Source organism: Janthinobacterium sp. SUN211, assembly GCF_030587315.1.
Classification (GTDB): domain Bacteria; phylum Pseudomonadota; class Gammaproteobacteria; order Burkholderiales; family Burkholderiaceae_D; genus Janthinobacterium; species Janthinobacterium kumbetense.
The window spans coordinates 512,789-743,474 of record NZ_JAPWIC010000003.1 but is presented as its reverse complement, the minus strand read 5'-3'; the positions used below and the strand labels follow the sequence as shown (position 1 = coordinate 743,474).

At 63.3% G+C, this 230,686-nt stretch carries 208 protein-coding genes, 1 tRNA gene and 1 pseudogene (2 of these 210 cut by a window edge); 61 read left to right on the top strand and 149 right to left on the bottom strand.

Annotation, left to right across the window (positions count from 1 at the left end; translation table 11 throughout):
- From O3301_RS14615 to gdhA, 7 genes are all read left to right on the top strand, one after another.
- Nucleotides 1-238, top strand: the 3' end of a protein-coding gene (locus O3301_RS14615; protein ID WP_305056712.1) for an FAD-binding oxidoreductase. 1,151 nt of this gene lie to the left of the window's left edge; only the last 238 of its 1,389 coding nucleotides appear in the window; its start codon lies beyond the left edge, outside the window; its stop codon occupies nt 236-238.
- A gap of 92 nt (nt 239-330) precedes the next feature.
- The gene (yegQ, locus tag O3301_RS14610; protein ID WP_289919269.1) at nt 331-1,692 is read left to right on the top strand and encodes a tRNA 5-hydroxyuridine modification protein YegQ; all 1,362 of its coding nucleotides are present in this window, start codon (nt 331-333) and stop codon (nt 1,690-1,692) included.
- A 184-nt stretch (nt 1,693-1,876) separates the two neighbouring features.
- Complete coding sequence (locus tag O3301_RS14605; RefSeq protein ID WP_289905632.1) at nt 1,877-3,124, top strand: DUF819 domain-containing protein; 1,248 nt, start codon at nt 1,877-1,879, stop codon at nt 3,122-3,124.
- 466 nt (nt 3,125-3,590) lie between these two features.
- The gene (locus tag O3301_RS14600; RefSeq protein WP_289899411.1) at nt 3,591-4,631 is read left to right on the top strand and encodes a polysaccharide pyruvyl transferase family protein; all 1,041 of its coding nucleotides are present in this window, start codon (nt 3,591-3,593) and stop codon (nt 4,629-4,631) included.
- Nucleotides 4,632-4,633: 2 nt separating this feature from the next.
- On the top strand, nt 4,634-5,935 hold the full coding sequence (locus tag O3301_RS14595; protein WP_305056711.1) for a Rieske 2Fe-2S domain-containing protein: 1,302 nt from the start codon (nt 4,634-4,636) through the stop codon (nt 5,933-5,935).
- Entirely contained in the window at nt 5,932-6,921 is a 990-nt protein-coding gene (locus O3301_RS14590) for a glycosyltransferase (protein ID WP_305053939.1), read from the top strand. Before O3301_RS14595 ends, O3301_RS14590 begins: the two co-directional genes overlap by 4 nt.
- A 208-nt stretch (nt 6,922-7,129) precedes the next feature.
- Complete coding sequence (gene gdhA / locus O3301_RS14585; RefSeq protein ID WP_099665596.1) at nt 7,130-8,473, top strand: NADP-specific glutamate dehydrogenase; 1,344 nt, start codon at nt 7,130-7,132, stop codon at nt 8,471-8,473.
- Here the strand turns inward: gdhA and O3301_RS14580 are convergent.
- On the bottom strand, nt 8,470-9,027 hold the full coding sequence (locus O3301_RS14580) for a flavin reductase family protein (protein WP_070312598.1): 558 nt from the start codon (nt 9,025-9,027) through the stop codon (nt 8,470-8,472). The genes gdhA and O3301_RS14580 overlap by 4 nt on opposite strands.
- Before the next feature lie 174 nt (nt 9,028-9,201).
- Here O3301_RS14580 and O3301_RS14575 point away from each other — a divergent pair, with 174 nt between their 5' ends.
- Together O3301_RS14575 and O3301_RS14570 are read left to right on the top strand one after the other, a co-directional pair.
- Nucleotides 9,202-9,831: a head GIN domain-containing protein gene (locus O3301_RS14575; protein WP_251349266.1), complete on the top strand. Its 630-nt coding sequence runs from the start codon at nt 9,202-9,204 to the stop codon at nt 9,829-9,831.
- Between the two features lie 42 nt (nt 9,832-9,873).
- Nucleotides 9,874-10,680, top strand: a complete 807-nt coding sequence (locus tag O3301_RS14570) for an enoyl-CoA hydratase (protein WP_305056710.1) — start codon at nt 9,874-9,876, stop codon at nt 10,678-10,680.
- Between the two features lie 6 nt (nt 10,681-10,686).
- On the opposite strand, the gene O3301_RS14565 is transcribed toward O3301_RS14570, so the two are convergent.
- The 5 genes from O3301_RS14565 to O3301_RS14545 form a co-directional block, all read right to left on the bottom strand.
- Complete coding sequence (locus O3301_RS14565; RefSeq protein ID WP_152252167.1) at nt 10,687-11,424, bottom strand: AIM24 family protein; 738 nt, start codon at nt 11,422-11,424, stop codon at nt 10,687-10,689.
- Between the two features lie 3 nt (nt 11,425-11,427).
- Nucleotides 11,428-12,069 carry an AIM24 family protein gene (locus O3301_RS14560; protein WP_034784288.1) on the bottom strand — a complete coding sequence of 214 codons (642 nt, stop codon included), beginning with the start codon at nt 12,067-12,069 and terminating at the stop codon, nt 11,428-11,430.
- A 17-nt stretch (nt 12,070-12,086) separates the two neighbouring features.
- Nucleotides 12,087-12,704, bottom strand: coding sequence for an AIM24 family protein (locus O3301_RS14555; protein ID WP_216350350.1), 618 nt, complete (start codon nt 12,702-12,704; stop codon nt 12,087-12,089).
- 157 nt (nt 12,705-12,861) lie between these two features.
- The gene (locus tag O3301_RS14550; protein ID WP_305056709.1) at nt 12,862-16,026 is read right to left on the bottom strand and encodes a S8 family serine peptidase; all 3,165 of its coding nucleotides are present in this window, start codon (nt 16,024-16,026) and stop codon (nt 12,862-12,864) included.
- A gap of 1 nt (nt 16,027) precedes the next feature.
- Nucleotides 16,028-16,843 (bottom strand): NF038120 family PEP-CTERM protein, encoded by an 816-nt coding sequence (locus tag O3301_RS14545; RefSeq protein ID WP_305056708.1) that lies wholly within the window; start codon nt 16,841-16,843, stop codon nt 16,028-16,030.
- Between the two features lie 436 nt (nt 16,844-17,279).
- Here O3301_RS14545 and O3301_RS14540 point away from each other — a divergent pair, with 436 nt between their 5' ends.
- Nucleotides 17,280-18,188 carry a histidine kinase gene (locus O3301_RS14540; protein ID WP_305056707.1) on the top strand — a complete coding sequence of 303 codons (909 nt, stop codon included), beginning with the start codon at nt 17,280-17,282 and terminating at the stop codon, nt 18,186-18,188.
- Entirely contained in the window at nt 18,185-18,862 is a 678-nt protein-coding gene (locus O3301_RS14535) for a response regulator transcription factor (protein ID WP_251349271.1), read from the top strand. The genes O3301_RS14540 and O3301_RS14535 overlap by 4 nt, the downstream gene beginning before the upstream one ends.
- Here the strand turns inward: O3301_RS14535 and O3301_RS14530 are convergent.
- Complete coding sequence (locus O3301_RS14530) at nt 18,859-21,360, bottom strand: TonB-dependent receptor (protein WP_305056706.1); 2,502 nt, start codon at nt 21,358-21,360, stop codon at nt 18,859-18,861. The genes O3301_RS14535 and O3301_RS14530 overlap by 4 nt on opposite strands.
- Before the next feature lie 91 nt (nt 21,361-21,451).
- The gene (locus tag O3301_RS14525; RefSeq protein ID WP_070217690.1) at nt 21,452-21,913 is read right to left on the bottom strand and encodes an Lrp/AsnC family transcriptional regulator; all 462 of its coding nucleotides are present in this window, start codon (nt 21,911-21,913) and stop codon (nt 21,452-21,454) included.
- Between the two features lie 99 nt (nt 21,914-22,012).
- On the opposite strand from O3301_RS14525, the gene ilvB reads away from it, so the two are divergent.
- A complete protein-coding gene (ilvB, locus tag O3301_RS14520) occupies nt 22,013-23,770 on the top strand; it encodes a biosynthetic-type acetolactate synthase large subunit (RefSeq protein ID WP_305056705.1) in 1,758 nt (585 codons plus the stop codon).
- A 10-nt stretch (nt 23,771-23,780) separates the two neighbouring features.
- Here the strand turns inward: ilvB and O3301_RS14515 are convergent, their stop codons facing one another.
- A complete protein-coding gene (locus O3301_RS14515; protein ID WP_305056704.1) occupies nt 23,781-24,638 on the bottom strand; it encodes a helix-turn-helix domain-containing protein in 858 nt (285 codons plus the stop codon).
- A 113-nt stretch (nt 24,639-24,751) separates the two neighbouring features.
- Between O3301_RS14515 and O3301_RS14510 the strand changes: the two genes are divergently transcribed.
- From O3301_RS14510 to bamE, 5 genes are all read left to right on the top strand, one after another.
- Nucleotides 24,752-26,191 carry a cytochrome P450 gene (locus O3301_RS14510; protein ID WP_305056703.1) on the top strand — a complete coding sequence of 480 codons (1,440 nt, stop codon included), beginning with the start codon at nt 24,752-24,754 and terminating at the stop codon, nt 26,189-26,191.
- Nucleotides 26,192-26,226: 35 nt separating this feature from the next.
- The gene (locus O3301_RS14505; protein ID WP_289912283.1) at nt 26,227-26,688 is read left to right on the top strand and encodes a GNAT family N-acetyltransferase; all 462 of its coding nucleotides are present in this window, start codon (nt 26,227-26,229) and stop codon (nt 26,686-26,688) included.
- On the top strand, nt 26,685-27,044 hold the full coding sequence (locus tag O3301_RS14500; protein ID WP_305056702.1) for a nucleotide pyrophosphohydrolase: 360 nt from the start codon (nt 26,685-26,687) through the stop codon (nt 27,042-27,044). Before O3301_RS14505 ends, O3301_RS14500 begins: the two co-directional genes overlap by 4 nt.
- Nucleotides 27,045-27,106: 62 nt before the next feature.
- On the top strand, nt 27,107-27,895 hold the full coding sequence (locus O3301_RS14495) for a hypothetical protein (RefSeq protein ID WP_305056701.1): 789 nt from the start codon (nt 27,107-27,109) through the stop codon (nt 27,893-27,895).
- Complete coding sequence (bamE, locus tag O3301_RS14490; protein WP_305056700.1) at nt 27,892-28,200, top strand: outer membrane protein assembly factor BamE; 309 nt, start codon at nt 27,892-27,894, stop codon at nt 28,198-28,200. Before O3301_RS14495 ends, bamE begins: the two co-directional genes overlap by 4 nt.
- 35 nt (nt 28,201-28,235) lie before the next feature.
- On the opposite strand, the gene O3301_RS14485 is transcribed toward bamE, so the two are convergent.
- The 3 genes from O3301_RS14485 to O3301_RS14475 all read right to left on the bottom strand — a co-directional run bounded on the left by O3301_RS14485 (nt 28,236) and on the right by O3301_RS14475 (nt 33,603).
- A complete protein-coding gene (locus O3301_RS14485) occupies nt 28,236-29,891 on the bottom strand; it encodes a PAS domain-containing methyl-accepting chemotaxis protein (RefSeq protein WP_305056699.1) in 1,656 nt (551 codons plus the stop codon).
- Between the two features lie 437 nt (nt 29,892-30,328).
- On the bottom strand, nt 30,329-32,485 hold the full coding sequence (locus O3301_RS14480) for a DEAD/DEAH box helicase (RefSeq protein ID WP_251349280.1): 2,157 nt from the start codon (nt 32,483-32,485) through the stop codon (nt 30,329-30,331).
- A 272-nt stretch (nt 32,486-32,757) separates the two neighbouring features.
- Entirely contained in the window at nt 32,758-33,603 is an 846-nt protein-coding gene (locus O3301_RS14475; RefSeq protein WP_305056698.1) for an alpha/beta fold hydrolase, read from the bottom strand.
- A 135-nt stretch (nt 33,604-33,738) separates the two neighbouring features.
- Between O3301_RS14475 and O3301_RS14470 the strand changes: the two genes are divergently transcribed.
- On the top strand, nt 33,739-35,355 hold the full coding sequence (locus O3301_RS14470) for a M28 family peptidase (RefSeq protein ID WP_305056697.1): 1,617 nt from the start codon (nt 33,739-33,741) through the stop codon (nt 35,353-35,355).
- Between the two features lie 39 nt (nt 35,356-35,394).
- Here O3301_RS14470 and O3301_RS14465 read toward each other — a convergent pair whose 3' ends face one another.
- From O3301_RS14465 to O3301_RS14455, 3 genes are all read right to left on the bottom strand, one after another.
- Complete coding sequence (locus O3301_RS14465; protein WP_289905649.1) at nt 35,395-35,811, bottom strand: SRPBCC family protein; 417 nt, start codon at nt 35,809-35,811, stop codon at nt 35,395-35,397.
- A 132-nt stretch (nt 35,812-35,943) separates the two neighbouring features.
- Nucleotides 35,944-36,642 (bottom strand): dienelactone hydrolase family protein, encoded by a 699-nt coding sequence (locus O3301_RS14460; RefSeq protein WP_289899433.1) that lies wholly within the window; start codon nt 36,640-36,642, stop codon nt 35,944-35,946.
- Nucleotides 36,643-36,729: 87 nt separating this feature from the next.
- Entirely contained in the window at nt 36,730-39,675 is a 2,946-nt protein-coding gene (locus O3301_RS14455) for a DUF6701 domain-containing protein (protein WP_305056696.1), read from the bottom strand.
- Nucleotides 39,676-39,790: 115 nt separating this feature from the next.
- Between O3301_RS14455 and O3301_RS14450 the strand changes: the two genes are divergently transcribed.
- Nucleotides 39,791-40,795 carry a GlxA family transcriptional regulator gene (locus O3301_RS14450; RefSeq protein ID WP_305056695.1) on the top strand — a complete coding sequence of 335 codons (1,005 nt, stop codon included), beginning with the start codon at nt 39,791-39,793 and terminating at the stop codon, nt 40,793-40,795.
- 12 nt (nt 40,796-40,807) lie between these two features.
- On the opposite strand, the gene O3301_RS14445 is transcribed toward O3301_RS14450, so the two are convergent.
- Together O3301_RS14445 and O3301_RS14440 are read right to left on the bottom strand one after the other, a co-directional pair.
- The gene (locus O3301_RS14445) at nt 40,808-41,041 is read right to left on the bottom strand and encodes a hypothetical protein (RefSeq protein WP_034784311.1); all 234 of its coding nucleotides are present in this window, start codon (nt 41,039-41,041) and stop codon (nt 40,808-40,810) included.
- Nucleotides 41,042-41,159: 118 nt separating this feature from the next.
- Nucleotides 41,160-42,266, bottom strand: a complete 1,107-nt coding sequence (locus O3301_RS14440; RefSeq protein ID WP_034753481.1) for an S-(hydroxymethyl)glutathione dehydrogenase/class III alcohol dehydrogenase — start codon at nt 42,264-42,266, stop codon at nt 41,160-41,162.
- Between the two features lie 216 nt (nt 42,267-42,482).
- Between O3301_RS14440 and O3301_RS14435 the strand changes: the two genes are divergently transcribed.
- The 3 genes from O3301_RS14435 (at nt 42,483) to O3301_RS14425 (ending at nt 45,347) form a co-directional block, all read left to right on the top strand.
- Nucleotides 42,483-43,931 carry a sorbosone dehydrogenase family protein gene (locus tag O3301_RS14435; RefSeq protein WP_305056694.1) on the top strand — a complete coding sequence of 483 codons (1,449 nt, stop codon included), beginning with the start codon at nt 42,483-42,485 and terminating at the stop codon, nt 43,929-43,931.
- Nucleotides 43,932-44,061: 130 nt separating this feature from the next.
- A complete protein-coding gene (locus O3301_RS14430; protein WP_077399141.1) occupies nt 44,062-44,505 on the top strand; it encodes a thioesterase family protein in 444 nt (147 codons plus the stop codon).
- Nucleotides 44,506-44,546: 41 nt separating this feature from the next.
- Nucleotides 44,547-45,347 carry an ABC transporter substrate-binding protein gene (locus O3301_RS14425; RefSeq protein WP_305056693.1) on the top strand — a complete coding sequence of 267 codons (801 nt, stop codon included), beginning with the start codon at nt 44,547-44,549 and terminating at the stop codon, nt 45,345-45,347.
- Here O3301_RS14425 and O3301_RS14420 read toward each other — a convergent pair.
- Both O3301_RS14420 and O3301_RS14415 read right to left on the bottom strand, forming a co-directional pair.
- Nucleotides 45,335-45,877, bottom strand: a complete 543-nt coding sequence (locus tag O3301_RS14420) for a DUF3016 domain-containing protein (protein WP_305056692.1) — start codon at nt 45,875-45,877, stop codon at nt 45,335-45,337. The two genes, O3301_RS14425 and O3301_RS14420, sit on opposite strands and share 13 nt — an antisense overlap.
- Before the next feature lie 145 nt (nt 45,878-46,022).
- Entirely contained in the window at nt 46,023-46,526 is a 504-nt protein-coding gene (locus tag O3301_RS14415) for a DUF3016 domain-containing protein (protein WP_289919308.1), read from the bottom strand.
- 435 nt (nt 46,527-46,961) lie between these two features.
- On the opposite strand from O3301_RS14415, the gene O3301_RS14410 reads away from it, so the two are divergent.
- A complete protein-coding gene (locus O3301_RS14410; RefSeq protein WP_289905657.1) occupies nt 46,962-48,467 on the top strand; it encodes a DUF3369 domain-containing protein in 1,506 nt (501 codons plus the stop codon).
- A gap of 225 nt (nt 48,468-48,692) precedes the next feature.
- Here O3301_RS14410 and O3301_RS14405 read toward each other — a convergent pair whose 3' ends face one another.
- Nucleotides 48,693-50,648: a GAF domain-containing sensor histidine kinase gene (locus O3301_RS14405; protein WP_289905658.1), complete on the bottom strand. Its 1,956-nt coding sequence runs from the start codon at nt 50,646-50,648 to the stop codon at nt 48,693-48,695.
- 185 nt (nt 50,649-50,833) lie between these two features.
- Here O3301_RS14405 and O3301_RS14400 point away from each other — a divergent pair, with 185 nt between their 5' ends.
- The 5 genes from O3301_RS14400 (at nt 50,834) to O3301_RS14380 (ending at nt 58,558) form a co-directional block, all read left to right on the top strand.
- Nucleotides 50,834-52,381 carry a C13 family peptidase gene (locus O3301_RS14400; RefSeq protein ID WP_305056691.1) on the top strand — a complete coding sequence of 516 codons (1,548 nt, stop codon included), beginning with the start codon at nt 50,834-50,836 and terminating at the stop codon, nt 52,379-52,381.
- Nucleotides 52,382-52,423: 42 nt separating this feature from the next.
- Complete coding sequence (czcI, locus tag O3301_RS14395) at nt 52,424-52,786, top strand: cation efflux protein, CzcI family (protein WP_305056690.1); 363 nt, start codon at nt 52,424-52,426, stop codon at nt 52,784-52,786.
- 119 nt (nt 52,787-52,905) lie between these two features.
- A complete protein-coding gene (locus O3301_RS14390; protein ID WP_305053918.1) occupies nt 52,906-54,132 on the top strand; it encodes a TolC family protein in 1,227 nt (408 codons plus the stop codon).
- Nucleotides 54,133-54,144: 12 nt separating this feature from the next.
- Nucleotides 54,145-55,362 carry an efflux RND transporter periplasmic adaptor subunit gene (locus O3301_RS14385; protein WP_305056689.1) on the top strand — a complete coding sequence of 406 codons (1,218 nt, stop codon included), beginning with the start codon at nt 54,145-54,147 and terminating at the stop codon, nt 55,360-55,362.
- A 25-nt stretch (nt 55,363-55,387) separates the two neighbouring features.
- Complete coding sequence (locus tag O3301_RS14380) at nt 55,388-58,558, top strand: efflux RND transporter permease subunit (protein ID WP_305056688.1); 3,171 nt, start codon at nt 55,388-55,390, stop codon at nt 58,556-58,558.
- Between the two features lie 133 nt (nt 58,559-58,691).
- On the opposite strand, the gene O3301_RS14375 is transcribed toward O3301_RS14380, so the two are convergent.
- Nucleotides 58,692-59,204, bottom strand: a complete 513-nt coding sequence (locus tag O3301_RS14375; protein ID WP_305056687.1) for a hypothetical protein — start codon at nt 59,202-59,204, stop codon at nt 58,692-58,694.
- Between the two features lie 364 nt (nt 59,205-59,568).
- Between O3301_RS14375 and O3301_RS14370 the strand changes: the two genes are divergently transcribed.
- Nucleotides 59,569-60,207: a PEP-CTERM sorting domain-containing protein gene (locus O3301_RS14370; protein WP_305053915.1), complete on the top strand. Its 639-nt coding sequence runs from the start codon at nt 59,569-59,571 to the stop codon at nt 60,205-60,207.
- Nucleotides 60,208-60,287: 80 nt separating this feature from the next.
- Here the strand turns inward: O3301_RS14370 and O3301_RS14365 are convergent, their stop codons facing one another.
- Complete coding sequence (locus tag O3301_RS14365; protein WP_143451398.1) at nt 60,288-60,524, bottom strand: hypothetical protein; 237 nt, start codon at nt 60,522-60,524, stop codon at nt 60,288-60,290.
- Nucleotides 60,525-60,736: 212 nt separating this feature from the next.
- Here O3301_RS14365 and O3301_RS14360 point away from each other — a divergent pair, with 212 nt between their 5' ends.
- Nucleotides 60,737-61,117, top strand: a complete 381-nt coding sequence (locus O3301_RS14360) for a hypothetical protein (RefSeq protein WP_305053914.1) — start codon at nt 60,737-60,739, stop codon at nt 61,115-61,117.
- On the opposite strand, the gene O3301_RS14355 is transcribed toward O3301_RS14360, so the two are convergent.
- Nucleotides 61,118-64,123: a CHASE domain-containing protein gene (locus O3301_RS14355; RefSeq protein WP_305056686.1), complete on the bottom strand. Its 3,006-nt coding sequence runs from the start codon at nt 64,121-64,123 to the stop codon at nt 61,118-61,120.
- Between the two features lie 264 nt (nt 64,124-64,387).
- Between O3301_RS14355 and O3301_RS14350 the strand changes: the two genes are divergently transcribed.
- Nucleotides 64,388-65,107, top strand: coding sequence for an AraC family transcriptional regulator (locus tag O3301_RS14350; RefSeq protein ID WP_289912300.1), 720 nt, complete (start codon nt 64,388-64,390; stop codon nt 65,105-65,107).
- Here the strand turns inward: O3301_RS14350 and O3301_RS14345 are convergent.
- Complete coding sequence (locus O3301_RS14345) at nt 65,091-65,996, bottom strand: sterol desaturase family protein (RefSeq protein WP_305056685.1); 906 nt, start codon at nt 65,994-65,996, stop codon at nt 65,091-65,093. The two genes, O3301_RS14350 and O3301_RS14345, sit on opposite strands and share 17 nt — an antisense overlap.
- A 78-nt stretch (nt 65,997-66,074) precedes the next feature.
- Nucleotides 66,075-66,800: a 7-cyano-7-deazaguanine synthase QueC gene (gene queC, locus O3301_RS14340; protein ID WP_099665632.1), complete on the bottom strand. Its 726-nt coding sequence runs from the start codon at nt 66,798-66,800 to the stop codon at nt 66,075-66,077.
- Between the two features lie 221 nt (nt 66,801-67,021).
- On the opposite strand from queC, the gene O3301_RS14335 reads away from it, so the two are divergent.
- Nucleotides 67,022-68,935: an autotransporter assembly complex family protein gene (locus O3301_RS14335; RefSeq protein ID WP_305056684.1), complete on the top strand. Its 1,914-nt coding sequence runs from the start codon at nt 67,022-67,024 to the stop codon at nt 68,933-68,935.
- Nucleotides 68,935-73,362: a translocation/assembly module TamB domain-containing protein gene (locus O3301_RS14330; protein ID WP_305056683.1), complete on the top strand. Its 4,428-nt coding sequence runs from the start codon at nt 68,935-68,937 to the stop codon at nt 73,360-73,362. Before O3301_RS14335 ends, O3301_RS14330 begins: the two co-directional genes overlap by 1 nt.
- Before the next feature lie 72 nt (nt 73,363-73,434).
- On the opposite strand, the gene O3301_RS14325 is transcribed toward O3301_RS14330, so the two are convergent.
- Nucleotides 73,435-73,674 (bottom strand): hypothetical protein, encoded by a 240-nt coding sequence (locus O3301_RS14325; protein ID WP_099378551.1) that lies wholly within the window; start codon nt 73,672-73,674, stop codon nt 73,435-73,437.
- 24 nt (nt 73,675-73,698) lie between these two features.
- Nucleotides 73,699-73,851 (bottom strand): hypothetical protein, encoded by a 153-nt coding sequence (locus O3301_RS14320; RefSeq protein WP_168208500.1) that lies wholly within the window; start codon nt 73,849-73,851, stop codon nt 73,699-73,701.
- Nucleotides 73,852-74,074: 223 nt separating this feature from the next.
- Here O3301_RS14320 and O3301_RS14315 point away from each other — a divergent pair, with 223 nt between their 5' ends.
- On the top strand, nt 74,075-74,593 hold the full coding sequence (locus O3301_RS14315) for a hypothetical protein (RefSeq protein ID WP_251349301.1): 519 nt from the start codon (nt 74,075-74,077) through the stop codon (nt 74,591-74,593).
- Nucleotides 74,594-74,602: 9 nt separating this feature from the next.
- On the opposite strand, the gene O3301_RS14310 is transcribed toward O3301_RS14315, so the two are convergent.
- The 8 genes from O3301_RS14310 to O3301_RS14275 all read right to left on the bottom strand — a co-directional run bounded on the left by O3301_RS14310 (nt 74,603) and on the right by O3301_RS14275 (nt 84,145).
- On the bottom strand, nt 74,603-75,412 hold the full coding sequence (locus O3301_RS14310; RefSeq protein WP_305056682.1) for a hypothetical protein: 810 nt from the start codon (nt 75,410-75,412) through the stop codon (nt 74,603-74,605).
- A gap of 88 nt (nt 75,413-75,500) precedes the next feature.
- Nucleotides 75,501-76,079 (bottom strand): nucleotidyltransferase family protein, encoded by a 579-nt coding sequence (locus O3301_RS14305; RefSeq protein ID WP_305056681.1) that lies wholly within the window; start codon nt 76,077-76,079, stop codon nt 75,501-75,503.
- 4 nt (nt 76,080-76,083) lie between these two features.
- Nucleotides 76,084-77,088, bottom strand: a complete 1,005-nt coding sequence (locus O3301_RS14300) for a DUF4424 family protein (protein WP_305056680.1) — start codon at nt 77,086-77,088, stop codon at nt 76,084-76,086.
- A complete protein-coding gene (locus O3301_RS14295) occupies nt 77,088-79,919 on the bottom strand; it encodes an ATP-binding protein (RefSeq protein ID WP_305056679.1) in 2,832 nt (943 codons plus the stop codon). Before O3301_RS14295 ends, O3301_RS14300 begins: the two co-directional genes overlap by 1 nt.
- A gap of 8 nt (nt 79,920-79,927) precedes the next feature.
- Nucleotides 79,928-80,674, bottom strand: a complete 747-nt coding sequence (locus tag O3301_RS14290; protein ID WP_077399077.1) for a hypothetical protein — start codon at nt 80,672-80,674, stop codon at nt 79,928-79,930.
- The gene (locus O3301_RS14285) at nt 80,667-82,037 is read right to left on the bottom strand and encodes a hypothetical protein (protein WP_092608970.1); all 1,371 of its coding nucleotides are present in this window, start codon (nt 82,035-82,037) and stop codon (nt 80,667-80,669) included. The genes O3301_RS14290 and O3301_RS14285 overlap by 8 nt, the downstream gene beginning before the upstream one ends.
- 224 nt (nt 82,038-82,261) lie before the next feature.
- The gene (locus tag O3301_RS14280; protein WP_099665640.1) at nt 82,262-83,026 is read right to left on the bottom strand and encodes a DUF3108 domain-containing protein; all 765 of its coding nucleotides are present in this window, start codon (nt 83,024-83,026) and stop codon (nt 82,262-82,264) included.
- Nucleotides 83,027-84,145: a DUF3108 domain-containing protein gene (locus O3301_RS14275; protein ID WP_305056678.1), complete on the bottom strand. Its 1,119-nt coding sequence runs from the start codon at nt 84,143-84,145 to the stop codon at nt 83,027-83,029.
- Nucleotides 84,146-84,294: 149 nt separating this feature from the next.
- On the opposite strand from O3301_RS14275, the gene O3301_RS14270 reads away from it, so the two are divergent.
- Nucleotides 84,295-84,978 carry a PhaM family polyhydroxyalkanoate granule multifunctional regulatory protein gene (locus O3301_RS14270; RefSeq protein ID WP_305056677.1) on the top strand — a complete coding sequence of 228 codons (684 nt, stop codon included), beginning with the start codon at nt 84,295-84,297 and terminating at the stop codon, nt 84,976-84,978.
- A 21-nt stretch (nt 84,979-84,999) separates the two neighbouring features.
- On the opposite strand, the gene O3301_RS14265 is transcribed toward O3301_RS14270, so the two are convergent.
- From O3301_RS14265 to O3301_RS14215, 11 genes are all read right to left on the bottom strand, one after another.
- Nucleotides 85,000-85,215: a hypothetical protein gene (locus O3301_RS14265; RefSeq protein ID WP_077399068.1), complete on the bottom strand. Its 216-nt coding sequence runs from the start codon at nt 85,213-85,215 to the stop codon at nt 85,000-85,002.
- A 64-nt stretch (nt 85,216-85,279) separates the two neighbouring features.
- Nucleotides 85,280-87,010 (bottom strand): response regulator, encoded by a 1,731-nt coding sequence (locus O3301_RS14260; RefSeq protein WP_099665642.1) that lies wholly within the window; start codon nt 87,008-87,010, stop codon nt 85,280-85,282.
- A gap of 11 nt (nt 87,011-87,021) precedes the next feature.
- Nucleotides 87,022-87,741 carry a sensor histidine kinase KdpD gene (locus O3301_RS14255; protein WP_289905682.1) on the bottom strand — a complete coding sequence of 240 codons (720 nt, stop codon included), beginning with the start codon at nt 87,739-87,741 and terminating at the stop codon, nt 87,022-87,024.
- Between the two features lie 158 nt (nt 87,742-87,899).
- Nucleotides 87,900-89,702: a family 2A encapsulin nanocompartment cargo protein cysteine desulfurase gene (locus O3301_RS14250; RefSeq protein ID WP_305056676.1), complete on the bottom strand. Its 1,803-nt coding sequence runs from the start codon at nt 89,700-89,702 to the stop codon at nt 87,900-87,902.
- A complete protein-coding gene (locus O3301_RS14245; protein ID WP_071325557.1) occupies nt 89,677-90,609 on the bottom strand; it encodes a family 2A encapsulin nanocompartment shell protein in 933 nt (310 codons plus the stop codon). The genes O3301_RS14250 and O3301_RS14245 overlap by 26 nt, the downstream gene beginning before the upstream one ends.
- A gap of 119 nt (nt 90,610-90,728) precedes the next feature.
- Nucleotides 90,729-90,953, bottom strand: a complete 225-nt coding sequence (locus O3301_RS14240; RefSeq protein ID WP_034784364.1) for a helix-turn-helix domain-containing protein — start codon at nt 90,951-90,953, stop codon at nt 90,729-90,731.
- A gap of 7 nt (nt 90,954-90,960) precedes the next feature.
- Complete coding sequence (gene epsC, locus O3301_RS14235) at nt 90,961-91,947, bottom strand: serine O-acetyltransferase EpsC (RefSeq protein ID WP_070305407.1); 987 nt, start codon at nt 91,945-91,947, stop codon at nt 90,961-90,963.
- 19 nt (nt 91,948-91,966) lie between these two features.
- The gene (locus tag O3301_RS14230) at nt 91,967-92,464 is read right to left on the bottom strand and encodes a rhodanese-like domain-containing protein (RefSeq protein ID WP_251349313.1); all 498 of its coding nucleotides are present in this window, start codon (nt 92,462-92,464) and stop codon (nt 91,967-91,969) included.
- A 214-nt stretch (nt 92,465-92,678) separates the two neighbouring features.
- Nucleotides 92,679-94,310, bottom strand: a complete 1,632-nt coding sequence (mnmC, locus tag O3301_RS14225; RefSeq protein WP_305056675.1) for an FAD-dependent 5-carboxymethylaminomethyl-2-thiouridine(34) oxidoreductase MnmC — start codon at nt 94,308-94,310, stop codon at nt 92,679-92,681.
- Nucleotides 94,310-94,873: a DNA-3-methyladenine glycosylase I gene (locus tag O3301_RS14220; RefSeq protein ID WP_305056674.1), complete on the bottom strand. Its 564-nt coding sequence runs from the start codon at nt 94,871-94,873 to the stop codon at nt 94,310-94,312. Before O3301_RS14220 ends, mnmC begins: the two co-directional genes overlap by 1 nt.
- Nucleotides 94,874-94,911: 38 nt before the next feature.
- Nucleotides 94,912-96,387, bottom strand: coding sequence for a PLP-dependent aminotransferase family protein (locus O3301_RS14215; RefSeq protein ID WP_305056673.1), 1,476 nt, complete (start codon nt 96,385-96,387; stop codon nt 94,912-94,914).
- 108 nt (nt 96,388-96,495) lie between these two features.
- Here O3301_RS14215 and O3301_RS14210 point away from each other — a divergent pair, with 108 nt between their 5' ends.
- Together O3301_RS14210 and O3301_RS14205 are read left to right on the top strand one after the other, a co-directional pair.
- Complete coding sequence (locus O3301_RS14210) at nt 96,496-96,957, top strand: OsmC family protein (protein ID WP_251349317.1); 462 nt, start codon at nt 96,496-96,498, stop codon at nt 96,955-96,957.
- Nucleotides 96,958-97,611: an FMN-binding negative transcriptional regulator gene (locus O3301_RS14205; RefSeq protein WP_305056672.1), complete on the top strand. Its 654-nt coding sequence runs from the start codon at nt 96,958-96,960 to the stop codon at nt 97,609-97,611.
- Between the two features lie 125 nt (nt 97,612-97,736).
- Here the strand turns inward: O3301_RS14205 and O3301_RS14200 are convergent, their stop codons facing one another.
- The 4 genes from O3301_RS14200 to O3301_RS14185 form a co-directional block, all read right to left on the bottom strand.
- Nucleotides 97,737-98,690, bottom strand: a complete 954-nt coding sequence (locus O3301_RS14200; RefSeq protein WP_305056671.1) for an AEC family transporter — start codon at nt 98,688-98,690, stop codon at nt 97,737-97,739.
- A 99-nt stretch (nt 98,691-98,789) separates the two neighbouring features.
- Nucleotides 98,790-99,227, bottom strand: coding sequence for a CHRD domain-containing protein (locus O3301_RS14195; RefSeq protein ID WP_305056670.1), 438 nt, complete (start codon nt 99,225-99,227; stop codon nt 98,790-98,792).
- 161 nt (nt 99,228-99,388) lie between these two features.
- A complete protein-coding gene (locus O3301_RS14190; protein ID WP_034753667.1) occupies nt 99,389-99,946 on the bottom strand; it encodes a helix-turn-helix domain-containing protein in 558 nt (185 codons plus the stop codon).
- A 64-nt stretch (nt 99,947-100,010) separates the two neighbouring features.
- A complete protein-coding gene (locus O3301_RS14185) occupies nt 100,011-100,199 on the bottom strand; it encodes a hypothetical protein (RefSeq protein WP_305056669.1) in 189 nt (62 codons plus the stop codon).
- A gap of 1 nt (nt 100,200) precedes the next feature.
- On the opposite strand from O3301_RS14185, the gene O3301_RS14180 reads away from it, so the two are divergent.
- Complete coding sequence (locus O3301_RS14180; RefSeq protein WP_289912322.1) at nt 100,201-100,437, top strand: hypothetical protein; 237 nt, start codon at nt 100,201-100,203, stop codon at nt 100,435-100,437.
- Here O3301_RS14180 and O3301_RS14175 read toward each other — a convergent pair.
- From O3301_RS14175 to O3301_RS14160, 4 genes are read right to left on the bottom strand one after another with little or no spacing between them, the layout of a single operon-like run.
- The gene (locus O3301_RS14175; RefSeq protein ID WP_305056668.1) at nt 100,434-101,441 is read right to left on the bottom strand and encodes a spore coat U domain-containing protein; all 1,008 of its coding nucleotides are present in this window, start codon (nt 101,439-101,441) and stop codon (nt 100,434-100,436) included. The two genes, O3301_RS14180 and O3301_RS14175, sit on opposite strands and share 4 nt — an antisense overlap.
- The gene (locus tag O3301_RS14170) at nt 101,441-103,789 is read right to left on the bottom strand and encodes a fimbria/pilus outer membrane usher protein (protein WP_305056667.1); all 2,349 of its coding nucleotides are present in this window, start codon (nt 103,787-103,789) and stop codon (nt 101,441-101,443) included. Before O3301_RS14170 ends, O3301_RS14175 begins: the two co-directional genes overlap by 1 nt.
- 57 nt (nt 103,790-103,846) lie before the next feature.
- Nucleotides 103,847-104,575 (bottom strand): molecular chaperone, encoded by a 729-nt coding sequence (locus O3301_RS14165; RefSeq protein ID WP_305056666.1) that lies wholly within the window; start codon nt 104,573-104,575, stop codon nt 103,847-103,849.
- A gap of 12 nt (nt 104,576-104,587) precedes the next feature.
- Complete coding sequence (locus O3301_RS14160; protein ID WP_099665656.1) at nt 104,588-105,118, bottom strand: spore coat protein U domain-containing protein; 531 nt, start codon at nt 105,116-105,118, stop codon at nt 104,588-104,590.
- Between the two features lie 349 nt (nt 105,119-105,467).
- Between O3301_RS14160 and O3301_RS14155 the strand changes: the two genes are divergently transcribed.
- Complete coding sequence (locus O3301_RS14155) at nt 105,468-106,271, top strand: response regulator (protein ID WP_305056665.1); 804 nt, start codon at nt 105,468-105,470, stop codon at nt 106,269-106,271.
- Here the strand turns inward: O3301_RS14155 and O3301_RS14150 are convergent.
- Both O3301_RS14150 and pnuC read right to left on the bottom strand, forming a co-directional pair.
- Nucleotides 106,268-108,835: a TonB-dependent receptor gene (locus O3301_RS14150; RefSeq protein WP_305056664.1), complete on the bottom strand. Its 2,568-nt coding sequence runs from the start codon at nt 108,833-108,835 to the stop codon at nt 106,268-106,270. The genes O3301_RS14155 and O3301_RS14150 overlap by 4 nt on opposite strands.
- Nucleotides 108,836-109,167: 332 nt before the next feature.
- The gene (gene pnuC, locus O3301_RS14145) at nt 109,168-109,758 is read right to left on the bottom strand and encodes a nicotinamide riboside transporter PnuC (protein WP_305056663.1); all 591 of its coding nucleotides are present in this window, start codon (nt 109,756-109,758) and stop codon (nt 109,168-109,170) included.
- Nucleotides 109,759-110,010: 252 nt separating this feature from the next.
- Between pnuC and O3301_RS14140 the strand changes: the two genes are divergently transcribed.
- Nucleotides 110,011-110,742 carry an ABC transporter substrate-binding protein gene (locus tag O3301_RS14140; RefSeq protein ID WP_289919361.1) on the top strand — a complete coding sequence of 244 codons (732 nt, stop codon included), beginning with the start codon at nt 110,011-110,013 and terminating at the stop codon, nt 110,740-110,742.
- Nucleotides 110,743-110,748: 6 nt separating this feature from the next.
- Here O3301_RS14140 and O3301_RS14135 read toward each other — a convergent pair whose 3' ends face one another.
- Together O3301_RS14135 and O3301_RS14130 are read right to left on the bottom strand one after the other, a co-directional pair.
- Entirely contained in the window at nt 110,749-111,450 is a 702-nt protein-coding gene (locus O3301_RS14135; RefSeq protein WP_289899475.1) for an isochorismatase family protein, read from the bottom strand.
- Nucleotides 111,451-111,503: 53 nt separating this feature from the next.
- Entirely contained in the window at nt 111,504-112,370 is an 867-nt protein-coding gene (locus O3301_RS14130; protein WP_305056661.1) for a pirin family protein, read from the bottom strand.
- A gap of 119 nt (nt 112,371-112,489) precedes the next feature.
- On the opposite strand from O3301_RS14130, the gene O3301_RS14125 reads away from it, so the two are divergent.
- Nucleotides 112,490-113,395, top strand: a complete 906-nt coding sequence (locus tag O3301_RS14125; protein WP_289919362.1) for a LysR family transcriptional regulator — start codon at nt 112,490-112,492, stop codon at nt 113,393-113,395.
- A 46-nt stretch (nt 113,396-113,441) separates the two neighbouring features.
- A complete protein-coding gene (locus O3301_RS14120) occupies nt 113,442-114,245 on the top strand; it encodes a metallophosphoesterase family protein (RefSeq protein ID WP_305056660.1) in 804 nt (267 codons plus the stop codon).
- Here the strand turns inward: O3301_RS14120 and O3301_RS14115 are convergent.
- Nucleotides 114,242-114,415: a hypothetical protein gene (locus O3301_RS14115; protein WP_289919365.1), complete on the bottom strand. Its 174-nt coding sequence runs from the start codon at nt 114,413-114,415 to the stop codon at nt 114,242-114,244. The two genes, O3301_RS14120 and O3301_RS14115, sit on opposite strands and share 4 nt — an antisense overlap.
- 265 nt (nt 114,416-114,680) lie before the next feature.
- Nucleotides 114,681-115,637: a subclass B3 metallo-beta-lactamase gene (gene bla, locus O3301_RS14110; RefSeq protein ID WP_305056659.1), complete on the bottom strand. Its 957-nt coding sequence runs from the start codon at nt 115,635-115,637 to the stop codon at nt 114,681-114,683.
- 86 nt (nt 115,638-115,723) lie between these two features.
- Between bla and O3301_RS14105 the strand changes: the two genes are divergently transcribed.
- Nucleotides 115,724-116,581, top strand: coding sequence for a metallophosphoesterase family protein (locus tag O3301_RS14105; protein WP_305056658.1), 858 nt, complete (start codon nt 115,724-115,726; stop codon nt 116,579-116,581).
- Here the strand turns inward: O3301_RS14105 and O3301_RS14100 are convergent.
- Complete coding sequence (locus O3301_RS14100; RefSeq protein ID WP_305056657.1) at nt 116,578-117,105, bottom strand: dihydrofolate reductase family protein; 528 nt, start codon at nt 117,103-117,105, stop codon at nt 116,578-116,580. The two genes, O3301_RS14105 and O3301_RS14100, sit on opposite strands and share 4 nt — an antisense overlap.
- 41 nt (nt 117,106-117,146) lie before the next feature.
- Between O3301_RS14100 and O3301_RS14095 the strand changes: the two genes are divergently transcribed.
- Nucleotides 117,147-117,734 (top strand): TetR/AcrR family transcriptional regulator, encoded by a 588-nt coding sequence (locus O3301_RS14095; protein WP_305056656.1) that lies wholly within the window; start codon nt 117,147-117,149, stop codon nt 117,732-117,734.
- Nucleotides 117,735-117,797: 63 nt separating this feature from the next.
- Here O3301_RS14095 and O3301_RS14090 read toward each other — a convergent pair whose 3' ends face one another.
- From O3301_RS14090 to O3301_RS13960, 27 genes are all read right to left on the bottom strand, one after another.
- The gene (locus tag O3301_RS14090) at nt 117,798-118,175 is read right to left on the bottom strand and encodes a hypothetical protein (protein WP_305056655.1); all 378 of its coding nucleotides are present in this window, start codon (nt 118,173-118,175) and stop codon (nt 117,798-117,800) included.
- A gap of 13 nt (nt 118,176-118,188) precedes the next feature.
- Entirely contained in the window at nt 118,189-118,968 is a 780-nt protein-coding gene (locus O3301_RS14085; protein ID WP_305056654.1) for an enoyl-CoA hydratase, read from the bottom strand.
- A 204-nt stretch (nt 118,969-119,172) separates the two neighbouring features.
- Nucleotides 119,173-120,369 (bottom strand): acetyl-CoA C-acyltransferase, encoded by a 1,197-nt coding sequence (locus O3301_RS14080; RefSeq protein ID WP_034753391.1) that lies wholly within the window; start codon nt 120,367-120,369, stop codon nt 119,173-119,175.
- A 60-nt stretch (nt 120,370-120,429) separates the two neighbouring features.
- Nucleotides 120,430-120,927, bottom strand: coding sequence for a PaaI family thioesterase (locus O3301_RS14075; protein ID WP_289905710.1), 498 nt, complete (start codon nt 120,925-120,927; stop codon nt 120,430-120,432).
- Nucleotides 120,928-120,938: 11 nt separating this feature from the next.
- Nucleotides 120,939-123,338, bottom strand: coding sequence for a 3-hydroxyacyl-CoA dehydrogenase/enoyl-CoA hydratase family protein (locus tag O3301_RS14070; RefSeq protein WP_305056653.1), 2,400 nt, complete (start codon nt 123,336-123,338; stop codon nt 120,939-120,941).
- Nucleotides 123,339-123,352: 14 nt separating this feature from the next.
- The gene (locus tag O3301_RS14065; RefSeq protein WP_034753387.1) at nt 123,353-125,143 is read right to left on the bottom strand and encodes an acyl-CoA dehydrogenase C-terminal domain-containing protein; all 1,791 of its coding nucleotides are present in this window, start codon (nt 125,141-125,143) and stop codon (nt 123,353-123,355) included.
- A gap of 78 nt (nt 125,144-125,221) precedes the next feature.
- Nucleotides 125,222-125,824 (bottom strand): TetR/AcrR family transcriptional regulator, encoded by a 603-nt coding sequence (locus O3301_RS14060; RefSeq protein WP_070278980.1) that lies wholly within the window; start codon nt 125,822-125,824, stop codon nt 125,222-125,224.
- Between the two features lie 258 nt (nt 125,825-126,082).
- Complete coding sequence (locus O3301_RS14055; RefSeq protein WP_077398991.1) at nt 126,083-126,472, bottom strand: RNA-binding S4 domain-containing protein; 390 nt, start codon at nt 126,470-126,472, stop codon at nt 126,083-126,085.
- A complete protein-coding gene (gene clsB, locus O3301_RS14050; protein ID WP_099665671.1) occupies nt 126,469-127,632 on the bottom strand; it encodes a cardiolipin synthase ClsB in 1,164 nt (387 codons plus the stop codon). The genes O3301_RS14055 and clsB overlap by 4 nt, the downstream gene beginning before the upstream one ends.
- 9 nt (nt 127,633-127,641) lie before the next feature.
- Nucleotides 127,642-128,463: an endonuclease/exonuclease/phosphatase family protein gene (locus O3301_RS14045; protein WP_251349339.1), complete on the bottom strand. Its 822-nt coding sequence runs from the start codon at nt 128,461-128,463 to the stop codon at nt 127,642-127,644.
- 71 nt (nt 128,464-128,534) lie between these two features.
- On the bottom strand, nt 128,535-128,837 hold the full coding sequence (locus O3301_RS14040; protein ID WP_305056652.1) for a hypothetical protein: 303 nt from the start codon (nt 128,835-128,837) through the stop codon (nt 128,535-128,537).
- A gap of 69 nt (nt 128,838-128,906) precedes the next feature.
- The gene (locus O3301_RS14035; RefSeq protein WP_046682130.1) at nt 128,907-129,200 is read right to left on the bottom strand and encodes a hypothetical protein; all 294 of its coding nucleotides are present in this window, start codon (nt 129,198-129,200) and stop codon (nt 128,907-128,909) included.
- Between the two features lie 19 nt (nt 129,201-129,219).
- A complete protein-coding gene (nudB, locus tag O3301_RS14030) occupies nt 129,220-129,684 on the bottom strand; it encodes a dihydroneopterin triphosphate diphosphatase (protein ID WP_305056651.1) in 465 nt (154 codons plus the stop codon).
- 86 nt (nt 129,685-129,770) lie between these two features.
- Complete coding sequence (gene aspS, locus O3301_RS14025) at nt 129,771-131,573, bottom strand: aspartate--tRNA ligase (protein ID WP_180278639.1); 1,803 nt, start codon at nt 131,571-131,573, stop codon at nt 129,771-129,773.
- Nucleotides 131,574-131,636: 63 nt separating this feature from the next.
- Nucleotides 131,637-132,278, bottom strand: coding sequence for a DUF502 domain-containing protein (locus O3301_RS14020; protein ID WP_077398981.1), 642 nt, complete (start codon nt 132,276-132,278; stop codon nt 131,637-131,639).
- 40 nt (nt 132,279-132,318) lie between these two features.
- The gene (locus O3301_RS14015) at nt 132,319-132,627 is read right to left on the bottom strand and encodes an FmdB family zinc ribbon protein (protein WP_077398979.1); all 309 of its coding nucleotides are present in this window, start codon (nt 132,625-132,627) and stop codon (nt 132,319-132,321) included.
- A gap of 79 nt (nt 132,628-132,706) precedes the next feature.
- On the bottom strand, nt 132,707-133,309 hold the full coding sequence (locus O3301_RS14010) for a methyltransferase (protein ID WP_305056650.1): 603 nt from the start codon (nt 133,307-133,309) through the stop codon (nt 132,707-132,709).
- Between the two features lie 18 nt (nt 133,310-133,327).
- Entirely contained in the window at nt 133,328-134,899 is a 1,572-nt protein-coding gene (ubiB, locus tag O3301_RS14005; protein WP_305056649.1) for a ubiquinone biosynthesis regulatory protein kinase UbiB, read from the bottom strand.
- A complete protein-coding gene (locus O3301_RS14000) occupies nt 134,896-135,534 on the bottom strand; it encodes an SCP2 domain-containing protein (protein ID WP_289919381.1) in 639 nt (212 codons plus the stop codon). The genes ubiB and O3301_RS14000 overlap by 4 nt, the downstream gene beginning before the upstream one ends.
- Before the next feature lie 152 nt (nt 135,535-135,686).
- Complete coding sequence (locus tag O3301_RS13995) at nt 135,687-136,631, bottom strand: Tim44 domain-containing protein (protein ID WP_289912345.1); 945 nt, start codon at nt 136,629-136,631, stop codon at nt 135,687-135,689.
- A gap of 42 nt (nt 136,632-136,673) precedes the next feature.
- Nucleotides 136,674-137,408, bottom strand: a complete 735-nt coding sequence (gene ubiE, locus O3301_RS13990; protein WP_034753359.1) for a bifunctional demethylmenaquinone methyltransferase/2-methoxy-6-polyprenyl-1,4-benzoquinol methylase UbiE — start codon at nt 137,406-137,408, stop codon at nt 136,674-136,676.
- A gap of 29 nt (nt 137,409-137,437) precedes the next feature.
- A complete protein-coding gene (locus tag O3301_RS13985) occupies nt 137,438-138,679 on the bottom strand; it encodes an RNA polymerase sigma factor (RefSeq protein ID WP_305056648.1) in 1,242 nt (413 codons plus the stop codon).
- 2 nt (nt 138,680-138,681) lie between these two features.
- On the bottom strand, nt 138,682-139,026 hold the full coding sequence (locus O3301_RS13980) for a YciI family protein (protein ID WP_305056647.1): 345 nt from the start codon (nt 139,024-139,026) through the stop codon (nt 138,682-138,684).
- 95 nt (nt 139,027-139,121) lie between these two features.
- On the bottom strand, nt 139,122-139,574 hold the full coding sequence (locus O3301_RS13975) for a DUF971 domain-containing protein (protein ID WP_289905722.1): 453 nt from the start codon (nt 139,572-139,574) through the stop codon (nt 139,122-139,124).
- A 9-nt stretch (nt 139,575-139,583) separates the two neighbouring features.
- Entirely contained in the window at nt 139,584-140,033 is a 450-nt protein-coding gene (locus tag O3301_RS13970; protein ID WP_305056646.1) for an HIT family protein, read from the bottom strand.
- The gene (locus tag O3301_RS13965; protein WP_305056645.1) at nt 140,033-144,073 is read right to left on the bottom strand and encodes an FAD/FMN-binding oxidoreductase; all 4,041 of its coding nucleotides are present in this window, start codon (nt 144,071-144,073) and stop codon (nt 140,033-140,035) included. The genes O3301_RS13970 and O3301_RS13965 overlap by 1 nt, the downstream gene beginning before the upstream one ends.
- A gap of 269 nt (nt 144,074-144,342) precedes the next feature.
- On the bottom strand, nt 144,343-144,834 hold the full coding sequence (locus tag O3301_RS13960) for a YqaA family protein (RefSeq protein WP_077398959.1): 492 nt from the start codon (nt 144,832-144,834) through the stop codon (nt 144,343-144,345).
- A gap of 201 nt (nt 144,835-145,035) precedes the next feature.
- Between O3301_RS13960 and ilvA the strand changes: the two genes are divergently transcribed.
- The 5 genes from ilvA (at nt 145,036) to rapZ (ending at nt 150,263) form a co-directional block, all read left to right on the top strand.
- Complete coding sequence (gene ilvA, locus O3301_RS13955; RefSeq protein WP_099665685.1) at nt 145,036-146,571, top strand: threonine ammonia-lyase, biosynthetic; 1,536 nt, start codon at nt 145,036-145,038, stop codon at nt 146,569-146,571.
- An 82-nt stretch (nt 146,572-146,653) separates the two neighbouring features.
- A complete protein-coding gene (queF, locus tag O3301_RS13950) occupies nt 146,654-147,496 on the top strand; it encodes an NADPH-dependent 7-cyano-7-deazaguanine reductase QueF (RefSeq protein WP_305056644.1) in 843 nt (280 codons plus the stop codon).
- A gap of 333 nt (nt 147,497-147,829) precedes the next feature.
- A complete protein-coding gene (locus O3301_RS13945) occupies nt 147,830-148,312 on the top strand; it encodes a PTS sugar transporter subunit IIA (protein ID WP_071079718.1) in 483 nt (160 codons plus the stop codon).
- 36 nt (nt 148,313-148,348) lie between these two features.
- Nucleotides 148,349-149,284, top strand: a complete 936-nt coding sequence (gene hprK, locus O3301_RS13940) for an HPr(Ser) kinase/phosphatase (protein WP_034753337.1) — start codon at nt 148,349-148,351, stop codon at nt 149,282-149,284.
- A 115-nt stretch (nt 149,285-149,399) separates the two neighbouring features.
- Nucleotides 149,400-150,263 (top strand): RNase adapter RapZ, encoded by an 864-nt coding sequence (gene rapZ / locus O3301_RS13935; protein WP_035824128.1) that lies wholly within the window; start codon nt 149,400-149,402, stop codon nt 150,261-150,263.
- On the opposite strand, the gene O3301_RS13930 is transcribed toward rapZ, so the two are convergent.
- From O3301_RS13930 to O3301_RS13895, 8 genes are all read right to left on the bottom strand, one after another.
- Entirely contained in the window at nt 150,264-151,349 is a 1,086-nt protein-coding gene (locus O3301_RS13930) for an enoyl-CoA hydratase/isomerase family protein (protein WP_305056643.1), read from the bottom strand.
- Nucleotides 151,350-151,477: 128 nt separating this feature from the next.
- The gene (gene hpf, locus O3301_RS13925) at nt 151,478-151,840 is read right to left on the bottom strand and encodes a ribosome hibernation-promoting factor, HPF/YfiA family (RefSeq protein WP_034778388.1); all 363 of its coding nucleotides are present in this window, start codon (nt 151,838-151,840) and stop codon (nt 151,478-151,480) included.
- Nucleotides 151,841-151,909: 69 nt separating this feature from the next.
- A complete protein-coding gene (locus O3301_RS13920) occupies nt 151,910-153,388 on the bottom strand; it encodes an RNA polymerase factor sigma-54 (protein WP_099665689.1) in 1,479 nt (492 codons plus the stop codon).
- 4 nt (nt 153,389-153,392) lie between these two features.
- The gene (gene lptB, locus O3301_RS13915; RefSeq protein ID WP_077398949.1) at nt 153,393-154,148 is read right to left on the bottom strand and encodes an LPS export ABC transporter ATP-binding protein; all 756 of its coding nucleotides are present in this window, start codon (nt 154,146-154,148) and stop codon (nt 153,393-153,395) included.
- Nucleotides 154,148-154,729 (bottom strand): lipopolysaccharide transport periplasmic protein LptA, encoded by a 582-nt coding sequence (gene lptA, locus O3301_RS13910; protein WP_077398947.1) that lies wholly within the window; start codon nt 154,727-154,729, stop codon nt 154,148-154,150. Before lptA ends, lptB begins: the two co-directional genes overlap by 1 nt.
- Nucleotides 154,730-154,754: 25 nt before the next feature.
- Nucleotides 154,755-155,366, bottom strand: a complete 612-nt coding sequence (lptC, locus tag O3301_RS13905; RefSeq protein ID WP_289905730.1) for an LPS export ABC transporter periplasmic protein LptC — start codon at nt 155,364-155,366, stop codon at nt 154,755-154,757.
- A 42-nt stretch (nt 155,367-155,408) separates the two neighbouring features.
- Entirely contained in the window at nt 155,409-155,942 is a 534-nt protein-coding gene (locus O3301_RS13900) for an HAD family hydrolase (protein ID WP_077398943.1), read from the bottom strand.
- Entirely contained in the window at nt 155,942-156,976 is a 1,035-nt protein-coding gene (locus O3301_RS13895; protein ID WP_369811625.1) for an SIS domain-containing protein, read from the bottom strand. Before O3301_RS13895 ends, O3301_RS13900 begins: the two co-directional genes overlap by 1 nt.
- Before the next feature lie 84 nt (nt 156,977-157,060).
- Between O3301_RS13895 and O3301_RS13890 the strand changes: the two genes are divergently transcribed.
- Complete coding sequence (locus O3301_RS13890) at nt 157,061-159,040, top strand: monovalent cation:proton antiporter family protein (protein ID WP_289905731.1); 1,980 nt, start codon at nt 157,061-157,063, stop codon at nt 159,038-159,040.
- On the opposite strand, the gene O3301_RS13885 is transcribed toward O3301_RS13890, so the two are convergent.
- The 3 genes from O3301_RS13885 to O3301_RS13875 all read right to left on the bottom strand — a co-directional run bounded on the left by O3301_RS13885 (nt 159,041) and on the right by O3301_RS13875 (nt 162,310).
- Nucleotides 159,041-160,201 carry a diguanylate cyclase gene (locus tag O3301_RS13885; protein ID WP_289899498.1) on the bottom strand — a complete coding sequence of 387 codons (1,161 nt, stop codon included), beginning with the start codon at nt 160,199-160,201 and terminating at the stop codon, nt 159,041-159,043.
- Nucleotides 160,202-160,235: 34 nt separating this feature from the next.
- Nucleotides 160,236-161,087, bottom strand: coding sequence for an MOSC domain-containing protein (locus O3301_RS13880; RefSeq protein ID WP_289919393.1), 852 nt, complete (start codon nt 161,085-161,087; stop codon nt 160,236-160,238).
- A gap of 128 nt (nt 161,088-161,215) precedes the next feature.
- Nucleotides 161,216-162,310, bottom strand: a complete 1,095-nt coding sequence (locus O3301_RS13875; protein WP_305056642.1) for a type II asparaginase — start codon at nt 162,308-162,310, stop codon at nt 161,216-161,218.
- Between the two features lie 133 nt (nt 162,311-162,443).
- Here O3301_RS13875 and O3301_RS13870 point away from each other — a divergent pair, with 133 nt between their 5' ends.
- Nucleotides 162,444-162,938, top strand: coding sequence for a hypothetical protein (locus O3301_RS13870; protein WP_305056641.1), 495 nt, complete (start codon nt 162,444-162,446; stop codon nt 162,936-162,938).
- Nucleotides 162,935-163,771 (top strand): MipA/OmpV family protein, encoded by an 837-nt coding sequence (locus O3301_RS13865; protein ID WP_305056640.1) that lies wholly within the window; start codon nt 162,935-162,937, stop codon nt 163,769-163,771. The genes O3301_RS13870 and O3301_RS13865 overlap by 4 nt, the downstream gene beginning before the upstream one ends.
- A gap of 12 nt (nt 163,772-163,783) precedes the next feature.
- On the opposite strand, the gene O3301_RS13860 is transcribed toward O3301_RS13865, so the two are convergent.
- From O3301_RS13860 to O3301_RS13765, 20 genes are all read right to left on the bottom strand, one after another.
- Nucleotides 163,784-166,237, bottom strand: coding sequence for a TonB-dependent receptor (locus O3301_RS13860; RefSeq protein ID WP_305056639.1), 2,454 nt, complete (start codon nt 166,235-166,237; stop codon nt 163,784-163,786).
- Between the two features lie 106 nt (nt 166,238-166,343).
- On the bottom strand, nt 166,344-167,327 hold the full coding sequence (locus O3301_RS13855; protein ID WP_305056638.1) for a siderophore ABC transporter substrate-binding protein: 984 nt from the start codon (nt 167,325-167,327) through the stop codon (nt 166,344-166,346).
- Nucleotide 167,328: 1 nt separating this feature from the next.
- Nucleotides 167,329-168,099 carry an ABC transporter ATP-binding protein gene (locus O3301_RS13850; protein WP_305056637.1) on the bottom strand — a complete coding sequence of 257 codons (771 nt, stop codon included), beginning with the start codon at nt 168,097-168,099 and terminating at the stop codon, nt 167,329-167,331.
- Entirely contained in the window at nt 168,096-169,046 is a 951-nt protein-coding gene (locus O3301_RS13845; protein WP_305056636.1) for an iron chelate uptake ABC transporter family permease subunit, read from the bottom strand. The genes O3301_RS13850 and O3301_RS13845 overlap by 4 nt, the downstream gene beginning before the upstream one ends.
- Complete coding sequence (locus O3301_RS13840) at nt 169,043-169,999, bottom strand: ABC transporter permease (RefSeq protein ID WP_305056635.1); 957 nt, start codon at nt 169,997-169,999, stop codon at nt 169,043-169,045. Before O3301_RS13840 ends, O3301_RS13845 begins: the two co-directional genes overlap by 4 nt.
- Nucleotides 169,996-171,789, bottom strand: a complete 1,794-nt coding sequence (locus tag O3301_RS13835) for an ABC transporter ATP-binding protein (RefSeq protein ID WP_305056634.1) — start codon at nt 171,787-171,789, stop codon at nt 169,996-169,998. The genes O3301_RS13840 and O3301_RS13835 overlap by 4 nt, the downstream gene beginning before the upstream one ends.
- Nucleotides 171,783-173,549, bottom strand: coding sequence for an ABC transporter ATP-binding protein (locus tag O3301_RS13830; protein WP_305056633.1), 1,767 nt, complete (start codon nt 173,547-173,549; stop codon nt 171,783-171,785). The genes O3301_RS13835 and O3301_RS13830 overlap by 7 nt, the downstream gene beginning before the upstream one ends.
- A 103-nt stretch (nt 173,550-173,652) precedes the next feature.
- Nucleotides 173,653-174,633: a FecR domain-containing protein gene (locus O3301_RS13825; RefSeq protein WP_305056632.1), complete on the bottom strand. Its 981-nt coding sequence runs from the start codon at nt 174,631-174,633 to the stop codon at nt 173,653-173,655.
- Between the two features lie 3 nt (nt 174,634-174,636).
- Nucleotides 174,637-175,155: a sigma-70 family RNA polymerase sigma factor gene (locus O3301_RS13820; protein ID WP_251349364.1), complete on the bottom strand. Its 519-nt coding sequence runs from the start codon at nt 175,153-175,155 to the stop codon at nt 174,637-174,639.
- 121 nt (nt 175,156-175,276) lie between these two features.
- Nucleotides 175,277-176,689: a lipopolysaccharide biosynthesis protein gene (locus tag O3301_RS13815; protein WP_305056631.1), complete on the bottom strand. Its 1,413-nt coding sequence runs from the start codon at nt 176,687-176,689 to the stop codon at nt 175,277-175,279.
- 21 nt (nt 176,690-176,710) lie between these two features.
- Nucleotides 176,711-177,262, bottom strand: coding sequence for a dTDP-4-dehydrorhamnose 3,5-epimerase family protein (locus tag O3301_RS13810; RefSeq protein ID WP_305056630.1), 552 nt, complete (start codon nt 177,260-177,262; stop codon nt 176,711-176,713).
- A gap of 56 nt (nt 177,263-177,318) precedes the next feature.
- Complete coding sequence (locus tag O3301_RS13805) at nt 177,319-178,347, bottom strand: glycosyltransferase family A protein (RefSeq protein ID WP_305056629.1); 1,029 nt, start codon at nt 178,345-178,347, stop codon at nt 177,319-177,321.
- Nucleotides 178,348-178,353: 6 nt separating this feature from the next.
- Nucleotides 178,354-179,445 (bottom strand): redox-regulated ATPase YchF, encoded by a 1,092-nt coding sequence (gene ychF, locus O3301_RS13800; RefSeq protein WP_086145737.1) that lies wholly within the window; start codon nt 179,443-179,445, stop codon nt 178,354-178,356.
- A gap of 215 nt (nt 179,446-179,660) precedes the next feature.
- Nucleotides 179,661-180,245: an aminoacyl-tRNA hydrolase gene (gene pth / locus O3301_RS13795; RefSeq protein WP_289912372.1), complete on the bottom strand. Its 585-nt coding sequence runs from the start codon at nt 180,243-180,245 to the stop codon at nt 179,661-179,663.
- A 115-nt stretch (nt 180,246-180,360) separates the two neighbouring features.
- The gene (locus O3301_RS13790; RefSeq protein ID WP_077408940.1) at nt 180,361-180,969 is read right to left on the bottom strand and encodes a 50S ribosomal protein L25/general stress protein Ctc; all 609 of its coding nucleotides are present in this window, start codon (nt 180,967-180,969) and stop codon (nt 180,361-180,363) included.
- A gap of 166 nt (nt 180,970-181,135) precedes the next feature.
- Nucleotides 181,136-182,086 (bottom strand): ribose-phosphate pyrophosphokinase, encoded by a 951-nt coding sequence (locus tag O3301_RS13785; RefSeq protein ID WP_034753270.1) that lies wholly within the window; start codon nt 182,084-182,086, stop codon nt 181,136-181,138.
- A gap of 150 nt (nt 182,087-182,236) precedes the next feature.
- Nucleotides 182,237-182,313: transfer RNA gene (locus tag O3301_RS13780), tRNA-Gln, on the bottom strand.
- Between the two features lie 78 nt (nt 182,314-182,391).
- A complete protein-coding gene (gene ispE, locus O3301_RS13775) occupies nt 182,392-183,276 on the bottom strand; it encodes a 4-(cytidine 5'-diphospho)-2-C-methyl-D-erythritol kinase (RefSeq protein WP_305056628.1) in 885 nt (294 codons plus the stop codon).
- Nucleotides 183,273-183,911, bottom strand: coding sequence for an outer membrane lipoprotein LolB (locus tag O3301_RS13770; protein WP_289899511.1), 639 nt, complete (start codon nt 183,909-183,911; stop codon nt 183,273-183,275). Before O3301_RS13770 ends, ispE begins: the two co-directional genes overlap by 4 nt.
- A 73-nt stretch (nt 183,912-183,984) precedes the next feature.
- Nucleotides 183,985-185,769 (bottom strand): tetratricopeptide repeat protein, encoded by a 1,785-nt coding sequence (locus tag O3301_RS13765; RefSeq protein WP_305056627.1) that lies wholly within the window; start codon nt 185,767-185,769, stop codon nt 183,985-183,987.
- 167 nt (nt 185,770-185,936) lie between these two features.
- On the opposite strand from O3301_RS13765, the gene mutM reads away from it, so the two are divergent.
- Genes mutM through O3301_RS13740 form a run of 5 tightly spaced genes read left to right on the top strand, consistent with a single transcriptional unit; the run spans nt 185,937 to nt 192,312 of the window.
- The gene (mutM, locus tag O3301_RS13760; RefSeq protein ID WP_099665715.1) at nt 185,937-186,773 is read left to right on the top strand and encodes a bifunctional DNA-formamidopyrimidine glycosylase/DNA-(apurinic or apyrimidinic site) lyase; all 837 of its coding nucleotides are present in this window, start codon (nt 185,937-185,939) and stop codon (nt 186,771-186,773) included.
- A gap of 22 nt (nt 186,774-186,795) precedes the next feature.
- Nucleotides 186,796-188,697 carry a dynamin family protein gene (locus tag O3301_RS13755; protein ID WP_305056626.1) on the top strand — a complete coding sequence of 634 codons (1,902 nt, stop codon included), beginning with the start codon at nt 186,796-186,798 and terminating at the stop codon, nt 188,695-188,697.
- 38 nt (nt 188,698-188,735) lie between these two features.
- Nucleotides 188,736-189,899, top strand: coding sequence for an A/G-specific adenine glycosylase (gene mutY, locus O3301_RS13750; RefSeq protein WP_305056625.1), 1,164 nt, complete (start codon nt 188,736-188,738; stop codon nt 189,897-189,899).
- Entirely contained in the window at nt 189,899-191,692 is a 1,794-nt protein-coding gene (locus O3301_RS13745) for a sensor histidine kinase (protein WP_305056624.1), read from the top strand. The genes mutY and O3301_RS13745 overlap by 1 nt, the downstream gene beginning before the upstream one ends.
- Nucleotides 191,689-192,312, top strand: a complete 624-nt coding sequence (locus O3301_RS13740) for a response regulator transcription factor (protein ID WP_305056623.1) — start codon at nt 191,689-191,691, stop codon at nt 192,310-192,312. Before O3301_RS13745 ends, O3301_RS13740 begins: the two co-directional genes overlap by 4 nt.
- Here the strand turns inward: O3301_RS13740 and O3301_RS13735 are convergent.
- The 10 genes and pseudogenes from O3301_RS13735 to pilM form a co-directional block, all read right to left on the bottom strand.
- Entirely contained in the window at nt 192,309-195,530 is a 3,222-nt protein-coding gene (locus O3301_RS13735) for a molybdopterin dinucleotide binding domain-containing protein (protein ID WP_305056622.1), read from the bottom strand. The genes O3301_RS13740 and O3301_RS13735 overlap by 4 nt on opposite strands.
- Before the next feature lie 10 nt (nt 195,531-195,540).
- Nucleotides 195,541-196,653, bottom strand: coding sequence for an NrfD/PsrC family molybdoenzyme membrane anchor subunit (gene nrfD / locus O3301_RS13730; protein ID WP_305056621.1), 1,113 nt, complete (start codon nt 196,651-196,653; stop codon nt 195,541-195,543).
- A 3-nt stretch (nt 196,654-196,656) separates the two neighbouring features.
- Entirely contained in the window at nt 196,657-197,367 is a 711-nt protein-coding gene (gene dsrO / locus O3301_RS13725; protein WP_077398882.1) for a sulfate reduction electron transfer complex DsrMKJOP subunit DsrO, read from the bottom strand.
- A 145-nt stretch (nt 197,368-197,512) separates the two neighbouring features.
- Nucleotides 197,513-198,661, bottom strand: coding sequence for a deoxyguanosinetriphosphate triphosphohydrolase (locus O3301_RS13720; RefSeq protein WP_305056620.1), 1,149 nt, complete (start codon nt 198,659-198,661; stop codon nt 197,513-197,515).
- A 1-nt stretch (nt 198,662) separates the two neighbouring features.
- The gene (aroKB, locus tag O3301_RS13715) at nt 198,663-200,282 is read right to left on the bottom strand and encodes a bifunctional shikimate kinase/3-dehydroquinate synthase AroKB (RefSeq protein ID WP_251349708.1); all 1,620 of its coding nucleotides are present in this window, start codon (nt 200,280-200,282) and stop codon (nt 198,663-198,665) included.
- A gap of 39 nt (nt 200,283-200,321) precedes the next feature.
- Entirely contained in the window at nt 200,322-202,559 is a 2,238-nt protein-coding gene (locus O3301_RS13710) for an Ig-like domain-containing protein (protein WP_305056619.1), read from the bottom strand.
- A 55-nt stretch (nt 202,560-202,614) separates the two neighbouring features.
- Nucleotides 202,615-203,940: pseudogene (locus O3301_RS13705) on the bottom strand (type IV pilus secretin PilQ); the annotation flags it as partial.
- A 92-nt stretch (nt 203,941-204,032) separates the two neighbouring features.
- On the bottom strand, nt 204,033-205,064 hold the full coding sequence (locus O3301_RS13700) for a pilus assembly protein PilP (protein WP_305056618.1): 1,032 nt from the start codon (nt 205,062-205,064) through the stop codon (nt 204,033-204,035).
- Nucleotides 205,065-205,079: 15 nt separating this feature from the next.
- Nucleotides 205,080-205,628 (bottom strand): PilN domain-containing protein, encoded by a 549-nt coding sequence (locus tag O3301_RS13695; RefSeq protein WP_305056617.1) that lies wholly within the window; start codon nt 205,626-205,628, stop codon nt 205,080-205,082.
- Nucleotides 205,625-206,257 carry a pilus assembly protein PilM gene (gene pilM, locus O3301_RS13690; protein ID WP_305056616.1) on the bottom strand — a complete coding sequence of 211 codons (633 nt, stop codon included), beginning with the start codon at nt 206,255-206,257 and terminating at the stop codon, nt 205,625-205,627. The genes O3301_RS13695 and pilM overlap by 4 nt, the downstream gene beginning before the upstream one ends.
- A 301-nt stretch (nt 206,258-206,558) precedes the next feature.
- Between pilM and O3301_RS13685 the strand changes: the two genes are divergently transcribed.
- Complete coding sequence (locus O3301_RS13685) at nt 206,559-208,904, top strand: penicillin-binding protein 1A (protein WP_077398866.1); 2,346 nt, start codon at nt 206,559-206,561, stop codon at nt 208,902-208,904.
- A 66-nt stretch (nt 208,905-208,970) separates the two neighbouring features.
- Here the strand turns inward: O3301_RS13685 and cyaY are convergent, their stop codons facing one another.
- A complete protein-coding gene (cyaY, locus tag O3301_RS13680) occupies nt 208,971-209,300 on the bottom strand; it encodes an iron donor protein CyaY (RefSeq protein WP_305056615.1) in 330 nt (109 codons plus the stop codon).
- On the opposite strand from cyaY, the gene O3301_RS13675 reads away from it, so the two are divergent.
- Nucleotides 209,299-209,523 (top strand): lipoprotein, encoded by a 225-nt coding sequence (locus O3301_RS13675; protein WP_099378447.1) that lies wholly within the window; start codon nt 209,299-209,301, stop codon nt 209,521-209,523. The two genes, cyaY and O3301_RS13675, sit on opposite strands and share 2 nt — an antisense overlap.
- Here the strand turns inward: O3301_RS13675 and O3301_RS13670 are convergent.
- The 5 genes from O3301_RS13670 to O3301_RS13650 all read right to left on the bottom strand — a co-directional run bounded on the left by O3301_RS13670 (nt 209,520) and on the right by O3301_RS13650 (nt 215,398).
- The gene (locus tag O3301_RS13670; RefSeq protein WP_305056614.1) at nt 209,520-210,173 is read right to left on the bottom strand and encodes a sulfite oxidase heme-binding subunit YedZ; all 654 of its coding nucleotides are present in this window, start codon (nt 210,171-210,173) and stop codon (nt 209,520-209,522) included. The genes O3301_RS13675 and O3301_RS13670 overlap by 4 nt on opposite strands.
- A gap of 9 nt (nt 210,174-210,182) precedes the next feature.
- The gene (gene msrP, locus O3301_RS13665; protein ID WP_099665732.1) at nt 210,183-211,160 is read right to left on the bottom strand and encodes a protein-methionine-sulfoxide reductase catalytic subunit MsrP; all 978 of its coding nucleotides are present in this window, start codon (nt 211,158-211,160) and stop codon (nt 210,183-210,185) included.
- A gap of 84 nt (nt 211,161-211,244) precedes the next feature.
- Complete coding sequence (gene ccsB, locus O3301_RS13660; RefSeq protein ID WP_034753239.1) at nt 211,245-212,396, bottom strand: c-type cytochrome biogenesis protein CcsB; 1,152 nt, start codon at nt 212,394-212,396, stop codon at nt 211,245-211,247.
- 49 nt (nt 212,397-212,445) lie between these two features.
- Complete coding sequence (locus O3301_RS13655) at nt 212,446-214,542, bottom strand: cytochrome c biogenesis protein ResB (RefSeq protein WP_289905789.1); 2,097 nt, start codon at nt 214,540-214,542, stop codon at nt 212,446-212,448.
- Between the two features lie 184 nt (nt 214,543-214,726).
- A complete protein-coding gene (locus O3301_RS13650) occupies nt 214,727-215,398 on the bottom strand; it encodes a cytochrome c (protein ID WP_289905790.1) in 672 nt (223 codons plus the stop codon).
- 186 nt (nt 215,399-215,584) lie between these two features.
- Between O3301_RS13650 and yihA the strand changes: the two genes are divergently transcribed.
- Entirely contained in the window at nt 215,585-216,322 is a 738-nt protein-coding gene (yihA, locus tag O3301_RS13645) for a ribosome biogenesis GTP-binding protein YihA/YsxC (RefSeq protein ID WP_077398853.1), read from the top strand.
- A 78-nt stretch (nt 216,323-216,400) separates the two neighbouring features.
- Here yihA and O3301_RS13640 read toward each other — a convergent pair whose 3' ends face one another.
- From O3301_RS13640 to O3301_RS13620, 5 genes are all read right to left on the bottom strand, one after another.
- Nucleotides 216,401-217,288 (bottom strand): hypothetical protein, encoded by an 888-nt coding sequence (locus tag O3301_RS13640; protein ID WP_305056613.1) that lies wholly within the window; start codon nt 217,286-217,288, stop codon nt 216,401-216,403.
- Between the two features lie 270 nt (nt 217,289-217,558).
- The gene (locus O3301_RS13635) at nt 217,559-220,669 is read right to left on the bottom strand and encodes an efflux RND transporter permease subunit (RefSeq protein ID WP_251349391.1); all 3,111 of its coding nucleotides are present in this window, start codon (nt 220,667-220,669) and stop codon (nt 217,559-217,561) included.
- Nucleotides 220,666-221,838, bottom strand: a complete 1,173-nt coding sequence (locus tag O3301_RS13630) for an efflux RND transporter periplasmic adaptor subunit (RefSeq protein ID WP_251349392.1) — start codon at nt 221,836-221,838, stop codon at nt 220,666-220,668. Before O3301_RS13630 ends, O3301_RS13635 begins: the two co-directional genes overlap by 4 nt.
- Before the next feature lie 88 nt (nt 221,839-221,926).
- Complete coding sequence (locus O3301_RS13625; RefSeq protein ID WP_099665736.1) at nt 221,927-223,285, bottom strand: ATP-binding protein; 1,359 nt, start codon at nt 223,283-223,285, stop codon at nt 221,927-221,929.
- Nucleotides 223,282-224,010, bottom strand: coding sequence for a response regulator (locus O3301_RS13620; RefSeq protein WP_034753223.1), 729 nt, complete (start codon nt 224,008-224,010; stop codon nt 223,282-223,284). The genes O3301_RS13625 and O3301_RS13620 overlap by 4 nt, the downstream gene beginning before the upstream one ends.
- Nucleotides 224,011-224,196: 186 nt before the next feature.
- Here O3301_RS13620 and O3301_RS13615 point away from each other — a divergent pair, with 186 nt between their 5' ends.
- Nucleotides 224,197-224,730: a Spy/CpxP family protein refolding chaperone gene (locus O3301_RS13615; RefSeq protein ID WP_289919464.1), complete on the top strand. Its 534-nt coding sequence runs from the start codon at nt 224,197-224,199 to the stop codon at nt 224,728-224,730.
- A 71-nt stretch (nt 224,731-224,801) separates the two neighbouring features.
- Here O3301_RS13615 and dsbD read toward each other — a convergent pair whose 3' ends face one another.
- From dsbD to secY, 9 genes are all read right to left on the bottom strand, one after another.
- The gene (gene dsbD / locus O3301_RS13610) at nt 224,802-226,751 is read right to left on the bottom strand and encodes a protein-disulfide reductase DsbD (protein ID WP_305056612.1); all 1,950 of its coding nucleotides are present in this window, start codon (nt 226,749-226,751) and stop codon (nt 224,802-224,804) included.
- A 173-nt stretch (nt 226,752-226,924) separates the two neighbouring features.
- Nucleotides 226,925-227,317 carry a 50S ribosomal protein L17 gene (rplQ, locus tag O3301_RS13605; RefSeq protein ID WP_034753219.1) on the bottom strand — a complete coding sequence of 131 codons (393 nt, stop codon included), beginning with the start codon at nt 227,315-227,317 and terminating at the stop codon, nt 226,925-226,927.
- A gap of 133 nt (nt 227,318-227,450) precedes the next feature.
- Nucleotides 227,451-228,428: a DNA-directed RNA polymerase subunit alpha gene (rpoA, locus tag O3301_RS13600; protein ID WP_008444343.1), complete on the bottom strand. Its 978-nt coding sequence runs from the start codon at nt 228,426-228,428 to the stop codon at nt 227,451-227,453.
- 106 nt (nt 228,429-228,534) lie between these two features.
- Complete coding sequence (gene rpsD / locus O3301_RS13595; RefSeq protein WP_010394478.1) at nt 228,535-229,158, bottom strand: 30S ribosomal protein S4; 624 nt, start codon at nt 229,156-229,158, stop codon at nt 228,535-228,537.
- Between the two features lie 258 nt (nt 229,159-229,416).
- A complete protein-coding gene (gene rpsK / locus O3301_RS13590; RefSeq protein WP_010394475.1) occupies nt 229,417-229,821 on the bottom strand; it encodes a 30S ribosomal protein S11 in 405 nt (134 codons plus the stop codon).
- A gap of 17 nt (nt 229,822-229,838) precedes the next feature.
- A complete protein-coding gene (gene rpsM, locus O3301_RS13585) occupies nt 229,839-230,204 on the bottom strand; it encodes a 30S ribosomal protein S13 (RefSeq protein ID WP_046681666.1) in 366 nt (121 codons plus the stop codon).
- Between the two features lie 14 nt (nt 230,205-230,218).
- Complete coding sequence (gene rpmJ / locus O3301_RS13580) at nt 230,219-230,332, bottom strand: 50S ribosomal protein L36 (protein WP_010394471.1); 114 nt, start codon at nt 230,330-230,332, stop codon at nt 230,219-230,221.
- Between the two features lie 42 nt (nt 230,333-230,374).
- Nucleotides 230,375-230,593, bottom strand: a complete 219-nt coding sequence (gene infA / locus O3301_RS13575) for a translation initiation factor IF-1 (protein ID WP_005663428.1) — start codon at nt 230,591-230,593, stop codon at nt 230,375-230,377.
- Between the two features lie 18 nt (nt 230,594-230,611).
- Nucleotides 230,612-230,686: the final stretch of a preprotein translocase subunit SecY gene (secY, locus tag O3301_RS13570; protein WP_010394438.1), read on the bottom strand. 1,260 nt of this gene lie beyond the right edge of the window; only the last 75 of its 1,335 coding nucleotides appear in the window; its start codon lies beyond the right edge, outside the window; its stop codon occupies nt 230,612-230,614.

The following is a 230,686-nucleotide window of genomic DNA, read 5'->3' as shown; positions in this document are numbered from 1 at the left end:
CACGCGCTGGGACGAGCCGGCCGATGACGCGCGCTGCATCGCCTGGGCACGCGAGTTTTTCAACGACGCGGCACCGTATGCGACGGGCAGCGTGTACGTCAATTTCCTGACCGAGGATGAAAGCGGGCGCACGGCCGACGCGTATGGCGTGAACTATCCGCGCCTGGCGCGCATCAAGAAGCAATACGATCCCGCCAACCTGTTCCGCGCCAACCAGAACATCTGTCCGGCCGCCTAGGCTGCCACGGCGCAGCGCCTTGCAATCCCTTGATCCAGGGCAATGCAATGCGCTCGCCGCCCGCTTACAATCGCCGGCTTTGCCCCTCCTCCATGCGCCACGCTCCCGAACTTCTCCTGCCTGCCGGTTCCCTGGCCAAGATGCATGCCGCCTTCGACTATGGCGCCGACGCCGTCTACGCGGGCCAGCCCCGCTACAGTTTGCGCGTGCGCAATAACGATTTTTCGACCTTGCAAGCCTTGCAGGAGGGAATTGATGGCGCGCATGCGCGCGGCAAGCAATTCTTTGTCGCCAGCAATATCTTCGCCCATAACGCCAAGCTGAAAACGTATTTGCGCGACATGGAGCCGGTGATCGCCATGCGCCCGGACGCCCTGATCATGGCCGATCCGGGCCTGATCATGATGGTGCGCGACAAGTGGCCGGAGATTCCCGTGCACCTGTCCGTGCAGGCGAACGCCGTCAACTGGGCCGACGTGAAATTCTGGCACCGCATGGGCTTGACGCGCGTGATCCTGTCGCGCGAACTGTCGCTCGACGAAATCGAGGAAATCCGCCAGCGCTGCCCGGAAATGGAACTGGAAGTGTTCGTCCACGGCGCCCTGTGCATCGCCTATTCGGGCCGCTGCCTGCTGTCCGGCTACTTCAACCACCGCGACCCGAACCAGGGTACCTGCACGAATTCCTGCCGCTGGGATTACAAGGTGAAAAATGCCACCGAAGACGCCAGCGGCGACCTGGGCGGCATGCAAGTGGTGCCGCTGGAATTCCACCAGGCGCTGGCCGAGGCCGACAACAACGCGTTTTCCGCCCTGCACCAGCAGCCGCGCCACCCGCTGGCCGACCAGCCCTATCTGATTGAAGAAGCCCAGCGCCCGGGCCAGCTGATGCCGATCCTCGAAGACGAGCACGGCACCTACATCATGAACTCGAAGGACTTGCGCGCCGTGGAACACATCGAGCGCCTGGTGAAAATCGGCGTCGATTCGCTGAAGGTCGAGGGCCGCACCAAGTCGCTGTACTACGCGGCGCGCACGGCGCAAGTCTACCGCCAGGCCATCGATGACGCCGTCGCGGGCCGGCCCTTCGACATCGGCCTGCTGGGCCAGCTGCAAGGCTTGGCCAACCGCGGCTATACGGATGGTTTCTACCAGCGCCACCACACGCAGGCGCACCAGAACTACATGCGCGGCGCGTCCGAGGCGGACCGCAGCCAGTACGTGGGCGACGTGCTGGGCGTGACGGACGGCTGGGCCAGGGTGGACGTGAAAAACCGCTTCGCCGTGGGCGACCGCATCGAAGCCGTGCATCCGGGCGGCAACCGCGACTTCACCATTACCCGCATGCTGGCCGACGATGGCAGCGAGATCCAGGTGGCGCCGGGCAGCGGCCACTTCGTGCGCATCGAACTCGACGGATCCCTCGACAAGGCCTTGCTGGCGCGCTATTTGTAACCGCCAGTCTGGAGCGCGAGGTGGTAAACCAGTATGTAAGTGTTTGATTTGACAAGAAAAATTCCCGCTGACACGGCCTAAATAATTTGTTTAGGCTTCAACATTGCTATACGATACGGCCACCCTGCGCCCGGGGGCCTTATCGGCATCCCGTGCGTCCCTGACACGTTCACCGGAATCCCCGATGCCACCTGCCACCTCTGCCCTGATCGCCAATGACGCCGTCGTCCTCGGCCTGCTCGCCATGACCCTGGGGGCCGTCTTCTGGACCGCTTCCCGCCAAAATGGCTTCTGGAAAAAGTTTTACACGTATATCCCGTCCCTGCTGATGTGCTACCTGATCCCGGCGTTGCTCAACACCTTCGGCATCATCGACGGCAACACGTCCGGCCTGTACGCCGTGGCGCGCGACTACCTGCTGCCCAGCGCGCTCGTGCTGCTGTGCGTGGCCATCGATTTCGGCGGCATCATCCGCCTCGGCCCCAAGGCCATCATCATGTTTCTCACCGGCACACTCGGCGTGATGCTGGGCGCCCTCGTGTCGTTCGAAGCCTTGCGCCTGATCCACCCGGAAACGGTGGCGGGCGACACGTGGCGCGGCATGACGACTGTCGCCGGCTCGTGGATAGGCGGCGGCGCCAACCAGGCGGCCATGAAGGAAGTGTTCGAAGTGGACGCCACCCTGTTCGGCCAGTTCGTCGCCGTCGACGTGCTGGTGGCCAACGTCTGGACGGCAGTGCTGCTGTTCCTGGCAGGCCGCGCGGGCGCCTTCGACCGCTGGACGGGTGCCGATTTGACGGCCATCAATGCGCTCAAGGACAGCATCGAAAGCTACCGCGCCCAGCACGCGCGCGTGGCCACCCTGACGGACATCATGATCATCCTCGGCGTGGGCCTGGGCGTGACGGGCCTGTCGCACTTCCTGGCCGGCCCCATCATCAGCTGGATCAATACCTTGCCCGCCGCATGGCGCCTGCAGGATTACAGCCTGACGTCGAATTTCTTCTGGATCGTCGTGCTGGCCACCACCTTCGGCTTGCTGCTCAGCTTTACCCGGGCGCGCAGCCTGGAAGGCGCGGGGGCATCGACCATCGGCTCGGCCATGCTGTACGTGCTGGTGGCCACCATCGGCATGCACATGGACCTCGGCGCCCTGCTCGACAAGCCGTTCTTGTTCCTGCTGGGCCTGATCTGGATCGCCGTGCATGGCGGCTTGATGCTGCTCGTCGCCAAGCTGATCCGCGCACCCCTGTTCTTCATGGCCGTGGGCTCGCAGGCGAACATCGGCGGCGCCGCGTCGGCCCCCGTCATCGCCAGCGCCTTCCACCCGGCCCTGGCGCCCGTCGGCGTGCTGCTGGCCGTGCTCGGCTATGCGCTGGGCACCTACGGCGCCTACATCACGGGCTTGATCTTGCGCAGCATGGCGGGGTGACACTCCTGGCAGCACGGCAACGACAACGCCAGCCTTCGGGCTGGCGTTGTCATTGCTGCGCAGTATAGGCACTGCCTGCAGGAAGCTAGCGACAGTTGCTATGGAGCGACACAAACATAAATAAAAGACAACATCGTGTCACAAATGACAGGAAGTAAGATAGTATTTTGAAGCAACATATTTTCTATAAAGTAATTTTTTCTGATTGAAAAACAGTCAATTGCACGCAACAAAGTTCGAAACGCGCCCGGCCTGTTCGCCCTCATTGAAAGTACGTTCTCGAACGCCACGCTCTTGCGGCGCCATGAAATCGCTGATTCTTGCGCCATCTCCAAGCGTGGCAGCGGCGTCCGCTGCCTGACGCGGACGCTGCCAGAGCCCCTCAGGACAGGAATTGACATCGTGCGTTCAAAAGCAGTCGGCAACATTTTTTGCTAAGCAAATAAAACCTAACAAGGAACAAGCAGTGAATATTTTCATGGTGCGCCCCACCACTCGCAATATCGGCAACGATCTCATCGGCTACGCTACGGCAGAGCTCCTCTATGAGGTGTTCGGAGCGGCCACCAATGTCGTCAGCATTCCTGCCTTGAAGGGACCGCAATTTGGCGGCCTGGTGCCACGCCAGATTTACGATATGAATCGCCTCGCCGACGCCGTCATCGTGGGCGGCGGGAATCTGTTTGAAAACGGCCAGCTGTCCTATGATGCCCAGGCCGTCAATGCCTTGCGCCGGCCGATGATGCTGATGGGGCTATCCCACGGCCGCATCACGGGGCGCGACGGGCAAATGGAAGACCGCACCGATGCGCTCAGCCCGACTGCGATACGGCACCTGGTCGAGCATGCCAAGGTGGCCATGGTGCGCGACACGGGTTCGCAGGAAATCCTCGCCGACCTTGGCGCCAAGGTGACGGTCGGTGGCTGCCCCACGCTGTACCTGCCGCCGAATGCCGAGGGCGATGCCGCCAAGGGCGGCGTGATCATTTCCATCCGTCACCCCATGCGCATGAGCGTTCCGGCCACCTTGCAGTGGCGCATCGCCGAAGACTTGCGCCGCCTGATTGCCGCCCTGCGTGCCGAATATGCGCAACCCGTCTACCTGGCTTGCCACGACTACATCGATCTCGAATTTGCCGCCGGCTTCCCGGAAGCGGCCCCCCTGTACTTTGACGAAGTCAGCCGCTACATCGAAGCGCTGCGCACCTGCAAGCTGCACGTCAGCTACCGCCTGCATGGTTTCCTGCCCTGCCTGGCCATGGGCTCGCACAGCATCAACCTGTCGTATGACGAACGGGGCCGCTCGATGCTGTCGACCATCGGCATGGCGTCGTGGGATGTTGATCTGATGCAAAGTGGCGACTGCGTGAGCGCCATCATGGACCGCGCGCGCTCGGTCGCGCAGTATCGCCGCGCGCGCCAGGACGCCCTGCCGCTGATACAAGAGTTGCGCCAGATCACGGTGCGCGGCTTGCAAACCTTGCGCACCCTGGCATCGGAGCAATGAAGATGAGCGCTCCATCCTCGACACAGGGCGTGTGGCTCAAGTGCCACGTCCGTGAACTCGCCCCGTGGGCAACGATGACCGAGCGTGTGCTCAGCGAAATTATTTCCACGGTCGAACAAATGAAGGGCGCTGCGGCAGCCCAGGTGCTGCGCCAGCATGGCATCGAGCGGCTGCACGAAGTGATCGACACCGACGATGTGACGTCCTTGCGCAACCAGGTACTGGAACGCTTGCGCCAGCCCTTGCTGGCCATGGCGACGGCCGTCGGCCGCCAGGTCCTGGGCTGGGATGGCGATTTCTATGTGGATGACTATTTGATCCTGCGCATCAACTTCCCTTACGAAGTGGCGCGCAAGACCAATCCGGCGAGCGAAAATCCCGGCATTGGCCGCCTCAGCGCGACCGTGCGCGAGCAGTTTCAGGCCCGTAAGGTCATTGACCCCGTGTACGCGCCGAAAGACTATCACCGGGGCCACCCGCCCGCCGCCTGGGCACATGGTCCACACATCGATAGCTGGGCCGGCCATTCGCGGGACGGACGCAATATCTGGTGGGCCATTGGCGAAGTGCCCGCGGAAGCGGGCATGGTGCTGTATCCGGAACTGGCCAACGCCTCGCTGCCCTGCGAGCGCCGCACGCTGTACCTGCAAGCGGGCTACCGCCTGCCGGTGCCGACTTATCTGCCGCTGGCGGCAGGCGAGATGCTGGTCTTCGATCCAGAAGTGCTGCACGGCACGCACCTCAATACGACGGACGCGACGCGCGTGGCCATCTCCATGCGCCTGAATGCTTCCCGCCCGACCTTCGATCCCGTCTGTTTTTACTCGCGCGAATTCTGGCGCCGGGCCGCCGATATCGAACAGGGCCACGATGAAGTGCTGCACCTGCGACGCGAAGACAATTTCGGCGCGCCCGTCGCCGCCGCCCCCGTGCAGACGCCGGCAGCCGTTCCCGTCGTTGCCGGCCAGCTCGACCGGGCGAACGGCGTCATACATGGCCAGCTTCCTGCTGACGGGCCCGACACGCAGCGCATCATCGTCGATGCCGCGCCGTATCGCATCATGCTGGTGCGCACCAGCGACGGCACCCGCGCCTACGATGCGGCCTGCCCGCATTACGGCGTGGACCTGGCCGATGGCGGCTGCGATAGCGACAAAGTGTATTGCCCGGCCTGTGCCATCTCGTTCGACTTGCAAACAGGAAAATCGTCCTGCCCGTCATTGACACTGCAACCGTATGACATCCGGCAAGACGGCGCAGCCATCCGCATCCGTGTTGCGCCGCCAGAAGCCGTGGCGCCATGAGCGTCGCCCCCGTCAGCGTCATCATTTGCACCAGGAACGGCTGGTCACGGGGCTTTCTCGAGGACACCTTGCAATCGCTGCTGGCCCAGTCCCGGCCGGCGCAGGAAATCTTGCTGATCGACGATGCCAGCAGCGACGGCACTGCCGCTTGCGTCCACGCTGCCTACCCGCACGTGACCATCGTGCACAATGCGGGCACCGGCCTGGCCGCCGCCAGGAACACGGGAGTGGCCGCCGCCCGTTGTCCATGGGTGGCCTTCATCGACGACGATGACATCTGGCTGCCTGAAAAACTGGCCGAACAACTGGCACAGGCAGAAGCATCCGACACGCCAGATGCAATTGTGTATGCATCGCAAGTTGCCACGCTTAACAGCCATGGCGGCAATCCCGTGGCCTGGGCAACGCCACGGCAATTTGCCGCCTGGCCCGCCTGCCTGCTGGGTTCTCCCATCCAGCCATCCGGCGTGCTGCTCAGCAAACGACTGCTCTCCCGTATCGGGCCATTCAGCGAACAGCTGAAGGAAGGCGCCGCTTACGATTACTGGATACGCTGCCTGAGTGCCGGCATGTCCATACACTACAGTAGCAACGTCCTGCTGCACTATCGGCAACATCATCCGCAAATGACAGCAATGTCGCGCAAGCTCGAGCATTTCCTGCATATCGACGCCATGCTCACGCCGCACCTTGCGCGGCTGGCGCCAGCACTGGCCAACAGGATCCGCTCAGCACGCAAGCTGAACAATCTGCGTTCCCTGCTGAACCATACCGGTATACCGGCAGCAACACGTTACTGGCGCGCCAGCGCCCCTTGCCCGGTGCCCGGCCTGCGCACTCTTTCCTATTTCTTGCTGGATACTGTTGCATGCCGGGCTCCGCACCGGATTCGCCACACGCTGCGGCAGCGCGCCATGCAGCTGCTCATCGGCAAGGAAACGCCTTTGCCCGGGCTGCGCCCGAAACGATCCGGACATCTGACGTAAAGGTCCGCAACGCCAGCACTCACGCTGGCGTTTTTTGTTTTTCGGTCACTTTTTCCACCAGACCACTCTCTGTTTGGCCTCGCGGCTTGATGGAAAAGCGCGCCCCACAATGTAGCAGAAACCCCTCAAAACCAAATTTCCGCACCATTTCCGTGCAAAATCTGCGATGATAGTTGCCCAAATAACCGATTACCTCCATGGAATTCTGATGAAATATGCATCTGCTCACGAGTATGTCCAGCATGTCGCCGCACGCAATCCAGGTCAACCCGAGTTTCTGCAAGCCGTCACCGAAGTCATGGAGAGCTTGTGGCCATTCCTGGAACAGCACCCGAAATACGCGGAACAAGGCTTGCTGGAACGCTTGATCGAGCCGGAACGCGTGGTGATGTTCCGCGTGTCGTGGGTCGATGACCATGGGCAAGTACAAGTCAATCGCGGCTACCGCATCCAGCACAGCATGGCCATCGGGCCGTACAAGGGCGGCATCCGCTTCCACCCGTCCGTGACCCTGTCCGTGCTGAAATTCCTTGCATTCGAGCAAACGTTCAAGAATGCACTGACCACGTTACCGATGGGCGGCGGCAAGGGCGGCGCCGATTTCGATCCGAAGGGCAAGAGCCCGGGCGAAGTGATGCGTTTCTGCCAAGCCTTCGTGAGCGAACTGTTCCGCCATGTGGGTTCGGACACGGACGTGCCGGCCGGCGACATCGGCGTGGGCGGGCGCGAAGTGGGCTATATGGCCGGCATGATGAAAAAACTCAGCAACCGCGCCGACTGCGTGTTCACGGGCAAGGGCGCCAGCTTCGGCGGCTCGCTGATGCGTCCGGAAGCGACAGGCTACGGCACCGTGTATTTCGCCGAAGAAATGTTGAAAACGCGGGGCCGCTCGTTCGAAGGCATGCGCGTGTCCGTGTCCGGCTCGGGCAACGTGGCGCAATACGCGGTGGAAAAAGCCATGGCCATGGGCGCGAAAGTCATCACCGTCTCCGATTCGAGCGGCACCGTCATCGACGAGGAAGGTTTCACGCCGGAAAAGCTGGCCATCCTGATGGAAATCAAGAATCATCTGTATGGCCGGGTCAGCGATTACGCCGCGCGCACGGGCGTGCGCTTCGAGGCGGGCGTGTCGCCATGGCATGTGCCGGTCGATATCGCCCTGCCCTGCGCCACGCAAAACGAACTGGACATCGACGCTGCGCGCACCCTGATCGCCAATGGCGTGCAGTGCGTGGCCGAGGGCGCCAACATGCCTACCACCATCGAGGCAGCCAAGGCCTTCGAAGCGGCCGGCGTGCTGTACGCGCCGGGCAAGGCCAGCAATGCGGGCGGCGTGGCGACTTCCGGCCTGGAAATGAGCCAGAACGCGGCCCGCATATCGTGGCCGCGCGAAGAAGTCGATGCACGTTTGCTGCAGATCATGCAAGGCATCCACGCCGCATGCAAGCAATACGGCACGCGCGCGGACGGTTCCGTCAGCTATGTGGATGGCGCCAATATCGCCGGTTTTGTGAAAGTGGCCGATGCGATGCTGGCGCAGGGTGTCATTTAAAGCATTTCAGGTTTCATCAGGCTCTTGCGGCTGATGGTGCGGCCCGACACCATGAACTCGCCGTTGCCACGGTAGTGCAGGGTTTCGGGTAACTTGGGCGAGGTGGCCACGTGGGCTTTCACGCACTCGAAAATGAAGAAGCCGCCCTTGGGATTGCCCGCCACCTGGGCCAGCTTGCATTCGAAGTTGGCGTAGCACTCGGCGATCAGGGGTGCGCCCACCTGCTCGGCCGGCTGCGGCGTCAGGCCGAAGGCCGTGAACTTGTCCGTGTCTTCGCCGCTGCAATTGCCGATGGCGACCACCTGGTCGACCATGTCGGCCGTGGGCAGGTTGATCACACATTCCATGCTGCGCTTGATCATTTCATAGCTGTGGTTCGCATCGGAAATGAAGCAGCCCAGCAAGGATGGCGTAAATTCCATCAGCATGTGCCAGGCCATCGTCATGACGTCGCTTTCGCCCTGCCACGTTGAACTGACCAGCACCACCGGTCCCGGTTCGAGGAAGCGCCGGATGTCGGCGACGGGATAATCTTCTTTGTGGTAATTTTTCATGCAGTCTCCAGGACGCGGTACGCCACAGCATAGCCCAACGGCGCCTTGCCGGGCGCGCGGCTGGCCGCTGGCGGCGCTCATGCGCGCCGCGATTTGTGCCATTCGTCGCAAATTTCTCCCCAATGGAGATGTTGCACAATAGAATACACTGATCAACTACTCAAGGATACCGCCATGCGCCCTCTGTTCCTGTTGTCAGTCCTGTCCCTTGCCTGCCTCTCCACCCTCGCGCATGCCGACGAGCAAACCCGCACGGTCGGCGCCTTCAACGCCATCGATATCCGCGGCCCCATCAGCATCGAAGTCGAATCGGGCAAGGAGCAAAGCCTGCTGCTGCGCGGCGACCAGAAATTCCTCAGCGGCGTGATCACGGAAGTGGTCGATGGCGAACTGAAAATTTCCATGAAGGACAAGGACATCAAGAAGACCGAGGGCGATCCGCGCATCATCATCACCATGCCCACCTTGCGCAAGCTGATCGCGGAAGGCGCGGGCGAAAAGATATTGACCAAGCTCAATGGTCCAAGAGTCGACATCAGCTACAAGGGCGCGGGCCGCCTGGCCGCCGATGGCCAGGTCGACTGGCTGCGCCTGAAGGCGCAGGGCGTGGGCGAAGTCGATACGAAAGCCTTGCTGGCGAAAAACGTCGACGTCAATTTCGAAGGCATCGGCTCCGTCAAGGTGTATTCCTCGGGCGAACTGAACGCCGTGGTGCGCGGCATGGGCGAACTGACGTATTACGGCAAGCCGAAGATCGTGCACAAGTCGATCGCCGGCATCGGCAGCGTCAATGCCGCCAAATAAGATTTCCTAAAACAACAAGGCCATCAGGCCAGGGGAGACCGCATGACCGCAACACCCGAAACCCAGGATAACGATGCGCCGCTGGTGCTGCGCGAAGACGAGGGTGGCCTGGTCACCCTGCGCCTGAACCGTCCCCTGCAATTCAATGCCCTGTCGGAAGCCATGCTGGCTGCGCTGCAAGAGGCGCTCGATGCCGTCGCGCTGCAACCGCACGTGCGCTGCGTGGTGCTGGCCGCCGAAGGCAAGGCCTTTTGCGCGGGCCACGACTTGCGCCAGATGCAAGCCACGCGCCAGCTTGCGTATTATCAAACCCTGTTCGCGCAATGCTCGCGCGTGATGCAAGCCATTCAAACCTTGCCCGTGCCGGTAATTGCCCGCGTGCACGGCATCGCCACGGCGGCCGGCTGCCAGCTGGTCGCCAGCTGCGACCTGGCCGTGGCGGGCGCGTCCGCGCGCTTTGCCGTCTCCGGCATCAACGTGGGCCTGTTCTGCGCCACGCCGTCCGTCGCCCTGTCGCGCAATGTGTCGCCCAAGCGGGCCTTCGACATGCTGGTGACGGGCCGCTTCATCGACGCCGACACGGCCGCCGACTGGGGTTTGATCAACGAAACGGTGGCCGACGCGGCGCTCGACGACGCCGTGGCGCGCCTGGCGCAGCAGATCATGGCGAAAAGCCCGACGGCCATCCGCTATGGCAAGCAAATGTTTTACAAACAGCGCCAGCTGCCGCTGGACGACGCATATGCGTATGCGGGCGACGTGATGGCGCGCAACATGATGGAAGAGGATGCGGAAGAAGGCGTTGCCGCCTTCCTCGAGAAACGGCCGCCAAGCTGGGCGCGGCCGTAAAGCAGCTTAGCGCTGTTCCTTCATCTGCTGCTGCACGGAAAGACTCAAGGTACCGAGGTCTTCCTTGCCCAGCAGCGGCAATTGCGCCAGCAGCTGCATCAGGGCGGAACTGCCCGTCACGTCCAGCTCGGACGATTGCACCAGCACCGTGCCGGCGCCCGTGAAGTCGATCTGCTTTTCCTCGCCCGACAAACTGAAACCGGTGAGCGCGCCGGCGGCCGAGGCCCAGCCCTGCACGTGGGCATAGTCGTAGTGGTACGAGGGGCTGGGGCAATCGGCCCAGCCCAGCACGGCCTGCTCATCCACGCGGCACGGCAATTCCAGGAAATGCACGGGGCCGTTCGACGAGGCGATGACCTTGCCCGTGCCGATCATGGTCAGATAACCGGGCAAGGTCGATTCCTGGCAAATCACATCCTTCGTAAAACCCAGCAGGTTTTTCGCGCGGATGGTCATGTTGGCGTTGTCCAGGTCGTAGCACGCCAGGTCGTTGCCGTTGTCACCCAGGATCAACTGGCCTTGGCCTTGCGCCACGACAAAGTGGTGCACGTATTTCGGTGCATTGAAGGCATTGCGCACGATCAAGTCAAGCACGCTGCTGCCCATGGCTTCGAAGCGCAGCTCGCCATAGAAGGCGATCATCTTGCCCTTGCGAATGAAGATCTGTTCCTTGACGTCGATGACATACGAAAAACGGTTCAGGTTATCGTTCTTCGGCAAGGTATCGGGATTGTAAATCGTCATGGCTTACCTTTCGCTCGCTTGGATGTAGACCGTGCCCTGGCCCGTGAATTTCACCTGGTACGATTCGCCGGACGCCTGGCCGACGAAGGTTTTCCAGTTCAAGTCCGTGACGATGGTCGAGCTCAGCTGCCCCGTGTGGCCGATATACGCTTGCGGGTCGACAAACACGGGCACGTCCGGCGTGACGGGCAAGCCGATGGCATTGCCGTCCGACAAAATCGCCACTTCGCCCGTGCCTTGCAGGGTGGTGGTAAACAAGCCCTGGCCCGAGGCCATGCCGCGCACCACGCCCTGCACGCCGCCCTGGTTGCCGAGGAACATGGTGCCGGCCGTCAGGCGCGCATCGAAGGCCAGCAGGGAATCGCTTTCCACATAAAACGTTTCGCCGCGCACGGGGACGATGGTGACGAACAGGCCGCCCTGCGCGTAAAACACGCTGCCCGTGCCGCGCGCCGACATCAGGGCATAGCCCTCGTTCGTGACGGCGCGCATGGCCAGGCTTTGCACGCCCTGGCCGGCCAGGAAGGAGCGGCTGAACGCCACGTCGCCCTGGTAGGACACCATGGCGCCCTTGCGCGCGAACACTTCTTCATTGCCGAGTTTGACCTCAAGCATCTTTTCATTGATTTGCTGATAGACAGGCATCGCGGGTCCTCGCTGACTTAACGTTCGGCGGGCTGGATGAACACCACGCCCTGGCCTGTGAATTTGTGCTGGTACGATTCGCCCGAGCTCTGGCCAATCATCGTGCGCCAGTTGACGTCGAAAACGAATTCCTGGCGGATATCGCCCTTGAAGCCGACGAAGGCGTCCGGGTCCACGCGCAGCGGGTGCGCAGGCGTCACTTCCAGCATGATCAGGTTGCCGCGCGAAATGACGGCCAGGTTGCCGTGGCCTTCGACGGTGGTGGAAAACAGGCCCTGGCCCGAACTGGCGCCGCGCAAGCCGGCAAAGCTGGTGCCCGTCTTCAGGCTCGTGTCGTAGGCCAGCAAGCTGCTGCTTTCGATGGTCAGCTTTTCACCCGTCAACGGAATGACGGTGATCTCGGCCGCATTCTGCGCGAAAAACACGGTGCCCGTGCCGGCTGCCTGCATCACCTGCATGCCTTCGTTCGTCACCTTGCGCTTGAGCGCGCCGAACAGGCCCTCGCCGCCGAGCAGGGATTTTTCAAATTTAATGCTGCCCGTATAGGCGACCATGGCGCCGGCAATCGCCAGCACTTTTTCATCCTGCAGGCGCACTTCCAGCAGGCGGTCGGTATTGGTGCGGAAACTGGTCACGCGCGACTCCCCAAGAATGCCAGGGCACAAAGCCATGGCTATCCGACAAGATACCGTTGGCGTTACCGCCATGCAAGTGCTATTCCTCCCGAACGGGGGTGGGTGAATAAAAAAAAGCGTGCCCGAAGGCACGCCTTGCGTTCAAGCAAAGAACGGATTACTCAGCCAGCACCGGCTTGGCGCCGCGCGCGTTCTGGAACAGCGGCACGGGATCGTTGGTATTGACCTCGACCACCGTCACGCCCTGCACCACGCCGGCCACCTGGTAGCCGACGGCGCCCAGGTGACGCTTGCCTTCGGCCAGGTTGGACCAGCTCAGCGAGACAGTCGCCGTGCCGCCCGTGAAGGCCGTGCCCGGCATCAGCGCCTTGAAGCCGCCATTCGACAAGCCCGGCGCCAGTACCCACGACGACAAGGTGTAGTCGGCCTGGCCGTTTTGCGGCGCAAAGCCGATCACGCACACCTTGTAGGTGCCGGCGGCGGGCAGGCGCAGTTCCACTTGCTCATTGGAACTTTCATTGCCGCTGCTGCCGACCAGCACATTGGCGGCGTTGTAGACCTCCATGTCCATGTCGGTATTCGCGCCACCCGTCGTTTCGGCATCGTAGGTGGCAAAGCGCGCCGCCAGGGTGCCGGCCGGGATCACCACATTGTGCACGTTCACGCCCGTGGCGCCGCCCGCCTTGCAGGCAGCCGATGCGGCGGCGCCCGTCGTCGCCTGGCCGATCGTGCGCGCCTGGCGCACGGCTTCGACGAGACCCGACTTGACGCCCACCAGCGCGCCCGAGAAGCCCGTGCCCAGGGTCAGCACCTTGCTGCCCGTGGCCGCTTCGCTGCTGACCAGCGGAATGGCGACCAGCGCCGTGCCACGCGCCGTCAGCGGGCTGCGCACCGTGTGCGTGCCATCCGTCCAGCTCAGGGCGCCGTAGGTCCAGGTATTGGCCGGCGCCGTCGTGCGCGTCAGCTTGACCTGGTACTGGCCCTTGGCGCCCGGCGCCAGGCTCAGGCTCGTTGGCGTCACCGCCACCGTATAGCCGGGCAAGCTGGCCGAGACGTTGTAGACGGCGCTGCTGGCGCCCACGTTGGTCACCGTGCGCGTCAGGGTTTGCGTGCCCAGCACGTTGGCCGCCGTCAGCGACGCCAGGTTCAGGTTATAGGCCGCGATGGTACCGATGGCCTGGCATGTGGCGGCGCTGTAGACCTTCAGGTTCAGGCCGCACAGGAAGCGCGCATAGTCGATTTCCGACATGTCGTACACGAGGCCGGGATCGGCCGCGCTGTTCGGCGCGATGTGGCCGGCGCCCTGGCCCCACGGCAGCTGGCCCGAGTTCTTCGCCGTGGCATCCCACGACACGGAACCGTTCAAGCCATCCGAATACGTGCTGAAGGCCGTCGTCATCAGCGCCGACTTGATGGCCGCGGGCGACCAGTCAGGATGCTGCTGCTTGAGCAGTGCCGCCACGCCGGCCACGTGCGGACTGGCCATCGAGGTGCCGGAATAGAAATCCCACTCGGCCGCAGGCGCCACGCCGCCCGCCGCCACGGCATCGCGCTGCGCCTGCGTCAGGTCGGCCGTCACGCCGGCCAGTACGTTGGTGCCGGGCGCCGAGAGATCCGGTTTCAGGATGTTCGCGTTGGCCACGTTCGGCCCGCGCGAGGAACGGTCGCTGACGATCGGCGCCTGCACCGTCGTGTCGGCGGTGGTGTGGATTTCGCCCAATGCCGCCGTGCCGTCGGGCGTCGCCGCCATGAAGGCCTTCAGCGCGTCGCCCTGCGCCTGCGCCAGGTGCACGGTCGACAGCGCATGCGCCTGGTTGATGACGGTGTTGGCGCCGCCGGCCACGTTGGCGATGATCACGCCCGCCGCGCCCGCCGTTTTGGCGTTCGCGCTCTTGTTGACCAGCACGTTGCCGCCACGGTCGCACACGAGTATCTTGCCCGCCACTTTCGCCGGGTCCAGATACGCCGACGTGGCATCGGCCACGCCGAAGCAGCGCAGCAAGTTGACATCCGTCGGCAGCACGCCAGCCAGGCCCGCGTCGCGCGACTGGATCAGCGGCAGCGCCGGGGTATTCGCGTTGCTCGATGCGCCCTCCAGTTTCGTGCCGCTGCTGAGAGTGACGTTGGCCGCGTACAGGCGGTTGTGGGTGGAATTGGCGACCGTTGCCAGCCACGGGCTGATGTGCGACACGGGAGCCGGCACGTCCGGTGCGGGCGTGGCCGGGCCGGAATTGCCGCCCGATGTGGCAACGAAGACGCCGGCCGCCGCCGCGCCGAGGAAGGCCACTTCCGTCGGCTCGTCGAAGGCGCCGCCGCCCGCGTTCGGGCCGATGGAGAAGTTGATGACGTTCACGCCATCCTTGACCGCCTGGTCGATGGCGGCCACGCTGTCGGCCGTGGCGCAACCGTTGCGGCCCGTCGAGGCGGCCGTCCAGCACACCTTATAGGCGGCGATGCGGGCGCGCGGCGCCATGCCGGACGCCTTGCCCAGCGAGACGCCGTTCGAAGTGGCCAGGGCGCCATTGTTGCCGCCGGCCGTCGATGCCGTATGCGTGCCGTGGCCGCCGTGCCCCGTCAGGCCGGCGACGGAATCGCGCGGCGACATGAATTCCGTCCAGTGCAGCGCCGACGTGGCGGCGCGGTAGTAGCGCGCGCCGATCAGCTTATTGTTGCAATTCTCGGCGCTAAAGCCTTCGCCCGTCTGGCAAGTGCCCTGCCAGCTGGCCGGCGGCGCGCCATACACGACGTTGTTGCCGCTATGGCTGGGCACGCCATTCTCGTCGAGGCGGTCGGCAAAGGCCGTGTTCTCGGGCCAGATGCCGCTGTCGACGATGCCGATGATGATGTCTTCGCCCGCGTGCGCCTTGCCGCCCAGCTGCTCCCAGATGCCGCCCGGCTTGTCCAGGCCCAGGAAGCTGGGCGTGTAGCTGGTGTCGAGCTGCAGGATGGAGTCGGCGCTGATGCTGGCCACGCCGCTGTTTTTCTTCAGGGCGCGCACTTCATCGTCCGTCAGCAAGGCGGAAAAGCCGTTGAAGACGACGCTGTACTGGTGCGTGATTTCCGCCGCGCTGACGGTGCCGGCCACGGCGGCCTGTTTGGTGTCGAGGTAGCTCAAATAGGCCTGCACGTCGGCGGCGCCCACGTTGATGCGCGCGCCCGGGGCCGGCTTGGTGGCGGCCAGGCCGTCGACCTGGCCCGTGTAGGTGGCGGCCGGCTTGTCGACCAGTTGCACGATGTAGGAGCGGCGTTCCTGCGCCTGCGCCGCTTGCGCCAGGCTGGCGGCCAGCAAGAGGATGCCGAGTGAAACGGGACGTAATTTCATCTCATGCTCCTTGCACGGTGGAGGCGGCGAACTTGCCGCTGCGGCGGCGCGACAGCATGCCGATGGCGCCCAGTCCGGCCAGCATCAGCATGTAGGTCGACGGTTCCGGCACGGCGCTGATATTGATATTGTCGAGCGCAAACTGGCCCTGGTTGAAGGCGGGGAAATCGAGGGAATTGCTGCACGCGCCCGTGTCATTGAAAATGCACGCGTTGAAGCTCAGGCCCGTAAACGCATAGTTGCTGAAACCGCCCAGCAGGGAAGCGCTCTGGAAATGGTAATTGCCATCGCTGCCCTGGCCGGGAAACGCCAGCGAGGTGCTGATCACCTGGCCGTCGCTGAGGGTGCCGCTCAGCTGCAGCTGGCCCCAATTCTGGTTCGGCAAGCCGGACACGGGAGCGATAAAGGAATAATCGAAACCGGCCAGGGTGAATGCCTGGTGGTCGGCGCGCGTGAAATTCACGCCGCCATCGTTAAGGATAGCCAGGTAATTGCCGCTGGCGCCCTGCGGGCAGGCGGCGATATCGCACGACGAACCCACGCGGCCATCGAGGATGGCGCCCACGCCGCTGACGCCGCCGCCGGCCGCCGTCGTCGGGTCGGCCAGGAACAGCAGGTTGTAGCTCGACGTATTGAGGGTCTGGCCGCTTTCATACACGTCGGGACGCAAGTTGTCGAAAGTCAGGACACCGGCCAGGGCCGGCGCCGAGCCCAGCACGGACAAGGTGGCCAGCGCGGCAAGGACGGCGATGCGACCGCGGGTAGCGGGCGGATTGGCGGTGGCGGGCGATACCCGCGCATGTGATAAACGATTCATTCTATTCCCTTGATTGTTGTGGATAGATAGGTCGGCAGGTCTGGCGCCCGCTTTCAGCTTTTTCACAAAAGTGTCAACAAATATAGCAAATCGCATAAAACAAATATCATATTTTTAATATCATTTATTTATTTTTTATCTAACTCCGCGAAACTTTGTTTTGTTTTATCTATGAAAGTTTGAGGAATCTCAACGTTACATTTGAACAACAAGAGCGCGCACTGCAGACGCGTACGCCAGCGGACCGGCCCGACTTCGGATAAGCTCGAAAACCGCGCCTGCCGCGTCGTCCCCCCCGTCACATCGCGGTACACCTGTTCCATCCTGGAACACTTGCCTGTCCCCTCTACCTCGCATGAGCGGCCCGTCGCGCCCTTGCGCCGATGGCATGAAGCTTGCACAACAAGAAGATCGACCGTGCTCAGGGAGCAGCATCATGGAACACCATCAATTTGGCGCCCAGGCAAGCGCGCACGCCCGGCCGCGCCGGACCGTCCTGCTGTGCTGTGCGCTGGCGCTGGCTTTTTTCCTGCTGGCCGCCAGGCTGGACCTGGCCGAACGGCTGACACAGTCACTCTGGCGCCAGGAACATTGGCAGCTCGATGAACTGGCCCTGAGCCTGCTGGTGCTGGTGCTGGCGCTGGCCGGCTTTGCCGTGCGGCGCGGCCGCCAGGTGGCGCTGCTGCTGGCGCAAAACCGCACCCTCACGCAGCGCCTGCTGCGCGCGCAGGAAGAGGAGCGCTGCGCGCTGGCGCGCGAGCTGCACGATGAAGTGGGACAGGACTGCACGGCCATCCGCGCCGCCGCCAGCTACATCCTGCGCGCGCGCGAGGGCGACCAGGCAAACGTGCAGGCGTGCGCCGCCAGCATCGCCCGCTCGTCGGAAGCGCTGCACGCAATGGTGCGCACGATGCTGCGCCGGCTGCGCCCGCCCGTGCTCGACAGCCTGGGCCTGGAAGCAGCGCTGCAGGCGCTGTGCGACAGCTGGACCCAGCAGCACGGCATCGCCTGCCATTTCGCGCCGCACGCCATCCCCGCCGGCCTCGACGACAGCACCGCCACCGCCATCTACCGCCTGGTGCAGGAAGGCTTGACGAACGTGGCGCGCCACGCGGGCGCCGACCAGGCCACGGTGGAATTGCGCGCCGATGCGCACGGCTTGCTGCACCTGGCCATCGAAGACAATGGCCGGGGTTTGCGCCAGGACAAGACGCCAGCAGACGGTTTCGGCATGCTGGGCATGCGCGAGCGCGTGGCGGGCTTGCGCGGCCACATCCGCTGGATCAGCGCGCTGGGCAACGGCTTGCGCATCGAAGTGGCCCTGGCGGCACGGTGCGCGGCATGAGCGCCATGAACGCCATGCACAGCGGCATGCGGCCGATCCGCGTGATGCTGGTGGACGACCACCCGGTAGTGCGCACGGGCTACCGGCGCCTGCTGGAACAGGGCGGCGACATCGCCGTCGTGGCCGAGGCGGGCAATGGCGAAACGGCGTATGGCTTGTACCAGGAGCACGCGCCCGACGTCTGCGTGACGGATTTGTCCATGCCCGGCATCGGCGGCCTGGAATTGCTGCGCAAGCTGCTCGCGCGCGACGCGGGCGCCCGCGTGCTGGTGTTTACCATGCACGACACGCCGCAGCTGATCGCGCGCGCGTTTGACGGCGGCGCCTGCGGCTTCGTCAGCAAGCAGGCCGACCCGGAACACTTGGTCGACGCCGTGCGCGCCGCCCACGCGGGCCGGCGCTACCTGGACCCGCACAGCGCGCCCGGCGTGCTGCAAGGCACGGCCAACATGGAAGCGGACCGCTTGAGCAGCCTGAGCCAGCGTGAATTCGAAATCTTCCGCCTACTGGCCGAAGGCCGCAGCGCCGCCGACTGCGCCCGCCTGCTGCACGTCAGCAGCAAGACGGTGGCCAACCACCAGACTTGCATCAAGGAAAAGCTCGACGTGCCCGGCCCCGCCGCCCTCGTGCATCTGGCGCTGCGCAATGGCATCATCGAGCAGGTCCATCCTTAAAACGCGTAGCGCACGCCCACGTTCACGCTGCGCGGCGCGCCGGCCGCATAGAACGTCGCATTGACCATCGGATACTCGCCGTTCACGGCGAGCAACGGGCGGGCGGCGAAATTGCCGTTGGCATCGAAACCCGTCGCGCCCAGCTGGGCCGCCGTCGCATATTTCCGGTCGAACAGGTTATTCACCTGGGCAAACACGCTGAGCCGTGGCGTCAGCTGGTATTTGCCGTTCAATTCCACCACGGCATAGCCGCCGCTCTTGCCCGCGCCCAGGTAGGCTGGCCCGCCAGCCTGGTGCGCATTGTTTTCATTGCCGCGCGCATAGGCGCTGGAGACGGCCGTCATGGCCAGGCCCAGCGTCCAGTCGCGTCCACCCTGAATATCCACATGCGCCTTCAGGATATGGCTCGGCGTCAAGGGAATGCGCTTGCCGGGCGTGATGACGATATTGCCTTCCAGGCCGGGCGCGTCCGCATCGCTGCTGCTGTTGGCGCTGCCGTTGACGAGCTCCCGGCTTTGATACGTCGCCTGCAGCCACGTGTAGTTGACGCCGAAGTCCAGCATGCCCGCCTTGCCATCCAGCGCCAGCTCCACGCCCTGGTGGCGCGTCTTGCCGAAATTCTTGAAATAGCCAAACCCCGCCTGGTTGTCGGCCACGAACAGGATATCGTCGTGATTTTCCGCGCGGAACACGCCCGCGCTCCAGCGGGCCACCTCGCCCCACTGGCCGCGCACGCCCGCTTCCCACGTCTTCGTGATGACCTGCTTTAATGGCGGGTCGCCGGCCATGGCGTTGGGCAAACGGCACGGGTTTTCCGGGTCGGCGCAACCGAGTTCGATGGCCGTCGGCGTACGGCTGCCTTCGTTGTAGCCGAGATAGGCGCTCACGCCTGCGGCCGGCGCATACGCCAGGCCGATGGCGGGATTGAAGCGGCTGAAACGGTGGTTGCCATCGAGCGAACCGCTGCCGCCGCCGGGCGTGATGGCGTCGCGGTTGCGCACCGTGCTGCGGTTGTAGCGGCCGGAGACGGTCAAGGTCAGATCTTGATTCAACGCAATGCTGTCGCTCGCATACACGCTCCACGTGCGCATGCGCCCGCTCAAGTCGACCCGGTTGTCGACGGGCGTGCCGTCGTCGTCGATTTCCGTGCCGTCGGCAAAGAAGTTCACAGGCGTGATGCTGCGGTCCGGATTCAGGTAGCCGAACTGGCTCGTCTGGCGGAAGGTGGCGTGGCTGGCGTCGAAGGCGGCGCCGGCCGTGACGGCATGGCGCGCTCCCGCCACGTCGGCCAGCGCGGTGAACTGGCCCGAAAACCCATAGTTTTCCTGCCGCGTATGGCTGCGGTTGAGCATGCCATTGCATTTTTCGGCCGGCTCGTCGTTCAGCAGCACATTGGCGATGCAGCGCCATTTCGGGAAGGGCGTATTGGCCGCGTTCGCGCCGCTGGCGGGAAAGCCCGTGTAGCCGGCCGCCGCCAGGGCCGCCCGCTCGGCCGCTCCCGGCTGGTAGACGGACTGGTCAAGCGACTCGTCGTTCAAGTCGCCATTGAACGTGTGCGTGTCGATCTTGCGGTAGTACACATTGCCGGACAGCAGCAAGGCCGCGCCGGCCTGGTGCTTGCCCGTCAGATTCAACAGGGTCGATTTGTTCTGCGTCAAATCCGGCTTGGTATACACGCTGCGGTAATCGCGCGCCAGCAGGCGCTGTTCCTGCAAGCCGTTGCCCGTCAGCGCATTGTCCGCGTGGGCCACGGTAACGGCGATATCCGTACGCGCATCGCTCCAGCCCAGCTTGCCAAACAGCTGGCGCACGTCGGACGGCGAATCGTCGCGCCAGCCGTCTTCCTTGAAACGGTTGCCCGTCACATACCAGTGCCAGCCTTGCGCATTGCTGCCGCCATGCTCGACCTCGACGGCGCGCCGTTTGTCAGAACCCAGGCGCGCTTCGATGGCCGTGCCGGGACTGCTGCGGCCATCCTTGGTTTGCAGCGCCAGCGCGCCGCCCAGGGTATTCAAGCCGAACAGGGGATTCGAGCCGGGCATCAGGGTCAGCGATTCGATGGCCATGCGCGGGATCAAGTCCCAGCTGACGACGTCGCCGAACGGCTGGTTCAGGCGCATGCCGTCCAGGTAGACGGACAACCCTTGCGGCGTGCCCAGCAGGGGCGACGCCGTGTAGCCGCGGTAGCTGACGTCGGGTTGGAACGGATTGTTCTGTACCTCGTTCACGTAGACGCTGCCCAGGTTGCGGCGCAGGAAGGCGGAGATGTCGAGCGCGCCGCTGCGGGCGATCTGCTGCGCGCTGGCCGTCTGCACGGGCGCGGCCAGGGTATCGCGCGGCTGGTCCACGGTGGGCAGCGGCATGCTGCCCGTGATGATGACGGTGGGCAAGTCACCCGAAGTGGCCAGGCTCGCGGCCAGGCTGGCGTCAGCGGCAAGGTCGGCGGCCTGCGCCTGGCACAGCGCCATGGCGGCGGCGGCCAATAAAGTCAGTTTCATGCGTATCCCCAGTTTTATCGTGGTTTTTATTTCGTCCAGTATCGGACAGCCACCATCGGAGAACCAGGGAAAAACTCCCGCCGTGCGGGGATTAGCGTTGCAAGGGCAGGTAACTCTGTTTGAGCTGGCGCAACACGAAACTCGATTTGCTGTGGCGGATGCCGGGGATTTTATATAAACGCTCGCGCAGCAGGCGTTCATAGTCGCGCGTGTCGCTCACGGCAATGCGCAGATAGTAATCGTAGTCGCCGGAGACGAGGAACGCTTCCAGCACTTCCGGGATCATGGCCAGCGCGTGGCCGAATTCGAACAGGGCCTGGTCGGAATGGTCGTCCAGCGTCACTTGCACGATGACGGTGTCGGCCAGCCCCACCTTGGCCGCGTTGACGTTCACCGTGTAGCCTTCGATGACGCCATCGTCTTCCATGCGCTTGATGCGCGCCCAGCATGGCGACGAGGTCAGGCCCACCTTGGCGCTCAGGTCGTGCAGGCTGATGCGGGCATCCTGCTGCAGGGCCGTCAGGATGGCGAGGTCGAATTTGTCCAGTTTCATTCTGTCATATCCTTATTTCACAGCAAATTTTACTGAATATCGCATTCTATACGAGAAAACCAGCAGCCTTTTCTGCCGCATCGGGCAGAAAATAAGGCCATGAAACCCGATCCCGCTCCCCTCCTCGCTCCCGCCGCCGATCTTGCGCCGCGCAACGGCGCCAGCACCCTGATCGACACCCTGCTGGCCCTGGGCGTCGACACCGTCTTCGGCTACCCGGGCGGCGCCGTGCTGCCCCTGTACGACGCGCTGCACGCGCAGCCCCGCCTGCGCCACGTGCTGGTGCGCCACGAACAGGCGGCCGTGCACGCGGCCGAAGGCTATGCGCGCAGCACGGGCCGGCCCGGCGTCGTCTTTGTCACGTCCGGTCCCGGCATGAGCAATACCACCACGGGCTTGCTCGACGCCCTGTGCGATTCGGTGCCCGTCATCTGCATCAGCGGCCAGGTGGCCAGCACCAGCATCGGCACGAACGCCTTCCAGGAATGCGACGCGCTGGGCATCTCGCGCCCCGTCACCAAGTGGAACCGGCAAATCCGCGCGGCCGAGGAAACGGCCGCCGTCGTGCACGAAGCATTTGTTCAAGCCACGCAGGGCCGGCCCGGCCCCGTGCTGGTCGATTTTCCCAAGGATCTGCAGCTGGCGCCCGTCACGCAGCACGCGCCGCTGCCGCCCGCAGCCACAGCGGCCGCGCCCCTGCCGCAGCCCGCCGACCTGGAACGGGCCGCCAGCCTGATCGCCGGCGCGCGCCAGCCCGTGTTCTATGGCGGTGGCGGCCTCGTCAATTCCGGCCTGGATGCCTGCGCCACGTTCCAGCAATTGGTGAAACTGGCCGCCGCGCCGTGCACCCTGACCTTATTGGGCCTGGGCGCCTTTCCCGCCTCGCACCCGGCCTTCCTCGGCATGCTGGGCATGCACGGCACCCTGGAAGCGAACCTGGCCATGCACCATGCCGATCTGATCGTCTGCGTCGGCGCCCGCTTCGACGACCGGGTCACGGGCCGCCTGGATGCGTTTTGTCCTGGCGCAAAGGTCATCCACATCGACATCGACCCGGCCTCCATACACAAGGTGGTGCGCGCCGACGTGGCCTTGCGCGGCGATTGCGCCCCCGTATTGGCCGCCTTGCTGGCGCAGCTGCGCGGACGCCTGCTGGCGGACCGCCAGCCGTGGTGGCAGCGCATCGACGCCTGGCGCGCCCAGGACAGCCTGGCGTTCGACGATACGCCGGAGGTGATCGCGCCGCAGGCGCTGATGCGGCGGCTGCAGGCGGCGCTGGACGGCATGGATGGCGGCGACGCCATCGTTTCCACCGACGTGGGCCAGCACCAGATGTGGGCGGCGCAGCACTTGCGCTTCGAGCAGCCGCGCCGCTGGCTCACCTCGGGCGGCGCCGGCACCATGGGCTATGGCTTGCCCGCCGCCATCGGCGCGCAGATCGCCCATCCGGGCAAGCGCGTCGTGTGCGTCAGCGGCGATGCGTCGATCTTGATGAATATCCAGGAACTGGCCACGGCCGTGCAGCACCGCCTGCCCGTGAAAGTGGTGTTGTCGAACAATGGCTACATGGGCATGGTGCGTCAGTGGCAGGAACTCATCCATGGCGGGCGCTACAGCCACAGCTACACGGAAGCGCTGCCCGATTTCGTCGCCCTGGCGCGCGCGTTCGGCTGGCAGGCGCACACGGTGAGCCGGCGCGAGGAGCTCGACGCGGCATTGAGTGCCTGCCTCGCATCCGAAGGCCCGTACTTCCTCGACGTGCGCGTGCACGGCGCGGAAAACTGCTTCCCCATGATGGCGCCCGGCGCGGGGCACCATGAAGTGACCTTGCGCAAAGGCGTCGTCTACACCGGGTAAAAAAACCCGTTCAACTCCACACCCTGTATATCCAGTAGCTTTCATCGTCGCGCATGGCGCGCGCCAGCTCGGTGGGGCTCAAGCCCGTGATTTCGCGCGTCTCGCGGCAAAAATGGGCCTGGTCGGCGTAACCGCCGCTGGCGGCGACGTCGGACCAGGACGCCGTGCCCTGCAGGATGGCGCCGCGCTCGTCGAGAAACAGCTGTTCCGCGCGGCGCATGCGGCGCAAGGTGCGCATGGGCTGGCCGGCCCAGGCCTTGATGCGGCGCTCGATATTGCGCGCGCTGCTGGCCAGGCCCGTCGATGCCGCCTGCACGGCCAGGCGGCGCACCCAGTCCTGCACGGCGCCGGCCGGATGGTCGCCGCTCTTGCGCGCCAGCGCCCAGCGCGGCGCGAGAAAATCCTCCACCAGCCTGACGCGGACCGCGTCGTCGGGCGCCGCCAGCACGGCGTCCGACAGGGCCAGCCATTCCCCATCGAACAGCGCGTCGAGCGGGCGGAACTGGTCCAGCAAGCCATCCATCGAGACGCCCGTCAACGCATGCAGGGCGGCCGGGTAAAACATCACGACAAACGTATGCACGGGGCCGGGGTTGTAGCTGACCAGCGGATACGAACGGGGGCCGCCGAACAGCGCGGGCGGCATGCGCACGTCCCGCAGCGACAGGCCCGGCGCTGCCGCTTCCACGTCGCCCGCGACGGTCCAGACGATGCTGCACATGGGCGCGGCGGGAAAGCGGTTCAGGCGCTGCGCCGGCGGCAGCGGCGCGCAACCCGTGGTGTCGCGCACGAGGAAGGCGCGCACGCAGGAAGCGAGCGCCGTGCGCGGCGCGATCAGGCGGGTCAGGGGCGTAGGGGCGGCAGGCATGGCGACGATTGTACCGGCAATTTCCGGCCGCGCCCGATGTCGTATTCGTTCAAGACGCGGACGCGCAAGCGCGCTACAGTGAAGTCATTGTCGCCATCCACCAGGAGTACGCCATGCCCCCGCTCGATCACGCCGCCGCGCCCGCCACCACGGCCCTGCGCCAGATTCGCCGCCTGCCGGGGCCATTCGCCCTGCCCATCGTCGGCAACAGCCTGCAGATCAAGCTCACGCGCATCCACCGCGACGTGGAAGAGTGGGTACGGCGCTACGGCCCCTACCTGCGCGCCTGGTTCGGCCGCACCCTGGTGCTGGTGGTGGCCGACAGCGAGGCTGTCGGCGCCGTGCTGCGCGACCGGCCCGACGGCTTTCGCCGCCCCCTGAGCAGCTCCATCGTTTCCGAGGAAATGGGCGGCATCCCCGGCCTGTTCCTGGCCGAGGGCACGGAATGGCGCAACCAGCGCCGCATGGTCATGGCCGGCATGGCGCCCGGCGCCGTCAAGGCCTACTTCCCCGCGCTGGCGACGGTGGCGCAGCGCCTGCAGCGGCGCTGGCATCTTGCCGCCACGCAAGGCCAGGCGATCGACCTCGATGGCGACCTGAAACGCTACACGGTCGACATCATCGCCGGCCTCGCCTTCGGCACCGAGGTCAATACGCTGGAAGCGGGCGAAGACGTGATCCAGCGCCACATGGACGCCATCCTGCCCGCCGTGGCGCGACGCAGCCTGTCGATGTTCCCGTACTGGCGCTACGTCAAGCTGCCCGTCGACCGCCGCCTGGACCGCGACGTGGCGGCCCTTTCCGCCGCCGTGGCCGACCTGGTGCAGCAGGCGCGCACGCGCATGGCGCGCGACCCGGCACGCCGTGAGCGTCCGCCCAACCTGCTCGAAGCGATGATCGCCGCCGCCGACGAAAAGGACAGCGGCGTGAACGACCGCGCCGTGGCCGGCAATGTGCTGACCATGCTGCTGGCGGGCGAGGATACGACGGCCAATACGCTGTCCTGGATGATTTACCTGTTGCAACGCCATCCGCACACCCTGGCGCGGGCGCGCGAGGAAGTGCGGCGCCTGGCGCCCGACGCGGCCCGCTTCACGATCGAGCAGATGGATAGCCTCGACTACCTGGGCGCCTGCGCCAGCGAAGCCATGCGCCTGAAGCCGGTGGCCCCCTTCCTGCCCGTCGAGGCGCTGCGCGACACGGTCATCGCCGATATCGCCGTGCCGGCCGGCACCCTCGTGTGGTGCGTGATGCGCCACGACACGGTGTCCGATGCGCACTTTCCCGACGCGCAAGCCTTCCAGCCCGAGCGCTGGCTGGCCGAAGGGGGCGAGGCGAACAACAAGCGCGCCGCCATGCCCTTCGGCGCCGGCTTGCGCACGTGCCCGGGCCGCTACCTGGCCTTGTTGGAAATCAAGATCGCCATGGCCATGCTGCTGGGCAGCTTCGACATCGCCGGCGTCGACACGCCCGATGGCGGCGAGGCGCAGGAACTGATGGGTTTTGTGATGTCGCCCATCGGCTTGACGCTGCGCCTGGCGCGGCCGCAGTGATACCATGGGGGAAGTCCCATTCATTCGACCTCCCCATGACCATCCGCCTGGAATCGCCGCAGCAAGCCGACGTGCAAACCCTGATCGCCGAGCTTGATGCATATCAACAGACCCTGTATCCGGCCGAGTGCGTCTACTCGCTGGACCTGGCGTCCGTGCCGTCCGATACCCTGCTGTTTGCCGTCGCCCGCGATGCGGCCGGCGCGGCACGGGCCTGCGGCGCCATCGTCGTCACGCCCGCTTTCGGCGAGCTCAAGCGCATGTACGTGCACCCGGACAGCCGGGGACTGGGCCTGGCGAAACGTTTGCTGGCCTTGCTGGAAGAGCAGGCGCTGGCGCGCGGCTGCCGCTTGCTGACCCTGGAAACGGGCATCCACCAGCCCGAGGCGATCGCCCTGTATGCGCGCCACGGCTACCAGCGGCGCGGACCGTACGGCGACTATCCCGACGACCCATTCAGTGTCTTCATGGAAAAACCGCTGCAGGCGGCGGCATGAGCGCGCCCAGCGACAGCCTGCTCGACATCCGCGCGCGCCTGCGCGCCTTTGCCGACGAACGCGACTGGGACCAGTTCCACACGCCGAAAAACCTGGCCATGGCCCTGTCCGTGGAAGTGGCGGAACTGGCGGAACACTACCAGTGGCTGCCCACGGGCGCCGATGGCGAACTGGACGAGGCGAAGCGCACGGGCATCCGCCACGAACTGGCCGACGTGCTGATGTATCTGGTGCGCCTGGCCGACAAGAGCGGCGTCGACCTGCACGCGGCCGTGCTGGAAAAGATGCAACTGAACGCACAGAAATACCCGGCGCAGCAGGTGCGCGGCGACGCGCGCAAATACAGCGAGTACTGATAGCGAGTGCTGACACGCCCACCCGTGCGTGGCGGATGCGCAAAAAGGCGTAGCATTCAGGCATGCGCATTTATCGATTACTGCTGATCATAGGCTTGCTCCACGGCCCTATTGCGCTGGCGCAAACCGCACCCGTGCCGCAGGTGAAGGTGGACGCCACGCGCGACCCCGTCGACAAGTCCTACCGCAAGATGCTGCAGGGCGTGGACCGCTTCGAACGCGACCATGCGCTGGCGCCGCAGGCCGTGCTGCGCTTCCGCTTGCTGCCGCGCCAGCCCGGCGTGGACATGACGGGCGTGCAGCTGCGCATCGCCGGCGACACCGTCAGCATCCCCTTGCCCCTGGCCGAAGACAACAGCTTTGCCCCCGTGCGCAATGCGCAAGCGGCGCGCGAAGACGCCGTGCTGCTGGCCAACCGCAAGGCCAGCACCATGAGCTGGCGCGCGCAAGTCATCACGCCCGGCTTGCCGCCCGGCACGCGGCGCCTGGGCGACTTGCGCCTGGAATGCCGCGCCGGCATGGATTCCGGCCTGATCTCGAACGACCCGCAAATCATCGCCTGGCTGTCCAGCATGCTCTACAGCACAGATAAAGTGTGTTCCGAGCCGGATGGCAATTATCTGTTCTTCACGGACCGTCCCCTGTTCGGCGTGACCCTCGTGCATGGCGAGCGCCGCCTGGCGTTGCCGTTCACCATGCTGTACGCGGGCGGCGAGCAAACGCCCGCCTCGCTGCCCTATTGCGATTGCCAGGTCTTGCTTGATCGCACGTATTACGCGCCCTTGTGGGATAGCAACTGGCCGGACGATACCCTGCTGGAATTTACTTACATGGACGAGGTGGCGCCATGAAGTGGCTGTCGCTGGTCTTGTTGACGCTGCTGGCCGCCTGCTCCGGCACGCGCGCCTTGCAAGCAAGCAAGAATGTGCCCTACGCCACCCTGGAACAGACGGTGCAAGTGGGCAGCAGCACGCGCGAACAGGTGCGCGCCGCGCTGGGCGACAGCACGTCCATCCGTTTCGACAGCGGCAAGGAAGTGTGGATGTACACCTATCCGGCGGCCTTGGGCGCGCAGGGGGAATATGTGATTCTGTTTGGCGGGGATGGGGTGGTGAAGCAGGTGCGCAGCGGCGAGGTGTACCGGGTACGGAAGTGATTCCCGCCAGCATGGCGCTGGCGGGAGTGGCATGCTTATCGTGCCTTCAGCAAGGCCCGCGACGCGACGCCCGCGCCCACGCTGCGGCCCACGCCGGCAACCTTGCGCTTGGGCGATGCCTTCAGCTTGAAGATGCCGATCGACTGGGCCACGCTGTCGGTGCGCTGCGCCAGGTTGGTGGCGGCCGCGGCCGCCTGCTCCACCAGCGCCGCATTCTGCTGCGTGATGCCATCCATGTGGATGACGGCCTGGTTGACTTGCCCGATGCCCTGGTTCTGCTCGCGCGTGGTCGAGGAAATCTCGTCCATCACTTCCGTCACGCGGGCTACCGAGGCGATCACTTCCGCCATGGTGGCACCCGCATTGCTGGTCAGTACGCTGCCCGCGTTCACGGTGGCGATCGAATGGTCGATCAGGTTTTTCACTTCTTTCGCGGCCGTTGCCGAACGCTGCGCCAGACTGCGCACTTCGCCGGCCACGACGGCGAAGCCGCGGCCGTGCTCGCCCGCGCGAGCCGCTTCCACGGCCGCGTTCAAGGCCAGGATATTCGTCTGGAAGGCGATGCCGTCGATCAAGCCGATAATGTCGAGAATCTTGCGCGACGACGAGCTGATCTCATCCATCGTGGTGACCACTTCGCTGACGATGGTGCCGCCCTTGGCCGCCACGGTGGACGCTTGCGCCGCCAGGTCGTTGGCCGTGGCCACATGGTCGGCGCTGTTTTGCACGGTCGACGTCAGTTCTTCCATGCTGGCCGCCGTCTGCTCGAGGCTGGACGCCTGCGATTCCGTGCGGCTGGACAAGTCCATATTGCCCGTGGCAATTTCTGCCGTGGTGATGCGGATATCCTCGAAGTTGGCGCGCACGTCGCCGATGATGCTGTGCAAGTTGATGTTGGTCTGGCGCAAGGCCGCCATCAATTGACCCATGTCATCGTCGCGCACCTTGTCGATGACGCCCGTCAAGTCGCCGCCGGCCATCTTGCGCGCTACCGTGATGGCGTCGCCCAGCGGGGCGACGAGGGAATTGTGCAGATGGGCCCAGAAATACAGCATCAGCGCCACGGCTGCGGCGGCGGCACCGCTGAGCCAGCTGCGCGTGGCCGTGCTCGTGTCGCCGTCGATATTCCACACGGCGCAGCCGAGGATGGCCAGCACCACGCCGAAGACGATGCAATGCAGGGCCAGGTCTTGCGACAGACTCAGCTTGCGCCATTCGCTCAGCTTGGCGGCCCAGCCCTGGCGCACGACGCGGCCATTGCGGATCGCCAGGTTGGCGGAATTGCCATCCTTGAAACTTTTATACAGGGCTGCCGCTTCGTTGATCTGCTCGCGCGTGGGCTTGGTGCGCACGGACATATAGCCGATCGGGCGGCCGCTTTCGATGACGGGCGTGATATTGGCGAAGACCCAATAGAAATCGCCATTCTTGCAGCGGTTCTTGACCATGCCGGTCCAGGGCATGCCCGTCTTGATGGTGTCCCACAGGTCGGCAAACGCTTCGGCCGGCATATCGGGATGGCGCAGGATATTCTGTGGCGCACCCAGCAGTTCCATTTCTGAAAAACCGCTGACTTCAATGAAATACTGATTGGCGTAATTGATGTTTCCCTGTAAATCCGTGGTGGAAACAATCGTCATGCCTTCATTTAATACGTATTCATTTTGCGTGATAGGCGTATTGACCCGCATCGTCGCTCCTCTATTTTTTTCAACTAGCATAACAAAAACATAAAAACAATATACCACATCAAGCACCCATGATATATCGCCTCGGCGACAGTGACGCCAGTCAAACAATTTAATAAAAGTCAATTCATTTATGTTTTAGGATTTACTTTGATTCAACTTGATTGATTTTATTGAAATGCAAAATTTAAATTGCGTGCATATACAATAATTAATAAAAAATTATGTATCGATGCAGCAGGCAATAAATATGGCGTTTGCACCGATAAAAATATGCAAAGGAGCCGTGGCCATTGCCGGCAGATGGCAATACCTGCCGCCAACCATAACGCGGCAATCATGTTTATTTCTTGAGGGAAAATAAAAACTGGCGCGAATGCGCCAGTGGGGGATGTGTCTCCAATCCGCGACACAGGCGCCGGAGCGCCCGTGGGGATGGCTTACTTGTACGTTTTACGTGGCGGCGACTTCGGACGCGGCGGCGCAGGCTTGCGCTCCGTCGTTCCATCGTCCAGGCTGATGCGCAGTTTCTGGCCAGAAACGACGACCGATTTCAGGTGGTCGAGGATTTCCGGCGGCATGCCTTCTGGCAAGTCCAGCACGCTGTAGTTGTCAAAGATATCGATGCGGCCGATATGCTTGGCTTCCAGGTTCGCTTCGTTGGCGATGGCGCCGACGATATTGCTTGGCGTTACGGCGTGCTCACGGCCCACTTCGATGCGGTAGGCCGTCACGCCCGGGCGTGGACGTTCCTTCTTCGGCGCGCGCGGGGCAACTTCGCCCGCGTCCGCCGGTGCATCCTTGAACGCTGGCGCGGACTTGGCGGCGAACGGCTTGCGCGGCGCGGCTGGTGGCGCCAGGTCCGGTGCGTCGCCGTCGCGGCTGATGCGCAGCTGTTGGCCCGCCACCCACACGGTTTTCAGCTGATCCAGCAATTCTTTCGGCATGCTGTCTGGCAAGTCCAGGACGCTGTAGTCGTCATAGATTTCGATGCGGCCGATGTTTTTCGAATCGATGCCCGCTTCGTTGGCGATGGCGCCCACGATATTGCCCGGCTTCACGCCATGCTGATGACCTACCTCAATGCGGAAGGTTTGCATGCCGGCGTCGGCCGGACGCTGGATGCGTTCCTTTTTCGGGAAGGCCGGACGCTCGCTGCGCTCGTTGCGGTCGAAGCGGTCATTGCGTTCGAAACGGTCATTGCGTTCAGGGCGATCAAAGCGGTCTTGGCGCGCAGGACGGTCGTCTTGCCACGTGGCTTGCTCGCGCGCCTTGTTCTTGTCCAGCAACAAAGGCACATTGCCACGCGCCATCTTCGCCAGGGCGGCGGCGATTTCGATGGCGGGAATGTTCTGTTCACGTTCGAAATCTTCGATCAGCGACTGGAACTGCTCCAGTTCGCCCAGGGCCAGGGTTTCGCTGATCTGTTCCTTGAACTTGGCGATACGCACGTCGTTGACGGCCTGGATGGTCGGCAGTTCCAGCATGCCGATCGGCTGGCGGGTCGAGCGTTCGATGGCTTTGAGCAAGTTCTTTTCACGCGGGGTGATGAACAGGATCGCTTCGCCGCTGCGGCCGGCGCGGCCCGTGCGGCCGATGCGGTGGGTGTAGCTTTCCGGATCGTGCGGCACGTCGTAGTTGACGACGTGGCTGATGCGCTCGACGTCCAGGCCGCGGGCGGCCACGTCGGTGGCGACCAAAATGTCGATCTTGCCGTCTTTCAACTGCTGGATCGTGCGCTCGCGCTGGGCTTGCTGGATGTCGCCATTGATGGCGGCAGCCGAGAAGCCGCGGGCTTGCAGCTTGCCGGCCAGTTCTTCCGTGCCCAGCTTGGTGCGGGCAAAGATGATCATGCCGTCAAACGCTTCCGCTTCCAGGATGCGGGTCAGCGCGTCGAGCTTGTGCATGCCCGACACCAGCCAGTAGCGCTGGCGGATGTTGTCGGCCGTGCCCGTCTTGGCGGCGACCGTCACTTCGGCCGGGTTCACCAGGTAGGTGGTGGCGATGCGCTTGATGACGGAAGGCATGGTGGCCGAGAACAGGGCCGTTTGATGGCCTTCCGGCGTTTCTTGCAAGATGCGTTCGACGTCGTCGATAAAGCCCATGCGCAGCATTTCATCGGCTTCGTCGAGCACCAGGGTTTTCAGCTTGGACAGGTCGAGCGAACCCTTGTCCAGGTGATCGATGACGCGGCCAGGCGTGCCGACGACGACGTGCACGCCGCGGCGCAAGGCCGACAGTTGCGGGCCGTAGCTTTGGCCGCCGTAGATCGGCAGCACGTGGAAGCCGGGGATGTGGGCGGCATACACCTGGAACGCTTCGGCGACCTGGATGGCCAGTTCGCGCGTTGGTGCCAGGACCAGGGCTTGGGGTGAGCTTTGTTTCAGATCGATGCGCGACAGGATCGGCAAGGCGAAGGCGGCGGTCTTACCCGTGCCTGTTTGCGCCTGGCCCAGCACGTCGCGGTTCGCGAGCAATAATGGAATCGTCGCCGCCTGGATAGGCGACGGTGTTTCGTAACCGACATCCTTGAGCGCGCGAATCAGCGGCTCGCTCAGGTTAAGGTCGGAAAATAAGGAAATTGGTGTATCAGACATGAAATCACTCACAAGTTCGCTCGAATCGCCCAATGCGAAAGAGTGTATCTGCTAGTTTACTCTTTACTGGACCTTACCGGGTGGCTGCATGCCGCAGAACGCCGTTTTTTGCGCCATATCTACGTAAAAAAGCCAGAAAAATCGGCGATCCGCACGCATTTGGCGCGTGATTTTGCCAACATTAAACGATACACAACAATATGCCGGCTGCGCCTGTTCTGCGTGGCAACAGCTCCGGCGGGCGCCGCGCCGTCACGGCGCCCGCCCCCGCTTCAGGTGCGCAAGAACTCCAGCAAGTCCTCGTTCAGCCTATCCTTGTGCGTCGTCGCCAGGCCGTGCGGCGCGCCCGCATACACGAGCAATTTGCTACCGATGATGAGTTCGGCAGTACGGCGCGCCGAGGCGGCGATCGGCACGATCTGGTCGTCGTCGCCATGGATCACCAGGGTCGGCACGTCGAATCTGGCCAGGTCGCCCGTGAAATCCGTTTCCGAAAACTGCTTGACGCACAGGTAGGCGGCCGGCATGCCCGCCTGCATGCCTTGCCGCCAGAAACTGTCGCGCACGCCCTGCGACGGCTTCGCGCCGGGCCGGTTGTAGCCATAGAAGGGCTCGCTCAAGTCGCGGAAAAACTGGCTGCGGTCGGCCTGCACGCCCGCGCGGATGGCGTCGAACGCGGACAGCGGCAAGCCCAGCGGATTGTCGGCCGTCTGCAGCATCAGCGGCGGCACGGCGCCCACGAGCACGGCGCCGGCCAGGCGCTGCGTGCCGTGGCGGCCGATGTAGCGCGCCACTTCGCCGCCGCCCGTCGAATGGCCGACGAGGGTGGCGCCCGTCAAGTCCAGCGCGGCGATCAGGGCGGCCAGGTCGTCGGCATAGGTATCCATGTCGTTGCCGCCGAACGGCTGGCTGGAACGGCCGTGGCCGCGCCGGTCGTGCGCGATGACGCGGTAGCCGTGCGAGGCCAGATAGAACATCTGGTCTTCCCAGGCGTCGGACGACAGGGGCCAGCCGTGGCTGAAGACGACGGGCGGGCCGCTGCCCCAGTCCTTGTAGTAGATCAAGGTGCCGTCGGCGGTACGCAGGGTATTGCTCGATTGCAAGTCAGGGCGAGTCATGGAACGCTCCTTGTCGGTGGACCAGCAGCCATTGTGGCCCCAATCGGCTGGCGCGCGCCGCGCGCTACGCCAGAGCATTGCGGTAGAGTAAGATTACCGCTGCTTTGCTTTCCCGTATTCACTTTTGGAGTTGTCATGCGTTTTCCCTTCGTCCTCGCCGCCAGCCTGTTCAGCACGGCTACCCTCGCCCAACCGCTCGTTGCCGAGGCGCCCCTGCGCGCCCACCTGTCCTTCCTGGCCGACGACTTGCTGGAAGGACGCGGCACGGGCCAGCGCGGCGGCGACCTGGCCGTGCGCTACCTGGAAACGCAGGCGGCCGTGGCCGGCTTGCAGCCCTTGCCGGACGGCACGTATCGCCAGGCGCTGACCATCGTCGGCAGCAAGGCATTGCCATCGAGCACAGTGACCTTCAGCGCGGGCGGCAAGACCTTGTCCCCCGCCTTCGGCCAGGACATCGTCTTTGGCGCGGCGAATGGCCAGCAGAAAGTGGCGTTCGACGCGCCCGTCGTGTTCGCCGGCTACGGCATCCGCGCGCCCGAAGAGCAGTGGGACGACTTCAAGGGTGCTGATTTAAAAGGAAAAATGGTCATCCTGATGGTCAACGACCCGCAGCCGACCGTTGCCGAGCCGAACCGCTTTGCCGGCAAGTCGCTGACCTGGTACGGCCGCTGGGTCTACAAGTACGAGGAAGCGCTGCGCCAGGGCGCGGCCGGCGTGCTGCTGATCCACACGACGGCGTCCGCGTCGTATCCGTGGTCGGTGCCGGCCAACGGTTTCGGCCATGAACGCTTCAACCTGGCCGGCGCGGGCAATGCGATGGAAGGCTGGCTGCAGGAAGACATGGCGCGCGCCCTGTTCCAGGCGGGCGGACAGGACCTCGATGCCTTGCGCGCGCAGGCGGAAACGCGCGAGTTCCGTCCCGTGGCCTTGAACGCGACGGTCAAGGTGGTCTTGAACAGCCAGATCCGCAGCATCGAGCAATTCAACGTGGCCGGCATCGTGCCGGGCACGGATCCGAAACTCAAGGACGAAGCCGTGATTTACTCGGCCCACTGGGACCACCTGGGCAAGGATGACGAAGGCAGCGCCCGCTCAGGGCAAAGCGACCACATCTACAACGGCGCCATCGACAATGCCTCGGGCGCGGCGGCCCTGCTGGCCATGGCACAAGTTGCGGTAAAACAACCTGCACGGCGCACGCAGATCTTCCTGTGGCCGGCCGGCGAGGAAACGGGCATGCTGGGCAGCACGGCCTACACGCGCAAGCCCCTGTGGCCGCTGGCGAAAACGGCCGCCGACCTGAACCTCGACAGCATGAACTTCGTCGGCAAGACGCACGACATCGGCGTGGCCGGCGCCGAGCGCAGCAGCCTGTACGCGAGCGCCGCCAAGGTGGCCAAGCGCATGGGCCTGCGCCTGGCGCCCACCATTCCCGACCTGTCCGGCGCGTTTTACCGGGCCGACCATTTTGCCTTCGCCAAGGCTGGCGTGCCCGCCTTCAACGTGGGCTCGGCCGTGTTTTCCGGCGACGGCTCGTTCGACTTCGTCAAGGAGCCGAAAGCGTCCGGCGAGCGCCTGGTGGCGTTCAAGAAGGATTACCACCAGGTAACGGATGAATACCACCCGTCGTGGGATTTATCGGGCATGGTGCAGCAGGCACAATTCACCCTGAACCTCGGCTATGAAGTGGCAAACGACAAGAATTTGCCTACATGGAACAAGGGCGAAGCGTTTGGCAAGGTCAAACGCTAGGCGCCATGAAAAACACCGGCCTGTGCCGGTGTTTTTCATTCAAATCGCCATGATGCGTTTTAAATCGACGAAGGCCGTTTCATACAGGTGCTGGAAGGCGCCGATCATGACTTCTTCCACGCCTTCGGCCGCGTCGAACTCGCTGGCCCATTCCGCCACGCAGGAAGCGCCGCCCGGCTCGCCCGTGACGCGCAGGGTGGAGCGGTAGTTCTTGACGGGGATCGGCCCCGAAACGATGGTGTAGCTGTAGCTCTTGTCCGCCTCGCTGTAGCTTTGCAGGCGTTCGGCGATGATGGCGCCGTCCGTGGTTTTCAGGCGGCGCACGCGGCCGCCGTGTTCGGACAGGCTGGTCTTGATCGAGCTCGACCATTCAGCCAGCGACTGGAAGCCGCCGATAAAATCCCACACGCGTTCGGCGCTTGCCGCCAATGTTACAGAAACAATTACTTGGGCCATCTTTAATTCGGTTCCTCATCCAGGTTTGCCGGGCGTTGCCCGGCACAGCCGCTATTTTAGCGCCCATGCGGCTTTGTTGCTGGGCGCGTATTGAGCTCGAGAATAACGACTGGCCGGCCTGGCGAGACAGCCTTACAGGTTTTCCGCCAGGAAAATCAAGGAATTGCCGTGCGCGTGGGCGGCGGCGCGCTGCTGGTAGCTGTCGCGGTGGGTGCAGTTGAAACCGTGCTCGGCGCCCGGGTAGATGTGGATTTCCACGTCTTGCCGGTCTTCGAAGCGTTCGGCGATCTTTTGCACGGCTTCCGGCGGAATGTGGCTGTCCTGGCCGCCGAAATGCATGAGCAGCGGCACCTGGATGCGGTCGGCCAGGTCCAGCTTGTTCTGGATGCCGCCGCCGTAATAGGCGATGGCCGCGTCGACCAGGCCAGCCGCGGCCGTCTGGAACGACAAGCGGCCGCCGAAGCAGTAGCCGACGGACGCCAGCTTGCCCGTCACTTCCGGACGCGCGCGCAGGACGGCGATGGTGGCCTTGATATCGCTCAAGGCATGTTCGTTATCGGTAGCCTGCATGAGTTCGACGGCGCGCTTCCAGCCGTCCGCGTCATAGCCCAGTTCGATGTGCGCACCGGCGCGCCAGAACAGGTCGGGCACCAGCACCACATAGCCATCGGCCGCGTACTGGTCGGCCACGGCGCGGATGTGCTCGTTGACGCCGAAAATTTCCTGCAACAGGATGATGGCGGGGCCCTTGCCCACGTGCGGCACGGCCAGGTAAGCCTGGAAGCTGCCGTCCGGGCCGGCGATATCGATCCACTGCGATGTTGTGCTCATAGAAACTCCAGTCTGAGGTTGGGGGAATGCCACAGCCAGGCATGTTACTGGTTTTTCCCTCTTTCTGCGCCCACCCTTTGTCCTGGCTCAATACATCTCGCGCAGGTAAATCACCGGGCCCGACTTGAAGACGCCAAAGACGACGGTGCCCACGGTGCTGGGCAAGTACGCGATGCCGGGCACGGACACATCGACGCTGCCGGTCTTGCCGGCGCCGGGCGCCGCCACAATCAAGCGTCTATTCGACGGCAAGATGCCCTTGTCGAACGTATAAGTAATAGTCGTGCCAGCGGGAAATGCAAAGTCCTTGCACGCCAGTGTTTTCTTGCAATTGGCAAACACCACCTGCGCGCTGCCGAAGGCGCTGATGCTGTCCAGCAGACTGGTGACCCAGGTCTTGCCGTCCCAGTACTGCGCCTGCACGGCCAGGCGCACGGGATAGCGCTCGGAACCGTAGTCATGCGGCACCATCAGGCGGCCCGTGAACACGGTCAGCTGCGCTTCCTTGCCATCGGCCGGCGCCGAGCTCACATTGCCAGCCGCCGGATAGGCATACGTCGCGCGCAGCAGCAGCCCCGTCGGCGATGCCAGCGCTGTCGGCTCCTTGGGCACGGCATAGGCGGCGGGGAAGCTGTAGGCGATGGCGCGCGTGGCAACGCCATTGGTAAAACTGGTGACGGGTACGCCCGTCACGGCCGCAGGTACTGTTGCCCCATCCGTCAGCGTGCTGCCCGATGGCGCCGTGGGCGGATATTTGTTGTTCCCCGTGGCCGCGTCATACGGGGCCAGCGGCACCTGCGTTTTATTGATGTCGGCATTCCTGGCGTCGAAGTTCTTCGTCTCGTTGCCGGCGGCCGTCTGGGCGCGGATGGTCAGGTCGAAGGGCTGGCGCGAATACACGGCGCGGTTGCCGGCGCACACGAGCGGCGCGCTGCACGGGAAAGGAAACTCCGTCTTCGTCCCCCCCGGGAGGTCCACTTGCTTGACGACCAGTTCCGTCACAAAGTGGTGCGGATAAAAGAGCACGGGGTCGCTCGTCCCCGGCGACGTCAGGCTGCTGCCCAGATAACCGTTTTGCAGAGCGGCCGTGAAATTGATCTTGCCCACTTCGGGCCAGACCAGCGGCGGCGCCGCGATGATGCCCCCTTTCGTCACGAAATCGAGATCGCCGCTGACCTGCGGATTGACTACGCCTGTGTAGAGCGGCGCCAGCAGATTACGGTCGAGCACGACTGTTTGCACGGCGACACCGCTTTCGTTGCCGAAATTCTTCGTCACGGCATCGAGCGCGTTGACGGCCGATAACGTGATGGTCGTCCCCGCCACGAGGGGCGCTGCCGCCAGGCCCGCGCGCTGAATCGGCGCCAGCGTCGTGAACAGAAATTTCTTCGGCGCCACGACGACCGTGCCGTTGCCTTTCATGTCCAAACCTTTGTCGCTGCCGCTGTCCGGCTTGTAGGCAGCCGTCAGGATCAGCGCTCCCGCATCGGCATACAGCATGTTCGGCTTGGCCACGCCGTCGGCGCCAAACGTCACATTCACCTTGGTGCTCGCCACGGCGCAGCTGCTCTGGTCGCTGCCAGCCAGGGCGACATAGCTATTTTGGACGCTGTCAAAGATGCGCGCAGGCAATGTTCCCTTGTCCGGATTGCTGTACCCGCAAGTCAGGTTCAATTGCTTGGTCTGGCTGGCGAACATGGGCACGCACACGTCCCTGTTGCCGGACGAGGTCTGCAAGGCGCTGATTTCCAGTACGGCCACGTCCTCCGCGTAGCGCGGAACGCCGCTTACCTGGAAGCCGCTGGAAAGAAAGCTGATCTGGCAATTGCTCGTGTTGCCGCCGCTCTTGCACACCAGCGCGCCCGTCGTGGCGGGCGTGCTGACCAGGCTCAGGGTGGCGATGCCCACCGTGGTCTGGCGCACCGTGACATTGGGATTGACGCCGCTGGTATCGATCTGAGTCGGCACGCCGCCCGGGCTGACGGTGACGCTGGGACTACCCTTGTACACCGCGCTGCAGTTGGCATCGGCACAGGCAGTCACCGTCACCGTGGGTACCTGGCAAGTGAGCGCCGTCAGCGGGTGCTCGATCTGGAAATGGTGCAGTCCGGTCGGCGTACCGGGCCCGCACTTCGGCCCCATCGGTTCATTGAAGGCCCAGCCGCTGTTGTTCGTCACGCAACTGCACGGGTTCGATGGCGTATACGCCTTGCAAGTAATGGTTTGCTGCACCCGGCCCTGCCAGCCCAGAGTGATGTGGTCGACCTTGGCGTTGCCCGTGATATAGGCGTTGGACGAGTCGAGGGTCACCTCGCCAGCGTCCACATTGCCCTTGATGCCATTGCCGGAGGCGATCGTCAAAGAATTGCTCGCGTCCACGTCGCCCGTGACGAGCAGGCCCGAGGCCTTCAAGTCGATGGTCGGCGATTTCAGGTTGCCCGTCACCTGGCTGCCGGAACCGATGGTCAGCGACGTGGTCGCCGTGATATCGCCCTGGATGCGGGTACTGGCGGGCAGGATGTTGACGACGGTACCGCTGATGGCCCCGTTGATGACGGAACCCGAGGCAATTTCCACCGGGCCCTTGGCGCTGATCTTGCCCGTCACCTTGACGTTGTTCGAGCCCATCTTGATGGTCGTGGCCGAAATATTGGCCGTGACGGTCTGTTCCTGCGCGCCCATGAGGAAAGTGCCGCCTTCGGCTGTCAGGTTGCCCCCCGTTACTTTCAGGTTCGGCGGATTGATATCCTTGATATCCAGGTTGCCCTTGACCGTCAGCGTGGCGTCGCCGCTCATCGTCAAGCCCTGGTTATAACTCATCGCCAGGGAACTGTTGACCGTCACGGCATACGCGCTGCCGATGACGATGACGTCGGTAGAGCTCAGCGCCAGCGAGGCGCAAGTATATTGGGTGCTGGACGCCAGCAGGGTGCAGCCGCTGACGGCGCCGCCATTGAAGTTGAGCGTGGCCGCGTGGGCAAGGGATGAGCCCAGCAGCAATGTCAGGGCGGCAAAAATGTGGAGTAAGCGCACGATATCGAGGAATCCGGTGGGTGGGGAGCCAGCGGGCGCGCGGATTATTTCATGCTAACCTACGCCATCGCTGTTGTTGCATTATGGCAGTATTTATCCCCCTCGCGCATATCGCATGATCAAGCAAAGCCCCAAAGAATTCCCCCTGCGCACCGTCGACATCATCGTCTATCCCGGCTTCAAGGCGCTCGAAGCCATCGGCGCCATGAAAGTGTTTGACTACGCCAACACCCATTTGCGCCTGCGCAATCTGCCCGGCGGCTACGACGTGCGCATCGCCTCGACAGCCGTCGGCCCGGTCGAGTCGGACACGCTGATGTCGCTGCACGCCAGCAAGGCGCTCGATGTGAACCGCCTGCCCGACCTGGCCGTCATCGTCGGCTGCCACCACGTCGAGCAAGTCTTGCAGGACATTCCCGCTCTCGCCGCCTGGGTGGCCGAGGCGGCGCCGCGCATCGATACCCTCGCGGCCCTGTGCACGGGCTGCTTCTTCCTGGCCGAGGCCGGCGTGCTCGACGGCAAGAGCGCCGCCACGCACTGGAGCGCCGTGGACAGCCTGCGCCAGCGCTATCCATTGATACAGGTCAATGCCGATGCGATTTTCGTGCGGGAAGGGAAATTCTGGACGTCGGCCGGCGTGACGGCCGGCATCGACCTGGCGCTGGCCCTGGTGGAAGACGATTTCAGCCGCGATATCGCGCTGGAAGTGGCGCGCGACCTGGTCGTGTATCTGAAGCGGCCCGGCGGCCAGTCGCAGTTTTCCGTGCACCTGTCGAGCCAGATGACGACGCACCCGACCATCCGCCAGTTGCAGGGCTGGATCATGGAACATCTTGCCGAAGACCTTACCGTGCCGCTGCTGGCGGCCAGGCTGGCCATGAGCGAACGCAACTTTACGCGCGTGTTCCAGCGCGAAACGGGCACCAGTCCCACGGAATTCATCGACACGGCCCGCTTTGAAGTGGCGCGTCGCTTGCTGGAAGACAATGTGTCTTCCTTAAAACAGGTGGCCGTGCAGGCGGGCTTGCACAGCGAAGACAGGCTGCGCCGCCTGTTTCAAAAGAAACTCGCCATCACGCCGCGCGATTACCGCGAGCGCTTTTCCAGCACGGCGCGCTAGGCGCAGCGGGTATCAGCGCGGCTTGCCGTGACGCACGTGGCGCGTCGCCAGTTGGCGGCTCTGCCGGGCCAGCGGCGTAAACAGCAGTGCGCATAGCAGATACGTGGCCAGCAGCGCCAGCCAGATGGCGGGCGTGGCGAGGCTGGCGGCATTGCTCCACCACAAGGCCAGCAGGGAAGACAGGGCCGCGCCGAGGAAGACGGGCAGCATGCGGCGCAAGGTCGCGAGGTAGGCAGTGGCAAACATGGACGGCTCCCGAAGCAAGGCGGTGATGTCTTCACACTAGCAGGGGCAAGCAACGAAGTACAGCGCGCCGCCCTGCCCCGTCCGTCAAGTGTTGCGCAATGAGTACAGTCAGATAAAATTAATACAACACGACGGAACGGATCGATTCGCCGCTCTTCATCAGGTCGAAACCTTCGTTGATGCGTTCGAGCGGCAAGCGGTGCGTGATCAGGTCGTCAATGTTGAGCTTGCCTTCCATGTACCAGTCGACGATCTTCGGCACGTCCGTGCGGCCCCGCGCGCCGCCGAAGGCCGAACCGCGCCATTCGCGTCCCGTCACCAGCTGGAATGGACGCGTGGAAATTTCCTGGCCTGCCGCCGCCACGCCGATGATGAAGGACTTGCCCCAGCCCTTGTGCGTGCACTCGAGCGCCTGGCGCATCAGGGTCGTGTTGCCGACGCACTCAAACGAATAATCGGCGCCGCCATCCGTCAGTTGCACGATGGCATCGACGACGTTTTCCACTTCGTTGGGATTGATAAAATGCGTCATGCCGAACTTGCGCGCGATGGCCTGGCGCGCCGGATTGATGTCGATGCCGATGATTTTATCGGCGCCCACCATCTTCGCCGCCTGGATCACGTTCAGGCCGATGCCGCCCAGGCCGAACACGGCCACGTTGGCGCCCGCCTCGACCTTGGCCGAGAACAGCACGGCGCCCACGCCCGTCGTCACGCCGCAGCCGATGTAGCACACCTTGTCGAACGGCGCGTCGGAGCGGATTTTCGCCAGCGCGATTTCCGGCACGACGATGTAATTGGAAAAGGTGGACGTGCCCATGTAATGGAACAGCGGCTGGCCATTCAGCGAAAAGCGGCTGGTGGCGTCCGGCATCAGGCCGCGGCCCTGCGTGGAGCGGATGGCTTGGCACAGATTGGTCTTTTGCGACAGGCAGAATTTGCACTGGCGGCATTCCGGCGTGTACAGGGGAATGACGTGGTCATCCTTTTTCAGGGTCGTCACGCCCGGGCCCACGTCGACGACGACGCCGGCGCCTTCATGGCCGAGAATGGCGGGGAAGATGCCTTCCGGGTCGGCGCCGGACAGGGTGTAGTAATCGGTATGGCAGATGCCCGTGGCTTTCAGCTCGACCAGCACTTCGCCGGCGCGCGGGCCGGCCAGGTCGACTTCTTCGATGGTCAGCGGGGCGCCCGCTTTCCAGGCAATCGCGGCTTTGGTTTTCATGTGTGTCATTCCTGCTCGGTTTCAGATGCGCCATTATCGGGCGCCGGCGGGCGCGGTGGCGCAAGTGCCGGCGCGCTTGTCTGAAAACGCGGCGCATTTGTCCGATGCCACCGTACGTTTGCGCCAGCTCAAACTTCCCGCCGCAAAGACGCGCATTCTTGGCACAAGCCCATCCCCTCTTGAGCAGCCATTGCGTCGTTCCCGCAGGAGACTGACATGCGCCATTTCCTTTCCCGCTTGCCGCTGCCCTGGCTGGCCCTGCTGCTGGCATGCTGCCTGGCGCTGCTGGCTGCCTGTGGCGGCGGCCATCACCACCCTGCGCCGGGCGCCACCACGGGGAACCTGGCAGTCACCATCGGCGGCTTGCCGGCCGGCGTGGCAGGCGCCGTCACGGTCACGGGGCCTGCGTCGTACAGCAAGACGCTGACGGCCAGCACCACGCTCACCGGCCTGGCGCCCGGCGCCTATGCGGTGAGCGCCGCCAGCGTGACGCAAGGCACGGGGACGCTGTCGCCCACGCCCGTCACGCAGCAGCTGCAAGTCACTGCGGGGGCGACGGCCAGCGCCAGCGTCACGTATGCGGCAGCCACGCCGCTGACCCTGCGCCTGCAGGAAGTGGCCAGCGGACTGGATGCTCCCCTCTTCCTCACGGCGCCGCCCGGCGACAGCCGTTTGTTCATTGTCGAACGGGCCGGCCGCATCCGCGTGATGCAGAACGGCAGCCTGCTGGCCACGCCCTTCCTCGACATCAGTACGCTCACCACCACCAGCGGCGAACGGGGCTTGCTGTCGCTGGCCTTTCATCCGCAATACGCCAGCAATGGCTATTTCTTCATCTATTACACCAACCTGGCCGGCGACATCGTCATCGAGCGGCGGCAAGTGTCAGCGGGCAACGCCAACGTGGCCGATCCCCTGTCGGCGCTGGGCATCCTCACGATTGCCCACCCCACGTTCAGCAACCACAATGGCGGCTTGCTCAGCTTTGGCCCGGACGGCTATCTGTATGCGGGCACGGGCGACGGCGGCAGCGGGGGCGACCCGCCCGGCAACGCGCAAAACACGAATGTGCTGCTCGGTAAACTGCTGCGCCTGGACGTCAACGCCAGCAGCGTCGCCCAGCCGTACACCATTCCACCCGATAATCCCTTTGCCACGGCGGGCGGACGCCCTGAAATCTGGGCCTACGGCTTGCGCAATCCGTGGCGCTACGCCTTCGACGCGCCGGCCCAGCTGCTGTATGTCGCCGATGTGGGCCAGGCCAGCTGGGAAGAGGTCGACGTGCGGCCCGTGAGCCAGGCGGGCAACAACTACGGCTGGAACATCATGGAAGGCGCGCAGTGCTACAACAGCCCCAGCTGCAACCAGACGGGGCTGGTCTTGCCCGTCATCACCTACGGCCACGATACGGCCGGCGGCTGTTCGATCACGGGCGGCTATGTGTACCGGGGCGCAGCCCTGCCGGAACTGGCGGGGCAATACCTGTATTCCGACTACTGCAGCGGCTGGCTGAAAAGTTTCAGCTACAGCAATGGCACGGCCTCCGCCGTGACGGACTGGGGTATCGCGAACGTGGGCAATATCCTGTCGTTCGGCCAGGATGGCCAAAACGAGCTGTACATGCTGAGCGGCACGGGCAAGGTGTACCGGATCGTACGCAAATAAGCGTCCGTAAATAGCGCGCGCAAGCAGTCATGGCGGCGCACGCCTGGGGCGGCATTTTTCGACGGGGTGCGGGGAACCGGCTAGAATTGGCATTTTCGCCGCGCCCTGCGCACCAGCCCAAGAGAACACCATGGCCCGTTTGAAACTTGAATTTCCCGAAGACCAGTACTGCTATTCCTCGCAACTGACGGTACGCACGACGGACATCAACGCCGGCAACCATCTCGGCAACGATTCCATGATTTCCATGATTTCCGAGGCCCGTGCCCGCTTCCTGTTCGAATATGGCGTGCGCGACATCGAAGCGGACGGTACCGGCATCATCGTCACCGACCTGGCCACCACCTACCGCGCCGAAGCCCATGCGCGCGACCAGTTGCTGTTCGAAGTGGGCGTCATGGATTTCAACAAGTATGGCGGCGACATCACTTTCCGCATCACGCGTCCGCGCGACAGCACCCTGATCGCGATGGCCAAGTCCGGCTTTGTGTTTTTCAACTATAAGCTCAGCCAGGTCGTGCCCATGCCGGAAGATTTCGGCAGCAAGTTCCCGCAGGTGAACTGGATCGATTGAGGCGCGGTACATTCCGGCCATCATCCTGTATCCTTGTCAGGATGATATGTAAAATTGACCTGCGCCGCGCCGGCGCCTGCCTGCTGGCCGCCGTCTGCGCGATGGCCGCACCCGGCATCGGCCATGCCGCGCCGCAAACCGTCATCCTGTACGGCGACGACGACTATGCGCCGTACAGCTATGTGGAAAACGGCGTCTTCAAGGGCATGTATGTCGATATCCTGCGCCAGGCGGCCAGCACGATGCCCGGCTACCGGCTGGAACTGCAGCCGCGCCCCTGGAAGCGGGGCCTCGATGCGCTGGAAAAGGGCCAGGTGTTCGGCCTGTTTCCGCCCGGACGCAAGACGGAACGGCCCTACGTGCAGCCGTATTCGGCCATGCTGTACCGCGAATCGGTGGTGCTGTTTTGCCATGACGCCGTCATGCGCACGCCGCGTACGCGGTTTCCCGCCGACTTTGCCGGCCTGACCATCGGCGTCAATACGGGTTTTTTACTCTCGGAAAAACTGATGGCGCCGGCCCGCGAGGGACTGCTGCGCCTGGAAGCGGCCAAGGGCAATGAAGCCAATCTGAAAAAACTGGCCTTGCGGCGCATCGATTGCTACGCCAGCGACCGCGGCGCGGCACGCCACACGGCGCGCCGGCTGGGCGGCGAACTGGCCCGTTACGGCTTTGCCTTGCACGAAGTGCTGGAATTGTCGTCCGAAGCCACGTATATCGCCTACAGTGCGCGCAACACGCCGGCCTACAAGGCCGACTTCGTCGCGCAGATGAATGCCGCCCTGCTGGCCCTGCGCCAAAGCGGCCAGCTGGCGCGCATCGAAGCGGCTTATTTGCGCTGAACGTCGCGCGGCTGCAAGGTCATGACGGGACGGCTGCGACCCTGGGGCTGGACGCCGAAGGTATTCTTGAACCAATCGTCGATCATGCGCTTTTCATAGCGCAAGGCATCGTTGCTGGGATAACGATTGATATGCTGCAAATAGGACATGTCCGACAGGTAGGCATTGCCGCTGGCGATGACCTTGCCCTGCTGCTCGAGCGTATAGCGCAAGCGCAGCCGCGGCCAGTCCGCGCGGCCCGTCATCAAGCGCACATCGAAGGCGCCGCGGCGCGCCGGGTCTTCGCGCCCCGCCAGGTCGACATCGGTGATCTCGATCCGGAGCTCCTGGCCATGCGGCAAGCCCTTGCCCAGCCAGCTAAAGTGATTGGCCAGGCCCTCCAGGACCTGCTCCCGGTCTCGCGAACTGAACGGTACATCGGAATAGTCGTCGGGCTTGTCGAACGTCACCTGGACGCCTGCCCAGGCGCTGCTGCCAGCAGCCAGCGCCAAGGCGGCTATCCATGCCTTCGTCATGCTGGAAATACGCATATGCATTCCTTTCAGAAAGTTCACGGGCAGGCAGCTGCCGCAATGCCGGCATCTGCCTGTTTCCCGTTTGACTATAGCCTGAAGTGAAAATTTCCGGAGCGCAATACGTTTCGTGCAGCGCAGGCCCGGCGCCCAGCCGCGCAGCCTACTTGCGGGCCTTGCGCTTGACCTTGATGCCAAAGGTATCGGCATACCATTCGTCGATCATCAGCTTTTCATAACGCAACTTTTCATTGCTGAAGTAAGGATTGATACGGCTCAGGTAAGACATGTCGGACAGCGCGGCATCGGCGCTGCTGATGACCTTGCCATTCTGTTCCAGCACATAGTGCAGGCGCATGCGCGGCCAGTCGACCCCGCCATTCATGACGCGGATATCCTGGCCGGCACGCAGGTTGGGATTCTCACGTCCCGCCAGGTCCACGTCCGTCACGTCGATTTTCAAGGTCTGCCCGGGTGGCAGCAATGCGCCCAGCTTTTCGAAATGCCGGCTCAGTTCTTTCAACACCTCTTCCCGCTCGTGCGGGTCGAACGGTACATCCGTGAATTGATCCGGCTTGCTGAAATGCACTTCCGTTCCTGCCCAGGCCGCGCTGCTGGCCAGCAAGGCCAGACCGGCGATCAGGGCGCGCGTCGTTTGCTTTTGCATGATGTACCCTTTCAGGAAATGTACGTGGCATGGCGCCACTTTCTTATGCTTGTTTAATATAACGCGCTACCTTCCATTCTGGCGCGTAATTCATACCTTGTTACTTTTCCGCTTTTCCGCCAGAACAGCAAGACGCCGTATTTTTTTACAGATTCATTGGCAATATTAACTAAAACAAAGTATTGTCTTGAAAATATAGTTGCCTAAGCGATAAAGTATAGATAGTGTCAGCAGCATGGATTTAAAGTGCCTTTTTGGCATGGATGTTGCATGATTTTAGTCAATTGTTCTTGCTTATTGTTAATACTTAGCTGTCAGTCTACAATCGACAAAATGCGCCCGAAAAACGCGCAACGCCAGTGGTGGCGCACAGTTTAGTCTGGCGCAGGCGTCTCAGCATTGCGTCAGTTATGCCTTTTAGCGGAACTCGTCCTTATGTCATTTTTGTCTTCAGCCTCGCCCAAGTTACCCCCCTGGAAAGTCCTGCTCGTCGACGATGAACCCGACATCCACGACATCACGGAACTGACGCTGAGCCGTTTCCGGCTGGAAGGCCGCGCGCTGAGCTTCGTGCATGCGTACAGCGGCGCCGAAGCCAAGCAGGTGCTGGCGCGCGAAGCAGGCATCGCGCTGGTGTTTCTCGACGTGGTGATGGAGCGCGAAGACAGCGGCCTGGAAGTGGCGCGCTGGATGCGCGAAGACCTGGGCAACCAGTTTACGCGCATCGTGCTGCGCACGGGACAGCCGGGACAGGCGCCGGAAGAACGGGTGATCGTCAACTACGACATCAACGACTACAAGGAAAAGACGGAACTGGACCGCACCAAGCTGTTCACCACCACCTTTGCCGCCCTGCGCGCCTACCGCGACATCATGAAGGTGGAAGAGGCTCGCCAGGCCCAGCTCCATTACCGCGAGGGACTCGAGCGCGTCATCGCCGCCTCGGCGCACATCTTCAAGCAGCGCAACCTGCGCGACTTCGCCAGCGGCCTGCTGCAGCAAGTCGTCGCCCTGCTGCGCCTGGAAACGAGCATGCTGCTGCGCCTGCGCGGCGCCAGCGCCATTTCGGGCGAACAGGATTATGAAATCCTCGCGCAGATCGGCGACACGGACGACGGCATCCTCAGCCCGTCCCTGCTGTCGCAGCTGGACGACGCCAAGAGCAACAAGATCTCGCGCCTGCATGGCGACACCTATGTCGGCTATTTCCCGAACAGCAGCGGCAAGGCGTCCTTGCTGGTACTCAAGGGCGTGGAAGAAATCTCCGACCTCGATGCGCAATTGCTGGAAGTCTTCTGTTCCGGCGTGGCGATTGCCTTCGACAACATCCTGCTGACGCAGGAAATCACCGATACCCAGGCCGAGCTGATCCTGCGCCTGGGCGACGTCGTCGAATCGCGCTCGCACGAAGGGGGCAACCACGTGCGCCGCATGGCCGAGGTGTGCCAGCTGCTGGCGCAGGCGTCCGGCATGTCGGAAGAAGAAACCATGGTGCTGCGCCATGCGGCGCCCATGCATGACATCGGCAAGATTTCCACGCCTGACGCCGTGCTGCTCAAACCCGGCAAGCTCGATGCGGCCGAATGGGAAATCATGAAGCAGCATCCGACGGTGGGCATGTCCATCCTCGACGGCTCGCAGCGCCCGCTGCTGAAGGCCGCCGCCGTGATTGCCCACCAGCACCATGAAAAATACGACGGCAGCGGCTACCCGCAGGGCCTGGTCGGCGAGCACATCCACAAATACGCGCGCATCGCCGCCGTCGCCGACGTCTTCGACGCCCTCATGCACAAGCGCTGCTACAAGGACGCCTGGCCACTGGAGCGCGTGGTCAGCTACCTGCGCGAGGTCAGCGGCAGCCACCTCGATCCGCAATATGTGGAATTGCTGATTGCAAATCTGGATGCGGCGCTTGCGTTGAATCAACGTTTTCCAGACTAGCAGACCGGATTACGCAGTTCGTCCAAGAGCCAAGTGCCCCCTGAGCAATACGCACGCCGGCAAAACACGCTTCAGCCCAGGTCTCCAAGACGGGCATTCCGGGCCAAGCGGACCTGAAAAATGTCGAGGGCAAGGCGCAGCGACGCAGACAGTACGCATGTACGGCAAGGAGCTGCAACGCCGCCATCGGCATTTTCTCAGGCCCGCGTCTCCGGCCCGCCGCTTTTAGGTTTTCAAGGACACATCATTGAACCCGAGCGGGAAACGGATTTTATAGTGCAATCCCATGCCTGGCGCACTGACCACCTTCACCGTGCCGCCCAGCGGTCCCGTCACCAGGTTATAGAGAATATGCGCACCCAGGCCGCTGCCGCCGGAACCGCGCTTGGTCGTGAAGAAGGGGTCGAACAGCTGGCCCAGGGTGGCGCTGTCCATGCCCATGCCGTCGTCGCTGTAGTCGAGTTCCAGCATCTCGCCGGCCGTGCGCACACTGATCCTGATCTTGCCCGGCTCGCCTTCGACAAAGCCATGCACGAGTGAATTGACCACCATGTTCGTGACGATCTGCGAGACGGCGCCCGGATAGCTGCGCAGCTGCACCTCGGGCGGGCAATCGATCTCCACCTTGACGGGCTTGCCCTTCAGCTTGGGCTGCAAGGACAGCAGGATTTCATCGAGGTATTTGCGCAAGTTGAAGCTGCGCAATTCGTCCGACGACTGGTCCACGGCCACCTGCTTGAAGCTGCGCACCAGCGCCGCGGCGCGCTGCGTGTTCGTCGTCATGATGCGCAGGGTTTGATCGATGATGTCGAAAAATTGCCGCAAGCCATCTTCATCGAGCTGGCCGCCTTCCAGGTCTTCGCGCGTGAGCTTCAATTCCTGCACCAGGTGGCTGGTAGCCGTCACGCAAATGCCCAGCGGCGTATTGATTTCATGCGCCACGCCCGCCACCAGACGTCCCAGCGAAGCCAGTTTTTCCTGGCGCACCAGTTCCGACTGCGCCTCCTGCAAGGCGCTCAGGGCGCTGTTCAGGGCCGCGTTCTGCTCTTCCAGCGCTTCCTTGGCCCGGCGCATGGCGCTGTCGGCCTGGATGCGGGCCATCGCCACGGCCACGTGGCTGGCCATGAAGGCCAGCACGTCCAGTTCCGCCTGGCCATACACGACGGACGTGTCATAGCTTTGCACGATGATCACGCCATATTTCCGGTCGCCCAGCAGCATGGGCGCGCCCATCCAGCTGGCGATGCTGGTATTGCCCAGCGGCTCTTCCATCTCGCCGCTGGCCACCAGCGCCGCATAGCTGCCGGCATCGAGCAGGCAAGCCTGGCGCCGCGCCAGCACATAGGAACTCATGCCGATGCCGTAATGAAAGCGTTTCACGGGCGCCTGCGCATCCTTCTCGTCGACGAAATACGGGATCGTGATGTCCTTGTTGTCCGGGTGGTACAGGGCGATGAGGAAATTCTTCGCCGTCACCAGCTCGCTGATGATGGCGTGCAGGCGCGCGTACAAGGTCGTCGCATCGGATGCCTGCGCCGACAGGTTGGCGATTTCATACAGCGCATGCTGCAGGTTTTCCGCGCGGCGCCGCTCGGCCACCTCGTGCGCCAGCAGGGCCGTGCGCTCCTGCACCGCCTTTTCCAGCCGGTCCATGCTTTGCATGCCTTGCAGCGCGCTCGACACGTGCGTGGCGATCAGCGCGAACAGGGCCTGGTCTTCCAGGCTGAAGCGGTGCTGGGCGTCGTAACTCTGGATGACGATGGCGCCCAGCACCTGGTGCTGCTGGTCCAGCAGCGGACAGCCGATCCAGTGCTCGGCCGCCGTGCCGCCGCCCCAGGCACCGCCGCCGATGGCGCGCATGGCGTCGTCGTCGGCCGTCATCACCAGCTGCTTGCGGTTGACGATGACCCAAGCCGTGGGCGACTGCGCGGCGCTGGCCAGGCGCACGCCCTCGTCCGGGTCGGGCGCGGCGTCGAATTCGTCGACAAAATAGGGAAAGCGCACGAGGCCGTCGTCGCGGTCGCTGAGCGCGACATAGAAGTTCGCCGCATACATGATGCGTCCCAGCGCCGCATGCACCGCCTGCAGGAATTCACTGATATCGCTGCAGGTGCTCGAGCGCTGCCCGATTTCCAGCAACACGGTTTGAACGGCTTCCAGGCGGCTGAGGCGGCTTTCCATGGGTGACTATGTACCTTGTGCAAGTATATGTTCTGAAAATCAATATTATCAGTTCAGCCCAGCCTTGGCACGGCATAAAACGGAGAATCTTGCCTTGAGGCAGAGCAACACACGCCACGCGCGCATTTGCCACGCTGGCAATACAGTGGCAGACTAGGCCCCTTCCTACAGACCAGACCGTCCTCATGACTGCCACGCTACGCGCCTCGCTTCGCCCCTACACCCTCGCCGGCCTGCTGGCCTTTGCCGCGCTGGGCATGCCGCCCCTGTGCGCCGCGCCAGCCAAGGCGCCGGCGGCGGAAACGGCCGATGGCGGACGCTATTTCGGCCCCCTCGTCGCGGGCAAGATGCATGGCCAGGGCCGGCTCGAATATGCGAGCGGCGCATTTTACGAAGGGGGCTTCGCGCGCGGCGTGTTTTCCGGCCAGGGCAAGCTGCGCCAGGCGTCCGGCGTCGAATACACGGGCGCGTTCAGTCAGGGCGCCTTCGACGGCCTCGGCCGCTACACCTCTCCCAAGGGCGAAATTTATACGGGCAACTTCGTCAAGGGCAGCTTCGAGGGCGTGGGCCGCTTCCAGGGTGCCGACGGCGCCACCTTCGAAGGCCAGTTCAAGCACTGGCGCCCGCACGGCGCCGGCAAGCTGACCGACACGGACGGCACCGTCTTCGAAGGCGAATTCGTCCAGGGCCAGGTGCAGGGCAAGGCCACCGTCACCACCAGCGACGGCATCCATTACGAAGGCGAGCTGAAGGACTGGAAATTCGAGGGCCAGGGCGTGCTGCGCACGGCCGAGGGCGACGAATACCGGGGCGGCTTCAAGAATGGCCAGTTCGACGGCAAGGGCATACTGCGCTACGCCGTGGCGCAGGCGGACGGCCGGCGCGAAGACAGCGGCAACTGGACGGAAGGCCAGCTGGACGACCCGGCCCTGGACAAGCTCACGCGCGACAATATCGAGCTGGCCCTGTACAACCAGCGCACCTTGCTCGACGGCGCCCTGGCCCGCATCGCGCCGCGCGATGCGGCGAAAAAGATCAATCTGTATTTGTTGGGCGTGGCCGGCGATGGCGCACAGGAAGTGTTTCACCGCGAAACGGCCTTCGTGCAGCACCAGTTCGACCGCGATTACGACACCGTGGGCCGCTCCTTGATGCTCGTCAACAGCCGCAACACGGTGGCGCAGCAGCCGATGGCCACGCGCACCAGCATCGCCGCCAGCCTCGACGCGCTGGGCGCGAAGATGGACAAGGCCAACGACATCCTGTTCCTGTTCCTCACCAGCCACGGCTCGCCCGAGCACGAACTGGCGCTGGCGCAAAACGGCATGGACTTGCACAGCCTGCCCGCGCAAGAGCTGGCATCCATGCTCAGGCACAGCGGCATCCGCTGGAAAGTCATCGTGATCTCGGCCTGCTATGCGGGCGGCTTCATTGCCCCCTTGAAAGATGACAACACCCTCATCATCACGGCCGCGCGCAGCGACCGCACCTCGTTCGGCTGCGACGACCAGAACGATTTTACGTATTTCAGCGAAGCGTATTTCAAGGAAGCCTTGCCGAAAAGCAGCAGCTTCACGGAAGCGTTCGACAAGGCCAAAGTGCTGGTGCAGGCGCGCGAAGCGGCCGATTTCCGCGAAGGCGGCATGGAAGCGGAAGAGCATTCCGAGCCGCAACTGTTCCAGGGCAAGGCCATCGCCGCGCAATTGAAAGCGTGGCGCGCCCAGCCGCGCTGACATGGGCACGCCCGCCCGCCTTTCTGTACAATAGCCGTCACCATGCGTAAATTCTTCCTCATTTTGCTGCTGTTCGTGCTTCCGCTCCAGATGTCCTGGGCTGCGGCGAGCGCGTATTGCCTGCACGAGGAAGGCAAGGCAGCGCAGCACCTGGGCCATCACAGCCACCAGCACAAGGCGGATGCGGACAAGAAACCCGTGGCCGACAAGGCTGACAAGCAGTCCAAGGGCCAGCCGCACAGCGATTGCAACGTCTGCCATGGCATCGGCCACGCATGGCTGCCGGCCGGCTCCAGCCTGCCCGTCGGCGACATGGCCTCCGTGAACGCGGACACTTCCCCCTTCTTTTACGCTTCCCACATCCCGGACGCTCCCAAGCGCCCCGACTGGTCGTCGGCCACCTAGGCCGACGGGACGTCCCCTTTTGTCATAACGCAATGCGCGCCCTGAAATAATCCGGGCGCAGGCCTGCGCGTCCCGTCGAATTCTTTTTCCATACCTTGGAGAATTCGATGCACCGATCCATGTATCTATTGCTACTCTCTGCTGGCCTGCTGGCCGGCAACTTTGCCCATGCGCAATCTGGCGTGGAACCCGCCGCGCCCCTGACCCTGCCCGCCGCGCTGGCCCTGGCGGAGGGCGGCAACGCCACCCTGTCGGCCGCCCGCCATGAACTGGCGGCCCAGGGCGGCGCCCTGCAGCAGGCACGCGCCTTGCCCAACCCGGAATTGCAAACCGTGCTGGAAGACACGCGGCGCGCCACGCGCAGCACCACCGTGCAGCTCAACCAGCTCATTGAGCTGGGCGGCAAGCGGGGTGCGCGCGCCGCCGTCGCCCGGCGCGGCGCAGACCTGGCGCAGGCGGGCCTGTCCCTGCAACAGGCGGACACGCGCGCCGCCGTCACGTCCGCCTTTGTCGACGTGCTGGCCGCGCAGGAAGGCTTGCGCCTGGCCGACAGCGCGCAGGCGCTGGCCGCGCGCGCCAGCGACATCACGGCGCGCAGGGTGACGGCCGGCAAGGCGTCTCCTGTCGAGGAAACCCGCGCCAGGGTGGCCGAAGCGAGCGTGCGGCTGGAACTGAACCTGGCGCGCAGCACCCTGGCCAGCGCCCGCCAGCGCCTGGCCGCCCTGTGGGGCAATGCCACGCCCCGCTTCACGCTGGCAGAGGGACGCCTGGAAACCTTGCCGGAGCTGCCCCCGGCCAGCGAACTGGCGGCGCGCCTGGCCCAGGCCCCTGCCGTGCGCCAGGCGCAAAGCGCACTGGCCCAGCGGCAAGCCATGCTGGACGTGGAACAGCGGCGTTCCACGCCCGACGTCACGCTCAGCATCGGCATGAAGCGCTCGGAAGAGCTGGGCCGCAACCAGGCCATCATCGGCCTGGCCCTGCCGCTGCCTCTGTTCGACCGCAATGCGGGCAACAAGCTCGACGCCTTGCGCCGCAGCGACAAGGCCAGCGACGAGCTGGCTGCCGCCCGCATCGCCGTGCAAACGGCCGTGGCCGCCGCCAGCGAACGCCTGGCCACGGCCAGGCTCGACGTGGAGAGCTTGCGCCAGGACATCTTGCCTGGCGCGCAAAGCGCCTACGACGCGGCCAGCAAGGGATTCGAGTTCGGCAAGTTCGCCTTCCTCGACGTGCTCGACGCCCAACGCACCTTGCTGCAAGCCAAAAACCAATACCTGCGCGCGCTGACGGAAGCGCAGCATGCCGCCGCCGACATCGAGCGCTTGCTGGGCACACCAGCTCCCCTGTAAGGAACACCCTCCATGAACATCACACGCAACAAAAAGCAAACGATCGCCATCGCTTCCATCGCCGCCGCCGGCATCGTGCTGGCCGTTCTCATCCTTGGCACGGGCAAGTCCAAGACCCCGCCGCCCGCCGCCGCCAAGGCGGAAGCACATGTGGAAAAGAAAGACGAACACGGTCACGAAGAAGTGGAAGGCAAGCTGGAATTGACGGCGGCGCAAAGCCGCGCAGCCGGCGTCGTCATCGCCACGGCCGCGCCCGGCCGCATCAAGACGACAGTGGCCCTGCCCGGCGAAATCCGCTTCAATGAAGACCGCACGGCCCACGTCGTGCCGCGCCTGGCCGGGGTGGTGGAAGCCGTGCACGCCGACCTGGGCCAGCTGGTCAAGAAGGGGCAAGTGCTGGCCGTCATCGCCAGCACGGAACTGTCGGAACAGCGCAGCGCACTGCTGTCGGCGCAGCGGCGGCTGTCGCTGGCCCGTTCCACGTATGAGCGCGAAGAAAAACTGTGGCGCGAGAAGATTTCGGCCGAACAGGATTATCTGCAGGCGCAGCAAGCGTGGCGCGAAGCGGAAATCGCCGTGCAGAACGCCCAGCAAAAGCTCAGCGCGCTGGGTGCCAATGGTTCCGGGACCGGAGCCAGCAAGGGCCCGCTGAACCGCTACGACATCCGCGCGCCGTTCGACGGCATGGTGCTGGAAAAACACATCACCCTGGGCGAAGCCGTCAAGGAAGATGCGAACATCTTCGTCATTTCCGACCTGTCGACCGTGTGGGCGGAAATCGCCGTGCCCGCGAAAGACCTGGCCACCGTGCGCATGGGAGGCAAGGCGGAGGTGAAAGCGTCCGCGTTTGATGCCAGTGCGCAAGGCACGATCACCTACGTGGGCGCGCTGCTGGGCGAGCAGACGCGCACGGCCAAGGCACGCATCAGCTTGCTGAACCCGGACATGGCGTGGCGCCCGGGCCTGTTCGTCACGGTGGAAGTCGTGTCCGGCGAAGCGGACGCGCCCGTCACCGTGCAGAGCACGGCCATCCAGACGGTGGAAGACAAGCCCGTCGTCTTCGTGCAGGTGAAAGATGGCTACCAGGCCACGCCCGTGGTGCTGGGCCGCAGCGATGGCAGCTTGACGCACATCAAGCAGGGCCTGGCCGCCGGCACGCCGTACGCGGCGCAAGGCAGTTTCGTCCTGAAGTCCGAGCTGGGCAAGGACTCCGCCGGTCACGAACACTGATCACGTCAAGGCTAAGGAAACCATCATGTTTGAACGCTTGATCCGCTTTGCCATCGACCAGCGCTGGCTGGTGATGCTGGCCGTGGCCGCCATGGCTGGCCTGGGCATCTACAGCTATCAAAAGCTGCCCATCGACGCTGTGCCCGACATCACCAATGTGCAGGTGCAAATCAATACCCAGTCCGCCGGCTATTCGCCGCTGGAAACCGAGCAGCGCGTCACCTTCCCCATCGAGACGGCCATGGCCGGCTTGCCCAACCTGGAGCAGACGCGCTCGCTGTCGCGCTACGGCCTGTCGCAAGTGACCGTGATCTTCAAGGATGGCACGGACATCTATTTTGCGCGCCAGATGATCAACGAGCGCTTGCAGGAAGCGAAGGAAAGCTTGCCAGCAGGCATCACACCGAAGATGGGTCCCGTTTCCACGGGCCTCGGCGAAATCTACCTGTGGACGGTGGAAACGCAGGACGGCGCGAAAAAACCCGATGGCACGCCGTACACGCCGACGGACTTGCGCGAAATCCAGGACTGGATCATCAAGCCGCAGTTGCGCAATGTCACGGGCGTGACGGAAATCAATGCCATCGGCGGCTACGCCAAGCAATACCAAGTGGCGCCCTACCCGGAAAAACTGGCCGCCTACGGCATCAGCCTGCAAGACGTGGTGACGGCGCTCGAGCGCAACAACAGCAACGTGGGCGCCGGCTACATCGAACGGCAGGGCGAGCAACTGCTGATACGCGCGCCGGGCCAGGTGGCGTCCAAGGACGACCTCGGCAACATCGTCGTCGCCAATGTGCAGGGCGTGGCCATCCGCATCCGCGACGTGGCCGACGTGGTGCTGGGGCGCGAGCTGCGCACGGGCGCGGCCACGGAAAACGGCCGTGAAGTGGTGCTGGGCACGGTATTCATGCTGATCGGCCAGAACAGCCGCGCCGTGTCGCAAGCCGTCGACAAGAAGATGCTGGAAATCAACCGCAGCCTGCCGAAAGGCGTGCACGCCGTCACCGTGTATGACCGCACGGTGCTCGTCGACAAGGCCATCAATACGGTGAAGAAAAACCTGCTGGAAGGCGCCGTGCTGGTGATCGCGATTTTGTTCCTGTTCCTCGGCAATATCCGCGCGGCAATCATCACGGCCATGGTGATTCCGCTGGCCATGCTGTTCACGTTTACGGGCATGGTGCAATACCATGTGAGCGCCAATCTGATGAGCCTGGGCGCGCTGGACTTCGGCATCATCATCGATGGCGCCGTGGTCATCGTGGAAAACTGCGTGCGCCGCCTGGCCCATGCGCAGCAGAAACTGGGACGGCCGTTGACCTTGCAGGAACGTTTTCACGAAGTGTTTGCGGCATCGCAAGAGGCGCGCCGGCCCTTGCTGTATGGTCAGCTGATCATCATGGTCGTGTACCTGCCCATCTTCGCGTTGACGGGCGTGGAAGGCCGCATGTTTACGCCGATGGCCCTGACGGTCGTCATCGCCCTGCTGGGCGCCATGCTGCTGTCAATCACCTTCATCCCGGCCGCCGTGGCGCTGTTTATCGGCGACAAGGTGGCGGAGAAGGAAAACGCCATCATGCGCGCCGCCAAGCGCTGGTATGCGCCGCTGCTGAGCAAGGTGATGCGCAACACGCCCGTCGTGCTGACGGGCGCGGCCGTGGCCGTGGTGCTGTCGGGCCTGCTGGCCACGCGCATGGGCAGCGAATTCGTGCCCAGCCTGAACGAGGGCGACATCGCCATCCAGGCCCTGCGCATCCCCGGCACCAGCCTGACGCAATCGCTGGCCATGCAGCAACAGCTGGAAAACAAGCTGATGAGCAACCACAAGGAAATCGCGCGCGTATTCGCCCGCACGGGAACGGCCGAGATCGCTTCCGACCCCATGCCGCCGAATATTTCCGACGGCTACATCATGCTCAAGCCCCGCGACCAGTGGCCGGAACCGAAGAAATCGCGCGGGCAATTGCTGGCGGAAATCGAAGCGACGGCCAGCAGCTTGCCCGGCAACAATTACGAGTTTTCGCAACCGATCCAGCTGCGCTTCAATGAACTGATTTCCGGCGTGCGCAGCGACGTAGCCGTGAAACTGTTCGGCGACGACATGCTTGTCCTCGACGGCACCGCGGCGAAGATCGCTGGCGTGCTGGGCAAGATTGCGGGCGCCACGGAAGTGAAAGTCGAGCAGACGACGGGGCTGCCCATGCTGACGGTGCAGATCGACCGCGAGCAGACGGCCCGCTATGGCCTCAACATTGCCGACGTGCAAGCGGCGATTGCCACGGCCATCGGCGGGCAGGAAGCGGGCACCCTGTTCCAGGGCGACCGCCGCTTCGACATCGTCGTGCGTCTGCCCGACAGCCTGCGCAGCGACCTGGAGCAACTGAAACGCTTGCCCATCGCCCTGCCCCTGGGCGCGGCGGCGGAAGGCCGCGCGCGCTTCATCCCGCTCGGTGAAGTGGCCAGCCTGCAGGTGGCGCCGGGGCCGAACCAGATCAGCCGCGAAGACGGCAAGCGCCGCATCGTCATCAGCGCCAACGTGCGCGGCCGCGACATCGGCTCGTTCGTGGCCGACGCCACGCAGCAGCTGCAAGCGCAGGTGGCCATTCCCGCCGGCTACTGGACCAGCTGGGGCGGCCAGTTCGAGCAATTGCAGTCGGCCACGAAACGCCTGGAGCTCGTGGTGCCGGTGGCGCTGGCCCTCGTCTTCGTCTTGCTGTTCGCCATGTTCGGCAACGTGAAGGATGGCTTGCTCGTGTTCAGCGGCATCCCGTTCGCCTTGACGGGCGGCATCGTCGCCCTGTGGCTGCGCGACATTCCCATGTCGATCTCGGCGGCTGTGGGTTTCATCGCCCTGTCCGGCGTGGCCGTGCTGAACGGCCTGGTGATGATCGCCTACATCCGCCAGCTGCGCGAACAGGGCATGCCCTTGCAGGAAGCGATACGCGTAGGGGCCATCACGCGCCTGCGGCCCGTCTTGATGACGGCGCTGGTGGCCTCGCTGGGCTTCGTGCCGATGGCCATTGCCACGGGCACGGGGGCTGAAGTGCAGCGTCCGCTGGCCACCGTGGTGATCGGCGGCATCCTGTCGTCGACAGCCTTGACCCTGCTGGTGCTGCCGCTCTTGTACCGGCTGGCGTACCGCAAGGAAGACGAGGTGGAAATGCACACCGCGCCCGAAGGCGCGGCGGTGTAGTCCTGGAACCAGGCGTAGCAAAATCGTAGCGAGCGGCTTCGAGGCTCGGCGCCCCCTTGTGGCTGAGAAGCGCAGCTGTACTCAAGTACAGCGAGCATCGGAGGCCGCAAAGCGTGCCGCGCAGTAGATTTTGCTAGCCTGGGCGGCGGTAGCCGCCTTCGATCCAATTCGTGGCAGATGTCGCATTGAACTTGAACGCGGCCGAGGTGCGCACCTTGGCGATCTGTTCGCCGTCGGCGTCGTAGGCGCTCAGTTCCGCGTACGGGTGGTCTTCGTCGGGGACGATGTCGAACATCACCTTGATCTGCCCCTCGTCGGTGGCGACGAACAGGTTCTTGTGCAATTGCGCATGCAGCTGCTGCTCGTGGCGGCGCAGCACTTCCGAGGCCGTCTTGACCAGCGTGTTGAACGCGTTGACGTCGAGCGGCTTCGGGTTTTTCTTGTCGCGGCCCATGGTCCACGGGCCCACCAGCGCTGGCTCCGGTTCGCCATCCTTGATCATGGCGACGGCCCAGCCTTCATCTTCCTCGTTCTTGATCACGCGCGCCGTCCAGCCATTGCCTACCCACAGGCGCGGCTCCTGGATCGGGGCGTCATTGTCCTGCTCGGCTGCTTCGTCGGAAAAATCAGGGAAATCGGTACTCATGGCGGTGCTCGTGATGGAAGGTCGGGGCTAGCATGATAGTCGAAAACGCCCACCCGTGCCGCCTTGCCGCAAGGTAAGGCGCGGCCCGCCATAGTCGATTCCGGCAAGAAGACAAGTTATCAATGTAGTGGATTTACTCTAGCAATCACGCTTTGATATTTCTCAAGTAAACCTATTATTATTTTGCAATCTGAATTGTGTTTTTTATATTTAAATGTTGCATGTAGTAATGCTTGGCCTTAAGAAACTCCTGTCTCATGCGACGTCCCTCGTCCTCGCACGCCGCACTGCCTCGCCACGCCAGGCACTTTCGTCGTTCCTGATAAAAATAGTTGTGCACACCTATACATTCGAGGGATTCAACATGAAAATCTTGTCTACTCTGGCCTGCGCCACGCTCGCCGTCGCCGCAGGCAGTGCCAGCGCAATTCCCACCTTCACTACCGGCGGTACGGTACTGGCAGGCGAGGGGCTGGTCACGTCGGTCGCGGGCGCCACCACCATCGATTTCAATGATGGCCTGCTACCCGGCAATTACACGGGTAACGTCTTTACCAGCGATCACCCGAGCTACGCCGCGCAGCCACCGAACGATCTGACGGCCTTCTATTCCGTCGGCGTGACGAATGGCCAGATCACCCCTGGCGTCGCTACCTTCGGTGGCGGGCTGAGCTATTTTGGTTTCTACATGGGCTCGCCAGATGCGTATAACAGCGTCGTCTTCACCATGGGTGATCAAAGCACGGTCACCTTGACGGGATCGCAAATCGCCACCTTGGGCAGTGTCAGCTCCAATGGCGATCAATCGGTCGGCCTGTATGTGAACGCGTGGGCGGGCGAAGGGGCAAAATTTACCTCGGTCGCCTTCCACTCGACAGGCCAGGATGCCTTTGAAAGCGACAACCACGCCTTCATCTGCGCCGTGCCCGAACCGGAAACCTATGCCATGCTGCTGGCCGGCCTGGGCTTGCTGGGCTTCATGCTGCGCCGCAAACAATCCTGATTCCAGGCATGCACCAGCAAAAGCCCGCGCTGCGGGCTTTTGTCATTACCAGGCTGCTCGTTTCTTTCGACGACCAGGCATCAGCACATGGACATGGCAGGCCGGTTGGGCCAGGTCAGCGGCGGACCGGGCGGTACCCAGCGCGGGTCGATGGCCGGCAGCGGCGCATGGTAATTGAAGGGATTGATGATGATCGGCGGTATCGCCGATGGCGCGCCGACGGGCTCGGCGCAGGACTGCGTGGCGCTACGCTGGCGCATGGTGCGATGATCAGGGGGGGATAGCGATTGATCCCCGGTATCTGCAAACAAAAGCATGTTGCCCTCCTTGCGAGACTGAGGTATTCAGTATAGGACGGCTTGCGCGCATTACAAGAAAAGAAATCTTGTTCCAGATCAGTGTTTTTCTGCCCCCCAGCGCCTTCCATACCGTGAAAATGACAGCCTGTCGCACGCCGCTGGCGGCAAGCCGGGCGCATCCCTACAGTGTGAGCATGCAACACCCCATCACCCACACACCGAGGCTTATCATGAAAAAATTGCTCACCTTCGTCCTCATCGTCATGCTCGCCTGCCTGTTCCTCGACAAGATCAGCGGCAGTGGCAGCGACATGCACATGCAGTTCAACGGCGACGATGTCGACGGTCCCCTGGAGTGGCTGTTCGGCCTGGTGTTTGCCGGCGGCGGCTTGCTGATCGCCGCCACCGCGGTGGTGTGCGCCGCCGTCATCACGGGAGTGGTCCTGGCCGGCGTGGGCGTGGTGCTGATCGCGGTGGTGGCGCTCTGCGTGGTGCTGGCGCTGGCCTTGAGCACGCCCGTGCTGCTGCCGCTGCTGATTCCCGTCGCCATCGTCTGGCTGATCGTCAGCCGCAACCGCAAGCAGGCGCAAGCGCGTCAGCACAGCCTGTAATCACTGCGCCATGAACTTGCTGAGCACGCCGTCGCCGCCACCGTCGTTCTGTTCGATGCGGTTGCGCCCGCCCCGCTTGGCCCGGTACAGCGCCTCGTCGGCGCGCGCCAGCACGGCGTCGCAATCGGCATCGGTACCGGCCATGGCGGCCATGCCGATGCTCACCGTGATGGTGATCACAATGCCGCCATCGATGGTCAGCGAACTTTCCGCCACGCGCCGGCGCAACCGTTCGGCGAACACGGCGGCGGCGCTCAGATCCGTGCCAGGCAGCAAGATGGCGAATTCTTCGCCGCCCACGCGGCCCGGCACGTCGACCTTGCGCAGCGCCTGGCACATCAGCGCGCCCAAGTGGCGCAGCACGGCATCGCCCACCGCGTGGCCATACTCGTCGTTGACGCGCTTGAAGTGATCGATGTCGAGCATCAGCACGCTGGCGCAGCTGGCTAGCTCGCGCTGCAGCCGCGCATGCTCGTTTTCCAGCGCCGCCATGAAGTGGCGCCGGTTCGGCAAGCCGGTCAAAAAATCCGTGGTGGCCAGTTGCAGCAGTTCCGCGTTCATGCGCTTGCGCTCGGTGATATCGAGCGAAGACACCATGACGAAATCGAGGCTGTCCGCATGGCCCGGCATCACCAGCAAGCTCAATTCATTTTGCCGCGCCGCACCATCGAGACGCACGAAGCTGCTCTCGCACTCGTACAGGTGGGCGCCGCCAGCCAGCGCCAGCAGCGCATCGCCAAAGCGCGGCAAGGCGCTGTCGTCGAAATTCTGCGCCAGGCCCAGCGCGCCGCGGCGCTGGTCGTCCTCGTTGGCGCGCACCTGCGCCAGCGCGGCGCCGTTCGCATCGATGATGCGCACCAGCCCCGCCAGCCGCTGCAGCGCGTCCGGATGGGCCTGGAAATGGGCGCCCAGGTCGCGCACGCCCGCTTCCTCGAGAACATCGAGCGCGGCGCGCACGGCCGACCAGTCCTGTTCCCACAGGGCCACGGGCGCATGGTCGTACAGGCTGCGGAAACGCGCTTCGCCGGCGCGCAGGGCCAGCGCCACTTGCGCCTGCTCAATGGCCATGCCGGCCAGGTGCGCCGCCTCGCTCAGCCGCGCCAGGTGCGCCGCGCCCGGCAAGGTGGGCTGGCGGTGATACGCCATCAGCACACCGAGCAGCTTGCCCGAGCCGCCACGCACGGGTTCGGCCCAGCACGATTGCAGCTGGGCCCGCCACGCCAGTTCCATCGTCTCTTGCGCATCGGCAACGGCGTGCAAGTCGCCCACGATCACGCGCAGGTCATCGCGCAAGGCTTGCGCGGCGATGCCATGCACGCCCTGCAGGGTGTCGAGGTCATGGCCATGGCTGGCCAGGTTGAAGAACGCGGGCAAGCCCGGCGCCGCGCCCAGCACCAGGCGGTGGCGGCTTTCATCGAGCAGCAAGATGCTGCACAGCATGGCAGGATGGTCCGCTTGCACGCTCAGCACCACGCTTTCCAGCACCCGTTCCAGCGGCGCGCCCGTGGCCAGCATTTCCAGCACTTGCCGCCGCGTATGCTCGCGCCGTTCCATCTGGCTGCGCTCGCTGATATCGCGAAACGTCCACAAGCGCGCCTGTTCATTGCCCAGTTGCATGCTGCGCACATATTGCTCGACCACCCGCCCATCGCGCAGGTGCAGCACGTCGCGCCGCTCGCGGTGGCCGTGCGGCGCATGGACGCGTGCTCCGAGGAAAGGCGCCGCCTGCTCCAGCTGGCTTTCCACATGGCGCACCAGCGCCGCGCCGTCGGCTTGCCAGTCGAGCGCATCGGGCACTTGCCACAGGTCGCGGAAGCGCCGGTTCGACGTGAAGATGCGGCCATCGATGTTGTCGACCAGAATGCCGTCGATGGTCGAATCGAGGATGCTGCGCAGCATGGCCTGGCTGCGCTGCGCCGCCTCGGCCATCGCCAGCACGCTCGCCTGCCCCTGCTCCAGCTGGCCCGTCAGTTCGCTCGAACGCGCCAGCGCCACCTGAGCGCGGGCGCGGCCCGCCGCCAGCAGCCAGGCGGTCAGCGCCAGCACGGTGCTGGCCAGCAAGCCGGTCAAGGCCACCAGGCGGGGCCGCGCCAGCAGTTCGCCATCGAAACCGGGCATGGCGCGCACGCGCAAGGTCCAGGCATGGCCGGCGATGGTGATCGTTTCCTGCGCCACCAGGCTGTCCGAGGCGGCAGACGACAAGGCGCCAGGCAAGCTGTCATACATCAGGGCCGCCTCGGCCAGTTGCGCACCATCATAGATTTCCAGGTCCAGCTGGCGCGCGCTCTCGCCGCCCACGCCAGCCATCAGGTCGCCCATGCGAAATGGCGCAAAGACCCAGGCGCGCAAGGCGGCGCGCCGCTGCTCCACGCTGCCGTGCAGCAAGCTATTCTCATACACGGGCAGCACGATGAGAAAACCATGCGCCTGGGCGCTGCCGCCATCCTGCACCAGGTGGATCTTGCCCGTCATGGCGGCTTGCCCCGTGTCGCGCGCCTGTTCGAGCGCGGCGCGGCGCACGGGTTCGGAGCCGATATCGTAGCCGAAGGCCAGCAGGTTGCTCTCGCTCAAGGGTTCCAGATAGGTGATCGGCGCATGCCAGGCGCGCTGGCCGTGCGGACGCACGGCATAGCCGGGATAGCCTTCCGCGCGCACGCTCGCTTCATGCCGCGCCAGGGCGGCGCCGGACAACAGCGGCAGGTAGCCGATGCCATGGATGCCGGGAAAGTGGCGGTCCACCTGCTGCACCGCCAGATAGGCGTGGAATTCGCGGCGCGTGACTTCCTGCGAACTGGCATACAGTCCCTGCACCCCGTGCAGCACCTGGATATAGGTCTGCATGCGGCCGGCGATGTTGTTGACCAGTTCGTGCACGCGGAAATCGAAATCGGCCCGCACCTGCTGTTCGCTGGCATCGTGGGCATTGCGCCAGGCGCCATACGTCAACCCCAGGCACAGCGCCAGCACCAGCGCGGCCAGCACGCGCGGTCCCATCCAGTGCGACACTGGCCCAGCAAACCACGACGTAGACGCGCGTGTAGGCATGACAGGATGACAAGCAGAACGGATATCAAACCGCTTCACGGCCAGCGACGTGGCTGGCGGCGGGCTGCAGGACTACCATCGGTAGTCGATGAGAATGATAGTACGTTACAGCGGGCGGCCTTGCAATGCTGAATATTGTATTAAAAAAATCACATATTTCGCCAATGCAATGATGTGTACTCCAAGAAAATTCGATGCCGTGAAAACAATCCACCACTCGCTGATATGATCGCCCCGCAATCCATCACCTGGGAGTCGCGTTTGCAACAGGATAGCTGGCAAGGAACACTCTGGCTGGCGCCGGACTTCGCCATCTTGCATGGCGCGGCGGGCGCCACGGCCAGCCACGCCCATTATGCGCACCAGTTGATGCTGAGCACCGGGGCGCCTTTCACGGCCGAGCTCGACGGCATCGTCCACACGGCGCGGCACTTGCTGGTCGATAGCCTGCGTCCGCACGCCATCCTGGCCGCCCCGGCGCCCATGCTGACCATCTATGCGGAGCCGCAGCGCCTGGGCGGCCCGGCCCTGCTGGCAGCGGCCGGCAGCGCAGGCATGCCCAGCCTAGACAGTCTGGCCGCCGCGCTGCAGGCGCAGCCGCGCGAACACTTGCCCGATCCCCGCTTGCGGCGCGCGCTGGACAAGGTCGATGCGTTGTTGTCAGGCAAGGTCAGCGCAGCCGCCGTGGCCGAGGCGGCGCATTTGTCGCTGAGCCAGCTGGAACGCCTGTTCAGCGCCCAGCTGGGCTTGCCCGTGCGGCGGCTGGTGCTGTGGCGCCGCCTGCGCCTGGCCATCCGTTTCATCTTGCTCGGCAGCACCCTGACGGAAGCGGCCCACGGCGCCGGCTTTGCCGATGCCGCGCATTTTTCGCGCACCATGCGCAGCCTGTTCGGTGTGCGCGCCGACCGCAGCTTGCGCCAGCTCAACGTCAAGCTGCTCGATTGAGGGGCGCGCGCAAGCCTTCCGGCAACTCGGGTGCACGCACGCCCTCTTCCGCGCGGAACGGTTCCAGCAGTTGCGCCCCGTACGCGGCCGGGTAATCGGGACGGCTGCCGATGCCCAGGTCCTCGCCCCGCATGCGGTAGCCGGGCGCGTCGAAACGCGTGCCCAGCAAGCGGTCCCAGCAGGTAAAGAACAGGCCGAAATTCACGTCGCCCGCCGTGCCGTATTTCATGTGGTGAAAACGGTGCAGGGGCGCCCAGGCAAACACGTGGCGCAATGGCCCCATGCGCATGTCGACATTCGCGTGCTGCAGCAGCAACTGGATCGCCACGGCAAACGCCAGCACGCCCATGACACGCTCCGGTATGCCCAGCAGCAACAAGGGCAGCATGCCGCCCGCCGCTTCCAGCAGCAGGTGCAGCGGGTGTTTCATCCAGCCGTTAAAACCGTACAGGCGCGTCACGCTGTGGTGCACGGCATGCAGTTTCCACAGAAAATAATAGCGGTGGCTCAGGTAATGCACGAGCGTGATGCCGCAATCGGCGATGAGGATGGCCAGCAGCAGCTGCGCCCAGAACGGCAACTGGCCGGGCCAGAACGGACCCAGCGCCAGGTGCCCGGCCAGCAGGGGGAAGATGGCCAGTCCCAGCAGGTACAGCGCTTCATTGACGAGCGCGTGCGCAATGTCGCGTCCGCCGTCGCCATGCTCGTGGTTCCACGCGCCGTCATACGGCAGGTAACGCTCGGCCAGAAAGGATGTGAGCAGGGCCAGCAGCAACAGCGGCGGCAAGACCCGGAGAGAGAATTGGCACAGCGCCACCAGCACGGTGGCGGCGCCGATGAAGCCGGCCCAGAAGACTGGGCCGTACAGCGCGGCAAAGAGGGATTTCATGGCAAGACGCTCCTGTGGCAAAAACCACAGCATGGCCTTGTCCCCCGCCCCGCCGCTTGAAGAAACGGCGCAAACTGCTTATTTGGCGGCCGGCTTCGCAGCCTTGCGCGCCGCGTATTGCTGGTAGCCATTCGCGCGCAGGGCGCAGGCGGGGCAGGTGCCGCAGCCATAGCCCCAGTCGTGCAATTCGCCCCGCTCACCCAGGTAGCACGTATGCGTGCCGCTGCGGATCAGGTCGACCAGCGGCTGGCCGCCCAGGTCTTCCGCCAGGTCCCAGCTTTGCGCCTTGTCCAGCCACATCAGCGGCGTTTCCAGCTTCAGGCGCGTGTCCATGCCCAGGTTCAGGGCCACTTGCAGGGCCTTCATCGTGTCGTCGCGGCAATCCGGATAGCCGGAGAAATCCGTCTCGCACATGCCGCCGACCAGCACCGTCAAGCCGCGGCGGTAGGCCACGGTGGCGGCCACCGTCATGAACAGCAAGTTGCGTCCAGGAACAAAAGTGTTCGGCAAGCCGTTTTCCTGCATGACGATCTCGACGTTCTGCGTCATGGCCGTATCGGAAATGGCGGAAATCAGGGACAGGTCGATCATGTGATCCTGGCCCAGGCGGCTATCCCACTCGGGCGATTGCCGGCGCATCTGTTCCAGCACGCCGGGACGCACGGTCAGTTCGATCGCATGGCGCTGTCCATAGTCAAAGCCGATAGTTTCCACGCGGCTATAGTGTTTCAAGGCCCAGGCCAGGCAGGTGGTGGAATCTTGTCCACCGCTAAAGAGCACCAGTGCGGAGTCCGTTGCTAGCATAATTTCTTTCTTTGAGTTTTATTCTGTCCAATAGTGCGCGGGGAAACGAGATTCCCCATGCAAAAAATACTTATTCGTCCGCCATCAGTTTACCTATTCCGGTAACATGCAGTCAGCATTTACTCATCTGGAGCACCATGTTTTCTGCACGACCCATACGGCATACGGCTGCCGGCAAGGCGATACGACCACGAATTTTGGCACAAGTAGTGACAAAAGCAATGGGTCAACTGACACTGGCGGCCGCCGGCAGTGTCATCTTGCTGTTCCCCATCGCCCAGGCCGCCGCGCAGGAGGGGGCGCAACAGAGCGCGCAAGATGCGCCCGCTGACAACGCCGCCACGGAAGCGGCGCCCGCCCCGCTGCAGTACGAGGTCAAGGTCAATGCACCGGGCGACCTCGATGAGTTGCTTGAAAAAAACCTGGACCTGGAACGCTTCCGCGGCAACCCGCGCATGGACCGCGAGCAATTGCAGCGCCTCGTCCGTGATACGCCCGAGCAAGCCAGGAACCTCGTCGCCACGGCCGGCTACTATACGCCCGTCGTCACGGTGCGCGTCGATACGAGCGGCGCCAAGCCCGTCGTCATCGTCGACGTCGATCCGGGCCAGGCGGTCACCATCGACAAGGTCGAACTGGAATTGCGCGGCTTCGATCCCACGCCGCCGCTGGCCGCCAGCGAGCCCTACGATACGGAAGCCCTGAAGCGCAGCTGGTCCCTGAAGACGGGCAGCGTGTTTCGCCAGGCCGACTGGGAATCGGCCAAGCGCGCCCTGCTGCGCGAAGTGGTGCAGACGCGCTACCCGCGCGCCCAGCTGGTCGACACGCAAGCCGTGGTCGACCCGGAAACGCACAAGGTCTCGCTGCTGGTGGTGCTCGACAGCGGCCCCGAGCTGCGCTTCGGCGAGCTGCGCATCGAAGGCTTGAAACGCTACGATCCCAGCATCATCCGCAACCTCGACAAGATACGCCCGGGCGAGTACTACAGCGAATCGGCGCTGCAATCGTTGCAGGCGCGCCTGCAGGACACGGGCTACTTTGCCAGCGTGGAAGTGAGTGCCGACATGAGCAGCATCCTCAGCGAGCAGATCGAGGCCGGCCAGGAAAGCCAGCAAGCCGAGGCCGAAGGTGGCAGCGCCGCCGCCGAAGCCAAGCCCGTCAACCGCGGCCCCGCGCCGCTGCTGCCGCTGGTGGTGCGCGTCACGGAAAACAAGCAGCAGAACGTCAGCGCCGGTCTCGGTTTCAGTACGAACACGGGCAATCGCGCCCAGCTCAACTATGACAACCTTAACGTGTGGGGCACGCGCTTCAAGAGCGCGATCACCATGGAAACGAAGAAACAGGCGGCGCACGCCAATTTTTACTTTCCAACGACCGAGCGCGGCTACAACGACAGCGCGGGCGCCTCGTTCGAGCGCAGCGACATTTCCAACGAAATCACGGCCGTCACGACCATCTCGGCCAAGCGCAACTGGGGCGGTACCAACCTCGAGCGCAGCCTGACGTTCGAGTTCCTCAGCGAGGACAAGACCGTCGTGGGCCTGGAACAGACGCGCAGCAAGAGCTTGCCGCTGACCTATGCCATCACCAAGCGCAGCCTCGACAGCCTGCTATTCCCCACCAAGGGCTATGTCATCAACGCCCAGGTGGGCGGCGCCCTGCTGCCCGTGCTGACGGACGAGCGCTTCGTGCGCGTGGCCGGCAAGGCCGTGTATTACCGTCCGCTCGGTGAAAAAGGCGAGCTGATCGTGCGCGGCGAAATGGGCGCGCTGGGCTCGAAGGAAAAACGCGGCGTGCCGGCCGTCTACCTGTTCCGCGCGGGCGGTGACCAGTCCGTGCGCGGCTATGGCTACCAAGAACTGGGCGTGAAGGAAGGCGACGCCACCATCGGCGGGCGCTACATGCTCACCGGCAGCGCCGAATACCAGTACTGGTTCAAGCCGAAGTGGGCCATTGCCGCCTTCTATGACGCCGGCAACGCGGCCGATACCGTGAAGGCGGCCATGACGCCGAAATCGGGCTACGGCCTGGGCGGGCGCTACAAGAGCCCCGTCGGCCCCATCAATGTCGACGTGGCGTATGGCCACGCCGTCCATGCTTACCGTTTGCACTTCTCTCTGGGATTCACTTTCTGATGTCCGATATTACTACCGAGTCCCCCAACGGCGCCGCGCCGCCACCGCCGGCGAAAAAGGCCCGCCGCTGGCCCCGCTATGTGGCGATCGCCGTCGCCAGCCTGGCCGTGCTGCTGGGCGCCGCCTTCTGGTTCCTGGGCCGCGAATCGACCCTGCAAATGCTGGTGCAAAAAGTGGCCAGCGCCAGCGGCGGCGAAATCGCCGTGTCGGGCGTATCCGGCTCGCTGTACAACCGCATGCACCTGGGCCACGTCAGCTACCGCAGCAAGACGCAGCACATTACGGCCGAGAATATCGACATCAACTGGTCGCCGTTCCAGTTCTTCTCGGAAGGCATCGCGATCAGCGAACTGCATGTGGCCAGCCTGTCCGTGGAAAGCACGGCGCCCTCCGAGGAACCGTCGACGATGCCCGCCAGCCTGGCTTCGCCGTTCAAGATCGGCATTGCCGACGCGCGCCTGGACAAGGTGACCCTGGTGAGTCCGGGCGGCAACACGGTGTTTGAAAAGATCCATTTCACCTTGTCGGGCGACAAGACGCAATGGCAGCTGGAAGACGCCTCGGCGCTCACGCCCTTCGGCCAGGCCACGGCCAGCGCAACGATTGCCGCCACGCAACCGTTCAAGCTGTCTGGCAAAGCCGGCTTGACGCAGATCAACCCCGCCGCCGGCGAAAAACCGGCCGCCCTGGCCCTGCAACTGGGCGGCGACCTGAATGTGCTGAACGTGACGGCCAAGGGCAGCGCGGGCGCGGCCACGGCCGACGCCCAATTGGCGCTGGCGCCGTTCGACCCCGTCATCATCCTGCGCTCGGCCAGCATCAAAGGCCGCAACATCAATCCGGGCAAGTTTGACGCGACCTTGCCGCAGGCGGACCTGAGCCTGGAACTCGACGCCGCCATCGATACGCGCCCAAGCGCGCAAACCGTCTCGGGCAAGCTGGCCATCCTCAACCACGCGACACCGGGCCCCATCGACCAGCAAAAGCTGCCGCTGCGCCAGTTCGAGGCGAGATTAGGCGGTACCCTGACGGCCACCACCCTGGAGTCGGCCCTCATCGATTTCGGCACCGCAGGCAAATTCACGGGCAGCGGCAAGCTGAACCGCGACGCGGCCGATGCCCCCATCGGCAATGCGCAGCTGACCTTGCACACAGACAAGATCGACTTGCAGCACATTTACAGCAGCATCAACAGCACGAAGATCGTCGGCGATATCGTGCTCGACAGCGACGGCAAGACGCAAACCCTGCGCGCAAAACTGGGCGAAGCCAAGCTGCGCCTGGACGTGGAAGCCACCCTGGCCGATTCCCTCGTGCAATTGCGCAAGGCCACTTTACAAGCGGGCAAAAGCAGCGTCAACGCGACGGGCCAGATCAGCCTGAAGGATGAGCAACCGTTCAAGGCCGTGGCCAGCACCAGCCGCCTGAACCCCGCCGACTTCGGCGCCTTCCCCGTGGCCGACCTGAACCTCGACGTGCGCGCCAACGGCCACGTGGCACCGCAATGGCTGGCGAATGCGGACTTCACCGTGCGCCCCAGCAAGCTGCTCGACCAGGCCCTGTCCGGCAAGGGCAAGCTGACGGCCGATGCGGCCCATTTCAGCGGCATCGACGTGCAATTGGCGCTGGGCAAGAACAACGTGACGGCCAAGGGCAACTTTGGCGGCGCCGGCGAAAAACTCAACTGGAATGTCGATGCGCGGCAACTGTCCGCCCTGAAGTCCGACTTGCTGGGCAGCGTGCTGGCCAGCGGCGTGGTGCAAGGCACCATGCAGCAGCCGCGCACGACGTTTGTTGCCGATGCGAAAGGGCTTGGCTTGACCAGCGGCAAGCGTCCCGCGCCGGACAGCGCCATCCATGCCAGCGGCGACGTGGGCTTGACGGGGCCGAAGCAGGCAGCGGAACTGAAAGTGACGGGTTCCTTGCAAAAGATCAACCCGGCCGCGTTTGGTGCTGCACTGCCCAACGGCAACGTCAACGCGGATTTCAACGGCAGCGGCCGCCTGAGCGGCGACTGGCAAGTGGCCCTCAACCTGGCCCTGCGCGAATCGACCTTGCAAAATGCCCCGCTGGCCGGCTACGCCAAGCTGTCGGCCAATGCGAAACGGATCGACAGCGTGGATACGGAACTGCGCCTGGGGCCGAACAGCCTGCTGGCCAAGGGCGCGCTGGGCGGCGCCACGGACAAGCTGACGTGGAAACTTGATGCGCCGCAACTGTCGACCCTGGGGCCCCGCTTTGCCGGCGTGCTGCAAGCGTCCGGTTCCGTCAGCGGCAAGATGGACGCGCCGGCCGCGCAGCTGACGCTCGATGGCCGCGATCTGACCTTCTTTGGCGACCAGCAATTGAAATCCATCAAGGGCAGCGCCAGCGTGGGCGCCGGCCAGGGCGCGCTCGACCCCATGGTCAGCAGCCTGGACATCACGGGCTACAGCACGCCCACCTTCAAGCTGGGCAGCGCCCACCTGGCCACGACGGGCACGCGCGGCAGCCATACCGTGAGCCTGGCGGCGCGCAACGACGATTTCGATGCCACCGTGCAAATCCGCGGCAGCCAGAGCGGCGCCAGCTGGACGGGCACGATCGACAGCCTGCAAAACAAGGGCCGCTATGCGCTCGTGCTGCAAGCGCCCGTGCCCGTGAAAGTGGCGGGCCCTGCCGGCAGCGGCGTGGCGGGCCTGGGCCAGCCGGAGCAGATCAGCGTGGGCAACACCGCCATCAAATTGCCTGCGGGCAGCATCACCATGCAAAGCCTGGTCAAGAACGGTCCCCGCTGGACCAGTTCCGGCCAAGCGGCGGGCGTGGCGCTGACGTATCTGGCGCAAGTGATTCCCTCGCTGCAAGCCAATGCGCGCAGCGACCTGACCTTGGGCACGCAATGGTCGCTCGACATGCAGGTGCCGACGGCGCAGCAGAAAGATCCCTCCCTGGCGGGCATGCTGCACATCTACCGCGAAAAAGGCGACGTAACGGTGGGCGTGGAGCAGCCGCTGGCGCTGGGTTTGCGCACCCTCGACGCCCGCGTGGATGTTGCCAACCAGCAGCTGCGCCTGGCCGTGAAACTCGATGGCGCACGCGCGGGGCAGAGCGATATCAATGCCACCGTGCAAATGCTGGGCGGACGCATCAGCAACGACAGCGCCCTCTCCCTGACGGGCACGACCAGCATCGATTCGCTGGCCTGGCTGGCGCCGCTGACGGGCCAGCCGGGCCTGGAACTGGGCGGCGCCTTGAAAGTGGCCCTGTCCGGTAGCGGCACCATCGGCGCGCCGCTATTGAATGGCGACATCAACGGCAGCAAGCTGCTGGTGAACTGGGCCGACCAGGGCTTGAAATTGCGCAATGGCGTGCTGCAAGCCAAGCTGGCCGGCGATCAATTGCAATTGCAGCGCCTGAGCTTTGACGGCGGCGATGGCAAGGTGCAGGCAGATGGCTGGGTACGCTTTGCGAATGGCGAAGCGAGCCTGGAACTGAAATTGATGGCCGACCGCCTGCAGGCGCTGTCGCGCCCCGACCGCACCTTGATCCTGTCGGGCAACAGCACCCTGGTGCGCAACGACAAGCGCTTCAGCTTCGAGGGCAAGTTCAAGGCCAACCGCGCGCTAATCGAACTGGCGCCGCAGGATACACCCACGCAAAGCAGCGACGTGGTGGTGCTGGGCAAGGAAGTCAAGGGCAGCAAGGAAGCGCCGTCGCTGCCGCTGAATATCGACCTGGAATTTGACCTGGGCAATGCCTTCCACTTGCGCGGCATGGGCATCGATGCGGACCTGGCGGGCAATGTGCGCGCCAGGGTCATCAACCGCGCCGCGCCGCGCGTGACGGGCAGCATCAAGGTTGTCACAGGTCAATACGCCGCCTACGGACAAAAGCTGTCGATCGAACGGGGCTTGATCGCCTTCACGGGCGCCTACGACAACCCATCGCTGAACATCCTGGCCGTGCGCAAGCGTCCCGAAGGCGAAGCCTTGTCGGAAACGAATGTGGAAGCGGGCGTGGAAGTGCGCGGCACGGCGCAGGCGCCGACGGCCAAGCTGGTGTCTACCCCGAGCGTGTCGGACAGCGACAAGCTGGCCTGGCTGATCCTGGGCCACGGCGCGGAAACGGCGGCCGGCGATGAAATGGCCCTCTTGACGACGGCAGCAGGCGCCCTCTTCGGCGGCTCCGGCGGCGGCTTGCAGGGCAAGCTGGCCAATTCGCTGGGACTCGACGAAGTGGGCCTGTCGCAGGCGCAAGGGCTGGAAAGCACGGTCGTCACCGTCGGCAAGCGCCTGTCCTCGCGCGCCTACCTGACGTTCGAGCAAGGCACGAGCACGGCAACGAGCCTGGTCAAGCTGCGTTACAAGCTGAACCGCCGCATCACCCTGCAATTCCAGACGGGCACGAACAATGCCCTGGACGTGTTGTACACGTGGGCGTTCGACTAATCAGACGTTGAAATGCAGAAACAACAAAGGGCGCCTCGGCGCCCTTTTCTTTGATCTGCCGCAAAGGCAAACTTACTCGGCCACGTCGAGGCCCCGCTCGATCATGCCTTCGACGTACGCGCGCAAATATTGTTCCAGCGCAGGGCCGGACAGCACGTTGGCCGTCAGCGCGCCATGGGGCGAGCCTTTCAGCACGCCGTCGTGATACACGCGCGCAATCCAGGCCACGTCCGTGCCCTGGGTGTAATCGAGTTCATAGTCGAACGATTCTCCGCTGACTTTGCGTGTGTAGACTTCCTTGACAATTGCCATCTAAAACAGCCTTTCTTGACGAGATTAACTGGGATGCGGGTGCGGCACGGGATCGTCCTGCGGCACCGGGTGCACGGGCCCCGGATGGTGCCCGGGCGCTTCTTGCGGCTCCGGCGCCGGCATGGGTTCATCGACGGGCGCCGGGTCGGGCGCGCGGTGGGCATGGATGACGGACATGGCTGGCCTCCCGGCGGACAAAAGAAGACCATACCACGAGATGCCCGCCGCCTGTCCATGTTTGCCTGCCGGCTTGACGTCCGCGGCCGGCGGCACGGCGTGACAAGGCATAGTGCTTGCATGCCATGTAAATGTCAACATGCAACTTTTACCGTTTGACAAGCATCGCCGCCCGTCCCCATCTGGCTTACAATCGCTGTTTTACCCGTACCCGATTGCATACATGGAAACCACCACCCTCGCCCTGCTGTTACTGGTCCCGCTGCTGGTCTGGCGCATTTATTCGCGCCTGAAGAAACTGGTGGCGCGCCAGAAGTCGCAGCTGTGGCGGCACTGGACGGTGGCAATCGCCTTCCCCGCGCTGCTGCTGTTCCTGGCGACGACGACGAAGTTCGACGTCCTGCCCCTGTCCAGCCTGGGCGCGGCCGCGCTGGCCGGCGGCTGGCTGGGGGTGCTGGGCTTGAAGCTGACGCGCTTCGAACAGGTCGGCAAGGACTTTTTCTTTACCCAGCACCGCTACCTGGGCCTGGCCATCACGATGCTGTTCATCGCCCGCCTGCTGTACCGTGGCATGGAAATCTACCTGAACTCGCGCCTCGACGTGCCCGTGCCGCCGCCACCGTTCGGCCAGAGCGCGCTGACGATGGCCGCCTACGGCCTCGTTATCGGCTACTACGCCGTGTATGCGTGGGGCCTGGTGCGCTGGCGCCAGCGCAACCAACCGCTGCAGGCGCCCGAATAAGTCATCCCGTCAGTAGTACTGGCACAGGCCTTCGCAGGTCGTCACCGACAGTGCCTGGCGTATCGTCGCCAGCGCCGGCGCCAGGGCGGGATCGAGGTCCTTGTCCGCATCAGCCAGGCTGCCCAGCAAACGCTCGCGCAACGGCGGCGCCATCAGCGCGACGTTCGGCGTTGCGTACTGCGCCGCAGCTTCCAGCATGCGCTTCTTTTGCGCCACGGTCCAGAACGGCACTTGCACGAACTGCACCACGCCGACATACAGGGTGGTCGAGCCCTTGCTGAAGGCGCGCGCCCGCATGCGCTCCGTACCGCTCACTACCTGCAGTGGCTGGCTACTGAATTCCTGCTCCATCAAGCCAATCAAGTGCGCATGGCAATGCATGCCAAAGGCAAAAAAAGTACTCATTTCATCGCCATAATTGGCCAGGTTCTCCGTTACCTGGTCATTGCGCGCCTGCTGCAATTCGACGCCGGACAGCGGCAGCGGCCGCTCGCTGCCAAACGTGTAATACGCCTTGCCGATGTTGGTTGCCCGCTCGCACAGGGCCACGCTCGGGTTGATGTCCTGCAACGCCGCGACGGGCGCCCGGAACAGGCCCGGCGCATCGGTAATCCGGGCAATCAACGCTGCCACTTCAGGGTCGCCGAGGCGCGGCAAGCCGCTTTGCAGCGTGGCCTTGGCCATCAGCGCTTCCAGGCGCGCGCTGGCTTGCTGGAAATCGGTATAGCTGTCGGCCCAGGCGGCGGGCGCCACGAGGACGGAGGAAAGGCAGAACAGGCGGCCGAGGCGGCGCAACGGCATGGAAATCGACAGGGACATGGGATCAGGAAAACACTATTGGAAAATTGGCAATTATAGGCAATCTGTATCCACAGTGCATTTAATTGTGTTTTAAATCACATTTTACCTAGGCGATGATGGTGACGCGCGGCCAGCGCGCCGCATAATCCTTGCTGGCCAGGCGCTGCGCATAGCCGTCCAGGCTGATGCGCGCCGGGTTGCGCCGCACCACCATATCGAACAGGTCGTCGAGGCCATGCGGCGCGATGATGCCGATCCCGCCGTCAGGCTGCAGCGAGATGCCAACCGAGGTGGCAAACTCGGGCCAGGTGGCGATGGCGTCGTCGAGCGACAGCAGGGGCGGCACAGCGTAGCCGAACGCGTCTTCGAACCACAGGTGCACCCGCGCCTGGTTGCAAACCTCCCACGGCACGCCGGGCAGCACGGTTTCCAGGCGCTGGCGCAGCTGCGTTTCGCTTTCCGGATGCATATCGCAGGCATCGAAATACGCCACGTCGACGTCGCTCAAGGCAGACGCTTGCGCGTAACCATGCAAGGCATCCCACACGAGGTTGCGCACGGCGCCGGCGCCGATGCAGCAGTGTGGCAAGCCCAGCTGCGCCACAGCGTGCAGGACTTGCATGCACCACGGCGTGGCGCCGGCGATGGCGCGCAAGCGCGCCGCCAGTGCTTCCTGCCTGCTCATGCAGCTAGGGGCGGATCTGCGGCGCCACGCCGTCGTGGCTAACCGTGCCTTCGACATTGCCGAAGTACACATCCAGGTCTTGCTTCGGATGGAAGTTGCGCAACTTGACTTGCAAGGTGGTGGGATTGATTTTGGTAAACGTGCCGGGGAAACACAGGCTGACCAGCTCGTCCGACTTGCCCTTGATCAAGTTCAAGGTAAAGTCTTCGATGCCATTCTTCCAGGTATTGCCGGTGGTCAAAATGTACGACACCCACACGGCATTGACGAAGCCGCTTTCGCCCTGCTGGGCCGCCAGGCGGTTCCACGTCTTGTAGAAGGCCTTGTCGCCGCAGTATTTCTTTTCAAATGTATTGCCATCGCCCAGGTAGGACGCGCCCGGACCGGCCGCAACGAACGGCGCATATTGATGGCGCACGCGCACGACTTTGCCGGCAGGGAATTTCTGCTGCCACAGGTAGATGACTTTCACGGTCCAGGCCGGCACCCATTCCTCATCGTACAGCTGGGCCAGCAAGCCTTCGCGGATCATGATCTTGCTTTGCGCGGCCGTCAGCGGCGCCACTTTCTTGTCGAACGGCGTGTGCGAGGGGAAATACGCAATTTGCGCATCGGACAAGCCCAGCTGGCGCAAGCGGGCCGTCACGTCTTCGGCGTCGAGCTTGGCGACGAAGGTGGTTTTATAGTCCTTGCGCTTGCCATCCACGTCGACGGTAAACTGCTGCGGCTGGCCATAATACGTGGGCGAGCCGTGGTAGCCGGAAGAGTATTCGGGCAGCGGGAAGAAGATCGTTTCTTCCACATCCGTTTTCGACTCATTGAGGAACTCGTACTCGACCTTGATCAATTCCGCGCTCACGCTGAGCACTTCCTTTTTCATGGCCACGGCATCGGTCTTGCCGAACAGGATGCCGCCCGCGCTCACGGACCCGATGCCGTCGTTGGCCACGACCGGCGCCGAACACGCCAGCGCCAGCGCGGCAGATGCCAGCAAGGTGCGCACCAGCATCACGCCACCTTGCCCGAGACGGGATCGACCCGGCGCTGCAGCACGAAAATCGGTTGCGCCCATTGGGTATCCTTTTTCTTCTTGCTCGTGATCAAGGTCAGTTCCGATGGATCGTAGACATCCGTGTTGTGCGTCAACGGCGTCGTCATCAGGTATTGCGCTTCCGTGTTCTTCAGGAATTCGCCGACCAGTTGAATGTTGCGGATATCGAGGTGGGCAAACGGTTCGTCGATGAAGACGAAGCCGCCGGAACCGTCTTCCGATTTCAGCAAGCCGATCAAGAGCACCAGCGATTTCATCACTTGCTGGCCGCCCGACGCTTCGCCATCGTTCATGCCGATGACGCCCTTGCCGTCGAACTTGAAGCGCACGTGCAAGCCCGCCTGCGACAGCTGCACGTCGTCGTTTTCCAGGCGCACGGGGTCGGCATGCACTTCGATGCCGGCCAGCTCGCCCAGCTCCTTGATATTCTTGCTGTAGGTCTTGATGGTGTAGCGCAAGCGTTCCATGTAGGCGCCGCGTGCATTGCCCGTCGCTTCGATGGCGCGGTTGTTCTGGTAGCGGCGCTCGTCCGTTTCCGACTGGCGGCCATGCAACTGGTCCGACAGGCGGTGGTGCTGGTCGATGACGGTGGCGTCGAGTTCCCAGTCGTCGCGCGCCAGGCTGTTTTGCAGGCTGGCCACGCGCAAGTCGACCTGGTGTGCATTCTGGTGCTCGGCCACAAGGGCCGCGCGGCGTGCGGGACGGCGCCAGCTTTTCGGCAAGTGGCGCCACGCATGGCGCAGGGCCAGCAAGGCGCGCGCATGCTCGGCGCGCTGTTCAATTTGTTTCTTGTAGCCCAGGCGCGAGCCCGCTTCCGCCTCGGACAGGGCCAGGCGCGCGTTTTGCCACACGGTATCGGCACGCGTGCGCGCCACGGTGGCGTTCTTCGTCAGGTTTTGCAGCTCGCCCAGGCGGCCGCCCACTTCCAGGCGCTCTTCCTTCAGCGGCTTCGAGTTGCGCAGCGCTTCGGCGAACTCTTCCTGGCGGGCACTGAGTTCCTTGGCCGCGTCGACGCCGGCGATGCGCGCTTTCAAGGCGCCCACTTCGGCCGCCAGCTTCGAAATCGCCAGGGTCAAGGTGTCTTCCTGCCCTTCCAGGCCCGGCAGGGAGCGCAGCAGCGCTTCCAGGCGGCCGCTGCGGCCAGCCTGGCCGAAACGGTAGCGCGACGCTTCCACGAACAGCGAACGCCCACCCCGGCGTTCGCGGTGGTACGCCTCGGGCGTGATCCACTCTTCGTGGTTGCCCAGCTTGAAACCTGCTTCGACGGAATCGACGCGTGCAATGCGCGACAGCTGCTCGATCAGCCAGCTGGGCACGGGCGCAGAAAATTTCACCACCGCCAGCAAGCTCTCGTCTTTCGCCACCGGCGCCGTGACCAGGTCGGGCACGATGAAGTGGCGATAGCGTTCCTTCTCGGCCAAACGGTAGGCGGCCGCCGCATCCTTGGCCTTGTCCAGCAGCACCACCGAAGCGTAACCGCCCAGCACGCCTTCGACGGCGCCCTGCCAGCGGCTGTCCGTCACTTCGACGATATCGGACAGCATCGCGTGACTGATCCCGGCGTCGCGCAGCGCGCGGCGCATGCAGCGCACATTGTCCGGCTCCGGCATGGCCGTCTTGCCTTGCAGCGCGGCAATCGTCGCCTGCTCGGCCGCGATACGGGCCGACAGGGCGTCGCGCTGCTGGCGCTGGCGCAGCAATTCCGCTTCCTTCTGTTCCAGCTGGGCCGCCACTTCGGCGATGTCGCTGCCCGAGTCCGCCGCCAGCTTGTGCAAACGGTCTTTCTGCTCCAGCAGGCTGTCCAGCGGTTTGAGCTTGCTATTGATCAAGGACAAACGACTCTGCAAGCCGATCGATTCCTGTTCCAGCAAGGTTTCGTTCATTTGCGCGTCGGACAGGGCCTTCGCCTGCGATGCCAGCGCATTGCGTTTATCGGTCAGCTGCTGGTCCGCCTGCGCCATCGGTTTGCGCGCATCGCGCAATTGCCGGCTGGCCGCGGCCGCTTTTTCGCGCGCCTCGTGGTACTGCAGGCTGGGCAGCACTTCTTCCAGCAGGTTGCGGCGCTCTTTATGCAGCCCTTCCCACTGGTGGTAATTGGCCACGCGCAGGCGCAAGCCTTCCAGGTTGGTCTTCGACGCTTCCAGTTCCGTCTCGAAACGTTTCAGTTCCACTTCCGTGTCGCGCTGGTGGCGCTTGGCTTCGTCGTAGGCGTCCAGCACTTCCTTGTCGCCAAACACCTGGAACACGAGGTCGAGCAGCTGGCGCGGCGCGTATTCGCACAATTTGTCCGTCTCGCCCTGCTCCAGCGCCAGCACTTTCGACATGGCAGGCGACAGGCCCGCATTGGCCAGGCGCTTGCGGTAGTTTTCCACACCGAGCCAGTCGTTGGCATCCGTGATGTCCTCGATCTGCACATTGCCCGGACGCATCAGATACTGGCGCTTCCAGTCGCCGCCATTCTTCTGGATCTGGCAAAACAGGGTCACTTCATCGTCACTGAAGAAGCCGGAACTGCGGAACGGGCGGTTCGACAGTTGCTTGCCCACGTTCTTGTTGTCGACCACGGCGCGCAGCCAGGCCGTCTGCTGGCCCGAGTGGCGCGCATAGTGTTTATACGTGCGCCCCATCGAGCAATCGAGGCCGAACAGGGTGCGCAAGGCGTCGAGCAAGGTGGTCTTGCCCGAGCCGTTCTGCCCCGCGATGGTGATGATCTTCGCGTCGAGCGGAATATTCTTGATGCGCTGCCAGTAATCCCAGTGCACCAGTTCAAGTGATTTGATATGAAACATGGGCGCTTTCAGTGAGGGAGGTCGGACGCGGGCTCATCGCCGTCGTCGGGCAGGTCGCCGATGTCGGCGGACAAGTCGTCCGCCAGGTCGGCGTCGGGCAACGTATCGCCGCTGACGGCCACCAGGCGCGCCGGCGCCCGCTTGAACACGTCAGCCAGGGCGCCGTTGATGATGCGCTCTTTCAAGACGTCCGTGTCCATCATCAGGTCCAGCAGCGGGCCTTCCAGGATGAAGTCGCCGCGCCGCTCGATGAAGCCCAGCTTGGCCAGCGTGCCCAGATTCATGTCCATGCGCGTCTTCTTGCCCAGCTTGTCGCCGAAGTCCGACAACAGGGCCTTGTAGGAAATGCCGATCGACGCATCTTCCGCGCGCGGCAGCGGTTTTTCCGTGCCAAACATGTCGTTCTGGTCGTCGTCCGCGTGCTGGTGCGTTTCCTGGCGTTCACGCTTGGGCAGGATGATCTGCGCCCACAGCACCACCAGCAAGGCCACGCCATCGCGGGCCAGGCCAAAGTTGTTGTTTTGCCACACGTCGCGCGCGCCGAAAATCTTCGGTTCGATGGTGCGCGTCAGTGCCAGGGTGACATGGTCGGCGTACACGTTGTCGAGCAGTTTCAAGCCGCAGGCCAGCAGGCGCGCATCGATCTCGGCGCGGAAAAGCTCGTCGGACAGCACGCGCTTGACGAGCTTGTCGTCGCGGCGCAGGGTTTGATGCGTGAGCAGGCGCGCAATCAGGATTTGGGAATCGTCATTCATCGGCGGTGCCGCTATCTAAATCAAGTGAAACATTCAGTGAAAGCGAGGCGATCGACATGGCCGCCACGTGGGGGTCGGTCAGTTGGACCATCTCGTCGGTCGGAGTAAAAGTGATCGGCAAACGGGCCAGTTCGGCCGTGGATCCCTGCAAGCTCGCTTCGGAGACGTCGCCCAGCAGCGGCAGCATGGAGGCGCGGTACGAGGCCACGGCAAAGCTGGCCGGCAACAGGGAATCCTGCACGGGCACCGATTTCGGCCCTTCTTCGCCGATGCTGGGGAAATTGCCCAGGCTGGCGAAGTTCGACAGGCGTTCGAGCAAGTCATCGAGTTCGAGTTGCATGGCGGGACCGTCGCTGATGGTGGTGGGCGCGTCCTCTCCGCTGGGCAGGCCCGTGTTGATGACACCCGCCGCCCGTTCGGACAGCAGTTCCGTTTCGGCCACGTCGATCATCTCGGCCGGCGTGGAGAACAGGGGCACGACAGGCTGGTCGATGGCGCCCTCGGCCAGGCTGGCCAGGTCGTCATGCAGCAAGAGCCAGCGCTTGATATCCGTGGTCGACAAGCCCGACTGGCCCAGGTGGACCCGCTGGCGCTCGATCTGGTTCAGGGCGCGCGAAAACATGCCTTGCATGTTCAGCAATTTACTTTGCGCGCGGCCGATCGCCTGCGCCGCCTTGTGCGTGGCGCTGTCCGCGTTTTCATCGGAGGTGATCGCCACGAGGATCTCGGAACCCTTCTCGACCCAGTCGCAAGCCATGTTCCACTTCGCTTGCGCCGTGCGCAGACGGAATTCGGAACCGGAGGCAATCGCGTCGGAAAATTCTTCCGTCAAGTCCACCAGGCGGCCCAGCAAATGCTGCAATTGCTCGACCGACACGCCACCGACGGCTTGCGCGCCCGCCACCTGCGACAGCAGAAAACCCATTTCCGCTTCATCTTCCGTCTGCCCCAGGCCCAGCAAGCTGTCGATGGCGGACAGCACATTGCGCGCCATCGGGGTCACGCGGTACACGCCCTGCTGCGCATCCCAGGCCAGCAACTGGTTCGAGCGCAGGCGCAGCAAGACCGTTTCCAGGCTTTCCGGCAACAGATATGCGAGTTTCGTATTGATATCGGCGCGCGTATAGGCGGACGTGGCCGCATCGGACGCGAGCTCGCGCAACACCAGCAGACGCACCAGCACGCCATCGAAACCGCCGTGGAACAGGGCCGTAAACACTTGCAGCAAGGGCTGCGCCCGCTTCAAGTGAAAAACTTGCTCAATTTCATCGGCCGAAATATTGGGCTGGAAATGCGCCTGCAAGGAATCGTGATGCTCTTGCTCTGTCTGATTTGCATCCGTAGCCACGGCTGCACTTGCCATTATATCAATCATTCTTTTCCGGATGAGTGTTCAGCGGGCGGCGCTGCGGGCTAACGCGGCGCTGCGGGGCGGGGGCGTCAGTATATCAGTTCTGACATGCAATTTAGCGCATGGGAGGGGGCGGTGCGGACATGGCGCAACACGGCAGGTGCGCCGTGCCGGGCCAGGACGATGAAATGGGGGGCCAAACACGGCATGCCTGGCCCCGAACCATTAGTGAACACTTACTTCCTGACGATCTTTTGCAAGGTTTGCTCGACGTAATCGCCGTCTTCATCGGCGAACGTCACCTTCACGGGATACCATTCCAGCGACGGCGCCAGCCACAGGTCCACTTGCTGGCCCTTCTTGTCCGGCGGCGGTGCCTTGACCAGGTGCACGGCTTCCACCAAACCCTGGCCGGTGGCGACCGTCTCCTGCTTGACGACCTTGAAGGTCCACGGTTCGGCGTCATGGCGGCCGGCAACGAAGAAGCTCCATTCCGAGCCGGGCGTGAATTTTTCCGGGGTAGCGCGCGCCACGCTGACCAGTTGCCAGACGGTACTGTTGCGGTCCTGCTCGCCGCCTTTCAGCGGATACGTTTCATCGCCTTCGCTGAAGACGATGCTCTTGCTGTCGCGCTTGAAGGTGGTCGTGGCCGCTTCCTTGCGGAAACGTTTTTCCACGAACTGCGCCGGCGCCAGGCCGTAATCGTCGACCGTGCCTTCGCTGCGCTGTTCCAGGATCTTGCCGAACAGGGCGGCCTTGGTTTCGGCCAGCAGCGAGTACTTGCCGTCGCCGGCGCGCCAGTTGCTGACCGATTCGCCGGACAACGCAATGCCGCGCTGTTTCGCCTTGATCGAATAGACGAGGTCGGCCGAAGGCGCCAGCTTGTACGGGCGCTTGATGACGGGATGGTCCACGGGCTCGTCCGCCGCCATGGCGGGCGTCAGGGTGGCCGCCAGCAGGCTGGCAGCCAGGACGCGTTTCAAGGTAGTCAAAGTAGTCATTTATTTTCCTGTTGATTCATTTACGGAGATCTTGGTCACGGTTTGCGTGGTCAGCGCCCCGTTCGCTTCGGTATTGCGTATTTGTACCGGATACCATTGCATGGACGGCGCCAGCCAGACATCGAGCTGCGACGAATACGTGCCGGGCTTCGGCGGCCGGTGCAGATGCCACGTCACCAGGCGGCCCATTTTCGTGTCCAGTTCTTCCTCGCCCACCAGGTGGAAGCGGAACACGGTCGCTTCCTTTTCCTCGCCGACGAGAATGTCGATATTGCCCACCAGCTGGTTGACGTCGGCACGGCCGATGGCGGCCAGCTGGAACGGCACGGTGGCCTTGTCCTGCGCCCCTTCCTGCCATGGCGCCGTGGCCGTCGTGGCCGAGAACGTGATGCTCTTGGCGTCGCGGTTGAAATGCGTGGCCGTTTGCGCGCGGCCCTTGCGTTTCTCCGTGGCCGTGACGGGCACGATGCCGCTGCCATCGATCCGGCCCTCGCTCGTCAGCACCAGCAGGTTGATGCGCGTGATCAGCATGCTCAAGCCCACTTCCAGTTTCAGCTGATACGTGTCGCCCCGGTTTTCCCACGCCATCGCGGCCACGCCCTGCCACTTGGTGCCGTCCGCATCGCGCCGGTCCACATGCAGGTCGAACTGGGCCGAAGCGGGCGCGTTCGTCTTGTAGTGGCGTGCCTGCTCGACGGGCGGTGGCGGCGGTTCGCTGGCCGGCGCGGGCGCGGCGGCCACGGCGGGCGCCGGCGCCGTGATGGCCGGAGCCGCCACGGCGGCCGGCTCGCTCGTGGCCGGGCCTTCCGGCACGTCGCTGACGGGCGCCGTCAACTGCGGCGTTTCGCTCGACGCCAGCTCCGTCGGCGGCGGTGGTGGCGGCGGCCTGGGCTTGGGCACTGGCCGCAGTTCGGGCGGCGGCAGCGGCACCACCGGCAGGGGTTTGGGCGGCTCGGCGATCAAGGCCATGCTGACCATCTGCGCATGATTCTGTCCCAGCGGCACCATGCTGGCGCGCGAGGTGAGCCATTCCAACGCCACGTAATGCAGTACGCCGATGACCGCGACAAAGATGACGGTGCGGCGGCGCGGTGGCGAAAAGAAGGAGTCAGGCATCATAGGCCGTAGTGTAACGCTTCCGCCCCGCTTCCCGCTTCTTGCCCGTGCTCAACTCTTAATGTTTTATGTAAGAAAATGTTGGCGGCATTGCGTCAGTTGCAAGCCGATATCTGCTACGCTAAGGCTATCCACCTACCAGGAGATTTCGCATGGCAAACCCGCAAATGCCCCAAATGCCGGGCGCAGCAGTTGTGACCGATACGCTCGACTTCGTCAAAAACCTGTGGGGCAGCATGAGCGTGCCCGGCATGGGCATGCCTGGCATCACGGCGCCCACCATGTCGGTGGAAGAGCTGGACAAGAAAATCAATGACTTGAAGGCCGTCGAAGCATGGCTGAACCTCAACACCAGCATGCTGCGCGGCAGTATCCAGGCGCTGGAAGTGCAGCGCGGCACCATCGCCACCTTGAAATCGATGGGCGCGTCCCTGGCGGCAGCCATCACCCAGCCCGGCGCCAGCGAAAAATCCGTGTTTGAATCGGTGCCCTACGCTTCCGCGTTTTTCCAGCAAGCCACACCTGCGGCGCCTGAACCGAAACCGGCGCCTGCGCCCGCCGATGCCGGCAGCCAGGCCGGAGCCCAGCTGGCCAATCCAAGTGCCTGGTGGAATTTGTTACAAGATCAGTTCACGCAGGCCGTCTCGACAGCGATGTCGCCCGACGCCGCCAGCACGGCAGCGGCCAGCTTTGGCGGCGTGAGCAAAGCCAAGCCAGCGGCCAGCAAGCCGGCCAAACCTGCCGAAGCAGGCACGGCAGCCAAGGCCAAGGCCCCGCTGCGCAAGGCGCCCGCAAAACGCGCAGCACCCAAGGCCAAAGCACCAGGCAAGGCCTGATGTTTCAAGCCGGCAATATGATCAGGCGATACGATGAATGCGGATCGCCTCGATCATGTTGTCGGCCTGGCGTTTTACGTCACCGATCGTGATCAGGCCTTCGTCGGCCAGCGCCTTGGCGTGCTCGTACGAAGACTGGAATGTTTCCAGCGTGTCTCCCTTGGCGGCGACCGGGCGTACCCAGGCAACGGCGCCGACCTTCATTTTTTTGTATACTTCATTGACCACATCACGCATAGTTTCTTCCTTATTGTTGTAAAGCAACTCAAGCACGGGCGAACCCACGCTGGCCCCTAGTTTATCATCCGGCACGCTCACGCACGGCTTTTCCCCCTTTTTCCGCTGCCGGCGGCGCATTTTCCGGCGCCGCGACGGCGTCTTCCGGCCCGGGCGGCGGCGTCAGCTGCACCAGTTGCTCCATCAATTGCGCGAAGCGCTGCTGCCCTGGTGCAATTTTGTCCACATACAACAACACTTCCATGGCTTCAGCCGCCAAATCGGCCTGAAACCCGCGCTGCTGCAGGAAGGAAACGATGATTTGCGCGGAATTGAACAGGATGCGCAAGTTGTTCGGCAGTTTTTCGCGCGCCGCGCGCATCCAGGCGACCGCTTCGTTGAGCTTGTCCGTCTTCCACAGCAGCACGCCCTTGTTCATCAGGTCCGACGCTTCCTTGCGCGAGGCGATGATCAGGCTCGTGCCTTCATCGCCCATCTTCGCCTTGTCGAAAATCTTTTGCACTTCGTCCTGCACCACCTGGTTGTCGTGGTTGTTCTTCACCACGTAGCACAGCAGGCCGGCCGGCGCATCCTTCACGCCGACGGCGAACAGCAGGGTCGCCAGTTCCATGCAGATGGCTTTCTCGGGCCGCGCCGGGTCTTCCAGCAGCATGGCTTCGAGCTCGTCGCCGCACTTGCGCGCACGCCGGTAATCGCCCGTTTCGTGGTGCACCATGCCTTCCGTGATCTTCGCGCGCAAGCCGATCTGTTCGGGCGAGAATTCGCGCTGCGCCAGCAGCAGCCATTGCAGCGCCTCCTTCGCATCCTTCTTCAGGCCGCACACGCGCGCCAGTCCCAGGTAGGCGTCCGGCGTCTTCATGACGGAAAACTCGCCGATGGAAATACACTTGCGAAAAGCCTTTTCCGCCATGCTGACATTGCCCACTTTCAGGGCCGCCAGTCCCAGGTTGCGCTGGCGCGGCACGGAATTGGGCGACAGGCGCGCCGCCTTTTCCAGCACGCCGCACGCTTCCTCGTGCTGGCCCATCAGCTGGTAGGCGACGGCCATCTGGTCGTAGGCGTCGATGTAATACTTGTTTTCGACGATCACGCCCTGGAAGATCTGCCGCGCCGCCTCGTGTTCGCCGTTATTCATGCGTATCTTGCCCAGGCCCGCCTTGGCCCAGCTGTAATCGCGCTCGGCCAGCACTTTTTCATACACGGCGCGGGCTTTTTCCGGCTCGCCGCTTTTCAGCAGCAAACTGGCCTTCATGCGCAGCAATTCCAGCTCGTGCAGCTTGTTGACCTCGATCTGCGCGTCGCACAGCTTGGCCGCGCGCAGATAATCCTTTTCCATGCAAGCCTGGTCGATTTCGCGGAACACCTGCTTCTTGTGCCACACGCGGTTCAGCCGCGTCAGCAGCACGCCTTCCGTGATCGGCTTGATCAGGTAGGCGTCGGGCTGGTGCTCGGCCGCGCCCATCACGGATTCCACGCTTTTCTCGGCCGACACCATCAGCCACACGCTCGATGGCGCCGTCAGGTTGCGCACGCGCGTCTCTTCCAGCACTTGCTGGCCATTCTTGCCTTCGCCCAGGTTGTAATCGCACAGCACCACGTCGTAGCGCGTCTTGGCCAGCAGCTTCATGGCTTCGCCGCCGCTGGCCGCCTGGTCGATATGGCGCGCGCCCAGGTTGCGCAGCGATTCGCGCAGCAGGATGCGGATGCCGATGAAATCGTCGACCAGCAGATAATGTTTGTCGGCCCAGTCGGTGCTGCCCGCTTCGGCGGCGGTGGCGTGGCTGTCTGTCGTCATGGATTCCTCGTTCAGGGCAGGCGCAGGATGAAACAGCCGCCGCCCAGGGCGCCGCCATTTTCCAGGGCGATGCTGCCGCTGCTGCCCCGGTGCTTGTGCATCTTTGCCACTTCGCTGGAAAAATACAGGCCCAGTCCCGTGCTGTTGGTGGAAAAATTCACGCCGGCGGCCATGCCATCCATGGCCGCGCTGCCCGCGTCCAGCAAAGCCTGGGTATAGCCGTCGCCATTGTCTTCCACGCGCAGCTCCAGCATGTCGTCGTGCTCCCGCACGGACAGGCGAATCGTGTCTTTCGTGTAGCGGATGGCGTTGTTGATGGCATGCGCGAGCACGCCGATGACCAGGTCTTCATCGAGGGTCCAGATCAGTTCCGGCGGACAGGCCGTCTCCAGCTGGATGCCTTTCGAGGCCAGCAGGATCTTTTCCTGATCCACCACCTGGTCGATGACCTGGCTCACCAGTTGCGGCTGCACGTCGAAGGGGTAGCCGGGCTTGCCCACTTCCTTGTACAGGGCCAGCAGCTGGATCAGGTTATCGTTGAGGCGCTTGGTCTGGTACAGCATCTGCGCCATCTGCAGGTAGGCGGGGTCGGCCTGGGGCGCGGGCTTGGCCTGCTCGGCCGCCAGCAGCGACTCCAAGGTGCCGCTGACAACGCTGATCGAGTTTTTCATGTCGTGCACGGTCGACGCCAGGAACAGGAAAAGCTCGGGCGAGCTGTGTTGATCTTCCACCGGATATCTCCTTGGGGGCCGCGGCTTGAATATTGCCAAGGATAAATTATACCGCCAGCCTGCGGGCGCCTGCCAGCCAGGCGCAAAGTCCGTGACATGACGCAACAATGCCGCCCCCGCAGGCGCAGGGGCGGCATCGGCTTGACAAGGCGGCAAGATCAGCGGCGCGCGCCCGCCAGGCGTCTGACCACGACGATCATGCGGTCGATTTCCTCATACGTGTTGTAGAAGGCGAACGAAGGGCGCACGGTCGCTTCCACGCCGAAGCGGCGCAGAATCGGCTGGGCGCAGTGGTGGCCCGAGCGCACGGCGATACCCTCGTCATTGAGGGCGCGCCCCACTTCCGCCGGCTCGTAACCGGCCAGCACGAACGAGGCCACGCTGGCCTTGTCCAGCGCCGTGCCGATCAGGCGCACGCCGGCAATCGCCTCCAGCTGATGCGTCGCGTATGCCAGCAGCGCGTGCTCGTAGGCGGCGATGTTGTCCAGGCCGATGCGCTGCACGTAGTCGATGGCCGCACCCAGGCCCACGGCATCGGCGATATTGCCCGTGCCCGCCTCGAAACGGTTCGGCACGCCCTGGTAGACGGTGCGCTCGAACGTGACGTCGGCGATCATGTTGCCGCCGCCCTGCCACGGTGGCAATTGCTCCAGCAAGTCCGCCTTGCCATACACGGCGCCGATGCCCGTCGGACCGAATACCTTGTGCCCCGAGAAGACATAAAAATCCGCGCCCAGCGCCTGCACGTCCACGCGCAGGTGCGACACGGCTTGCGCCCCGTCGACCAGCACGCGCACGCCGGCCGCATGCGCGAGCGCGATGATCTGCGCCACGGGCGTCACCGTCCCCAGCGCATTCGACACCTGCGTCACGGACACCAGCTTGGTGCGCCCGTTGAGCAGCTTGCGGAATTCATCAAGGAGGATCTGTCCGCTGTCGTCGACGGGAATCACGCGCAATGTCGCGCCCTTCTCGGCCGCCAGCTGCTGCCACGGCACGATATTGGCGTGGTGTTCGAGCTGCGAGACGATGATCTCGTCGCCGCTGCCGATGTACTTGCGCCCGAAGGTATTGGCAATCAAATTGATACCTTCCGTGGCGCCCCGCACGAAGATGATTTCATTGGCCGAGGCGGCGCCCAGAAAATTCGCGACCTTGGCGCGTGCCGCTTCATACGCATCGCTGGCGCGCGCCGCCAGCGCGTGCGCCGCGCGGTGGATGTTCGAATTTTCGTGCGCATAGAAATACGACACGCGGTCGATCACCGACTGCGGCTTGTGCGTGGTGGCCGCATTGTCGAACCAGGCCAGCGGCTTGCCATTGACCCGCTCGGCCAGCACGGGAAAATCGCGCCGTACGGCGTGCACATCGAACGGCGCCGGCGTCTGGTGCTGGCCAGGCGTCGTCGCCGAGGGCAGCTCGGTCTGGAAATAGAAGGCGGGCTGGCCACTGGCTGGCGAGACGGGCAGCTGGCGCGCGGGCGCCTTCTGCGGCGTGGCAAACAGGCCCCGCACATCGTCGGGCGCCACCTGCCCTTGCCCCTGCCGCGCCAGGCCATCGAGGCCATTGCCCGACGCGGGATAACCATGCGCGCCACCGATAAAATAATACGGCGACGGTGCAGCCGGCGCATTGATCGCCGACAAGCGCGGCGTCGGTACGGACGCGGGGGCCGGCGCAATGGGCGCTTCCAGGGGCGCCGTCACGGGCGGCACCTGCGCCGTCGCCACGCCGGGAGCGATGGCGGCGAACGCAGGACCGGGCTGCGGCGGCGGACGGTTCGCATAGCGGGGCACCGCATCGAGCACGCTGCCGGAACCACCGAGGCTGGGAGACTTGTCCAAGCCCGGCAGGCGCGCAAAAAACTCGCCCGCCAGGCGGTTCAAGGTCGCTTCGTCGGGTAAAAACGGGACGGCAGGCAAACCCGCCGCGCCATCACTTGTAGGTGTCTGGGTAGTCATGGTATTTACCGATCTCCACGTCTTCCAGTACGGCCAGCGCATCATCGGTCAGCACGGCCAGCGAGCAATACAGCGAAATCAGGTAGGACGAAATCGCGTGGCGGTTGATGCCCATGAAGCGCACGGACAGGCCCGGGCTTTGCTCGCCCGCCAGGCCAGGCTGGAACAGGCCGATCACGCCTTGCCGCTGTTCACCCGCGCGCAGCAGGATGATCTTCGTCTTGCCGTCTTCGATGGGCAGTTTGTCGGACGGCACCAGCGGCACGCCGCGCCACGTGAGGAACTGGGAACCGAACAGGCTGACGGTCGGTGGCGGCACGCCGCGGCGCGTGCATTCGCGGCCGAAGGCGGCAATCGCCAGCGGGTGCGCGAGGAAGAAGCCCGGCTCCTTCCACACTTTCGTCAGCAGTTCGTCGAGGTCGTCCGGCGTGGGCGCGCCCGTCAGGGTAAAGATGCGCTGGTCGTCGTGCACGCTGGCCAGCAGGCCGTAGTCGGGATTGTTGATCAATTCGCTTTCCTGGCGCTCCTTGATCGTTTCGATGGTCAGGCGCAGCTGCTCCTTGATCTGGTCGTGCGGACTGCTATACAGGTCCGACACGCGCGTGTGCACGTCGAGCACCGTGCTGACGGCATTGAGGAAGTATTCGCGCGGCTGGTCGTCGTAGTCGACGAAGGTTTGCGGCAGTTCCGACTCGTCGCGCTGCGAGCAGGCGACGCGCACGTCCTTCGGATTTTTCACGCGGTTCAGGCGGTAGATACCCGCTTCCACGGGCAGCCATTGCAGCAGGTGCACGAGCCAGCGCGGCGTGATCGTGGACAGCTGGGGGACGCTCTTGCTTGCATTGGCCAGCTGGCGCGCGGCGTTGTCGCCCAGCGCGAACTGGCTATCGGGGGTTGCTTCGGCCATCTACGACTCCTAATGAGAAAAGTGAATATGCTTATTTGAAAAACAAATAAAGTATCAAGCGTCTCCCCTGATCTCTCAACATGCTATCGCCATCAACGCGACGTTTTAATGCACCCGCCTTAATCCACCAATTCCGGCTCGCAGCGCGCCATCAAGCCCGCCAGGCCGATGCCCAGCGCGCCGGCCAGTTTTTCCACCGTCAGCAGCGACGGCGTGGCGGCGCCCCGTTCGATTTCGCCGATGAACGAGCGGTTCAAGTCGGCCGCTTCGGCCAGGCGCTCCTGCGACCAGCCATGCCCTTCGCGCAACTGGCGCACGGCCAGTCCAAACTGTTTGATCAACATGCTGTCCTCATGGGTGATGGGCAAAAGCGGGGTGGGATGGCGCTGGCAACTCCGGCGCCTCCTGCTGGTTATGCGCTTGCGTGACATGGCTGCCGGGCGCCACGCTGCGGGTCAGCCAGACATTGCCGCCGATGACGGAGCCCTGGCCGATGGTCACCCGTCCCAGGATCGTCGCGCCCGCGTAGATGACCACGTCGTCCTGCACGATGGGGTGGCGCGCCAGCCCCTTTTTCAGCACGCCGTCGGCGCCGGCGGGAAAGCGCTTGGCGCCCAGGGTGACGGCTTGATAGATGCGTACCCGTTCGCCGATGATGGCAGTCTCGCCGATCACCACGCCCGTGCCATGGTCGATGAAAAAGCTGCTGCCGATGATGGCGCCCGGGTGGATGTCGATGCCCGTCTGCGAATGGGCCACTTCGGCGATGATGCGCGCCACCAGCGGCGCGCCCAGTGCATACAAGGTGTGCGCCAGGCGGTAATGGATGATGGCCAGGATGCCCGGATAGCACAGCAGCACTTCGTCGACGCTGTGCGCAGCCGGGTCGCCATGGAAGGCGGCCGCCACATCCGTGTCGAGCTGGGCACGGATGCGCGGCAGCGCGCGGGCGAAGCGCTGCACGATGGCCAGCGCCTGCTGTTCGATGGACACCGTCTGCTGCAAGCCATGCTGGCGCGCGTGGTAACTGAGTTCGCGCCGCACCTGTTCGTGCAAGCCCGTCAGGGTCGTGTCGAGCGTGTGGCCGACAAAGAAATCCTCGCTCTCCTGCTGCAGGTCGAGGGGCCCCAGGCGCATGGGGAACAGGGCCGCGCACAGGGCCTTGATGATGTCGTGCAAATGCTGGCGCGACGGGAATTCGCGCGCGCCGCACTCCTGGTTGCTGGCCAATCCTTCGCGCCACTGCTCGCGCACGGCGCGCAATTCATCGACGATCTGGCGCAATTCCCACTGCGGCTGCGCGGCTAGGGAGGCGGGGGGGATGGCTCGCTGGTTCATGGTGATCCTGAAGGGAGATTTAATCTTGCAGCCAGGGCAGCGCATGCCAGCGCCAGCCGCCGCTGTGGCCGCGCTGCTGCTGCTCGTCGAGGTCGCCCTCGAAGCCTTGCGCGATATTGAAGACGTGCGTGAAGCCCGCCTTGGCCGCCGCTTCGGCAGCTGCGGCCGAGCGCTTGCCGCTGCGGCACAGCAGCACCACGACGGCGTCCTTGCCGCCCACTTTCGCTTCCAGTTCGCGCGTAAAGCGGGGATTGCGGTTCATGGACGTGCCGGTCGCCCACGCCACGTGCAGCGAGGCGGGCACGTAGCCGACGAAGGTGCGTTCTTCATTCGTGCGCACGTCGACCAGCACGGCTTTGCCGGCCTGCACCAGCTGCCATGCATCCTGCGCACTGACGATGCCCGCATACGGCAAGCCTTGCGCCTGCGCCTGGGTGCGCGCGAGATTGAGCACTTCGTCAAACGCCGCCTCGCCGTGCGCGGCGCGGGGATCGAAAATCAGTTCTGCAGCAGCCATCTTTCCACCTCTTTATTCCGTCGTCAAAAACCAGCACGAGTCCACTGTAGCGAACTTATGTTGTTCGGAAAACAAATTAAAAAGAGTTTGGAAAGCTGAAAAACGTATATGGAGAAATCGAAGGGGGGAGCGTCTGGAAATGCCCAGGGCCAGGCGGAGTGCCGAAGACAGTACGAACGTACGGCGAGGCAGGACAACAACGCCATGGGCTTTTTCAGGCGGTCCGGCGGCGCTCGCGCAACAGAAAGCGCGCAGGGTCCAAAGCGGCGGCCAATTGACTCTCCAGCGGCAGCGGCTCGCCCTCCAGCTGGCAAGCCAGCAGCTCGGCCGCCAGCGGCGCCCAGATCAGGCCGCGCGAGGCATAGCCGAGCAAGCCGAACAGGCCGGGCCAGCGGGGCACGTCGCGCAGGCGCTCGCAGCGCCCTGGCACGCCGGGGTCGGGCAAGGCGCCCGCCAGCGGCAAACGGTCCGGCGCCACGCAGCGAAAGCCCGTGCGCCCGGCCAGCGGCGCCTCGAACGGGGCTACGCCAAGGATGTCGGCGATCTTCGCGATATTTTCTTCCTGGCTCGATGGGCGCAACGTGGTGTCCGCGTCCGCATCGTAGCTGGCGCCCACGCAGACGACACCCTGGTGCGCCGGTGTCATGTAGGCTTCGCGGCAGACGACGAACGGCAACGAAGGCAAGCTGCCTTCGGCCAGGTGCGTGACCTGCCCGCGCACGGCGTCCAGCGGCAGGCCGGCCGCCTGCTCGACATCCACGGCCCCCGTGCCCGCCGCCAGGATGACGGTGGGCGCGGCCGCGATCAGGGTACCTTGCGCATCGCGCACCAGCCATTCCTGATCGCCGCGTTCCAGGCGCAGGGCGCTGCTGGAAAAGCGCCGCGTGAGCAAGGCGCCGCAGGCATCGAGCATGGCGGCGCAGACGGAGGACGGGCGCGCCCAGCCGCCCTGTTCGAACCACCATGCGCCATCGAGCGCCGGCGCGCCCAGCATGGCCGCCGCCTCGGGCGCTTCCAGCCAGCGGGCGAATTCGCGCGGATACAGGCCGCTGGCGGCGATCTGCCGCTGCACCTGCGCATGCGCGTCATCGCGCGCCAGTTGCAGCACGCCGCATTGCGCGCCATCAAAGGCGCTGCCGATGCCGCCCAAATCTTGCCAGTAGCGCAGCGAGTACAGGTAGGCGGCGCGCACCAGGCGCGTGGCGATATTGTCGTCCTTCGACAGCTGCGGCATGAAGATGCCGGCCAGGTTGCCCGACGCCTCGCTGGCCGGCTGCGCGTGGCGTTCGATCAAGGTCACCTTCCAGCCGCGCGCGGCCAGGCGTTCGCAGGCGGCCGCACCGGCCACGCCCGCGCCGATGACGATGGCGCGCCGCTCGGGCGCCACGGCAGCCACGTGCTCTGCGCGCCGCGCATAAAACATGGCGCGCAAACGGCTCTCGTCGAAGACAAAACCGTTCTTTTGCAGCGCCATGCGCTGCGCCTCGTCCAGGTGCACGGCCTGCAGGCGGGCGCCATCGACCATCAGGCGCGCCAGCACGGGCGTGGCTGCCGGCACCCAGGCCAGATGCACTTCGTCGACACGCGCCGACAATTGCGCCAGGCAGACATCGGGCTCGCCGATCAGCACATCGAGCGTGACGAGTCCATCGTGCGACACCATGCGGTGCAGGCCCGGCACGCAAGGCGGCCACTGCGCGCGCCACTGCTCGGGCAAGTGGTTGGCGTCGACGGGACGCGGCGCCAGCGCGATGTAATGCAGGCGGCGGCCGCCATGCGCCGCGCAAACGGCGCGCAAGCGGGCGCCGTCAAAATCCGTGTCGAGCAGGACCAGCGCGCGGCGCATCAATGCCCCGCGCGGCAAAAGCAGGCGGGCGCATGGTCGTCGACCATGCCGATGCCCTGCATGTAGGCGTAGATGATGGTCGAACCGACGAACTTGAAGCCCCGCTTGAGCAAATCTTTCGACAGTTTGTCGGACAAGGCCGTCTTGGCGGGACGCTCGCCGGTCTGCCAGCTGTTGACGATGGGCTGGCCATCGACATACGCCCACAGGAAGCTGTCCAGGGTCTGCCCTTCCGCGCGCAGGCGCAAATAGGCTTGCGCATTCGTGATGGCCGCCGCCACCTTCAGGCGGTTGCGCACGATGCCCGGGTCGAGCAGCAGCTGCGCCACCTTGTCCGGGCCATACGCGGCGATCTTTTCCGCATCCCAGTTATCGAAGGCGGCGCGGTAGGTGTCGCGCTTGTTGAGGATGGTTTCCCAGCTCAGGCCAGCCTGCGCGCCTTCCAGGTTCAGCATCTCGAACAGCCGGCGCTCGTCGTGGCAGGGCACGCCCCACTCCGTATCGTGGTAATCGAGATAACGGGGATTGGCCGGATTGGCCCAGGCGCAGCGGGTAATATTCATGGTCGTGTTCTTCATGTGCAGGCAAGTCTCAGTATAGTTTATCGGCCGCGCAGGAGGCGCCCCAGTTCCAGCAAGCCGTGCGCCATCTCGGCCGGGGGAATCGCCGCAAAGCCCAGCAGCAGCCCGGGCGGCGTGGCGCAGGCGGCACTGGCATCAGAGTCGGCATAGTGGCCCAGCGGACGCAATTCGATGCCCCGTGCCAGGCCCGCGCGCGACACCGCTTCCTCGTCATGGCTGCCGCGGAAATACGCGCACAGTTCCAGGCCGCTGTCGGCCGGGCCGCAGGCGAGCTGATCGTCGAGTTCGCGCGCCAGGCCACGCACCAGCAGGTCGCGCCGCTCGGCATTGCTGTCGCGCGTGCGGCGGATATGCCGGCCAAAGTGGCCCTCGGCGATGAAGTCGGCCAGCGCCATCTGCGGCACGATGGCCGTGTGGCGGTCCATCACGGCCTTGGCCTGCACCAGCGCTTCGGCCAGCGCGGGCGGCGCCACCATGTAGCCCAGGCGCAGGCCCGGGAACAGCACTTTCGACAAGGTGCCCACGTACACCACGCAGCCGGCCCGGTCCAGGCTTTGCAGGGACGCCAGCGGCGCGCCCGTGTAGCGGTATTCGCTGTCGTAATCGTCTTCCACCAGCCAGGCTTTGTTTTGCGCGGCCCAGGCCAGCAAGGCCAGGCGGCGGGGCAAACTCATGCTCACGCCCAGCGGCATCTGGTGCGATGGCGTCACGTAGGCCAGCTTCGCCTGCGGGCAATGCGCCACGCCATACGCCACGTCGAGCCCCTGCGCATCGACGGGAACGGGAAAGACGCGCGCGCCGGCCGCGCGCAGCGGGCCGCTGGCGCCCCGGTAGCCGGGCGACTCCATCCAGGCCGCGTCACCGGGCGCCAGCAGGATGGTCGACAGCAGGAACAGCGCCTGCTGCGAGCCGGAGGTGATGACGATCTGCTGCGGCGTGCACTGGACGCCGCGCGACGCCTTCAGGTACACGCACAGCAGTTCGCGCAGCGGCAGGTAGCCGGCCGGGTCGCTGTAGCCGAAATGGTGATCGGGCCGGCGCCAGCGCCGCGCTTCCAGGCGGTTCCACACGTCGAACGGGAAATGGTCGATGCGCGGCATGCCGACGCGAAAGGCGCGCAGCGCCCCCCGGTGGAACGCCACCTGGCGCATGGCCGCCACCACGCCCTGCCCGCGCGCCGACAGGGGCCGCAGCAAGCCCGGCGCCGCGGCAGGGACGGGCAGCGGAACGTCGCGACTGACAAAGGTGCCGCGCCCCACGGCGCCATCGAGATAGCCTTCGGCCGCCAGCTGCGCATACGCATTGAGCACCGTCTGGCGCGACACGGCCAGCAGGCGGCAAAAGTCGCGCGTGGGCGGCAGCTGCATGCCGGGACTCATGCGGCCATCGAGGATGGCGGCCTTGATGGCCGCATACAGCTGGCGAAACAGCGGCTCGCTGGCGCCGCGCTGCAGCGGCAAGGCGGCGATAACCTGGTGCAGGTGGGAAACTGGCATGGTGGCATTCTTAAATTGGTAGCTTCAAGATAGCACTTATTGGCTGTTTTAAATAGCCAAGACTGGCGCTAAGATGGTGCATCCCCCTTCTACTCTTGCGGAGCACCCATGCATCAGTTTTTCGCCACCGTGGCCTGGCAGCGTGACGGCCAGGATTTCGCCGGCCAGCGCTACAGCCGCGGCCATGAATGGCAGTTCGACGGCGGCCTGACGGTACCCGCTTCGTCGTCGCCCCTGTCCGTGCCGCTGCCCATGTCGGTGGCGGCCAACGTCGATCCGGAAGAAGCGCTGGTGGCCGCCACATCGAGCTGCCACATGCTGTTCTTCCTGTCGCTGGCAGCGCAGCGCGGCTACGTCATCGACGACTACCGCGACGACGCCGTCGGCGAGCTGGGCAAGAATGCCGCCGGGCGCCTGGCCATGACGCGCATCGTGCTGCGTCCGCGCATCGTCTTCGCGGGAACGCCGCCCTCGCCCGAGGCGCTGGCCGCCCTGCACCACGACGCGCACGAGCGCTGCTACATCGCCAATTCGCTGACGGCCGACGTGGTCGTGGAAGGAGCCCACTAGATGTACACGCCCTCCACCTTCCGCGAAGAGCGCCTCGATGTGCTGCATGGCCTGGTCCAGGCGCATCCGCTGGGCGCGCTGGTGCGCCATGGCGCCGATGGCCTGTGCGCCGACCACCTGCCGTTCGAGATCGCCGCGCCCACGCTTGATGCGCCATTCGGCATCCTGCGCGCCCACGTGGCGCGCGCCAACCCGCTGTGGCGCGCGGCCGGCAGTGAGGATGAGTGCATGGTGATCTTCCAGGGGCCGCGCGCCTACATCACGCCCTCCTGGTATGCGGAAAAGCAGCGCAGCGGCAAGGAAGTCCCCACCTTCAACTACGCGGTCGTGCACGCGCACGGCCCCCTGCGCGCCGTCGACGACGCGGCGTGGCTGCTGGCATTGGTGGAGCGCCTGACGGCGCGCCATGAGGCAGATCAAGCCGCGCCTTGGAAGGTGGGCGATGCGCCGGCCGGCTACATCGAGAAACTCTTGAAAGCCATCGTCGGCATCGAGATTCCCCTCGCGCGCATCACGGGCAAATGGAAGCTGGGGCAGAACCGCAGCACGCAGGACCAGGCCAGCATGGCGCATGGCCTGGCGCTGGACACGCAAGCCGGCGCGGCGCAGGCCCTGGGCGCGCTGATCGCCGCCAACGTCAAGTCAGCCAGCTGACGGCCGCCGAAAACGTCAAAAACGACAGCGCCGTCGAGACCAAAATGATGCGGGCGATGCGCGCTGCGCAGTGCTCACGATGATGCGCAAGGCGCGAGGCGCGGCCCGGGCCAACGCGTCCACCCTCACGCCAGCAAGCTGACGGCCGCCGAAAACGTCAGAAACGACAGCGCCGTCGAGACCAAAATGATGCGGGCGATGCGCGCCGTGTTCGCGCCGAAGCGTTCCGACAGCAGCGAGACGTTGCTGGCGCTGGGCAGGCAAGCCACCAGCACCATGCAGGTCAGCGCAAACGGATCGAGCGGCGCGCCCAGCGCGATGGCCGCGTGGCCGATGCCCCACACCAGCAGCGGATGCAGCAGCAGTTTTTTCAGCGCCACGGGCACGTACTCTTTCATCGGCGCCGGGTCGGCCGTGCTCATTTGCGAACGGGCCAGCACGGCGCCGATGGTAAACAGGGCGACGGGCGAGGCGGCGTCGGCCAGCAGGCCCACCGTCTGCATCAAAGGCTTGGGCAAGGCCAGTTCCAGCCACGACGTCAGGGCACCGAGCACAATGGCCCACGGCATCGGATTGCCCACCATGCCCTTCAGGGCATTCATGACGGCGGCGCGGCTGCCGTGCGCGCCGCCGCTGCCGATGCGCGACAGGGCGATACACAGCGAGCTGGTAATGAGCATGTCGACGACGATGGTGACGATGACGGGACCCGAGGAGCGGGGACCGAGCAAGGTCAAAAGCAGGGGCACGCCCATGAAGCCCGTATTCGGGAAGGCCGCCACCAGCGCGCCGAAGGCGGCGTTGTTCCAGTCGATGCGGTGGCTCAGGGTCATGGCCATGGTGACGCCCACCATGATCAGGGCGCACAGCAGGTAGACGCCGAACACGCTGGCGTCGAGCAGCTGGGCGATGGGCGTGGCGGCGCCAAAGCGGTACAGCATGCAGGGCAGCGCAAAGTACAGGACAAAACTGTTCAAGCCGCCGATGGCGGCCAGCGGCAGCAGCTTGCGCCGCACGGCCAGGTAGCCGCACAGCACCAGGGCGAAGAAGGGAAAGGTGATGGCGAGGATGGTCAGCATGGAGCGCCATTGTAGCGCGCTGCACCGGCCGGCCGCCTGGCGCAAAAAAAGGCCGCTCGCGCGGCCCAAGGAGGTTTTCGGAAAAACGCAGGCGGCCGGCTAGGGTTTGAGCTGAGCGCGGATCTCGCCGGCCGGATAGGCGGCGCTATGCACGTTCACGTACAGGTTGCCGGCCTGGTAGCTCGCATACTGGGGCGGCGTGAGCATGGTGCCAGCCGGCACGGAAAACATGCCTTCGGCGGTTTTCACCAGCGGCACGATGACGGGGCCGTTGGCGCCGGCGGGCGCTTCATGGATGTGCGCGACGGTGGCCACCATGCCCGTGTAGCGCACGCCGCCGCTGACGCTGCGGTCGTGGGCGACGCGGATATTGCTGCTGCCGCTGGCCGTGCTGGTATTGGCCGGCACTTCCTGCGCGCCCGTCAAGGTGACGTCAAGGCCGCCCGGGTGATGCGGGCCGTGGGAACAGGCGCCCAGCAGGGCGGCCAGCGCCAGCACGCTGGCGGCGCGGCGTACGTGTTGTTGCAGTGTGCTCATCGCAATACTCCCTCAACGGACATCGGATCACGGATGGCGCCCTGCCCGTACAGCCGAGCCGGGCGTACGCCGCACTTGAGTTGCATAGTGCGACAGTAACGCCATGCCGCCGTGTCCGCTTTGCTGTACGCCAAACTTGCTGCTCGCCTGCCAACTCGTGTTCAGGCCAGGTGGCCTTCCGCCACCCAGCCGCGGTTGGCGGCCGGCGCCTTCGGCTTGGGCGCGATGCCGCTGCTTTTTTCCGCATCGAGGATGATGCTGCGCATGCTGTCGCTGGCGGCAGGCCCTGGCGCGAACGCATAGTACTCGTCGTTGATGGGCAAGCCCGTCGTGGCGTCGACCAGCACCGGGTCGGCGGCCAGGCCCGTGTCGCGGCTGGCGATGACGAGGCTGGCGCCTTCGGGCGCGAAGTTCTCATTACCCCAGGCAATAAACGCCAGCAAGACGGGCTTGAAGGCGCGCCCGGACTTGGTCAGCACATAGTCGTAGCGGGGCGGCTTGGCGCAATACAGGCGGCGCGTCATCAAGCCCCCTTCCACCAGGTCGGCCAGGCGGCGCGTCAGGATGGTGGGCGCAATCTTGAGGCTTTTTTCAAATTCGTCGAAACGCGTCTTGCCGTAAAACGCTTCGCGCAGGATGAGGATACTCCACCATTCGCCCACCTTGCCCAGGCTGCGTGCGATCGGGCAAGGCAAATTATTAAAGTTGGTATGTTTCATGACCATCTCCTCACGTTGATTCAACACAACAATCGAAAAAGTATTTCAGTTGCAATACGGAAACTTAGTTACTATCATCTTGAAAGCTACGCTCACCCCATGATGGCGGCTTGAAAATACGCACAAACTCACACTTTTCTTGTTCCAGTACAATCATGGCTCGTTCTGTCCCCCTCAACCCGGTACGAAAAATGGTGTCAGCCTTGCCATGCGGCATCGCTGACCACGCCCGTTTTTCGCCAGATGTATCCAAGATGACTCCTTTGAAGCTTGCCGTACTGCCAGCCCTGTTTGCCCTTGCCGTTTGCCAGACCACCACCGCCGGTACCGTCTCTTCCGCATCGTTCCAGGCCACCTTCGTCGTCCACGATGCGTGCACCATCGTCTCGCAGCGCGGCAGCGCCCAGGTGCGCTGCCAGCACAACACGCCCTATTTTCTGCACCAGCAGGCAACGCCATCGGGCGCCGACCTCGTCACCGTCACGTTCTAGAAATAAATCGTTGCCGTCACCGTGTCCTTGTAATCGCCAGGGCGCGGCGACACCTGCGCCGGCACGCGGCCGTAGATCGTCAGCGGCACGCTGGCGCCCGTTCCCGTCCCCGTCACCATGCTCGTGCCCGCCGTGCCATCGCCCCATGGCGCACCATCGAGGGTGGCGGACAGCAAATAGCTGACCTTGTCCGTGGTCACCGTGTTCTTCATTTGCCGGTTGGCCACATTGGCCGCCACGCTGCCGCCGTTCAGGGCAATCTGGTAGGCATTGTTATTGACGCAGCGCACCGACAAGGTGCTGGTGCTGCGCAGGTTGCCCGTCAGGATGGAGGCGTTCGCAAACGCCATCGGCGTGGCCGTGATGGTGCAATCGTTGACGGCCGTGGCATTCACCGTGAAACCGAAGCTGCCGCTGCTGGCCGTGCACCCCTGCAAGTTGACGAGGCCATACGTGGTGTAGGTGTAGGTGCCGACGCCGGCAAAGCTCGACGTATAGACGGTATTGGCGTTGGCGACCGTGGGCACGGCGGCCAGGGCGGTGCCGGCAGGAATCTTCGCGTACACGGTAAAGGTGGTGGAATACGTGCCGGGCGGGGCCAGCAAGCCGGCCGACAGGATCATGCCGAAGGTCGACGGCGCGCCCGCCACGCCGGCGCCGCCCCAGATCTTCGCCGTCGCATACGAATTGTCCACGTACACGTTGTACTCCATGCGGTTGCTGCCATTGCCCAGCTTGCGCGGCAGGGCCGACGTGGAATTCGTGCCCAGCCCCAGCGAAATGCACACTTGCGCATTGGGCGTGAGCAATTGCCCCAGGTTCAGCGACGAAAACAGGCAGCTGAAGGTCCCCGTGGCCTGCGCCACGTGATCGGTGCCGGAAATCGGGCTGACGGCGCCGAAATCGATATTCGTCACGCTGACCGTGCAGGTATCGGCCGCCTGCGCCACGCCGCCCCAGGCGCAGCCCAGCAGCAGGGTCAGCCATAGCAGCAGGCGGCGCATCAGCGGCCTGCCCCGGCGCCGGCAGCGGCGCAGCGCAACGGCCCGATCACGGGCAAGCCGCCCGCAGCCGGACGCACATAGGCAAAACGCAGCGCGCATGCGCCTTCGCCTTCGCCGACTTGCAACTCGTTTTGTTCGAGCAGGTCGTCGACGAAAACGATGCCGTCGAATCCCACCACCGTCTGCTTGCCGCTTTGCACATGCAACACGGGCAAACCCGTGGCCAGCGCCTTGCCCTGCGCATCCTGGACGATGACGGTAGCCGCGCTGTAGCGCTCGATGGGAAAGGCCGCCAGCACGCCCGCCAGGTATTGCGGCACGACATTGATATTGCTCACAGGCACCCGCGCATCAACATCAAGCTCATCCGTGGCGATGCTGATCTGGTTATTGCCATAGGGATTCAAATTCGGCACCAGCAGATAGCCGCCCCTGCCCGTCACGCCGATCTGGCGGTTTTCATGCAGCACAGGAATATTACCCACGCCGCCCGTGGAGACCACCGCAAAACCGTTGCCCACCTGGCGCGCCGCCTCGACATGGCCATCCATCAGCACCAGCGCGCCGGCCGCGCCCAGCGAGGAGGCACTGCCCATGCTGCTGCTTTGCGTGCGCGCGCTCACGCGGCCGTCGTTGCCCAGGTATTCCACTTGCGCCTGCCGGTAGGCATTGCTGCCCGCCGTGCCAGCCTGCACGCTCCAGCCGAAGCCGCCGCCAAAGTCCGCCGCGCGCTGCGCGCTGACGCTGCGGCCGCTCTCGCCGTTTTGCCGGCTGCTGTTCACGCTGAGGGCCAGATTGTTGTCGAAAGCCATGCTCAAGCCAAAGTAAAAGCCCCGCTTCTCGCGTTGCCGCAAGTCCTGGAACAGGCTGGCGTTGAAGAACAGGCCGTGGAACAGGGTGGCCGAATAGCCCACGGTAGCCAGTTTCGATGGCGGCGCGCCAGGCGTGCGGTAGCTGATATAGCTGCTGCTGATACTGCTTCCTGCAGGCAATGGCAGGCTGACGGTGAGGCGGTCGGCCGCGCGCACCACGGCGCTGCCGTCGCGCGAGGCCAGGTCGCCAAAGCCGGCGCTGGCGCGCACGCTTTGCACATCGACGCTGAAGCGCGGCCCCATGTATTGATAGCCGGCACCCAGCTGCGCACCACGGCTGCGGCCGGCGCTGGCCGACAGCGAACCGCTCAGCACGCCCGCCTGGCCCAGCCGCACCAGCGCGCCCGCCCCCGCCTGATACAGGCCGGCGGCCAGTTCTGCATGGCCTTCGAGGGTGAAGTTGTCGCTGACGCCGTGGCGGCCGGAAGCGCTGGCAACCAGTTGCCGCTCATAGCCGAACAGGCGACGGCCATAGTCGCGCCGCACGGCGCCCGCCTCGACCGAGTAATCGCTCAAGCCGCTGGCCAGCATGCGCGTATCGACATACAGGGGCAGCACGGTCGTCACGCTGCGCCCCAGCGCATCGCGCGTGATAATGGTGGCTTGCCCTGCGCCATTGATGCCGGCCACCTGGTTCAGCACAAATGGCCCGCTGGGCACGCTGGCAGCATATTGCTGCACGCCATTGACATACAGACTCAGCGACGAAGGCACGAGCGCCGTGCCATCGACGGAAGCGACGGGAAAGGTCAGCAAGTCGGGGCGCAGCTGGAAATTCTTGCGCCACTGCACGCCGCCGACGCGCACGGCGCGGCTCCAGCTCAGCGACGAAGAAATCAGGTCGCCCACTTGCCACGTTTGCAAGGTGTCGGGGTCGGCGTGGCTCCAGAAGGTGTCAAAGCGCATGTACTTGCGCTGGTCCGACCCCAGGTTCACGGTGCCGGTATTGCTGAAGACGCCGCTGTCATTGAAGTAGCGCAAGTCGTTGAAGATGGCGGCGCGCCGCGTCCGGCCCAGTTCCGCATAGGCTTCGTAATTGAGGACGGCGCCGGGCGTGACTGTCGATGGCGGCGTCTGCGCCGCCGTGCGCGCACTGATGCGGTAAGGCGAGCGCAAATCGTCCGCCACCCGCAGCGACACGCTCTGGCGCGCCGCATCATATTCATAGCTGAGTCCGGGAATCGCGTCGAGCGCTACCTCGGTCTGACCGGGTGCGACCAGGCGCGCGGGGTCCAGCCCCAGCTGCTGCAAGTTCGCCACACTGCTGCGCAAGCCTTTGCCCACCTGGGTAAAGCGCAAGATCAGCCCGGTTGATTCAGCATTCACAGTAACCTCCAGATACAGTTCATTCGGCGCCGCCGGATCGCTGGGCAAGCTGGCGGGACCCGGATCGGCACCCGTCAGGCCCGCCGCGCCATCGGCCCTGGCCAGCGGCGCCATGACCAGCAACAGCCACGCTGCCAGTGCGCGTTTCATGGTGTGGCCGCTTGCACCCGGGGCGCGCAGCAGGCCGCCCCGTCATGGCAGCCATGTTCAAGGTGTCGAAGTCTTGGCAATGAGTGCCTTGGCATTCACATTTACCGCAATACTCAACGGCCCATTCAGCTCGGCCTCCCTGGCTACGGGCAGGCGCCAGACGCGCATGCGTGCCGCCAAGACATAACCAAACAGCCCCTTGCTGATGACAAACTCCTTGCCCGCCGGGTTCGTCAACGTCATCGCACCGATCTGCGCATGGAAATTGCCGCTGTTCTTGATGCGCAACATCCACTCGCCCTGTTCGCGGAAAACTTGCCAGTCAAGCACTTCCTTGCCCGGAGCACCGGCCGGCAGCACGAACACGGGCACCGAATAGCGCAGGCGGATATCGACGCCGCTGCGGCCCGCCTCATCCTCGCGGCTGACTTCATCGATGAGCACGCGATACGTCTTTTCCTGCGCGACAGGGCCAGCCTGGGCACGCACGAGGCGGATGGTCTGCCGGCTGTTGGCGGCGATTTCGACGATCGGCGGACTGGCCACCAGCTCCTGCGTCGGCGCCAGCGTTTCCTCGCCATCGCGCTGGTCCCAGACGAATACCCGCACTTGCCCGTAGATGGGCTGGTCACCGAGGTTTTGCAGGGTGAGGCCGGCCGCATTCTGCGCCGCGCGCAAATTGAGCGTCACCGGCGAAATCTGCAGGCTGGCACCGTGCGCGCCCGCGGCGCAGCAAGCCAGCAGCGCCAGCACGCCTTTCATCAGGGAAACAACACCGGCCTTCACGCGGCGCCTGGCTTAAAAGTAAACGGTGGCCGTGATGGTCGACTTGTAGGTATCGGGCGCCGGTGTCGCCTGCGGCGGAATATTGCCGTACACCGTGATCGGCTGCGAGGAGCCGTTGCCGGTGCCGCCGACGGTATTCGTGCCCTGGGTATCGCCCCACAAGGTGCTGCCGGCCGTCTGGTACAGATTGAATTGCACCGTTCCCAGGTTGCCGCCGGTACCACTCAGGTAGCGCGTCGTGCCGGTCGAGCCGGTGCCCGTTCCCGCCGTCAAGCCCACGTTATACAGCGTGGTATTGGTGCAGGTGACATTCACGGTCGTATTGACGTTCACGGCAGTAGCCAGTACACCCTGACTTTGGCCAAAGTCGAGATTGGCCGCCGCGATGGTGCAATTGGCGATGATCTTCAGGGTGACGTCGAAGGTGGTGCTGGCGCTGCCATTCAGATACACGGCTGCGTCGGCGCCACGTGGCAGAAGCGCCGTGGCGGCAATAGCCACGCTGGCGGCAACGATAAGACGGGGGAAAATAACTCGCAACATGATACCTCCTGATGATGGAACATCATTAATGAGCCCGCCAATTTGAGGGGCGTCGAGGATAGTCACGGTATTGCCGGCGTTTTCTTGGGCACGCAAACCAGGACGACAAAATACAGGTGCCGGGAGTCAGGAACCCGGGGACTCCGGCACTTTTTGCAGCATTGGCAAAACAGATTTTTTAGCAATCGACATTGCTTAAAATCAATGCACGAATGAATTATTGGCGATCTGGGAAATCCGCGCTTCTTCTGGCGGAGAAACATCTTTTGAAACACGAGAAAAGCAGAAAAAAAAGAAAAAGCGAGGCATAATAAGCCACAACTTGTTATTTGGTTAAGTCATCCATGCCATGCCATTGACCAGCGAAACCATCAAAAAGAACATCTTGCTCGTGGACGATTCCGCGTTCGAGCAGCGCATGCTGATGGAGCTGCTCAGCGAGCAGCCCTATCGTTTCAGCATCGCGTTCAACGGCTACCAGGGCTACCAGCTGGCACTGGCCACGCACCCCGACCTGATCCTGCTCGATGTGCGCATGCCCGAGATGGATGGCTACACGGCGTGCCGTTTGCTCAAGGCCAATCCCGAAACGGAACAGATACCCGTGATCTTCCTCAGCGGCGCCGATGCCGCCAAGGAACGCATCATGGGCTTGCAGGTGGGGGGCGTCGACTACATTTCGAAGCCGTTCACGCCGGAAGAATTGGCCGCGCGCATCCATATCCACCTGGGATTGATGCGTAAAAGCAACAGTACCCTGCCGGCGACGACGCCGATCAGCGACAAGCTGCAGCATCCCGACCTGGTCTTCGTTAATGCCGTTAAGCAACTTATTCTCGACAACCTGGGCAGCCTGCCGAACCTGTCCGAAATCGCCCGCAGCGTCGGCACCTACCGCGAAAAGCTGACCCTGATGTTCCGCGAGCAGACGGGCATGACGGTCTTCGCCTTCATCCGCGAAGCGCGCATTGCCCGCGGCGTGGAATTGCTGCAGCAGACGGACATCGACGTGCAGGATATCGCCTTGCTGATCGGCTTTCACAACGCGGGCAACTTCGCCACGGCCTTTCGCGAACGCATGGGCGTGCCCCCCAGCGCCTACCGCCTGCGCCTGCAGGAGCAGACGGGCCAGCGGCAGGCGGCGGGCGGCTAGAACTTGTAGTTCAGCTTGAGCGCCGCAACGCGTCCGCGCGGGTCGGCCTGGGTAAAGTCAAAGCCGGTGGAGGCATAGTCCCAGGGCGCGCGCTTGTTGGCCAGGTTTTGCACGATGAAGGTAACGTTCGCCTGTGGCGTCACTTGCCAGCTGCTGGTCGCGTCAAAGGTGCTGAAGGCGGCCACCGATTCATCGAGGTGCGTCTCCTGCGCATAGCTGCCCACATAGTTCCAGGTCAGGGTCGACGACCATTTCCCCTGTTCCCAGGTGGCCGAGCTGACGCCGCGCCATTTCGGAATGGAACCGAAGTGATTGGTGCCGGCGCCATTGGTGAGCGGCGCGCCATCGGACAGCGGCTCGGCAAAGCGCAGCACGCGGCTCAGCTGGCCTGCCAGGGTCAGCTTGCCCCAGTCCTTGTCGACAAAGCGCTGGCGCAGGTCGATATCGATGCCCGACACTTCGCGCTGTCCCTGGTTGCGGAACTGGCGGTACAGGGTCGTGATGCGTCCATCGGCGCCGCGCGTGATCTGTTGCGGCGCCGTATTTTCATTCTCGAGGATGGTGGTGGCGCTGGCCGTGCCGATCACGCCATCCTGCTTGATGCGGTAGTAATCGAGGCCGATGCTCGAGCTGCTGGTGGGCGACACCACCACGCCCAGGTTCAGGTTTTTCGAGCGCTCGGGGCGCAGGTTCGGATTGGCGATCGTCATCACCGTCACGCCGCGCGCCTGCGTCGGCGTCAGCGGATCGCGGGCATCGATCACGCTGGTATAGCTGACGGCCGTGCTGTCGGTGATTTCCGGCAGCGACGGCGCGCGGAAGGCGCGTGAAACAGTGCCGCGCAGCAACAACCATGGCGCCGCCTGGTAGCGCGCGCTGGCTTTCGGCGAAAACGCATTGCCGAAGTCGCTGTAATGGTCGGCGCGGCCGGCCACGTTGACGGACAGATCCTTCACGACAGGCACGTTGAATTCGGCGAACAGGGCCGACACATTGCGCGAGCCGTTGATGATATTGAGCGCGGGGCGCAGTTCCGTGCCCGACAGCACGGCCGTCGAGGTTTGCGAATCCATCTTTTCGCGGCGCCATTGAGCGCCGGCGGCAAAGCCCAGCGGGCCCGCGGGCAAGTCCCAGATATCCTTGGCCGCCGAGAAGTCGAGCGTGTCGAGCGTCGATTCGGCCGGGCGCAGGGTCGACAGGCGCAGGCGGTTGCGCACCGCTTCGCTGTTTTGCGATTGATCAAAGAAATTGTAGCTGCCTTCGGCCAGCACTTTCTGGAATTCGTAGCGGTTGACGAAGTTCTGCACCGTTTCCTCCAGCTTGCTGCTGGAATGGGCCACGGCCGTATCCCAGTCCCAGCCCGCCCAGGTGCCCTTGGCGCCGGCCAGCGCGCGGTAGAAGGTGACGCGGTCCTGCTTCAGGCGCGGCCCCAGGTCGAACAGGGTGGCCGTGAAGGGCAAGGGCGTCGTGCCCGGATTGTTCGGATGGCCCACGGGCAGCACCACGGGGATGGTGTCGAGCAGCTTGGTGCTGTTGTTCCACACGCGCGTGGCGTTATTCACGCTCAACGGCGCGCTGAAGGTCTGGTCGGCGCGCGAATAACTGTGCAGCAGGTCGACATAGGCTTCCGTGTCCGCGTTCAGCTTGAGGGTGCCGCGCAGCGACGAGTGGATGCGCTGGATGCCCGGAATCAGCGTTTTATACGGCGCCGGATTGTAGGCCAGCACCTGGCCGCTGCGATCGGGATTGATGTCGTTGTACGACACCAGTTGCAGCGGGCCGCGCACGCCGCCCAGGGTCTGCGTGGGGTCGTTGCCCGCGTAATTCGTGACAGCCCAGCCCAGGCTGCCGCGCTGCTGCTGGCGGTAATCGGCATCGCGCAGCCATGCCACGTCGCTTTGCTGCAGCTTGTCGCGCTGCTGCGCGTCGACCGAGAAGACCACGCTGTAGCCATCTTCCTCGAGCTTGCCGAAACCCGTTTGCAGCGCCGCGCTCTTTTCATGCTGGCCCGTGCCTTGTGTCGAGCCGCCCCATTGCGCCGTGATGTCCGTGCCCGTGAATTCCTTGTACAAGATGATGTTGACCACGCCGGCCACGGCGTCGGAGCCATACACGGACGAGGCGCCATCCTTGAGCACCTCGATGCGCTGCACGGCCGCCATCGGCAGGCTGTTCAGGTCGACGAAGGTCTGCTGCAAATCCTGCGCCGTGGCATAGCTGGCCACGCGGCGGCCATTCACGAGGATCAGGGTGTTTTGCTGGCCGATGCCGCGCAACGACAGGCCCGAGGTGCCGGCCGAGAAACTGCCCGTATATTGTTCGTTGTAGCTGTTGCCGCTGTTGGCGGAGATGGCGCGCAGCACGTCCGACACGCTGGTCTTGCCGCCGGCTTTCAATTCCTTGGCCGTGATGACCTGCACGGCGCTGGCGCCCTCCTTTTCGCTGACGCGGATATTCGATCCGGTGACATTCACGCGCAGCATGTCGTCCTCGGCATGGGCAAGAGTGGTGACAGCGGGAAAGGCGGCGGCGATGGCAAGACTGATGGCGAGTGGTTTGAACATGGTTTCCTCTTATTGGGATTGCAGCCTTTTTCCGATAAAAAAGGCCGAGCAGGGGCACGCGGACCGGGTGGGCCAGCGGGCAAACGACAACGAAATGGATGGAGTGACTTAGGGGATGCGTGGACGGGCACGCATCGGCATCCACTGCGCCATGCATTGCATGGTCAGTTGATGACAAGTAGCGTAAAAACTGGCAGAAGGGGTAGAACGCAACATAAAAGACACCGGTAAGCGGGGAAAGGCCACTATATCCCGGCGTCTTTATCGCGTGAACGAATTAAAAATTGATTGTATATACGATTTGAATCTAAGGACTTGTCGTTTGACAACATTCAAGCATCGACATGCGCCACTGGCGCCAGCGCCGCGCGGCGCGCCTGCACGCTCCACCAGTACCAGGAAATCACGGCATTGACCCAGTAAGCCGCATACAGCACGGCCGTCAGGTGCAGGCCGCGGCTGTAGTACAGCGGCACGGCCACGGTGTTGACCAGCAGCCAGAAAGCCCAGGTTTCGATGCGCCGGCTCATCAGCAGGAATTGCGCGATGATGCTAAATACCAACACTGCCGAATCGATGAACGGCGCGTAGGCATTCGTAAAGCGGTGCAGCAGCATGCCGTAGATCACCACGGAAACGATGCCGGCCGGCACCACCCACGCCAGGCTGCTCCAGCCCGTGCGCGTGATCGGCAACGGCTTGCCGCCGGCGCCACGGCGCCATTGCAGCCAGCCGATAACGCAGGTGACGATGAAAAACAGTTGCAGCATCACGTCGGCGTACAGGTTGACCTGGAAAAACAGCACGGCAAACAGCACGCAGCCGACCAAGCCGATCCACCAGGAATGAATATTGTTGCGTCCGGCCAGGATGATGGAGGCAGTCATCAGTACATTGGCGGCGATCTCGAGCGGGGCAGTCAAGCGGTCTTCCTTTGCGGGGCAGTGGTGGCACCGCGCCACTATAGCCGATTACACTGTACGGTGTTCGCCGGGTCGGAGGCGATTTCCATGGGGAAAAGCGGCAAAAAACGCGCAAACATCGAAGAAATGCGAACCAGGCCCGCCTTCCGCAGCCTCAGCCCTTGACTTCCGCGGCCATTCTGGCAAATTGAATATCAAGTTGAAACTCCTGGAAACCTCCATATGCGCATGCGCCATCTCCTGTTTGCGGCAATGCTCGGCATAACTGCCCTGCCCGCCGTGGCTTGCCGCATGACGATGGCGCTGGAACAGTGGCCGCCGTATATCTACCGCGATGCCCGGGGCCGCTTTACGGGCCTGGACCTGGAGTTGCTGCAAGCCATTTTCAAGGAAGCCCGGTGCACCCTCGTCACCTTGCCGGAATTGCCCACCGCGCGGCGCCAGCTGCTGTTCCAGAAAGGGGGGCTGGACCTGATGCTGGCCGCGTCCGAGACGCCGGAACGCCAGTCCTATGCCCGCTTTTCCCTCTCGTATCGCGACGAAGCCGTGGGCCTCTTCAGCAAATCCGGCGCGCCCGCCGGCCACCGCCAGATCGCCAGCTTTGCGCAGCTCATGCGCGGCAGCTCGACCTTGCTGGCGCCCAAGGTGGGCTGGTATGGCGCGCAGTACGCGGCGGCCCGGCCGGCGCTGGAAAAGGCCGGCCGCCTGAATGCGTTCGGCAGCTTCCAGCAAGGCGTGCGCATGCTCGATGCGGGCCGCGCCGACCTGCTGCTGGGCGACGTGCTGGCCGTGCGCCACGAAGCGCGCCTGCAGGGCGTTGCCTTGAACACCCTGCCCTTCCTCATCCTGCGCGCCCCCGTGCACCTGATGCTCAATGCGCGCACGACCAGCGCCGACGACCTGGCGCGCCTGAACGCCGCCATCACGCGCCTGGAACAGCGCGGCGCGCTGGCGGCGATACGCAGCAGCTACGAAGCACCGTAGCGGCGGTCAGCCCTTGCTGGCCGCTTCCAGGATTTCCAGCTTCGTTTCACGGCCGTTCTTTTGCACGCCCTGCGCCTTGTCGTAGCTTTCGATCAGCGCGCGGTACGGCGGCACGATATGGTCCGTCATGATGGCGGCAAACTCCATCGCATCGGCGCGGTTCCAGGTACTCATCACTTCAGCCAGCACGGCATACGTGTCGATCGGCACGGCGCCCGCCTGCGTCACGCGCGCCATGGTGATGTCGGTGGCCATCTTCGACCAGTTGCCCGAGGCGTCGATGATGGCAAACACCTTGTAGCCGGCCGCCAGTGCGCTGATGGTGGGGAAGGCCATGCACACGCTGGTGAGCGTGCCGGCGATCAGCAGGGTCTTGCGGCCCGTCTTTTCGATGGCGTCGACCCAGGCCGGATTGTCCCAGGCATTGATCTGGCCCGTGCGCGGGATGTAGACGGCTTCCGGGTTGAAATGGTGGATTTCCGGGATCAGGGGGCCGTTCGGGCCGTCGGGTACGGAAGCGGTGGTAAACGTCGGCATGTTGGCCAGGCGCGACAGCTTGGCCAGCGCCGTGACGTGGCCGCGCAGCACATGCTGCTCGATATCGCGCACCAGCTGGAACAAGCCGCTCTGGTGGTCGATCAGCAGCATGACGGCGTCGTCGGGATCGATCATCGGGGGCAAACCGTTGAAATTGGCGGGGGTGCTCATGGTGGTCTCCTCAAAAAACCATGCCGCGGGATGCGGCATGGGTACTGCACACACTACTTCTCGATGCGGGCGAAGCGGCCGCTGTTGAAATCCTCGAACGCCTGCGCGATTTCCGCTTCGCTGTTCATGACGAAGGGGCCGTGGCCGACGATGGGCTCGTCAATCGGCTCGCCGCTCAGCAGCAGCACCACGGCGTCGTTGTTCGCCTCGATGGTGATGCTGTCGCCATCGCGCTCGAACAGCGCCATCTGTGCTTCGCGTACCACGCTCTCGCCGTTGACCAGCACCGTGCCATGCAGGACGATCAGCGCCGTGCTCCAGCCTCGGGTCACGGGCAGCTGCGTCAGCTTGCCCTGAGCCAGGCGCATGTCCCACACCTGCATCGGCGAAAACGTGCGGGCCGGGCCATGCTGGCCGTCGAAGTCGCCGGCGATCACGCGCACGGAACCGGCATCGTCCGGCAGCGCCACGGTGGGAATCGTGCCGCTGGTGATGGCCTGGTAGCCGGGCGCCGTCATCTTGTTTTTGGCCGGCAGGTTCACCCACAGCTGCACCATTTCCAGGGTGCCGCCCGACTGCGTGAAGGCAGGCGAGTGAAATTCTTCATGCAGGATGCCGGCGCCGGCCGTCATCCATTGCACGTCGCCGGGGCCGATCACGCCGCCCTGGCCAGTCGAATCGCGGTGCGCCACTTCGCCCTTGTAGACGATGGTCACCGTTTCAAAGCCGCGGTGCGGGTGCGAGCCGACGCCGGGCGGACGGGTGCCGGGCGCAAACTCGGCAGGGCCGGCATAGTCGAGCAGCAGGAAGGGGCTCAGCTGCTTGCCATGGCCGTTATATGAAAACATCGAGCGCACGGGGAAACCGTCGCCGACCCAGTGCTGGCGGGGTGCGCTGTAGATACCTGTGACTGTGTTCATCTCGATCTCCTGTTGGGGTTTGCATTACGATGAAAACAGAATACGCTTGCAACGATGAAGGCGGTAGACGGTAAAATATGCCATCAGCGTTCTAAAAATAGAACGATCAAGGAGGCGGCATGCAGGATCTGAATGACTTGTATTACTTTGTGCAGGTGGTCGACCATGGCGGTTTCGCGCCGGCCGGGCGCGCGCTGGGCATGCCGAAATCCAAGCTGAGCCGGCGCATCGCCCTGCTGGAAGAGCGCCTCGGCGCGCGCCTGCTGCAGCGCACGACGCGGCATTTTTCCGTCACCGACGTGGGCCAGACGTTTTATGAACATTGCAAGGCCATGCTGGTGGAAGCGGAGGCGGCGCAGGAAGCCATCGAGCTGACGCGGGCCGCGCCGCGCGGCACGGTGCGCCTGTCCTGCCCCATCGCCCTGCTGCATACACTGGTGGGTCCCATGCTGGCCGGCTTCATGCGCGCGCATCCGCAGGTGACCCTGCTGCTCGAAGCGAGCAACCGCCGCGTCGACCTGGTGGCCGAAGGCATCGACGTGGCCATCCGCGTGCGCCCGCCACCGCTGCCCGACAGCGACCTGGTGCTGCGCGTGCTGGCCGAACGCAGCCAGTGCATGGTGGGCAGCCCGCTGCTGTTCGCCGGCGCGCCCGCGCCGCAGGCGCCGGCCGACCTGGCCGACTGGCCCAGCCTGGCCCTGGGCACGCCGCAACAGCACTACCAGTGGGATTTGCATGGCCCAGACGGCGCACGCGCCCAGCTGCGCCACGTGCCGCGCTTCGTCACGGGCGACATGCTGACCTTGCGCGACGCGGCCGTGGCCGGCGTGGGCGTGGTGCAGCTGCCGACCATGATGATCACCGAGCAGGTGGCCGATGGCAGCCTGCTGCCGCTGATGGAGCAGTGGCGGCCGCAGCGCGAAATCATCCACGCCGTGTTCCCGTCGCGGCGCGGCCTGCTGCCGGCCGTGCGCGCGCTGCTCGACTACCTGGCGCACGGCTTCGCCGCGCTGGAGGAAGAGTGAGGGTTTTCAGGTAGGATGGCATACCCTCCCATCGCCTGGATGCCGCATGCGTTTATTGATCCTGTCGGACCTGCACCATGAGCTGTGGCGCGACGAAGCGCCGCAAGGCGACCTTGCGCTCAGCTGCCCCGATGCCGTCATCCTGGCTGGCGACATCGACACGGGCGCCCGCGCCGTCGCCTGGGCCGCCACCGCGTTTGCGGGGCTGCCGGTGCTGTACGTGCATGGCAACCATGAAGGCTATGGCCACCACCTCGACAAGGTGCGCCAGGAGCTGCGCAGCGCTTGCGCCACCACGGACAACGTGCACTTCCTCGACTGCGGCACGCACGTCATCACCGACCCGGCAGGCAACGCCGTGCGCTTCCTGGGCGCCACCCTGTGGACGGATTTCCGCCTGCTGGGCGACGACACGCGCCAGGCGGCCATGCGCGACGCGGAAGCCGTCATGAACGACTACAAGCGCATCCGCCTGGCCAACATGGGCTTTCGCAAGCTGCGCGCGGCCGACACGGCCATGTTCCACGCGCAGCAAAAAGCGTGGCTGGCACGCGAACTGGCGCAGCCTTTCGATGGCGCGACCGTCGTCATCAGCCACATGGCGCCGTCGCTGCTCTCGGTCGACGATGCCTACGGCAGCGAAGGCTGTTCGCCCGCCTATGCCTCGCGCCTGGACGAACTGGCCGCGCAGGCGGACCTGTGGGTGCATGGCCACATCCACGCTTCGCGCGATTACCGCATCGGCCGCTGCCGCGTCGTCTCGAACCCCTGCGGCTACCGGACGCGCAGCGGCACGCCGCAAAATTCCGCTTTTGATCCGAACTACATCGTCGAGCTGCCGGCCCGCTAATCGTCAGCTTTGAGGCGGCCCGCCAGCCATTGCTGCAGGCGGTGCTTGCCGGCCCGGCGCGCCGCGCGCGGCGACGCTACCGACTGGTGCACGCCGGCGCCGCCGCGCAGCCTGGCGGCGGCCACCAGCGGATTGCGCGGCTTGGGCGTGGCTTTCACTTTGATTTTCATGGTATTTCCTTTCAATCCGGTCGTCCAAAACAAAAAACCCCGGCGAGTTTCCTCACCGGGGTTTGAAGGACACCGGCTCGGGATCGGCAATGCTGCCGATGGCCCCGAGCGTCATGCGCGGGGCTAGTGGTCGTACAATTTGCTGCCAGCCTGCTCGAACATGGGTTTCCTTTCCTTTATCTGGTTAATCTGCACTGCGGACGCTGATTCTGCGCCGTATGCTGCAGTGCGTCAACCGCTTTTCATGGCGCATGCGCCAACGTTGTTATTTTGTCGCAGTCTCGCCAGCCATGGCTTGTTCCTTGGCGATGCGGGCGTCGAGCTTCGCTTCATTTTTGGCAGCGTAGTTGCTGCACGCCTGCGCATCGATGAAAGGATTCGGCGTGACGCCTTCCAGCAGTTGCGTGAGCTTGCGGTCGCCGTCCGAGTGGTCGGGGTGCGCCGAGATCAGGATGTCGCACGGCAGCTTGGCGAAGTCCTGCATGACGCGGCGGAAGGCCGGCGTCAGGTCCGCATGGCGTTCATCGGCAAGGTAGTGAAAGTCGTCGGCCGCCACCGGCGTGAGGCTCGCGCCAAACACCACGTTCAGGCATTCCTGGCGCTCCGCATCCTCGCACGACACCCAGGTCCAGCTGGTGCTGCCTGGCGTATGGCCAGGCGTATGGCGCGCCGTGATGGTCACGTCGCCCAGTTGCAGGGTTTCGCCATCGGCGATCTCGCGCACGTTGTCCACGGCCGGCATGGGATCGATTTCGCCCGCTTGCGGATCTGCGGCGAGCACCGCTCCCGCGCGCAGCGCCTCCGCTCCCAGCGGGCTGGCGATCACTTGCGCGCCGCTGTCGCGGGCCAAGGCGGCGATGCCGCCCGAATGATCGAAATGCGCTTCCGTACTCAGGATGAACTTGATGTCTTGCAGGCGAAAGCCCAGCTCCAGGATATGTTCCTTGATGGCGGCCACCGATTGCGGCAATGCGCCATCGATGAGGATCAAGCCCTCGCGCGTGTCGATCAGCACCACGCTCAAGCCGCCCACGCCCACGTAATACGTGTCGCCGTGGATGCGCGCCGGTTGCTGCGGGCGGTTCCACTGCGCCGCATACGGCGAGGCGATCGGCTGCGTCAGGGGATCGACGGCGGGCGTGGCGGCATGCGCCGTCAACGGCAGCGCCATGGCGGCCAGCGCGATACTGAGCAAGGTCTTGAGAAGGAAGAAAGGCGGCATGCGGCTCCAGGAAGATAGGCAGTATGAATCAATGCCACAGGGTAACGTCGCTACCCTCGCGCGGTCAAGCAGACGGGCGTGGCGACTTGCGCTACGATAGAGGCCCATCGACTGCCGTGCGCCTTGCCGCGCCCACTACCATGCGTTTGCTGATCCTGTCCGACCTGCACCTGGAAGTCTGGGGCGAAGACACGCCCGCCATCGACCTTGCCGCCTGCCGCCCCGACGTGGTGATCCTGGCCGGCGACATCGACACGGGCAGCAATGCCATCGCCTGGACCGCGCGCACCTTCGGCGCCCTGCCCGTGCTGTACGTGCACGGCAACCACGAAGGCTACGGCCACCAGCTCGAACGCATGCAGGACGCCGTGCGCGACGCCTGCGCCAGCGCGAATGCGCACGGCGCCAACATCCGCCTGCTCGACGGCGACGCCGTGGTACTGAACGGCGTGCGCTTCCTCGGCGTCACGCTGTGGACGGATTTCCTGCTGTTCGGCACCGAGCGCCGGGAAGAAGCGTTAAACGCGGCGCAAGCCTACATGCCCGACTACAAGCGCATCAGCACGGGCGGCGACACGCCCCGCCTGCTGTGCGCCAGCGACACGGCGCAGCTGCACGCGCAGCACCGCGCCTGGCTGGAACGGCAGCTGGCGCAACCGTTCGATGGCAAGACGGTCGTCATCACGCACATGGCGCCATCGATGCTGTCGGTGGAAGCGCAGTATGCAGACAACCTCGGTTCGCCCGCCTTCGCCTCGCAGCTGGACGCGCTGGTGGCACAGGCCGACCTGTGGGTGCATGGCCACATGCATGCCTCGCTCGACTACCGCATCCAGGACTGCCGCGTGGTCTGCAACCCCTGCGGCTACAAACGGCCGAACGGCACGCCCGAGAACGAACGTTTTGACACAGGCTTCATCGTCGACCTGGCCAGCGCGGCTTAACGTTTTCCATAGCGCAGCTGCACCACGCCGCTGGGCAGCTGGCGCGTGCCGTCCAGCCGCCAGTCGCTGCGCGGCAAGCCATCCTCGAACAGGCGCACGCCCCGGCCCAGCACCACGGGCAGCACGGACAAGGTGACGCTGTCGACGACCCCGTCGCGCAAGCCGGCGCGGATGACGGCGCCGCCATCGAGGTACACGTGGCGGCAGCCTTCCGCTGCCAGTCCCTTCAGCACTTCCCGCACGCTGCCTTCGCGGCGCTGCTCGCCATGGCGCGGCGCGAAGTCGCGGTGGCTCAAGACCACCACGCGCTTGCCCGCATACGGCCACGGTTCGAAGCCCAGCACGGCGTCATACGTGGTGCGCCCGATCAGCAGGGTATCGACCTGCTCCATCAATTGCGTGTAGCCGGTGGCCTCGGGCGAGTCGGGGGCCAGTTCGGCCAGCCAGGACAGGTCGCCGTTTTCCCCGGCGATGCAGCCATCGAGGCTAATGCCGAGAAAGACGCTGACGAAAGGTTTTTGCATGAGTGCTCCTTGATTTAATTCTACGGTGTAGAATTATGCCCATGAAAATCCCAAAACTTCAAGCCATGGAGTCACCCGTGCGCCGAGCGGGTCGTCCCCGTCGCTCCCTGCCCGCACTGGACAACGCCAGTATCCTGCACGCGGCCCTGGCCCTGCTGGAAGAAAAAGGCGAGGCATTTTCCATGCGCGCGCTGGCGCAAAGCCTGGGCGTCGACGCCATGGCCCTGTATCACTACTACGCGGGAAAAGAGGAATTGTTGCAGGCCTTGATGGTGCAGCGTTTTGCCGCGCTCGACCCGTGCCAGCCGCCGTTTACGCGGCGCCAGGCAGCGCCACGGCGGGTGCGGGCGCTGTGCGCCCTGTACCTGGAACTGGTCAGCGCCACGCCGTATTTCGTGCGCCTGATGGCGCGCGGACTGGTGGAGCAAGCCGACGTGGCCGAGCGGTTTATGGCACTGTTCGAGCTGGCCGTCGACGGTCTCGCGCTGGACAAGAAAACCCGCTTGCGCGGGCGCGATGCGCTCGTCGATTTCCTGCACGGCTATGCGCTGGCGGGCAGGCCCGCCAGCGAGACCGGCTGGCACGCCTCGGTCGGACTGATCCTGGCGGGGATGCTGGCAACAAGCTGAATCTGCTATTCGGGGCGCGGGAAATGCGCGGCCCGACCCTGCATGTATAGTCAGACTGGACATTCATGCATAGACATGGCGCACATCGTCATCGATGTGTATCACCTGCGTCGGCGATCCCGCAAACACAGGTGCGATCAGCATGGGGCGCAGATCATCGCAAGTCAGCGCGGCATCAAGGAATACCAGCAGATTGGCAGTGCTTGCTTGCACCAGAGACCCCTTAAAGATGGCGCGCCTACCCACATGCGTCACCAGATTGTGGGCCACGTAATATGACGGTGCCGTCATATGCTGGCGCAGTGCATCGATGGAATCGCATGCCGACACACAGACGCCATGCTGTGTCAGTGCCAGCATGCTAAAGAACAGCACGTCCGCAGGAGGTCCTGCCAACACATCTTGCTTCACCAACGCCGCGAAAGTGTAACCATTCCTCACGCTTATTCCGTCATCACGCGAACTGCTTGAAATCCGGCTTCCTCTTTTCAAAGAAGGCCGTAAACGCTTCCTTCGCCTCGACGCCGCCCAGCATGGCGCTGAACAGCTTGTTTTCCTCGGCGATGGCAGCCTTCATCGGTTCCATGCGGTTTTGCTTCATCAGGCGCTTGGTGGCGCGGATGGAGGCGGCAGGCAGGGCCACCAGCTTGGCGGCCTGGCCTTGCGCGAAGGTCATCAGCTCGTACAGGGGCACGACTTTCGACACCAGGCCCATTTCCAGCGCTTCGCTGGCCGGGAACGACTCGCCCAGCATCAGCTTTTCCGCCGCGCGCGGGTAGCCGGCCAGTTGCGTGAGCAGCAGGCTGGAACCGAATTCCGGGCACAGGCCCAGCTGCGTGAACGGCATCGAGAAGCTGGCATTGTCGGCCGCATAGACCAGGTCGCAATGCATCAGCAGGGTCGTGCCGATGCCGATGGCCGGGCCAGAGACGGCCGCCACCACGGGCTTGCTGCTGCCGTACAGGGCGCGCATGAACTGGAAGACGGGGCGGTCGTGGTCGAGCGAGCCATCCTTCGGGCGCGCTGTCTTCATGAAGTCATCGAGGTCGTTACCGGCCGTGAAAATCTCGCGCTTGCCGCAGATCAGGATGGCGCGCACGTCGTCGTCCGTCTCCGCCGCCACCAGCGCATCGGCCAGGGTCTGGTACATGGCGCCCGTGATCGCATTCTTGCGTTCCAGGCGGTTGAATTCCAGGGTCAGAATGCCCTCGCTCTTGCTGCACAAAATATCCATGTCGTCTCCAAAAAGATAAAGGGCGCCGGGGTAATCCCGCAGCGCCCAAGTTTTGACCAATCTTATCTGACCACTTACGTCACGACGCCTGGCAGAAGCGTAGCGAGCGGCAGCGAGTTGTGGTCGAGAAGCGCAGCTGTGCCAAGGCACAGTGAGCATCGCAGGCCGCGAATCGCAACGCGCAGTAGCTTATGCCAGGTGTCATCAAACGCGCTCGAAGATGCCTGCTGCGCCCATGCCGGCACCCACGCACATCGTGACCATGCCGTACTTCTGCTTGGTGCGCTGCAGCGCGTGGATCACGGTGGCTGCGCGGATGGCGCCGGTGGCGCCCAGCGGGTGGCCCAGGGCGATCGCGCCGCCCATCGGGTTGACCTTCGATGGATCCAGACCCAGGTCGCCGATGACGGCCAGCGCCTGTGCGGCGAACGCTTCGTTCAACTCGATCCAGTCCAGTTGGTCTTGCGTGATGCCGGCGGCGGCGCATGCTGCAGGAATGGCGAATTTCGGACCGATGCCCATGATTTCCGGCGGCACGCCGCGCACGGCGAACGAGGAGAATTTCGCCAGCGGGGTCAGGTTATGCTCGCGCAGGATTTTTTCGCTGACGATCAGCAGCGCGCCGGCGCCGTCGGACATCTGCGAGCTGTTGGCGGCCGTGACGGAACCCTTGGCGGCGAAGACCGGTTTCAGTTTTGCCAGCGACTCCATCGACGAATCGGCGCGCGCGCCTTCGTCGGTGTCGACGGTGCGGCGCGTCACATCGACCTGGCCGGTAGCCAGGTTAGGCGTGCGCGTGATGATTTCGACGGGCGTCGTTTCCGCCTTGAAGAAACCGGCTTGCTGCGCGGCGATGGCGCGGCGGTGCGATTCGACGGAGAACGCGTCCTGCTGTTCGCGCGACACTTTCCATTGCTGCGCCACTTTTTCGGCCGTCAGGCCCATGCCGTAAGCCATGCCGATGTTCTCGTCGCTGAACATGTCGAGGTTCATCGACGGGTGGTGGCCCATCATCGGCACCATCGACATCGATTCGATGCCGCCGGCGATCATCACGTCGGCTTCGCCCACGCGGATGCGGTCGGCCGCCATGGCGATGGCCGTGATGCCCGAAGCGCAGTAGCGGTTGACGGTGACGCCGCCCACGGTTTTCGGCAAGCCGGCCAGCAGCACCGAGTTACGCGCGATATTGAAGCCCTGCTCCGCTTCCGGGAACGAGCAGCCGATGATGGCGTCGGTGATCAACGCCGGGTCCAGGCCAGGCGCTTGCGCCAGGGCCGATTGCAGCACGCGCACCAGCAGGTCGTCCGGGCGGGTGTTCTTGAACATGCCGCGCGGCGCCTTGCCGATCGGGGTGCGGGTTGCAGAGACGATGTACGCGTCTTGAAGTTGTTTGCTCATTTTGTTCTTTCAAAGATGTTGAACGAGGTTCGTGTTCTGTCGAATGTCCGGGGTAGAGGCTTATCGCTTCTGCGACAAATACCAGTCCACCGTCACCTGTGCCGCCAGCGTGCCTTCGGAGTCGAAGATATCGACTTCCACGGGAAACGCCACCTTGCCATCCTGCGCCAGCTGCGCCTTCAAGGCAGCCAGGTCGCCCGGTACCCGGCCTTCGGCGCGCGTCGCGCCCCGGGCCACCTTCTGGTACTGGATGCGCGACTCCTTGGCCACCGGGCGCAAGCCCAGTATCAGCTCGGCGAAGCCGCCCGCCATGGCAGCGCCGGAAGCCGTTTCGGCCAGGGTAAACAAGGCGCCCGCATGCTGCGTGCCCAGGTGATTATTCAGTTTTGGATCTTCCGGCAGCGACACCTTCGAGGTGCCGGCGCCGATGTCGTCGATGCTGATCCCCAGCAGCCGCACGAAGGGCAAGGTGTCCATCATCTGTTGTTTGATACGGTCATACACCATGCTTGGCCTCACGCGCAGTAATACTTTAAAAACGAGGGACAGGATCGTCATCGACGCTGTGCTTAGTTGCGTACCGGTTTACCGGTTTGCATCATGCCCATGATCCGTTCCTGGGTTTTCGGATGGTTCAACAGCTCCAGGAATGCCTTGCGTTCCATATCCAGCAGCCACTGTTCGCTGACGAAGCTGCCCTGGTCCACGTCGCCGCCCGATACGATCTCGGCGATCATCTCGCCCAGCTTGAAATCGTGCGCCGAAATGAAGCCGCCGTCGCGCATGTTGACCAGCTGCGCCTTGATGGTGCCCCAGCCGTAACGACCCGTCACCTGGATCAGCGACGGCAGTTGCGGACGGAAGCCCGCGTCGAACATGGCGCGCGCTTCGACCTTGGCCACGTGCAGCAGCTCGTAGGCGTTGAACACGATCACGTCGTCTTCCTTCAGGTAGCCCATTTTCTTCGCTTCCAGCGCCGATTTCGACACGTTGGCGGTGGCTGCATTGGTGAAGCCCGTTTTCAGGAATTGCAGGATATCGTTGCCCTTGGCTTCCTTGTAGGCGCGCTGCGCCGCTTCCTTCAGGCCGCCGCCGGCTGGAATCAGGCCCACGCCCACTTCCACCAGACCGATGTACGACTCGATCGAGGCCACGCGCTTGGATGCATGCAGCGCCAGTTCGCAACCGCCGCCCAGTGCCAGGCCAGCGACCGCGGCGATCACCGGCACGTTCGCGTATTTCAGCGACATGAAGGTGTTCTGCAGTTCGGCAATGATCGGATCGACGGCTTTCACGCCGCCTTGCATGAACGCCGGCAGGGCCGATTGCAGGTCGGCGCCGGCCGAGAAGGCGCCGCCTTCGGCTGCGTCGGCGTGCCAGATCACCAGGCCCTTGAAGTTCTTTTCCGCTTCGGCCAGCGCCAGTTTCAGGCCATTGATCACGCCTTCGCCGATCACGTGCATCTTGGTCTTGAACGAGATGATCAGGACATCGTCACCCGTATGCCAGACGCGCACGGATTCGTCTTCAAAGACGGTGGTGCCGGCGGTCTTGCCGTCGATGGCGCCGCTGCCCAGCACTGGCGCGCGGAATGGCTGGCGGTCATACACGGCCAGGGTCGAACGCGGCACGAAGCTGTTCGACACGGCCGAATACGAACCTTCCGGCGTGTGCACGCCGCCTTGTTCAGCGACCGGGCCTTCGAAGACCCAGGCTGGCAGCGGTGCATTGCACAGCGCGTGGCCGGCGTCGATGTCTTCCTTGACCCAGTTGGCCACTTGCAGCCAGTTCGATGCCTGCCACGTTTCAAACGGGCCCACGTTCCAGCCGAAGCCCCAGCGCATGGCGAAGTCGATGTCGCGCGCATTGTCGGCCACGGTGTCCAGATGGATGGCGATGTAGTGGAAAGCGTCGCGGAAGATCGCCCACAGGAACTGGCCTTGCGGGTTCGTCGATTCACGCAGCGCCTTCATCTTCTTGACCGGATCCTTTTCCTTCAGGATGCGGGCGATGATGTCGGCAGCCTTGGCGCCGCCGGCCACGTATTCACCGGTGGCGAAGTCCAGGCGTTGGATTTCCTTGCCGACCTTCTTGTAGAAACCTGCGCCGCTCTTCTGGCCCAGCGCGCCTTTTTCCACCAGCGATGCCAGGACGGCCGGCGTCTTGTAGACGGCAGCGAACGGATCGTTCGGCAGGTAGTCCTGCATGGTCTTGATCACATGGCCCATGGTGTCCAGGCCGACCACGTCCGCCGTGCGGAAGGTGCCCGACTTGGCGCGGCCCAGCTTGGCGCCCGTCAAATCATCGACGACGTCCACGGACAGGCCGAATTTTTCGGCTTCGTGCACGATGGCCAGGATGCCGAACACGCCAACGCGGTTGGCGATGAAGTTCGGCGTATCCTTGGCGCGGACCACGCCCTTGCCCAGGGTGGTGGTCAGGAAGCCTTCCAGCTGGTCGGCGATCTGCGGCTTGGTGAACGCGGTCGGGATGATCTCGACCAGGTGCATATAGCGCGGCGGGTTGAAGAAGTGCACGCCGCAGTAGCGCGATTTCAGGTCGGCGTCGAAGCCTTCGGCCAGCTTGGTGATCGACAGGCCCGAGGTATTCGAGGCGAAGATCGCGTTCGGGCCGATGTGCGGGGCCACCTTCTGGTACAGGTCGTGTTTCCAGTCCATGCGCTCGGCGATGGCTTCGATGATCAGATCGCAACCGGCCAGCAGGTCCAGGTTGTCTTCGTAGTTGGCCACCTGGATCAGCGCGGCGTCATCCTTGTTGCCCAACGGCGCAGGCGACAGCTTTTTCAGGTTCTCGATGGCGCGCAGCACGATGCCATTCTTCGGGCCTTCCTTGGCCGGCAGGTCGAACAGCACGACCGGCACTTTCGCGTTGATGCAATGGGCGGCAATCTGCGCGCCCATCACGCCGGCGCCGAGGACGGCTACTTTTTTAACGATGAAATTGGTCATATTTTCCTCAAGTCTTAGAACAGGTCTGCGTCGAGTGCCATCAGGTTGGCCGAACCGGAACGCGCCTGACGGATCAGGGTTGCCGTTTCAGGCTGCAAGCGGGCGAAGTAGAAACGTGCGGTAGCCAGTTTGGCGGTGTAGAACTTGTCGCCGCTGGATTCTTTTTCGAGGGCGATCTTGGCCATCTGCGCGAACAGGTAGCTGTAGATCATGTGGCCGACGACGCGCAGGTAAGGCACGCATGCCGCGCCCACTTCGTCCGGATTCTGGAATGCCTTCATGCCGATTTCCATGGTCAGCTTGGTGACTTTGTCGCCCAGGTCGCCCAGTGGGGTGACGAATTCGCTCATCGCTTCATCGGTGCCGTTGTCTTCGACGAAAGCCTTGATCTTTTCGCCGAACTTGCGCAGCTTGGCGCCGTTGTCGCCCAGGATCTTGCGGCCCAACAGGTCCAGCGACTGGATCGTGTTCGTGCCTTCGTAGATCATGTTGATGCGCGCGTCGCGCACATACTGCTCCATGCCCCATTCCGAGATGTAGCCGTGGCCGCCGAACACTTGCATCGCGTCCGAGGTGGCGATCCAGGCGTTGTCGGTGATGAAGGCCTTGATGACAGGCGTCAGCAGCGCCACTTCATCGGCCGCTTCCTTGCGCACGTCGGCGTCTGGGTGGTGCAGTTCGCGGTCGATCTGCAGCGCCACATAGGAGGTGAAAGCGCGCGCGCCTTCGGCGTAGGCTTTACCCGTCAGCAGCATGCGGCGCACGTCAGGGTGCACGATGATGCGGTCGGCCGGCAGTTCCGGGTTCTTGATGCCGGACAGCGAACGCATTTGCGTGCGGTCCTTGGCGTAGATCAGCGCGTTCTGGTAAGCGATTTCCGTCAGGCCCAGCGACTGCATGCCCACGCCCAGGCGGGCCGCGTTCATGAAGACGAACATGGCGTTCAAGCCCTTGTTCGGCTGGCCGATGATCCAGCCTTTCGCGCCGTCCAGGTTCATCTGGCAGGTCGAATTGCCGTGGATGCCCATTTTTTCTTCGATGGCGCCGCAGGTGATCGGATTGCGCTCGCCGACAGTTCCATCCGCGTTTGGCAGGAATTTCGGCACCAGGAACAGCGAAATGCCTTTCGAGCCTTCCGGCGCGTCCGGCACGCGGGCCAGCACCAGGTGCAGGATGTTTTCCGCCATGTCGTGCTCGCCGGCCGAGATGAAGATCTTGTTGCCGGTGATGGTCCAGGAACCGTCCGCCTCAGGCAGCGCTTTCGAGCGCAGCAGGCCCAGGTCGGTGCCGCAGTGCGGTTCGGTCAGGCACATGGTGCCCGTCCATTCGCCCGACACCAGCTTCGGCAGATACACTTCCTTCTGGTGGTCGGTGCCGTGTTCCTTCAGGCACTCGTAGGCGCCGTGCGACAGGCCCGGGTACATGGACCAGGCCTGGTTCGACGAGTTCAGCATTTCATAGAACGAATTGTTCAGCACGACAGGCAAGCCCTGGCCGCCGTATTCCGGATCGCACGCCAGGGCCGCCCAGCCGCCTTCGACGTACTGCTTGTAGGCTTCCTTGAAACCCTTAGGCGTGGTCACGCTTTTCGTGACGGGGTCGTGGTGGCAGCCTTCGCGGTCGCCGGAGTGGTTCAGCGGGAACAATACTTCGGAGGTGAATTTGCCGCCCTCTTCCAGCACCTGGTTGATGATGTCGGCGTCGACGTCGGCGTACGACGGCATTTGCTTCAGTTCTTCTTCCACTTGCAGGAACTCATGCAGGACGAATTGCATATCCCGGATTGGCGCGACGTATTGACCCATAATTTTCTCCTGAAGGCGATTAGCTAAAGTGTTGTACTTGTAAGTGCGTGTGCGTTGTTGCGGATACTGCCTGACGGCTTATTTGCTTGTGACGGAATTCTGGTATGACGCCAGCAGGCGGACAAAGCCCGCTTGCGCCCGTTCGATGCTGCCCGGCACGCGCAGGAAGCGCGCATCGTGATGCAGGGCCAGGATCAGGCCATACATCTCGTACACCAGCTGCTGGGCATCCGTGTCCGCTTTCAGGTCGCCCGTGGCGATCGATTGCTCGACACAGCGCAGCAGCGCGCCCTGCCAGGCCCGTACCATGGCCACCAGGGCCTCGCGGATGGGACCAGGACGGTCGTCATACTCGACGGCGCCGCTGATATAGATGCAGCCGGAAGCGATTTCCACGCTGACCCGCTTGACCCAGCGCGCAAACATCGATTGCAGGCGCTGGATGCCGCGTGGTTCTTTCATGCTGGGAAAAAAGACTTCTTGCTCGAAACGATAGTGGTAAAGCTTCAGCACTTCCATCTGCAAGTCTTCGCGCGAGCCAAAGTGGGCAAACACGCCCGACTTGCTCATGTTCATTTTGTCCGCAAGCAACCCAATGGTCAGGCCTTCCAGGCCGTCGCGGCTGGACAGGTCCAGCGCCACGTCGAGGATGGCTGCACGGGTCAGTTCGCCCTTGCGCATGAATTTGACTGAAGTATTCAAGAGGTCCGTTCTAAAAGTGATGTTGCCGATTTGGCGGACTGAAGCGAGGGTAAAAAAAAGCACGCCTCGAAAAAATCCGAACGCTCGTACTATTATCCACTACCACGTAAAAGTCAAACGGGAACTTTAGAGCCGGTGTTCTATTGGTGCAGCGCAGCATTTTCAGGCTGCGTGTTTACAGCGATTTCAGGAGGGCAAAAGCGTCGCGCGCCCTTGCCGCTCCACATCAGGCGAGCCTCAGGAAAGGTCGCCTGCCTTGCTCAATTGACGGCGATCGCGCTTGGTCGGCCGCCCCTTGATGGTGGTGCCCGGCTCGCGGAACAGCTTGCGCTCCTCGGCCAGCTGCTCGCGGCGGGCGATGCTGGCCGGCGTCTCGCCATACAGCAGGCGCGCCACAGGCGCCGCGCCGCGCTTGTCGGACAGGCCCAGCACGGCCACTTCCCACGTCTCCGCGCCATTGTCGATGGCCAGCTCGTCGCCCACGCGCAGGCTGCGCGCCGGTTTCACGCGCTCGCCGCCCACTTTGACTTTCCCCGTGTCGACGGCCTCGCTGGCCAGCGAGCGCGTCTTGAAGAAGCGCGCCGCCCACAGCCATTTGTCCAGCCTTACCGTTGTCATCTCATTCATGCGTACTTGCCTACTGAAAAAATGCGCATCACCAGCCGGTACACGAGGAACGCGGCTTCATAGCCGATGCGCCGGAAACGGCCGATGTGCTTGAAATCATCCTGGTGAATCACGATGCCGTCCGCCACGCCCTGCTCTATATGCTGGCGCAAGCTTTGCGCGAACGCCACGTCCTTGATGACCACGTTCGCTTCCTGGTTCAGGAACAGGCTCAGCGCATCGATATTGCTGGAGCCGACCGTCGCCCAGTCATCGTCAACGACGGCTACCTTGGCGTGCAGCTGCGTCTTGCGGTATTCGACGATTTTCACGCCGGCGGCCAGCAGCTTCGGATAAAACGAGTGCGCCACGGCGTCCTGCATGCGGAATTCGCCCACGCCGATCAACAGCACCACGTCCACGCCCCGCTGGGCCGCTTGGGCAAGGGCGCGGCGCAGCTTGTGGCCGGGCGCGAAATACGGGTTGGCCAGCATCACGCTTTTCCTCGCCTGGCCCAGCGCCTGCAGATAGGCGCGCTGGATGGTGCGGCGGTTGCGCAAGTTATCGCGCACGACAAAGCCGGCCACGACCGGGTTCTTCGCCAGCTCCTTGCTGACGACGCGCATCTTGCGGTACAGCTTGATACGTCGCACGAGGTTCATCTTGCCCAATCTTGCCCACTGCGCCTGCACTTCCTCGTGGATGGCATCCACCAGCGGGCCCTTCACCTGCACGGCGAAATCCCAGCGCGGCGCTTCCAGGCTGATGTTGTGGTCGTAGTCGCAAAACATGTCGTCATTGATATTGATGCCGCCCACCAGGGCGATTTCACCATCGGCCACGCAGATCTTGCGGTGCGTGCGCGTGATGCCGCGCCGGAACCACGGATTGAAGATGCGGTGGTGCACGCCCGCCGCTTCCAGCTCTGCATGCATGGCGTTGACCCGGCGGTTGCCCGTGCCGAACCAGTCCGTGATCATGCACACCAGCACGCCGCGCGCGGCGGCACGCTTGAGCGCATCGAGCACCAGGGCGCCCGTGGCGTCGTCGGCAAAGATATACGTTTCGAAATACACTTCCGAGCGCGCGCCGTCGATGGCGGCGATCAAGGCAGGAAAGTAATCGGTGCCGCAATACAGCAGCTGGATGTCGTTGTGGGCGATGAAATTGACTGTGCGCATGCCGGCAGTCTACGCGAGTTTCAAAGCGGCAACTATCGGCGCGTGGTCCGACAATTTGGCCCACAGGGTGCCGTGCATCACTTGCGCGCCTTCCACGTGGAAACCGCGCACATAGATGCGGTCCAGGCGGAACCACGGCAAGGCGGCGGGAAAGGTACGCGCCGGCACGGGAATCGGCGTTTTCGTCTGGCGCCGCGCCAGGGTGCGCACCAGGTCGCCCAAGGCCGAATTCGACGCGCGCTGGTCGAACACTTCGACCACGCCGAGCGCATTGCGCAGCTTGTCGCTGAGCGTGTTGCGCCAATCGTTGAAGTCGCCCGCGATGATGACAGGCTCGCCATTCGGCGCCGACTCCATGACGGCGTCGATCAGCGCCTGCGTCTGGCGGCCCCGCCCCGACTCGAACAAGCCCAGGTGGACGACGTAGCAATGCACGTCGGCCTGCGGCGTCTTGAGCACGCAATGCAGGATGCCGCGTTGCTCGTAGGCATGGTCGGACACGTCGTGGTTGGTTTGCGAAGCGATGGGAAACTTGCTCAGCAAGGCGTTGCCATGGTGGCCATGGTCATACACGGCATTCATGCCGTAGGCGGAATGGTGCTCGGGGCCGGCAAAGAACTCGTGCTGCGACGCTTCCGGCCAATGCTTGTGGCCGTTTTTCTCGGCGCCATAGCGGGCCGCGTTGCGGTCGTGCTTGCCTTGCACCTCTTGCAAAAAGACAACATCGGCATGAAACAGGGCAATCGCCTGCTTTAAAGCATGCACGCGGGGCAAGCCCCGCACGGAGGAGACACCCTTGTGTATATTATAAGTTGCTACGCGGATTTTCATGCATTGATTCTACTCCCAGACGGGCCCCGCGCGGCGCCAGCGTAGGTGCGCGTGCGCACCCAAGTCCCACTTTATCTGCCTGCCATCGCTCCCAGCAAACTATCGGCGGCGCTGATGCTGCCTACCACGCTGCCGATGAGCCACAAGCCCTTCACAAGCACGGGTGCGCTGCTCCAGCTGAAGGCGCCCCGTCCGCCGGCAAAGCAGCGGGGGTGCAGGAGAAATCCCAGCATCAGCAGGGGCAAGCCAGCCTGCGGCAGGCGGGCATGCGGCTGATCGGGGAAACACACGGCATACAGGGCGCCAAAGATCCAGGACAGAAATATGGCGCCCCAGAGGCGCTGCTGAAAAGAAAGTTGAGACCAGTTCAGCATGGACACCTTTCGTCAGGAAGTGAGATTGCGATTAAAGCAATAATACCACATAACAATAGTTTCAGCGGCTCAGGCCAGCATGCGTCCCACGCCCGCCGTCACGCTGACGATCAGCGCGGTAATACCCGCCGCCCAGACGATCTTCACCAGCAACGGTGCGCCACGCCAGGCCACGGTGCGCTTGCCCTTGGCAAACGCGCCCGGATGCAGCAGCCAGCCGATGGCCATCAGCGGCATGCCGATCGGCGGCGTGCGGCCGGGCACGGTGGAGCTGAACAGCAGGAAGATGAAGCACAGGCAAAAAACGATGCCCAGGGTGCCCAGCAGTTTTTGCTGCGCAGTCAAATGTAACCAGTTCAACATGGAATGCTTTCTAGGAAAATCAGGTGGGACGCGCCAGGCCCGTTATGGCCGGCAATTGCAAGATCGCTTCCGCGTTGGACGACGAGAAACAGCGGTCGGCCGCCGCCAGATACGGCAGCCACGCGTGCTGCAAATGCTCGCGCGGACTCAAGGTGACGGCGATGTCGCGCGGCACTTGCACGCTGAACACGTGTTCCGTGTTGCGCGTCACGCCCGGCGCATAGCGGTGGCGCCAGATCGGATAGATCTCGTACACATTCGACAAGTTCCAGTCGCGCAGCACGATATCGTGCCCATCGACAACGATGCCGGTTTCTTCCTCCAGTTCGCGCGCGGCCGTCTGCAGCAGCGGTTCATCGACGGCGTCGACGGACCCCGTCACGGATTGCCAGAAACCGGGTTGGCCTGCGCGCTCGATCAGCAAGACGTCTAGGTCCGCCGTATGGATGACGACCAGCACGGAAACGGGAATTTTATGGCTCATATCAAGAATGAAAAAGGCGCCTCGCAGCGCCTTTTTTGCCTCAGCAAGTAAAACGGTAGCGGCTGCCTGGGCAGCCGCATGCTTCATTACACTACTTTTGGCTCGGTGCTGCGCAAACGGATGTGCAGTTCACGCAGTTGCTTCTCGTCAACTTCCGACGGCGCATGGGTCAGCAAATCTTGCGCGCGCTGGGTTTTCGGGAAGGCGATCACGTCGCGGATCGATTCGGAACCCGTCATCATGGTCACGATACGGTCCAGGCCGAATGCCAAGCCGCCATGCGGTGGCGCGCCGTATTGCAGGGCGTCGAGCAGGAAGCCGAATTTCAGCTGCGCTTCTTCGGCGTCGATCTTCAGTGCGCGGAAGACCTTGCTTTGCACTTCTTCGCGGTGGATACGGATCGAACCGCCACCCAGTTCCCAGCCGTTCAAGACCATGTCGTAGGCCTTGGCGATGCAGGCGCCCGGATCGCTTTCCAGCATGTCTTCGTGGCCGTCTTTCGGCGCCGTGAATGGGTGGTGGGTCGCCGTCCAGCGGTCCGCTTCTTCATCGTGCTCGAACATCGGGAAGTCGACCACCCACAATGGCTTCCACACGTCTTCGAACAGGCCGGCTTTCTTGCCGAATTCGCTGTGACCGATCTTCACGCGCAGCGCGCCGATGGCGTCGTTGACGACCTTGGCCTTGTCCGCGCCGAAGAAGATCAGGTCGCCGTCTTGCGCGCCCGTCTGCTCGAGGATCGTGGCCAGCACGTCGGCAGGCAGGAACTTGACGATCGGCGACTGCAAGCCTTCAGGACCCTTGGCTTTCTCGTTGACCTTGATGTAAGCCAAGCCCTTGGCGCCGTAGATGGCGACGAACTGGGTGTAGGCGTCGATTTCCGAACGGGGCATGCTGCCGCCTTGCGGTACGCGCAGGGCCACCACGCGGCCGCCCTTCATGTTGGCGGCGCCGTTGAAGACCTTGAATTCGACCGACTTCATGACTTCGGTCAAGTCTGTGAAGGCCAGCTTGACGCGCATGTCCGGCTTGTCGGAACCGTACAGGCCCATCGCTTCGGCGAAATCCATCACCGGGAACGGGTTCGGCAAGTCGATGTTCAGCGTGTTCTTGAAGACGACGCGGATCATGTCTTCGAACAGGTCGCGGATTTCCTGTTCCGTCAGGAACGAGGTTTCGCAATCGATCTGCGTGAATTCAGGCTGGCGGTCAGCGCGCAAGTCTTCGTCGCGGAAGCACTTGGTGATCTGGTAGTAACGGTCGAAGTTGGCGACCATCAACAGTTGCTTGAACAACTGTGGCGATTGCGGCAAGGCAAAGAAGCTGCCCGCGTTCACGCGCGACGGCACCAGGTAATCGCGCGCGCCTTCTGGCGTCGACTTGGTCAGCATCGGCGTTTCGATGTCGATGAAGCCCAGCGCGTCGAGGTACTTGCGCACTTCCATCGTCACCTTGTAGCGCAGGCGCAGGTTGTTTTGCATTTGCGGGCGGCGCAGGTCCAGCACGCGGTGTGTCAGACGCGTCGTTTCCGACAGGTTGTCGTCGTCCAGCTGGAACGGCACGGGCACGGAAGGGTTCAGCACTTCCAGCTCCGAGCAGACCACTTCGATCTTGCCCGATTTCAAGTTGTTGTTGATCGTGCCTTCGATACGGTTGGTCACGACGCCCGTCACGCGCAGGCAGAATTCGTTGCGCACGGCTTCGGCGACCTTGAACATCTCCGCTTGTTCCGGGTTGCAAACGATTTGCACCAGGCCTTCACGGTCGCGCAAGTCGATGAAAATCAGGCTGCCGTGGTCGCGGCGGCGATGTACCCAGCCGCACAGGCTGACGGTTTGTCCCAGCATGGCTTCGGTAACGAGGCCGCAGTATTCAGTACGCATAGACATAAAATTCTCAGTTCAGGTTAGTGAGTGTTCAATCCGGCCACGTCCCGCATGGGACGCCTGCCTTTATTCTTTGGCTGCCGGGGCCGGTACAGCAACAACTTCCGCAGGCGCCACCACGCCCATCGAGACGATATATTTGAGCGCCGCATCGACGCTCATGTCGAGTTCGACGACATCGCTGCGCTTCATCATCAGGAAAAAGCCCGATGTCGGATTCGGCGTCGTCGGCACGTACACGCTGACATAGTCGCCCACCAGGTGGTTCGCCGCATCGCCGCCCGGCACGCCGGTCAGGAAAGCGATGGTCCAGGAGTTCTGGTGCGGATACGGCACCAGCACGGCCTTGCGGAAGGCATTGCCCGACGGGGAAAACAGGGTATCCGACACTTGCTTGACGCTCGAATACAGGGAATTGACGATGGGTATGCGTTGCAGCAATTTTTCCCACAGTTTCACCACGTAATTGCCGACCAGGTTATTCGTCAGCAAGCCCGTGAAGAACACGATCAGTACCGTCAAGACCGTGCCCAGGCCGGGAATGGTGCTCAGCGCGGGAATCTGGCGGCCGAACCAGACGCTGGGCTGCGTACTGCCGGGCACCAGCAACAGCGACTGGTCCATTGTGCTGATGACCAGATTCAGGACCCAGGCCGTAATGGCCAGGGGTACCAAAATCAGTAATCCGGTAATAAAGTATTTACGCATCGGTTTCTCGGTAAGGGATCGTATCGGCGCGGCGCGCTTTTCAGTCCGCTTTCGGCGCAGCGGCAGCCGGGGCGGGCGCAGGGGCCGCAGCAGGCGCGCTCTCTGCTGCCGGGGCGGGTTTGGCGTTATCGGCCGGGCCCGTCGGGATGGCCGTGGTAGGCGCCGTGCCGCCGCGAAAATCGGTCGCGTACCAGCCGGTGCCCTTCAATTGGAAACCGGCGGCCGTCAATTGCTTCTTGAAACTGGGCTTGCCGCACGACAGGCACACCGTCAGTACTGGATCGGAGATCTTTTGCAAGACGTCCTTGGCAAAACCACACTCGTCACAACGGTAAGCGTAAATCGGCATCTCTACTCCGAGAAAATCATCAAAAACCCTGAATTATAAAGCTTTTCCTTTGTCGCCAGCGGAAATTGCCCCGCCCGCCTCAGTCTGCCCGGCGGCGCCAGCTCATCCAGCGCTCCTTGCCGGCGAAGACGGCGATGGAATCGTCGACGGCGTCGTCGGCCAGGCAATCGAAATGCGGCGCCAGCAATTCCTGCAGTGTCTCACGCGATATGCCGAACGGCGGCCCCTTGGCATTGTCGTCAAAGAAGAAATAGCCGGCCAGCATGGCACCGGGCGCCAGCAACTGCGCCCAGCGGGCCGCCACCTGCGGCCACATGGCGCGCGGCATGGCGCACAGGAATGCCCGTTCATAGATCAGGTCCAGCGGCGCAACGGGTTCCCAGGCAAAGAAATCCGCTTCCACCACCCGCCCTGCCCGCTCACCCAGCTGGATGCGCGCGGCCGCCACTGCGGCCGGGGAAAAGTCGATGGCCGTGGCATCCCAGCCGTGTTCCAGCATGAAGACCAGCTCATACGCCGAGCCGCAGCCGGGAATCAGACAGCGCAGCGGCGCCGGGCTGCCGGCAACGAAGCTGCGCAGGCGCGCGGGCACGCCGCCGTGGTCCCAGGGCGTGAATTGCTTCTCGAAACGCTCGTCCCAGAAGGCGGGCGAGAGCGGGTCGCGGGTATGGAAGTCAGCCATCACTTACGTCCTCAGCCTTTAAAACGGCAGTTGATGCCAGCGCATGTACACTTGCAAGCCCAGCGCGCCGAGCGCGAAAGCGCCCACGAAGTAGACGATAAAGCTCAGCAGGCGGTTCGTCTGGCGTTGCTCCGCCAGCAAGGTTTTCATCAGTTCCACCTCGTTTTCGCGCGGTTCGCCATGCACCGTCAAGGCCTGGTGCAGCAAGCGCGGCAGTTGCGGGAAGATATGCGCATAACGGGGCGCCTCGGCGCGCAGACGCTCCATGAAGCCTTGCGGCCCCACCTGGTTGCTCATCCATTTTTCCAGGTAGGGCTTGGCCGTTTGCCACAGATCCAGTTCCGGGTCCAGCTGGCGGCCCAGGCCCTCGATATTGAGCAGAGTCTTTTGCAACAGCACCAGCTGCGGCTGCACTTCCACATTGAAGCGGCGCGAGGTCTGGAACAGGCGCAGCAATACTTGTCCAAAAGAAATATCTTTCAGCGGACGGTCGAAGATCGGCTCGCAGCAGGCGCGCACGGCCGCTTCCAGCTCATCGACGCGCGTATCCTTCGGCGCCCAGCCCGATTCGATATGCGCCTCGGCCACGCGCTTGTAGTCGCGGCGGAAGAAGGCGAGGAAGTTTTGCGACAGATAATCCTTGTCGTAGTCGTTCAGGGTACCGACGATGCCAAAGTCCAGCGCGATGTAGCGGCCGAACGATTCGGGCGCGATCGACACGAGAATATTGCCCGGATGCATGTCCGCATGGAAAAAGCCATCGCGGAACACTTGCGTGAAGAAAATCTCCACGCCATCGCTGGAGAGCTTGCGCAAATCCACGCCGGCCGCCACCAGGCGCTCCGTCTGCGACACGGGAATGCCATACATGCGCTCCATGACGATGACGCTGCTGGAACAATAATCCCAGTGCATTTCCGGCACCAGCAGCAAGTCCGAGTTGGCGAAGTTGCGGCGCAGCTGGCTGGCGTTGGCCGCCTCGCGCATCAGGTCCAGCTCGTCGTGCAGGTATTTGTCGAACTCGCCCACGACTTCCTTGGGTTTCAGGCGCTTGCTGTCGGCCCACAGGCGGCTGGTCCAGTCGGCGGCGATGTGCATCAGGGCCACGTCTTCGTCGATCAGCTTTTTCATTCCTGGACGTAAGACCTTCACGGCCACTTCGCGGCCGTCTTTCAAGGTGGCGAAGTGCACCTGGGCAATCGAGGCGGACGCCACCGGTTCGCGCTCGAAGCGGGCAAACAGCTGGTCCGGGTGCGCGCCCAGGGACTTGGTGATCTGCGCGACGGCCAGGTCGGAATCGAACGGCGGCACCCGGTCTTGCAGGCGCGCCAGCTCTTCGGCGATGTCGAGCGGCATCAGGTCGCGCCGGGTCGACAGCACCTGGCCGAATTTGACGAAAATCGGGCCCAGCTCTTCCAGCGCTAGGCGCAGGCGCAAGCCCCGTGGCGACGACAGGTCGCGCCAGAAAATCAGGGTGTCGATCAATTTGGCGGTGCGGGGAACTTGCAGACCAGAAATCGCTATCTCATCCAGGCCGTACTTGATGGAAACACGGATGATTTTAAACAGGCGCAGGAATTTCAATATCATGTAGACAAATCCGGTGAGGAGGGCTGCGGCTGGACGGCGGCGACCGCCTTTTCCAGCCGGGCAAGGCGCTTGGCCAGGCGTTCGACGTCATCGCGCACGCGCGTCACGCCAGCGGAATACTCTTGCAGGGTAGAAGGACGGATCAGCATGGGCTGTTCGTCGAGGAAATATTCGGCCACGTTTTCCGCCAGCTTTTGCTGGCCCGTGCGCACAAAGGCGGCCGCATCCTTCGCGCCGGAAACGAGGCGCGTGGCCAGCATGGGGCCGACGACCTTTTCCAGGTCGTGCTCGGCTTCCCAGCGCAAGCCCTTGCTCAATTGGGAAATCGCATTGGCAAACTCGGCATCGCCTTCGATCTTGACGTAGGAAAACGCCCGCTCGCGGTTTTGCAGGATCAGCGGCACATCGGACAATTTCACGCGGATGGTGACGTTGGCCGGAAAATCCGCCGGCGCTGCTTCCAGCATGCCGGCGCTGTCGACGCGCAGGCGCAAGGCCACGGCGCCCGTGTCGATGCAGGCCAGCTTGCCGGCGTGCACGGCCAGTTGCTGGCGCGCCCACGGCTCCTGCGCCAGCAAGTGGTTGATTGTCGCGATGACGGGCGTCATCAGGGAGAGATCGGAAAGTGGTGCCATCTATATACTGCGCGCCGCGCGCGCCCCCAAAAAGAAAAAACCGCCCATCAAACAAGGTGGGCGGTTTCGATCTTACCAGTTCAGCAGGAAATATCTGTCAAGCATCATGCATTCCGCATGGACTTAAGCCATTATTCAGCAAGTTTTTACAATTAATTCAATTGCTGGATGCCTGCCAGAACCCAGCCGCTATTGCCGCTGACGGGTTTCGACATATTCCACACTTCCGCGAACGGTTCCGCTGCGGCGCCCGGCGCCGAACGGATCAGGCCCGTAAACTTCACGCTGGCCAGGTAGTCGTTGACGCTCGTTTCGATCCCCAGCAATTCGGCATCGATGGTGACGACATCCGTAAAGTCTGGCTGCGCGCCCCGTTCCTGGATTTGCATGCGCAGTTCCGCATACACTTCCGGCGACGTGAATTCGCGGATATCGTTGACGTCCGCCTTGTCCCAGGCCGCTTGCAGGCGAATGAAATTGCTTTTCGCGTGGCGCAGGAAGGCGTCCTTGTCGAAGTCGCTTGGTACGCCCCATGGCGCGGCAGCCGGGACCGGCTTGTCCAGGCCTACGCCGGACGAGACGGGTTGCAGCGGCGGCAGCGGCGGGATGCGCGAACCGATGTCAGGCACGTTGCCCGCTGGCGCAGGCTGGTTGCCGCCAAAACCGGCGAACGGCGCATTGCCGCCGGCATTATTGTCGCGTTTGCCACGTACCATGCGGTAGATGAAGAACGCCACGCCGGCCAGCAAGGCCACCATCAACAGGGTGCTGATCATGCTGGCCAGGGCGCCGCCCAGACCAAAGTGCGACAGCAAGGCGCCCAGACCCAGGCCCAGCAAGGCGCCGCCCAGCAAGCCCTTCCAGCGGCTCGGTGCCTTGGCGGCAGGGGCCGGCGCGGGGGCTGGCGCAGGTTGCGCCTGGCGTGGCGCGGCGGCCGGCGCCGGGGTTGGTGCCGGCGCAGGCGCCTGGCGGCCCACGTTTTGCGACTGGCGGCCAAACGAACGGCCACCGCCCATGGGACGGGCCAGCGCCTCGCCCAGCATGGATACCGTGGTCGCGGCCAGCATCATGCCGACCATAAATTTCTTCAATTTCATTCCATCTCCTAAAATCACCGGCTTGGTGAGTTACAGCTTGAGTTACATCTTGATGCCGGTATGCAAAGCGGCAATGCCTGCCGTCAAATTGTAGTACTGCACGCGCTCCAGGCCCGCCGTTTCCATCATGGTCTTCAGCGTTTCCTGGTCCGGATGCATGCGGATCGATTCTGCCAGGTAGCGATAGCTTTCCGCGTCGCCGGCGATTTTCTGTCCGAACCACGGCAAGACCGAGAACGAATACAGGTCGTACGGCTTCTGCAGGGGCGCCGCCACCTTGGAAAACTCCAGCACCAGCAGCTTGCCGCCCGGTTTCAGCACGCGGCGCATTTCCGCCAGCGCCACATCCTTGTGCGTCATGTTGCGCAAGCCAAAGGCCACGCTGACCCGGTCGAAATAATTGTCGGGGAATGGCAGTTTTTCCGCGTCACACAACAAGGTGGGGGTGAGCAAGCCGCGATTCAAGAGGCGGTCGCGGCCTACGCGCAACATCGATTCATTGATATCGGTCAACCAGACTTCGCCGGTAGGGCCCGCCTGCTTGGCGAATGCCTTCGACAGGTCACCCGTGCCGCCGGCGATGTCGAGCACCTTGAAACCGGGGCGCACGCCCGCGTTGGCAATGGTAAACGTCTTCCACAGACGGTGCAGCCCGCCCGACATCAAGTCATTCATCACGTCGTATTTGGCAGCGACGGAATGGAACACCTTGGCGACTTCGCGCACTTTGTCGTCTTCTGCAACTGTTTTGTATCCGAAATGGGTCGTATTGGTCATGGTAGGCGGTCTGTTTGAACTTGGGAGCATTATACAAGCGGCAGGCGCATTTCCCCGTGACGCCGGAGAAGGTATTGCCTTTCCACCGCATTCGCGGCCAGCATGGCCGCCCGGGCATACGCCGCCAGCGCCCCCCGCCGGTCGCCCTGGCGGCGCAGCAAGTCGGCCCGGGCCGCGTGCAGATAATGCGAATTGGCAAGGCTGGGCACGGCTTCCAGGCGTTCAAGCCACGCCAGGCCGTGCTCTGCGCCATGCGCCATCGCGCAGGCGATCACGGCATTGAGCAAAATCAAGGGTTCCGGCTTGTGCCGCAACAAGGCGCCATACAGGGCGCTGATCTGGCGCCAGTCCGTCTGGCTGGCCGTGACGGCCTTGGCGTGCAAGGCGGCAATGGCCGCCTGCAACTGGTATGGCCCCGGCGCGCGCGCCGGCAAGGCTCTTTCCAGCACGGCCAACCCCTCGGCGATCAAATCTCCCTGCCACAGGCGCCGGTCCTGCTCTTCCAGGGTCAGCAGATCGCCTTCGGGCGACAGCCGGGCCGGGCCGCGCGACGCCTGCAACAGCAGCAAGGCCAATAGCCCCTGTACTTCCGGCTGGCCGGGCTGCAGGCTGTCGAGCAGCCGCCCCAGGCGCAGCGCTTCCGCGCACAGGTCGGCGCGCAGCAAGCTATCACCGCCGCTGGCGCAATAGCCTTCGCTGAACACCAGGTAAATCACGTGCTGCACTTGCGCCAGCCGTTGCGGCCAATCTTGCGCTGGCGGCAACTCGAAAGGGATGCGCGCTTCGGCGATCTTGCGCCTGGCGCGCAAGAGCCGCTGCGACAGGGCAGCTTCCGCCAAGCCGAAGGCGCGCGCGATCTCGCCCGTGGACAAGCCACACAGGGTGCGCAAGGCCAGCGCCACCTGCGCCTCGGGCGCCAGCGCGGGATGGCAGCAGATGAACAGCAGGCGCAGGCGGTCGTCCTCGATGGCTTGCGTTTCATCAAGCATGGCGGCCGGCAGGCAGGACAGCACGGCCTCGGCCTCGCTGACGCTCTTGCCCGCGCGGCGCACGTGATCGAGGCCCGCGTTGCGCGCCACCGAGCTGAGCCAGGCCGCGGGATTGGACGGGATGCCCGTCTGCGGCCACAGTTCCAGCGCCTTGCGGCACGCCTCCTGCAACACATCTTCCGCCAGGCCCAGGTCGCCGAAACGCCGCATCAGGCCGGCCAGCACCCTGCCCTTTTCCTGGCGAAAGACGTGTTCGACGGCCGCAATGGCGTCACTGGCCATGTTTATGCCGTGACAGGCCGCACTTCGATGGTGCCCAGGGAAGCCGCCGGGCAACGCCCGGCCCAGGCCAGCGCCTCGTCCAGGTGGGCGCAGTCCAGCAGGTAATATCCGCCCAGCTGCTCCTTGGTTTCCGCGAACGGCCCATCCGTGATGACAGGCTTGCCGTTTTGCACACGCACGCTGGTGGCGCTGCGCACGGGCGCCAGCTCGGCGCCGCCGCGCATCACGCCCGCCGCCTCCAGGTCCTGCGTATAGCTGGCAAAGTCGGCCATCAGGCTGGCCATCTGGCCCTCTTCCATGGCGGCATAGCGCGCCTCGTCGGCGTAGATCAGGATCATGTATTCCATAGTCTCTTCTCCAAAAGAAAAATGCCCGCAAGCGCGGGCATCCATACGACGAACGGGGCGGCGGCAATCCGACAAGATTACCGCATTATTTTTAATTAATGCTTATGACCGCAACTGGGTCCATGAACATGACCGCCGGAAGATTGCTTGACCGTCATGTCCGCCTTGGCATCGCGGCCGCTGTCGCCCGGGTAGCCGGCGGCTGCCAGGCGATCCAGGTAATCCTGCCACAGGGTCGCTTGCTCGGCCCCCAGCTTGTACAGATAAGCCCAGGTGTACAGGCCGGAATTGTGGCCATCGCTGAAGGTGGGCTGCACGGCGTAGTTGCCGACCGGCTCCAGACCCGTGATGCCGACCAGACGCTTACCTAATTGCAAGGTTTCCTGGCCCTTGCCATGGCCCTGCACTTCGGCCGACGGCGAGTACACACGCAGGTATTCGAACGGCAAGGCAAATTCGCTGCCGTCGTCGAACGCCACGTCGAGCACGCGCGACTGGTTGTGCACGGTCAAGCCGGTGGGTTGGGGTGTTGCTGCTTTTTCAGTCATGACAATACTTTATGCGGATAAACGTTGAAGGATGGCGCCGCGCAAGGCCGGCAGCAGGGCGCGGCGCGCGGCCAGCACCTCGGGCGCCGTTTCGCGCTGGATCACCGCCCAGCTGGGGTTCGGGAAATGCGCGTCGTCGCGGTAGCGGGGAATCACGTGCCAGTGCACGTGCGGCGTCATGTTGCCGAAACTGGCGACATTCACCTTTTCCGGCTGCATCACTTCCCGCACGGCCAGTTCGACTTGCCACACGACTTCCATGACGTAATTGCGCTCGCCGGGCGTCAAGTCCGTCATTTCCTTCACGTGTTTGTTCCAGATCACACGGCAAAAGCCGGGATAGGCAGGATCGTCGACAGCCACGACGGACAGGCGCTCACTGCGCCACAGCAAGGTCTCCAGACCCTGCTTGTTGGCGTAGCCGTCCAGCAAGTTACACAGATCGCAACTCGTGGACATCACACGAGCACCCGTTCGATGCCGCCGTCATTGGCGCGTTTCACATAATCCGGCATCCAGTTCTCTCCCAGCAAGTGTTTGGCGATCTCGACGACGATGTAGTCGGCCGTCGTGCCCGAATCGTCATTGTAGCGCGACAAGCCTTGCAGGCACGACGGGCAGCTGGTGAGGATTTTGACGTCGCCCGTGAAACCGTCGCCGCGCAGCTTGTCGGCGCCCTTGACCATCTCTTCTTCCTTGCGGAAACGCACTTGCGTGGAAATGTCCGGGCGCGTGACGGCCAGCGAACCCGATTCGCCGCAGCAACGGTCATTCTTCTCGATCTTCACGTTGTCTACCGTGCTGATCAGGGAATTGATGGTCTTGCCCGATTCCTGCAGCTTCATCGGATTGTGGCATGGCTCGTGGTACATATAGCGCGTGCCGTTGACACCTTCCAGCTTGACGTTTTTCTCCAGCAAATACTCATGGATATCCATGATGCGGCAGCCAGGGAAAATCTTTTCAAACTGATACGTGGCCAGCTGGTCGTAGCAAGTGCCGCACGACACGAGCACCGTCTTGATGTCCAGGTAATTGAGCGTGTTGGCCATGCGGTGGAACAGGACGCGGTTATCCGTCATCATCTTCTCGGCCTTGTCGAACTCGCCCGCGCCGCGCTGCGGATAACCGCAGCACAAATAGCCCGGCGGCAAGACCGTCTGCACGCCCACTTCCCACAGCATCGCCTGCGTGGCCAGGCCCACTTGCGAGAACAGGCGCTCCGAACCGCAACCTGGGAAGTAGAACACGGCTTCCGTATCGGCCGTCGTCGTCTTCGGATTGCGGATGATCGGGATGACCTTGTCGTCTTCGATGTCGAGCAGCGCGCGTGCCGATTTCTTCGGCAGGTTGCCCGGCATTTTCTTGTTGATGAAGTGGATCACCTGCGCCTTGACGGGCGGCTTGCCCGTCGATGGCGGCGGCGCCTTGGTTTGCTTCTTGGCAAATTTCTTCAGCAAGTCATGGCCCAGGCGTTGCGCCTTGTAACCCCAGCCGATCATGACCTTGCGCGTGGCGTTGATGGTCACGGGATCGGTGGCGTTGAGGAACATCATCGTGGCCTTGGTGCCAGGATTGAAGCTCTTCTTGTCCATCTTGCGCAGCAAATTGCGCATGTTCATCGACACATCGCCAAAGTCGATATTGACGGGGCAAGGCGTCACGCATTTATGGCATACCGTGCAGTGGTCGGCCACGTCCTCGAACTCTTCCCAATGCTTGATGGAAATACCGCGGCGCGTCTGCTCTTCGTACAGGAAGGCTTCGATCAGGGACGAGGTCGCCAATATCTTGTCGCGCGGCGAGTACAGCAAATTGGCGCGCGGCACGTGGGTCGAGCACACGGGCTTGCACTTGCCGCAACGCAAGCAATCCTTGACGCTGTCGGCGATGGCGCCGATATCGCTTTGCTGCATGATCAAGGACTCATGCCCCATCAGGCCGAACGATGGCGTGTAGGCATTGCGCAAGTCGGCGCCCATGCCAGGCAGGTTCAGCAATTTTCCCTTGTTGAAACGGCCCTCCGGATCGATGCGCTGCTTGTAGCTGCGGAATTCGCCGATCTCTTCTTCCGTCAAGAATTCCAGCTTGGTGATGCCGATACCGTGTTCGCCGGAAATCACACCATTGAGCGAGCGGGCCAAAATCATGATACGGCCCACGGCTTCGTGGGCGTCCTGCAGCATTTCGTAATTGTCCGAGTTGACGGGCAAGTTCGTGTGCACGTTGCCATCGCCCGCATGCATGTGCAGCGCGACGAACACGCGCGAACGCAGGATGCGCGTGTGGATGGCGGTGGCCTCGTCGAGGATCAGCTTGAACGCGGCGCCGTTGAAGATCTGGCGCAGCTGGGCGCGGATCTCTTGCTTCCAGGTAATGCGCACGGTGCGGTCCTGCACCACGTCGAACAGGGTGGCGTCCGGCTGCGTTTCCAGGCGCGCATCGAAGACGGGCAGCAAGCGCTCCATGCCCAGGTCCGCCAGCGCCTGCTTGGCGTCCGCCAGCGGACGGTCCAGCTGGGCCAGCAGATAGGTCCAGCGGCTAGTGACTTGCGCCAGCAACTGCTGCGCCTGCTCGGCGCGGTCGCCCAGCATTTCCGCATCATCGACGCGGTCGTCCGAGGCGTCGTCGCTCTTACCGATCGGCAAGTTACCCTTGCCAAAGAACTCGCTCAGGGCCTCGGCCAGCTGCAGCTTGTTCTTGATCGACAGTTCGATGTTGATGCGCTCGATGCCGTCCGTGTATTCGCCCATGCGGTTGAGCGGAATGACGACGTCTTCATTGATCTTGAACGCGTTGGTGTGCTTGGCGATCGCCGCCGTGCGGGCACGGTCGAGCCAGAATTTCTTGCGCGCTTCCGGGCTGACGGCGACAAAGCCTTCACCCACGCGGGTGTTGGCAATGCGCACCACCTCGGACGCCGCCTGCGCGACGGCGTTTTCATCGTCGCCGACGATGTCGCCAAACAGGGCCATCTTCGGCAGCACGCCCCGCTTCGACTTGGTGGCGTAGCCGACGGCGCGCAGGTAGCGCTCGTCCAGGTGTTCCAGGCCCGCCAGGCGGATGGTCGTGTATTGCTCGCCTTTCGCCGGCAAGCCGTCGAGGTAATCCTTGATTTCCACGATCGACGGGATCGCGTCGCGCGCCTGGCCGAAGAATTCCAGGCAGACGGTGCGGGCGAACTTCGGCATCTTGTGCAGAATCCAGCGCGCCGACGTGATCAGGCCGTCGCAGCCTTCCTTCTGGATGCCCGGCAAGCCGGCGAGGAATTTATCGGTGACGTCCTTGCCCAGGCCTTCCTTGCGGAACTTGCGGCCAGGAATTTCCAGGATTTCCGTCTTGAACGGCGCGTTCGGTTTCGTGGCGTCGCGCGTGCTCGGGTGACGCCATTCCAGCTGGAAACGTGCCAAAGCGATATCGTGGATCTTGCCCAGGTTATGGTCGAGGCGCGTGACGTCGAGCCAGTCGCCGTTCGGGTCGACCATGCGCCACGAGGCCAGGTTGTCCAGCGCCGTACCCCACAGCACGGCTTTCTTGCCGCCCGCATTCATGGCGACGTTGCCGCCGATGCAAGACGCGTGCGCCGAGGTCGGGTCGACGGCAAATACGAAACCGGCCTTTTCCGCCGCTTCCGACACTTTATTCGTGATCACGCCGGCGCCCGAATTGATGGTCGCGTATTCGTTCGTCAAGCCCGGCAAGACCGTCATTTCCACGGCGCCCAGGGTGATGAGTTTTTCCGTGTTGATGACGGCCGACATCGGCGTCAGGGGAATCGCGCCGCCCGTGTAGCCGGTGCCGCCGCCGCGCGGGATGATGGTCAGCCCCAGCTCGATACAGCCCTTCACCAGGCCGGCCATTTCCTCTTCCGTGTCGGGCGTGAGCACGACGAACGGGTATTCCACGCGCCAGTCAGTGGCGTCCGTCACGTGCGACACGCGCGTCATGCCGTCGAAGCGCACATTATGCTTTTCCGTATAGCGTCCCAGTACCTTGACCGTGCGCTTGCGCAAGTCGTAGGTCTTGCGGAATTCGTCGCCAAAGTCGGCCACGGCCTTGCTGGCCGCTTTCAGCAACAGCTCCACGTTGGCGCTGCGCGCTTGCGCCACTTCGGGCGATTCGCCACTGGCGGCCACGTCGCCGCCGGCCGCGTCGATGGACAGGCGGCGCTTGTCGACTTCGGCCAGGCGGTGATGCAAGGCATCGATCAAGCCCTGGCGGCGCTTCGGATTGTCGAGCAAGTCATCCTGCAGGTAGGGATTGCGGCGCACGACCCAGATGTCGCCCAGCACCTCGTACAGCATGCGGGCCGAACGGCCCGTCTGGCGGGCGCCGCGCAGCTCGTCGAGCAGGCGCCAGGAGTCCTCCCCCAACAGGCGTATGACGATCTCGCGATCGGAAAACGACGTGTAGTTATACGGGATTTCGCGCAGGCGGCTTGCTGCGGGACCATTCGGCGTTTCTGCCAGTAAAGCTTGGATATGTGCGGGAGCGTTCATGGAGTGTGGTGACGATGTGGACTGGACCCTAAAGGCCCATTTTATCTTATTGCGCCGCACCATGCGGGAACAGCCTTATGCCGCCCAAGGTTTAAGCACCACACCCGTCACCATAGCAAATACGGAAAAGCCCTATTTTGCATGAATAAAAAATCAGTGTTGATCATTTTTTGACGCAAAAATGCCAAGAATCAGAGTCTGCTGCAAACTATCGAACTGCCCAAAAATGGGGCAAAACGGCGTTGCATTACGCCCCGTTTGCGCCCACTTTACGCCAGCATTTGTCCAATCCGGTGCCATACGCCATCGGGCACATACAGCAGCAAGCCCGTCATGGTCAGGTAGCGCGCGCACTTGCCGACGGCCATGTAGGCCACGCTGGGCCAGAACGGCAGCTTGAGCCAGCCAGCCAGGGTGCACAGCGGGTCGCCCACGATGGGCAGCCAGGCCAGCAGCATGGTCTTGGCGCCATAGCGGGCCAGCCAGCGGAACCAGCGCGTGTCGCGTTCCTTGGCAAACGCCTGCTTGGCCCGGTAGCCCATCCAGTAGTCGACAACGCCGCCCAGGGTGTTGCCCAGGGTGGCGACGCCGATGGTGGCCCAGAACAGCGCGGGGTTGGCCTTGATGACGGCAAACACGGCCGGTTCCGAGCCGAGCGGCAAGAGGGTGGCGGAAATAAAGCTGATCAGAAAGACCGATGTCAGCCCGACTTCCGGTGCTGCGATCAGCTGCAGCAGCCAGGCGATTGCGGATTCGATCATGGAACACTTCGCGATGCAGTAAGGCTCTCCATTATAATGAAGAGCAGCTTGCGCGCCGCACAATCCGCGCCGGCCGGCACAGGCTTACCCGCCCGCAGTTCCACAGAGCATTATTGTCGCCAGGCTATCCGCCGCGGCGCCGCCGCTATCGCCCGACACGCTCCAGACCCTTTCTGGCCCAGAATCACTTGCTTGCAGACTATGAACATCGACTACCTCAAGAAAATCCTGACCGCCCGCGTCTATGACGTCGCTACCGAAACGCCGCTGGAACTGGCCCCTGCCCTGTCGCAGCGCCTGAACAACCAGATTTACTTCAAGCGCGAAGACATGCAAAGCGTGTTCAGTTTCAAGATTCGTGGCGCCTACAACAAGATGTCCAAGCTGAGCGAAGCGGACCGCAAACGGGGCGTGATTTGCGCCTCGGCCGGCAACCACGCCCAGGGCGTAGCCCTGTCGGCCGCGCGCATGGGTTGCCGCGCCGTCATCGTCATGCCGACCACCACGCCGCTGGTGAAGGTCGAGGCGGTCAAGGGACGCGGCGGCGTGCACGTGGAAGTGGTGCTGCACGGCGAGTCGTACACGGATGCCTACAACCATGCGCTGACCCTGGAAAAGGAACAGAAGCTGACCTTCGTGCACCCGTTCGACGATCCGGACGTGATCGCCGGCCAGGGCACGATCGGCATGGAAATCCTGCGCCAGCACGCCGGCCCCATCCACGCCATCTTCGCGCCCATCGGCGGCGGCGGCTTGATCGCCGGCATTGCTGCCTATGTGAAACAGATTCGCCCCGACATCAAGATCATCGGCGTGCAAAGCGTCGATTCGAACGCCATGGCCCGTTCGCTGAAAGCGGGCGAGCGCGTGACCCTGAACGACGTGGGCCTCTTTGCCGACGGCACGGCCGTGCGCCTGGCCGGCGAGGAAACCTTCCGCCTGGTGCAGGCGTATGTCGATGAAATCATCACCGTCGACACGGACGCCATCTGCGCCGCCATCAAGGACGTGTTTACGGATACGCGCAGCATCCTGGAGCCGTCCGGCGCGCTGGCCATCGCCGGCGCCAAGGCCTATGTGGAACGGGCCAGCCTGACCAAGCACCCCGTCAACAATGAAACCCTGGTCACCATCGCCAGCGGCGCGAACATGAATTTCGACCGTTTGCGCTTTGTCGCGGAACGGGCCGAACTGGGCGAATTCCGCGAAGCCGTGTTTGCCGTCACCATGCGCGAACAGCGGGGCAGTTTCAAGCGTTTCTGCTCACTCATCGGCGCGCGCAACGTGACGGAATTTAATTACCGCATCAGCGATGAAAAGGCCGCGCACGTGTTCGTCGGCATTCAAATTGCCGACCGACATGAATCAAGCGTGCTGGCGAAGACCTTCGAGGAACACGAATTCAAGACCCTGGACCTGACCCACGACGAGCTGGCCAAGTCGCACATCCGCCACCTGGTGGGCGGCAAGAGCCGGCTGGCGCAGGACGAGTTGCTGTACCGCTTCGAGTTCCCCGAGCGCCCGGGCGCCCTGATGCGCTTCCTCGACAGCATGGCGCCGAACTGGAATATTTCCCTATGTCACTATCGCAGCCAGGGCGGCGACGTGGGCCGCATCCTCATCGGCCTGCAAGTGCCGCCCGATGAAATGGGAGAATTCGCCCGCTTCCTCGATACCCTGGGCTACCGTTACTGGGATGAAAGCAGCAATCCCGTCTATAAGCTGTTCCTGGGGTAAGCATCACCTCCCGGCGGCGGCTACTCGCCGTCGGGAGAATTAGGCTACCATGCGTGCTTGACTGAATTCACGCCACACGACCATGACCACCACCAACGACCTCGCCGAACAATCCCCGCTGGGCAAAAGCTCCGCCTACCGCACCGATTACGCGCCGGAACTGCTGTTTCCCATTCCCCGCCAGGGCAAGCGCGACGAGCTGGAATTGCGCGGTACATTACCGTTCTTCGGCCTCGATATCTGGAATGCGTATGAGCTGTCGTGGCTGAACCAGCGCGGCAAGCCGCAAGTGGCGATTGCCAAGGTCAGCGCGCCGGCCGATTCGCCGAACATCATCGAATCGAAGTCGTTCAAGCTCTATCTGAATTCGTTCAACCAGACCAGGCTGGACAGCCCGGATGCGCTGCTGGCCCTGCTCAAGCAGGACTTATCGAACGGTTTCGGCGCGCCCGTGCAAGTGGAGCTGACCTTGCAGGACGATTTCGGCAAGCTGAAAATGGGCGAATTCGACGGCGTGCTGCTCGACCGCCTGGACCTGGAAATCACGCAATACACGCCCTCGCCGCTGCTCTTGAAGGCGGCGCTCGATGAAGCGCCGGTGGAAGAAAAACTCGTCTCGCATTTGCTCAAATCGAATTGCCTGGTGACGGGCCAGCCCGACTGGGGCAGCGTGCAGATCGAGTACGCGGGACCGCAGATTGACCAGGAAAGCCTGTTGCGCTACCTGATCGGTTTCCGCGAACACAACGAATTCCACGAGCAATGCGTGGAGCGCATCTTTGTCGATATCTTGCGTCAGTGCAAGCCGCAAAAACTGTCCGTGTATGCGCGCTACACGCGCCGCGGCGGCCTCGACATCAATCCCTGGCGCAGCAACTTCAGTACGGGAGCGATGCCGGGCAATCTGCGCAATGCGCGCCAGTAACGCCAAACAACACCCCGCAACCATGCCAACAGGAATGTTGGCTGTGTTTTAAAACAACGTTGCAGTAGTGCCGCAGAGCATGTCAAAGACGCTGAAAAATCGGAAAATCGGCATTCGGCGGCGGAAAAACCGGCGCACCGCGTGTTTTTAATCAAGAAATAGCCGATACACGCCGATGTTATTTTTTTGCTAAAATGATGACCACGTGGGCTGTAGCGCCCACTGCGCCCGCAGCGGGCGTATACTGTTGAGAATTGGCGTTACAGGCCGCCGAAACAGGCCTATAATTCGGCTCGCAAGCCCTCTGCGCATTGCACCATTTCATTGAGTGTCATGACTAATCTTAGCAAAATATTATCCCTCGAGAACGTCCTGCTGGACCTGGAAGTCTCCAGTAAAAAGCGCGCCTTCGAGCAAGCCGGCCTGATCTTCGAAAACAATTACGGCATCGCCCGCTCTACCGTCTCGGACAATCTGTTTGCCCGCGAACGCCTGGGCTCGACCGGTCTGGGCCATGGCGTGGCCGTGCCGCATGGCAGGGTCAAGGGCAGCAAAACCTTGAAAGCGCCCCTGGGCGCCTTCGTGCGCCTGGCCGAGCCGATTCCATTCGAATCGCCCGATGGCAAGCCCGTCAATCTGCTGTTTTTCCTGCTGATTCCAGATCATGTCACCCAGCAACATCTGGAAATCCTGTCGGAAATCGCCGAAATGTTTTCCGACGACGCCTTCCGCACGGCCTTGGCCACGGATCCGGAACCGAAATCCGTGCATTCGCGCATCGTCAATTGGCAACCCAGTCTGCAAGCGGCGGGTTAAACTTCAGGTATTCCTCCACTCCTGAAGAAGACTGCCATGTTGCAAACGCCGCTGACGATACAACGCCTGTACGACGATAATCGTGAAAGTCTGCAACTGGGCTGGTTCGCCGGCTTCCCCGGCGGCGAGCGCCTGATCTCGGGCGACGTCTCGTCGGCCGCCGACCAGGTGGGCCACTTGAACCTGATCCATCCGGGCCGCATCCAGGTCTTCGGCCACCAGGAAATCAATTACTACCAACGCCTGAAGGTCAACACGCGCACCCACGTGATCGGCGAACTGATCGCCGGCGGCCCGCCCGCGCTGATCATCGCCCAAGGGCTGGAAACGCCGCCCGACATCCTCGCCATCTGCGACGAACAAAACATTCCCCTGTTCTCCACCCCGCTGCCGGCCGCGCAAGTGATCGACTTCCTGCGCGTCTATCTGTCTAAAAAGTTAGCACAGCGCATCATCATGCATGGCGTGTTCATGGACGTGCTGGGCGTGGGCGTGCTGATCACGGGCGATTCGGGCCTGGGCAAGAGCGAGCTGGGGCTGGAGCTGATCTCGCGCAGCCACGGCCTGGTGGCCGACGACGCCGTCGAATTCTCGCGCATCGCGCCCAATATGATCGAAGGCCGCTGCCCGCCCCTGCTGCAAAACCTGCTGGAAGTGCGGGGACTGGGCTTGCTCGATATCAAGGCCATCTTTGGCGAAACGGCCGTGCGCCGCAAGATGCGCCTGAAGCTGATCGTGCACCTCGTGCGCCGCAACGCGCTGGAAGAAGAAGTCGAACGCCTGCCGTTCCTGTTCCCCACGGAAGACGTGCTGGGCTTGCCCGTGCGCAAGGTCGTCATCCCCGTCGCCGCCGGCCGCAACATCGCCGTACTGCTGGAAGCGGCCGTGCGCAATACAATTTTGCAACTGCGCGGCATCGATACCTTGCAGGAGTTCATGGAACGGCAACGTTTGGCAATGAGCGGCGACTAGCGTTGCAAGAAGCACGCCCTCTTTTGTTTAACCAATACTACAGTCGAAATTGCAATAATTTGTAAAGATAGTTGCCTTGGGAGCGGAGCGCCGGTCTTTATTGTATGATCGGGTTATGCATATCGTCCTTATCACCGGAATATCCGGCTCCGGTAAATCCGTCGCGCTCAATGTGCTGGAAGATACCGGTTACTATTGTGTCGACAACCTGCCACCGGCCTTGCTGCCCAGCCTGGTGCAGACCCTGCTCGACGAAGGTACACCGCAACTGGCCGTCGCCGTCGATGCGCGCAGCGCCGAGTCGCTGACCAGCCTGCCGCACAATGTGGCCCTGCTGCGCGACCAGGGGCACGATGTCAAGGTCATGTTCTTGACAGCCACCACGCATTCGCTGGTGGCACGCTTCTCGGAAACACGGCGCAGCCATCCGCTGTCGCACGAATTGCGTCCGAACCAGAATCCAGCCAGCCGCCGCACCCTGATCGAATGCATCTCGGAAGAACGGGAACGCCTGTCGGCCATCGAACAGCTGGGCCATGTGATCGACACGTCGGAACTGAGCGCCAACAAGCTGCGTGCCTGGATCAAGGATATCGTCGCCTCCGAACGCGCGCCGCTGACCCTGTTCTTCGAATCGTTCGCCTTCAAGCTGGGCGTGCCGCTGGATGCCGATTTCGTCTTCGACGTGCGGGCCTTGCCGAATCCCTATTACGACCTGGCCTTGCGCCCCCTCGACGGCCGCGACGCGCCCGTGATCGCCTTCCTCGACGCGCAGCCCAGCGCGCTGGAACTGCTGGCCGACATCCGCGCCTTCATCGAGAAATGGTTGCCGTCATTCAAGTCCGACAACCGCAGCTACCTGACGGTAGCCCTCGGCTGCACGGGCGGCCAGCACCGCTCCGTGTACATGGCGGAGCGGCTGGCGCAATATTTCGGCCCCAACGAGCGCGTGGTTCTACGCCACCGCGAGCGCAGCTAGTTAATCGAGGTGGCGCAGCGGATGCGCCGCGGCCGGCCAGACGGGGGCAAAGAAGCGCGCCACCATGGCTGCATCGACTTCGTCCAGGCTGGCGGGATTCCAGCGGGGCGCATTGTCCTTGTCGACCACCAGCGCGCGCACGCCCTCGAGCACTTCGCCATGTTCGAAATTGTGGCGCACGACTGTGCGCTCCAGGCGCAGGCAATCGGCCACGCCCAGGTGGGCGCCCCGCTGCAGCAATTCCAGGGTCACCGACATCATCAAGGGCGAACGCAGGCGCATGGCCGCCAGCGCCTTGGCGGCGAACGCGCTGTCGTCCTGCGCCAGCGAGGCCATGATGGCCGCCGCCGAACCCGCACTGAAATGGCGGTCCAGCGCTGCGCGCGCCGTGGCCAGGGGAGAAACGCCTGCCTCGGCCTGGAATGGTGCCGCCAGCGCCTTGATGGCCACAGGCAAAGCCTCGCCCGGCGTCGATTCAAACAGGTCCAGCAGCGCCCCCATCTGCGCTTCGGGCAGGTAGACATCGGCCAGGCCCGTATACAGGGCGTCGGCCGCGTTGATCGTCAAGCCCGTCAAACCCAGGTACAGGCCCAGCTGGCCGGCCAGGCGGGACAGGAAATAGCTGCCGCCCACGTCCGGGAACAGGCCGATATTGACTTCCGGCATGGCCATGCGCGTGCGGCCCGTCACGATGCGCAAGCGGTTGCCTGGCCCGGCTTGCGCCACACCCATGCCGCCGCCCATCACCACGCCATCCATCACGGCGATATACGGTTTCGGGTAGAAATGAATTAAATGATTTAAAGCATATTCTTCCGTAAAGAAATCTTCCAGCAGGGCGCTGCCGCCTTGCGGCGTGGCCAGACCCGCATCGTAAAAGAAACGGATGTCGCCACCGGCGCACAGGGCTTTGTCGCTGCTGGAGCGGATCACGACGGCGTCCACCTGCGGATCGTCGCGCCAGGCCAGCAGGGCCGCGCTCAGGGCGCGCACCATCTCCAGCGACAGGGAATTCAAGGCTTTCGGACGGTCGAGCACGATGTGCCCGGTGCGGTTGCGGATGGAAGTCTGGACGAAGTCGCTCATGGCAGGCAGGAAAGAAGTGGAAGTGCGAATATTCTAATGCCTGCGCGGGGAACATTGCGTTCCGCTGGGCGCAAAAAAGGGCGCAATGTGCGCCCTTAGTTGATCACAACTGCTGGAAGCGGGTGGCCTTAGACGGCGACGACGGCTTCTTCCTCGGAGTTGTCTGGCAGATGCTTGATCGCCTCTTTACCGTGCCCTTGCACTTTGGTTTTGTATTTCATCACTTGCCTATCGAGCTTGTCGATCAGGGTATCGATCGCGGCGTACAGGTCGTGCGCCAAGCTTTCCACATAGACAGTCTTGCCGCTCAAACGCAGGTTGACTTCAGCCTTTTGACGTTTTTCTTTCTCTTTGAGGTTATCCACGGTCAGAATCACGGCGATATCGATGACTTGATCGAAATGACGTTTCACGCGCTCCAGCTTCGTTTGTACGTATTCACGGATGGCTGGTGTCACTTCGAGATGATGTCCGCTGATGGTGAGATTCATACACACTCCTAAAGATGATCGGGTTCGTGCGGTCCATCCTATCCGGCCCGCAGAGGAACCGAAAAAAACTTACAAACACTTACGCAGGCTCACTGGCGGAATTTTTAATGCTTCCCGGTATTTGGCAACAGTACGTCGCGCAATCACCATGCCTTGTTCCCCCAGCATGTCCGCAATCTTACTGTCGGATAAAGGATTTTTAGGGTCTTCTGCTCCTGTCAGTTGCACGATCAATGCCCGTATCGCCGTCGATGACGCTTCGCCCCCCGCTTCGGTGGCGACGTGGCTACCAAAGAAATATTTCAACTCGAACATGCCGTGCGGGGTCAGCATGTACTTTTGAGTTGTTACCCGCGAGATAGTACTCTCGTGTAAACCCAGTGTATCAGCTATTTCACGGAGCACAAGGGGGCGCATGGCAACGGCCCCATGCGAGAAAAAGTTCTTTTGTCTTTCTACTATCGCCTGCGCCACACGCAGGATCGTGTCGAAGCGCTGGCGCATATTCTTGATCAGCCACTTGGCTTCCTGCAACTGTGCGCCCATGGCGCCCTCCCCCTTGCCTTGCTTGAGCAAGTTGGCGTACATGGCGTTGACGCGCAGGCGCGGCATGACGTCGTTGTTCAGGGTGACTTGCCAGCCATTGCGCGCGCGCTTGACGACGACGTCGGGCACCACGTAATCGGAGACGTCCGAGGCGAACACGGCGCCCGGATGCGGATTGCACTGGCGAATCACCGTCTGCGCTTCGCGCAAGTCTTCATCGTCGCAATCGAGGGCTTTTTTCAGCTTGTTGAAATCGCGCTGGGCAAACCAGGCCAGGTGCTTTTCCACGATCACGAGGGCCATACGCCGCGTCACCATGGCGATGTGCGGCAAGCGCTTGATTTGCAGGGCCAGGCATTCGGACGCATTGCGCGCGCCCACGCCCGGCGGATCGAAACTTTGCAGCAGCGACAAGGCCGTGCGCATCTCGTCGGCGTCGATTTCCAGCTCTTCCGGCAGGCGCGCCAGGATGTCGTCGAGCGACTCTTCCAGGTAGCCATTGTCGTCCAGCGCGTCGATGATCAGTTCGACCAGTGCGCGGTCGCGCAATTCGAGCACCGTCACGCGCATCTGCTCCATCAAGTGTTCGCGCAGGGTGCAGTGATGGGCCTCCAATTGCGGACGCGAATCTTCGTCGTCGGGCGCCTTGCCCCGGCTCGCCTCGCTCCAGTCGCTGTCGCCGCCATCCGCGGCGACCGGGCTGTCGCCCCCCTCGCCGTCAAACGCTTCCGCTTCGGCCGGCGCTGCGGGCGCCTCCTGGCCTGGCGGCTGGGGCGGCGCTTCGGCCGGCGCGGCCGTGGAACTCAAGGCCCCGTCGGACAGCAGGCGCAGCGAGCGGTCGAGCGGATCATCGAGGCGTTCGAGCAAAGGATTGTCCGTCAGCAATTGCTCTAATTCCTGGTGCAATTCCAGGGTAGACAATTGCAACAGGCGTATCGATTGCTGCAACTGCGGCGTCAGTGCCAGGTGCTGCGAAGTGCGCAGCTGCAATGATTGTTTCATTGGCTTACATGCGGAAGTGTTCGCCCAGATAGACCCGGCGTACCGACTCGTTCGCGATGATGTCGTCGGGGCGTCCCGACGCCAGCACCGAGCCCTGGTTGATGATGTAGGCACGGTCGCAAATACCCAGCGTCTCGCGCACATTATGATCGGTAATCAGCACGCCGATATTGCGCTCCTTCAAGAAACGCACGATGCGCTGGATCTCGATCACGGCGATCGGATCGACGCCGGCGAACGGCTCGTCGAGCAGCACGAAACGGGGATCGGTGGCCAGCGCGCGGGCGATTTCCACGCGGCGGCGTTCGCCACCGGACAGGGACAGCGCCTGGTTCTCGCGCAGCTTTTCAATCTGCAGGTCGGCCAGCAATTTATCCAGCCGTTCCTCGATCTCGGCCTTCGTCAGCGGACGGCCTTCGACGGTCTGGATTTCCAGCACGGCGCGGATATTGTCTTCCACCGTCAGCTTGCGGAAGACGGACGCTTCCTGCGGCAGGTAGGACAGGCCCATCTGTGCGCGGCGGTGGATCGGCAGGCTGGAGATATCCACGCCGCTGATATCGATGCTGCCGCCATCGGACGGCACCAGGCCGACGATCATGTAGAACGAGGTGGTCTTGCCGGCGCCGTTCGGGCCCAGCAAGCCCACCACTTCGCCGCATTCGACTTGCAGCGAGACATCATGCACGACTTGCCGCTTGCCATAGGTTTTTTGCAGCCCGCGAACGATCAGGGTGCTGCCGCAACGTGTATTTTCCATTATTTCTTTCCTGGCGCGGGCGTGGCCGGCGCTTTCTCCGCTGCCGGCGCCTTGGTCTTCGGCTGGATCACCATGCGCACGCTGCCGCCATCGGCGGTGCTGGTGCCGCTGTTGGAATTTTCCATCGCAAATTCTTCCTTGCGGCTGTCATACGAGATGAAGGCGCCGTTGGCCACATCGGTGACTTTCGCCCCTTCCAGGCGCGTCAGCTTGGCTCTGGAAAACAGTTTCACCACTTCCGTCTTGTTGTCGTATTCCACGCGCTCCGCTTCGCCTTCGACCCACAGGTCGCCCGCGCCATCGCGCTTCTGGCGGAAGGTCGCGAGCTTGCCGGGATCGGCCCAGAAGGTGATGAACTGGTAGCCTTGCGGGTCTTCCGTGATCAGGGCCCGGCCCGCCTTCATGGTCAGGGTACCCTTGACCAGCACGACGTCACCCGTCAGGGTGCGCACCTGCTTGATGTCATCGACGTGGCCGCTGCGTGCCGTGATGACGGCTTCCTTCTCGGAATCGGCCTTCTCGGCATGCGCCACGCCCATGATGGCCAGCGAAAATACGGTCAACAGCAAGATGTTCTTCATAATATGGTTTCCTTGTTTCATTCTGTCATTTTGCCGCCGCGGCCGGGCGCGGTTTCGGCGGGAGGACCATGCGCAGCGCATTCTGCACTTCCACCACGCCGGTGGCGTTATTCGCCTTCATGCCGACGCCATTGATGCGCGAGGCGCCCGTCAGGATATCGACAGGCACATCCGTTTCCATTCTTTCCTCGTCCGGAAACACCGTCAGCGCTTCCGTCTTGACCGTCAGGTTCTGCGCCTTCGGACTGGCCACGCGGTCGATCACGACCTTGCGGTGCAGTTGCAGCCGGGTATTATCCTGGTCGATATGCGCCAGTTCCGCATTCATGTTCATCGGCGGCATGCCTGGCGTGAGCTTGCGCACGAAGGGCTGGTCGATATCGGACGAGTCGTCCAGCGGATAATGCGTGAGCTTGGTGCCCGACACGATATAGCTGGGTTTACCCGTCAAATCCATGCGCACCAGGCTGAAATTGGTGATGAAATAGTCAGGTTCATCCAGATGCTTGCTGGCCGTGATGTCCTGGCCATTCTTGTTCATCACCTCGAGCAGCCAAAAGCTGCCCAGCGCGACGACAACCGCGCCCAGCACGGTAAAAATCATGCGCCAGCGATGGGCGCCTCCTGGCTTACGCATAGGGCTTCACTCTTTCAAAGGTCACTGGCGAGGCGGCGCGCCTCACTCCAGGAACGGCGCCATGACGCGCGCATAGTTGTCCTGGGCGCGCAGCAGGAATTCGCAGATCTCGCGCACCGCGCCGCGGCCGCCGCCGGCCTGCGTCACATGGTGCGCCAGACCCTGCGCCTCCGGACGCCCGCCCGGCACGCTGACGGCAAAGCCCACGCGTTTCAGGATGGGCGCGTCGATGACGTCGTCGCCGATATAGCCGCATTGCTCTTCCGTCAAGCCCGTCAGCGCCAGCAATTCGCGAAACGGCGTCAGCTTGTCGTGGCCGCCCTGGTGCACATGGGTAATGCCCAGGTCTTGCGCGCGGCGCGCCGTGATGGCCGAGCGGCGCGCGCTGATGATGGCCGTCTGCACGCCCGATTCCTGCAGCAGCTTGATGCCCAGGCCATCATACACATTAAACGTTTTCATCATCTCGCCGTCCGGGCCGAAATGCAGGCTGCCGTCGGTGAGCACGCCATCGACGTCAAAGATCATCAGTTTGACCTTGGCCGCCCGTGCCAGGTTGTCCGCTACGCTGTCCATCAGATCACCTTCGCTTGCGTCAGATCATGGATATGCAGCGCGCCCACCAGCTTGCCGTCGGCATCGACGACCAGCATCTGGTTGATGCGGAACTGCTCCATCACGGCCACGGCGTCGACGGCCAGGCGTTCGGGCGCGATACTGCGCGGCTGCGCATGCATAACGTCGCGGATCGCCACTTGCGTGAAATCCTGCACGCGCTCGAACATGCGGCGCAGATCGCCATCCGTAAACACGCCCACGGGGCGGTTGTCCGCATCGACGACGGCCGTCATGCCCATGCCTTTCTTCGTCATTTCTTCCAGCGCCTGCAGCAAGGAAGCGTCCACGGGCACCTTGGGTACGCGTTCGCCGCTGCGCATGACGTCATGCACGTGCGTGAGCAAACGGCGGCCCAGGGCGCCGCCCGGGTGCGAGCGGGCGAAATCTTCTTCCTTGAAGCCGCGCAAGTCGAGCAAGGCCACGGCGATCGCGTCGCCCAGGGCCAGGGTGACGGTGGTGCTGGCCGTCGGCGCCAGGTTCAGCGGACAGGCTTCTTTCTCAACAGAAATATCCAGGTGCACGTCGGCCAGCTGGGCCAGGCTCGAATTGGGCTTGCCCGTCATGGAAATCAGCACGCCGCCCATGCGCTTGACGACGGGCATTATGGCCATCAATTCCGACGATTCACCGGAGTACGATATGGCAATAAAAGCATCGTCCGAGGTGACCATGCCCAGGTCGCCATGGGCCGCTTCGGCCGGATGCACGAACAGGGCCGGCGTGCCGGTGGAAGCGAGGGTGGCGGCAATCTTGCGCGCGATGTGACCGGACTTGCCGATGCCGGAGACGACGACACGTCCCTTGCATTGCAGCAACATCGCCACGGCGCGGCCCACGCTGTCGTCCGTGGCCAGGCGCGCATGCAGCGCAACGATGGCGTCGGACTCGATCTGCAAGGTGGTGCGGGCCAGCGCGACAGCGCGCTCGGTCGTCGCTTGCATGTCAATTCGATCAAAAGCTTTCAGCATTGTTTTTTCATGGGTTACACTCATGCCCAAAGTATAAACGAATTAGGAAAGCAAAAAACTTGCCAGTCACAACAAACAACGATTTCCATTGACCGTACCGGGCAACCCATGTTTTCCTCGCTTGAACTGACCCTGATGTTACTCGGCAGCGCCGTGCTGGGCGTGGTCGCTTTCAGAATGTTGCATTTGCCGCCCATGCTGGGCTACCTGGCCGTCGGCATCGTCATCGGCCCCCACGCGCTGGGCCTGGCGGCGGAAAACGAGGCCAGCCACACCTTGGCCGAGTTCGGCGTCGTCTTCCTGATGTTTTCCATCGGGCTCGAATTTTCTCTTCCCAAATTCCTCGCCATGCGGCGCATTGTCTTCGGCCTCGGCATGGCGCAGGTGGTCACCACCATCATCGCCACCGTCGTCTTCGGCTGGTTTGTCGCCCGTTACCTGTCCGCCTACATCCACCTGAGCTGGCAAGCCGCCTTCGCCCTGGGCGGCGCGCTGGCCATGTCGTCGACGGCCATCGTCTCGAAAATGCTCACGGAGCGGCTGGAACTGGAAAGCGAACACGGCCGCAAGATCATCGGTATCCTGCTGTTCCAGGACCTGGCCGTCGTGCCCCTGCTGATCCTGATTCCCGCCCTCACCCGCGATTCGGACAACCTGGCCGAAACCCTGGCCTGGGCCGGCGGCAAGGCCCTCGTCGTGCTCATTTTGCTGCTGTTCATCGGCCAGAAGATGGTGCGCGGCTGGCTGACCATCGTCGCCAAGCGCCGTTCGCAAGAGTTGTTCATGCTCAACCTGCTGCTGATTACCCTGGGGGCGGCGTGGATCACGGAACGGGCAGGCTTGTCGCTGGCCCTGGGGGCCTTTGTTGCCGGCATGCTCATTTCCGAGACGGAATTCAAGCACCAGGTGGAAGAGGATATCAAGCCCTTCCGCGACGTGCTGCTGGGCCTATTCTTCATCACCGTCGGCATGCTGCTCAATATCCGCGTGGTGCTCGACAACTGGTGGCTCGTGCTGCTCTTGCTGTGCGGCCCCGTGCTGCTGAAATTCGCCCTGATCGCGGGCCTGGCCCGGCTGTTCGGCTCCAGCAACGGCGTGGCCTTGCGCACGGGGCTGGGCCTGGCGCAGGCGGGCGAATTCGGCTTCGTACTGCTGAACCTGGCCGGCGGCATCAAGCTGATGGACCCGTTCGTCGTGCAGGTGGTGCTGGCGTCGATGGTGCTGTCGATGCTGGTGGCGCCCTTCCTCATCGCCAAGTCCGACGCCATCGTCATGAAACTGGCGGCCAACGACTGGATGATGCAATCCTTGGCGTTGACGAAGATCGCCACGCGCACCATGGCGTCGCAGAAACACGTGCTGATTGCCGGCTTCGGCCGCAGCGGGCAAAGCCTGGCCACCCTGCTGGCGGAAGAAAAGATCGAATACCACGCGCTGGACCTGGACCCGGAACGGGTACAGGAAGCGCAGCTGGCCGGCGCCCACGTGTCGTATGGCGACGCGGGCCGGCGCGAAAGCCTGGTAGCGGCCGGTATCTACCGGGCCAGCGCCGTGGTGATCACGTATGCCAACACGCCTTCGGCACTGAAATTATTGCATTTACTCAACGAAATGGCGCCCACCTTGCCCGTCATCGTGCGCAGCCACGACGATACCGACCTCGACCAGCTGAAGAAGGCGGGCGCGGCCGAAGTGGTGCCGGAATTGATGGAAGGCAGCCTGATGCTCGCTTCGCACGCACTGATCATGATGGGCGTGCCCCTGCGCCGCGTGGTGCACCGGGTGCAGGCCGCGCGCGAGGAGCGCTATGCCTCGCTGCGCGGCTATTTCCACGGTTCCAGCGACGCGGGCGACGATGCCGAGCTGGAACGCCTGCATACGGTCACCGTCAGCGACGGCGCACACTGCGTGGACTTGCCCTTGAGTGCGATCGACGTGGCCGGCTGCGGCGCGTTTGTCACGGCCATCCGCCGCGGCCGCGGCCGCCTCGACGTCACCCCCGAGACGCAGCTGGCCAGCGGCGACGTGGTAGTGCTGCGCGGCACGGCCGACGCCGTGGCCAAGGCAGAAACATTACTACTGAAATAACTATTCGGACGGTGCCTGCCAGCTGATGACCTTGTTGCGGCCATCGGCCTTGGCCTGGTACAGGGCCTGGTCGGCGTGCGCCACCAGTTGCTGCGCCACCGTTTCGATCGGTAGCAGCGCCGCGTCCGCCTCCAGGCTGGCCACGCCGATCGAGACGCTGACCCACGCTTGCGCGCTGCCCGGCAAGTCGAACATGGTGCCGGCGATGCTGGCGCGGATGCGTTCGGCAACGAACGTCGCACTGTCGAGGTCGGCGTCGATCAGCAGCACGACGAATTCCTCGCCGCCGAAGCGGCCCAGCGCATCGGAGCGGCGCAATTCCGTGCGGATGCGCGTGGCCACTTCGCGCAGCACTTCATCGCCGCCCTGGTGGCCATAGGTGTCATTGACCAGCTTGAAATGGTCGATATCGATATACATGCATGAAATGCAATAATTCTGGCGCCGCGCGCGGGCGATTTCTTCCAGCAGCCGGCGGTCGATATAACGGCGGTTGTAGACGCCCGTCAAGGAATCGGTCAAGCCGATGTATTTCAGCATTTCATTGCTGATCACGTTTTCCAGGCAAATGGCGATGATGGAAGCCATGTGCTTGATGAAATCCGTGCCCAGCACGGGCGTAAAGCGCGTCACGTCGCTGCTGGCCAGGTTCAGGCTGCCAATCAGGCGCTTGTTGCGCAGCAAGGGCACCAGCGCCACGCTGCGCAGGGGCGAGCCGATGCCCGGGAAACGCGGGCCATGCACGGCGGCATCGAAGGCGCCCAGCAGCGGCAGCGGCGGCAAGGCCGCTTCGCCCTCGGCCACGGGGGCCGACGGGGCAAAACCCAGCTCCGCCACGGCATGCACGAACAGCAACTGCGGGAAGGCGCTGAAATCGACGCCCAGCTTTTCCATCACCAGCACGATATCGTCATCCTCGTCGAGCAGGCTCAAAGTAACGCCGTCGAGGTCGGAAATCACGGGCAAGGTGCGGAAAATGGTGCCGATCAGCTCGGGAAACGTGGACGCGCCGACGATTTCCAGATCGAACGCCTGGTGGCGGCACATGATGTCGTGGTTGCGCTCGACCTGTTCCAACAGGAAAGCCATGCGCGCCCGCAAGGCCTGGTTTTCGGCTTCGAGGCTGGCAATGCGCGGGTCCGGCGGTATTGCTTGATTCATAGAAACCTTAAACCCTTCTGTGCGGGCGCCATGCTTAAAATGCCAGTTCGAAACCGATGTCCTGCCCCACTACGATACGCTCATCGCCGCCTTCGGTGACGATGGCGTTCATGCCGAAGCAGATGGCGCCGTCAAGCTCGGGCTTGGCGCGGTAGCCATGCATGACGTCGAGCGGGTCCGGTCCGGGCACGCCCGTGGCCTGGTCCACCGACGGAATCGGGCAGCGCGAGCACGGCTTGACGGGTTTTAACACGGTCGCGCCGAATTGCAGGAAGTCGGCGTAGTCTTCCTCGAAGGCGCCGATATCGCCGATGACGAGATTGGGACGGAAACGGTTCATCGGCAAGGCCTCGCGGCCGGCGGCGCGCAGCTTGTCATTGACGTCGGCTAGCGAGGCGCTGCCGGCGATCAGCACCGGATAGCCATCGGCAAACATGGTCGAGGCGGCCACGCCATCCGTCCACTTGGTGCTGGTGGCGCGCACCACGTCCGGGTGAAAGCGCACCAGGCGGCACGGCACGCCGACGGCCTTGGTAAACCAGGTGGCCGTGACGTCGTCGCAATCGTAGGCGCGCACGGTATCGTCCCACACTTGCACGTCCAGCATGGGCGCCAGTTGCGGATGCGGCAAGCCCAGCTCGATTTCCAGCCGCAACATGCCCGGCGCGCGCAATTCCAGGGTGGTGGCCTTGATGGACGGCACGATCAGCGCCATGCGCGGATGTTCGCGCTGCGTCAGGAAACGGCCGTGCTCGTCCACCACCATCCATTCGCGGTCGAACACGTGCTCGCTCATCAGCCCTGAACGCGTCAGGACAGCCTCGCGCAAATGGATGCCGGCGCACGATTTGATCGGATACAGGATGATGTCGGACAGGATAGCCATGGACAGGGGAGAAGGAACAGTGTTGCTGCTTCAGCCAGGAAGTTATTCAAAAACGAAGTATGGCAGCAAAGCGGGCAAGCGTAAATCCGCCAAGCCCAGCCGCAGTGGCCGGGCCGGCGTGACGGCGATCAATACGTGTAGAAAATACGCTGGATTTCTTGCGTACTATTGGTTTTGGTCAAGGCCAGCATCAGCAGGATGCGGGCTTTTTGCGGGTTCAGGGTGTCGGATACGACACTGTCGAGTTCATCGTCGTTGGCTTCGCCATTGCGCGCCACGATGCCCTGGCCAACGCGGCTCGAACGCACGATCAGCACGCCCTTCTGGCGCGCTTCCACCAGGGCCGGCTTCATTTGCGCGGCCACGCTGCCATCGCCCACGCCCGCGTGGATGATGCCCTTGGCGCCGGCGGCGATGAAGGCGTCCATGCCGACGCGGTTCATGTTGGCGTAGCCATAGACGATGTCCACTTGCGGCAGGGCATCGAGCTTGCTGATGTCAAATTCCGACTCCAGCGTGTGCTTGCGCGTCGACTGGCGGTAGAAAAAGGCCTTGCTGCCCTGGATGTAGCCCAGCATGCCCAGTTCCGGCGACTTGAAGGTGTCGGTGGTCGAGGTATTGGTTTTGGTCACTTCGCGCGCGGCGTTGATCTGATCGTTCAAGGCCACCAAGACGCCCTTGCCCACGGCTTCCTTGCTGCCCGCCAGCATCACGGCGTTGTACAGGTTGATGGGGCCGTCAGCCGAGATGGCCGTCGACGGACGCATGGCGCCCACCACCACTACCGGTTTATGGCTCTTCACGGTCAGGTTCAGGAAATACGCCGTTTCCTCGATGGTGTCGGTGCCGTGCGTGACGACCACGCCATCGACATCGCTCGAGGCCAGCAGCACGTTGATGCGCTTGGCCAGGGCCAGCCAGTGGCTATTGCCCATGCTTTCGCTGGCGATCTGGAACACTTGCTCGCCTTTCACGTTCGCCACTTTTTTCAATTCCGGCACGGCCGCGATCAGGCGCTCGACACCCACGGTGGCCGAGGTGTAGCCGACGGTGGTGGTGCTGTCGGCGCCGCTGCCGGCGATGGTGCCGCCCGTGGCCAGGATCACCACATTCGGCAATTTGACGGCCGCCTGCTGCGCGCACGCGGGGGAAGCGGCGATAAAGCCCATCAGCATGGTAGCCAGCATCAGCTGTGCACAAGAATGGAATTTGCGTGAAAACATGGTGCTCCCGTGAGGTGTACTGTCAAAAATAACAAAGTCGTGTGCAAATTATATGTCATCCATGCGGGGGCAAATCCCGAATTCATGCGTATCGCGCAAACGTGCGCGCCTTCCCTTGCGCTACAGTGGCGCCATGTCCACACTGCCGCCCATCCGGTCTTGCCTCCTGCTGCCGCTCGTCTTGATGGCGCTCAATGCCTGCGCCACGCAAATCGAACTGCGCACGGCGGCGCAACAGGAACAATGGGGGCGAGAAGCGGCCAGCCAGGGCGACTGGACACAAGCCATGCGCAACTACGCGGACGCCGTCTGGAACGTCGAACTGGGCCACGGCGATCTCGCTTGGCAAGCACGGCTGCACCACCAGGCGGGACGCGCCGCCAGCGGGGCCTGCCGCTACGATGCGGCCGAATTTCATTTCCGCCAGGCCATCGCGCTGGCGAAACGCAGCAAACAATCGAGCGCCCTCGGCTACAAGGCCCTGATCGACCTGTATGAACGCCAGGGCAAGGCCACGGAAGCCTTGGCCGTGCGCAATGAACTGGGGTTTCATCAATCGTGGGCACTGGGCGCCTTTGCCGACCTGGAATCGCTGCCGGCAGGCAAACCTTGCGGAGTTGCTCGATGAATATCGCACGCCCCTTGCTGGCCGCCTCCAGCCTCCTCGCCGCCATGGCGCCGGCGCGCGCCGTCGAAGCACCGCTGCCCTTATGGGAAGCGGGCGTGTTTGGCGGCACGGCCGTCACGCCCGCCTATCCGGGTGCCAGCGAACGCTCGACGCGCAGCCTGGCCCTGCCCTATCTGATTTATCGTGGGAAAGTCTTGCGCGCCGACCGCTCCGGCGTGGGCGCGCGCCTGCTCGATACGGAGCGATTCGATTTCGATATCGGTTTTGCCCTGTCCTTGCCGGCCAGGTCCAGCGACGTGCCGGCCCGGCGCGGCATGCCGGACCTGGGTACCCTGGTGGAATTTGGCCCGCGCCTGAAAATCAAGCTGGCCGAGCCGACGCAGCACAGCCGCCTGGGGCTGGAGCTGCCCTTGCGCGCCGTCATCGAAGCGCGCGGCGGCCTGCGCCGCCAAGGCACCACCTTCGAGCCGCGCCTCGTGTATGGGCTACAAGGCGGGCAGCAGGCCTGGCATGTGGACGCCAGCCTGGGCGCCGTGCTGGGCAATGCCGCCATCAACGATTACTTGTATGGCGTCAGTCCCGCATTTGCCACCGGCCAGCGCCCCGCGTATGCGGCAAAAAGCGGGCTGATGCTCACGCGGCTGGGCCTGGGCGGTTCGTACCGGCTGCAGCGGGACTGGCGCGCCTTTGCCTTTGTACGCTACGACACTTACACAGGCGCCGCCAACCGCGCCAGTCCCCTGTTGCGCCAGAACAGCGGCACCTCGGCCGGCATCGGCCTGATGTGGACGTGGCAACGTTCAAGCAGCCTGGCGCGGGGCCCGGACGACTAGCGGCTAGACGGCTTAAAACTCCGTCGTGGCCGACAGCATGACCGTGCGCGGCGCGCCCAGGCCCAGGCTGGTCCATTGCGGCAGCGCCCAGTACGCCCTGTTGCCGACGTTCGTCACGCTGGCGCGCACCGTCAGGGGCCGGCCCGCCGCCTTCGTCGCATAGCGGGCGCCCAGGTCAAACACGGTGCGGCCCGGCACGGACATCGAATTGTCGGCATTGATGTATTGCTTCGATGCCGCCGTCGCGTTCGCCGTCAGGGTCACGCCAGGGATGGCGGGCGTATCCCACTCAACGCCCAGCTTGGCTTGCAGCTTGGGCACGCCCGTTGCCTGCTTGCCCTGGTTGGCGCCGCCCACCGTCTTGCTCAAGACCGGATCGACATACGCCACGCCGCCCATCAGGCGCACGTCGCGCAGGGGCGAGCCGAAGAAGCCCCAGTCGATGCCGCGGTTGCGTTGTTCTCCGCCAAAAGAAAAGATATTGCTGACCGGGTCGACATAGCTGCTGGGCCGCTTGATTTCATATACGCTGACCGTATGCGCGAACTCACCCAGGTCGACCTTGACGCCAAGCTCCGCCTGCTTCGATTTGTACGGCGCAAAGACCTCGCCCGAGTTGGCGGCCGTCAACGGCGCCGTGGCGCCCTGGCTCAAGCCTTCGATGTAGTTGCCGTACAGGGAGACCGTTTTGCTCGCCTTGACCAGCAGGGCGACGGCGGGCGTGGTGGCGCTTTCGTCATAGCGCGAGGTGCGCGCGCCCGTCTTGATGTTGAAGTTATCGCTGAGCACTTCCTGGCGGCGCAAGCCCACCGTCAGCTGCACGGTGTCTTGCGCAAAGGAAAGTGTATCGACCAGGCCAAAGCTGGCCAGGCGCAGTTCCGCCTTGGAAATTTGCGGCGCGTCGAAGCGCGTCGCCGGGCCCCAGACGGGATTGTAGATATTCGTGATCCAGTCATTCGCCAGGGTATTCCTTCGCCCATACTGCTTGTCCGTGTGGTGATAATACGTGGCGTTGACGGCCCATTGATGGCCGATGTCGCCCGTGCGCAACTTGCCCCGCAAACCCGCTTCGGCCGACTGTTTTTCCACGTCGAAGCCCAGGTCGGCGACGTTGGTGCGGTAATCGCCGGCCGTGTTGAATACCTGGATCAGATACGCGCCCGTCGACTGGTAATCGGCCCGGCTGGCGCCCACGGCCGCATACGCCATCACTTGCGCGTTCAAATCCAGTTCGCCGCGCAGCATGGCACCCTTGTCCTTGGTGTCGTAAAACGCCCAGCTGGGATTGAGCAGGGTTTCCGCTTTCGGCGGACGCGGCACGGGCAAGCCGGGGGCCAGGTTGACGCCCCGGTTCAAGCCATCGGCGCGGTCCTCGCTGTGATACAGGTCGGCGGACAGGCGCGCGCCATTGCCACGCCAGTCCAGGCCGACCGAGACGAGCCGGGTCTTCTTTTTCTGGTGGTCGATGGCGCCGTCGCCATCGCGGTAGACGCCGTTGACCCGGATGCCGAATTGTTGATTCTCGCCAAAACGTTGACCCAGATCAATATGCCCGCCCCATTGCGAGTCCGACATGTACGACGCCGTCACGCGCGCCAGCGGCGCATCGCCCGCGCGCTTGGGCACGAGGTTGATGCTGCCGCCCACGGAACCGCCCGGTGGCATGCCGTTGAGCAAGGCCGATGGCCCCTTCAGCACTTCGATGCGCTCAAACATTTCAGGCGACGTGCGGTAGTAGGGAGAGATGCCGTACAGTCCGCCAAACGCGACATCGCCGATATTCGAGCTGAAGCCCCGTATCGAATAATTCTCGCCGATGATGCCCGTCATGCCGCTGCTGAAGACGGTAGGGTCGGCGGCGGAAATCACGTCGGTGATGTCGCGCGCCTGCCGGTCTTCGATGAATTTATCCGTATAGCTGATGGTGTTGAACGGCGTTTCCATGAAATCCTTGTCGCCAAGAAATCCCACGCGACCGCCGGACGCCACTTGTCCGCCTGCATAGGCATCCGTCACGCTGTTGCCCTTGCCCCACACCGTTACGGCCGGCATAGTGGCGGCGGCTTCGGCGGCGGCGCTGTGCGCCGGTTCGCGGCGCACCGTGTAGCTGCCATTGCCCTCGCGCACGGCTTGCAAGCCATGGCCGCGCAGCAATTCGTAAAAGCCTTCGGGCACGCTGTAGCTGCCGGACAGGCCGGCGCTGTTTTTGCCTTGCAGCAAGCTGGCCTCGACCGTCAATTCGACGCCCGCCTCGGCCGCGAAAGTGTTGAGCGCCAGGCCCAGCGTACCGGCCGGCACGCTGAACGCTTGCCGGGCCTGGCCCGCCCCCGCTTGCGCATAGGCTGGCGAGGCCGCCACGCCCAGCGCCCCCACGGTCAAGCCCGTGATGAGCGCCAGTTGCACGGCGGTGGCGATACGGCTCAGGTTCAAGGCGGGAAGATGGCGCGTTGCCATGCGTTGGGTCATAAAGTAAATCCTTTCAGAAGGGATGATTGCTTGTTCTCACCCTATCTCCCGAACGAAAAGGCAAAACCCTCAATGCAAATACGACTCATTACGAAAATAATTTATCTCACTGATAACCCTTGAGCACGTCGTCGATCACCCGTTTCAGCGACGTCACGCTGGCCGCCGTGATGTACCAGGCGTCCGCATCGACGAAAACCACGCGGCCATTTTTCCACGCATTCGTCTGGCGCAACAGCGGATTGGCCATCTGTTCGGCCGTCATGACGGGACGGTGTTCCATCACGGCCGTGCGGTCCACCACGTAGATGATGTCGGGATTGGCTTGCTGGATGAATTCGCTGGAAATGGGCTGGCCATGCAAGCCCGCCTCGATGGCCGAGCTGGCAGGTTTCACGCCCAGCGCATCGAACACAAAACCGTAGCGCGACCGCACGCCGAAGGAGCTGAAGGCGCCGTTGTTATGCAGCACGATGAGCGCCTTCTCGGAACGCTCCTGCGTCACCTTGCGCGCATCCGCCACCTTGGCGTCGAGTTCCGCAGCTTTCCGGCTGGCAATGTCTTCCTTGCCAAAGATGCGTCCCAGTGTCAGCAAGTGTTGCTTGACCACCTCAATGTGCTTGCTCTCGCTGTTCTGGTAATCCACGTCGAAATGCAAGGTAGGCGCGATCTGGCTCAGTTCCTTGTAATGGTTGGCCTGGATCGACGTCATCAGTATCAGATCGGGCTGGAGCGCGTGGATATGCTCGAGATTCGGCTGCACGATGGCGCCCAAGTCGCGGATGCCCTGGTCTTCCTTGTAGCGGGTGAGGAAATGCGGCACGTAATCCTTCACCATGCCGGCCACGGGCACGCCCAGCTGGTCGAGGAAATCGACTTCGTTCATGTCGAGCACGGCCACCCTCTGGGGACGCTGCTTGAGCACCGTCGTGCCCAGTTTGTGTTCGATGGTGATGGGCGCAAACGCCTGCGGTGGCGCGGAGGCGGCAGGCGCTGACGGCGTCGTGGCTGCCTTGTCGGTGCAGCCTTGCAGGGCGGCCATGGCGGCGAGCAGCACGGCCAGCGCGCAGCGGGATTTGTTCCAGATCATCTCAAGCTCCTGTGGGGGTAAAGTAATTGCAGACGCAGCCGCGCTCGTTGCGTACGATGTGAAAATCGATGTCGTACAGCGCGCGCAAGCGCTCTTCCGTCACGACTTCATGGGCGGGGCCGGAAAAGCGCACGGCGCCACCCTGCATGGCGACGATGTGGTCCGAATAGTTGGCGGCGAAATTGATGTCGTGGATCACCAGGATCACCGTGCGGCCCTGCTCGTCGCACAGGCGCCGCAGCGCGCGCATGATTTGCACGGCATGCTTCATGTCGAGGTTGTTGAGCGGCTCGTCGAGCAGCAGAATATCGGTCTGCTGGGCGATCGTCATGGCCAGGAAGGCCATCTGCCGCTGGCCGCCGCTCAGCTCATCGACATACGCCAGGCGCAGATGCTCCAACGACAGGAAGGCGATGGCGTCATCGATGGCTTGCCGGTCCCGCTCTGTCAGCGCGCCACGGCTGTAGGGAAAGCGGCCGAAGGCGACCAGCTCTTCCACCGTCAGGCGCAAGTGAAAATCAGGCGACTGGCGCAGGGTGGCCACGAGTCGTGCATAGTCCCGGATCTGGATGGCTGCAATGCTGCGCCCGTCTATCGTAATCTCGCCGCCATGCGCTTCCTGCAGGCGCGCGATGAGCATCAGTAAGGTCGTCTTGCCGGCGCCGTTCGGGCCGATCAAGGACGTCACTTTCCCCCTGGGAAACTGCGCGCTGACCTTGGCCAGCACGCGCTTTTCGCCGTAGCTTTTTTCAATCTGTTTGACGTGGATCATGCTGTACCTCGGGTGCGGACCATGAGCGCGAGGAAGTAGGCGCCACACACCAGGTTGACGAGGATGCCAACCGTGGTCCGGTAATTGAAAACGTGTTCGACCAGCAACTGGGCTGCCAGGAAGATGGCGATGGCGATGGCGCAGCCCAGCGGCAAGGTGACGCGGTGGCGCGCCGTGCGGGCCAGGGCGTAAGTTGTGTTCGCGACAAAGATGCCCATGAAGGCCGTCGGTCCCAGCAAGCTCGTCGACACCGCCACCAGCACGGCGATCAGCGCCAGCTGCAGCCGCACCATGCGCCGGTAATCGATACCGAGCGAGATGGCCTGCTCGCGCCCCAGCGCCAGCACGTCGAGCGCCGGCAAGGTTTTCAGCACCGCCACGCAGGCGGCGCCCGCCAGCACGGCCGAGTACAGCAACTGCACGGGCTGCGCCTTGTTGAACGAGGCCTGGCTGAATCCTTGCAAGATGGCAAATTCACCGGGACTGATGCGCAACTGGATGAACTGGGTAAATGTGCCGATCACCATCGTCAGCACGAATCCCAGCAGCAACAGGAAATACACGTTGTTCTTTCCATCACGAAACAGCCAATAGTGGATGGCCCAGGAATACGCAAGCATCAGCGCGATCGACACGACAAAATTGCCGTTCTGCCCCAGCAGCACGACGCTGTGCATGCCCATCGCGAGGATCAGCAGCGATTGCAGCAGCAAATACACGGCTTCGTAACCCATGACGGCCGGCGTCAGGATGCGGTTGCCGGCGATGGTCTGGAACACAATCGACGACACGGCCACGCAAACGCCGCCGATGGCGATGGCGGCCAGGCGCGACATGCGCTTGGGAATGACGTAATCGACATCCAGATTTGCGCCGATGAAGAGGAAAGCGAGCGCCAGGGCCAACACGGCCAGCCAGAGCATGCGCTGGTTCAAACTGCGCCTCATCGCCGCCCCCGGATGATCAACATGAGGAACAGCACGCCCCCCACGCCCCCTGCCGTCAGGCCGATGGGCACTTCGAATGGATAGATCAGCAAGCGCCCCGCGATGTCGCAGGCCAGCAGCAGCGACGCGCCGCCCAGCGCGACAATGGGCAGGGTGCGGTCCAGCTTGTCGCCGTAGCGCAAGGCCACCAAGTTGGGAATGGCCAGCCCGACAAACGGGATCGCCCCCACCGTGATTACCGTGGCCGCCACCGTGACGGCCACCAGCATCAGGCCCAGCGCCACCGTGCCCCCATAGTTCAAGCCCAGGCTGGTGGCCATGCCCTCGCCCATGCCCAGCACGGTAAAGCGCTGCGCATACAAATACGTGAGGGCAACGATGGGCAGGATCAGATAAATGATTTCATAGTTGCCCTGCACGATGCGCGAAAAATCGCCCAGCAGCCAGCCCTGCATGCTTTGCAGGATGTTGTTGCGGTAGGCATAGAATTCGGCCAAGGCGCTCAGCACGCCGCCATACACGAGGCCGATGACGGGCACGAGTATCGTATTCTTGAAGCGGATGCGGCGGATCAGGGCCACGTATAGCGCGCTGGCGGCAAGGCAGAAGGCCAGCGCGAACGCCATCTTGCCGGCCGTGCCCGCCGCGGGCGCCACGGTGAGCGCCACGAGAATGCCCAGCTTGGCCGCGTCGAGACCGCCCGAGGTGGCCGGTTCGACGAATTTGTTGCGCACGATGTGCTGCAGGATGACGCCGCACACGGACAGGCCCACGCCCGTCAGCACCAATGCCGCCAGGCGGGGCAGGCGGCTGGCCGTCAGGGTCAGCCAAGCGTCGGCGGACAGCGCGCCGGACGACGACAACAACTGCGCCCACTCCATCTGCCGCGCACCGACCAGCAAGGACGCGCAGCACAGCAGGAAGAAGACAAAAAACAGACGCGCGCGTGTCAAATGCGGGACTCCGTACCTGCCTGGCGGGCGGGCGCGGCGATGCGCCAGCCCTTGGCCGCCTGGCGCTGGGCCAGGAAATGCGCGTACAGGCCGCCTTGCGCGCGCAAGGTGGCTGGCGCGCCCTGCTCGCGGATCACGCCACCGTCCAGCACGACGATCTGGTCGGCCATGGCCACCGTCGACAACTGGTGCGCGATGACGATCACCGTGCGCTTGCCGCGCAGCCGCGCCAGCGCTTCGGCGATGGCGGCCTGGTTTTCCGCGTCAAGCGCGGCCGTCGCCTCATCGACCAGCAAAATCGGCGCATCCTTGACCAGGGCGCGGGCAATCGCGACGCGCTGGCGTTCGCCGCCGGACAGGCGCGCGCCGCCCTCGCCCACCAGGGTATCGAGTCCCTGCGGCAGACGGGCGATGATCTCGGCCACGCCCGCCTGCCGCGCCGCTTCCCGCACCTCGGCATCGGTGGCGCCAGGCTTGCCGATGCGAATGTTGTCGCCGATGCTGCCCTGGAACAGATAACTGTCCTGGAATATCTGGCTGATCTGGCCAGCCAATTGCTCGCTGGACATATCGCGCACATCGACGCCACCCACCAACACCGCGCCTGCGCTGGCGTCAAAGAAACGCGCGATCAGGCGCACCAGGGTCGTCTTGCCGGAGCCGGACGCGCCGATCAGCGCCGTCATGCTGCCCGGCGCAATGCGCAGGTTGATATCCGTCAAGACGTCGGCCTGATCCTGTGCATAGCGGAATGCCACGCCGCGCAATTCGACGGCGCCATCGCGCGGCGCCTGCGGCTTGTCTGCTTCCGGCAGCGGCTGCACGGCGAAAATATCGCGCGCCGCGTCGAGCGGACCGCGTGCGCCGCGTAGCACTTCGCCATAGCTGGCCACTTCCTGCAGCGGGTCGACAAAGCGCACCACCAGCAGCAAGGCCACGATGACGGCGATGGCGTCGCCCGCGCCGGCAGCACCGCCCGCCAGGCTGTCAAGCCACAGCGCGGCGGCGGCCAGCAAGGCGGCGAAAATGGCTTGCACGGTCCAGGCGTTGAGCACCGACGACAGCGCCGACAGGTAAATGAGCCGCGTGCCCGCGTGGCGCTGCGCATCGATCGCTTGCTGCAGGAAACGCGTGCCGCCGTCAGCTGCACCACTGCCGTTGCCATTGAATGCGCGCAAGACGGATTGCGCTTGCGCAAACTCAACGAGGCGCTGGCTGGTCTGGGCAAAATGGTGGTGATAGGCATCGTCGGCGCGCTGGCCCAGGTACGCGGTGAGCCGCAAGGCGCCGGCCAGCAGCGGCAGCGCCAGCAGCGCGACGAGACCCAGCTGCCAGTGCAGCGCGAACAGCGCGATGAGCATCACGACGGGCGTGACGGCGCCGCAGATGACGGGCGTCAACACGTGGGCGGGCAGCTGGGCCACATTCATCATGCCTTGCGTGATGACGTGGCCCAGTTTTGCCGTGTTGTCCGGCGTGAACCAGCCGACGGGCAAGCGCGCGACGTGGTCGCCCAGGCGCTGGCGCGCCCCTTGCAGCACCGTCACGCCCACGCGCACGCCGGCCTTTTCCACCTGGCGCCGCCAGGCCCAGCAGGCGACCAGTCCGGCCAGCAGCACCAGCAGCCACAAGGCCGCGCCGCCCACGTCGCCACCCAGCAGGCGGCCCAGGGCCAGCACCAGCGCCGTGATGGTCAATCCGCTGAGCACGCCATACGCGAGCGCCATGGCACAGTAGCGGCGGAACACGGGCGCGTCATCGCCCAGCAGTTGAATAAACGTTTTCAGCATGGGAGCACCGTGTCTTCCTGGAAATCCGGATAGCCGCCCAGCGCCCACAGTTGCGCATAGCGGCCCTTGTCGGCGAGCAAGCCGGCATGGCTGCCCTGTTCGACGATGGCGCCGTTCTCGACGACGACGATGTTGTCGGCATGCATCACCGTGTCGAGCCGGTGCGCAATGATGAGCAGGGTGCGGTCCCGGGCAAAGCGCGACAGCGCGTCCTGGATCGCCACCTCGTTTTCCGCGTCGGCCGCGGCCGTCGCTTCATCGAGCACCAGCACGGACGGGTCGAGCAGCACGGCGCGGGCGATGCTTACGCGCTGCAACTCGCCGCCGGACAATTGCGCATCTTCGCCGATGACGGAATCGTAGCCGCGCGGCAAGGCCAGGAGGCGTTCATGGATATTTGCCAGGCGCGCCGCCTGTTCGATCTCGTGCATGCTGGCCGATGGCCGGCCCAGCGCGATGTTCTCGCGCACGCTGGCGTGGATCAGGCGCACTTCCTGCAGCACGAAACCGATGCGCCGGTACAGCTCGGGCGTGGCGATGTGCCGCAGGTCGACGCCGCCCAGGGTGATGCGCCCCTCGGTCGGGTCGAAAAAGCGCAGCAGCAGCCGCGCCAGGGTCGACTTGCCGGAACCGGAAGCGCCGACGATGGCCGTCACCGTGCCGGGCGGCAAGGTCAGCGTGATATCCGACAACACCTTGTTGTGTCCATCGTAGGCATAGCCGACGCCTTCCAGGCGGATCTCCGTGCCGTCGGGCAACTGCTGCTCATCTGGCGCCGGCTGCGCCAGCACGGGCGTATCGAGCAAGGCTTGCACGCGCTGGGCCGCTCCCGTGGCGTTGTTGAGGTCATGCGTCAGGTAATGCAGCAGCAGCATGGGCGCGGAAATGCCGGGCGCCACGAGGGCGAACGGCAGGATATCGACGGGCGCCATCCAGCCCAGCGCCACGAAGGCCGTACCGGCAAGCACCACCACGCCCAGCACGGCGACCGGCGCGATCAGCGCGTTGGCGTTGGCCATGGAACCGACCAGCGGACGGGTAAACGCGGCAAACGCATCGGCAAACGCATCGACGGCCGTGCGGTAGCTGCCGTGCGCGCGTCCCGTGGCGCCGAACGCCTTGACCACGGGAATGCCGTTGACGAATTCCACCACGGCATTGTTGATGCGCCCCATGCCGGCGACGAATTGCTCCATGTTGCCGCCGCTGGCTTTCATGGCGCGGCCGAAGAACAGGAAGAAGCCGGGAAACGGCAGAATGGCGATGAGGGCCAGGCGCCAATCCATGGCGAATAGATACACGACGGAGATGGCGATGGCGCCCACGGCGCGCCCCGTCGTCGTATAGAAGTGCGCCGTGAGGCTGTGCAGGGTATTGATGTCGTCCTGCATCGCCTGCTTGACCTCGCCCGAGGCCCGGCTGGTAAACCAGCCCAGCTGCACCTGTCCCAGGCGCTGCATGGCTTGCAGGCGCAATCGATGCGTGAGGTGGTTGTCGGCCAGGTGTGCGGCCAGTTCGCCCAGCGACATCAGGGCCATGCCGAGGAACAGGCAGGCGACGCTGGCGACGATGATCTGCCACACAGCGCCCGGCGCCAGCGCAGGGGCCATGGCGATTTGCGCGATCTGCGCGATGCCCGCCAAGGGCACCAGAGTGAGCATGGACCCCGTGCCGGCCAGCACGGCGGCGGCGATCAGGCATCCGCGGATGGGGTGCAGTATCCGGCTGATCGGGCCGGGCTGGCGGCGTTGGCTACGCATGGGAAAAACGGGAAAAAACGTGCATAAGGTCAATGAATAAGGGTGGCTCTCACCCTATATCCCGAACGAGAATGCAAAACCCTCAATCGGGCCCGAAAAATTGTCAGGCAGCGGCCTGCGGTATGGCTTGCACCGTCACCCAGTAGCGCGTGCGCGCGAGGATTTGTACGGGCAAGGCCAGCGCCAGGTTATGCAGCGCGCGATCCGTGTCGCGCAGGGAAAACACGCCGTTGACGCTCAGGCTGGCCACGGCCGGATCGCAGCGCAGCAGGCCGGGGCGATAGCGGGCCAGTTCCGCCAGCAGCTCATCCAGGCGCATGTTGTCGGCCACCAGCACGCCCTTCGTCCAGGCCGCGGCGCTGGCCGGCACGGGGACGGCCGATTGCACGATGTCCGCCGAGAAGATGGCGCTGTAGCCCGTGGCGATGCCCACGGCGTGGTCGGGCGCATGCGCGAGGCGTATTTCGACGGCGCCCTCGAAGACGGCGACGCGCGACGTGTGTTCGTCTTGTCGCAAGGTAAAACGTGTGCCCAGCGCCTGCACCGTGCCGTGGCGGCCCTGCACGCGGAAAGGCCGCTGCGCCGGGTCCGGGTCGTGCGCCGTGGTGACGAGGATTTCGCCGCTGCGCAGGATCAGCAAGCGTTCGCTGGCGTCGAAGCGCACGTCGATGGCGGAAGCGGAAGCGAGCATCACGCGCGTGCCGTCAGGCAAGGTAATCTCGCGGATCTCGCCCGTGGCCGTGCCGTGGCCGGCCGTGGCCACTTGCCAGGCATCCGTGCCGCGCAGCATATACGCCATGCCGCCCACGGGCAGCAGCACGGCCAGCAGCTTCAGGGCACGACGGCGATTCAGGTAGGCGGCGGGCGCCGGTTCGCGCAGCGCGTGCCGGGCCGCATCGCGCGGCACGCTGTGCAGCTTGCCCTCGAACGCTTGCAAACGCTGCCAGGCGATGGCGTGGTGCGGATGGGCGGCGCACCAGCGGGCACAGGCAGCCCGGTCTTCGTCGCTGGCGTCATCGGACCACAGGCGCGCCATCCACTGGGCAGCCTGCTGCACGACGGCGGGCGCGATCACCACCTCCATGGCTCAGGCGTCCGGCGCGTGCATGGCCTGGTAGCAGGCCAGCAAACCGGCGGCGATGTATTTTTCGACGGACGAGACGGACACCTGCAATTCGGCGGCGATGTCGCGATAGCTGAGGCCATCGAGTTTGCACAGCAACAGAGCCTTGCGCGCCTTGGCGGGCAACTGGTGCAGCACCGCATCGATTTCCGTCAACGCCTCGATCACCAGCGCGCGCTCTTCCTCGGACGGCGCCAGCGCCTCGGGCACCAGGGCCAACACTTCCAGGTAGGCGGCCTCGATCTGGCGACGGCGGTACAGGTCGATGACCATGCCGTTGGCGATCTGCGTCAGGTGACGGCGCGACTCCCCGGCCGGCGGCATGCGCCCCGTCTTCATCAGGTGCAGATACACGTCGTGCGCCAGATCGGCCGCATCGAAGGCATTGCCGAGTTTACGGCGCAGCAAGCCACGCAGCCAGTGATGGTGGTCGGTGTACAGACTGCTGACTTGCTGCTGAAGCGCTAACTCGGCGGTGCTCACGATACCCTTCCTGTCGCCAACGGCCGGCAAGAACAGGCGCATCGGATTATAAATGAGAATTATTCTCATTGTACGCCGAGTGACGAGGAAAACGCAATACGGCGACGGGCAGCAAACGCCCTCAGCCCTGCTGCCGGACGGGCCTGAACAGCCTGAACGCGGCCCACAGCGAAGGCCGGTAGACATGCAGTGCGGCAGCGAGCAGCACGCCCCACGCCAGCGGAGCAAGCACCCCCAGGCGCTGGGCAAAAAACGCGTGGCCCGCCGCCAGCAGCGACAGCAGGGCGGTGCTCAGGTACAGCGAACGGCGCGGCAGCGGACGCCAGACGCGCATGCCCAGCTCCGTCTTGACGACAAAATACACGAGGAAGCCCAGCAGTTGAGACACGGCGGCGCCCGTGGCGCCATGGCGCGGCACCAGCACGGCGCCCGCCAGCAAGGTGCCCAGCAAGCCGGCCGCAAAGGCGGCGATGGAAAATGCCGGACGGCGGGCCAGATTGATGCCGACGCCGGTCACTTCCGCCAGGGCATACAACAGCGGCTGGCCGACGGTGGCCACCGCCAGGTACGCGACGCCATGATAGCTGGGAGGCAAGACCCAGCCGATCAGCCAGGCCAGGGCGCCCGCCAGGCAAAAGCCCACCACCACGATGGCCTGCGCATGGCGGCAAATGGCCGCAATATTCGACAGGCCGCCGCCGGCCGCAGCCCATTTGTGTACTTGCGGTATCCAGACAATCGTAAAAATCGATTGCACCAGCCAGGCGCCGGCGGCCACGCGCGTGGCCAGCGCATAAATGCCGAGCTCGTCAAAGCCGGCAAAGAAACGCAGCAAGCCCATGCCGGCCGACAACATGAACATATAAAAAATCCCGCTCACCAGCAGGGGCGCCGCCTCGGAAAGCAGGCGCCGCAGCAGCACCCGGTCCACGGCGGTATTCCAGGCATGCGCCAGCGATACGCGCGCATGCCACAACAGCCATAGCGTGACCAGCCAGGTGGTGGCCACGACCAGGCTTGCCAGGTACACGAAATTGCGCTGCGGATCCCACCACAGGACAGGCAGCAGCAACAGCAGCGATATTTTCGGCAATACCTGCGCCAGACTGAATACCCAGGCGCGCTCCTGCATGCGGAACAGCTGCGCGATCAGGCGATTGGCCAGGGCGCTCAGCATGCCGGCAGCGAACAGGACAGCCAGTGCCGGTTGCGCCACATCAAATAACAGTTGTGCTACGGGCGCGGCAAACACGAGTATCACGGCCAGCGCCACGGGCGCGAGCAACACCGCGGGCAGCAGGCACGCTTTCAGCAAGCCACTACGCGCGGTGCTGTAATGGTATTCATGCAGGAAAGCCTTATCCAGCCCCAGCGACAGCAGCAAACCGGCCACCGTGCATGCGGTCATGAAGAAATCCAGCTTGCCGATGTCGGCAGGTGGAAACAGCCAGGCCACGGCAGGAACGGTGGCCAGGCTGCACAGCAGCGACAAGATGGGGCCGGCTGAAAAACCCGCGAGACGGTTCAGGCGCATCGTTCAGCCGGGCCGGGCATCTCAGCCATGCCTGTCGTTGGAGAAGCGATAGGGTACCGTGTCCGAATCGGCCGGCACGCGCCAGTGGTCCGGCGCATCATAGCGATACGCATGGTCCACCGCATTGACGAGGATGGCAGGAGTGCTGCAGTAATTTTGCACGCCATGCCAGACGCGCGGCGGCACGACGAGCAGGCCGGGACGCCTGGTGCCCAGCTTGAATTCGTTGAGCATGCCAAAGGTGGGCGAATCCTCGCGCGCGTCGTACAGCACCACGCGCATCTGGCCTGCCGCCACGAACAGGCGGTCCGTCGTGATGGCATGCGCATGCCAGGCGCTCAGTCCGCCCGGCTCCAGGGTCGAGGCGAATATCTGGCCAATCTGCGCTGTAGCATCGGGCACCCATTCGGTGCGGAAAATTTCAGTCAGGCTGCCGTACGCCGTCAAGACAGGCTTGATTTCCTGGAAAATCACGCCATCGATCAAGGAAGGCGTTGTCGGCTTCCATTCCTTGGTAATACTGACACCATCTTGCTTCGCGCCAACCAACAACCAGTTATCTTTCTCAACCACCAGATTTACCCCTAGAATTTTTATTAAAATGCTCTTATGTATTGCAACCGTATTATCTATCGTCGCGACATGTCCTTCAATCCCCGGCGGCGGCGTAATTCACGTAAAAATGTGCCTTTGCGCCAATATTTGAGCCAGAAGCCGGGATGCGGCGGCCACAGCCCCAACATATAACAAAGACTGCGTGACAATGCTTTCATGGCCGTTATCGCGGACTGTAGCGGTGCGATAAGACGCTCACGCCCCACCTTGCCATACAGCGTGGTGACTGCCTGCAGAATATTCAACGGATCTTGCATGTGCGTCCACCAGAACGCATGCTCGGCGTGTTGCCGGTCCAGGTAGGCATTGCTGCGGGTGCCAGACTGGATCAGGATGGCGCCGATGCGAGGATGGGCCAGCATCGGCCGCCCCGCGCGATATACGCGGTGCAGCCAGGCTTGCGACGGCCAGCAGCGCACTTCCCATGAGGGCTGCCATGGGCCGATCTGCAGGGCCAGCTCGCGCCGCATGACCCACAGGGTAGCGGGCACATCCATCCACGGACGGTACGGTTGCACGCCGTCTGCCAGCGCCCCCACCATGTGATACCCGACCGGCAAAACCACCAGTCCCAGGCCAAAGACCAGGTCGGCCGCGGTACGCTCGAGGACTTCAATACTGCTTTGCAAATGATCGGGCAACCACAGGTCGTCGTGGTTCAGGAATGCCAGATAGGTGCCGCGTGCCAGGCTGACGCCGAGATTGTTGGGTCCCGTCTGCTCGCCGTAATTGGTTTCCAGATTCACAAAGCGGATACGCGCGTCGCCGAACGCGGCGACCACCTCGGCGGTATCGTCGGTGCAGCAATCGCCGACAATAATCAGTTCCCAATCCTGCACGGTGCTGGCGAGTGCCGACTGAATAGCGTACCCGAGGATATTGCTCCGGTTATACGTGGCCATGACAATGGAAACGAGCGGTTGTTTCTCCGGCTGCATGGCAGGCCTTTTCAAATAGACAAACAAAAAATGCCGCTCAAATACATTGAGCGGCATTTCGCAATGGACGAATGCAGTATGTTGCTGGCGCTCGCCAGCAAGCATCTGTCCTTAGACGTTGAACAGGAAGTTCAGCACGTCGCCATCCTTGACGACGTATTCCTTGCCTTCGGCGCGCATCTTGCCCGCTTCCTTGGCGCCCGCCTCGCCCTTGTAGGCGATGAAGTCGTCATAGGCGATGGTTTGCGCGCGGATGAAGCCGCGTTCGAAATCGGTGTGGATCACGCCGGCCGCTTGCGGCGCCGTGGCGCCGACGGGGATGGTCCAGGCGCGCACTTCCTTCACGCCTGCCGTGAAGTAGGTTTGCAGGCCCAGCAGCTTGTAGCCGGCGCGGATCAGACGGTCCAGGCCAGGCTCTTCCATGCCCATGTCGGCCAGGAAAGCTCCCTTGTCGGCATCGTCCAGGTCGGCGATTTCCGCTTCCAGCGCCGCGCAGATGGCGACGATGGGAGCGTTTTGCGATTGCGCATAGGCCGTCAGCTGGTCCAGCAGCGGGTTATTCGTGAAGCCCGAATCGGACACGTTGGCCACGAACATGGCCGGCTTGGCCGTGATCAGGCACAGCGGCTTGATCAGTTCCATTTCGTCGGCGTCCAGGCCCATCGCGCGCACGGGTTTCGCGTCGTTCAGGTACGGCATCATGCGTTCCATGATGGCCAGCAGCTTGGCCGCATCCTTGTCGCCCGAGCGGGCTTTCTTGTTTTCGCGGTGGATGGCTTTTTCCACGGTGCCCATGTCGGCCAGCGCCAGTTCGGTCTGGATAACTTCGATATCGTCGAGCGGGTTGATCTTGCCTGCCACGTGGATGACGTTGTCATCTTCGAAGCAGCGCACGACGTTGACGATGGCATCCGTTTCACGGATGTGCGACAGGAACTGGTTGCCCAGGCCCTCGCCCTTCGATGCACCCGCCACCAGGCCGGCGATGTCGACGAATTCCACGATGGCGTTGACCATGCGTTCCGGCTTGACGATGGCGGCCAGCGCATCCATACGTGGATCCGGCACTTCGACGACGCCGACGTTCGGCTCGATGGTGCAGAACGGATAGTTTTCAGCCGGAATGCCGGCTTTCGTCAGTGCATTGAACAGGGTGGACTTGCCGACGTTCGGCAAGCCGACGATACCGCATTGGAGACTCATGGGAAAACCTTTAATAATCAAAGCACATGGCGCCGTCTATCGGCGTGCTTGCCGTGCTGTTAGGGAAAACGGGGCGATTGTTCACCCTTTTCCGGGGATAGTGGTGTGCTGCATTTCAAGGGGTCAATTGTACCCGTGTCCCGCGCGCTTCAACAGTCCGATGATGGGCAAATGACGCCAAAACAGTCGTATCGTGACGCCATCAGGCCCTGTTCTCAGACCGTATGCAGCTTCATGGTCGCCGCCTCGAACTTGCCTTCGACGATCTGCGGCATGACTTGCAAGGATTTTTCTATCGCTTGCTCGATCAGCTCCTGGTCTTCGCGGCGCGGGCGGTGCAGCACGAAGTCAGCCACCTGCTGCTGCAGGCTCAGGGTGCGCGGATGGCCGATACCCAGGCGCAAGCGCCAGTAATCCTGCGTGCCCAGCGCGGCCGTGATGTCCTTCAAGCCATTATGGCCGCCGGCCGAACCGCCCTTCTTCAGGCGCGCGATGCCGGGCATCAGATCGAGTTCGTCGTGCACGACCAGCACTTCATCGGCGGCGATCTTGAAGAAACGCGCCAGCGCGCCCACGGACTGGCCCGAGCGGTTCATGAAGGTCAGCGGTTCGAGCAGCCAGACTTCGTTACCGCCGATGGAGGTCTTGGCCAGCATGGCGTTGTAGCGCGAATCGCGCTGCAAGCGCGTGCCGGGCAAGCTGTTGGCGAGGTTGTCCACCAACCAGAAGCCGGCATTGTGACGGGTTTGTTCGTATTCGGGTCCCGGGTTGCCGAGGCCGACGATCAGGCGTATGGGCATGGCTGTGTCTGCAGTGTAAAAACGTATTATCGGTGAAAACAGGCAGAAAAAAACCCGTCCGGAGCGAACCGGACGGGTTTTTCCTTGCGACTACCGCATTGCTGCGGCGGCAAAATTACTTCTTGTCAGCAACAACTTCAGCAGCAGCGGCTTCAGCAGCAACGTGGCCAGCCGGTACCGAAGCGGTAGCGATGGTCAGGTTGGCGCCGTGGGTGACAGCGGTCACGCCAGCTGGCAGGACCAGGTCGCCAACGTGCAGCGAGTGACCGACGTCGATGTTCGACAGGTCAACGTTGATGAATTCTGGCAGTTGGCCTGGCAGGCACGAAACTTCGATTTCGTTGGCTACGTGGCTGATGGTCGCGCCGTGCAGTTTGACTGCTGGGGAAACGTCAGCGTTCGTGAAGTGCAGAGCAACTTTCACGTGGATAGCTTGCTTAGCGTCAACGCGTTGGAAGTCAGCGTGCAGAACCAGTTGTTTGTATGCGTGGACTTGGAAGTCGCGCAACAGAACTTGCTGGGAAACGCCGTCGATTTCCAGGTCCAGGATCGACGAGTGGAACACTTCTTTTTTCAGCGCGTGGTACAGGGCGTTGTGATCCAGCGAGATCAGCACTGGGGCTTCAGCGCCACCGTAGACGATACCAGGGGTTTGGCCGGAAATGCGCAGGCGGCGGCTCGCTCCGGAACCTTGCAATTCGCGTTTAAATGCGATAACTTTCATGTGAAACTCCAAGAAGAACAAGGCTTGCGCCTTGTGTTATGAAGATTCCCGCGACCAGGAATCTTCGAAAATGGGCGCATACGCGCCCCGAAAACTAAAATACTACGGCGCAACAGGCAAAAAGCCGGTCGCGCCGCAGGTGACGTCTGTTGCTGCTCTTGTCGAATTAATCGATAAAGAGGGAAATAACCGAATCGCCCTTGATGATGCGCTTGAACGTCTCGGCCAGCAGCGGCGCGCACGTCAATTGACGGATCTTGCCGCAGGCCAGGGCCGCTTCGGACAGGGGGATCGTGTCGGTCACGACCAGCTCATCGAGTGGCGAGGCCGAAATACGGTCGATCGCCGGGCCCGACAGCACCGCGTGCGTGCAATACGCCACGACTTTTTTCGCGCCGCGCTCTTTGAGCACTTCGGCAGCCTTCGTCAGGGTGCCTGCCGTGTCGACCATGTCATCCATGATCACGCAGTTGCGGCCTTCGACTTCACCGATGATGTTCATTACTTCCGACACGTTCGCTTTTGGACGACGCTTGTCGATGATGGCCAGGTCGCAGCCCAGGCGTTTTGCCAGAGCGCGCGCACGTACCACACCGCCGACGTCCGGCGACACCACCAGCAGATCCTGGTAGTTTTTCTTTTGCAGGTCGCCCAGCAAAATTGGCGAAGCGTAGATATTGTCGACTGGGATATCGAAGAAACCTTGAATCTGGTCAGCGTGCAAGTCCATGATCAGGACGCGCTCGACACCGGCTTCTTCCAGCATGTTCGCCACCACCTTGGCCGAAATTGCCACACGCGCGGAGCGTGGACGACGGTCTTGGCGGGCGTAGCCGAAGTAAGGAATCGCGGCGGTGATGCGGCCAGCGGAAGCACGTTTCAAGGCATCAACCATCAGCATGATTTCCATCAGGCTGTCGTTGGTTGGAGCACAGGTGGATTGCAAAACAAAAACATCCTTGCCGCGTACGTTTTCGTTAATCTCGACCATTACTTCGCCGTCGGAGAATTTCGAAACGTTTGCTTTACCGAGAGGGATGCCGAGGTTTTTTGCGACCCCCTCTGCCAACGCTGGATTCGCGTTGCCGGTAAAAACCATCAGGTTTTCGTAAGCCATGGGAGTCCCAAGAGGTGATATAGAAGTCTTGAAAAGCACTAACCGGGCATAGGCCCGGTCAGTCATTGTTTAGAATATGCCGCGTGGCGACATATCTGCTTTTTCCCGCACTGGACGCCAACTTCGCATCGACAGACTACGGTGAAATGGTGGCAGGGGAAGAAGGATTCGAACCTTCGCATGCTGGAATCAAAATCCAGTGCCTTAACCAGCTTGGCGATTCCCCTACGTTACTGACTGCTTGCCGTCATGTTGGCCAGTATTATACCGACTATTTGACGCTAAGCAAAATCTTTTTTTGCTCTTTACAACACCGTGAGCATCGGGTGGCGATTCAGCGCTTTTGCCTTCCAGGCGATCCAGATTGGTGGCACATTGCTGAGCACCGCATCCGCTTCTTCCTGACTGCCAAACGCACTAAACACACAAGCACCGGAACCAGTCATCCTGGCCTCACCGTAAGCACCCAGCCATTCTACCGCATCTGCTACCGGCTTGAAAAGACTGCATGCCACTTGCTGTAAATCATTCTTACCAAACCCGCCCGCATCGTTTCCTTCTGCGAGGTACCTGGAAAAGTCCGCTATTGTGACGGGTTCGGTATTTCTCGTCAAGCCTTCCGCGCAAAAAATTGCGGCGGTAGGCACTTGCACGCCCGGCTCGATCACCACATACCAGCATTCGGGCGTGGCGACGGGCTGCAGGGCCTCGCCCACGCCTTCGGCAAAGGCGTTTTCGCCAAAGATGAAAAACGGGATATCGGCGCCCAGCGGCAAGCCCAGCGCCATCAATTCCTCGCGGCTCAAGCCCGCTTGCCACAGGCGGTTCAAGGCCATCAGGGCCGTGGCCGCGTCGGACGAACCGCCCCCCAGGCCGCCGCCCATGGGCAGCACCTTGTCGATGGCGATATCGACGCCGCGCGGCAAGGCGCCCGTGCGGCGCTGCACTTCCGCCTGCAGCAGTTTCGCGGCGCGGATGATCAGGTCCTGCTCTTCCGGCACGCCGGCCAGCGCCGTCACGCGGCGGATCAGCGTGTCGTCGCGCAGCGCGAAGTGCAAGGTGTCGCCATGGTCGAGCAACTGGAACACCGTCTGCAGCAGATGGTAGCCATCGGCGCGGCGGCCGTTAACGTGCAGAAATAAGTTCAGTTTGGCGGGAGCCGGGCAATGATTCAGGGTCGTCAATGTCATGGTGCAGGTGTGGATGGGGCGGCATCGAGCACGATACGCAGCGAGACGGCATCGGCCTGCGCGCTGGTGGTGCGTTCGGCATCGATACGCCGCGGTTGGGGCAAGGCGCCCGGTGTATTCTCAGCAGCATCTTGCCACGACACATAGCGCAAGCGCCAGCCGTCTTTGGTTGTCACGCTGTCATTGGCCGGTGACGCGACGAAGCGCTTGCCATCGGCGCCCACGGCATAACCTTGCAGCCAGTCGCGCAAGCCCGACACGGGCAGGGACCAGCCCAGCATCTGCGCGCTCAGGGTATCGACATCGGGCGCGCTGCGCGGCGCCTTGCCGCTTTGCGTCAACACGGCCTGCTGCGGCGTGACGGCGATCGTCGCCAGGGTGCTGCCGACGGGCGTATACAGGGTCACATCCGTGCGCGCGGCCGTCTGCAGCCAGTTGAAATTGACGGTGGCCGATTCGGGCTTGTCATCCTTCTGGTACACGACGTTCAAACGGCCCGTCAACTCCACCTGTTCCCGGTAGGGCGCCACGGCTTCGCCCGATGGCGCGGCGCCGGATGAAAAGGGAGAAGTCAGGGTCGAGCAGGCCGAGAGGGCCAGGCACAGGACCGTCAGGGGCAGGAAATGTTTGGACATGGGTTTGGACATGGACACAAGGAAAAACCAGCGCCATGGCGCTGGTTTTTCATAGTTGAGTTAATCGATTCAATCACAAACTGACATTCAAGCGCGCCAGGGTGCTTTTTAGCGCGTCGTTTTTCGGATCCTTGCCTTGCGCCTCGCGCCACAGCTTTTGCGCTTCGGCCTTGTCGCCCTTCTGCCACAGCACTTCGCCCAGGTGGACGGCGATTTCCGGATCGCTGCGCACGGCATAGGCGCGGCGCAGCGCGTTTTCCGCGGCCGCCAGGTTGCCCATGCGGAACTGCACCCAGCCCATGCTGTCCATGATGAACGGGTCGCCCGGCGCCATCTGCAAGGCTTTTTCGATCAGCGCATGGGCTTCCGGCAGGCGGATGCCCCGTTCGGCCAGCGAGTAACCGAGGGCGTTATACGCGTGCTGGTTGTCGGGCGCCAGCGCCATCACGCGGCGCAGGCTCGCTTCCATCAGTTCGAGTTTATCCAGGCGCTCAGCCAGCAAGGCATAGTCGTACAGCAGTTCCGGATTATCGGGGAAGCGCAGCAAGGCATTTTCCAGCACCGTATAGGCGCTTTGCACGTAGCCGGCATCGCGCAGGAATTGCGCGTCGACCAGCAGCACCTGCGCCTGGCTTGCCGGATCGTCCGTTTCGATTTCCGTCAGCGCCTTGCGCGCCGCATCGAGATTGCCGCCACGGGCGATCAGCTGGGCGCGGCGCAAACGCGCCTCGACATAACCGGCGGACGCGCTGTTGTCGATCTTGTCCAGCCAGGCGATGGCGCCGGCCGTGTCGCCGCGCGTTTCGGCGATCTGCGACAGTATCATCAGGGCCTTGAACGGATCGCGCGCGTCGCCAGGGGATTTGTCGAGCACGGCCAGGAAGCGCTTGAAGTACTGCTCCGCGCCCTTGGTATCTTCCAGCTGCAACGCCACGATGCCGAGCGCATACAGGCCGCCCAGGTTGTCGGGCTGGCTTTTCAGCAGCAGCAGGAATTGGTCGCGTGCCAGCTCCAGCTGTTTTTGCTCGACCAGCAGGCGCGCATACGCGCCGCGCACTTCGACGGCGTCCGGATTCTTTTGCAGGAAGGCGGCCAGCACCTTGCCTGCCGCCTCGGGCTCGCCCGTCACCTGCGCCAGGGTCAGCGCGGCCAGCTCGGAGTTCGGCTTGATCGCCAACGCCTTGTTCGCTTCGCCGATGGCGCGCTCACGCTCGCCGATCGACAAGGCGCCCTGCGCCAGCACCAGGTGGGCTTCGAACATGTCCAGGTAGGGCTGCACCAGGCGCGTCACCATCGAATAGGCATACAGCTTGTCATTCGAGCGCGACAGGATCTGCTGCATCTGGAACAGGGCCACGCCGCGCGCGCCCGGCGGCGCATTGGCCAGGCGCTCGGCAAAAATCGGTTCTGCTTCTTCGATCTTGTCCGTCAAGACGACGAAGCCGAGGAAGAACTGGGTCGCCTCATCCGATTCGGGCGCCAGCTCGCGCCACAGGCGGATGGCCGCCAGCGCTTCGCCGCCCTGCTTGGCGGCCAGTGCCATTTCGGAGGCGCGGCGCGCCAGGCGCGGATCACGCGTCTGCTGCGCCGCCACCATCATCGTCACGTACGGCCCTTGCCACTGGCCGCTCTTGAATTCCATTTCAGCCTTGGTCAGCTTGTACAGCAAATCGCTGCTCAACTCGACCTTGGGCAGCTTCTCGCCCTTGGCGTCATCGTCGGACTCGGTACCGGCCGCTTGCGGCGCGGCGGCCGCAGCGGGGCTGGCCGCCCCATCGGCAGGGGCAACAGGCGTCTGTGCCATGGCATGCGTGGCCATCAGGGCGGACAAGGTTACAATGGCGAAAGCGTTTTTCAAAGGCTGATCCTGGCTAAACGGCAAAGTTTGATTCTACGCCCAACGCGGCTATCGCGTACTTCACGTATGTAACGAAATATATACGTCGTGGCGGCGTAGCGTGCCCGGGCCAGCCATCGGCCGGCGACCCGCCTGTTTTTTACCCGGTTTTCCACCATTCGAGCCCTATGCCAGAATTGCCAGAAGTCGAAGTCACACGGCGCGGTGTCGCGCCCCACATCGAAGGGCGCGCCGTGCGTGCCGTCGTGCTGCGCCGCGACGGCCTGCGCTGGCCCTTCCCCCCGGCCCTGGGCGAACAATTGTCGGGGCAAACCATCGGCCTGACGGGGCGGCGCGGCAAATACCTGCTGATCCACTTCCGCCACGGCACCCTGATCATCCACCTGGGCATGTCGGGCCATTTGCGCGTGCTGCCCACTGGGACGGAGGCGCAAAAGCACGACCATTTCGACCTCGTCGTGGAAGACGCGGACGGCAGCAGCCAGGTGCTGCGCATGACGGATCCGCGCCGCTTCGGCGCCGTGCTGTGGCATGACGAGGCCGACGGCCCGCTGGATGGCCACGCGCTGCTGCGCGGTCTGGGCACGGAACCGCTGGAAGGCGGCTTCACTGGCCAGCTGCTGTTCGAGAAAACGCGCAACAAGGGCACCAACATCAAGCAGGTGCTGATGGCGGGCGACATCGTCGTCGGCGTGGGCAATATCTATTGTTCCGAAAGCCTGTTCCGCGCGGGGATCAACCCGAAGACGCCAGCCCGGCGCATCGGCCTGGCACGCTATGAGAAACTGGCGCAATCGATCCGCGACGTGCTGGCCGAAGCCATCGTCCAGGGCGGCAGCACCCTGCGCGACTTCATCGGCGTCAACGGCCAGTCCGGCTACTTCCAGCAGACGTATTTCACGTACAACCGCGCGGGCAAGCCATGCCGCGTGTGCGGCGCGCCGATCCGCCAAATCGTGCAGGGACAGCGTTCCACGTTTTACTGCGTGAATTGCCAAAAGTAGCCACACTCACAGAGGGAGCCCGATGGTCAGAGACTTGGAACAATACAGCGCATGGCGGCAGGACGTGCAGGCCGCCTTGCAGGCATACCGGCAAGCCGCCAGCGCGGCGGGCCTGGTCGACGGCGCCTCCGCGCTGCGCCTGGCGCGCTGTGGCTCCCGCCTGACTGACGACCGCCTGTCCGTCGCCTTCGTGGCGGAATTTTCGCGCGGCAAATCCGAGCTGATCAACGCCATCTTCTTTGCCGGCTATGGCCAGCGCATCCTGCCCTCGGGTGCGGGCCGCACCACCATGTGCCCCACCGAGCTGCTGTACGACGCGGCCTGGCCCCCATCGATCCGGCTGCTGCCCATCGAGACACGCGCGCAGAACCTGTCGACCAGCGACTACCGCGACCTCCCCGCCGCCTGGACCGTCCTGCCCCTGAATATCGAGGCGGGCGGCGACATGCAGGAAGCCATCCGCCAGGTCAGCCTGACAAAGAAAGTCAGCCAGGAAGAAGCGGCGCGCTACGGCCTGTACGACGCCGACGACGCGGACGCCCCCGCCATGCTCGACGAGGACGGCCAGGTGGAAATTTCCATGTGGCGCCACGCCATCATCAACTTCCCCCATCCGCTGCTGAAACAGGGCCTGGTGATTCTCGACACGCCCGGCCTGAACGCCATCGGCACGGAACCGGAACTGACCCTGAACCTGATCCCGAATGCGCACGCGGTGCTGTTCATCCTGGCGGCCGACACGGGCGTCACGCGCAGCGATATCGAAGTGTGGCGCAACCATATAGGCGCCGGCGCGGGGCGCCTGGTAGTGCTCAACAAGATCGACAGCATGTGGGACGAATTGCGCGGCGATGCCGAGGTGGCGCAAGCCATCGAACGCCAGCAGGCCAGCGTGGCACATCTGCTGACACTGGACACCGGCCAGGTGTTTCCCGTCTCGGCGCAAAAGGCCCTGGTGGGCAAGATCAACCACGATGCGGCGCTGCTGGAAAAGAGCCGTTTGCTGCCGCTGGAGACGGCCCTGTTCGAGGAGCTGATCCCCGCGCGCAAGGACATCATCCGGCGCCAGCTGGCGTTCGACCTGGACGCCATCGAGGCGGCGCAGCAGGTGCAGGCGGCGGCGCGCGCGCGCGGCATCGCCGAGCAGCTGCACGAGCTTCACAGCCTGCGCGGCAAGAACCAGAGCGTGATCGCGCACATGATGCGCCGCGTCGATATCGAGAAGAAGGAATTCGACAGCAGCCTGTTCAAGCTGCAGGCCACGCGCGCCGTGTTTACGCGCCTGTCGACGGAACTCTATACGAGCCTGGGCATGGACATCGTGCGCGACGATATCGATGGCGTGCGCGCCGCCATGCAGCGCAGCCGCTTTTTCACGGGCTTGCGCGAAGCCGTGCGCCAGTATTTCGAGCGCATCACCCGGAACCTGGACCGTTCGGAAGGCAAGACGGCCGAGATCACGGAAATGATGAACGTGATGTACCGCAAATTCGCCACCGAACATGGCCTGGCGCTGGCCTTGCCGATGCCGTTTTCGCTGGCCCGCTACCGCCAGGAGATCGCCGATATCGAAGCCGTGTATCACAAGCAGTTCGGCACGGCCACCCTGCTCACCACCAGCCGGGTCGTGCTGATGGAGAAATTCTTTGACACCATCGCCTCACGCGTGCGCCGCAGTTTCACCAACGCCAACGACGACGCCAGCGCCTGGCTGAAAGTCATCATGGCGCCCCTCGAAGCGCAGATCGTCGAATACAAGGAACAGCTGAAACTGCGCTTTGCCTCGATCCAGCGCATCCACGACGCCACGGGCAGCCTGGAACAGAAAATCGCCGGCTTCGAAGCCAGCCTGGCGGCGCTCGAACGCGACAAGGCGCAGCTGGCGCAATTGCTCGCTGCCTTGCGCACGGCCAGCGCCACATAAAACACGCAACAACACGCCACAAGATACTGGAACCCTGCATGAAACGTCTGCTGCATCCGCTCTCGCCCGCCACGGGCGTGGCCCCCATTGAAGATTATATCGACCCGACTTTTTCCGCCACCGTCATCGCCTGGCAAAAGCAGCATGGCCGCCATGCGCTGCCATGGCAAAACACGCGCGACGCCTACCTGATCTGGCTGTCCGAAATCATGCTGCAGCAAACGCAGGTCACCGCGGTACTCGGCTACTATGCGCGCTTCCTCGAACGCTTCCCTACCCTGCGCGATTTGGCCAGCGCCCCGGTGGAAGACGTGATGGCGCAGTGGAGCGGCCTCGGTTACTACACGCGGGCGCGCAACCTGCACAAGTGCGCACAGCGCGTGGTGGCCGAATACGACGGCGTCTTCCCCAGCGACCCGGCCTTGCTGGCCGACCTGCCCGGCATCGGCCGCTCGACGGCGGCCGCCATCTCCGCGTTCTCCAGCGGCACGCGCGCGGCCATCATGGATGGCAACGTCAAACGCGTCTTCGCGCGCACCTTCGGCATCGCTGCCTATCCCGGCGAAAAACGGGTCGAGGAAGCCATGTGGCGCCGTGCCGAAGCGCTGCTGCCGGAGACAGGTATCGAAGCCTACACGCAGGGCCTGATGGACTTCGGCGCCACCCTGTGCACGCGCAGCAGCCCCGATTGCGGCCGCTGCCCGCTGCAGCCGCGCTGCGTGGCCTACGCCACCGGCCGCACCAAGGATCTGCCGGTGCGCAAACCAAAGAAAACCAGCCCCGAAAAACACGCCGTCATGCTGGTCATCATCGACGATGGCCAAGTGCTGCTGGAACAGCGTCCCGGTTCCGGCATCTGGGGCGGCTTGCTGTCGCTGCCGGAACTCGATGGCCACGTGCTGGCCGGCGAGGACTGTGTGCGCGACATCGATCAGGAGCTGCTGGCGCACGCCGTGGCGCCGTTCGGCGCAATCGAGACGCAGGAACGACTGCTGCCCATCGTGCACGTGTTTACCCACTACAAACTGCACATCGTTCCCTGCCGCATCACCCTGGCGCGCCGCCTGGCGCTGGCCGGGGAAGCGACGCACGTCTGGTATGACGGCGCGAAAATCGCGGACGCGCCGCTGCCCGCCCCCATCAAGAAACTGCTGCTGGACCTGTTCGGCGATGCGCGCGCGGCGCAACGCAGCATGTTCTAGTGCGGCATTTTGTACTGCTCGCGCTGGCGGCGCTGTGTCTGCACGGCGCCCATGCGGCGAACGACCTGCCCGAGGTAAGAATTGGCGTACTGGCCTACAAGGGTGGCGACGCCGTGCAGCAGGACTGGTCGTACGTGACGCGCCACCTACAGGCCAGCATTCCCGGCATCCGTTTCATCCTGGCCGACTACGACCAGGCGGGCCTGACACGCGCCGTGCAGTCGCAATCGATCGCCTTCGCCATCACCAGCAGCGGCCATTACGTGGCGCTCGAGCACAGCGATGGCGCCAGCCGGATCGCCACCCTGGAATCGCCATGGACGGAGTCACCGCGCCAGGCCATCGGCTCGGCCATCGTCGTGCGCAGCGCGTCGCCACTGCATGACCTGGCCGACCTGGCGGGCAAGAACGTGATGGCTGTGGCGCCCGACGCCTTTGGCGGATACCAGATCGCCGCACGCGAACTGCGCGAAGCAGGCATCGATCCCGCGCATGATTTTTCCAGCCTGCGCTATAGCGGTTTTCCGTCGCAGCAGATCATCGACGCCGTGCGTGCGGGGCGCATGGATGCGGGCATCGTGCGCACCTGCCTGCTCGAACAGATGGTGGCGCGCGGCGAAGTGCGCGCCGAGGAACTGCGCGTGATCACCACGCGCCCGATTCCCGGTTTTCGCTGTGCCAGCTCGTCGCGGCTGTATCCGGACTGGCCCTTCGTGGCCCTGCGCCAGACGCCGCCCGCGCTGGCGAAAAAAGTGGCGCAAGCCCTGCTGGCCATGCCCCGCACGGAGGAAGGCTACAGCTGGACGGTTCCCAGCGATTACCAGATCGTCGATGAACTGTTCCGCGACCTGCACATCGGTCCCTACGCCTACCTGGACAAGCTGACCTTCGAAACGGCGTTGCGCCGCTACTGGGGCTGGATGCTGCTGGTACTGGCCCTGCTCGTGGCCTGGGCCGTGCACACGGTGCGCGTGGAATACCTGGTCAGCCGGCGCACGGAGCAATTGCGCGCCGCCCAGCACCAGCAGCGCGCGCTGGAAGAGCAGGCGCGCCAGCGCCAGGCCACGCTAGACCACACGGCGCGCCTGGCGATTCTGGGCGAAATGGCCAGCGCCATCGCGCATGAATTGAACCAGCCGCTGGCCGCCATCGGCAATTTCGCGCGCGGCATGGCGCGCCGCATCACGGCAGGCCGGCTCGATGCGGCGCCCCTGCTCGACGGCGCGCAGGAAATCGCCACGCAAAGCGAACGCGCGGGCGCCATCATCCGTCACATTCGCGCGATGGCGCAAAAGCGTCCCGCGCACAGCACCGCCTTCGCCCTGGCCGACGCCGTGGAGCAAGCCGTGGCCCTGTTCCGCGCAGCCCATCCGCAAGCCAATATCAGCTGGCGCCACGAGGAGGTCAGCGCGGCACCGCGCGTGCTGGCCGACCCGCAGCAAGTGCAGCAGGTGCTGCTCAATTTACTGAAAAATGCGCTCGATGCGCAGCTGGAAAACGGCAATCCGCAGCACCCCATCGGCGTGCTGCTGCACCGCGAAAACGGCGCCTGCACGGTGGCCGTGCGCGACGCCGGCTGCGGCCTGGAAGCGGCGCAGATGGCGCGCCTGTTCGAACCCTTCTTTACCACCAAGGCCGAAGGCCTGGGCCTGGGCATGTCGCTCAGCAAAAGCATCATCGAATCGTTCGGCGGCAGCCTGTCGGCGCACGCCAACGCCGATGCACCAGGCTTGACGGTCTGGTTCCGCCTGCCCGAAGATACCGGCCTGGGAGCCAACAAGGACACACCATGAATGAAAGCGATGCGATCATCTTTGTCGTCGACGACGACGCCGCCATGCGCCGCTCGCTGGCCTATCTGTTCGATTCGGCCGGCTGGAAGGTCGAGACGTTCGAGTCGGCGCGCGACTTCCTGCAGCGCTACGCTGGCCATGTGCCGGGCTGCCTGCTGCTCGACGTGCGCATGCCTTTGATGAGCGGACTGGAACTGCAACAGGAGTTGAACAACAGGACCGGGCACGCCATCTCCCTGCCCGTGATTTTCCTCAGCGGTCACGGCGACCTGGCCATGGCCGTGCAGACGATGAAGGCAGGCGCCTGCGATTTTTTGGAAAAGCCGTGCAAGGACCAGGTGCTGCTGGACGCCGTCAGCCGGGCCGTGGCCCGCAGCGTGGAAGAAAGCCGTAGCGCCGCCAGCGCGAATACGGCGCAATCGGCGCTGGCCAGGCTCACCGCGCGCGAGCGCGAGGTGGCGTTGCTGATGGCCGAAGGCAAAGCCTCGAAAGTCATCGCCCGCGAGCTGGGCATCAGCGACAAGACGGTGCAGGTGCACCGCCATAACACGATGGAAAAACTGGGCCTGCATTCAGCAGCCGAGGTAGCCCGGCTACTGATGGCCAGCGGCGAGATTTAAGCCCGCACGATGCGCGCCGGCAGCCCCTGCCGCACCGACGTGCCCGAGACGGGATCGACAAACACGTTCTTGTCGCCGCGGCTCGGGTCCGTCAGTCCCAGGTCGTTCAGGTTGATGCCGGCGCCGATGGCCGGTTCATCGGGCTGGCGCAGCTTGCCGATGCGGTGGGCGCGCGCACCGTGCTCCTTGTGGCCGAAACCGTGTTCGACGGCGATCACGCCCCGCTGCACGCCATGGCGCAGCATCACCGTGGCCCTGGCCCTGCCGCCCGGCGTTTCCAGGTAAATGGCATCGCCATTTTCCAGCTTCAAGCGCGCCGCATCGTCGGGATGCACGGCGACCGGGTTGTCCGGATGGATGCCGCGCAAGCGCCGCGCACCGATGCTGTAGGAGTTCTGCAGCGCCGATTTAAAGCTGATCAACTCGAACGGCCACTCGCTGGCCGGATAGGTCTTGCGCACGGGCGTACCGTCGGCAAACGCCGCCACTCGCCACGCGGGCGTGCCGGGGAAACGCCTGCCGCTCAAGCTGTTCTTGCTCACGCCCAGGCCTTCGTTGTACAGCATCATCGGTTTCAGATAGCGGTGCGTGGACCAGTCCTGCGGATACGGCGTCTCGTCGATCACGGGTGCAGGAGCTGCCGGCGCCTTGGGATTCGCCGGTGGCGGCAGGCGCAGGCCGAACATCTCGCCATAGCTCTGGTAGCGCCCTCCCCGCGCCAGCATGAAGGCCACCTTGCGCCACTCTTCCGGCTTCAAGGTGCGTTCCAGTTCGGGGCGGATGCGTGCCACGCCGGACAGTTCGATGTCGTCGTCACTCGCGTCAAGCACGGCCGTCTTGCCCTGCCAGGCGATGTTGGCGCCGCCCCGCAGATACCAGTCTTCCGCGCGCTGCAGGGGGAAGCGCTCGCCATCCATGTCCTGCAAGGCTTCCGGACCGAAACCGGGCAAGTCCATCGTTTTCGCCAGCGCGATGAAGAACGATTCCATGCAGATGGTCTGGCCGTCCGGCGTCTTTTGCACGCGCGGTTCGACCACGGGCCAGCGCGCCGTGCTCATTTTGACGGGCATGCCGCCCCAGGCGCCAGCCCAGCCCCAGCTTTCGTACAGCAAGGTATCGGGCAACAGGTAGTCGGCAAACGCCGAGCTTTCATTGATGAAAGGGTCGATGGCGACGATCAGGGGTATCTTCTTCGGATCGGCCAGTTCCTTGCCGATCTGCGCGCGCAAGCCCGTGATGCCGTAGACGGGATTGCAGCTCCACAGAATCAGCGCCTTCAGGGTGTACGGGTAGCCGTTCATGGCGCTGGTCAGCCACTCGGTGGCCAGCGCGGGCGCATTCGGATACCACGGCGCCTTCGCCGGATACGCCTTGCCCGCTTCTTTCTTCAGCTTGAATTCCGAGGTTTTTTCATACGGCACATTGCGCCCGATCGGCATGCCGGCCGCCTTGATCTCGCCGTCGAAACTCTCGAGGTTATAGCGCGGACCGGGTCCCGCATCCTTGAAGCTGCCGCCGTTGACCAGGGTGCCACCCTTGCGATTCAGGTTACCGATCAGGGTATTGAGCATGACCAGCGCATACGCGTTATAGAATCCCGCACCCGACATCATGCCGCCGTGCGCATTGACTGCGGCGCGCTTGCCATGACTGGTGAGTTCCTGCGCCAGGCCTTCGATGATGTCGCGTGAAATGCCGCAGGCGGCCGCGTATTCATCCATGCTGTGGCGCTGCGCTTCCTCGTTGAGCATCGTCATGGCCGTCTTCAGGTGCAGTGGTGCACCCGCCACGTCCAGCGGGCCGTCGAAGAACAGGCGCGCCTCATCCTTGGCGGCATTGTGTGGCACGATCGCTTGCGTGGCGAAGTCGATCACGCAAAAGGCGTCGCCATCCTTGTAGCGCTCTTCTTCCGACAACTCCACCGCGCCCATATCCGACGCGCGCAGGTAGCGGCCATCGCGTGGATGGCCCTTCTCGTTGATGATCAAATGCGTGGCATTGCACCAGGCGGCCTCGCCCGCCGCTTCCGCCACCTTCAGGTTCGGTTGCACGAGGAAGTTGCGGTCATAGCGTTCGTGCTCGATGATCCAGCGGATCATGCCCATGGCCAGCGCGCCATCCGTGCCCGGCTTGATCGGTACCCAGCGGCTGCGGTCGCCCGCAGCTAGGCTGTCCGCATTCGTCAGCACGGGGTCGACGACGACGTAGCTGAATTCGCGCTTGCCCGACCTTGCTTTCGCGATCAGCGTGCCCTGGCGCTTGAACGGGTTGCCCGCATTGCCCGGCGCCGTGCCGACGAAAATGCAAAATTCCGTATTTTCCAGGTCCACTTTCGCGTGCGGCATCTTCTTCATGTCGCCGAACATGGCACCCGAGCCGCTGCGGTAGGCGCCGCCACAATACGAACCGTGGTTGACCAGGTTCAAACTGCCGTACGACTGCTTGAAAAAGCGCGTGCCGAACGCCAGGCGGCCATCGTCGGTACTGCACATCAGGCCCACCTGGTTCACTTGCGGGCCCAGTTCCGGCTGCGCCGGATCGATCGGCTTTTCCAGCTCGCGCAAGGCGCGCAGTCCCTCCACGTGGCCTTCGCCAAACAGGTCGCCGCCTTCCGTCACTTCCTTCACCAACTGGTCGAAGGCGATCGGTTCCCACTGGCCGCCGCCGCGCGGCCCTACACGCTTCATAGGCGCCAGCACGCGGAACGGCGACTCCATCTGTTCCAGCACGCCGTTGCCGCGGCCGCAAGCCGTCGAACGGCCCTTCAGCCCCTTTTCCTGGAAGCGCGACAGCGAGACAAAACTGTCGCGGATCGAGGTTTGATACGGCAGCGCCGGGTCGGCCGACAGGGGGCTGTAGGGATTGCCGGCCACGCGCAGCACCTTGCCGCTTTTTTTATCCAGGCGCACGCGCACGCCGCAAAACGTGGTGCAGCCCATGCACATGGTGTAGCTCACTTGCTGGTCGGGATTGACCGTCAGCTTGCCCGTGGCCGTATCGACGGAAAACTCGGGCGGCAGGGAATTGCCATGCAGTTTCTGCACGGGTTTATCCTTGCCCAGCGCATGGTCGACCATGCGGCCGGCCGTGGTGGAAAAGCTGGCGGCAAACGCGGCCAGGCCGCCGCCGATGGCGCCGTAGCGCAACAGCTTGCGGCGTTTTTCGTTTTCGTCGTCAGGGACGTCGTTGTGTGCGTTGTTGTGTATTTGATCGTTCATTTTTGACTCCTCAGTGCGTGGCCATGACGGGACGGCTGCGACCAGCGACGACGCGTCCCGCCCATGGCAAAAATTCCAGCATCAGCAACAGCAGCGCGATCCACAGGCCGGCCGTGCCAATAATGCCCAGCAAGCCATCGTTCCCCATCGGCAGGTGGTAGTCGTACAGGCCTGCGCCCGTCTTCGGAATCGTCTGGCCGCCGATAAAAATCGTCCAGCGCATCATCCAGGCGCTATGCAGCGCGATCAGGCCATTGGCCAGGCCACTCGTGGCCGGACGCCAGATGGCCAGCGCCATCGGCACGATGGCCGACAGCACGGCCCAGACGGCCGTGAACTGCCATTGCGGCATACCCGCCACCTGCGTAAAGGCCATGCTGTGGCTGGCGCTCACGCCGGAGAGACTGACGAACAGCCAGCCGCCGCCCAGTGCCAGCACCAGCGCCAGCGACAGGGCCAGCGCGCGGTTCAAGGACACTTCCAGGGCCTGGTCGCGACCCGGCAGGAAGCGGTTGAACAGCAGCGCCAGGCCCACGGCCCCGACAAAGGCCGTGGCGGCAAATTGCGCCGGAAGGAAAGGCGTGAACCACAGGGGACGGGCACGCACCACCATCACTTCCATGCCCGTGTACAGGCCCACGACGAAGGCGGCCAGCAAGGTGAAGGCGGCCGCGACGCGAATGCCCCGCAAGGATGCGGCGCCGCCGCGCCCCAGCAAACGGTAGGCGAAGGCCAGGCGGTCCTGGCCCTGTCCCCGCGTGGCGAAATCCACGCGCAGCGCCAGCCACGCGTACAGCATCAAACAGCCCAGGTACAGGGGAATGAAGAACGAACCCCACGACATCCACGACTGCGGCTGGAAATAAATGTAGAAGTGATAGAAGCGGCCCGGCCCGTGCAAATCGGCCAGCAGCGCCACGGGCGCCGTCATGCCGCACACGAGGGATGCCAGCAGTGCGATGCGTCCCAGGCGTTCATACGCCTTGCGGCCGAAGACGAAATACGGCAGGGTCAGCATGAAACTGCCATAACTGAGGCCGATGAGGAAAAAATACTGCACCGCCCACGGCAGCCATGCCGCTTCGCGCGTGACGTTGAGAATTTCGGTGATGTGGCTGTCCATGGTTTATTTCCCGTGTTTGCTCGGTTGCCAAAGAGTCGCTTCGCCCTCGACGTGGCCGGCGAAGCGCGTGTCCAGTCCCAGGTAAAACACGTGGGGCTGGGTGCCCTGCTCGGGTTTCAGCACCTTCACCTTGTTCTCGGTCAGCAACTGGTGCACCACGCTGTCCGGGTCATTCAAGTCGCCGAAGATGCGCGCGCCGCCCACGCAGGTTTCCACACAGGCTGGCAGCAAGCCTTCGTCGACCCTGTGCGCGCAGAACGTGCATTTGTCGGCCTTGCCCGTTTCGTGGTTGATGAAGCGCGCATCGTACGGGCAGGCTTGCACGCAGTAGGCGCAGCCCACGCAGCGGTCGCCATCGACGACGACGACGCCGTCCTTGCGCTGGAACGTGGCGCCCACGGGACAGACGGGTATGCAGGGGGGATTGGCGCAGTGGTTGCACAGGCGCGGCAGCATGTAGGTGCCGCAGCGGTTCTCTTCCTTGACTTCATAGGTCGAGACGACAGTGCGGAAGCTGTTTTCCGGCACGGCGTTTTCCATGATGCAGGAGACCGTGCAAGCCTGGCAGCCGATGCATTTCTGCACATCGACCACCATCGCCCAGCGCTGGCCGCCTTCGCCCTTGGTGGCCGCCTTGCCTGGCAGCGGCGCGATGGCCGCCCCGATGGTTACGGCTGGCAAGGCGCGCAAGAAACTGCGGCGCGATTCAATCATGACACTCTCCTTGACTATGGGCGGCAAGCCCTTGTTGACTTGCTGCCATGATAGAAAAGAAGGCGTTACGGGGGTATTGGGGTGATCGGGTGGGGACCTAGATGATCATGCCAATTGACAGGGGAGAGGAAAGGGGGTAATGGCCTTACAACTCGTCGAGCGAATACAGCCGGCGATGCTCGCGAATCGCGTAGCGGTCCGTCATGCCGGCGATGTAGTCGGCGATCTTGCGCGCCTGCTGCGTGACAGTGCCATCCCTGTCATGGCCAATAAGCTGATAGTCGGGCGGCAGCAGGGCCGGTTCGTCCATGAAGCTGTCATACAGTTCGCGCACGATGCGGCTGGCCTTCACGCGCATGCGGTTGACCTGGTAGTGGCGGTACAGGTTTGCGCGCAAAAAGCGCTTGAGCTCCGTCGCATCCTTGCGCATGGCGTCCGAAAAACGGATCAGCGGAGGACTGGCGCGCACTTCGCTGACGTCGCGGGGAGCGGCGTCCGCAATCAGGGACGTCGACGTGACGATCAGATCGTCGGCCAGGGCCGTGATCAGGCGGCGCAGGGTTTCGTAGATGGCGCGCCGGCCCGACAGGCCGGGGAACGCCTGCTGCACCTCGCGCCACAGGCGACCGAAGAATTCCACCTCTTCCAGCTGGGCGATGGTGATCAGGCCGGAACGCAGGCCGTCATCGATATCGTGGCTGTTGTAGGCGATTTCATCGGCCAGGTTCGTCAGCTGCGCTTCCAGGGTCGGTTGCGTGCGGTCGATGAAGCGCTGGGCGACGGGACCGAGTTCGCGCGCATGCGCCAGGGAGCAGTGTTTCAATATGCCTTCGCGCGTCTCGAACATCAGGTTCAAGCCATCGAAGGCACCGTAATGCTCTTCCAAGGTGTCGACCACGCGCAGGCTTTGCAGGTTGTGCTCGAAGCCGCCGTGCGCCTGCATGCACTCGTTGAGCACGTCCTGGCCCACGTGGCCAAACGGCGTATGGCCCAGGTCATGCGCGAGCGCGATGGCTTCCACCAGGTCTTCGTTCAGGCGCAGGTTGCGCGCAATCGAGCGCCCCACCTGCGCCACTTCCAGGCTGTGCGTCAAACGCGTGCGGAACAGGTCGCCCTCGTGATTGAGGAACACCTGGGTCTTGTATTCGAGGCGGCGGAAGGCCGAGGAATGGATGATGCGGTCGCGGTCGCGCTGGAAGTGGCTGCGCGAGGCGTGCGGCGCCTCGGCAAAGCGACGTCCCTGCCCCTGTGCCGAGTGGGCCGCATACGGGGCGAGGAAGTCTTCTGGCAGCATGTTATTGCACTCCGGCGGCCAGGGTGGCCAGCACCAGTTCGTGCGGCGCGGACGTGATGTTCGGGCTTCCCAAGGGTTTCAACAGGATGAACTTGATGGCGCCGCCCTCGTTCTTCTTGTCCACTTCCATCAGCTCCAGCCAGCGCTCGACACCGAGGTCCGGCGCCTTCACCGGCAGGCCGGCGGCGGCGACCAGCGCGCGCACGCGCTCGACGGCCGCCTGGTCGATATAGCCCATGCGGCACGACAGGTCGGCCGCCATCACCATGCCGCAGCCGACGGCTTCGCCGTGCAGCCAGTGGCCGTAACCGAGGCCCGCCTCGATGGCGTGGCCAAAGGTGTGGCCGAAGTTCAGAATGGCGCGCAAGCCGCCTTCGCGCTCGTCCTGGCGCACCACGTCGGCCTTGATTTCGCACGAGCGGGCGATCGCGTAAGCCAGCGCACCCTTGTCGCGCGCCATCAGCTTGGCCATGTTCGCCTCGATCCAGTCGAAAAATGCCGCATCGATGATGGCGCCATGCTTGATCACTTCGGCCAGGCCCGCCGACAGCTCGCGCGCCGGCAGGGTTTCCAGGGTCGAGGTGTCGGCGATCACGGCGCGCGGCTGGTAGAAGGCGCCGATCATGTTCTTGCCCAGCGGGTGGTTGATGCCCGTCTTGCCGCCGACGGAGGAATCGACCTGCGCCAGCAAGGTGGTGGGCACTTGCACGAAACCGATGCCGCGCATGTAGCTGGCCGCCGCATAGCCGGTCAGGTCGCCGATCACGCCGCCGCCCAGGGCCACCAGGGTGGTCTTGCGGTCGCATTTATTGGCCAGCAGCGCGTCGAAGATCTGCATCAGGCTGGCCCAGTTTTTATATTCTTCGCCGTCCGGCAGGACGATGCTGATCACTTCGCGGCCATCGCTGGCCAGCGCCGCTTGCAGGCGGCCCAGATACAGGGGCGCGACAGTGGTATTGGTGACGATGGCCACCTTGTGGCCGCTGATATGGCGCAGCAGCGCATCGGCGTCGGCCAGCAGGCCGGGACCGATGGCGATCGGATAACTGCGCTCGTCGAGGTCTACGCTCAACAACATTTTGGATTGCTCGTTCATCGAAGGCTCTGCATGAATGACGCAATTGGGCGAGGCCTCGCATTCGAGGCTGGCCAGCTGCATCAGGATGGTCTGAACCATCGATTGTACGTTAGGACGGCCCGTGTCGATCACAATGTCGGCCACTTCCATGTAATGGGGCTCGCGCTGGGACGTCAATTCCTCCAGCTTGCGGCGCGGGTCGGCCGTCTGCAGCAGGGGGCGGTTCTTGTCATGGCTGGTACGCGCAAGGATGTTGCTGACGCTGGCGCGCAGGTAGACGACCGTGCCCCGCTCCTTCAGGTAGGCGCGACTGTCGGCGTTGAGGATGGCCCCGCCGCCGGTGGCCATGACGATGCCTTCCTGGGCGCTCAGGTCGCGGATGACTTCGGCCTCGCGCCGGCGAAAGCTGGCCTCGCCCTCGATTTCAAAGATCCACGGGATGGTCGCTCCCGTGCGTGCCTCGATCTCGTGGTCGGAATCGACAAAGCGCAAGCCCAGCTTGCGGGCCAGGATGCGCCCGATCGTGGTTTTGCCTGCGCCCATGAGGCCTACTAAAAACAGATTTTGCATGTGCTGCGACAGTTAATTTGGATTACGACAATCAGTGGCTTGCCCATACGGACTCAGGACGCCTGGAGGTGAAACATCCACGCGGTTAAAGTCCGTAGCCAGCCCCGGAAGCAAAGTGTAACCGACATAAGTTGCCTCCGTCCCGGAACTATTGCCACGAATCGTCAATTCGACGTCCAGCCAGTTGGCCCTGTCGCGCGGATAAGTCAGGGTAACGATCGCCGTTCCCGAGCTGTCGGTCTTGCCACCGGTCGACAGATTGAGCGGAATGCCCGGGTCGAGACGGCCATTGAGGTTGAAGTCGTTATTCGGATTGAAGGTGCCGCTGCGGTCCCGGTCTTCATTGTCACAGGCGTTCGCTGTCCTCACGACTATCCACGACTCGGCAATCTGGGAATATTGCAGATAGCCTTTGTAATAATAGCGGGGCCAGGCAGCGGCCGTGATGATCACGTCCGGCACGGGGTTACCGGCGGCGTCCGTCACAAACACGCTATACGTCTTGCGATAGGTGCTGCTGTCGGAGGCGTCAAGCGCATTGCCGCTGCCGGCGCTGATGAACAGCGATTTCTTCGTCACCGTCAGCTTGACCGCGGCGGCATTGCTCGATACGCCCTGCAGTTGCGCCTTGACAACGACGCCATCGACACCGGTAGTCCCCTGCCCCGCGATGTAGCTGACCGTGGCCACGCCATCGCTGTCAGTGGTGACCAGCGAAGGCGAACTCAGGGAACCATTGCTGGCGTCGGCCTGGATCGAGAAGCTCACCTGTGCATTCTTGACCAGGTTGTTTTCCACCGAGCCATCGCGTACGACGGCGCGCAAGGCGCTGCGCTGCGCCGTGCTGCCGACCGTATTGGCGCCGATGACTGCCGGGTCGGCTTGCAAGCTGATCGTGGCCTGGGCCGTCAATGGCGCAACGAACTCCACTTCCGACTGCACCAAGGCGCCGCTGCCTTCGTACTTCGCCGTCAGGGCGGTCAGGCCGGCGCCGCTGGCCTGTACGTAGGCGATGGCATTGCCTCCCACCAGCGCCAGCGGCGCCTGCAATGGCGTGCCGCAGGCGGCATCCTGATAGATGGCGCCGCGCGATGTACTGAAACGCACATTGCCCGTTTGTGGCACGCCCGCCACATCGCTATGCACCGTCACCGCATAGCAGGTGTTCGTGTTCAAGGTGCTCAACGCAACATTGCTACCCGACACGGCATTGATCGTGAAATTTGATGCATTAATTGCAATTGGCAACACGACGCTATCCCCCTGCGCCTTGACGCTGATGCTGTCGCTGCTGCCCACCTGGGCATTGTAGCTCAACACCAACTGGCCGTTGTTGTCGGTCAGTGCGGGACTGGCGCCGCCGCCCTTGACCGTGAGGGCATTGCTGCGGGCGCTAAAGGTCACCGGCTTGCCGACGAGGGGATTGCCGCTCGAATCGACCAGCTTGACCACCATGTCGGTGCTCGTCTTCAGGTTCACCGTCGAAAAGGCATTGATGACCAGCCGGGTGCCGCTGACGCCGATGTCCGTGCTGGCCGTTTGCGCGCCTGCGCTGGCCGTGACCTTGATCGTGCGCAAGCTGGCATCGCCCCCCGTATTCAGGCTGACCTGCGCCTGTCCCAGCGCATTGGTATTGACCTTGGTCGCGCCCAGCGCGCCCGAGTCGGCGCTGAACGTCACGCTGGCATTGGGCACAATGGCATTGTTGGCATCCTTGACAAAGGCGATCATGTTGACGGCGGTACCGCCCGATGAAGCGAGGGTGCCACCGGAAGAGGTCAGCAGCAAGCTGGCAATGCCGGAGGTGACGGGCACCACTTTCACCACCACGGGGGCCGATTCAACACCGCCGCTGCTGGCCTTGATGGTAATGTCGCGCAAGCTCGCATCGCCTTTCACGCTGAGTTTTTCCGTCACCGTGCCATTGGCATCCGTCACGCGGTTGGTATTGCTGATGGTGCCGGAACTGGCAGTGAAGGTCACCGTCTGGCCTGTCATGGCATTATTACCAGGATTTTTTACCACGGCAGTCAGTACGACTTCCGTGCCATCCGCGCCCGAGGCAACAATCGTTGTTGCGCCAGCAACCAATACCACACTGCCAACGCCGGCATTCGCGCCATCCTTGACGCCCAGGGTCGGATCACCGCCACCGCCGCCACAGGCGGCCAGCAAGGCGCCCAGCGCCAGCAAGACCAGCCAATTCGATACCCGACTCCAATAAGTGTTGCTCCAAGATACATTCCGCATAGTCGCCATCAGTCCGCTTTCGTTTGCATTGTTACTTAAACGTAAAGATGTGACATTAACGTGTTGCTGGCCGATCTGCCACTATTTTCGGCGTAATAAACACCATCAGTTCGGTTTTTTCTTGACTGCGGCCCGTGCTGCGGAAAAAAACACCAAGTACGGGGATGTCGCCCAGCAGCGGCACCTTGCTGTCCGTGCCCCGCTCGGATTGCTGATAAATGCCGCCCAGTACCACCGTGCCGCCATCTTCCACCATCACTTGCGTGCGCACGTGCTTGGTGTCGATGGCGAAGCCGGAGCGGGTTTCCTGGCCCACGCTATCCTTGTTGACATCCACTTCCAGCACCACGTTGCCGTCCGGCGTGATCTGCGGCGTCACTTCCAGGCGCAGATTCGCCTTGCGGAAGGTGATCGACGTGGCGCCGCTGCTGGTGGCCACCTGGTACGGCAGCTCGATGCCCTGTTCGATCAGCGCCAGCACCTTGTCGGCCGTCACCACGCGGGGGCTGGAAATGATCTTGCCCCTGCCGTCCGCTTCCAGTGCGGACAATTCCAGGTTCAGAAAACGGTTGGCGGCCGCCGAAAACAGGCTCAGGGCGAAACTGGCCGGCTGCAAGCCATTGATACTGGCGGCCGGCAAGTTGACAAACTGCGTGTTCGGCACGAAGGCGCCGGCGCCGGCCACCGTTTGCCCCGTCGCCTCGCCCACGCCCTGGTAACTGCCGCCGATGGCCGCGCGGCGCCCGCTGCCGCCCAGGGAAAAGCCGGGCACCTGGCCCGCCGCCAGGCGCTGGTCCGTAAAACCCAGGCGCGCGCCCAGGTTGCGGCTGAAACTGTCATTCGCCTCGACGATGCGCGCCTCGATCATCACCTGCCGCGTGGCAATATCTGTCTTGGCGATCAGTTGACGGATCTGTTCCAGGCGCGCCGGCACGTCGGTGACGAACAGCTGATTCGTGCGCGGCTCGATCAGCACGCTGCCACGGCGCGACAGCAGGCGGCTGCGCCCTTCTCCCGCGTCCAGGCCGAACACCGTGCGGAACGCTTCGGCCTTCTGGTAATTGAGCTGGAAGATGGCTGACTGCAAGGGTTCCAGTTCGGCGATCTGCGCGCGCGTTTCGAGCTCCAGCTTTTCGCGCGCCAGCATTTCCTCGCGCGGCGCGATCCACAGCACGTTGCCATTGCGCCGCATGTCCAGTCCTTTCGCCTGCAGCAGCACGTCGAGCGCCTGGTCCCACGGCAAGTCGCGCAGACGCAAGGTCACGTTGCCCGCCACGCTGTCGCTGGCGACGATATTTTGCCCCGACGCATCGGCCAGGATGTGCAGGGCCGCGCGCACGCCTACGTTCTGGAAGTCGACGGAGATTTTCTCGCCGGCATACAAACGCGGCGCCGACACGTGCACCACGGCTTCCTGGGCAAGGCTGCTGGCGTGCAGACACAGCATGGCGGCCAGCAGCATGCGGCGCGGCCTCATGGCACCGCCTCGGGCAGGCTGGCCTTCGCAGCCGCCCCCGCCGCCTGCAAGGCCAGGCTGCCGCGCCGCTCGCGCCAGGGACCACCCGCCTCGCGCAGCAGTTCACGGTACTGCAGCGCCTGTTCACTGATATCCGTCACCACGCCGTGGTCTTGCCCCAGATACTGGCCCACCGCTACCCGGTACACGCGCTGACCCGCCAGCAGCAGCGCGCTCAGGCGCCCATCCTGTTGCACGCTGCCGACCATGCTGATGGCCGGCAAGGCCACGCTTTCCAGCGGTTCGCGCACGCGCCGCGGATCGGGCCCCGCCACGGCGCCCCGCTGCCCCGGCGCGCCGGCCGACGGCAAGGCGCCAAAAGGATCGGCCAGGGCGGCGGCCGCGTACGGCTGCGGCGCGACAGCGGCAAGCGGACGCCATGCCGCAGCGGCTGCGCCCGCCTTGGGCGCCAAGGCCTCTTGCGGGGCCCGCTCCCCCGCTGCAGGCAAGCGATACGCGTGCAGCACGGCATCGAGGGTCAGCAGACGATCCTTGCCGAGGGTCAAGGCCAGCCCATGCACCGTGACGATGCGCGGCAGGCGCGCCAGATCCGCCAGCAGCGCGCCCATGGCGTGGTAGCCGCCGCGCAACTGTATGGCGATCGGCAAGGCGACATACGGCGCTTGCGGCTGGGCCGCACCGGGCTTGAACAGGGAAAATTGCAGCCCGCGCGACTGGCCTGCGGCATTGATCTGCGTCAACAGCAGCGCCATCGCCTGCTGGTCGGGCAACTGCTGTTCCAGCAAGGCCAGCTCGGCGCCGGCCTGGCGCTGCTGTGCGCGCCAATGCGGCAACTGCTGCGCCCTGGCTTGCGCCGACTGATACGCGGCGCGCAAGCGGACCTCCTCGCCTTGCCCCGCCTGCATGGCCGCAAACAGTCCATCCAGCCACGCAAGGTGCAGCAGGGCCGCCGCCAGCGTGGCGGCCAGGGCGGCGCAAGCGAGGCGCGCGGGTAGCGGCCACAGCGACGCGATCTTCAAGCTCAGCATGATCAACCTCCAGGACTAGGGTGCCAAAGCCAGCCGTACCGTCCATTCCACGGCGCCATCGGCCGCGCCGCGCACTTCCACCAATTCCGGCCGGGACCAGGGCGCCGCCTGTTCTAGCCCCAGCAGCAATGCCGCGACCTTGTCCTGCGACGCAGCCTGCCCCTGCAAGCGCACCATCGCCGTTTCCTGGCGCACACTGTGCAAGGCTACGCCAGCCGGCATCGCCCGCGCCAGCGCGTCCAGCATGCGCACCCAGGCATTGCGTTGCTGTTGCAAACTGCCCATGGCTTGCTGGCGCAGCAGCAGCGCGGCCGTCTCGCCCTGCACCCGCTGGCCAACGACAAGCACGGCATCGACTTGCTGCATGGCACTACGCCAACCCTCCTGGCGGCGCAGTTGCGCGTCGAGCTGGTACCGTAGCCAGGCGCCCGTCGCCAGGGCCAGCAGCAATCCCAGCAGCACCCCGCCCGCTAGTTGCCACAGCAGCAACTGAATACGCCTGCGCCGTGCCGCGGGGCGATACGGCAACAGGTTGATGCGCTGCACTTGCGCCCGGACCGTCATCGGGCGTACCGGTGCAGGGCCAGGCCCCAGGCCAACTGGTAGGCCACGCCACCGTCTGGCAGGGCTTGCCACCCACCCTGCGCGAGCGCCGCCTGCATGGCCATTGCCTCGCTATCCATGACGACGGCCTGCAAGCCCGCCGCCGTGGCCGCATCGAGACGGCGCTGTACGCTGGCGCGCCGCGCCGCCACCAGCAGCACGTCGACCTCCTTGCCTGTTGCGCCAGCCAGCGGCGGCGCGGGGCCGAGTATGAAAAAATCCAGGCTGGCGTCTTCCAGCACAAACGGCATGTATTGGGCCGCTTCCAGTTCCACGAGGATTTCCAGCTGTTCCTCCGGCAATCCGGCGGGCAGGCGGATCGCATGCGTGATCAGGGCCGTGGCCGGCATGGCCAGCGCCACCCGCGTGCAGGCGCTGCCACTGTCGCGGAGGGCCTGGCGCAAGGCATCGGCCAGGCCCTCCGTGTCCTCGACATTGCCTTCCAGTATCACGCCGGGCGTCAGCGCGGCGGCGCCGCAATGCCGGCACGACAATCTTCCCCGCCGGCGCCTCAACTCGACCACGCGCACGGCATCGTCCGCGATGTCGACGCCCAGCAAGCCGATGCCAAGAAAATTGCTGATGGACATGTTTTTCATAGAGAAACGTCAGCGTGGGAGAGGTTCCTGCCATCCGACAGCCTAGTCCCGGCGGCGCCGGCTTGTAAATGGATTTCAGGCCGGAGTCTGCGGCGCGCGACACCTATCTGGCCGGGCCGTGATCTGGCGCAGAATAATTGTTACCAAATCCTGGTTGCCAGCGGGCCAATACACGCTTATATAGAGTATCGGCAAGTTTCGACACTCCCCCCGGCTAGCGCCACGGCGCGCTGCCACCCCGGCAAGCTCGCTTATAATTGGCCGGCATAATTAACCGAAAGACATACGACGCATGACATCTTCAAAATCCGCTGGCCCCGCTGGCTCGAAGCCGCCCACCAAGGGCAGCAAACCCAAACGTTTCCTGCTGATGGCCCTGGTATCGCTGCTGGGCCTGGGCATCGTCGGCGTCTTGCTGGTGGTCTTTGGCCTGGCCATGGCGTATCCGAACCTGCCGGCGCTCGATACCTTGACCGATTACAAGCCAAAGATGCCGCTGCGCGTGTTCACGTCCGACAGTGTGCTGATCGGCGAGTTCGGCGAAGAGCGGCGCAACATGGTGCACATCAAGGATATTCCCGATGTCATGAAGAAAGCCGTGCTGGCCATCGAGGATGACCGCTTCTATGAGCATGGCGGCGTCGATTACCTGGGCATCACGCGTGCGGCCCTGCACAACCTGACGGGCGGCGCCAAGCAAGGCGCATCGACCATCACGCAGCAGGTGGCGCGCAATTTCTTCCTGTCCAGCGAACAGACCCTGAAACGCAAGGCGTATGAAGTCTTGCTGGCCTGGAAGATCGAGAAAAACCTCAGCAAGGACCAGATCCTCGAGGTATATATGAACCAGATTTATCTGGGACAGCGCGCCTACGGCTTCGCCTCGGCCGCACAAATCTATTTCGGCAAGAACATCCAGGATCTCACCGTGGCGGAAGCGGCCATGCTGGCCGGCTTGCCGAAAGCGCCGTCGGCCTACAACCCCGTCGTCAATCCGAAACGCGCGCGCATGCGCCAGCAATACATCCTGCAACGCATGGCCCAGCTGGGCTACATCACGCCGGCGCAGTACGAAGAAGCGAAAAATGAAGAGCTGAAAGTGAAAACCGACAGCAGCGCCTTCGGCGTGCATGCGGAATACGTGTCGGAAATGGCGCGCCAGCTGGTCTACGAGCAATTCAAGGAAGATACCTATACGCGCGGCCTGAACGTCTACACCACCATCACCAAGGCCGACCAGGACGCCGCCTACATCGCCTTGCGCAAGGGCGTGATGGATTACGAGAAACGCCACGGCTACCGCGGCCCGGAAGCGTATATCGAGATTCCAAAAACCAAGGCAGAAGCCGATGACGCGATCGAGACGGAACTGGCCGACCATCCGGACAGCGACGACATCATCGCCGCCATGGTGCTGCAAGCGTCGCCCAAATCCTTGCAGGCCGTCACCTCGGCCGGCGAGGAAATCACGATTACCGGCCCCGGCCTGACCTTCGGCGCGGCCTGGCTGTCGGAAAAAGCGGCGCCGAACCGCCGCATCAAGCGCGGCGCCGTGATCCGCGTCATGCAGGAAGGCAATACCTGGGTCTTGACGCAGATGCCGGAAGTGCAATCGGCGTTCGTCTCGGCCAGCACCACAGACGGCGCCATCCGCGCCATGGTGGGCGGCTTCGATTACAACCGCAACAAGTTCAACCACGTCACGCAGGCATGGCGCCAGCCCGGTTCGGCCTTCAAGCCCTTCATCTATTCCGCATCGCTGGAACGGGGCCTGTCGCCGGCCACCATCATCAACGATGCGCCGATTTCGTTCGACGCGGGCCAGACGGGCGGCCAGGCGTGGGAACCGAAGAACTACGACAGCAAATACGATGGCCCGATGACCATGCGCAAGGGCTTGATGAAATCGAAAAACATGATTTCCATCCGTATCCTGCACAAGATCGGCGCCAAGTATGGCCAGGAATACGCGACGCGCTTCGGCTTTGACGCGGACAAGAACCCGCCCTACCTGACCCTGGCCCTGGGCGCAGGCAACGTGACGCCGCTGCAGATGGCGGGCGCGTATGCCGTGTTCGCCAATGGCGGCTACAAGATCAACCCGTATCTGATCGCCAAGGTGACCGATAGCGACGGCAATGTCTTGTCGCAAGCCAAGCCGGACCTGGCGGGCGAGGAAGCCAACCGCGTCATCGACGAGCGCAATGCCTTCATGATGAACAGCATGCTCAACGACGTCGTGCGCTTCGGCACCGCGAACAAGGCCATGGCCTTGAAGCGCCCCGACCTGGCCGGCAAGACGGGCACGACCAACGATTCCATCGACGCCTGGTTCGCCGGCTACCAGGCCAAGCTGGTGGGCATCGCCTGGATCGGCTACGACCAGCCGCGCAACCTGGGCAACCGGGAAACGGGCGGCGGCCTGGCCTTGCCGATCTGGATCAGCTACATGGCGAAAGCCCTGAAAAGCATACCCGTCGAGGAACGCGCCGTGCCGGAAGGCCTGATCCACGTGGGCGACGAGTATTACTATGCGGAAAATCCGCCGGGCACGGGCGTAGGCAGCCTGGAAGGCGCGGCGCGCGGCACGCCGGAGGAAGAAAAAGCGAAAGAAGCCGTCAAGAACGAACTGTTTTAAGATCGTTTGATGCAAAAAGGGCAGACTGAAGAGTCTGCCCTTTTTTATGGCGCGCCGCTAAGACAATTACGTCAATACGACTGCCGTGCCTGCCTGCTCGCTGGCCATGGCCGACAGGGCCGCAAACAGTTCCGAGCCGTCGCGCGTGTTGCGCCACTCGTCGCCAACTCTCTTGTAGTGAAAGCCGCCGGAACGGGCCGCTACCCACATCTCGCGCATGGGGGCCTGGCTGTTGACGATGATTTTCGTGCCGTTATCGATGAATTCGATTTCCAGCACATTGCCGCTGCGGCTGCATTCGACGTCGAGCACGTCTTCATCGTTCAGCCGGTCCAGCGCCGCCTCGATCTGGGTCAGGGTGGCTTCGGCCAGGGCCAGGAATTCCGATTCGCTCATGCTACACTCCAAAGATCTTAATCAAACCGTGATTCTAATCGTGAAGTCATCCTCAGCGTTTTATATCGGCACCGCCATTGTGGTTTCTAGCGTCCTGGCCGGCTGCGGCCAGCCCGGCCCCCTGTACCTACCCAAGCCGCCAGCGGCCAAGGGCGCGCCGGCAAAAGGCCCGGTCGAACCGGCGCCCGTGCCGCCGCCACCGGTCATCGTGCCAGCCACCTAAACGGCACGCACCGGGGTGGCTGCGTTGGCCGCCCTGGCGCTTTTGACTCGCTTGCTCCAGGCGAAATACGCGCGAATTAGCAGCAGTAGCGCGACGATGGAGCCGAACAGTATCGGTTGCGCGAAATTGTGCTTGCCCGCCTTCATCCACCAGAAGTGCAGGATGCCCAGCGGCGCGATGATGTAGATCAAGCGGTGCAGCCACTGCCAGCGCTTACCCCCCAGGCGTTTGACCATGCCATTCGTGCTCGTCACGGCCAGCGGGATCAGCAGCACGAAAGCGATGAAACCCACGGTGATGAACGGCCGCTTGAGTACATCCTTCCACATTTCCTGTATATCAAAGAAGTGATCGAACCATAAAAAGGTGGTGAAGTGCAGTGTCGCGTAGAAAAACGCGAACAAGCCCAGCATGCGCCGCAGCTTGATCAGCCAATTCCATTGCGTGAAGCGCCGCAAGGGCGTAACCGCCAGGCTGATGCACAGGAAATACAGGGTCCAGTCGCCCGTGCCGCGCGTGATGAATTCCAACGGCTCCACCAGTTGCCCCGTGTACGTCAGCCAGACCATGCGGACAAACGGCAGCAGCGCCAGCAAGAAGATCAGGCTTTTGAATAGCGACAATTGTCTCGGCGTGGGGTTGAGGGCCATGGTCTTTCCTTAAAAGAACTTCTTCAGGTCCATGCCCGCGTACAAGGAAGCGACATCGTTGTAGCCATTGAACATCAGGGTCTTGCGCTTGCGCGTGAGAAAGCCGTCTTCGCCGATGCGCCGCTCGGAAGCCTGCGACCAGCGCGGATGATCAACGTTCGGGTTCACATTCGAGTAAAAACCGTATTCGGACGGCGCCGACAGGTTCCAGGACGTGCGCGGCTGTTCCTTGACGAAACGGATCTTGACGATGGATTTGGCGGACTTGAAACCATATTTCCACGGCAACACCATGCGCACGGGCGCGCCATTCTGGTTCGGCAAGGTTTCGCCATACATGCCCAGGGTCAACAGCGCCAGCGGATGGTTCGCTTCATCGATGCGCAAGCCTTCCGTATACGGCCATTGCAGCACGCGGCTGCCCACGCCCGGCATCTGTTTCTTGTCGGCCAGAGTGATGAATTCCACGTACTTGGCATTGCCCGTCGGCTCGACCTTCTTGATGATTTCCGAGAAGGAATAACCGACCCACGGGATGACCATCGACCAGCCTTCCACGCAGCGCAGCCGGTAGACGCGCTCTTCCAGCGGCGCCAGCTTCAGCAGCGCGTCCAGATCCAGGGTCATCGGCTTTTTCACTTCGCCTTCGATGCTGACCGTCCACGGACGCGGGCGCAGGGTGCCCGCGTTTTGTGCCGGATCGCTCTTGTCCGTGCCGAATTCGTAGAAATTGTTGTAGCTGGTGGCGTCTTTATAGGCCGTCTGCTTTTCCAGCGCCGAATAGGCGGGATTCAGTTTAGCAGCCAGCTTGGGATTGGTGCCTTGCGCGAAGGCTTCGCGGCTAGCCATTTCCAGCAAGGCCGCACTGGACATCGTGCCCAGCGCCACTTGCTTGATGAAACTGCGGCGCGATTCAAACACGGCGCGCGGCGTGATTTCGGAAGAATACGGCAACTCAATGCCGTTGGGACTGCGCTTGATCAACATGGCGGCTCCGGGAAAAGGTGATTATTTGTACCTTACACCAGTTTTCCCGGGCCGTTCATGACGCTTCTGTCATGCAAAAAACAATTAAAGCTTGCCGTAAGAATGCAAACCAGAAAGGAACATATTCACGCCCAGGAAGGCAAACGTCGTCACCAGCAAGCCCACCAGCGCCCACCACGAGGCGACGCGGCCGCGCAAGCCTGTCATCAGGCGCATGTGCAGCCAGGCTGCATAGTTGAGCCAGACGATCAGCGCCCACGTTTCTTTCGGGTCCCACGACCAGTAGCCGCCCCATGCTTCGGCCGCCCACAGGGCGCCCAGGATGGTCGCTACCGTGAAGAAAGCGAAGCCCACGGAAATGGCCTTGTACATGACGTCGTCGAGCACTTCCAGCGACGGCAGGCGGTCGACCAGGTAGCCGCTCGATTTGAGCAGGTAAGCCGCCGCCACCATGGCCGACAGGGCGAAGGTGCCGTAGCCGATGAAGTTGGCCGGTACGTGGATCTTCATCCACCAGCTTTGCAGGGCCGGCACCAGCGGCTGGATTTCGGCCGCGTCGCGCGTGACCGTGTACCACATCAGGAACACGACGGCCGCCGAAATGACCAGCATGACGAAGGCGCCCAGCTGGCGCGTCGCGTAATGCTGCTCGTAATACAGGTAGAACATGGCCGTGATCAAGGAAAACAGGATGAACACTTCATACAGGTTCGACACGGGAATATGGCCCACGTCGGCGCCGATCAGGTAAGACTCGTACCAGCGCACCAGCATGCCCGTCAGACCCAGCACCACGCCGGCCCAGCACAGCAGGGAGCCGACGGACGAGCCAAATTCCGAACGCGCCACCAGGCCGATCCAGTAGAACAGGGTCGACAGCACGAACAGGGTGCCCATCCACAGGATGGCGGACTGGCTCGACAAGATGTATTTCAGGAAGAATTTCTGATTCGCCATCTCCAGGTGGCCCGCGTACAGCTCGATGGCGAACAGCGACAGCACGGCTGCCACGGGGATCAGCCAGCGCACGGGCTTCCAGTACCAGCCCAGCCACGCGAACGTGGGCGCCGCGGCCAGCAAGATGGCTTTTTCATAGATATCCATGAAGGCGCCAAAGCGCATCAGACCGAACAGGGAGGCTGCCAGCAAGCCGGCGCCGTACAGCCAATCGATCAGGCTCAGGCGCTTGAAAAATCCCGGTTCCTGCGTATATATTTGCTTGTTTGCCAATTCCATCATTTTCTCCATTCCCGGCGACGCGCAAGCGTCCCGGACACAGCGCAGCTTACGCCGATTGCGGCAGCTTTGCCTTCAAGTTCTCAAATTCTTTTTCAAAATCCAGGGTCTTGCGTTGCGTGCTCATGGCCATCAAGGCCTCGCTGCCGCCCTCGCCATCCTTGATCCACACCCACAGGCGACGCTCGCGGATATAAAACATGGAAAATACGCCGATCACGAGGAACAGGCAACCGAGGTAAACGACGCTCTTGCCTGGCGACCGCGTCACTTGCAGCACGGACGCCTTGATTTCCGTAAAGTCGTCGAGTTGCAGATACACGGGCGCGCCATAGAAGAAGCTGTCGGACAGCGCATTCGTGGCCAGCTGCAGGAAGCGGCCGTGCTTGTCATCGGCCTCGATAGCCTTCAAGCCATCCTGGGCGCGCGCCGCCTGCCACAAGTCCCACAGGCTGCCATTCAAGATCTTCATGAAGATATCGGCCGCTTTTTCTTGCTCGGCGGCAGGAATTTTCTCCAGGAAACGTGAAATGGCGAGGAAACCGCCCTCTTGTCCATTGCCGGCAAAGATGCCCAGGCTCTTCGCCGCCGATTCCTGCAACTGGCTGCGCAAGGCTTCCGCGCCCGCCTGCGGCATGGCGCGCGCCGCATAGCGCGTGGCGGCTTGCTGGCGCAGCGCGGGATCTTGCAGCGCGGCACGCAAGCGCATCCATTCGTTCACGCTGTAATTGTCATCGGCGGGAATGCGCAGATAGCTGAACGGATCGCTGGGGTTGACGCGCATGCCGGCCAGGAACACCGTCGTGCCATCCACGGCGACCGGCTGCATATAGTTCTGGTACTCGCGCGCCTGGCCCGTCTTGTCGCGCAATTTGTATTGCACCGAGGGGCCCACGTTCTTGAGATCCTTGTTGTTCGCGTTCTTCGCGGCGGAACCGAGGCGCTTGTCCAGGCCGACGGCGAATTTATCGTTAAAACTTTCCGCCTTGTTGACGGCGCGCACATCCTGGCCCGCGCTGAGGTTTTCCACGTTGAAGGGACGGAAACCCGACCATTCCACCGTGTAGGAATTGCCATCGCTGCGCTCGAGCGGCGTGCTGCCGCCCACTTCGCCGCCGATATCGAAGCGTTTCGTCGTCTTGCCCGTCATCGGATAACCCGTCAACTTGAGCTTGCTGCCACCATCCTCAAAGCTGGACTGGTACAGGGCCAGGCCCTTGTACAGCAGCGGCTGGTTGACTTTGATGGTTGCTGGGAAACTTTCCCCCGTCGCATGGTCGGTGACGACCACGTCGCTGGCAAACAGCTTCGGCATGCCCGTGCTGTAAAAATCGATGTGGAATTTCTTCAACAAGATCGTGATGGGCAAATCCTGGATCAGCACGCCATCGGCCTGGGGAATGATGGCCGTGTTGCTCGACGAGCCTTCCGGGATCATGGTATTGCCGCGGAAAGTGGGGTTCGACAGGCTCAGGCGGTGCTGGGCGGGAATGTCGGCGATCACGCCGCTGCCGGAAAACGGCGTCTTGCCAAAGAACCATTGCTGTACGCGGATCGGCATTTCCGAGTCGAGCAAGCCGCCCACACAGATGATGACGATGGCGCCGTGGGCAAAGATATAGCCCCATTTATTGGCGGCGCCCCGCTTGGCGGCCACCAGGGTGGCGTTGTCCTTCTCGACCACCTTGGCCCCGTAACCGGCGTCTTTCAGGCGCATCACCATCTGCTGCGCCAGCACGGCGCGCGGCAGCGGCGCCTGCCATTCCAGCTTGTGGTGGAAATTGCGCAGCGATTGCTCGCGCACATTGTCGCGCCAGCTGCGCATGTCCTTGAGCATCTTCGGCGCATTGCGCACGATGCACAGCGAGGTCGAGGCGACGAGGAAACCCATGATCACGAGGAACCACCAGGCCGAATACACGGAATACAGGCTCAGCTTGTCGAAAACGGTGAACCAGAACGGCCCGAACTGGTTGACATAATTGGGCATGGGCTCGTTTTGCTTGAGCACGGTGCCGATGATGGACGCGACGGCGATCAGGGTCAGCAGGCTGATGGCAAAGCGCATTGACGAGACCAGCTCGACGAATTCAGCCAGGCTGCGGCGTTGGGTCTTTAACTCGATTCCGGTCGTGCCTGTGCTCATACGTGGATACTCATACGGGATATGCAATCTTCAAGAAAATGTGGCATGGAGCTGATAGTTTCTCCGCGCAAGGCGGCAGCATACTCCTGTTTGGCCCTTGCCATAAAAAAGGGCAGCCTGTTGAGACGGCCGCCCTCGTTCATGCGCGCTGGTGCGCCTGGCAATCTCTTGCCACTATGAAAACTTACTTCAGGCCGGCGATGTAATCGGCAACGGCGGCGATCTCGTCATCCGACATGCGGGCGGCGATGGTGTGCATTTGCGCGCTGTTCTTGCGGGCATCAGCCTTGGTGCTGCGGAACATGGTCAGCTGGGCCACCGTGTAATCCTGGTGCTGGCCGGCGATGCGCGGGTACTGGACGGGAATGCCATTGCCCGTCGCGCCATGACAGCTGGCGCAGGCGGCAACTTGCTTGGAAGCAATACCACCACGGTAGATTTTCTTGCCCAGGTCGATCGTATCCTTGTTTTTCGCGGCACCCGGCTTGGACAGCTGCGCGCCCAGGTAGGCGGCGATATTCTTCTTGTCGGCGTCGCTGAGCATCTTGGCATAGGTCGTCATGACGGGCTGGTTGCGCTCCGGCGTGGTGAAATCGACCAATTGCTTGTAGATATAGCTTTCGTGCTGGCCAGCCAGCTTCGGATTGACCGTGATGGTCGAATTGCCGGCCGCGCCATGGCAGGAGACGCAGGCAGGCAAGCCGCGTGCCGCATCGCCATCGGCGTACAGGGTGGCGCCCTTGGCGGCGTCGGCCTTGACGGCCGGTTTCGCTGCTTCGACCGCGGAGGCAGTTGCCGATACAGCCAGCAATGCGAGCAGCATGGATTTGATAAACGGTGAAAACGCACGATTCATTCAGGCACCCTGAGACAGTGAGAAATTAGTGGTGGACATTGCCGCGCCCTGTGGATTTTTGCTTTATTTTCAGGGCCGCAAACCGCATCGCTGCTACGCCGGCAACAATAAACAACCCCTTATTGTACAATAGCTTCTTGGCGTTATCGCTCCCTTATCGCTCCCTTTTGTTGCTTTACTACTCCCATGTCAAAACTCTGGCAAGCCCGCTTCTTTACGACCGTCAACCAATTGCGTGACCTGCCCGATACCACGGTGCCGGAAATCGCCTTTGCCGGCCGCTCCAATGCCGGTAAATCGACCGCCATCAACATCTTGTGTAATCAGAAAGGCTTGGCGTTCGCCTCCAAGACACCTGGCCGTACCCAGCACATCAACTACTTCTCCATCGGCGGCGCCCACGTGGCGCAGCACCGCAAGGATGCCACCATCGTCGAAGAGATCGAATGCCTGCTGGTCGACTTGCCGGGCTACGGCTACGCGGAAGTATCGGGCTCGGCCAAATTGCACTGGCAGCGCCTGCTGGGCGACTACGTGCAGCGCCGCGAGCAATTGGCGGGTTTGATCCTGATCATGGATTCGCGCCGCCCGTTCACCGACCTGGACATTCAAATGCTGGAATGGTTCGCCCCAACGGGCAAGCCGATCCACTGCATCCTGACCAAGGTCGATAAGCTGAACCGGAATGAATCCGTGAATGCCTTGCGCCAGGCGAAAGCCAAGCTCGACAGCTATGTGGATGAAGACGGCGTCGGCTTCCCGTTCACCGTGCAACTGTTCTCGGCCTTGAAACGCGTCGGCATCGACGAAGCCAACGACAAGATCATGGAACTGGCCGGCATCAGCGAAGACGGCGCGGCCCAGATGGTCGAATTGATCGACATGGAAGACGACGTCGAGCCGGAATCGGATAAACCGGCTTGATCGAGATCAACGCTGCGTAAAAAAGGCTGCCCGTTCACACGGTGCAGCCTTTTTTATTGCCGTCAATTTTCCGAGCGCCTAGCGCCGTCCCGGCCCTGGCCGTTTCTCGGAAAAGAATTCCTGGCGCAGGAAAGCCATCAGCTCGGCCGTGTCTTCCACGCGGGCGCTGAGGTTGACGTTACGTCCCAGGCGGCGCGATTCCCACACGAAGTCGCCCGGTTTCTCGGCACGGATCAGCTGGATCATCTTCTTCAGGATGGCCGTTTCGATATCGGGCTCATTGCCCAGCTCCACTTTTTCCTGCTTCAGCCAGTTGCGCTTGAAGTTGCCATTCCAGCCCTTGAACTTGACTTCCGCGCTGAACGAGGTCTGGTTGACGATGGAAAACACGCCGCCCGAATCCTCGCGGTCGCTGCCGGAATTGCGTCCCTGGGCGCCGGCGATATTCGCCTTGGCCACGCGCATGGCGCGGTCGTTTTCGCTTTCCTCGGCCGGCGGCGCGGGATTTTGCGCCTGACGCTGCTTGCGGCGCTGCTCGATCATCGAACTCATGTCTTCAGCGGGCGGCGGCGGCAACGGCACTTTCGACACCAGCGGGGGCGTGAAGGTTTCCAGTTTCGGCTTGTCGCGCGGCACGTCTTTCGTGACCACGCGCTTGCTCGGCGCCGGTGGCGGTTTGACCTTGGCCACTTTCGTGTCCTTCGGTTTCGGCGTGGGTTTCGGTTGCGGCTTCGGTTGCGGCTTGTCTTTCAGCGGCGCAATGTAGACCATCGCGCTTTCCTTCTTCGGCGGCGGGATCTTTTCGATCTTGTCGCTACGAAATAGGACATACGCCGCCAGCAGCACGTGCAGCAAGACGGACACGCCGAGCGCCACCTTGCGCATGGTGCTGGTCTTGGACCCGTAGGCCGGTGGTGGCTGGATGACTTGCCCGCAGGTGGGGCAAACATCGGAATCGGCAGCCATCAAATGGGTCGTGTCATGCAAAATGAATCGTGCTTTCTGTGTAGCGACAAAAGTAATCTTACAGGGCAGCCATAGTGCCAGAGTCCCTTGCTTTTGGGAACACTTCCTCGGCATTTCCAACCCGAAGCGTACAGGATAGCGACATTCCTTGCAGCGGTATCAGCGTACCCTAGCCGTCTCTTGACGGTTGTTACCGTATGTATCACGGCCCATACAAAACCGGCGCCGCATTCACTTAGGAACGGGCGCCGGTGCTGGCCGTGTGGCGGATCAGGCCTTGTTGTCGAGCGCCACCAATTGCTCGTCCGTCAACGGTCCCGTGCCGCTGTACTTGTCCAGGAACAGATAGATCACGGGGGTGATGAACAAGGTAATCACTTGCGAAAAGAGCAAGCCGCCGACCACCGCCAGGCCCAGCGGCTGGCGCAGCTCGGCGCCGGCGCCCAGGCCCAGGGCGATCGGCAAGGCGCCCATCAAGGCCGCCGCCGACGTCATCATGATGGGGCGGAAACGCAGGATGCAAGCCTGGCGGATGGCCTCCGCCGGCGCCAGCCCGTCGTTGCGCTGCGCATGCAGGGCGAAGTCGATCATCATGATCGCATTTTTCTTGACGATGCCGATCAGCATCAAAATGCCGATGATGGCGATCATGGTCAGGTCCATGCCGAACAGGCGCAGGGTCAGCAGCGCCCCCACAGCTGCCGATGGCAAGCCGGCCAGGATGGTCAGCGGGTGGATATAGCTTTCATACAACACGCCGAGCAGCACGTAGATCACGGCCAGCGCGGCAATGATGAGGATGATCTGGCTGGACTGCGAGCTCTGGAACACGGCCGCGTCGCCGCCGTAACGCGTGATGATGGAGGCCGGCAAGCTCATGTCCTTGGCCATCGCGTCGATCTTGCCCGTGGCGATGCCCAGCGGCACGTCCGGCGCCAGGTTGAAGGCGATGGTAACAGCCTGCAACTGCCCCTGGTGATTCACGGACGTGGGCCCGATCGTGCGTTCCACGTAGGCAATACTCGACAGTTTCACCAGTTCGCCCGTCTTGCTGCGCACGGACACGCGCGTGAGCGCATCGTCGTACTGGCGGTCTGCCGTGGCCGCTTCCAGGATCACGTAATAGCTGGCTGCCGACGAATAGATGGTCGACACTTGCCGCTCGCCAAAGGCGCTGTACAGGGCCGTGCGGATGTCGGACATTTGCACGCCCAGCAAATTGGCCTTGTCGCGGTCGATCCTGAGCGACGCCTGCAAGCCCTTGATCTGGGAATCGCTGGTAACGTCGCGGAAGGCGGGATCCGTGCGCATGCCAGCAATAAACTTTTCCGCCCAGTCATTCAAGGCGTCGGGACTGACGCTTTGCAAGGTGTACTGGTAGCGGCTCTTGCTCTGGCGTCCGCCCAGCTGCAAGTTTTGCACGGGCCGGAAATACACGGCCATGCCGGGCACGGTGCTCGTCGCGCGGCGCAGGTTTTCCAGCACCACGGGCATTTTCGGCCGCTCGTTGCGAGGTTTCAAGACCATGAACATGCGTCCCGTGTTGCCGCCGCCGACGAACGAGGTCACATCCTGCACGCTGGGGTCCGCCTTGAGCACGGCCGCCACGCGGGCTTGCAAATCCTGCAGTGCCGCCGAGGAAATGTCTTCCGACGCTTCCGTATTGACCTGGATCTGGCCCAGATCTTCTTCCGGGAAGAAACCTTTCGGTATCGTGGCGTACAACAGCACCGTCAGCGCAAAGGTACACACGGCAATGAACAGCACCACGTTGCGGTGCGCCAGGGCCTTGTCGAGCAGATGCACGTAACCGTTGCGCAACTTCGTGAAACCCGCTTCGAAATGGCGGCCGATGAAGGTTTTTTCGCCGTGGCTGGGGTCGCTGTCATTGTGCTCGCGCGAATCGGCCGGCAGGAAGCGGCTGGCCAGCATCGGCACCAGGGTCAGCGAGACGATGGCGGACACCAGCACGGCCAGCGAGACGACAACGGCGAACTCATGGAACAACAAGCCGATCACGCCCGGCATGAAGAAGATGGGGATGAACACGGCCACCAGCGAGACGGAAATCGAGATGATGGTAAAGCCCATCTCTTTCGCCCCTTCCAGGGCCGCGCGTATCGGTTTCTTGCCCATCTCGATATGCCGCACGATGTTTTCCAGCACCACGATGGCATCGTCGACGACCAAGCCGACGGCCAGGGTAATGCCCAGCAGCGAGACGTTGTCGAGGCTGTAGCCGAGCCAGTACAGCAGGGCCAGGGCGCCCAGCAGGGAAATCGGCATGGTGACGGCTGGAATGAAGGTGGCGGCCGCGCGGTGCAGGAACAGGAAGATCACCAGCACCACCAGCACCACCGTCAGGGCCAAGGTCAAATTGACGTCGTGGATGGCTTCGCGTATCGACAGCGAACGGTCGTTAACCAGACTGATCTGTATCGATTGCGGCAATTGTTCCTTGAACCCTGGCAACAAACGGCGCACGCCATCGACCACTTGCACGGTGTTGGCATCCGGTTGGCGCTGCACCATCAGGCTGATCGAGCGCTCACCGTTGAAACTGCCGACGGCCTTGATCGATTGAAAGCTGTCCTCCACCTCGGCCACGTCCTTCAGGCGCACGGGCTGGCCGTTGCGGCTGGCGACGATCAGTTCGGCAAAATCGGCCGCTTTCATCATTTGCGGATTGCCCTGGATGGTCAGGGTCTGGCTCGGGCCGTCAAGGATGCCCAGCGGGGAATTCGTGTTCGAGGTGCGCAAGGCGGTAGCCAGCTCGTCCATCGTCAGGTTGCGCGCATTCATCAGGTCGGCACGGGCGCGCACGCGTACGGCAAAGCGCTTCTGGCCATTCACGATCACCTGGGCCACGCCAGGCAGGGTCGACAGGCTCGGGGCGATCAGGTTTTCCGCATAATCGTTGAGATCCGACAAGTTCAGCGATGGCGACGTCATCTGGATGAACAGCACCGGCGCATCGGCGGGATTGACCTTGCGGTAGGATGGCAAATCCGTCATTTCCGTCGGCAACTGGCGCTGCGCGCGCAGCAGCGCGGCTTGCACGTCGACGGCCGCCTCGTTGACATTGATGCTGGCGTCAAATTCCAGGGTCAGCGAGGTATTGCCCAGCGTGCTCGTGGACGTGATCAGGCTGAGGCCGGAAATGGTGGAAAATTGCTTTTCCAGTGGCAAGGCCACCGACGAGGCCATGGTTTCCGGGCTGGCGCCGGCCAGGTCGGCACTGACGTTGATGACGGGCGTGTTGTAGCTCGGCAAGGCCGCCACGGGAATTTGCAGATAGGCCAGCACGCCGGCCAGGATGATGGAGAGGGACAGCAACACCACCATGACGGGGCGGCGGATGCTCAGTTCGGACAGGTTCATGCTGGCTTGCCCTGCGGTGCGGCGGCGCCATCGGCGGCCTTGTGTTTTTCCGCCAGGCGCACCTTGCTGCCTGGACGCAAGTTCTGCTTGCCATCGACGATGACTTTTTCATCGCCTGCCAGGCCGGTGACGACGGCGCTCGGCCCGAACGCGTACACCCGGGTAATCTTGCGCATCTTGGCCGTACTGTCCGCCTCCATCGAGTACACGAAGGTGCCGGAAGTACTCGTGATGATGGCGTTTTGCGGGATCACCAGCGCATCCTTGAGGGTGCGCACGGTCAGCTGCGTATTCACGTACTGGCCTGGCCACAAATCGGTGCCGCCATTATTGAAACGGGCCTTGATCCGGATCACGCCGGTGGCGGAATCGACGGCATTGTCGATAAAGTTCAGTTTGCCGTCGAGCTGCTTGCCGCCCGCATCGGACAACAGCGCCGTGACAGGCACCTCGCCCGCCTTTTGCGCCGCCAGCAAGCCGGACAGGCTGCTTTCCGGCAAGGTGAACGACACGTCGATCGGGTCGAGCTGGGTGATGCTGGTGAGCGACGTGGTCGGCTGCACCAGGCTGCCCGCATAGACATTGATGGCCCCTACCCTGCCCGCCTGCGGCGCGCGCAGGACGGTGTAGCTGGAATCCACCTGGGCGGCGCGCAAGGCGGCCTGGTCGGCAGCCAGCAAGGCGCGTGCCGCGTCGAGCTGGCTTTGCAGGGTATCGACGGCGCCCTGGGCAATAAAGTTCTTGCTCAGCAAATCCTGGCTGCGCTTGAGCTGGCGCTCGAGGTCCTGCACCGAGGCGCGGTCGCGCAAGACCTGCGCCTGCGCCTTGTCGACATTCGCGTGTTCGCTGCGCGCATCGAGAGTGAACATCAGCTCGCCCTGCTTGACGAACTGGCCTTCGCGGATATGCACCTTGGTAATCGTGCTGGTCGTCTGCGGGTGCAAGTCGACGCTGCTGATCGGCATCACGCTGCCATTGGCTTGCAGCACCATCGGCACATCCTGGCGCACCGGAACGACCACGCTCACCGTCGTCGGCGCTTGTCCGCCCTTGCCCCCTTTACCATCCTGCCCACCGCTCGCCGCGCCGGGCTGATGATTGAAATACCAGATGCCGCCGCCGATACACAGGGCCGCACCCACGAGGATTGCCAGACTAGTCTTTTTCATTGTTCTGTCACGCTGTCGCAGCGCAGGGCTGCAGGTTGAAGGTAGTTGCCAGGGGGGCATAAAGCACAATATTGTCGCACGGAAATGCTCACTTTCCTGCGTAATACTCGGGCACGATGAGGGTGACTTCCAGTCCACCGTCGACATGATTAAGCAGTGAAACCGTGGCGCCATGCTGTTCGGCGATATTGCGCGCGATGGTCAGGCCCAGGCCCGTGCCGCCCGATTCGCGCGAACGCGAAGTCTCGATGCGGTAAAACGGTTCGAACACTTTAGCCAATTGATCTGGCGCAATGCCTGGCCCCCCGTCGCGGATGCGGATGCGCGCGGCACCCGGGATGCGCTCGACGGCAACTTGCGCGTACAGGCCATATTTGACGGCATTGTCGATCAAGTTCACCAGGCAGCGCCGCATGGCGATCGGACGCGCCATCAAGGCCATACCTGCCTGCCCATTCAGGGTGACTTTCTGGCCGGCATCAGCCGCGTCGGAACAGACGCTATCCAACAGGGAATCGAGATCCAGCGCCTGCATCGCTTCCGTGCTATCCATCGAGCGGGCCAGGTCTAGCCCTTCCTTGACCATGCTCTGCATGGCTGACAGGTCGCCTACCAAGCGGTCATACAATTCCGTATCGGCCACTTTTTCCAGGCGCAAACGCAAGCGCGTCAGCGGCGTCTGCAAGTCGTGCGTGATGGCCGCCAGCATCTGTGTCCGCTGGGAAATATGCTGGCGGATGCGCGCCTGCATGGCATTGAAGGCGGCGCTGGCCTGGCGGATCTCGCTGGCGCCCGACAGGGTCAGCGGCGGATGGTTGATATCGTTGCCCAGGTCTTTCGCCGCCTGCGCCAGCTGCTTGAGCGGGCGCATGGTCATGCGCGTGACCAGGTAGGCGAGGATGGCGATGCTGATCAGGAAAGGCAGCAAGGTCATCCAGTCGTTGTGTTCGTTGAACGGCGGCTGCTGGCGCGGCGGCAAGACCATCAGGCGCAGCACGTGGCCATCCTGCATGCGCACGTCGAGGTTTTCGCACGTGCCGCCCCATGGCTTGGCGGCAAACATGCCCGGCGTCTGGCGCGGTTTGACGCAGGCGGCCGGGCGTTCGGCCAGCGCGCTGACCTTGAAACCTTCGCCCAGCTTGGCTTGCAGCGCGGTGGAAAACTCCGTCGGCGCGCCGGGCGTATGTTCCGTTTCGGGACGCAGTTCCAGGCGCACGCTGCCCTTGTTGGCCACTTTCAGGTAGGCGGCGCGCGAGGCCAGCGGCACCACGTCGGCCGCCATTACCAGCTGCTCGGCCCGCTCGACGGCGTGGTAGTCGCGGTATTGCTCGATGGCGCGCTGGCGTTCGCCCACGGCCAGCCACTGCGTCAGCGCGGCCGACGCGACGATGCCGATCAGCAGGAACATGAAGACGCGGCCCGTCATCGACCCCAGGAAGGCCTTCACGCGTGCGGCTCCACATTGACCTGGCCGGCCAGCACGTAGCCGCCGTTGCGCACGGTCTTGATGATTTGCGGCAAGCGGGCATCTTCACCGAGCTTTTGCCGCAGGCGGCTGATCTGGATATCGATCGAGCGGTCGAACGGGTCGGCGTCGCGCCCCTGCGTCAGGTTCAGCAGCTGGTCGCGGTTGAGCACGCGGTTCGGGTGTTCCAGGAACACGCGCAGCAAGCGGAACTCCGCGCCCGACAGCATGATCACGAGGCCGCTGGGATTGAGCAGGTGGCGCGCCGTCAAGTCCAGGGTCCAGCCGGAAAAACGGATTTGCTGCGCCTTGTCCGATGGCACGTTCGACGGCATGGCATGGCTGCGGCGCAGCACGCTGCGTATGCGCGCCAGCAATTCACGCGGTTCGAACGGTTTCGGCAAGTAATCGTCGGCGCCCATTTCCAGGCCCAGGATGCGGTCCAGCGGTTCATTGCGCGCCGTCAACATGATCACCGGCACAGTCGATTGGGCGCGCAGCTTGCGGCACAGGGTCAGGCCATCGTCGCCGGGCAGATTCAAGTCCAGCACGATCAAGTCGGGCCGCGTTTCGTCGAGGATTTTCCACATGGCAGTGCCATCTGCCGCGCCCAGGGTGCGGTAGGCGTTCGTTTCCAGGTAGTCCGCCAGCAAGCTGCGGATATCGCGGTCATCGTCGACGATGAGAATTGTAGAAGTGGGTTCCATGGTACGAATTATCCCCACTTCCCCCGGCCTTGCACAGCGCATTTGTATCGTCTTGTATATAGGAGACCCGAAGAAACATATAGATACAAACTGTCTGGCAGCGGACACTTCGGGGAAACATGGCGCGTCCAACATGGATTCATGTGCAGCAGCATGTACATCCCTCACTTTTACAAAGGAATCCAGATGAACGCCTCAATGACAACCTTGCGCAAGAATTTGATCATCACCATGAGCGTACTCGGCATGGGTGCGGCATCGCTGACCGTCCACGCCCAGGAAGCGGCCGCCAGCGCGCCTGCCGCCAGCACCAAGATGCAACATGAAGGCCACCGCGGCGGCAACCCGGCCGAGCGCATGGCCAAGTACCAGGCCCGCCTGCACGACAAACTGAAGCTGACGGCCGCGCAGGAACCGGCCTGGGCCACTTTCACGGCCGCCAATGCGCCGAAAAAACCGATGGGCGACTGGAAAGCCAAGCGCGAAGCGATGGCCAAGCTGTCGGCGCCGGAACGCATGGAGCAATGGATCGCCATGTCGAAGGAGCGCATCGCGAACCAGGAAAGCCGCCTGGCCTCGCTGAAAACCTTTTATGCCGTGCTGACCCCGGAGCAAAAGAAGGTGTTTGACGACAGCGTGCCTGGCGGCAAGCACGGCGGCCACCGCGGTGGGCACCATGGCGGTCACGACGGCATGCAGCAGCATCCCAAAGCCGGCTAAGTTGTAGCGGGTGTAAACACAGAAAAAGCCTGCAATGCAGGCTTTTTCTTATTGGCGAGACAAGTGACCGCTTACTGCCCGTCGAGCTTGCGCAACGAGGTCAGGAAGGTGGCGGCGTTCTGGAAGCCGATCACACGCGACTGGGCGATTTCCTGCCCCTGCGGGTTGAACATGATGATGCCCGGCGGGCCGAACAGCTGAAAACGTTTCAGCATGGCCTTGTCGTCAGCATCATTGGCCGTCACGTCCACTTGCAGCAGCACGGCTTGCCCCATCTTCTCGCGCACGGCGGGATCGACGAAGGTCAGTTTTTCCATTTCGATGCAGGACACGCACCAGTCCGCATAAAAGTCCAGCAGGGCCGGCTTGCCGTTCAACTGCGCCAGCGCCGCATCGAGCTGCGCCACGGTCTTTACGCGCATAAACGGCTGCGCATGCACTTGCCCGCCGCCGAGGTGGGCCAGCGGCGCCAGCGGATCGCGGCCACCGCTGGCCACGCCCACCAGTTGCATCGCGCCCAGCACGGCAAACACGAGGCCGAATGCCTTGGCGATCCAGGCATTCTTCGCGCCGCTCTTGCCCACCAGCAAATACATGCCGTAGCCGACGAACAGCACCGTCCAGCCCAGCATCTGCACGGCGCCCGGCAGCACGGGCGAGACCAGCCACCAGGCCACGCCCAGCTGCAGTACGCCAAAGAAGCGCTTGACAGCGTCCATCCAGGCGCCGGCGCGGGGCAGCAGGGTGCCGGCCGACACGCCGACCAACAGCAGAGGTACGCTCATGCCCACCGCCATGGCAAACAAGGCGCTGCCGCCGATGACGACGTCGCGCGTCTGGCTGATGTACAGCAAGGCGCCGGCCAGCGGCGCGGCCACGCAGGGCCCCACGATCAGGGCGGAAATGGCGCCCATGACGAACACGCCCGCCAGGCGGCCCGACGATTGCTGGTTCGACACGGACGTCAGCTTGCCTTGCAGGAAAGCCGGCACTTGCAGCTCATACAAGCCGAACATCGACAGCGCCAGGCCCGCCATCAGCAGGGCAAAGAAGCCCAGCACCCACGGGTTTTGCAGCTGGGCCGCCAAGCCTTCGCCCGCCAGGCCGGCCGCCACGCCCAGCGCCGTGTAGACTATGGCCATGCCCAGCGCGTACGTCAGCGACAGCAGCAAGCCGCGCGAACGGCTGACCTTGGCGCCATCGCCGATGATGATCGACGACAAAATCGGCACCATCGGCAGCACGCACGGCGTAAATGCCAGGCCCAGGCCCAGCAGCATGAACAGGGGCACGATGACGAGCAGCTTGCCGCCCTTCAGGGCCGCTTCGATCTTGCCCGTCTCGCTTTGCGCGGGCGCAGGGCTAGCCGCCACAGGCGCTGCCGCTACCGGCTCGGGCGTGCTGGTGATATTGGCCTGGGGAATGCTCATCACGGACACGCCAGGCGACGCCTGCGCCTGCGGGCCGTTGACGGCGGCCGTGTCGACTGCCGGCGCGGCCGGCAAGGCGAATTTCGACGGCAAGCCGCCCGGCGCCATGCTCTGGCCGCCGCCACCGCCCACCAGCTGAGCCGTGGCATCCTGCGGCGCATAGCACAGGCCCTTGTCCGAGCAGCCCTGGCCCGTCGCCTTCAGGGTGAACGCGCCGGCCGCTTCCACGGGAATGGTGATGGTGAGGGTCTGGCGGAAGGTTTCCACGTTCTTCTGGAAAGTGTCGTCGAACTTGACCTTGCCCTTCGGATACACGGGCGTACCCAGCTTGGCGCCCACGGCTTCGAACTTGAAGCGCTCGTGGTACATATAGTAGCCATCGGCAATCACATAGGTGACGGCGATGGTGGACGGGTCCTGCATGCGGGCGGAAAATTTAAACGCCAGCTCGGGGTCGAGGAATTCATCGTCGGCGCGGGCCTGGGTGGCGCCAAAGACGGCCATGGCCAGCAGCATACAGGTGGCAAGCCAGATCAGCAGTTGATGTAGGGGAGCGGCGCGCGCGGTGGCGCTGGAAGGGAAACGGGACATGAACAACCTTTTTCTGCGGCATCAGCTGTGCCATTCGACAAGAGTCGCGCGGAGCGGGCAGCGCTTGTGCCGGGCCGGCGCGAAAGAAGAATAGTACACCGCAGCAAGGATAGCTGCAGCAGAAAACAAAAAAGCCAGGCTAGGCCTGGCTTTCTTAGATGCAATTACTGGGATTACTCGCCAGCAACTTCAACTGCTTCGGTCGTATCTGGACGATCCATCAGTTCAACGAACGCCATAGGAGCGTTATCGCCGACGCGGAAACCCATTTTCAGGATACGCACATAACCACCGTTACGGTTGGCGAAACGTGGGCCCAGTTCAGCGAACAGTTTGACGACCATTTCACGGTCGCGCAGGCGGTTGAAGGCCAGACGCTTGTTTGCCAGGGAGTCGGTTTTGCCCAGGGTCAGAATTGGCTCGACAACGCGGCGCAGTTCTTTTGCTTTTGGCAGGGTGGTTTTGATCGCTTCGTGACGCAGCAGCGATACTGTCATGTTGCGCAGCATTGCCAGACGGTGGGACGAGGTACGATTCAGTTTACGGAGGCCGTGACCGTGACGCATGATAAATCCTTTCGGTGAGTGTTTAAATTCCAGCTCTTCGATCAATGAGGCAGAAGCTTCATCGCGGGCCGGTTTGGTGCTACAAAATAAAAGCCTGGGACACCTGTCCCAGGCAGTTTGCTACAACTACGTATTACTTTTCCAGGCCGGCAGGCGGCCAGTTTTCCAGCTTCATGCCCAAGGTCAAGCCGCGCGATGCCAGCACTTCCTTGATTTCGTTCAGGGACTTGCGGCCCAGGTTTGGCGTTTTCAGCAGTTCGTTTTCCGAACGTTGGATCAGGTCGCCGATGTAGTAAATGTTTTCCGCTTTCAGGCAGTTCGCCGAACGCACGGTCAACTCCAGGTCGTCGACTGGACGCAACAGGATAGGATCGACCAGCGGAGCGCGCGATGGCGCTTCGGCGGCGGCTTCCGTGCCTTCCAGGGCAGCGAACACATTCAACTGGTCCACCAGGACGCGGGCCGACTGGCGGATCGCTTCTTCCGGCGAGATCACGCCGTTGGTTTCGATGTTGATGATCAGCTTGTCCAAGTCGGTACGCTGTTCAACGCGGGCCGATTCAACGAAGTACGATACACGGCGCACTGGCGAGAACGACGCATCGAGGATGATGCGGCCGATGGTCTTGTTCGTGTCTTCCGACAGGCGACGCACGTTACCAGGAACGTAGCCGCGGCCTTTTTCAACCTTGATCTGCATGTCCAGCTTGCCACCAGCGGTCAGGTGGGCGATCACGTGGTCAGGGTTGATCAGTTCGACGTCATGCGGCAGGTCGATGTCGGAGGCCAGGATGGCGCCTTCGCCTTCTTTTTTCAGGGTCAGGGTTACCGAATCGCGGTTGTGGACTTTGAAAACCACACCCTTCAAGTTCAGCAACAGATCGACGACGTCTTCTTGCACGCCATCGAGGGAGGAATATTCGTGGACGACGCCAGCGATCGTCACTTCGGTCGGCGCGTAGCCTACCATCGACGACAGCAGAACGCGGCGCAACGCGTTACCCAATGTGTGGCCGTAGCCGCGCTCGAACGGTTCCATCACGACCTTGGCGTGACCTGCACCGAGAGCTTCAACATCGATAATACGTGGCTTCAACAAACTGTTTTGCATGAAATGTCCTTTTCAATACCCTCGGCTCATTACACCGATAAGGCTGATGGCATTAGTAAAACGCCCACTCAAGAAAGTGAGTGGGCGGGAGTCTTGCTAACTACTATTAACGCGAGTACAGCTCGACGATCAGCGATTCGTTGACGTCGTTAGCGATTTCGTTACGCTCTGGCAGGGACTTGAAGGTGCCTTCCATTTTCTTGGCATCAACCGAAACCCAGCTAGGCATACCAACTTGTTCAGCCAGCGACAGTGCTTCAACGATACGCACTTGCTTTTTCGATTTTTCACGAACAGCAACGATGTCGCCAACTTTGACTGCGTACGAAGCGATGTTCACAACGATACCGTTCACGGTGAACGCTTTGTGGCTGACCAATTGACGCGCTTCAGCGCGGGTCGAGCCAAAGCCCATGCGGTAGCAAACGTTGTCCAGACGCGTTTCCAGCAACTTCAACAGCGTTTCGCCGGTGTTGCCTTTACGACGGTCTGCTTCAGCGAAGTAGCGGCGGAATTGACGTTCCAGCACGCCGTACATGCGCTTGACTTTTTGCTTTTCGCGCAGTTGGTTACCGTAGTCCGAGGTGCGGGCGCCGGATTTGACACCGTGCTGGCCTGGCTTGACGTCCAGTTTGCACTTGCTGTCCAGCGAGCGACGTGCGCTCTTCAGGAACAGGTCTGTACCTTCACGGCGGGAAAGTTTTGCTTTAGGTCCGATATAACGTGCCACGATACTTCCTTTTTTTAAATGATAACGCCCCAGCCACATGCATGATCAAACACATTGATGCGGTTAGGCGCTAGTCTGATTTGGTTTCAATCAGACGGTGGCTGAAAACGAAAAACCCGTCAAACAGAATTTGACAGGCAAGAACAGCCGGGCAGTATAACCGTTTCCGGCTCCCTGCTCCAGCGTTTTCACACAACTGTACTGAGTTACAACAGACAGCAAAGCAGCTGGCGCCGAAGCGCCCTCTGCAACACTATCTTAGATACGACGACGTTTCGGTGGACGGCAACCGTTGTGCGGTACCGGCGTCACGTCCTGGATCTCGGTGATCTTGATGCCCAGGTTGTTCAGCGCGCGAACGGCGGACTCACGACCAGGACCTGGGCCCTTGATACGTACTTCCAGGTTCTTCACGCCACACTCAACAGCCACTTTACCAGCGGCTTCCGCGGCGACCTGCGCTGCGAATGGGGTCGATTTACGCGAACCCTTGAAGCCTGCACCGCCGGAGGTAGCCCACGACAAGGCATTGCCTTGACGATCGGTGATGGTAATGATGGTGTTATTGAACGAAGCGTGGACATGTGCGATGCCTTCAGCGACGTTCTTTTTAACTTTTTTACGCACGCGTGCTGATGCGGCGTTATTTTGCGACTTAGCCATAATTATTCCCTAGCGGATTATTTTTTCAGCGATTGAGCGGCTTTACGCGGTCCCTTGCGGGTACGTGCGTTCGTACGCGTACGCTGGCCACGGCAAGGCAGACCCTTACGATGACGCATGCCGCGGTAGCAACCCAGATCCATCAAACGCTTGATGTTCATGGACAGTTCACGACGCAGATCGCCTTCGACGATGAATTTACCTACTTCATCGCGCAGCTTTTCCAGTTCGCTGTCATCCAGATCTTTGATCTTTTTGTTGGTTGCTACACCGGTCGATGCACAGATTTTCTCTGCGCGTGGACGGCCCACACCGTAGATGGCCGTCAGGCCGATAACGGTATGCTGATGATTTGGGATATTAACCCCTGCAATACGTGCCATTTGTTATTCCTCGATTAACCTTGACGCTGCTTGTGACGTGGTTCCACGCAGATAACGCGGACTACGCCTTTGCGCTTGATGATCTTGCAGTTGCGGCAGATCCGCTTGACTGATGCGAGAACTTTCATTTTTGGGCTCTTTCTTTCGCTTCTTTGGTTTGATTCAGTGTGTTACTTGGTACGGAACACAATGCGGGCTCGGCTCAGGTCGTACGGCGTTAACTCCACCGTCACCTTGTCTCCAGGGAGAATGCGAATATAGTTCATCCGCATTTTACCTGAAATATGCCCGAGCACCACGTGTCCGTTCTCCAGCTTCACTCGAAATGTTGCATTTGGGAGATTCTCAAGAATCTCGCCCTGCATCTGTATGACGTCGTCTTTTGCCATTCGGTATGTTTACCGCGCTTAACGCGTCGGAATTCCGCCCTTGAAATTTGCTTTGCGCAGCAGCGAATCATATTGCTGCGACATCACGTAGTT

Coding starts and splice junctions, on each gene's coding strand:
- yegQ (WP_289919269.1), top strand. CDS start 331: ATGCGCCACGCTCCCGAACTTCTCCTGCCTGCCGGTTCCCTGGCCAAG.
- O3301_RS14605 (WP_289905632.1), top strand. CDS start 1,877: ATGCCACCTGCCACCTCTGCCCTGATCGCCAATGACGCCGTCGTCCTC.
- O3301_RS14595 (WP_305056711.1), top strand. CDS start 4,634: ATGAGCGCTCCATCCTCGACACAGGGCGTGTGGCTCAAGTGCCACGTC.
- O3301_RS14590 (WP_305053939.1), top strand. CDS start 5,932: ATGAGCGTCGCCCCCGTCAGCGTCATCATTTGCACCAGGAACGGCTGG.
- gdhA (WP_099665596.1), top strand. CDS start 7,130: ATGAAATATGCATCTGCTCACGAGTATGTCCAGCATGTCGCCGCACGC.
- O3301_RS14580 (WP_070312598.1), bottom strand. CDS start 9,027: ATGAAAAATTACCACAAAGAAGATTATCCCGTCGCCGACATCCGGCGC.
- O3301_RS14575 (WP_251349266.1), top strand. CDS start 9,202: ATGCGCCCTCTGTTCCTGTTGTCAGTCCTGTCCCTTGCCTGCCTCTCC.
- O3301_RS14570 (WP_305056710.1), top strand. CDS start 9,874: ATGACCGCAACACCCGAAACCCAGGATAACGATGCGCCGCTGGTGCTG.
- O3301_RS14565 (WP_152252167.1), bottom strand. CDS start 11,424: ATGACGATTTACAATCCCGATACCTTGCCGAAGAACGATAACCTGAAC.
- O3301_RS14560 (WP_034784288.1), bottom strand. CDS start 12,069: ATGCCTGTCTATCAGCAAATCAATGAAAAGATGCTTGAGGTCAAACTC.
- O3301_RS14550 (WP_305056709.1), bottom strand. CDS start 16,026: ATGAAATTACGTCCCGTTTCACTCGGCATCCTCTTGCTGGCCGCCAGC.
- O3301_RS14545 (WP_305056708.1), bottom strand. CDS start 16,843: ATGAATCGTTTATCACATGCGCGGGTATCGCCCGCCACCGCCAATCCG.
- O3301_RS14540 (WP_305056707.1), top strand. CDS start 17,280: ATGGAACACCATCAATTTGGCGCCCAGGCAAGCGCGCACGCCCGGCCG.
- O3301_RS14535 (WP_251349271.1), top strand. CDS start 18,185: ATGAGCGCCATGAACGCCATGCACAGCGGCATGCGGCCGATCCGCGTG.
- O3301_RS14530 (WP_305056706.1), bottom strand. CDS start 21,360: ATGAAACTGACTTTATTGGCCGCCGCCGCCATGGCGCTGTGCCAGGCG.
- O3301_RS14525 (WP_070217690.1), bottom strand. CDS start 21,913: ATGAAACTGGACAAATTCGACCTCGCCATCCTGACGGCCCTGCAGCAG.
- ilvB (WP_305056705.1), top strand. CDS start 22,013: ATGAAACCCGATCCCGCTCCCCTCCTCGCTCCCGCCGCCGATCTTGCG.
- O3301_RS14515 (WP_305056704.1), bottom strand. CDS start 24,638: ATGCCTGCCGCCCCTACGCCCCTGACCCGCCTGATCGCGCCGCGCACG.
- O3301_RS14510 (WP_305056703.1), top strand. CDS start 24,752: ATGCCCCCGCTCGATCACGCCGCCGCGCCCGCCACCACGGCCCTGCGC.
- O3301_RS14505 (WP_289912283.1), top strand. CDS start 26,227: ATGACCATCCGCCTGGAATCGCCGCAGCAAGCCGACGTGCAAACCCTG.
- O3301_RS14500 (WP_305056702.1), top strand. CDS start 26,685: ATGAGCGCGCCCAGCGACAGCCTGCTCGACATCCGCGCGCGCCTGCGC.
- O3301_RS14495 (WP_305056701.1), top strand. CDS start 27,107: ATGCGCATTTATCGATTACTGCTGATCATAGGCTTGCTCCACGGCCCT.
- bamE (WP_305056700.1), top strand. CDS start 27,892: ATGAAGTGGCTGTCGCTGGTCTTGTTGACGCTGCTGGCCGCCTGCTCC.
- O3301_RS14485 (WP_305056699.1), bottom strand. CDS start 29,891: ATGCGGGTCAATACGCCTATCACGCAAAATGAATACGTATTAAATGAA.
- O3301_RS14480 (WP_251349280.1), bottom strand. CDS start 32,485: ATGTCTGATACACCAATTTCCTTATTTTCCGACCTTAACCTGAGCGAG.
- O3301_RS14475 (WP_305056698.1), bottom strand. CDS start 33,603: ATGACTCGCCCTGACTTGCAATCGAGCAATACCCTGCGTACCGCCGAC.
- O3301_RS14470 (WP_305056697.1), top strand. CDS start 33,739: ATGCGTTTTCCCTTCGTCCTCGCCGCCAGCCTGTTCAGCACGGCTACC.
- O3301_RS14465 (WP_289905649.1), bottom strand. CDS start 35,811: ATGGCCCAAGTAATTGTTTCTGTAACATTGGCGGCAAGCGCCGAACGC.
- O3301_RS14460 (WP_289899433.1), bottom strand. CDS start 36,642: ATGAGCACAACATCGCAGTGGATCGATATCGCCGGCCCGGACGGCAGC.
- O3301_RS14450 (WP_305056695.1), top strand. CDS start 39,791: ATGATCAAGCAAAGCCCCAAAGAATTCCCCCTGCGCACCGTCGACATC.
- O3301_RS14445 (WP_034784311.1), bottom strand. CDS start 41,041: ATGTTTGCCACTGCCTACCTCGCGACCTTGCGCCGCATGCTGCCCGTC.
- O3301_RS14440 (WP_034753481.1), bottom strand. CDS start 42,266: ATGAAAACCAAAGCCGCGATTGCCTGGAAAGCGGGCGCCCCGCTGACC.
- O3301_RS14435 (WP_305056694.1), top strand. CDS start 42,483: ATGCGCCATTTCCTTTCCCGCTTGCCGCTGCCCTGGCTGGCCCTGCTG.
- O3301_RS14430 (WP_077399141.1), top strand. CDS start 44,062: ATGGCCCGTTTGAAACTTGAATTTCCCGAAGACCAGTACTGCTATTCC.
- O3301_RS14425 (WP_305056693.1), top strand. CDS start 44,547: ATGATATGTAAAATTGACCTGCGCCGCGCCGGCGCCTGCCTGCTGGCC.
- O3301_RS14420 (WP_305056692.1), bottom strand. CDS start 45,877: ATGCGTATTTCCAGCATGACGAAGGCATGGATAGCCGCCTTGGCGCTG.
- O3301_RS14415 (WP_289919308.1), bottom strand. CDS start 46,526: ATGCAAAAGCAAACGACGCGCGCCCTGATCGCCGGTCTGGCCTTGCTG.
- O3301_RS14410 (WP_289905657.1), top strand. CDS start 46,962: ATGTCATTTTTGTCTTCAGCCTCGCCCAAGTTACCCCCCTGGAAAGTC.
- O3301_RS14405 (WP_289905658.1), bottom strand. CDS start 50,648: ATGGAAAGCCGCCTCAGCCGCCTGGAAGCCGTTCAAACCGTGTTGCTG.
- O3301_RS14400 (WP_305056691.1), top strand. CDS start 50,834: ATGACTGCCACGCTACGCGCCTCGCTTCGCCCCTACACCCTCGCCGGC.
- czcI (WP_305056690.1), top strand. CDS start 52,424: ATGCGTAAATTCTTCCTCATTTTGCTGCTGTTCGTGCTTCCGCTCCAG.
- O3301_RS14390 (WP_305053918.1), top strand. CDS start 52,906: ATGTATCTATTGCTACTCTCTGCTGGCCTGCTGGCCGGCAACTTTGCC.
- O3301_RS14385 (WP_305056689.1), top strand. CDS start 54,145: ATGAACATCACACGCAACAAAAAGCAAACGATCGCCATCGCTTCCATC.
- O3301_RS14380 (WP_305056688.1), top strand. CDS start 55,388: ATGTTTGAACGCTTGATCCGCTTTGCCATCGACCAGCGCTGGCTGGTG.
- O3301_RS14375 (WP_305056687.1), bottom strand. CDS start 59,204: ATGAGTACCGATTTCCCTGATTTTTCCGACGAAGCAGCCGAGCAGGAC.
- O3301_RS14370 (WP_305053915.1), top strand. CDS start 59,569: ATGAAAATCTTGTCTACTCTGGCCTGCGCCACGCTCGCCGTCGCCGCA.
- O3301_RS14365 (WP_143451398.1), bottom strand. CDS start 60,524: ATGCTTTTGTTTGCAGATACCGGGGATCAATCGCTATCCCCCCCTGAT.
- O3301_RS14360 (WP_305053914.1), top strand. CDS start 60,737: ATGAAAAAATTGCTCACCTTCGTCCTCATCGTCATGCTCGCCTGCCTG.
- O3301_RS14350 (WP_289912300.1), top strand. CDS start 64,388: ATGATCGCCCCGCAATCCATCACCTGGGAGTCGCGTTTGCAACAGGAT.
- O3301_RS14345 (WP_305056685.1), bottom strand. CDS start 65,996: ATGAAATCCCTCTTTGCCGCGCTGTACGGCCCAGTCTTCTGGGCCGGC.
- queC (WP_099665632.1), bottom strand. CDS start 66,800: ATGCTAGCAACGGACTCCGCACTGGTGCTCTTTAGCGGTGGACAAGAT.
- O3301_RS14335 (WP_305056684.1), top strand. CDS start 67,022: ATGGGTCAACTGACACTGGCGGCCGCCGGCAGTGTCATCTTGCTGTTC.
- O3301_RS14330 (WP_305056683.1), top strand. CDS start 68,935: ATGTCCGATATTACTACCGAGTCCCCCAACGGCGCCGCGCCGCCACCG.
- O3301_RS14325 (WP_099378551.1), bottom strand. CDS start 73,674: ATGGCAATTGTCAAGGAAGTCTACACACGCAAAGTCAGCGGAGAATCG.
- O3301_RS14320 (WP_168208500.1), bottom strand. CDS start 73,851: ATGTCCGTCATCCATGCCCACCGCGCGCCCGACCCGGCGCCCGTCGAT.
- O3301_RS14315 (WP_251349301.1), top strand. CDS start 74,075: ATGGAAACCACCACCCTCGCCCTGCTGTTACTGGTCCCGCTGCTGGTC.
- O3301_RS14310 (WP_305056682.1), bottom strand. CDS start 75,412: ATGTCCCTGTCGATTTCCATGCCGTTGCGCCGCCTCGGCCGCCTGTTC.
- O3301_RS14305 (WP_305056681.1), bottom strand. CDS start 76,079: ATGAGCAGGCAGGAAGCACTGGCGGCGCGCTTGCGCGCCATCGCCGGC.
- O3301_RS14300 (WP_305056680.1), bottom strand. CDS start 77,088: ATGCTGGTGCGCACCTTGCTGGCATCTGCCGCGCTGGCGCTGGCGTGT.
- O3301_RS14295 (WP_305056679.1), bottom strand. CDS start 79,919: ATGTTTCATATCAAATCACTTGAACTGGTGCACTGGGATTACTGGCAG.
- O3301_RS14290 (WP_077399077.1), bottom strand. CDS start 80,674: ATGAATGACGATTCCCAAATCCTGATTGCGCGCCTGCTCACGCATCAA.
- O3301_RS14285 (WP_092608970.1), bottom strand. CDS start 82,037: ATGGCAAGTGCAGCCGTGGCTACGGATGCAAATCAGACAGAGCAAGAG.
- O3301_RS14280 (WP_099665640.1), bottom strand. CDS start 83,026: ATGACTACTTTGACTACCTTGAAACGCGTCCTGGCTGCCAGCCTGCTG.
- O3301_RS14275 (WP_305056678.1), bottom strand. CDS start 84,145: ATGATGCCTGACTCCTTCTTTTCGCCACCGCGCCGCCGCACCGTCATC.
- O3301_RS14270 (WP_305056677.1), top strand. CDS start 84,295: ATGGCAAACCCGCAAATGCCCCAAATGCCGGGCGCAGCAGTTGTGACC.
- O3301_RS14265 (WP_077399068.1), bottom strand. CDS start 85,215: ATGCGTGATGTGGTCAATGAAGTATACAAAAAAATGAAGGTCGGCGCC.
- O3301_RS14260 (WP_099665642.1), bottom strand. CDS start 87,010: ATGACGACAGACAGCCACGCCACCGCCGCCGAAGCGGGCAGCACCGAC.
- O3301_RS14250 (WP_305056676.1), bottom strand. CDS start 89,702: ATGACTACCCAGACACCTACAAGTGATGGCGCGGCGGGTTTGCCTGCC.
- O3301_RS14245 (WP_071325557.1), bottom strand. CDS start 90,609: ATGGCCGAAGCAACCCCCGATAGCCAGTTCGCGCTGGGCGACAACGCC.
- O3301_RS14240 (WP_034784364.1), bottom strand. CDS start 90,953: ATGTTGATCAAACAGTTTGGACTGGCCGTGCGCCAGTTGCGCGAAGGG.
- epsC (WP_070305407.1), bottom strand. CDS start 91,947: ATGAACCAGCGAGCCATCCCCCCCGCCTCCCTAGCCGCGCAGCCGCAG.
- O3301_RS14230 (WP_251349313.1), bottom strand. CDS start 92,464: ATGGCTGCTGCAGAACTGATTTTCGATCCCCGCGCCGCGCACGGCGAG.
- mnmC (WP_305056675.1), bottom strand. CDS start 94,310: ATGCGCCGCGCGCTGGTCCTGCTCGACACGGATTTTGACGGCGCCCGC.
- O3301_RS14220 (WP_305056674.1), bottom strand. CDS start 94,873: ATGAATATTACCCGCTGCGCCTGGGCCAATCCGGCCAATCCCCGTTAT.
- O3301_RS14215 (WP_305056673.1), bottom strand. CDS start 96,387: ATGCCAGTTTCCCACCTGCACCAGGTTATCGCCGCCTTGCCGCTGCAG.
- O3301_RS14210 (WP_251349317.1), top strand. CDS start 96,496: ATGCATCAGTTTTTCGCCACCGTGGCCTGGCAGCGTGACGGCCAGGAT.
- O3301_RS14205 (WP_305056672.1), top strand. CDS start 96,958: ATGTACACGCCCTCCACCTTCCGCGAAGAGCGCCTCGATGTGCTGCAT.
- O3301_RS14200 (WP_305056671.1), bottom strand. CDS start 98,690: ATGCTGACCATCCTCGCCATCACCTTTCCCTTCTTCGCCCTGGTGCTG.
- O3301_RS14195 (WP_305056670.1), bottom strand. CDS start 99,227: ATGAGCACACTGCAACAACACGTACGCCGCGCCGCCAGCGTGCTGGCG.
- O3301_RS14190 (WP_034753667.1), bottom strand. CDS start 99,946: ATGAAACATACCAACTTTAATAATTTGCCTTGCCCGATCGCACGCAGC.
- O3301_RS14180 (WP_289912322.1), top strand. CDS start 100,201: ATGACTCCTTTGAAGCTTGCCGTACTGCCAGCCCTGTTTGCCCTTGCC.
- O3301_RS14175 (WP_305056668.1), bottom strand. CDS start 101,441: ATGCGCCGCCTGCTGCTATGGCTGACCCTGCTGCTGGGCTGCGCCTGG.
- O3301_RS14170 (WP_305056667.1), bottom strand. CDS start 103,789: ATGAAACGCGCACTGGCAGCGTGGCTGTTGCTGGTCATGGCGCCGCTG.
- O3301_RS14160 (WP_099665656.1), bottom strand. CDS start 105,118: ATGTTGCGAGTTATTTTCCCCCGTCTTATCGTTGCCGCCAGCGTGGCT.
- O3301_RS14155 (WP_305056665.1), top strand. CDS start 105,468: ATGCCATTGACCAGCGAAACCATCAAAAAGAACATCTTGCTCGTGGAC.
- O3301_RS14150 (WP_305056664.1), bottom strand. CDS start 108,835: ATGTTCAAACCACTCGCCATCAGTCTTGCCATCGCCGCCGCCTTTCCC.
- O3301_RS14140 (WP_289919361.1), top strand. CDS start 110,011: ATGCTCGGCATAACTGCCCTGCCCGCCGTGGCTTGCCGCATGACGATG.
- O3301_RS14135 (WP_289899475.1), bottom strand. CDS start 111,450: ATGAGCACCCCCGCCAATTTCAACGGTTTGCCCCCGATGATCGATCCC.
- O3301_RS14130 (WP_305056661.1), bottom strand. CDS start 112,370: ATGAACACAGTCACAGGTATCTACAGCGCACCCCGCCAGCACTGGGTC.
- O3301_RS14125 (WP_289919362.1), top strand. CDS start 112,490: ATGCAGGATCTGAATGACTTGTATTACTTTGTGCAGGTGGTCGACCAT.
- O3301_RS14120 (WP_305056660.1), top strand. CDS start 113,442: ATGCGTTTATTGATCCTGTCGGACCTGCACCATGAGCTGTGGCGCGAC.
- O3301_RS14115 (WP_289919365.1), bottom strand. CDS start 114,415: ATGAAAATCAAAGTGAAAGCCACGCCCAAGCCGCGCAATCCGCTGGTG.
- bla (WP_305056659.1), bottom strand. CDS start 115,637: ATGCCGCCTTTCTTCCTTCTCAAGACCTTGCTCAGTATCGCGCTGGCC.
- O3301_RS14100 (WP_305056657.1), bottom strand. CDS start 117,105: ATGCAAAAACCTTTCGTCAGCGTCTTTCTCGGCATTAGCCTCGATGGC.
- O3301_RS14095 (WP_305056656.1), top strand. CDS start 117,147: ATGAAAATCCCAAAACTTCAAGCCATGGAGTCACCCGTGCGCCGAGCG.
- O3301_RS14085 (WP_305056654.1), bottom strand. CDS start 118,968: ATGGATATTTTGTGCAGCAAGAGCGAGGGCATTCTGACCCTGGAATTC.
- O3301_RS14080 (WP_034753391.1), bottom strand. CDS start 120,369: ATGAGCAAACAACTTCAAGACGCGTACATCGTCTCTGCAACCCGCACC.
- O3301_RS14075 (WP_289905710.1), bottom strand. CDS start 120,927: ATGACGATCCTGTCCCTCGTTTTTAAAGTATTACTGCGCGTGAGGCCA.
- O3301_RS14070 (WP_305056653.1), bottom strand. CDS start 123,338: ATGACCAATTTCATCGTTAAAAAAGTAGCCGTCCTCGGCGCCGGCGTG.
- O3301_RS14065 (WP_034753387.1), bottom strand. CDS start 125,143: ATGGGTCAATACGTCGCGCCAATCCGGGATATGCAATTCGTCCTGCAT.
- O3301_RS14060 (WP_070278980.1), bottom strand. CDS start 125,824: ATGCGCAAGGGCGAACTGACCCGTGCAGCCATCCTCGACGTGGCGCTG.
- O3301_RS14055 (WP_077398991.1), bottom strand. CDS start 126,472: ATGAATGAGATGACAACGGTAAGGCTGGACAAATGGCTGTGGGCGGCG.
- clsB (WP_099665671.1), bottom strand. CDS start 127,632: ATGCGCACAGTCAATTTCATCGCCCACAACGACATCCAGCTGCTGTAT.
- O3301_RS14045 (WP_251349339.1), bottom strand. CDS start 128,463: ATGAAAATCCGCGTAGCAACTTATAATATACACAAGGGTGTCTCCTCC.
- O3301_RS14040 (WP_305056652.1), bottom strand. CDS start 128,837: ATGCTGAACTGGTCTCAACTTTCTTTTCAGCAGCGCCTCTGGGGCGCC.
- O3301_RS14035 (WP_046682130.1), bottom strand. CDS start 129,200: ATGTTGAACTGGTTACATTTGACTGCGCAGCAAAAACTGCTGGGCACC.
- nudB (WP_305056651.1), bottom strand. CDS start 129,684: ATGAGCCATAAAATTCCCGTTTCCGTGCTGGTCGTCATCCATACGGCG.
- aspS (WP_180278639.1), bottom strand. CDS start 131,573: ATGTCTATGCGTACTGAATACTGCGGCCTCGTTACCGAAGCCATGCTG.
- O3301_RS14020 (WP_077398981.1), bottom strand. CDS start 132,278: ATGCGTAAATACTTTATTACCGGATTACTGATTTTGGTACCCCTGGCC.
- O3301_RS14015 (WP_077398979.1), bottom strand. CDS start 132,627: ATGCCGATTTACGCTTACCGTTGTGACGAGTGTGGTTTTGCCAAGGAC.
- O3301_RS14010 (WP_305056650.1), bottom strand. CDS start 133,309: ATGGCTGACTTCCATACCCGCGACCCGCTCTCGCCCGCCTTCTGGGAC.
- ubiB (WP_305056649.1), bottom strand. CDS start 134,899: ATGATATTGAAATTCCTGCGCCTGTTTAAAATCATCCGTGTTTCCATC.
- O3301_RS14000 (WP_289919381.1), bottom strand. CDS start 135,534: ATGGCACCACTTTCCGATCTCTCCCTGATGACGCCCGTCATCGCGACA.
- O3301_RS13995 (WP_289912345.1), bottom strand. CDS start 136,631: ATGAAATTGAAGAAATTTATGGTCGGCATGATGCTGGCCGCGACCACG.
- ubiE (WP_034753359.1), bottom strand. CDS start 137,408: ATGACCAATACGACCCATTTCGGATACAAAACAGTTGCAGAAGACGAC.
- O3301_RS13985 (WP_305056648.1), bottom strand. CDS start 138,679: ATGGCCAGTGACGCCATTGCGGCCGTCGAACACGTCTTTCGCCAGGAA.
- O3301_RS13980 (WP_305056647.1), bottom strand. CDS start 139,026: ATGGAATACATGATCCTGATCTACGCCGACGAGGCGCGCTATGCCGCC.
- O3301_RS13975 (WP_289905722.1), bottom strand. CDS start 139,574: ATGACTGAAAAAGCAGCAACACCCCAACCCACCGGCTTGACCGTGCAC.
- O3301_RS13970 (WP_305056646.1), bottom strand. CDS start 140,033: ATGTCCACGAGTTGCGATCTGTGTAACTTGCTGGACGGCTACGCCAAC.
- O3301_RS13965 (WP_305056645.1), bottom strand. CDS start 144,073: ATGAACGCTCCCGCACATATCCAAGCTTTACTGGCAGAAACGCCGAAT.
- O3301_RS13960 (WP_077398959.1), bottom strand. CDS start 144,834: ATGATCGAATCCGCAATCGCCTGGCTGCTGCAGCTGATCGCAGCACCG.
- ilvA (WP_099665685.1), top strand. CDS start 145,036: ATGAACATCGACTACCTCAAGAAAATCCTGACCGCCCGCGTCTATGAC.
- queF (WP_305056644.1), top strand. CDS start 146,654: ATGACCACCACCAACGACCTCGCCGAACAATCCCCGCTGGGCAAAAGC.
- O3301_RS13945 (WP_071079718.1), top strand. CDS start 147,830: ATGACTAATCTTAGCAAAATATTATCCCTCGAGAACGTCCTGCTGGAC.
- hprK (WP_034753337.1), top strand. CDS start 148,349: ATGTTGCAAACGCCGCTGACGATACAACGCCTGTACGACGATAATCGT.
- rapZ (WP_035824128.1), top strand. CDS start 149,400: ATGCATATCGTCCTTATCACCGGAATATCCGGCTCCGGTAAATCCGTC.
- O3301_RS13930 (WP_305056643.1), bottom strand. CDS start 151,349: ATGAGCGACTTCGTCCAGACTTCCATCCGCAACCGCACCGGGCACATC.
- hpf (WP_034778388.1), bottom strand. CDS start 151,840: ATGAATCTCACCATCAGCGGACATCATCTCGAAGTGACACCAGCCATC.
- O3301_RS13920 (WP_099665689.1), bottom strand. CDS start 153,388: ATGAAACAATCATTGCAGCTGCGCACTTCGCAGCACCTGGCACTGACG.
- lptB (WP_077398949.1), bottom strand. CDS start 154,148: ATGGAAAATACACGTTGCGGCAGCACCCTGATCGTTCGCGGGCTGCAA.
- lptA (WP_077398947.1), bottom strand. CDS start 154,729: ATGAAGAACATCTTGCTGTTGACCGTATTTTCGCTGGCCATCATGGGC.
- lptC (WP_289905730.1), bottom strand. CDS start 155,366: ATGCGTAAGCCAGGAGGCGCCCATCGCTGGCGCATGATTTTTACCGTG.
- O3301_RS13900 (WP_077398943.1), bottom strand. CDS start 155,942: ATGGACAGCGTAGCGGACAACCTGGCACGGGCGGCCAAGGTCAAACTG.
- O3301_RS13895 (WP_369811625.1), bottom strand. CDS start 156,976: ATGAGTGTAACCCATGAAAAAACAATGCTGAAAGCTTTTGATCGAATT.
- O3301_RS13890 (WP_289905731.1), top strand. CDS start 157,061: ATGTTTTCCTCGCTTGAACTGACCCTGATGTTACTCGGCAGCGCCGTG.
- O3301_RS13885 (WP_289899498.1), bottom strand. CDS start 160,201: ATGAATCAAGCAATACCGCCGGACCCGCGCATTGCCAGCCTCGAAGCC.
- O3301_RS13880 (WP_289919393.1), bottom strand. CDS start 161,087: ATGGCTATCCTGTCCGACATCATCCTGTATCCGATCAAATCGTGCGCC.
- O3301_RS13875 (WP_305056642.1), bottom strand. CDS start 162,310: ATGTTTTCACGCAAATTCCATTCTTGTGCACAGCTGATGCTGGCTACC.
- O3301_RS13870 (WP_305056641.1), top strand. CDS start 162,444: ATGTCCACACTGCCGCCCATCCGGTCTTGCCTCCTGCTGCCGCTCGTC.
- O3301_RS13865 (WP_305056640.1), top strand. CDS start 162,935: ATGAATATCGCACGCCCCTTGCTGGCCGCCTCCAGCCTCCTCGCCGCC.
- O3301_RS13860 (WP_305056639.1), bottom strand. CDS start 166,237: ATGACCCAACGCATGGCAACGCGCCATCTTCCCGCCTTGAACCTGAGC.
- O3301_RS13855 (WP_305056638.1), bottom strand. CDS start 167,327: ATGATCTGGAACAAATCCCGCTGCGCGCTGGCCGTGCTGCTCGCCGCC.
- O3301_RS13850 (WP_305056637.1), bottom strand. CDS start 168,099: ATGATCCACGTCAAACAGATTGAAAAAAGCTACGGCGAAAAGCGCGTG.
- O3301_RS13845 (WP_305056636.1), bottom strand. CDS start 169,046: ATGAGGCGCAGTTTGAACCAGCGCATGCTCTGGCTGGCCGTGTTGGCC.
- O3301_RS13835 (WP_305056634.1), bottom strand. CDS start 171,789: ATGCTGAAAACGTTTATTCAACTGCTGGGCGATGACGCGCCCGTGTTC.
- O3301_RS13830 (WP_305056633.1), bottom strand. CDS start 173,549: ATGCGTAGCCAACGCCGCCAGCCCGGCCCGATCAGCCGGATACTGCAC.
- O3301_RS13825 (WP_305056632.1), bottom strand. CDS start 174,633: ATGGAGGTGGTGATCGCGCCCGCCGTCGTGCAGCAGGCTGCCCAGTGG.
- O3301_RS13815 (WP_305056631.1), bottom strand. CDS start 176,689: ATGCGCCTGAACCGTCTCGCGGGTTTTTCAGCCGGCCCCATCTTGTCG.
- O3301_RS13805 (WP_305056629.1), bottom strand. CDS start 178,347: ATGCTTGCTGGCGAGCGCCAGCAACATACTGCATTCGTCCATTGCGAA.
- ychF (WP_086145737.1), bottom strand. CDS start 179,445: ATGAGTCTCCAATGCGGTATCGTCGGCTTGCCGAACGTCGGCAAGTCC.
- pth (WP_289912372.1), bottom strand. CDS start 180,245: ATGCCCATACGCCTGATCGTCGGCCTCGGCAACCCGGGACCCGAATAC.
- O3301_RS13790 (WP_077408940.1), bottom strand. CDS start 180,969: ATGAAAGTTATCGCATTTAAACGCGAATTGCAAGGTTCCGGAGCGAGC.
- O3301_RS13785 (WP_034753270.1), bottom strand. CDS start 182,086: ATGGCTTACGAAAACCTGATGGTTTTTACCGGCAACGCGAATCCAGCG.
- ispE (WP_305056628.1), bottom strand. CDS start 183,276: ATGACATTGACGACCCTGAATCATTGCCCGGCTCCCGCCAAACTGAAC.
- O3301_RS13770 (WP_289899511.1), bottom strand. CDS start 183,911: ATGTCCAAACATTTCCTGCCCCTGACGGTCCTGTGCCTGGCCCTCTCG.
- mutM (WP_099665715.1), top strand. CDS start 185,937: ATGCCAGAATTGCCAGAAGTCGAAGTCACACGGCGCGGTGTCGCGCCC.
- O3301_RS13755 (WP_305056626.1), top strand. CDS start 186,796: ATGGTCAGAGACTTGGAACAATACAGCGCATGGCGGCAGGACGTGCAG.
- mutY (WP_305056625.1), top strand. CDS start 188,736: ATGAAACGTCTGCTGCATCCGCTCTCGCCCGCCACGGGCGTGGCCCCC.
- O3301_RS13740 (WP_305056623.1), top strand. CDS start 191,689: ATGAATGAAAGCGATGCGATCATCTTTGTCGTCGACGACGACGCCGCC.
- O3301_RS13735 (WP_305056622.1), bottom strand. CDS start 195,530: ATGAACGATCAAATACACAACAACGCACACAACGACGTCCCTGACGAC.
- nrfD (WP_305056621.1), bottom strand. CDS start 196,653: ATGGACAGCCACATCACCGAAATTCTCAACGTCACGCGCGAAGCGGCA.
- dsrO (WP_077398882.1), bottom strand. CDS start 197,367: ATGATTGAATCGCGCCGCAGTTTCTTGCGCGCCTTGCCAGCCGTAACC.
- O3301_RS13720 (WP_305056620.1), bottom strand. CDS start 198,661: ATGCTGCCAGAAGACTTCCTCGCCCCGTATGCGGCCCACTCGGCACAG.
- aroKB (WP_251349708.1), bottom strand. CDS start 200,282: ATGGGCGCAGGCAAAACCACGATCGGGCGCATCCTGGCCCGCAAGCTG.
- O3301_RS13710 (WP_305056619.1), bottom strand. CDS start 202,559: ATGCGGAATGTATCTTGGAGCAACACTTATTGGAGTCGGGTATCGAAT.
- O3301_RS13700 (WP_305056618.1), bottom strand. CDS start 205,064: ATGCTGAGCTTGAAGATCGCGTCGCTGTGGCCGCTACCCGCGCGCCTC.
- O3301_RS13695 (WP_305056617.1), bottom strand. CDS start 205,628: ATGACGGTCCGGGCGCAAGTGCAGCGCATCAACCTGTTGCCGTATCGC.
- pilM (WP_305056616.1), bottom strand. CDS start 206,257: ATGTCCATCAGCAATTTTCTTGGCATCGGCTTGCTGGGCGTCGACATC.
- O3301_RS13685 (WP_077398866.1), top strand. CDS start 206,559: ATGACATCTTCAAAATCCGCTGGCCCCGCTGGCTCGAAGCCGCCCACC.
- O3301_RS13675 (WP_099378447.1), top strand. CDS start 209,299: ATGCTACACTCCAAAGATCTTAATCAAACCGTGATTCTAATCGTGAAG.
- cyaY (WP_305056615.1), bottom strand. CDS start 209,300: ATGAGCGAATCGGAATTCCTGGCCCTGGCCGAAGCCACCCTGACCCAG.
- O3301_RS13670 (WP_305056614.1), bottom strand. CDS start 210,173: ATGGCCCTCAACCCCACGCCGAGACAATTGTCGCTATTCAAAAGCCTG.
- msrP (WP_099665732.1), bottom strand. CDS start 211,160: ATGTTGATCAAGCGCAGTCCCAACGGCATTGAGTTGCCGTATTCTTCC.
- ccsB (WP_034753239.1), bottom strand. CDS start 212,396: ATGGAATTGGCAAACAAGCAAATATATACGCAGGAACCGGGATTTTTC.
- O3301_RS13655 (WP_289905789.1), bottom strand. CDS start 214,542: ATGAGCACAGGCACGACCGGAATCGAGTTAAAGACCCAACGCCGCAGC.
- O3301_RS13650 (WP_289905790.1), bottom strand. CDS start 215,398: ATGAATCGTGCGTTTTCACCGTTTATCAAATCCATGCTGCTCGCATTG.
- yihA (WP_077398853.1), top strand. CDS start 215,585: ATGTCAAAACTCTGGCAAGCCCGCTTCTTTACGACCGTCAACCAATTG.
- O3301_RS13640 (WP_305056613.1), bottom strand. CDS start 217,288: ATGGCTGCCGATTCCGATGTTTGCCCCACCTGCGGGCAAGTCATCCAG.
- O3301_RS13635 (WP_251349391.1), bottom strand. CDS start 220,669: ATGAACCTGTCCGAACTGAGCATCCGCCGCCCCGTCATGGTGGTGTTG.
- O3301_RS13630 (WP_251349392.1), bottom strand. CDS start 221,838: ATGAAAAAGACTAGTCTGGCAATCCTCGTGGGTGCGGCCCTGTGTATC.
- O3301_RS13620 (WP_034753223.1), bottom strand. CDS start 224,010: ATGGAACCCACTTCTACAATTCTCATCGTCGACGATGACCGCGATATC.
- O3301_RS13615 (WP_289919464.1), top strand. CDS start 224,197: ATGAACGCCTCAATGACAACCTTGCGCAAGAATTTGATCATCACCATG.
- dsbD (WP_305056612.1), bottom strand. CDS start 226,751: ATGTCCCGTTTCCCTTCCAGCGCCACCGCGCGCGCCGCTCCCCTACAT.
- rplQ (WP_034753219.1), bottom strand. CDS start 227,317: ATGCGTCACGGTCACGGCCTCCGTAAACTGAATCGTACCTCGTCCCAC.
- rpoA (WP_008444343.1), bottom strand. CDS start 228,428: ATGCAAAACAGTTTGTTGAAGCCACGTATTATCGATGTTGAAGCTCTC.
- rpsK (WP_010394475.1), bottom strand. CDS start 229,821: ATGGCTAAGTCGCAAAATAACGCCGCATCAGCACGCGTGCGTAAAAAA.
- rpsM (WP_046681666.1), bottom strand. CDS start 230,204: ATGGCACGTATTGCAGGGGTTAATATCCCAAATCATCAGCATACCGTT.
- rpmJ (WP_010394471.1), bottom strand. CDS start 230,332: ATGAAAGTTCTCGCATCAGTCAAGCGGATCTGCCGCAACTGCAAGATC.
- infA (WP_005663428.1), bottom strand. CDS start 230,593: ATGGCAAAAGACGACGTCATACAGATGCAGGGCGAGATTCTTGAGAAT.